214 protein-coding genes and 4 tRNA genes (2 of these 218 cut by a window edge) are annotated in these 225,447 nt (G+C 69.9%); 104 read left to right on the top strand and 114 right to left on the bottom strand.

Annotation, left to right across the window (positions count from 1 at the left end):
• Together GT755_RS34265 and GT755_RS34260 are read left to right on the top strand one after the other, a co-directional pair.
• On the top strand, positions 1 to 1,071 hold the 3' portion of the coding sequence (locus GT755_RS34265; RefSeq protein ID WP_161483700.1) for a DNA recombination protein RmuC. 234 nt of this gene lie to the left of the window's left edge; only the last 1,071 of its 1,305 coding nucleotides appear in the window; its start codon lies beyond the left edge, outside the window; its stop codon occupies positions 1,069 to 1,071.
• Positions 1,068 to 1,526, top strand: coding sequence for a DUF6542 domain-containing protein (locus GT755_RS34260; protein ID WP_161483699.1), 459 nt, complete (start codon positions 1,068 to 1,070; stop codon positions 1,524 to 1,526). The genes GT755_RS34265 and GT755_RS34260 overlap by 4 nt, the downstream gene beginning before the upstream one ends.
• Before the next feature lie 20 nt (positions 1,527 to 1,546).
• Here the strand turns inward: GT755_RS34260 and GT755_RS34255 are convergent, their stop codons facing one another.
• Positions 1,547 to 2,521 (bottom strand): 4-hydroxy-3-methylbut-2-enyl diphosphate reductase, encoded by a 975-nt coding sequence (locus tag GT755_RS34255; protein WP_161483698.1) that lies wholly within the window; start codon positions 2,519 to 2,521, stop codon positions 1,547 to 1,549.
• A gap of 98 nt (positions 2,522 to 2,619) precedes the next feature.
• Here GT755_RS34255 and GT755_RS34250 point away from each other — a divergent pair, with 98 nt between their 5' ends.
• Genes GT755_RS34250 through GT755_RS34240 form a run of 3 tightly spaced genes read left to right on the top strand, consistent with a single transcriptional unit; the run spans position 2,620 to position 5,036 of the window.
• Positions 2,620 to 3,585 carry a hypothetical protein gene (locus GT755_RS34250; protein ID WP_161483697.1) on the top strand — a complete coding sequence of 322 codons (966 nt, stop codon included), beginning with the start codon at positions 2,620 to 2,622 and terminating at the stop codon, positions 3,583 to 3,585.
• 4 nt (positions 3,586 to 3,589) lie between these two features.
• The gene (gene xseA, locus GT755_RS34245) at positions 3,590 to 4,795 is read left to right on the top strand and encodes an exodeoxyribonuclease VII large subunit (RefSeq protein ID WP_161483696.1); all 1,206 of its coding nucleotides are present in this window, start codon (positions 3,590 to 3,592) and stop codon (positions 4,793 to 4,795) included.
• Position 4,796: 1 nt separating this feature from the next.
• Positions 4,797 to 5,036 carry an exodeoxyribonuclease VII small subunit gene (locus tag GT755_RS34240; RefSeq protein WP_161483695.1) on the top strand — a complete coding sequence of 80 codons (240 nt, stop codon included), beginning with the start codon at positions 4,797 to 4,799 and terminating at the stop codon, positions 5,034 to 5,036.
• On the opposite strand, the gene GT755_RS34235 is transcribed toward GT755_RS34240, so the two are convergent.
• Both GT755_RS34235 and GT755_RS34230 read right to left on the bottom strand, forming a co-directional pair.
• Positions 5,033 to 5,557, bottom strand: coding sequence for a DUF4245 domain-containing protein (locus GT755_RS34235; protein ID WP_161483694.1), 525 nt, complete (start codon positions 5,555 to 5,557; stop codon positions 5,033 to 5,035). The genes GT755_RS34240 and GT755_RS34235 overlap by 4 nt on opposite strands.
• 23 nt (positions 5,558 to 5,580) lie before the next feature.
• Positions 5,581 to 6,174, bottom strand: a complete 594-nt coding sequence (locus GT755_RS34230) for a TetR/AcrR family transcriptional regulator (RefSeq protein ID WP_161483693.1) — start codon at positions 6,172 to 6,174, stop codon at positions 5,581 to 5,583.
• 99 nt (positions 6,175 to 6,273) lie between these two features.
• Between GT755_RS34230 and glpX the strand changes: the two genes are divergently transcribed.
• Entirely contained in the window at positions 6,274 to 7,326 is a 1,053-nt protein-coding gene (gene glpX, locus GT755_RS34225) for a class II fructose-bisphosphatase (RefSeq protein ID WP_161483692.1), read from the top strand.
• On the opposite strand, the gene GT755_RS34220 is transcribed toward glpX, so the two are convergent.
• Positions 7,323 to 7,946 (bottom strand): DUF1707 SHOCT-like domain-containing protein, encoded by a 624-nt coding sequence (locus GT755_RS34220; RefSeq protein ID WP_328794719.1) that lies wholly within the window; start codon positions 7,944 to 7,946, stop codon positions 7,323 to 7,325. The two genes, glpX and GT755_RS34220, sit on opposite strands and share 4 nt — an antisense overlap.
• Positions 7,947 to 8,257: 311 nt before the next feature.
• Between GT755_RS34220 and GT755_RS34215 the strand changes: the two genes are divergently transcribed.
• Positions 8,258 to 8,806 (top strand): hypothetical protein, encoded by a 549-nt coding sequence (locus GT755_RS34215; RefSeq protein ID WP_161483690.1) that lies wholly within the window; start codon positions 8,258 to 8,260, stop codon positions 8,804 to 8,806.
• 43 nt (positions 8,807 to 8,849) lie between these two features.
• A complete protein-coding gene (locus GT755_RS34210) occupies positions 8,850 to 10,037 on the top strand; it encodes an MFS transporter (RefSeq protein ID WP_161483689.1) in 1,188 nt (395 codons plus the stop codon).
• On the opposite strand, the gene pdxR is transcribed toward GT755_RS34210, so the two are convergent.
• Positions 9,970 to 11,286, bottom strand: a complete 1,317-nt coding sequence (gene pdxR / locus GT755_RS34205) for a MocR-like pyridoxine biosynthesis transcription factor PdxR (protein WP_030451893.1) — start codon at positions 11,284 to 11,286, stop codon at positions 9,970 to 9,972. The genes GT755_RS34210 and pdxR overlap by 68 nt on opposite strands.
• 71 nt (positions 11,287 to 11,357) lie before the next feature.
• Here pdxR and GT755_RS34200 point away from each other — a divergent pair, with 71 nt between their 5' ends.
• The 8 genes from GT755_RS34200 to GT755_RS34165 all read left to right on the top strand — a co-directional run bounded on the left by GT755_RS34200 (position 11,358) and on the right by GT755_RS34165 (position 23,540).
• Entirely contained in the window at positions 11,358 to 12,347 is a 990-nt protein-coding gene (locus GT755_RS34200) for a DMT family transporter (RefSeq protein ID WP_161483688.1), read from the top strand.
• Positions 12,348 to 12,449: 102 nt separating this feature from the next.
• The gene (locus GT755_RS34195; RefSeq protein ID WP_137251469.1) at positions 12,450 to 14,093 is read left to right on the top strand and encodes a fumarate hydratase; all 1,644 of its coding nucleotides are present in this window, start codon (positions 12,450 to 12,452) and stop codon (positions 14,091 to 14,093) included.
• A gap of 80 nt (positions 14,094 to 14,173) precedes the next feature.
• Positions 14,174 to 15,340: a serine/threonine-protein kinase gene (locus GT755_RS34190; protein ID WP_161483687.1), complete on the top strand. Its 1,167-nt coding sequence runs from the start codon at positions 14,174 to 14,176 to the stop codon at positions 15,338 to 15,340.
• 43 nt (positions 15,341 to 15,383) lie between these two features.
• Complete coding sequence (locus GT755_RS34185) at positions 15,384 to 18,386, top strand: serine/threonine-protein kinase (protein ID WP_161483686.1); 3,003 nt, start codon at positions 15,384 to 15,386, stop codon at positions 18,384 to 18,386.
• Between the two features lie 33 nt (positions 18,387 to 18,419).
• Positions 18,420 to 19,859: a class II fumarate hydratase gene (locus GT755_RS34180; RefSeq protein ID WP_161483685.1), complete on the top strand. Its 1,440-nt coding sequence runs from the start codon at positions 18,420 to 18,422 to the stop codon at positions 19,857 to 19,859.
• A gap of 11 nt (positions 19,860 to 19,870) precedes the next feature.
• Entirely contained in the window at positions 19,871 to 20,635 is a 765-nt protein-coding gene (locus tag GT755_RS34175) for a 3-hydroxybutyrate dehydrogenase (RefSeq protein ID WP_161483684.1), read from the top strand.
• Positions 20,636 to 22,495, top strand: coding sequence for a helix-turn-helix domain-containing protein (locus GT755_RS34170; RefSeq protein ID WP_161483683.1), 1,860 nt, complete (start codon positions 20,636 to 20,638; stop codon positions 22,493 to 22,495).
• A 52-nt stretch (positions 22,496 to 22,547) separates the two neighbouring features.
• Positions 22,548 to 23,540, top strand: coding sequence for an alpha/beta fold hydrolase (locus GT755_RS34165; protein WP_161483682.1), 993 nt, complete (start codon positions 22,548 to 22,550; stop codon positions 23,538 to 23,540).
• A 5-nt stretch (positions 23,541 to 23,545) separates the two neighbouring features.
• Here GT755_RS34165 and GT755_RS34160 read toward each other — a convergent pair whose 3' ends face one another.
• A complete protein-coding gene (locus GT755_RS34160; protein WP_161483681.1) occupies positions 23,546 to 25,444 on the bottom strand; it encodes a glycosyltransferase family 2 protein in 1,899 nt (632 codons plus the stop codon).
• 66 nt (positions 25,445 to 25,510) lie between these two features.
• Positions 25,511 to 26,125 carry an aggregation-promoting factor C-terminal-like domain-containing protein gene (locus GT755_RS34155; RefSeq protein ID WP_407929444.1) on the bottom strand — a complete coding sequence of 205 codons (615 nt, stop codon included), beginning with the start codon at positions 26,123 to 26,125 and terminating at the stop codon, positions 25,511 to 25,513.
• 346 nt (positions 26,126 to 26,471) lie between these two features.
• Between GT755_RS34155 and GT755_RS34150 the strand changes: the two genes are divergently transcribed.
• Genes GT755_RS34150 through GT755_RS34140 form a run of 3 tightly spaced genes read left to right on the top strand, consistent with a single transcriptional unit; the run spans position 26,472 to position 29,105 of the window.
• Positions 26,472 to 27,146 carry a response regulator transcription factor gene (locus tag GT755_RS34150; RefSeq protein ID WP_030451904.1) on the top strand — a complete coding sequence of 225 codons (675 nt, stop codon included), beginning with the start codon at positions 26,472 to 26,474 and terminating at the stop codon, positions 27,144 to 27,146.
• Between the two features lie 7 nt (positions 27,147 to 27,153).
• The gene (locus GT755_RS34145) at positions 27,154 to 28,575 is read left to right on the top strand and encodes a sensor histidine kinase (protein ID WP_161483679.1); all 1,422 of its coding nucleotides are present in this window, start codon (positions 27,154 to 27,156) and stop codon (positions 28,573 to 28,575) included.
• Positions 28,572 to 29,105, top strand: coding sequence for a hypothetical protein (locus tag GT755_RS34140; protein ID WP_161483678.1), 534 nt, complete (start codon positions 28,572 to 28,574; stop codon positions 29,103 to 29,105). Before GT755_RS34145 ends, GT755_RS34140 begins: the two co-directional genes overlap by 4 nt.
• Here the strand turns inward: GT755_RS34140 and GT755_RS34135 are convergent.
• The 8 genes from GT755_RS34135 to GT755_RS34105 all read right to left on the bottom strand — a co-directional run bounded on the left by GT755_RS34135 (position 29,102) and on the right by GT755_RS34105 (position 37,228).
• Positions 29,102 to 30,415, bottom strand: coding sequence for a PhoH family protein (locus GT755_RS34135; protein WP_161483736.1), 1,314 nt, complete (start codon positions 30,413 to 30,415; stop codon positions 29,102 to 29,104). The two genes, GT755_RS34140 and GT755_RS34135, sit on opposite strands and share 4 nt — an antisense overlap.
• Positions 30,416 to 30,669: 254 nt before the next feature.
• The gene (locus GT755_RS34130; RefSeq protein ID WP_030451908.1) at positions 30,670 to 31,431 is read right to left on the bottom strand and encodes an isoprenyl transferase; all 762 of its coding nucleotides are present in this window, start codon (positions 31,429 to 31,431) and stop codon (positions 30,670 to 30,672) included.
• A 56-nt stretch (positions 31,432 to 31,487) separates the two neighbouring features.
• A complete protein-coding gene (locus GT755_RS34125; RefSeq protein ID WP_285590404.1) occupies positions 31,488 to 31,997 on the bottom strand; it encodes a hypothetical protein in 510 nt (169 codons plus the stop codon).
• An 88-nt stretch (positions 31,998 to 32,085) separates the two neighbouring features.
• A complete protein-coding gene (locus tag GT755_RS38880) occupies positions 32,086 to 32,457 on the bottom strand; it encodes a hypothetical protein (protein ID WP_202610826.1) in 372 nt (123 codons plus the stop codon).
• Positions 32,458 to 32,549: 92 nt separating this feature from the next.
• On the bottom strand, positions 32,550 to 33,371 hold the full coding sequence (locus GT755_RS38875) for a DUF692 domain-containing protein (RefSeq protein ID WP_328794718.1): 822 nt from the start codon (positions 33,369 to 33,371) through the stop codon (positions 32,550 to 32,552).
• On the bottom strand, positions 33,361 to 34,323 hold the full coding sequence (locus GT755_RS34115) for a TIGR04222 domain-containing membrane protein (RefSeq protein WP_161483677.1): 963 nt from the start codon (positions 34,321 to 34,323) through the stop codon (positions 33,361 to 33,363). Before GT755_RS34115 ends, GT755_RS38875 begins: the two co-directional genes overlap by 11 nt.
• A 358-nt stretch (positions 34,324 to 34,681) precedes the next feature.
• Positions 34,682 to 36,475, bottom strand: coding sequence for a phosphoenolpyruvate carboxykinase (GTP) (locus tag GT755_RS34110; RefSeq protein WP_161483676.1), 1,794 nt, complete (start codon positions 36,473 to 36,475; stop codon positions 34,682 to 34,684).
• A 243-nt stretch (positions 36,476 to 36,718) separates the two neighbouring features.
• Positions 36,719 to 37,228, bottom strand: a complete 510-nt coding sequence (locus GT755_RS34105) for a hypothetical protein (protein WP_161483675.1) — start codon at positions 37,226 to 37,228, stop codon at positions 36,719 to 36,721.
• A 77-nt stretch (positions 37,229 to 37,305) separates the two neighbouring features.
• Here GT755_RS34105 and GT755_RS34100 point away from each other — a divergent pair, with 77 nt between their 5' ends.
• The gene (locus tag GT755_RS34100; protein ID WP_161483674.1) at positions 37,306 to 38,781 is read left to right on the top strand and encodes an MFS transporter; all 1,476 of its coding nucleotides are present in this window, start codon (positions 37,306 to 37,308) and stop codon (positions 38,779 to 38,781) included.
• Positions 38,759 to 39,370, top strand: a complete 612-nt coding sequence (locus GT755_RS34095) for an acyl-CoA-like ligand-binding transcription factor (protein ID WP_161483673.1) — start codon at positions 38,759 to 38,761, stop codon at positions 39,368 to 39,370. Before GT755_RS34100 ends, GT755_RS34095 begins: the two co-directional genes overlap by 23 nt.
• Here GT755_RS34095 and GT755_RS34090 read toward each other — a convergent pair.
• From GT755_RS34090 to GT755_RS34080, 3 genes are all read right to left on the bottom strand, one after another.
• Positions 39,339 to 40,583, bottom strand: coding sequence for a C40 family peptidase (locus GT755_RS34090; protein ID WP_328794717.1), 1,245 nt, complete (start codon positions 40,581 to 40,583; stop codon positions 39,339 to 39,341). The genes GT755_RS34095 and GT755_RS34090 overlap by 32 nt on opposite strands.
• 124 nt (positions 40,584 to 40,707) lie before the next feature.
• Entirely contained in the window at positions 40,708 to 41,208 is a 501-nt protein-coding gene (gene greA / locus GT755_RS34085) for a transcription elongation factor GreA (RefSeq protein ID WP_030451918.1), read from the bottom strand.
• Between the two features lie 79 nt (positions 41,209 to 41,287).
• Positions 41,288 to 41,701, bottom strand: a complete 414-nt coding sequence (locus tag GT755_RS34080; protein WP_161483671.1) for a DUF4307 domain-containing protein — start codon at positions 41,699 to 41,701, stop codon at positions 41,288 to 41,290.
• A gap of 109 nt (positions 41,702 to 41,810) precedes the next feature.
• Between GT755_RS34080 and mca the strand changes: the two genes are divergently transcribed.
• Genes mca through GT755_RS34065 form a run of 3 tightly spaced genes read left to right on the top strand, consistent with a single transcriptional unit; the run spans position 41,811 to position 43,153 of the window.
• Positions 41,811 to 42,701, top strand: coding sequence for a mycothiol conjugate amidase Mca (gene mca, locus GT755_RS34075; RefSeq protein ID WP_161483670.1), 891 nt, complete (start codon positions 41,811 to 41,813; stop codon positions 42,699 to 42,701).
• Positions 42,702 to 42,711: 10 nt separating this feature from the next.
• The gene (locus GT755_RS34070) at positions 42,712 to 42,882 is read left to right on the top strand and encodes a hypothetical protein (protein ID WP_161483669.1); all 171 of its coding nucleotides are present in this window, start codon (positions 42,712 to 42,714) and stop codon (positions 42,880 to 42,882) included.
• Positions 42,875 to 43,153, top strand: a complete 279-nt coding sequence (locus GT755_RS34065) for a GNAT family N-acetyltransferase (RefSeq protein ID WP_030451922.1) — start codon at positions 42,875 to 42,877, stop codon at positions 43,151 to 43,153. Before GT755_RS34070 ends, GT755_RS34065 begins: the two co-directional genes overlap by 8 nt.
• Here GT755_RS34065 and GT755_RS34060 read toward each other — a convergent pair.
• Both GT755_RS34060 and GT755_RS34055 read right to left on the bottom strand, forming a co-directional pair.
• Positions 43,142 to 44,290 carry a hypothetical protein gene (locus GT755_RS34060; RefSeq protein ID WP_161483668.1) on the bottom strand — a complete coding sequence of 383 codons (1,149 nt, stop codon included), beginning with the start codon at positions 44,288 to 44,290 and terminating at the stop codon, positions 43,142 to 43,144. The two genes, GT755_RS34065 and GT755_RS34060, sit on opposite strands and share 12 nt — an antisense overlap.
• Positions 44,291 to 44,383: 93 nt before the next feature.
• On the bottom strand, positions 44,384 to 44,782 hold the full coding sequence (locus GT755_RS34055; protein WP_161483667.1) for an ATP-binding protein: 399 nt from the start codon (positions 44,780 to 44,782) through the stop codon (positions 44,384 to 44,386).
• Positions 44,783 to 44,942: 160 nt separating this feature from the next.
• Between GT755_RS34055 and GT755_RS34050 the strand changes: the two genes are divergently transcribed.
• Genes GT755_RS34050 through GT755_RS34035 form a run of 4 tightly spaced genes read left to right on the top strand, consistent with a single transcriptional unit; the run spans position 44,943 to position 49,826 of the window.
• Positions 44,943 to 46,478: a SpoIIE family protein phosphatase gene (locus GT755_RS34050; protein ID WP_161483666.1), complete on the top strand. Its 1,536-nt coding sequence runs from the start codon at positions 44,943 to 44,945 to the stop codon at positions 46,476 to 46,478.
• A 5-nt stretch (positions 46,479 to 46,483) separates the two neighbouring features.
• On the top strand, positions 46,484 to 47,494 hold the full coding sequence (locus tag GT755_RS34045; protein WP_328794716.1) for a cobalamin B12-binding domain-containing protein: 1,011 nt from the start codon (positions 46,484 to 46,486) through the stop codon (positions 47,492 to 47,494).
• On the top strand, positions 47,494 to 47,826 hold the full coding sequence (locus GT755_RS34040) for an STAS domain-containing protein (RefSeq protein ID WP_161483664.1): 333 nt from the start codon (positions 47,494 to 47,496) through the stop codon (positions 47,824 to 47,826). The genes GT755_RS34045 and GT755_RS34040 overlap by 1 nt, the downstream gene beginning before the upstream one ends.
• Positions 47,827 to 47,873: 47 nt before the next feature.
• Positions 47,874 to 49,826, top strand: a complete 1,953-nt coding sequence (locus tag GT755_RS34035) for a thioredoxin domain-containing protein (RefSeq protein WP_161483663.1) — start codon at positions 47,874 to 47,876, stop codon at positions 49,824 to 49,826.
• On the opposite strand, the gene GT755_RS34030 is transcribed toward GT755_RS34035, so the two are convergent.
• The gene (locus tag GT755_RS34030; RefSeq protein WP_328794715.1) at positions 49,823 to 51,964 is read right to left on the bottom strand and encodes a transglycosylase domain-containing protein; all 2,142 of its coding nucleotides are present in this window, start codon (positions 51,962 to 51,964) and stop codon (positions 49,823 to 49,825) included. The genes GT755_RS34035 and GT755_RS34030 overlap by 4 nt on opposite strands.
• Before the next feature lie 62 nt (positions 51,965 to 52,026).
• Positions 52,027 to 52,494, bottom strand: a complete 468-nt coding sequence (locus GT755_RS34025) for an Lrp/AsnC family transcriptional regulator (RefSeq protein ID WP_328794714.1) — start codon at positions 52,492 to 52,494, stop codon at positions 52,027 to 52,029.
• A 97-nt stretch (positions 52,495 to 52,591) separates the two neighbouring features.
• Here GT755_RS34025 and hppD point away from each other — a divergent pair, with 97 nt between their 5' ends.
• From hppD to GT755_RS34010, 3 genes are all read left to right on the top strand, one after another.
• Positions 52,592 to 53,686 carry a 4-hydroxyphenylpyruvate dioxygenase gene (gene hppD / locus GT755_RS34020; RefSeq protein ID WP_161483661.1) on the top strand — a complete coding sequence of 365 codons (1,095 nt, stop codon included), beginning with the start codon at positions 52,592 to 52,594 and terminating at the stop codon, positions 53,684 to 53,686.
• A 69-nt stretch (positions 53,687 to 53,755) separates the two neighbouring features.
• Entirely contained in the window at positions 53,756 to 54,313 is a 558-nt protein-coding gene (locus GT755_RS34015) for an RDD family protein (RefSeq protein ID WP_235967977.1), read from the top strand.
• 58 nt (positions 54,314 to 54,371) lie between these two features.
• Positions 54,372 to 55,769, top strand: coding sequence for a M1 family metallopeptidase (locus GT755_RS34010; protein ID WP_161483659.1), 1,398 nt, complete (start codon positions 54,372 to 54,374; stop codon positions 55,767 to 55,769).
• 29 nt (positions 55,770 to 55,798) lie between these two features.
• Here the strand turns inward: GT755_RS34010 and ilvA are convergent, their stop codons facing one another.
• From ilvA to GT755_RS33990, 4 genes are all read right to left on the bottom strand, one after another.
• Positions 55,799 to 57,013 carry a threonine ammonia-lyase gene (gene ilvA, locus GT755_RS34005; protein ID WP_161483658.1) on the bottom strand — a complete coding sequence of 405 codons (1,215 nt, stop codon included), beginning with the start codon at positions 57,011 to 57,013 and terminating at the stop codon, positions 55,799 to 55,801.
• Between the two features lie 27 nt (positions 57,014 to 57,040).
• Positions 57,041 to 57,643, bottom strand: a complete 603-nt coding sequence (locus tag GT755_RS34000) for a LysE family translocator (protein ID WP_268903617.1) — start codon at positions 57,641 to 57,643, stop codon at positions 57,041 to 57,043.
• A 166-nt stretch (positions 57,644 to 57,809) separates the two neighbouring features.
• Complete coding sequence (locus GT755_RS33995; RefSeq protein WP_161483656.1) at positions 57,810 to 58,802, bottom strand: ROK family protein; 993 nt, start codon at positions 58,800 to 58,802, stop codon at positions 57,810 to 57,812.
• A gap of 13 nt (positions 58,803 to 58,815) precedes the next feature.
• Entirely contained in the window at positions 58,816 to 59,991 is a 1,176-nt protein-coding gene (locus tag GT755_RS33990; protein ID WP_030451937.1) for an FIST signal transduction protein, read from the bottom strand.
• A gap of 221 nt (positions 59,992 to 60,212) precedes the next feature.
• Here GT755_RS33990 and GT755_RS33985 point away from each other — a divergent pair, with 221 nt between their 5' ends.
• The 4 genes from GT755_RS33985 to GT755_RS33970 all read left to right on the top strand — a co-directional run bounded on the left by GT755_RS33985 (position 60,213) and on the right by GT755_RS33970 (position 64,354).
• Positions 60,213 to 61,586 carry a sigma 54-interacting transcriptional regulator gene (locus GT755_RS33985; RefSeq protein WP_235967967.1) on the top strand — a complete coding sequence of 458 codons (1,374 nt, stop codon included), beginning with the start codon at positions 60,213 to 60,215 and terminating at the stop codon, positions 61,584 to 61,586.
• On the top strand, positions 61,583 to 63,529 hold the full coding sequence (locus GT755_RS33980) for a vWA domain-containing protein (RefSeq protein ID WP_161483654.1): 1,947 nt from the start codon (positions 61,583 to 61,585) through the stop codon (positions 63,527 to 63,529). The genes GT755_RS33985 and GT755_RS33980 overlap by 4 nt, the downstream gene beginning before the upstream one ends.
• Positions 63,530 to 63,647: 118 nt before the next feature.
• Positions 63,648 to 63,896: a hypothetical protein gene (locus tag GT755_RS33975; protein WP_161483653.1), complete on the top strand. Its 249-nt coding sequence runs from the start codon at positions 63,648 to 63,650 to the stop codon at positions 63,894 to 63,896.
• A 26-nt stretch (positions 63,897 to 63,922) separates the two neighbouring features.
• Positions 63,923 to 64,354 carry a DUF2269 family protein gene (locus GT755_RS33970; protein ID WP_161483652.1) on the top strand — a complete coding sequence of 144 codons (432 nt, stop codon included), beginning with the start codon at positions 63,923 to 63,925 and terminating at the stop codon, positions 64,352 to 64,354.
• Positions 64,355 to 64,358: 4 nt separating this feature from the next.
• Here the strand turns inward: GT755_RS33970 and GT755_RS33965 are convergent, their stop codons facing one another.
• Positions 64,359 to 65,498, bottom strand: a complete 1,140-nt coding sequence (locus GT755_RS33965) for a cystathionine gamma-synthase (protein ID WP_161483651.1) — start codon at positions 65,496 to 65,498, stop codon at positions 64,359 to 64,361.
• A 17-nt stretch (positions 65,499 to 65,515) separates the two neighbouring features.
• On the bottom strand, positions 65,516 to 65,650 hold the full coding sequence (locus GT755_RS40820; RefSeq protein ID WP_268903611.1) for a hypothetical protein: 135 nt from the start codon (positions 65,648 to 65,650) through the stop codon (positions 65,516 to 65,518).
• A 133-nt stretch (positions 65,651 to 65,783) separates the two neighbouring features.
• Here GT755_RS40820 and GT755_RS33960 point away from each other — a divergent pair, with 133 nt between their 5' ends.
• Positions 65,784 to 66,944, top strand: coding sequence for a sensor histidine kinase (locus tag GT755_RS33960; RefSeq protein WP_328794712.1), 1,161 nt, complete (start codon positions 65,784 to 65,786; stop codon positions 66,942 to 66,944).
• On the opposite strand, the gene GT755_RS33955 is transcribed toward GT755_RS33960, so the two are convergent.
• Positions 66,930 to 68,300, bottom strand: coding sequence for a cystathionine beta-synthase (locus GT755_RS33955; protein ID WP_161483649.1), 1,371 nt, complete (start codon positions 68,298 to 68,300; stop codon positions 66,930 to 66,932). The genes GT755_RS33960 and GT755_RS33955 overlap by 15 nt on opposite strands.
• A 119-nt stretch (positions 68,301 to 68,419) precedes the next feature.
• On the opposite strand from GT755_RS33955, the gene GT755_RS33950 reads away from it, so the two are divergent.
• The 3 genes from GT755_RS33950 (at position 68,420) to GT755_RS33940 (ending at position 72,115) form a co-directional block, all read left to right on the top strand.
• Entirely contained in the window at positions 68,420 to 69,397 is a 978-nt protein-coding gene (locus GT755_RS33950; RefSeq protein WP_161483648.1) for an SGNH/GDSL hydrolase family protein, read from the top strand.
• A 49-nt stretch (positions 69,398 to 69,446) separates the two neighbouring features.
• On the top strand, positions 69,447 to 70,787 hold the full coding sequence (locus GT755_RS33945; RefSeq protein WP_202610825.1) for an outer membrane protein assembly factor BamB family protein: 1,341 nt from the start codon (positions 69,447 to 69,449) through the stop codon (positions 70,785 to 70,787).
• 107 nt (positions 70,788 to 70,894) lie between these two features.
• A complete protein-coding gene (locus GT755_RS33940; RefSeq protein ID WP_161483647.1) occupies positions 70,895 to 72,115 on the top strand; it encodes an acetyl-CoA C-acetyltransferase in 1,221 nt (406 codons plus the stop codon).
• On the opposite strand, the gene GT755_RS33935 is transcribed toward GT755_RS33940, so the two are convergent.
• From GT755_RS33935 to GT755_RS33920, 4 genes are all read right to left on the bottom strand, one after another.
• Entirely contained in the window at positions 72,112 to 72,522 is a 411-nt protein-coding gene (locus GT755_RS33935) for a PPOX class F420-dependent oxidoreductase (RefSeq protein ID WP_161483646.1), read from the bottom strand. The genes GT755_RS33940 and GT755_RS33935 overlap by 4 nt on opposite strands.
• Positions 72,523 to 72,574: 52 nt before the next feature.
• Positions 72,575 to 72,802, bottom strand: coding sequence for a DUF4287 domain-containing protein (locus GT755_RS33930; RefSeq protein ID WP_030451949.1), 228 nt, complete (start codon positions 72,800 to 72,802; stop codon positions 72,575 to 72,577).
• Positions 72,803 to 72,969: 167 nt separating this feature from the next.
• Positions 72,970 to 73,671 carry a Bax inhibitor-1/YccA family protein gene (locus GT755_RS33925; protein ID WP_235967966.1) on the bottom strand — a complete coding sequence of 234 codons (702 nt, stop codon included), beginning with the start codon at positions 73,669 to 73,671 and terminating at the stop codon, positions 72,970 to 72,972.
• A gap of 179 nt (positions 73,672 to 73,850) precedes the next feature.
• Entirely contained in the window at positions 73,851 to 75,755 is a 1,905-nt protein-coding gene (locus GT755_RS33920; protein ID WP_161483644.1) for a glycoside hydrolase family 15 protein, read from the bottom strand.
• A 184-nt stretch (positions 75,756 to 75,939) separates the two neighbouring features.
• On the opposite strand from GT755_RS33920, the gene GT755_RS33915 reads away from it, so the two are divergent.
• Both GT755_RS33915 and GT755_RS33910 read left to right on the top strand, forming a co-directional pair.
• Positions 75,940 to 76,974: a DUF418 domain-containing protein gene (locus GT755_RS33915; RefSeq protein ID WP_235967964.1), complete on the top strand. Its 1,035-nt coding sequence runs from the start codon at positions 75,940 to 75,942 to the stop codon at positions 76,972 to 76,974.
• Positions 76,895 to 77,980 carry a hypothetical protein gene (locus GT755_RS33910; RefSeq protein ID WP_161483642.1) on the top strand — a complete coding sequence of 362 codons (1,086 nt, stop codon included), beginning with the start codon at positions 76,895 to 76,897 and terminating at the stop codon, positions 77,978 to 77,980. The genes GT755_RS33915 and GT755_RS33910 overlap by 80 nt, the downstream gene beginning before the upstream one ends.
• A gap of 788 nt (positions 77,981 to 78,768) precedes the next feature.
• Here GT755_RS33910 and GT755_RS33905 read toward each other — a convergent pair.
• The 3 genes from GT755_RS33905 to GT755_RS33895 form a co-directional block, all read right to left on the bottom strand.
• Positions 78,769 to 78,841: transfer RNA gene (locus tag GT755_RS33905), tRNA-Leu, on the bottom strand.
• Positions 78,842 to 79,059: 218 nt separating this feature from the next.
• Complete coding sequence (locus tag GT755_RS33900) at positions 79,060 to 80,325, bottom strand: NAD(P)/FAD-dependent oxidoreductase (RefSeq protein WP_202610863.1); 1,266 nt, start codon at positions 80,323 to 80,325, stop codon at positions 79,060 to 79,062.
• A 272-nt stretch (positions 80,326 to 80,597) separates the two neighbouring features.
• Positions 80,598 to 81,368, bottom strand: coding sequence for a uracil-DNA glycosylase (locus GT755_RS33895; RefSeq protein WP_161483640.1), 771 nt, complete (start codon positions 81,366 to 81,368; stop codon positions 80,598 to 80,600).
• A 43-nt stretch (positions 81,369 to 81,411) separates the two neighbouring features.
• Here GT755_RS33895 and GT755_RS33890 point away from each other — a divergent pair, with 43 nt between their 5' ends.
• On the top strand, positions 81,412 to 82,596 hold the full coding sequence (locus GT755_RS33890) for a cytochrome P450 family protein (protein ID WP_328794710.1): 1,185 nt from the start codon (positions 81,412 to 81,414) through the stop codon (positions 82,594 to 82,596).
• 4 nt (positions 82,597 to 82,600) lie between these two features.
• Here the strand turns inward: GT755_RS33890 and GT755_RS33885 are convergent, their stop codons facing one another.
• The 7 genes from GT755_RS33885 to mfd all read right to left on the bottom strand — a co-directional run bounded on the left by GT755_RS33885 (position 82,601) and on the right by mfd (position 91,099).
• Positions 82,601 to 83,491: a Ppx/GppA phosphatase family protein gene (locus GT755_RS33885; RefSeq protein WP_161483638.1), complete on the bottom strand. Its 891-nt coding sequence runs from the start codon at positions 83,489 to 83,491 to the stop codon at positions 82,601 to 82,603.
• 227 nt (positions 83,492 to 83,718) lie between these two features.
• Positions 83,719 to 84,219 carry a DUF501 domain-containing protein gene (locus tag GT755_RS33880; protein ID WP_161483637.1) on the bottom strand — a complete coding sequence of 167 codons (501 nt, stop codon included), beginning with the start codon at positions 84,217 to 84,219 and terminating at the stop codon, positions 83,719 to 83,721.
• A complete protein-coding gene (locus GT755_RS33875) occupies positions 84,219 to 84,614 on the bottom strand; it encodes an FtsB family cell division protein (RefSeq protein ID WP_062440365.1) in 396 nt (131 codons plus the stop codon). Before GT755_RS33875 ends, GT755_RS33880 begins: the two co-directional genes overlap by 1 nt.
• A 58-nt stretch (positions 84,615 to 84,672) precedes the next feature.
• Entirely contained in the window at positions 84,673 to 85,950 is a 1,278-nt protein-coding gene (gene eno / locus GT755_RS33870) for a phosphopyruvate hydratase (RefSeq protein WP_030451960.1), read from the bottom strand.
• Positions 85,951 to 86,000: 50 nt separating this feature from the next.
• The gene (locus tag GT755_RS33865) at positions 86,001 to 86,972 is read right to left on the bottom strand and encodes a MazG family protein (protein WP_161483636.1); all 972 of its coding nucleotides are present in this window, start codon (positions 86,970 to 86,972) and stop codon (positions 86,001 to 86,003) included.
• Between the two features lie 3 nt (positions 86,973 to 86,975).
• Complete coding sequence (locus tag GT755_RS33860; RefSeq protein ID WP_161483635.1) at positions 86,976 to 87,581, bottom strand: SurA N-terminal domain-containing protein; 606 nt, start codon at positions 87,579 to 87,581, stop codon at positions 86,976 to 86,978.
• 35 nt (positions 87,582 to 87,616) lie between these two features.
• Positions 87,617 to 91,099, bottom strand: a complete 3,483-nt coding sequence (mfd, locus tag GT755_RS33855; protein ID WP_161483634.1) for a transcription-repair coupling factor — start codon at positions 91,097 to 91,099, stop codon at positions 87,617 to 87,619.
• Between the two features lie 166 nt (positions 91,100 to 91,265).
• Between mfd and GT755_RS33850 the strand changes: the two genes are divergently transcribed.
• Positions 91,266 to 91,934: a class I SAM-dependent methyltransferase gene (locus tag GT755_RS33850; RefSeq protein ID WP_161483633.1), complete on the top strand. Its 669-nt coding sequence runs from the start codon at positions 91,266 to 91,268 to the stop codon at positions 91,932 to 91,934.
• Here the strand turns inward: GT755_RS33850 and GT755_RS33845 are convergent.
• Positions 91,931 to 93,100 (bottom strand): hypothetical protein, encoded by a 1,170-nt coding sequence (locus GT755_RS33845; protein WP_161483632.1) that lies wholly within the window; start codon positions 93,098 to 93,100, stop codon positions 91,931 to 91,933. The genes GT755_RS33850 and GT755_RS33845 overlap by 4 nt on opposite strands.
• Entirely contained in the window at positions 93,097 to 93,591 is a 495-nt protein-coding gene (locus GT755_RS33840; RefSeq protein WP_161483631.1) for a SigE family RNA polymerase sigma factor, read from the bottom strand. Before GT755_RS33840 ends, GT755_RS33845 begins: the two co-directional genes overlap by 4 nt.
• Positions 93,592 to 93,676: 85 nt before the next feature.
• Here GT755_RS33840 and cysC point away from each other — a divergent pair, with 85 nt between their 5' ends.
• Positions 93,677 to 94,885, top strand: a complete 1,209-nt coding sequence (gene cysC, locus GT755_RS33835) for an adenylyl-sulfate kinase (RefSeq protein WP_161483630.1) — start codon at positions 93,677 to 93,679, stop codon at positions 94,883 to 94,885.
• On the opposite strand, the gene GT755_RS33830 is transcribed toward cysC, so the two are convergent.
• Positions 94,774 to 95,874 (bottom strand): glycoside hydrolase family 26 protein, encoded by a 1,101-nt coding sequence (locus tag GT755_RS33830; RefSeq protein ID WP_235967963.1) that lies wholly within the window; start codon positions 95,872 to 95,874, stop codon positions 94,774 to 94,776. The genes cysC and GT755_RS33830 overlap by 112 nt on opposite strands.
• Positions 95,875 to 96,058: 184 nt before the next feature.
• Here GT755_RS33830 and GT755_RS33825 point away from each other — a divergent pair, with 184 nt between their 5' ends.
• Genes GT755_RS33825 through GT755_RS33800 form a run of 6 tightly spaced genes read left to right on the top strand, consistent with a single transcriptional unit; the run spans position 96,059 to position 102,431 of the window.
• The gene (locus GT755_RS33825) at positions 96,059 to 97,270 is read left to right on the top strand and encodes a YveK family protein (RefSeq protein WP_161483629.1); all 1,212 of its coding nucleotides are present in this window, start codon (positions 96,059 to 96,061) and stop codon (positions 97,268 to 97,270) included.
• Positions 97,267 to 98,529 carry a hypothetical protein gene (locus GT755_RS33820; protein WP_161483628.1) on the top strand — a complete coding sequence of 421 codons (1,263 nt, stop codon included), beginning with the start codon at positions 97,267 to 97,269 and terminating at the stop codon, positions 98,527 to 98,529. The genes GT755_RS33825 and GT755_RS33820 overlap by 4 nt, the downstream gene beginning before the upstream one ends.
• Positions 98,526 to 99,416, top strand: coding sequence for a fructosamine kinase family protein (locus tag GT755_RS33815; RefSeq protein WP_161483627.1), 891 nt, complete (start codon positions 98,526 to 98,528; stop codon positions 99,414 to 99,416). Before GT755_RS33820 ends, GT755_RS33815 begins: the two co-directional genes overlap by 4 nt.
• Complete coding sequence (locus GT755_RS33810; RefSeq protein ID WP_328794709.1) at positions 99,413 to 100,234, top strand: sulfotransferase domain-containing protein; 822 nt, start codon at positions 99,413 to 99,415, stop codon at positions 100,232 to 100,234. Before GT755_RS33815 ends, GT755_RS33810 begins: the two co-directional genes overlap by 4 nt.
• The gene (locus tag GT755_RS33805) at positions 100,222 to 101,577 is read left to right on the top strand and encodes a lipopolysaccharide biosynthesis protein (protein ID WP_161483626.1); all 1,356 of its coding nucleotides are present in this window, start codon (positions 100,222 to 100,224) and stop codon (positions 101,575 to 101,577) included. The genes GT755_RS33810 and GT755_RS33805 overlap by 13 nt, the downstream gene beginning before the upstream one ends.
• On the top strand, positions 101,574 to 102,431 hold the full coding sequence (locus GT755_RS33800; protein WP_161483625.1) for a sulfotransferase: 858 nt from the start codon (positions 101,574 to 101,576) through the stop codon (positions 102,429 to 102,431). The genes GT755_RS33805 and GT755_RS33800 overlap by 4 nt, the downstream gene beginning before the upstream one ends.
• Here the strand turns inward: GT755_RS33800 and GT755_RS33795 are convergent.
• From GT755_RS33795 to GT755_RS33765, 7 genes are all read right to left on the bottom strand, one after another.
• Positions 102,424 to 103,212, bottom strand: a complete 789-nt coding sequence (locus GT755_RS33795; protein ID WP_161483624.1) for a WecB/TagA/CpsF family glycosyltransferase — start codon at positions 103,210 to 103,212, stop codon at positions 102,424 to 102,426. The genes GT755_RS33800 and GT755_RS33795 overlap by 8 nt on opposite strands.
• Complete coding sequence (locus tag GT755_RS33790) at positions 103,212 to 104,075, bottom strand: glycosyltransferase family 2 protein (protein ID WP_161483623.1); 864 nt, start codon at positions 104,073 to 104,075, stop codon at positions 103,212 to 103,214. Before GT755_RS33790 ends, GT755_RS33795 begins: the two co-directional genes overlap by 1 nt.
• A 20-nt stretch (positions 104,076 to 104,095) precedes the next feature.
• Positions 104,096 to 104,989, bottom strand: coding sequence for a sulfotransferase family protein (locus tag GT755_RS33785; protein ID WP_030451977.1), 894 nt, complete (start codon positions 104,987 to 104,989; stop codon positions 104,096 to 104,098).
• A 121-nt stretch (positions 104,990 to 105,110) separates the two neighbouring features.
• Positions 105,111 to 106,355, bottom strand: a complete 1,245-nt coding sequence (cysN, locus tag GT755_RS33780) for a sulfate adenylyltransferase subunit CysN (RefSeq protein WP_161483622.1) — start codon at positions 106,353 to 106,355, stop codon at positions 105,111 to 105,113.
• A complete protein-coding gene (cysD, locus tag GT755_RS33775; protein ID WP_137247626.1) occupies positions 106,355 to 107,269 on the bottom strand; it encodes a sulfate adenylyltransferase subunit CysD in 915 nt (304 codons plus the stop codon). The genes cysN and cysD overlap by 1 nt, the downstream gene beginning before the upstream one ends.
• Positions 107,270 to 107,286: 17 nt before the next feature.
• The gene (locus GT755_RS33770) at positions 107,287 to 108,042 is read right to left on the bottom strand and encodes a 3'(2'),5'-bisphosphate nucleotidase CysQ (RefSeq protein ID WP_202610823.1); all 756 of its coding nucleotides are present in this window, start codon (positions 108,040 to 108,042) and stop codon (positions 107,287 to 107,289) included.
• A gap of 6 nt (positions 108,043 to 108,048) precedes the next feature.
• Positions 108,049 to 109,479, bottom strand: coding sequence for a sugar transferase (locus GT755_RS33765; protein ID WP_407929443.1), 1,431 nt, complete (start codon positions 109,477 to 109,479; stop codon positions 108,049 to 108,051).
• A 68-nt stretch (positions 109,480 to 109,547) separates the two neighbouring features.
• Here GT755_RS33765 and GT755_RS33760 point away from each other — a divergent pair, with 68 nt between their 5' ends.
• On the top strand, positions 109,548 to 110,120 hold the full coding sequence (locus GT755_RS33760; RefSeq protein WP_161483619.1) for a 3'-5' exoribonuclease domain-containing protein: 573 nt from the start codon (positions 109,548 to 109,550) through the stop codon (positions 110,118 to 110,120).
• 247 nt (positions 110,121 to 110,367) lie between these two features.
• Here GT755_RS33760 and GT755_RS33755 read toward each other — a convergent pair whose 3' ends face one another.
• Positions 110,368 to 110,508, bottom strand: coding sequence for an ATP-binding cassette domain-containing protein (locus GT755_RS33755; RefSeq protein ID WP_202610822.1), 141 nt, complete (start codon positions 110,506 to 110,508; stop codon positions 110,368 to 110,370).
• A 69-nt stretch (positions 110,509 to 110,577) separates the two neighbouring features.
• On the opposite strand from GT755_RS33755, the gene GT755_RS33750 reads away from it, so the two are divergent.
• On the top strand, positions 110,578 to 111,564 hold the full coding sequence (locus GT755_RS33750; RefSeq protein ID WP_161483618.1) for a DUF4279 domain-containing protein: 987 nt from the start codon (positions 110,578 to 110,580) through the stop codon (positions 111,562 to 111,564).
• Between the two features lie 212 nt (positions 111,565 to 111,776).
• On the opposite strand, the gene GT755_RS33745 is transcribed toward GT755_RS33750, so the two are convergent.
• From GT755_RS33745 to GT755_RS33730, 4 genes are all read right to left on the bottom strand, one after another.
• Positions 111,777 to 112,448 (bottom strand): hypothetical protein, encoded by a 672-nt coding sequence (locus tag GT755_RS33745; protein WP_161483617.1) that lies wholly within the window; start codon positions 112,446 to 112,448, stop codon positions 111,777 to 111,779.
• A 249-nt stretch (positions 112,449 to 112,697) separates the two neighbouring features.
• A complete protein-coding gene (locus tag GT755_RS33740; protein WP_161483616.1) occupies positions 112,698 to 113,048 on the bottom strand; it encodes a hypothetical protein in 351 nt (116 codons plus the stop codon).
• A gap of 490 nt (positions 113,049 to 113,538) precedes the next feature.
• A complete protein-coding gene (locus GT755_RS33735) occupies positions 113,539 to 113,910 on the bottom strand; it encodes a ClpX C4-type zinc finger protein (protein ID WP_161483615.1) in 372 nt (123 codons plus the stop codon).
• Positions 113,911 to 113,953: 43 nt separating this feature from the next.
• Positions 113,954 to 115,138 (bottom strand): MFS transporter, encoded by a 1,185-nt coding sequence (locus GT755_RS33730; protein WP_161483614.1) that lies wholly within the window; start codon positions 115,136 to 115,138, stop codon positions 113,954 to 113,956.
• 83 nt (positions 115,139 to 115,221) lie between these two features.
• On the opposite strand from GT755_RS33730, the gene GT755_RS33725 reads away from it, so the two are divergent.
• Positions 115,222 to 116,145, top strand: coding sequence for a LysR family transcriptional regulator (locus GT755_RS33725; RefSeq protein ID WP_161483613.1), 924 nt, complete (start codon positions 115,222 to 115,224; stop codon positions 116,143 to 116,145).
• On the opposite strand, the gene pth is transcribed toward GT755_RS33725, so the two are convergent.
• Together pth and GT755_RS33715 are read right to left on the bottom strand one after the other, a co-directional pair.
• Positions 116,129 to 116,719 (bottom strand): aminoacyl-tRNA hydrolase, encoded by a 591-nt coding sequence (pth, locus tag GT755_RS33720; protein ID WP_161483612.1) that lies wholly within the window; start codon positions 116,717 to 116,719, stop codon positions 116,129 to 116,131. The genes GT755_RS33725 and pth overlap by 17 nt on opposite strands.
• 66 nt (positions 116,720 to 116,785) lie before the next feature.
• Positions 116,786 to 117,418, bottom strand: coding sequence for a 50S ribosomal protein L25/general stress protein Ctc (locus tag GT755_RS33715; protein WP_161483611.1), 633 nt, complete (start codon positions 117,416 to 117,418; stop codon positions 116,786 to 116,788).
• Positions 117,419 to 117,572: 154 nt separating this feature from the next.
• On the opposite strand from GT755_RS33715, the gene fxsT reads away from it, so the two are divergent.
• The gene (fxsT, locus tag GT755_RS33710; RefSeq protein ID WP_161483610.1) at positions 117,573 to 120,533 is read left to right on the top strand and encodes an FxSxx-COOH system tetratricopeptide repeat protein; all 2,961 of its coding nucleotides are present in this window, start codon (positions 117,573 to 117,575) and stop codon (positions 120,531 to 120,533) included.
• A gap of 46 nt (positions 120,534 to 120,579) precedes the next feature.
• Here the strand turns inward: fxsT and GT755_RS33705 are convergent, their stop codons facing one another.
• The 3 genes from GT755_RS33705 to GT755_RS33695 form a co-directional block, all read right to left on the bottom strand.
• The gene (locus GT755_RS33705) at positions 120,580 to 121,557 is read right to left on the bottom strand and encodes a ribose-phosphate diphosphokinase (protein ID WP_030451992.1); all 978 of its coding nucleotides are present in this window, start codon (positions 121,555 to 121,557) and stop codon (positions 120,580 to 120,582) included.
• A 65-nt stretch (positions 121,558 to 121,622) separates the two neighbouring features.
• Complete coding sequence (gene glmU / locus GT755_RS33700; protein WP_161483609.1) at positions 121,623 to 123,056, bottom strand: bifunctional UDP-N-acetylglucosamine diphosphorylase/glucosamine-1-phosphate N-acetyltransferase GlmU; 1,434 nt, start codon at positions 123,054 to 123,056, stop codon at positions 121,623 to 121,625.
• A gap of 95 nt (positions 123,057 to 123,151) precedes the next feature.
• A tRNA-Gln gene (locus GT755_RS33695) sits at positions 123,152 to 123,227 on the bottom strand.
• Positions 123,228 to 123,461: 234 nt separating this feature from the next.
• Here GT755_RS33695 and GT755_RS33690 point away from each other — a divergent pair.
• The 4 genes from GT755_RS33690 (at position 123,462) to GT755_RS33675 (ending at position 128,317) form a co-directional block, all read left to right on the top strand.
• Positions 123,462 to 124,406 (top strand): acyl-CoA desaturase, encoded by a 945-nt coding sequence (locus tag GT755_RS33690; protein WP_161483608.1) that lies wholly within the window; start codon positions 123,462 to 123,464, stop codon positions 124,404 to 124,406.
• Positions 124,407 to 124,472: 66 nt separating this feature from the next.
• The gene (locus GT755_RS33685) at positions 124,473 to 125,318 is read left to right on the top strand and encodes a TetR/AcrR family transcriptional regulator (RefSeq protein ID WP_328794708.1); all 846 of its coding nucleotides are present in this window, start codon (positions 124,473 to 124,475) and stop codon (positions 125,316 to 125,318) included.
• Between the two features lie 63 nt (positions 125,319 to 125,381).
• Entirely contained in the window at positions 125,382 to 127,469 is a 2,088-nt protein-coding gene (locus tag GT755_RS33680; RefSeq protein ID WP_161483607.1) for an RNA degradosome polyphosphate kinase, read from the top strand.
• Entirely contained in the window at positions 127,466 to 128,317 is an 852-nt protein-coding gene (locus GT755_RS33675; RefSeq protein WP_161483606.1) for an NUDIX hydrolase, read from the top strand. The genes GT755_RS33680 and GT755_RS33675 overlap by 4 nt, the downstream gene beginning before the upstream one ends.
• On the opposite strand, the gene GT755_RS33670 is transcribed toward GT755_RS33675, so the two are convergent.
• Positions 128,310 to 129,794: a CYTH and CHAD domain-containing protein gene (locus GT755_RS33670; protein WP_202610820.1), complete on the bottom strand. Its 1,485-nt coding sequence runs from the start codon at positions 129,792 to 129,794 to the stop codon at positions 128,310 to 128,312. The two genes, GT755_RS33675 and GT755_RS33670, sit on opposite strands and share 8 nt — an antisense overlap.
• Before the next feature lie 227 nt (positions 129,795 to 130,021).
• The gene (locus GT755_RS33665) at positions 130,022 to 130,864 is read right to left on the bottom strand and encodes a trans-aconitate 2-methyltransferase (protein WP_235967954.1); all 843 of its coding nucleotides are present in this window, start codon (positions 130,862 to 130,864) and stop codon (positions 130,022 to 130,024) included.
• 59 nt (positions 130,865 to 130,923) lie between these two features.
• On the opposite strand from GT755_RS33665, the gene GT755_RS33660 reads away from it, so the two are divergent.
• Together GT755_RS33660 and GT755_RS33655 are read left to right on the top strand one after the other, a co-directional pair.
• Positions 130,924 to 131,433 (top strand): MarR family winged helix-turn-helix transcriptional regulator, encoded by a 510-nt coding sequence (locus tag GT755_RS33660; protein WP_030452001.1) that lies wholly within the window; start codon positions 130,924 to 130,926, stop codon positions 131,431 to 131,433.
• 302 nt (positions 131,434 to 131,735) lie between these two features.
• Entirely contained in the window at positions 131,736 to 133,244 is a 1,509-nt protein-coding gene (locus tag GT755_RS33655; protein WP_161483605.1) for a trypsin-like serine peptidase, read from the top strand.
• Between the two features lie 105 nt (positions 133,245 to 133,349).
• Here GT755_RS33655 and GT755_RS33650 read toward each other — a convergent pair whose 3' ends face one another.
• From GT755_RS33650 to rsmA, 3 genes are read right to left on the bottom strand one after another with little or no spacing between them, the layout of a single operon-like run.
• Complete coding sequence (locus tag GT755_RS33650; protein WP_161483604.1) at positions 133,350 to 135,143, bottom strand: ABC-F family ATP-binding cassette domain-containing protein; 1,794 nt, start codon at positions 135,141 to 135,143, stop codon at positions 133,350 to 133,352.
• Positions 135,144 to 135,159: 16 nt separating this feature from the next.
• A complete protein-coding gene (locus tag GT755_RS33645; protein ID WP_161483728.1) occupies positions 135,160 to 136,023 on the bottom strand; it encodes a 4-(cytidine 5'-diphospho)-2-C-methyl-D-erythritol kinase in 864 nt (287 codons plus the stop codon).
• Positions 136,024 to 136,037: 14 nt separating this feature from the next.
• Complete coding sequence (rsmA, locus tag GT755_RS33640) at positions 136,038 to 136,898, bottom strand: 16S rRNA (adenine(1518)-N(6)/adenine(1519)-N(6))-dimethyltransferase RsmA (protein ID WP_235967952.1); 861 nt, start codon at positions 136,896 to 136,898, stop codon at positions 136,038 to 136,040.
• Positions 136,899 to 137,001: 103 nt separating this feature from the next.
• On the opposite strand from rsmA, the gene GT755_RS38870 reads away from it, so the two are divergent.
• Entirely contained in the window at positions 137,002 to 138,507 is a 1,506-nt protein-coding gene (locus GT755_RS38870) for a serine/threonine-protein kinase (protein WP_202610818.1), read from the top strand.
• Positions 138,504 to 139,676: an FG-GAP repeat protein gene (locus tag GT755_RS33630; RefSeq protein ID WP_161483602.1), complete on the top strand. Its 1,173-nt coding sequence runs from the start codon at positions 138,504 to 138,506 to the stop codon at positions 139,674 to 139,676. The genes GT755_RS38870 and GT755_RS33630 overlap by 4 nt, the downstream gene beginning before the upstream one ends.
• Before the next feature lie 4 nt (positions 139,677 to 139,680).
• Here GT755_RS33630 and GT755_RS33625 read toward each other — a convergent pair whose 3' ends face one another.
• The 4 genes from GT755_RS33625 to GT755_RS33610 are packed head-to-tail and all read right to left on the bottom strand — an operon-like array spanning position 139,681 to position 144,576.
• Positions 139,681 to 140,646: a ubiquitin-like domain-containing protein gene (locus GT755_RS33625; RefSeq protein WP_161483601.1), complete on the bottom strand. Its 966-nt coding sequence runs from the start codon at positions 140,644 to 140,646 to the stop codon at positions 139,681 to 139,683.
• Positions 140,647 to 140,701: 55 nt separating this feature from the next.
• A complete protein-coding gene (locus tag GT755_RS33620; protein WP_161483600.1) occupies positions 140,702 to 141,550 on the bottom strand; it encodes a TatD family hydrolase in 849 nt (282 codons plus the stop codon).
• Positions 141,550 to 143,334 carry a methionine--tRNA ligase gene (gene metG / locus GT755_RS33615; RefSeq protein ID WP_161483599.1) on the bottom strand — a complete coding sequence of 595 codons (1,785 nt, stop codon included), beginning with the start codon at positions 143,332 to 143,334 and terminating at the stop codon, positions 141,550 to 141,552. The genes GT755_RS33620 and metG overlap by 1 nt, the downstream gene beginning before the upstream one ends.
• A 24-nt stretch (positions 143,335 to 143,358) precedes the next feature.
• Positions 143,359 to 144,576, bottom strand: coding sequence for a glycosyltransferase (locus GT755_RS33610; RefSeq protein ID WP_285590213.1), 1,218 nt, complete (start codon positions 144,574 to 144,576; stop codon positions 143,359 to 143,361).
• A 113-nt stretch (positions 144,577 to 144,689) separates the two neighbouring features.
• Between GT755_RS33610 and GT755_RS33605 the strand changes: the two genes are divergently transcribed.
• Positions 144,690 to 146,183, top strand: coding sequence for a hypothetical protein (locus GT755_RS33605; protein WP_161483598.1), 1,494 nt, complete (start codon positions 144,690 to 144,692; stop codon positions 146,181 to 146,183).
• On the opposite strand, the gene rsmI is transcribed toward GT755_RS33605, so the two are convergent.
• Entirely contained in the window at positions 146,180 to 147,007 is an 828-nt protein-coding gene (gene rsmI / locus GT755_RS33600; RefSeq protein ID WP_161483597.1) for a 16S rRNA (cytidine(1402)-2'-O)-methyltransferase, read from the bottom strand. The two genes, GT755_RS33605 and rsmI, sit on opposite strands and share 4 nt — an antisense overlap.
• 275 nt (positions 147,008 to 147,282) lie before the next feature.
• Here rsmI and GT755_RS33595 point away from each other — a divergent pair, with 275 nt between their 5' ends.
• Positions 147,283 to 148,887 (top strand): dolichyl-phosphate-mannose--protein mannosyltransferase, encoded by a 1,605-nt coding sequence (locus tag GT755_RS33595; RefSeq protein WP_328794707.1) that lies wholly within the window; start codon positions 147,283 to 147,285, stop codon positions 148,885 to 148,887.
• A gap of 100 nt (positions 148,888 to 148,987) precedes the next feature.
• Entirely contained in the window at positions 148,988 to 150,316 is a 1,329-nt protein-coding gene (locus GT755_RS33590) for a hypothetical protein (protein ID WP_161483596.1), read from the top strand.
• A 21-nt stretch (positions 150,317 to 150,337) separates the two neighbouring features.
• On the opposite strand, the gene GT755_RS33585 is transcribed toward GT755_RS33590, so the two are convergent.
• On the bottom strand, positions 150,338 to 151,408 hold the full coding sequence (locus GT755_RS33585) for a calcium:proton antiporter (RefSeq protein WP_161483595.1): 1,071 nt from the start codon (positions 151,406 to 151,408) through the stop codon (positions 150,338 to 150,340).
• Between the two features lie 117 nt (positions 151,409 to 151,525).
• Between GT755_RS33585 and GT755_RS33580 the strand changes: the two genes are divergently transcribed.
• Both GT755_RS33580 and GT755_RS33575 read left to right on the top strand, forming a co-directional pair.
• Positions 151,526 to 152,587: an AAA family ATPase gene (locus GT755_RS33580; protein WP_161483594.1), complete on the top strand. Its 1,062-nt coding sequence runs from the start codon at positions 151,526 to 151,528 to the stop codon at positions 152,585 to 152,587.
• Positions 152,587 to 154,353 carry a vWA domain-containing protein gene (locus GT755_RS33575; protein WP_161483593.1) on the top strand — a complete coding sequence of 589 codons (1,767 nt, stop codon included), beginning with the start codon at positions 152,587 to 152,589 and terminating at the stop codon, positions 154,351 to 154,353. The genes GT755_RS33580 and GT755_RS33575 overlap by 1 nt, the downstream gene beginning before the upstream one ends.
• A gap of 186 nt (positions 154,354 to 154,539) precedes the next feature.
• Here the strand turns inward: GT755_RS33575 and GT755_RS33570 are convergent, their stop codons facing one another.
• Positions 154,540 to 155,136 carry a TetR/AcrR family transcriptional regulator gene (locus GT755_RS33570; protein ID WP_328794706.1) on the bottom strand — a complete coding sequence of 199 codons (597 nt, stop codon included), beginning with the start codon at positions 155,134 to 155,136 and terminating at the stop codon, positions 154,540 to 154,542.
• A 76-nt stretch (positions 155,137 to 155,212) separates the two neighbouring features.
• Between GT755_RS33570 and GT755_RS33565 the strand changes: the two genes are divergently transcribed.
• The 3 genes from GT755_RS33565 to GT755_RS41700 all read left to right on the top strand — a co-directional run bounded on the left by GT755_RS33565 (position 155,213) and on the right by GT755_RS41700 (position 157,318).
• On the top strand, positions 155,213 to 156,046 hold the full coding sequence (locus GT755_RS33565; protein WP_161483592.1) for an SDR family oxidoreductase: 834 nt from the start codon (positions 155,213 to 155,215) through the stop codon (positions 156,044 to 156,046).
• A gap of 245 nt (positions 156,047 to 156,291) precedes the next feature.
• Positions 156,292 to 156,777 carry a YxiG-like protein gene (locus GT755_RS33560; protein ID WP_161483591.1) on the top strand — a complete coding sequence of 162 codons (486 nt, stop codon included), beginning with the start codon at positions 156,292 to 156,294 and terminating at the stop codon, positions 156,775 to 156,777.
• Between the two features lie 310 nt (positions 156,778 to 157,087).
• The gene (locus tag GT755_RS41700; RefSeq protein WP_407929442.1) at positions 157,088 to 157,318 is read left to right on the top strand and encodes a DUF6000 family protein; all 231 of its coding nucleotides are present in this window, start codon (positions 157,088 to 157,090) and stop codon (positions 157,316 to 157,318) included.
• Positions 157,319 to 157,608: 290 nt separating this feature from the next.
• On the opposite strand, the gene GT755_RS33555 is transcribed toward GT755_RS41700, so the two are convergent.
• The 8 genes from GT755_RS33555 to galU form a co-directional block, all read right to left on the bottom strand.
• Positions 157,609 to 158,010 carry a hypothetical protein gene (locus GT755_RS33555; protein WP_161483590.1) on the bottom strand — a complete coding sequence of 134 codons (402 nt, stop codon included), beginning with the start codon at positions 158,008 to 158,010 and terminating at the stop codon, positions 157,609 to 157,611.
• A gap of 616 nt (positions 158,011 to 158,626) precedes the next feature.
• Positions 158,627 to 158,700, bottom strand: a tRNA-Ala gene (locus GT755_RS33550).
• A gap of 53 nt (positions 158,701 to 158,753) precedes the next feature.
• Positions 158,754 to 159,335 (bottom strand): divisome protein SepX/GlpR, encoded by a 582-nt coding sequence (gene sepX / locus GT755_RS33545; RefSeq protein WP_161483589.1) that lies wholly within the window; start codon positions 159,333 to 159,335, stop codon positions 158,754 to 158,756.
• A gap of 122 nt (positions 159,336 to 159,457) precedes the next feature.
• A complete protein-coding gene (locus GT755_RS33540) occupies positions 159,458 to 160,096 on the bottom strand; it encodes a GNAT family N-acetyltransferase (RefSeq protein ID WP_030452031.1) in 639 nt (212 codons plus the stop codon).
• Positions 160,097 to 160,132: 36 nt separating this feature from the next.
• The gene (locus GT755_RS33535) at positions 160,133 to 160,609 is read right to left on the bottom strand and encodes a MogA/MoaB family molybdenum cofactor biosynthesis protein (RefSeq protein ID WP_161483588.1); all 477 of its coding nucleotides are present in this window, start codon (positions 160,607 to 160,609) and stop codon (positions 160,133 to 160,135) included.
• Positions 160,606 to 161,073: a cyclic pyranopterin monophosphate synthase MoaC gene (moaC, locus tag GT755_RS33530; protein ID WP_030452033.1), complete on the bottom strand. Its 468-nt coding sequence runs from the start codon at positions 161,071 to 161,073 to the stop codon at positions 160,606 to 160,608. The genes GT755_RS33535 and moaC overlap by 4 nt, the downstream gene beginning before the upstream one ends.
• Positions 161,070 to 162,275: a molybdotransferase-like divisome protein Glp gene (gene glp / locus GT755_RS33525; protein ID WP_161483587.1), complete on the bottom strand. Its 1,206-nt coding sequence runs from the start codon at positions 162,273 to 162,275 to the stop codon at positions 161,070 to 161,072. Before glp ends, moaC begins: the two co-directional genes overlap by 4 nt.
• A complete protein-coding gene (gene galU, locus GT755_RS33520; protein WP_030452035.1) occupies positions 162,259 to 163,167 on the bottom strand; it encodes a UTP--glucose-1-phosphate uridylyltransferase GalU in 909 nt (302 codons plus the stop codon). Before galU ends, glp begins: the two co-directional genes overlap by 17 nt.
• Positions 163,168 to 163,191: 24 nt before the next feature.
• On the opposite strand from galU, the gene GT755_RS33515 reads away from it, so the two are divergent.
• The 5 genes from GT755_RS33515 (at position 163,192) to GT755_RS33495 (ending at position 167,429) form a co-directional block, all read left to right on the top strand.
• Positions 163,192 to 163,776: a 5-formyltetrahydrofolate cyclo-ligase gene (locus GT755_RS33515; protein ID WP_161483586.1), complete on the top strand. Its 585-nt coding sequence runs from the start codon at positions 163,192 to 163,194 to the stop codon at positions 163,774 to 163,776.
• Between the two features lie 18 nt (positions 163,777 to 163,794).
• Positions 163,795 to 165,303, top strand: a complete 1,509-nt coding sequence (locus tag GT755_RS33510; RefSeq protein WP_328794704.1) for a potassium/proton antiporter — start codon at positions 163,795 to 163,797, stop codon at positions 165,301 to 165,303.
• A gap of 87 nt (positions 165,304 to 165,390) precedes the next feature.
• On the top strand, positions 165,391 to 165,690 hold the full coding sequence (locus GT755_RS33505; RefSeq protein WP_161483585.1) for an FmdB family zinc ribbon protein: 300 nt from the start codon (positions 165,391 to 165,393) through the stop codon (positions 165,688 to 165,690).
• 78 nt (positions 165,691 to 165,768) lie between these two features.
• Entirely contained in the window at positions 165,769 to 166,575 is an 807-nt protein-coding gene (locus GT755_RS33500; protein WP_161483584.1) for an S-methyl-5'-thioadenosine phosphorylase, read from the top strand.
• 263 nt (positions 166,576 to 166,838) lie between these two features.
• Positions 166,839 to 167,429 (top strand): SAF domain-containing protein, encoded by a 591-nt coding sequence (locus tag GT755_RS33495; RefSeq protein WP_161483583.1) that lies wholly within the window; start codon positions 166,839 to 166,841, stop codon positions 167,427 to 167,429.
• A 115-nt stretch (positions 167,430 to 167,544) separates the two neighbouring features.
• Here GT755_RS33495 and GT755_RS41445 read toward each other — a convergent pair whose 3' ends face one another.
• On the bottom strand, positions 167,545 to 168,600 hold the full coding sequence (locus tag GT755_RS41445) for a D-alanyl-D-alanine carboxypeptidase family protein (RefSeq protein ID WP_161483582.1): 1,056 nt from the start codon (positions 168,598 to 168,600) through the stop codon (positions 167,545 to 167,547).
• A gap of 732 nt (positions 168,601 to 169,332) precedes the next feature.
• On the opposite strand from GT755_RS41445, the gene GT755_RS33485 reads away from it, so the two are divergent.
• Positions 169,333 to 169,405 (top strand) — tRNA-Arg (locus GT755_RS33485).
• A gap of 220 nt (positions 169,406 to 169,625) precedes the next feature.
• On the opposite strand, the gene GT755_RS33480 is transcribed toward GT755_RS33485, so the two are convergent.
• The 10 genes from GT755_RS33480 to GT755_RS33435 all read right to left on the bottom strand — a co-directional run bounded on the left by GT755_RS33480 (position 169,626) and on the right by GT755_RS33435 (position 176,871).
• Entirely contained in the window at positions 169,626 to 170,990 is a 1,365-nt protein-coding gene (locus tag GT755_RS33480; protein ID WP_161483581.1) for a tyrosine-type recombinase/integrase, read from the bottom strand.
• Positions 170,987 to 171,175, bottom strand: coding sequence for a helix-turn-helix transcriptional regulator (locus GT755_RS33475; protein ID WP_161483580.1), 189 nt, complete (start codon positions 171,173 to 171,175; stop codon positions 170,987 to 170,989). The genes GT755_RS33480 and GT755_RS33475 overlap by 4 nt, the downstream gene beginning before the upstream one ends.
• Before the next feature lie 103 nt (positions 171,176 to 171,278).
• Positions 171,279 to 172,844, bottom strand: a complete 1,566-nt coding sequence (locus tag GT755_RS33470) for a helitron helicase-like domain-containing protein (RefSeq protein ID WP_235968020.1) — start codon at positions 172,842 to 172,844, stop codon at positions 171,279 to 171,281.
• A gap of 44 nt (positions 172,845 to 172,888) precedes the next feature.
• Positions 172,889 to 173,053, bottom strand: a complete 165-nt coding sequence (locus tag GT755_RS33465) for a hypothetical protein (RefSeq protein ID WP_161483578.1) — start codon at positions 173,051 to 173,053, stop codon at positions 172,889 to 172,891.
• Entirely contained in the window at positions 173,046 to 173,234 is a 189-nt protein-coding gene (locus tag GT755_RS33460) for a hypothetical protein (RefSeq protein ID WP_161483577.1), read from the bottom strand. The genes GT755_RS33465 and GT755_RS33460 overlap by 8 nt, the downstream gene beginning before the upstream one ends.
• Complete coding sequence (locus GT755_RS33455; RefSeq protein ID WP_161483576.1) at positions 173,231 to 174,685, bottom strand: FtsK/SpoIIIE domain-containing protein; 1,455 nt, start codon at positions 174,683 to 174,685, stop codon at positions 173,231 to 173,233. Before GT755_RS33455 ends, GT755_RS33460 begins: the two co-directional genes overlap by 4 nt.
• 85 nt (positions 174,686 to 174,770) lie before the next feature.
• Complete coding sequence (locus tag GT755_RS33450; RefSeq protein ID WP_161483575.1) at positions 174,771 to 175,097, bottom strand: hypothetical protein; 327 nt, start codon at positions 175,095 to 175,097, stop codon at positions 174,771 to 174,773.
• The gene (locus GT755_RS33445; protein WP_062431315.1) at positions 175,094 to 175,525 is read right to left on the bottom strand and encodes a hypothetical protein; all 432 of its coding nucleotides are present in this window, start codon (positions 175,523 to 175,525) and stop codon (positions 175,094 to 175,096) included. The genes GT755_RS33450 and GT755_RS33445 overlap by 4 nt, the downstream gene beginning before the upstream one ends.
• Before the next feature lie 109 nt (positions 175,526 to 175,634).
• On the bottom strand, positions 175,635 to 176,366 hold the full coding sequence (locus tag GT755_RS33440; protein WP_161483574.1) for a GntR family transcriptional regulator: 732 nt from the start codon (positions 176,364 to 176,366) through the stop codon (positions 175,635 to 175,637).
• A 220-nt stretch (positions 176,367 to 176,586) separates the two neighbouring features.
• Positions 176,587 to 176,871 (bottom strand): hypothetical protein, encoded by a 285-nt coding sequence (locus GT755_RS33435; protein WP_161483573.1) that lies wholly within the window; start codon positions 176,869 to 176,871, stop codon positions 176,587 to 176,589.
• A gap of 349 nt (positions 176,872 to 177,220) precedes the next feature.
• On the opposite strand from GT755_RS33435, the gene GT755_RS33430 reads away from it, so the two are divergent.
• A complete protein-coding gene (locus tag GT755_RS33430; protein ID WP_161483572.1) occupies positions 177,221 to 178,483 on the top strand; it encodes a helix-turn-helix domain-containing protein in 1,263 nt (420 codons plus the stop codon).
• Between the two features lie 1,104 nt (positions 178,484 to 179,587).
• Positions 179,588 to 184,468 carry a DEAD/DEAH box helicase gene (locus GT755_RS33425; protein ID WP_202610815.1) on the top strand — a complete coding sequence of 1,627 codons (4,881 nt, stop codon included), beginning with the start codon at positions 179,588 to 179,590 and terminating at the stop codon, positions 184,466 to 184,468.
• Positions 184,469 to 184,934: 466 nt separating this feature from the next.
• On the opposite strand, the gene GT755_RS33420 is transcribed toward GT755_RS33425, so the two are convergent.
• A complete protein-coding gene (locus tag GT755_RS33420) occupies positions 184,935 to 186,524 on the bottom strand; it encodes an MFS transporter (protein ID WP_161483571.1) in 1,590 nt (529 codons plus the stop codon).
• Positions 186,525 to 187,177: 653 nt separating this feature from the next.
• Here GT755_RS33420 and GT755_RS33415 point away from each other — a divergent pair.
• Complete coding sequence (locus tag GT755_RS33415; protein WP_161483570.1) at positions 187,178 to 187,759, top strand: helix-turn-helix domain-containing protein; 582 nt, start codon at positions 187,178 to 187,180, stop codon at positions 187,757 to 187,759.
• A gap of 97 nt (positions 187,760 to 187,856) precedes the next feature.
• The gene (locus GT755_RS33410; RefSeq protein WP_161483569.1) at positions 187,857 to 188,708 is read left to right on the top strand and encodes a class I SAM-dependent methyltransferase; all 852 of its coding nucleotides are present in this window, start codon (positions 187,857 to 187,859) and stop codon (positions 188,706 to 188,708) included.
• A gap of 17 nt (positions 188,709 to 188,725) precedes the next feature.
• Here the strand turns inward: GT755_RS33410 and GT755_RS33405 are convergent, their stop codons facing one another.
• The 3 genes from GT755_RS33405 to GT755_RS33395 all read right to left on the bottom strand — a co-directional run bounded on the left by GT755_RS33405 (position 188,726) and on the right by GT755_RS33395 (position 190,718).
• Entirely contained in the window at positions 188,726 to 188,962 is a 237-nt protein-coding gene (locus GT755_RS33405) for a hypothetical protein (RefSeq protein ID WP_161483568.1), read from the bottom strand.
• Positions 188,963 to 189,139: 177 nt separating this feature from the next.
• Entirely contained in the window at positions 189,140 to 189,778 is a 639-nt protein-coding gene (locus tag GT755_RS33400) for a hypothetical protein (protein WP_161483567.1), read from the bottom strand.
• A gap of 178 nt (positions 189,779 to 189,956) precedes the next feature.
• Positions 189,957 to 190,718 (bottom strand): group II truncated hemoglobin, encoded by a 762-nt coding sequence (locus tag GT755_RS33395; RefSeq protein ID WP_202610814.1) that lies wholly within the window; start codon positions 190,716 to 190,718, stop codon positions 189,957 to 189,959.
• A gap of 101 nt (positions 190,719 to 190,819) precedes the next feature.
• Here GT755_RS33395 and GT755_RS33390 point away from each other — a divergent pair, with 101 nt between their 5' ends.
• Positions 190,820 to 191,530 carry a helix-turn-helix domain-containing protein gene (locus GT755_RS33390; RefSeq protein ID WP_161483565.1) on the top strand — a complete coding sequence of 237 codons (711 nt, stop codon included), beginning with the start codon at positions 190,820 to 190,822 and terminating at the stop codon, positions 191,528 to 191,530.
• Here the strand turns inward: GT755_RS33390 and GT755_RS33385 are convergent.
• The 4 genes from GT755_RS33385 to GT755_RS33370 all read right to left on the bottom strand — a co-directional run bounded on the left by GT755_RS33385 (position 191,512) and on the right by GT755_RS33370 (position 194,408).
• On the bottom strand, positions 191,512 to 192,087 hold the full coding sequence (locus tag GT755_RS33385) for a dihydrofolate reductase family protein (RefSeq protein ID WP_161483564.1): 576 nt from the start codon (positions 192,085 to 192,087) through the stop codon (positions 191,512 to 191,514). The two genes, GT755_RS33390 and GT755_RS33385, sit on opposite strands and share 19 nt — an antisense overlap.
• A gap of 121 nt (positions 192,088 to 192,208) precedes the next feature.
• Positions 192,209 to 193,246: a hypothetical protein gene (locus tag GT755_RS33380; RefSeq protein WP_161483563.1), complete on the bottom strand. Its 1,038-nt coding sequence runs from the start codon at positions 193,244 to 193,246 to the stop codon at positions 192,209 to 192,211.
• A 41-nt stretch (positions 193,247 to 193,287) separates the two neighbouring features.
• A complete protein-coding gene (locus tag GT755_RS33375; RefSeq protein ID WP_161483562.1) occupies positions 193,288 to 194,097 on the bottom strand; it encodes a carotenoid biosynthesis protein in 810 nt (269 codons plus the stop codon).
• The gene (locus GT755_RS33370) at positions 194,094 to 194,408 is read right to left on the bottom strand and encodes a DUF6223 family protein (protein ID WP_202610813.1); all 315 of its coding nucleotides are present in this window, start codon (positions 194,406 to 194,408) and stop codon (positions 194,094 to 194,096) included. Before GT755_RS33370 ends, GT755_RS33375 begins: the two co-directional genes overlap by 4 nt.
• Before the next feature lie 196 nt (positions 194,409 to 194,604).
• Here GT755_RS33370 and GT755_RS33365 point away from each other — a divergent pair, with 196 nt between their 5' ends.
• Complete coding sequence (locus tag GT755_RS33365) at positions 194,605 to 195,708, top strand: sensor histidine kinase (RefSeq protein WP_161483561.1); 1,104 nt, start codon at positions 194,605 to 194,607, stop codon at positions 195,706 to 195,708.
• Entirely contained in the window at positions 195,705 to 196,388 is a 684-nt protein-coding gene (locus tag GT755_RS33360) for a response regulator (RefSeq protein ID WP_161483560.1), read from the top strand. Before GT755_RS33365 ends, GT755_RS33360 begins: the two co-directional genes overlap by 4 nt.
• Here the strand turns inward: GT755_RS33360 and GT755_RS33355 are convergent.
• Complete coding sequence (locus GT755_RS33355) at positions 196,364 to 197,200, bottom strand: SDR family oxidoreductase (protein WP_202610812.1); 837 nt, start codon at positions 197,198 to 197,200, stop codon at positions 196,364 to 196,366. The two genes, GT755_RS33360 and GT755_RS33355, sit on opposite strands and share 25 nt — an antisense overlap.
• Positions 197,201 to 197,294: 94 nt before the next feature.
• Here GT755_RS33355 and GT755_RS33350 point away from each other — a divergent pair, with 94 nt between their 5' ends.
• Positions 197,295 to 197,747, top strand: a complete 453-nt coding sequence (locus GT755_RS33350; protein WP_161483559.1) for a MarR family winged helix-turn-helix transcriptional regulator — start codon at positions 197,295 to 197,297, stop codon at positions 197,745 to 197,747.
• An 11-nt stretch (positions 197,748 to 197,758) separates the two neighbouring features.
• Positions 197,759 to 199,525 (top strand): bifunctional metallophosphatase/5'-nucleotidase, encoded by a 1,767-nt coding sequence (locus GT755_RS33345; protein ID WP_161483558.1) that lies wholly within the window; start codon positions 197,759 to 197,761, stop codon positions 199,523 to 199,525.
• Between the two features lie 22 nt (positions 199,526 to 199,547).
• Here GT755_RS33345 and GT755_RS33340 read toward each other — a convergent pair whose 3' ends face one another.
• The 3 genes from GT755_RS33340 to GT755_RS33330 are packed head-to-tail and all read right to left on the bottom strand — an operon-like array spanning position 199,548 to position 201,531.
• A complete protein-coding gene (locus GT755_RS33340; RefSeq protein ID WP_161483557.1) occupies positions 199,548 to 199,739 on the bottom strand; it encodes a ferredoxin in 192 nt (63 codons plus the stop codon).
• Positions 199,736 to 200,320: an acyl-CoA-like ligand-binding transcription factor gene (locus GT755_RS33335; protein ID WP_161483556.1), complete on the bottom strand. Its 585-nt coding sequence runs from the start codon at positions 200,318 to 200,320 to the stop codon at positions 199,736 to 199,738. Before GT755_RS33335 ends, GT755_RS33340 begins: the two co-directional genes overlap by 4 nt.
• A complete protein-coding gene (locus tag GT755_RS33330; protein WP_161483555.1) occupies positions 200,317 to 201,531 on the bottom strand; it encodes a cytochrome P450 in 1,215 nt (404 codons plus the stop codon). Before GT755_RS33330 ends, GT755_RS33335 begins: the two co-directional genes overlap by 4 nt.
• 160 nt (positions 201,532 to 201,691) lie before the next feature.
• Here GT755_RS33330 and GT755_RS33325 point away from each other — a divergent pair, with 160 nt between their 5' ends.
• The 6 genes from GT755_RS33325 (at position 201,692) to GT755_RS33310 (ending at position 206,992) form a co-directional block, all read left to right on the top strand.
• Positions 201,692 to 202,939, top strand: a complete 1,248-nt coding sequence (locus tag GT755_RS33325; RefSeq protein WP_202610811.1) for an RICIN domain-containing protein — start codon at positions 201,692 to 201,694, stop codon at positions 202,937 to 202,939.
• Positions 202,940 to 202,985: 46 nt separating this feature from the next.
• Complete coding sequence (locus GT755_RS33320; protein WP_161483553.1) at positions 202,986 to 203,528, top strand: type 1 glutamine amidotransferase domain-containing protein; 543 nt, start codon at positions 202,986 to 202,988, stop codon at positions 203,526 to 203,528.
• 89 nt (positions 203,529 to 203,617) lie between these two features.
• Positions 203,618 to 205,777 (top strand): peptidase domain-containing ABC transporter, encoded by a 2,160-nt coding sequence (locus GT755_RS33315; RefSeq protein ID WP_161483552.1) that lies wholly within the window; start codon positions 203,618 to 203,620, stop codon positions 205,775 to 205,777.
• A gap of 31 nt (positions 205,778 to 205,808) precedes the next feature.
• Positions 205,809 to 205,940: a hypothetical protein gene (locus tag GT755_RS40810; RefSeq protein ID WP_268903607.1), complete on the top strand. Its 132-nt coding sequence runs from the start codon at positions 205,809 to 205,811 to the stop codon at positions 205,938 to 205,940.
• 152 nt (positions 205,941 to 206,092) lie between these two features.
• Positions 206,093 to 206,224, top strand: a complete 132-nt coding sequence (locus GT755_RS40805; RefSeq protein WP_268903605.1) for a hypothetical protein — start codon at positions 206,093 to 206,095, stop codon at positions 206,222 to 206,224.
• Positions 206,225 to 206,344: 120 nt separating this feature from the next.
• Complete coding sequence (locus GT755_RS33310) at positions 206,345 to 206,992, top strand: HAD family hydrolase (RefSeq protein WP_161483551.1); 648 nt, start codon at positions 206,345 to 206,347, stop codon at positions 206,990 to 206,992.
• Here the strand turns inward: GT755_RS33310 and GT755_RS33305 are convergent.
• From GT755_RS33305 to GT755_RS33295, 3 genes are read right to left on the bottom strand one after another with little or no spacing between them, the layout of a single operon-like run.
• Positions 206,989 to 207,966 (bottom strand): TolB-like translocation protein, encoded by a 978-nt coding sequence (locus GT755_RS33305; protein WP_161483550.1) that lies wholly within the window; start codon positions 207,964 to 207,966, stop codon positions 206,989 to 206,991. The genes GT755_RS33310 and GT755_RS33305 overlap by 4 nt on opposite strands.
• Entirely contained in the window at positions 207,953 to 208,435 is a 483-nt protein-coding gene (locus GT755_RS33300) for a SigE family RNA polymerase sigma factor (protein ID WP_161483549.1), read from the bottom strand. The genes GT755_RS33305 and GT755_RS33300 overlap by 14 nt, the downstream gene beginning before the upstream one ends.
• Before the next feature lie 4 nt (positions 208,436 to 208,439).
• Positions 208,440 to 211,118: an FAD-binding and (Fe-S)-binding domain-containing protein gene (locus tag GT755_RS33295; protein ID WP_161483548.1), complete on the bottom strand. Its 2,679-nt coding sequence runs from the start codon at positions 211,116 to 211,118 to the stop codon at positions 208,440 to 208,442.
• A 59-nt stretch (positions 211,119 to 211,177) separates the two neighbouring features.
• Between GT755_RS33295 and GT755_RS33290 the strand changes: the two genes are divergently transcribed.
• Complete coding sequence (locus GT755_RS33290; protein ID WP_161483547.1) at positions 211,178 to 211,558, top strand: VOC family protein; 381 nt, start codon at positions 211,178 to 211,180, stop codon at positions 211,556 to 211,558.
• A 63-nt stretch (positions 211,559 to 211,621) separates the two neighbouring features.
• Positions 211,622 to 212,824 carry a diaminopimelate decarboxylase gene (gene lysA / locus GT755_RS33285; protein WP_161483546.1) on the top strand — a complete coding sequence of 401 codons (1,203 nt, stop codon included), beginning with the start codon at positions 211,622 to 211,624 and terminating at the stop codon, positions 212,822 to 212,824.
• Positions 212,825 to 212,862: 38 nt separating this feature from the next.
• Here lysA and GT755_RS38865 read toward each other — a convergent pair whose 3' ends face one another.
• Complete coding sequence (locus GT755_RS38865) at positions 212,863 to 214,089, bottom strand: hypothetical protein (RefSeq protein ID WP_202610810.1); 1,227 nt, start codon at positions 214,087 to 214,089, stop codon at positions 212,863 to 212,865.
• A gap of 101 nt (positions 214,090 to 214,190) precedes the next feature.
• Positions 214,191 to 214,616, bottom strand: a complete 426-nt coding sequence (locus tag GT755_RS33275) for a hypothetical protein (RefSeq protein ID WP_161483545.1) — start codon at positions 214,614 to 214,616, stop codon at positions 214,191 to 214,193.
• 184 nt (positions 214,617 to 214,800) lie between these two features.
• On the opposite strand from GT755_RS33275, the gene GT755_RS33270 reads away from it, so the two are divergent.
• Positions 214,801 to 215,082 carry an SAV_915 family protein gene (locus GT755_RS33270; RefSeq protein ID WP_161483544.1) on the top strand — a complete coding sequence of 94 codons (282 nt, stop codon included), beginning with the start codon at positions 214,801 to 214,803 and terminating at the stop codon, positions 215,080 to 215,082.
• Between the two features lie 18 nt (positions 215,083 to 215,100).
• Here the strand turns inward: GT755_RS33270 and GT755_RS33265 are convergent, their stop codons facing one another.
• Positions 215,101 to 215,640 carry a hypothetical protein gene (locus GT755_RS33265; protein ID WP_161483543.1) on the bottom strand — a complete coding sequence of 180 codons (540 nt, stop codon included), beginning with the start codon at positions 215,638 to 215,640 and terminating at the stop codon, positions 215,101 to 215,103.
• Between the two features lie 54 nt (positions 215,641 to 215,694).
• Positions 215,695 to 216,528 carry an alpha/beta fold hydrolase gene (locus tag GT755_RS33260; protein ID WP_161483542.1) on the bottom strand — a complete coding sequence of 278 codons (834 nt, stop codon included), beginning with the start codon at positions 216,526 to 216,528 and terminating at the stop codon, positions 215,695 to 215,697.
• 146 nt (positions 216,529 to 216,674) lie between these two features.
• On the opposite strand from GT755_RS33260, the gene GT755_RS33255 reads away from it, so the two are divergent.
• Genes GT755_RS33255 through GT755_RS33245 form a run of 3 tightly spaced genes read left to right on the top strand, consistent with a single transcriptional unit; the run spans position 216,675 to position 218,003 of the window.
• On the top strand, positions 216,675 to 216,953 hold the full coding sequence (locus GT755_RS33255; RefSeq protein WP_161483541.1) for a sulfurtransferase TusA family protein: 279 nt from the start codon (positions 216,675 to 216,677) through the stop codon (positions 216,951 to 216,953).
• Positions 216,954 to 217,010: 57 nt separating this feature from the next.
• On the top strand, positions 217,011 to 217,412 hold the full coding sequence (locus GT755_RS33250) for a cellulose binding domain-containing protein (RefSeq protein WP_161483540.1): 402 nt from the start codon (positions 217,011 to 217,013) through the stop codon (positions 217,410 to 217,412).
• 15 nt (positions 217,413 to 217,427) lie between these two features.
• Positions 217,428 to 218,003, top strand: a complete 576-nt coding sequence (locus tag GT755_RS33245; RefSeq protein WP_161483539.1) for a (2Fe-2S)-binding protein — start codon at positions 217,428 to 217,430, stop codon at positions 218,001 to 218,003.
• Positions 218,004 to 218,006: 3 nt separating this feature from the next.
• On the opposite strand, the gene GT755_RS33240 is transcribed toward GT755_RS33245, so the two are convergent.
• On the bottom strand, positions 218,007 to 218,390 hold the full coding sequence (locus GT755_RS33240; RefSeq protein ID WP_161483538.1) for a YdeI/OmpD-associated family protein: 384 nt from the start codon (positions 218,388 to 218,390) through the stop codon (positions 218,007 to 218,009).
• A gap of 95 nt (positions 218,391 to 218,485) precedes the next feature.
• Here GT755_RS33240 and GT755_RS33235 point away from each other — a divergent pair, with 95 nt between their 5' ends.
• From GT755_RS33235 to GT755_RS33205, 7 genes are all read left to right on the top strand, one after another.
• The gene (locus GT755_RS33235; protein ID WP_161483537.1) at positions 218,486 to 219,289 is read left to right on the top strand and encodes an ABC transporter ATP-binding protein; all 804 of its coding nucleotides are present in this window, start codon (positions 218,486 to 218,488) and stop codon (positions 219,287 to 219,289) included.
• 12 nt (positions 219,290 to 219,301) lie between these two features.
• A complete protein-coding gene (locus GT755_RS33230; RefSeq protein WP_161483536.1) occupies positions 219,302 to 220,288 on the top strand; it encodes an ABC transporter substrate-binding protein in 987 nt (328 codons plus the stop codon).
• A gap of 14 nt (positions 220,289 to 220,302) precedes the next feature.
• Positions 220,303 to 222,405 (top strand): iron ABC transporter permease, encoded by a 2,103-nt coding sequence (locus tag GT755_RS33225; RefSeq protein WP_161483535.1) that lies wholly within the window; start codon positions 220,303 to 220,305, stop codon positions 222,403 to 222,405.
• A 1-nt stretch (position 222,406) separates the two neighbouring features.
• Complete coding sequence (locus GT755_RS33220; RefSeq protein WP_161483534.1) at positions 222,407 to 223,297, top strand: siderophore-interacting protein; 891 nt, start codon at positions 222,407 to 222,409, stop codon at positions 223,295 to 223,297.
• Between the two features lie 39 nt (positions 223,298 to 223,336).
• Positions 223,337 to 224,128 carry an SDR family oxidoreductase gene (locus GT755_RS33215; RefSeq protein WP_161483533.1) on the top strand — a complete coding sequence of 264 codons (792 nt, stop codon included), beginning with the start codon at positions 223,337 to 223,339 and terminating at the stop codon, positions 224,126 to 224,128.
• Positions 224,129 to 224,357: 229 nt separating this feature from the next.
• Complete coding sequence (locus tag GT755_RS33210; RefSeq protein WP_161483532.1) at positions 224,358 to 224,897, top strand: hypothetical protein; 540 nt, start codon at positions 224,358 to 224,360, stop codon at positions 224,895 to 224,897.
• 33 nt (positions 224,898 to 224,930) lie between these two features.
• Positions 224,931 to 225,447 carry the start of a PepSY-associated TM helix domain-containing protein gene (locus tag GT755_RS33205; protein ID WP_161483531.1) on the top strand. 872 nt of this gene lie beyond the right edge of the window, so only the first 517 of its 1,389 coding nucleotides appear in the window; the start codon lies at positions 224,931 to 224,933; its stop codon lies beyond the right edge, outside the window.

Raw genomic sequence — 225,447 nt, 5'->3', positions numbered from 1 at the left:
AGGTTCCTCGAACTCGCCGAGAACCGCCTGAACACGACCAGGGCGGAGGCGGCCGGAGACCTCGACCTGCGCCGCGAGGCCGTGGAGAACCTGGTCGGGCCGTTACGCGAGACCCTCGCGAAGCTGGAGGAACAGCTCCGCGAGAGCGAGTCGGGGGCGCGGGTGGCCCGCGCCGAGCTGGCCCAGCAGATGGAGTTCGTCCGGCACAGCTCCGAGCAGCTCAAGTCGCAGACCTCGGCGCTGGTCCGGGCGCTGCGGCGGCCCGAGGCGCGGGGGCGGTGGGGTGAGCTGCAACTGCGCCGGGTGGCCGAGATCGCCGGCATGGCCCGCTTCTGCGACTTCGACGAGCAGGTCACCGCGACCACCCCCGACGGGCCGGTCCGGCCCGACATGATCGTCCGGTTGAGCGGCGGCAAGAACATCGTCGTCGACTCGAAGGTGTCGCTGGCGGCCTATCTGGAGGCCTCCGAGGCGGGCGACCCCGACCTGGCCGGGGCCCGGCTCGACGCGCACGCCCGCCACCTGCGCGACCACGTCGACCGGCTGGCGGCCAAGACCTACTGGCAGGCGTTCAGTCCCGCGCCCGAGTTCATGGTGCTGTTCATCCCGGGCGAGGCGTTCCTGGCCCCGGCGCTGGAGCGGGACCCCTCGCTGCTCGAATACGCGATGAACCGGCGGGTCCACATCGCGACCCCCACCACGTTGATCACGATGCTGCGCACCGCGAGCTACGCCTGGCAGCAGGCGGCGCTGAGCGAGAACGCCAAGGCCGTGTTCGACCTCGGCAAGGAGTTGTACGACCGGCTCGGCAGTCTCGGACGGCAGGTCGACGGTCTGGGAAGATCATTGGCACGGGCCGTGGCGGCGTACAACAGGACGGTCGGCTCTCTTGAGAGCCGCGTGCTGGTGAGCGCCCGCAAGATGACCGACCTCGGCCTGGTCGACACCCTTCTGCCGGCCCCGCAGCCGGTCGAGGAGTCACCACGGTCGTTGTCGATGCCCGAACTCGTCGGGGACGACACCGGATATGACGGTAGCTTGAGCCACCAGGGAGGGGGGCCGGAGAGATGAAGGTGACCGCGCGCGGCGCCATCACGCTGTTGTTCTTCGTCTGTCTGCTCGGACAGTTCACCCTCCCGGGGCCGTTCTTCCTCGTGGGGGCGCTGGCGGCCGTCTGGCTGGTGAACCCGCGCGACCTGCTGACCCTGGTGGTGTCCCCACCCCTGGTCTTCTTCGTGTCGGCCCTCCTCGTGGAGGGCCTGGGTTCGGGGGGCTCCCTCCAGTCGTTCGGCCTGGGCATGTTCACCACCCTGTCGGCGGCGGCGCCGTGGTTGTTCGCCGGATCGGCGCTGGCACTGGGCCTGGCCTGGTATCGGGGGCTGCCGCAGAGCGTGCGGGCGACGCGGGAGGACATGAAGACCCGGGTGCCGGAGCCCCGGAAGAGCAAGGAGTTCGACGCCGAGCCCGAGGGCTACTTCGAGCCCAGGGTCTACGGAACCGCGAAGGAGGAGCGCCCCCAGGCCTGAGACGGCCCGGGGGCGGTGCGTCAGGCCCGCAGGTCCTTGCGGAGCTCGTGGGGCAGCGCGAAGCGCATCTTCTCGGTCACCGACTCGATCTCCTCGACGTCGCCGAAGCCGTGGGCGGCGAGCTTGGCCAGCACGCCCTCGACCAGGACCTCCGGCACGGAGGCGCCGCTCGTCACGCCGACCGTCGTGACGCCGTCGAGCCACGCCGGGTCGACGAACGTGGCGTCGTCGACGAGGTAGGAGGCGTCGGCGCCGTAGTCGAGGGCCACCTCGACCAGGCGCTTGGAGTTGGACGAGTTCGACGACCCGACCACGATCACGAGCTGCGCCTCGGCGGCGATCTCCTTGACCGCCGTCTGGCGGTTGGACGTCGCGTAGCAGATGTCGTCGCTGGGCGGGTCGATCAGGTCGGGGAAGCGGTTCTTGAGGCGGGTGACCGTCTCGGTGGTCTCGTCGACCGAGAGGGTGGTCTGCGACAACCACACGACCTTCGACGGGTCGCGCACCTCGACGGTCTCGACGCCGTCGAGGCCGTCGACCAGGCGGACGTGGTCGGGCGCCTCGCCGGCCGTGCCCTCGACCTCTTCGTGGCCCTCGTGGCCGATCAGCAGGATGTCGTAGTCTTGCGCGGCGAAGCGCTTGGCCTCGTTGTGGACCTTGGTGACCAGCGGGCAGGTGGCGTCGATGGTCTTCAGGCTGCGCTGGGCGGCCTCCTGGTGGACCGCCGGGGAGACGCCGTGGGCCGAGAACACGACGATGGCCCCTTCGGGGACCTCTTCGGTCTCGTCGACGAAGATGGCGCCGCGCTCTTCGAGGGTCTTGACGACGAAGGTGTTGTGGACGATCTGCTTACGGACGTAGATCGGCGCGCCGTACTGCGCCAATGCCCGCTCCACGGCCTCCACCGCCCGGTCGACGCCGGCGCAGTAACCGCGCGGCTTCGCCACCAGGACACGACGGCGATCTGTAATGGTCGCGGGGGTCTGTGACGTCATGGTCTCATGCTACGTGGATGGTCTGCAGTGGCTTGACCACCGCCCGCGCCAGTCTTGCCAGACTGAGACTTCAACGGAATATCTCCTGGGAGATGCCCATGTCCCTCTTGCGTACGTTCACCAAGCCCATTCGCGAGGTCTATAACAACCGTGACGAGATCACACAGAAGGTGAAAGACCTGCCCATGCTGGCGCTCCAGGGCGCGCTGAGCGGCGTGGGTCAGGCGCTCCTCCTGGGCGACCGGGTCCGCACCACCCTGAAGCGCGTCACCGGCAACGCCCCGGCCGAAGAGGCCCCTGCCGACCCCTCCCGCCCCGGCGTGAAGTCGGTATCCGACATCGTCGTCGAGGAAGAGGAGAAGAAGAAGCCGCGCCGCGAGCCGGTCATCTTCGCTCCCCGTCCGGCCGCCTCGGACCGGCCCGAACCGGTGATCTTCCAGCCGGGGGGTAGCGCCCCCAAGGGCGACCGCCTGGTCGCCTCGGGCGCCAAGGCAGAGGAGAACCCCGTGAGCGAAGCCGACAAGCCGCTTCCCCACACCGCGACCGACCCCGCCCCCGCGGCCCCGGAACCGGCGAAGACCGAGGACACCGAAGAGAAGGTCGCCGAGACCGCCGACCACGAGGCGACCACCCCCGCCGCCACTCCCGAGGCCACCGAGAAGGCCAAGGAGAAGCAGGAGGAGGAGCCCACCCCCGTCGCCGCCGAGCCGCAGGGCCAGAAGACCACCGAGCCGTCCTCCGACCCCGCGCTGGCCGCCGAGCCCGCCGTCCCCTCGAAGATCCCGCCGGCGCCCAAGCCGGCGAAGAAGACCCCGGGCGAGCCGGTCACCGACACGGCCGTGCCCGAGGTCGCCCCGGGTCACACCGAGGAGGCCCCGGCCCACGACCTGCCCGCCGAGCCCATCCCCGGCTACGCCGACCTGACCTTCGCCTCCCTCCGGGCGCGCATGCGCGGCCGGTCGAAGGAGGAGATCCAGAGCTGGATCGACTACGAGAAGGCGAGCACGGCGCGCCCGGAGGTGCTCCGGATGTTCGAGAACCGGCTGGCCAAGCTGGAAAACTGAGCGGGTGAGCGCGAAGACCTCCCCCGAAGCGCCCCTGCCGGTCAGGTCGGTGCTGCAGATGGTCGCCCAGTGGATCGGGAAGCTCGGCACGGTCTGGGTCGAAGGCCAGATCACCGAGCTGACCGCCCGGGGCGGCACGGTGTTCATGACCCTGCGCGACCCGGTCGCGAACGTGTCGGCCCGGGTGACGTGCGCCCGGAACGTCTACGAGTCGAGTCTCCCGCGCCCGGTCGACGGCGCGCGGGTGGTGGTGCACGTCAAGGCCGACTTCTGGGTCAACCGGGGGTCGTTCGCGTTCACCGCCATGGAGATCCGGCCCGTCGGGGTCGGCGAGCTGCTGGCCCGGCTGGAGCGGCTGCGGCAGGTGCTGGCGGCCGAGGGGTTGTTCAACAACGACCGCAAGCGCCGGTTGCCGTTCCTGCCGGGGACCGTCGGGCTGATCTGCGGGCGCGACTCGGCGGCCGAGCGCGACGTGCTGGAGAACGCGCGGCGCCGGTGGCCGGCCGTCCGGTTCAAGGTCGAGCAGGTGGCGGTGCAGGGCGGGCTGGCGGTCGCCGAGGTGACCGACGCGCTGCACCGGCTCGACGCCGACCGCGAGGTCGACGTCATCATCGTGGCCCGGGGCGGCGGGTCGCTGGAGGACCTGCTGCCGTTCTCCGACGAGTCGCTGGTCAGGGCGGTCGCGGCGTGCCGCACCCCCGTGGTCAGCGCCATCGGGCACGAGCAGGACTCGCCGCTGCTCGACCTGGTGGCCGACCTGCGGGCGTCCACCCCCACCGACGCCGCCAAGAAGGTGGTGCCCGACGTGGGCGAGCAGCTCGCGCTGGTCCACCAGTTGCGCGACCGCGGCAGGCGGGTCATGGGGGGCTGGCTGGAGCGGGAGCTCGCGTGGGTCAACTCGGTGCGGTCGCGGCCGTCGCTCGCCGATCCCGTACGCGAGATCGAACGCCGCGCCGAACAGGTCGACCAGCTCAGAGACCGGGCCCGGCGGGTGCTCGACCATTCGCTCCACCGCAGCTCCGACGGCCTGGAGCACCTCAGGGCGCGGCTGGTGGCCCTCTCCCCCGCCGCGACCCTCGAACGGGGCTACGCGATCGTGCAGAAGCCCTCGGGCGAGGTGGTCAGGAAGGCCGCCGAACTCACCGAGGGCGAGGCGCTGACCGTCAGGTTCCCCGACGATCGGGTCGGGGTCGAGGTCACCGGCCTTTAGGGTGGGCACCGTGGCTGAGGAGAAGACGCCGTCCTACGAGAAGGCGCGCGAGGAGCTGACCGAGGTGGTGCGCCGCCTGGAAGCGGGCGGCCTGACCCTGGAGCAGTCGATCGAACTGTGGGAACGCGGCGAGAAACTGGCCGCGATCTGCGAGAACTGGCTCCAGGGCGCCCGGGTCAAGCTGGCCGCCGCGATGGCCGAGCGCCGCCCCGAGCCCGCCTCCGACGAGGCCCCGTTCTAGACGTCCCGCTCGACCAGGCTGGCCGCGAGCGCGTTCAGCTCCGGCCAGTCGGCCGAGCCGGTGACGACGACGGTGTGGCCGTCGGCGACGCGGACCAGCGATCGCTGGTTCTTGTCTTCGCGGAAGCGCTTCTCCCACGTCGCGCCCTTGATCACCTCGGTGCCGATCGAGGTCTCGGTGTTGGCAAGGCGGCTGGCGAACCCGGCCGCAGGCTGCTCGTTGCTCTGGGCCAGCATGGCGTGCATGCGCTTGGCGGTGGCGAAGCCCAGCCGCCAGGTGACCACGCCCCCCTCATCGGTGAGGCGGGAGCTGGTCGGCACCCAGTCGGGCTGGACCGGCTGCGGCACCGCGACCGGGAACTCGGCCGCGCCGGCGGCGTTCTTGGCATCGATGGTGAAGTCGACGCGCGGGATGTGCTCGGTGCGGCCCTGCGGGGTGGTCAGCAGGAACAGGCCGACCCCGGCGAAGCAGACGAGCAGCGCGAAGACGTAGCCGTAGAGGCCCTGGGTGAATCGGCGCACGGTCCCGAGACTACCGGCTGAGGTCAGGGGTTCCTGATCCGGCCGATGATGCCGAGGGCCTGGTCGGCCATCAGCCGGGCCGCGTCGAGGTCGGCCGACAGGGTCAGTTCCTGGACGACCGCCGCCAGCGCCCCCGTGATCACCACCACCAGCGCGTCTTCGTGCTCGAACAACGAGGCGTTGCGGCGGGCCCACGTGCGCAGCCGCTCGCGGATGACGACCTCGAACCCGGGCGGCCCGTCACCCCGGAGGAACAGCGCCGCCAGGTCGCGTTCCTGCACGCAGCCGTCGAGGTAGGCACGCGCCCCGGCCAGGAACAACGTCATAGGCTCGGTCTCGCCCTCGGTCCGGGCGGCCTGCACGGCGGTCTTGGTGCGCTGCGCCTGCCGGTCCTGGAACTCGTCGAACAGCGCCCGGTAGAGGTCGGCCTTGCCGGAGAAGTGGTGGTAGAGGCTGCCGACGCTGGCCCCGGCCCGCTGGACCACCTCGGTGACCCCGGCCTCGGCGAACCCCTGGGTGATGAACACGTCGCGGGCGGCGTCGAGAAGGGCGACCCGGGTCGCCGCGCCTCTTTCCGAGGTGCCCCGGCCGGTCTCCTTGATGTTGTCGCCGCTCATGCAGGCGAGATTATCGAGGGAGCCGGGTGGTGTGGCACGACTCACGCAGAATCAACGGGCGATACCGGGTAAGGCAGTGTCATACCTCAAGGAGACACGATGAACTCAGACCAGTCTGTACCGCCGCCACTTGCCACCGACCGCCATGCGCCCGACCGCAACCTCGCCCTCGAACTGGTCAGGGTGACCGAGGCGGCGGCGATGGCCAGCGCCCGCTGGGTCGGCCGGGGTGACAAGAACGGCGCCGACGGGGCGGCGGTCAGCGCGATGCGGCAGTTGATCAACACGGTGTCGATGCGCGGCAAGGTGGTGATCGGCGAGGGCGAGAAGGACCAGGCCCCGATGTTGTTCAACGGCGAGGAGGTCGGCGACGGCACCGGCGCCGAGTGCGACGTGGCGGTCGACCCGATCGACGGCACCCGCCTGTGCGCCCTGGGCATGAACAACGCCATCTCGGTGATCGCGGTGAGCCCCCGGGGGTCGATGTACGACTCCAGCGCCGTCTTCTACATGGAGAAGCTCGTCACCGGCGCCGAGGCGGCCGGCGTGGTCGACATCGAGGCTCCGGTGGCCCACAACGTGGCGGCGGTGGCCAAGGCGAAGGGCGGCAAGGCCTCCGACGTCACGGTGGTCATCCTCGACCGGACGCGGCACGAGCAGATCGTCCAGGAGATCCGGGAGACCGGCGCGCGGATCAAGTTCATCACCGACGGCGACGTCGCCGGCGCGATCATGGCCGCCCAGCCGGGCACCGGCGTCGACCTGATGCTCGGCATCGGCGGCACCCCCGAGGGCACCGTCGCGGCCTGCGCGATGAAGTGCCTGGGCGGCGTCATCCAGGGCAAGCTCTGGCCCCAGGACGACGCCGAACGCCGCCGCGCCCTCGACGCGGGCCTCGACCTGAACCGGGTGCTCACCACCGACGACCTGGTCAGCTCCGACGACGTGTTCTTCGCCGCCACCGGCGTGACCGACGGCGAGCTGATGAACGGCGTGCGCTACCAGGGCGGCCTGCGCAACCGGGGCGGCGTGGCGCACACCCACTCGCTGGTCATGCGCGGCCGGTCGGGCACCATCCGGCGCATCGAGAGCGAGCACCAGCTCTGGAAGCTGGGCGCCTACAGCGCGATCAACTTCGACACGGCCCTCTAGCGACGCCGGCCCTTCTTGGGCGGCTTGGGCGACTTGGCGATCACCCGCCCGCCCCAGACGTATCCGGCCAGCTCGATGACCGGGCAGTCGGGGTCGGCGGGTGGCCGGGTCTGGTCCTTGAACTGCCCGATCCGGGCGTCGGCCGCGATCACGACGCGCACCCCCTCGGGCACGGTCATGTTGACCGTGCCGGCCATGACGGCCAGCTGCACGACGATCCGGCGCGACTGGAGCAGCGCCTCGCGCAGGTCGAGTTCGACCTTGCCGCCGATCGAGCTCACCGGGACGGTCGAGGGCACCACCCACCGGCCGCCGCGAGACTCGTTGCGGAAGACCGCCGCGACCGGCCGGCTGTGCAGCGCGATCGGCTGCTGGTCGGGCGGCAGCAGATCCCGGGTGAGCACCATGAGCTGCCCGAGCGTCAGCGACCGGTAGGCGGCGTCGACACGTTCCTCGTGCTCCAGCCGCGACAGCCGCCCGTCGGCGGCGGCCTCGGTGAGCACGGCGATGACCCGCTCACGATCGGCGTCGGAGGCGCGCAGCTCCTCGGGCCGGGGGCCCGACGAGGTCTCCCTGGGGGTGACCAGGGCGGCGATCCATTCACGGAAGTCGCTACTCACCCTTCGAAGATTACGTGGTGGCGGGGTGACGCCCACCCGGGACGACCCCGGATTCGCGGCCAGGGTTCCCCCGACCTTCTTTCCGTTACGGCTCCGCCCGCCCGGCCCCGACCGCCGTCCGGACTCCGCCCCTCACCGGCGCCGACCGGCCGCGCCCCGCGACCGCCGCGACGACCAGCGTCCGGCGCCCCGGCGTCCGAAGGGACGGCGGGACCCCGACCCCGCCCTCAGGGGTCTCCCCCGCGGGGAGGAGGCCCCGCTTCGGCCTTTCCGCCGATCACGGCGGCGGCCTTGAGGACGACGCTGAACCCATGAATCCCCGCATCGCCTTCATCGGCGCGCCCCTGCTCACCCTGGTCTACGGGATGATCCGCCTGCTGAGCGAGCACGGCCCCGGTCTGGCCTGGACCACCGGCCATGTCGCCTTCCTGGTCGCCCTCGGCCTCTACGGCGTGGTGCTGATCCAGCTCGACCGGCACACCTTCACCGGCTTCACCGTCGTGGGCTTCGCCGGGCTGGTCGCGTTCGCCGCGCAGTTCGTCATCGATGTCGTGGTGGGCTTCATGGCCGCCGACCGCGCGGAGATGAGCGACCTGTTCGGCCGGGTCTACGACACTCCGGGGCTGGAGGTGGCCGTCCAGCAGGTCGGGCCGCCCCTGTTCTACCTCGCCCTGTTCGCGGTCATGACCCACCTCGCGATCCAGCGCCGGATTCCCCTCTGGATCCCGGTCGCCGTGCTGGTGGCGAGCGTGCTGCCCGCCTTCGAGCTCGATCTCCTGCCGGTCTCGGCGCTGCTCATCCTGATCGCCTTCGCCACGGTCGTGCGGGGCACTGTTGACCTGGAAGAGGCCCGCCCCTAGCCTGAGCGAAATCTTGAACCTCGCTCATGTTCGGGAGGCTGTCGTGCCTCGTGACCGGCAAGCCCGCCTCGCCACGTTCGCGGTGTTCTTCGTGCAGGGCCTCACGTTCTCGACGCTGCTGACCCAGGTCGCGGCGATGCAGAACAAACACGGTCTCGGCGAGGGCGAGCTGACCCTCCTGCTGCTGGTCGTGCCGGTCATCGCGGGCGTCGGCAGCGTCGTCGCGGGCCAGGTGGCGGCCCGGTGGGGCAGCCGGTTCATGCTCCTGTACGTCCAGCCGCTCGCCTGCGCCGCCGTCGCGCTCAGCGGGTGGGCGGCGAGCGTGCCGGTCCTGGTGGCGGCGCTGGTGCTGTTCGGGCTCGGCCTGGGCGGGGTCGACGCCGGCATGAACATGCAGGGCACGGCCGTCGAGCGGCGCTACGCCCGGCCGGTGATGACGGGCTTCCACGCGTTGTGGAGCCTGGCGGCGGTGGTCGGGGCCGCGTGGGCGTCGAACGCGACGGGGCTCGGGCTCGGCCTGGGGCCGACGTTCACGATCGTGATGGTCCCGGCCGTGGTGATCTCGCTGGCCGCCAACCGGTGGCTCTTCGGCCCCTCCGAGGAGCACGTCGAGACGGCCGCCGAGACCGGCCCCGTCACGATCCCGTGGGCGTCGATCCTGCCGTTGTGCCTGGCGATGGCGTTCCTCTACGTGGGCGACGCGTCGGTGTCGAACTTCGGGTCGGTCTACTTCGACCAGGCGCTCACCGCCGAGGCGTGGCTGGCGCCGTGGGCGCTGGGGGCCTATCAGGCGACGACCTTCATCGTCCGGGTCGGCGGCGACGCGGCGGTCAGCCGCTTCGGGCCCGCCACGATCGTGCGGGTCGGCGGGGTGGTCGCGGCGCTGGGCTTCCTGCTGATCGTGGTCGCGCCGAACGAGGCGGTGGCGATCGCCGGGTTCGCGCTGACCGGGGTCGGGTTGTCGGTGGTCGCGCCGCAGTCGTTCTCGGCGGCCGGGCGGCTCGACCCGGCCGGGACCGGGGTGGCCATCGCCCGGGTCAACATGTTCAACTACGTCGGCTTCATCGTCGGGGCCGCGCTGGTCGGCGGCATCGGCGACGCCGCCGGGTTCCAGGCCGCGTTCGTCGCGCCGCTCGTGCTGGCCGCCGGGATCGTGGTGCTGGCTAGGGGCTTCGCATCTCCCGCACGGCTGCCGCGAGCCGATGGCCAGGCCACCGGGCGAAACCGATGACCACCGCGGGGCCGTCGACCGGTTCGGCGGCCAGCCCGGCGGCGACCGCCTCGGCGGCGAACGCGCGGGCGTCCCACTCGGGCGGCAGTTCGGCGAACAGGTGCAGCCCGGCCGAGATGCCGCACACCTTCACCTCGGGGAACCGCTCGGCCAGCGCGCCCACCAGGGCGTCGCGGCGGGCGCGGTATTCGCGGCGCATCCGCCGCAGGTGCCGGTCGTAGGCGCCGGTGGCGATGAAGTGGGCCAGCGTGTACTGGTCGAGCACCGGTGACCCGAGGTCGAACTCGCCCCGGAACTTCCGCAACTCGGCGGCGAGCGAGGCGGGCGCGACCAGCCAGCCCAGCCGCAGCCCCGGCGCGAGGGCCTTGCTGACGCTCCCGGCCAGCACCACCCGCCCGGGAGCCAGCCCCTGGAGGCAGCCGACCGGCTCGCGGTCGAAGCGGAACTCGGCGTCGTAGTCGTCTTCGAGGATGGTCGCCCCGGTCCGGGCCGCCCAGGAGATCAGCTCGGCCCGGCGGCGCGGCGACAGCACCACCCCGGTCGGATAGTGGTGGGCCGGGGTCAGCAGCACCCCCCGGGCGCCGCTGCGGGCCAGCTCGGCGACGTCGATGCCCTCGTCGTCGACCGGGATACCGACCAGCTCGGCCCCCGCCCTGCGCAGCAGCGGCGTCTGCCGCTCGCTCGTCGGCAACTCCGTGGCCAGCCGCAGCGGCCCGAGCGCCTGGACGACCAGCGACAACCCCTGCGCCACGCCGGTGACCACCACGACGTTCTCGGGCTCGGCCCGCGCCGCCCGGACCCGGCGCAGATAGGCCGCGAGCTCACCGCGCAGCTCCGGCACGCCGCCGGGATCGCCGTAGTCGAGCGCGTCGTTCGGCAGCGTGGCCAGCACGTGACGGTAGGAGGCGCTCCACGCCTGCCGGGGGAAGGCCCCCAGGTCGGGCGAGGTCGGCCGGCCGCCGAAGTCACCCGACGCGTCGGCCGGGGAGACGGGTTCCTCGATCGCCACGGCCGCCACGGTCGTCCCGGCCCCGATCCGCGACTCCAGGAAGCCCTCGGCGACGAGCTGCTCGTACGCCTCCACGACCACCCCGCGCGAGACGGCCAGATCCCGCGCCAGATCACGGCTCGCCGGGAGCCGGGTGCCCGCGGGCAGCCGACCGGTTCGCACCGCCTCGCGGAGTTCGCCGGCCACCTGGCGGGCGAGACCGCCGGCCTGACGGTCAAGGGAGAGATGCAGGTCGGCCAACGATTGGTCCTCGTTTTACCGGAGGGATTGGACTGATTCTGCGAACCATTTCATTCCTAGCATCCATCGTCATGAGCAGAGGCACGACGGTGGCCGCGGCGGCGGGGGCGATGTTCCTGGTGGGCACTCTCGCCGCGGTGAGTGACCTGATCAAGGACTATCCCCTCTACGGCGGGCAAACGGTGCGTTACGCCGTCGCCGCCCTGATCATGTTCGTGATCATGAAGGCGACCTCCAGGCCCGGAGCCCACCTCACGGTAAAGGATTTCGGGCTGCTGGTCGCACTCGCGCTGACCGGCCTGGTGCTGTTCAACGTCTGTGTGGTCGAGTCGACCCGGGGAGCCGGTCCGGCGCTCGTGGGCACCATGCTGGCGACGGTGCCCCTGGTGATGGCGGTGGTGACCACACGCAGGCCGAGGCCGCGGCTGGTCGTGGCGGCGGGGATCGTGGTGGCCGGGGCGCTGCTGGCGACCGGGTTCGGCGGGGGCGGGGTCGACGCGCTGCTCTGGGCGCTGGGGGCGGTGGCGTGCGAGGTGTGCTTCTCGCTGCTGGCGCTGCCGCTGCTGCCGAAGCTGGGGGCGGTGGGGGTGACGGCCTGGTCGGTGGCGCTGGCCGTGCCGCTGCTGGCCGTCGCAGGGGTGATCGCCGACGGCACGGCGGTGCTGCGCGTGCCGACGGCGCCCGAGGCGCTGGGCTTCGCCTATCTCGCCTCGGTGGTGACGTGTGGCGCGTTCTTCCTCTGGTACACCGCGCTGCCGCGACTGGGGCCCGGCCGCGCCGGGTTGTTCGCCGGCGTGATCCCGGTCGGCGCGATCACCACCGGAACCCTCATCGGGCTGGGCCTGCCGTCGGGTGCCGACCTCGCCGGCGCCGCGATCGTCGTCTGCGGCATCGTGGTGGGACTGCTACCCGATCGGCCAGTGCGGGTGCGGGTCGTTCATGTTCTTGCGGACCGTCCTGATCAGCATGAAGATCAGCGCGCTCACGAGCAGGGCGACGCCCACGATTCCCATGGCGATCACAGCTCCACTAAGCATGATTCCTCCCGCCCTAGGGTCTAATGTCTAGTCTGTCACTGTTTGCACCTTCGGACAGGGGTGCCGGGTGGTTGCCGTACAGTCTTTGCAGACTCACACCGGCGTGATCAACGGAGGCTCGACCCCATGCCCGAGTTCAGCTACACCGACCTCCTTCCCCTGGGGGCCGATGAGACGGAATACCGGCTGATCACCTCCGAAGGGGTCCGGGTCGTCGAGGCGGCCGGGCGGCGGTTCCTCGAAGTCGAGCCCGAGGCGCTGCGGTTGCTGACCGAGACCGCGATCCACGACATCTCCCACTACCTGCGCGCCTCCCACCTGGCCCAGCTCCGCAAGATCGTCGACGACCCCGAGTCGAGCGGCAACGACCGCTTCGTCGCCCTCGACCTGCTGAAGAACGCGTCGATCTCGGCCGGTGGCGTGCTCCCCATGTGCCAGGACACCGGCACCGCGATCGTGATGGGCAAGCGCGGCCGCCACGTGCTGACCGACGGGCGCGACGCCGAGCACATCTCGCGGGGCGTCTACGACGCGTACACGAAACTGAACCTCCGCTACTCCCAGATGGCCCCGATCACCATGTGGGAGGAGAAGAACACCGGCTCCAACCTGCCCGCCCAGATCGAGCTCTACGCCGAGGGCGACGACGCCTACAAGCTGCTGTTCATGGCCAAGGGCGGCGGGTCGGCCAACAAGTCGTTCCTCTACCAGGAGACCAAGGCGGTCCTCAACGAGAAGCGCATGCTGGCCTTCCTGGAGGAGAAGATCCGCTCCCTCGGCACGGCCGCCTGCCCGCCCTACCACCTGGCCGTCGTCGTGGGCGGCACCTCCGCCGAGTTCGCCCTGAAGACCGCGAAATACGCCAGCGCCCGCTACCTCGACGCCCTGCCGACCGAGGGCTCCCCCGAGGGCCACGGCTTCCGCGACCTGGAGATGGAGCAGAAGGTCTTCGAGCTCACCCAGAAGCTCGGCATCGGCGCCCAGTTCGGCGGCAAGTACTTCTGCCACGACGTCCGCGTGATCCGGCTGCCCCGCCACGGCGCGTCGTGCCCGGTCGCCATCGCGGTCTCCTGCTCGGCCGACCGCCAGGCGCTCGCGAAGATCACCGCCGAGGGCGTCTTCCTGGAGCAGCTCGAGACCGACCCGGCCCGCTTCCTGCCCGACACCACCGACGAGCACCTCGGCGGCGACGTCGTCAGCGTCGACCTCAACCGCCCGATGTCCGAGGTCCTCGCCGAGTTGTCGAAATACCCGGTCAAGACCCGCCTGTCGCTGACCGGCCCGCTGGTGGTGGCCCGCGACATCGCCCACGCCAAGATCGGCGAACTCCTCGACGCCGGCGGCGAGATGCCGCAATACCTGAAAGACCACGCCGTCTACTACGCCGGACCGGCCAAGACGCCCGAGGGCTACGCCTCCGGCTCCTTCGGCCCGACGACCGCGGGCCGCATGGACTCCTACGTCGAGCGTTTCCAGGCGGCGGGCGGCTCGATGGTCATGCTGGCCAAGGGCAACCGGTCCAAGCAGGTCACCGACGCCTGCAAGTCCTACGGCGGGTTCTACCTCGGCTCGATCGGCGGCCCGGCCGCGCGGCTCGCGCAAGACTGCATCAAGAAGGTCGAAGTCCTGGAATATCCGGAACTCGGCATGGAAGCGGTCTGGAAGATCGACGTGGTCGATTTCCCGGCCTTCATCGTGGTGGACGACAAGGGCAACGACTTCTTCACCGACACAACAGGGCCGATTCTGTCCATCGGACGCCGAACCTGACCGAGTTTGACAAAAGTTCTCGACAACGAATCGGCCCGGTCTCTACAGGCACTCGTACACAAATCGGTAAGCTGCCACCCATGCGTGCGCCGTCCGGATACCAGTTAGCCGCGCGCTACCGGCTCCTCCAGCCGGTAGGCCGCGGCGGCATGGGCACGGTGTGGCGTGCGCGTGACGAACTTCTCGACCGCGACGTGGCGGTCAAGGAGGTGCGACTGCCCCTCGTCCTCGACGAGGAACTGCGGGCCGAACTGTGCGCCCGAACCGAACGCGAAGGCCGGGCCACCGCGATGGTCGCCCACCCCTCGGTGATCACCGTCTACGACGTCGTCACCGAAGACGACCGGCCCTGGATCGTCATGGAGCTGCTGAAGGCCCAGTCGCTCGAAGAGCTGGTCAAGGCCCAGGGCCCGCAACACCCCATCAGGGTCGCCGAGATCGGCCGCCAGGTGCTCGGCGCGCTGCGCGCCGTCCACGCGAAGGGCATCCTCCACCGCGACGTGAAGCCCAGCAACGTGCTCGTCACCCACGACCGGGCGGTCCTCACCGACTTCGGCCTGGCCGCACTCGAAGGTGACGTTTCCATCACCCAGGCGGGCATCGTTCTGGGCTCCGCCGGTTACATCGCGCCCGAGCGCGTCCTCGGCGACAAGGCCTCCCCCGCCGCCGATCTGTGGTCGCTGGGGGCGACCCTCTACACCGCCGTCGAGGGCCGGGGCCTCCATGGCCGCCGCACGGCCGCCGCCGCGCTGGCCGCCCTGACGAGCGGGGCCCCGATACCGATGGACAACGCCGGCGCGCTGGCCCCCGTGCTGCGTGGCCTGCTGCAGATCGACCCGGCGGTCCGGCTCGACGGCGTGCGGGCCGCGTTGATGCTGGCCAGGATCGCCGCGGGCGGCACGGCCGAGGAGCCCATCGCGGTGCACCGGCCGCCGGTCCGGCCGTCGGCGCCGCCCGCTTTCTCGCCGCCCCCCGTCAGGAAGCCGCCCCACCGGGGGCAGCACCGGGCCGACAACCGTCCGGCCGTGCCCCGGCCGCAGAGCCCGCAGGTCTTCCCCCGCGAACCCCACCCGACCGGCGAGTTCCAGGCGGTGCCCGTCCCGGCACAGCGACGACGGCCGGCCGAAGGCTCACACCGGAAGCCGGCCACCTACGACGTACCGATCGGGCCCCTGACCCGGAGCTTCTGGAACTTCGTCCGGATAGTGCTGCCACGGCGGCTCTGGCCGAAGAAATTTCGCAAGTGAACCTAAAGCGTTCCTCAAGGCCTAGGACGCTATCTTTCTAGTCATGCAGAGCAGGCTGCTGGCGGAGCGCTACGAACTGATATCTCCCCTGGGGCGCGGCACGATGGGCACGGTCTGGCGTGCCGTCGACCGCACCCTCGGGCGTGAGGTCGCGGTCAAGGAGATCCGCCAGGATCCCGGGCTGACCCAGGAGCAGCGCACCGAACTCCGCGAACGCATGATCCGCGAGGGCCGCGCCGCCGCCCGCGTCCACCATCCGTCCGTGGCGACGATCTTCGACGCCATCGAGGTCGGCGGCGTGCCGTGGATCATCATGGAACTCGTCGAGGGCCGCTCCCTCGAACAGGTCGTGGACGAAGACGGCCCCCTCCCGCCCCGTCTGGTCGCCGAGATCGGCGCCGACCTGCTGGGCGCCCTGCGCGCCGCTCATGCGTCCGACATCCTGCACCGCGACGTGAAACCCAGCAACGTGCTGATCACCCACTCGGGCCGGGTGGTCCTGACCGACTTCGGCATCGCCAAGTCCCGCGGCGACACGGCGCTGACCCAGACCGGCATGGTGATCGGCTCCCCCGGCTACACGGCGCCCGAACGGGCCCGGGGCGAGTACACGGGCCCGGAGTCCGACCTGTGGTCGCTGGGCGCGACCCTCTATTTCGCCGTCGAGGCCCGGCCCGCCTACGAACGCCGCTCGATCGCCGAGACCCTGGCCGCGCTGATGACCGAGGTCTGCGACCCGCCCAGGAACGCCGGGCAACTGCGGCCGGTCCTGGAGGCGATGCTGGAGAAGGACCACACCAAGCGCATCACGGCCGAACGCGCCTCCGTCCTCCTCCGCGCGGTCGCCGACACCCCGACGGTGACGCAGTTCCCGGCGTCGGGCCCTCAGAGACCCACCGGCGGCGCCTTCGCCCCCGACGCGGTGTCCCCTTATGGGGACAGCGGCCGCGACCCGAGCGTGGACCGCCCGTTCGGCACGCCTAGGCCGGTGCTGGGCAGCACGGCGCCCCAACAGGACCCGAACCGGACGACGACCCCCACGCCTTCGCCCGCGGCGGGTGCCGAGAGCGCGGGGCATGGTGGCGCGGGGGCGGCCCCTGGCGCCGGCGGCGGTCTCGTCGGCACCTCCCGTGCTGGGGGCCCGTCGGAGCCTGGTGCTGGTGGCGCGGGACGTCCCGAGATTTCCGGACCTCGGAGTGCGGGTGCACCGGGCGCGGGAGCAGGCGGGGTCAGCGCACCATATGCCTCGGGACCAGGGAGTTCGGGGAGGGCGCCGGGCACAGGTGGCGACGCACGTCCCGAAATTTCGGGACACGAGGCCGAAGGAGTCTGGTCGGCCCCAGGAGCAGGCGGCGCAGGAACAAGCGGCCCGAGTCTCAGCCCTTCCGGACATGGCAGCTCAGCGCAGGACTCTGGTGCGGCCAGCCTAGACGCCGCAATTTCCGGACATGGCGCGCCCCGCTCTGACGACTACCGTTCTGGCGCGTTCGGTTCCGGCGGCGCGGGTGCCAGCCCCTCCGGACGTGGTAGGTCGGCGCCGGACTCTGGCGCGGCCAGCCCAGATGCCGAAATTTCGGGACATGGCGCGCCCGGTTCTGGCGGATCTGGCGCTGGCGGATCTGGCGCTGGCGGGCCTGATTCTGGCGGGCCTGGTTGGGGATCGGGCGCTTACTCGGGCAGTCCAGATGCCGAAATTTCCGGATCCGGACGCGGGCCCGGAAGGCCTGGAGCCACTGGAGTTCCGGGCGACTTCGCCGCTGATGTTCACCCGACCTGGGCGGGTCCCGATATTTCGGCATCCGGCTTCGTGCGTTCGCGGCCCTCCGATGCTCCCGGTGCACCGCACGGGCCAGGAGCAGCAGGTGGCCAGGGTCTCGCCGGCAGGTCGGATTCAGCAGGAGCCTCTGGCATGGGTGCTCCCGGTTCTGGGGGTCCTGCGGGCAACTCGGTCGACACCGGGCCTGGGGCTGGAGCGTTCGAGGATCCCGACGCCACCCGTTTCCGGCGGCCCACCCTTTCCGATGACCAGACCGTGGTCGTCGTGAAGTCCGATGCCGCCGACCCTGCGGGTCTCGCCGATGACGTCACCGTCGTGCAGGGACAACTCCCCGGCAGGCGGGTCTACCCGCCCGATCCGGGCGCCCGCCGGCTCGACATCGACACCGACGCGACTCCCCCCTCGGCCCTCCCCCTACCGCCGCATCCCATGCAGGGCCCGCACCCTCAGCAGCCCCCGCAGACCTGGGCTCCCCCGCCCGCAGGCGGCTACCCGCCGCCGCAGACGCCCCCGGGCTTCCCCCCGGGCCAAGGTCACGGCCACCACCCGGTCGAGCTCGACCCCAACGCCACCCAAGCCGTCCCCCGGGGTCTCGGCACCGACATCTTCTCGATGCAGCGCACCGCTCCCCCTCCGGCCGCCAAGCCGAAGGGCAAGGGCCGCCTGGTCCTGCTGCTCGTTCTGGCGTTCGTCGCGTTCGTGGCGCTCGCCGTCGTGGCCGTCTCGGCGTTCGGGGCCAACAGTGCCGGGCCGACGAAGACCGCCGGTCGCATCATCCCGGCCAGCCCCACCGCCGCCACCTACCCTCCGGACCCCCCGGCGCCGGCCCCGGCCAAGGGCACCAAGCGGCAGCAGGGTGAGGGCTACACCATCGACGTCCCGGCGGGCTTCGGTCGTACCGCAAAGGGAACCCAGGTCGTCTTCTCCGCCAAGGGCAAGGCGACCATCCGGGTGGCCGAGGTTCAGATCACCACCGATCTGCTGAAGTCGATCGAGGCGGCCGAGGCCAAGCAGCCCTACGAGGGCTACGAGCTCATCCGGATCGCCCCGCTGGAGACCTCTCCGTACAAGGGCGCCGACACGGCCGAGTGGGAGTACGCCTACGAGGGCAGGAACGGGCTGGTCCACGTCGTGTCCAGGTGGGTCGACGTCCCGGACGGGGGCGCCTTCGCGATCTACTACGCCGTCCCGGAAGCCCAGTGGGCGAAGTCGGAGAAGCAGCGGGACGCCGTCTTCGCCTCGTTCCGGTTCCAGCGCCACCCGAACTGAATCATCCGCCCGTCTGGGGACAGACTGGGGTGTATGACGCGCATCGAGCATGACTCCATGGGCGAGGTCGAGGTCCCGGATCTCGCCAAGTGGCGGGCGCAGACGCAGCGCGCGGTCGAGAACTTCCCAGTCTCCGGCCGGGGGCTGGAGCCGGCGCACATCTCCGCGCTGGGCACGGTCAAGGCCGCCGCCGCCGTCGTGAACGCCTCCTACGGCCTGCTGGACGCCGACATGGCGGCGGTGATCGCCGAGGCGGCCGGGGAGGTGGCCGCGAACAGGTGGGACGAACACTTCCCCGTCGACGTCTTCCAGACCGGTTCGGGCACCTCGTCGAACATGAACGCCAACGAGGTGATCGCGACGCTGGCGGAGGAGCGGCTGGGGCGTCCAGTGCATCCGAACGACCACGTCAACGCCGCCCAGTCGTCCAACGACGTGTTCCCCTCCTCCATCCACGTCGCCGCGGTGACCGAACTGTCGAGGAACCTCACCCCGGCGCTGGAGCACCTGGCGACCGCGCTGGAGTCGAAGTCGGTCGAGTTCGCCGAGGTGGTCAAGTCGGGGCGGACCCACCTCATGGACGCCACCCCGGTCACCCTCGGCCAGGAGTTCGGCGGTTACGCGGCCCAGATCGAGCTCGGCATCGAGCGGCTCCAGTCGGCGCTCCCGAGGGTGGCCGAGTTGCCGCTGGGCGGCACGGCCGTCGGCACCGGCGTCAACACCCCCGACCGCGAGTGGGCCGGGAAGGTGATCGCGGAGATCTCCCGAGCTACCGGTCTGCCGTTCACCGAGGCCAGGAACCACTTCGAGGCCCAGGGGGCGCGCGACGCGCTCGTCGAGTTGTCGGGGGTGCTGAAGACCGTCGCGGTCTCGCTCAACAAGATCGCCAACGACCTGCGCTGGATGGGGTCGGGACCGCGCACGGGACTGGGCGAGATCAACCTGCCCGACCTCCAGCCCGGGTCGTCGATCATGCCGGGGAAGGTCAACCCGGTCGTGCCGGAGGCGGTGACGATGGTCGCCGCGCAGGTCGTCGGGAACGACGCGACGATCACGATGGCCGGGGCGTCGGGGTCGTTCGAGCTGAACGTGCAGATGCCGGTGATCGCGCGGAACCTGCTGGAGTCGATCAGGCTGCTGGGGAACGTGTCGCGGCTGCTCGCCGACCGCTGCGTGCGGGGCGTCACGGCCAACACGGAGAGGCTGCGGGAGTACGCCGAGTCGTCCCCCTCGATCGTCACCCCGCTGAACCGCTACCTCGGCTACGAGGAGGCCGCCCGGATCGCCAAGCAGGCCCTCGCGGAACGGGCCACGATCCGCGACGTGGTCGTGAGAAGGGGGCACGTCGCGAACGGGACGCTCACCGAGGAGCAGCTGGACGACCTCCTCGACGTGCTCCCCATGACCGGACACATACCCAAAAAGGCCGTTATGTCGGATCCCCACATGGGCGGCGGAGAACCCACCCCGTAGATTCGGGTCACATGACGGAAGACCTCGCCGGGCGGACGGCCCTGGTGACGGGCGCGGGCAGCGGCATCGGACGGGCGTGCGCGATCAGGCTGGCGGCGGCGGGGGCCCGGGTGGTCGTCGCCGACCTGCGGGAACACGAGGCGGCCGAGACCGCGGCCATGATCGGAGGCGTCGCGGTCACGGCCGACCTGGCCGATCCGGCCGCCTTCGAGCGGGGGCCGCTCGTCGAGCACGCCGCCCAGGCCGACGTCATCGTGAACAACGCCGGGTTCCAGCACGTCGCGCCCATCGACGAGTTCCCGCCGGAGATCTTCTCCCGGCTGATGGCGGTGCAGGTGGAGGCGCCCTTCCGGCTGGTACGCGCGGCGATGCCGTACATGAAGGGGAACAAGTTCGGCCGGGTGGTGAACATCTCCTCGGTGCACGGGCTGCGCGCCTCGCCGTTCAAGGTGGCCTACGTGACGGCCAAGCACGCCCTCGAAGGGTTGTCGAAGGTGATCGCGCTCGAAGGCGCCCCCTACGGGATCACCTCGACCTGTGTCTGCCCGGCCTACGTGCGCACCCCGCTCGTCGAGAACCAGATCGCCGCGCAGGCGGAGGCGCACCGGATCTCGCCCGAAGACGTGGTCGAGCGCATCATGTTGCAACCGGCCGCCATCAAGCGGCTGGTCGAACCCGAAGAGGTGGCCGAGATGGTCGCCTATCTGTGCGGCCCTGCGGGATCGTTCATCACGGGGGTGTCCATTCCGCTCGACGGAGGCTGGAGCGCGCGATAGATGAACGTCTTCCTGGAACTGCTGGCCAGGGAGGCCTCGGCCGTGGAGTTCGAGGGGCCGGTGCTCCAGGCGCGGGCGGCGGGCGCCGACCCGGCCACGCTGGAGGAGCTGGAGCGCGAGAAGGTCGCCGCGCTGCGCATCAGGGCCGTGATGCGGCGCAGGGCCCGCCGGGAGGCGGAGCTGTCGGCGCTGTTCGACACCGCCAAGGACCTCGCGGGCCTGCGTGACATCGACGCCGTGCTGGCCGCCATCGTGCGCCGGGCGCGCGGGCTGCTCGGCACCGACGTGGCCTACCTGACGCTCAACGACGCCGAGCGCGGCGACACCTACATGCGGGTCACCGACGGCGTGATAACCGCCCGGTTCCGTTCTGTACGCCTCCCTCTCGGCGCCGGCCTCGGCGGCCTGGTGGCCCAGACGGGCGAGGGATACGCGACCTCCGACTACTTCGCCGACGAGCGCTTCCGCCACACCGGCACGATCGACGACGCCGTCACCGAAGAGGGGCTGGTGGCGATCCTGGGCGTGCCGTTGCGGCTGGGCGGCCAGGTCATCGGGGTGCTCTTCGCGGCCGACCGGGGCGCGCGGCCATTCGCGCGGGAGGAGATCGCGCTGCTGGCCTCGCTGGCCGCGCACGCCTCGGTCGCCATCGACACCGCGCGGCTGCTGGAGGAGACCCGGGCCGCGCTGACCGAGCTGAGCGAGGCCAACCGGCTGATCCGCAACCACTCCACGGCCATCGAGCGGGCCGCCGACGCGCACGACCGGATGACCGGCCTGGTGCTGCGGGGCGGCGGCGTCGAGGACGTCGCGGCGGTGGTCACCGAGGTCATCGGCGGCAAACTGACCGTGCTCGACGGCACGGGCGAGCCGCTGGTGGGCGACCCCGGCGACGTCGATCCGAGCGTCTCCGACGCGGCCAGGGCCTCCCGGGCGCTGGGCCGGTCGGTGGAGCGCGGCCGGAACCTGATCGCCTCGGTCGACGTGGGCGGCTCGGAGAGCACGCCGCTGTGCACGCTGGTGCTGCGCGCGGCCGGCCCGGTGGCCGACACCGACCGGCGCATCCTGGAGCGGGCCGCCCTGGTCACCGCGCTGCTGCTGCTGTTCCGCCGGAGCGTGGCCGACGCCGAGGGCCGGGTGCGCGGCGAGCTGCTCGACGACCTGATCGCCCGGCCCGACCTGGCCGGGCTGCCCGACCGGGCCCGCCGCCTGGGCCTCGACCTGGCCGAACCCCACGTGCTGGTGAGCGTCACCCACGACGGGCAGCGCGAGCGGGCCGCGTTCTGGGCGTCGTCGGAGGCGGCCCTGACGGGCGGCCTGGCGACCGCGCGCGGCGACGAGGTGGTGCTGCTGCTGCCGGGCGACAAACCCGGCGTGACGGCCAAACGGGTGGCCGCCGAGTTGTCGGCCAGCCTGGGCCGGCCGGCCACCGCTGGAGCGGCGCAGGCGGGGTCCGACGTGGCCGCCGCCTACGAGGAGGCCCGCCGATGCGCGTCGGCCCTGCTGGCGCTCGGCCGGGCGGGCGACGGCGCGGGCGCGGCCGAGCTCGGCTTCGTCGGCCTGGTGATCGGCGAGGGCCGCGACGTGGCCGGGTTCGTCCACGGCGCGATCGGGGCGGTGCGCGACTACGACGAGAAGAAGGGCACCCAGCTCGTGCAGACGCTGGCCACCTACTTCGCGTGCGGCGGGCAGCTCACCCGGACCGCCGAGGCGCTGCACATCCACGTCAACACGGTCACCCAGCGGCTCGACCGGATCAGGCGGCTGCTCGGCGACGACTGGCAGGAGCCGGAGCGGGCGCTGGAGATCCAGCTCGCGCTGCGGCTCGGTAGCGCCTTCCGCCACCCTCCCGGCCGGTGATATGTGCGGTACGCCCATGGTTGTGATGGGCGTCACTCCTTAGGTTGTGAACATGAAAATGGAACGAATCGGCACCGCGAGGTTGACGCAGAACGTCCGGTCGGTGCCCGGCGCCGAGGGCGAAGCGGTGCTGTTCGTGCACGGGAACGTGTCGTCCGGCGCCTTCTGGGAGGACACCCTCGAGGCGTTCGCCGCCACCCACCGGCCGCTCGCGGTCGACCTGCGCGGCTTCGGCGACACCGACCCCGAGCCGGTCGACGCCTCGCGCGGGGTGCGCGACTACAGCGACGACGTGCTGGCGCTGCTCGACGCCCTGGAGATCGACCGGGTGCACCTGGTCGGCTGGAGCCTGGGCGGCGGCGTGGTGCTCCAGGCGCTCATGGACCGCCCGTCGGTCGTGGCGAGCGTGACGCTGGTCAACCCGGTCTCGCCGTACGGCTTCGGCGGCACCCACGACGTCGCGGGCACCCCCACCCACGCCGACCACGCGGGCAGCGGGGCCGGCGGCGCCAACCCCGACTTCGTCTCGGCCCTGGCCAACGGCGACACCGGCGACGGCCCGGTGACGCCGCTGCGGGTCTTCCGCACGACGTACGTGAAGAACCCCGTCCCCGGCGAGGACCGCTGGGTGGCCTCGATGCTGACCACCCGCATCGGCGACGACCACTACCCGGGCGACGCGGCCCCCTCGGAGAACTGGCCCGGCGTCGGGCCCGGCACACGGGGCGTGCTGAACACCCTGTCGCCCGCCCACTTCCGCATCGACCTGAGCGGCGTCGACCCGAAGCCGCCGATCCTGTGGTTGCGCGGCGCCGACGACGTGATCGTCTCGGACACCTCGCTGTTCGACCTGGCCCACCTGGGCGCCCTCGGCGCGATCCCCGGCTCCCCCGGCACCCCGGCCCAGCCGATGATCCGCCAGACCAGGGCGTTCCTGGAGGAGTACGGCAACTACACCGAGGTCGTCTTCGACGACTGCGGCCACAGCCCGCACATCGAGAAGCCCGAGGAGTTCCGCGAGGCGCTGCGCAAGCACCTGGGCTGAGCGGGCTAGAGCATCCCGTACCGCCGCTTCAGCGAGGCGATCATCCGCTTCCAGCCGGTGGGCGGGCGTGGGGTCTCCAGGGGCCGCACGACCGCCCTGCCGCGCTGCGTCTCGACCGCGAAGCGGAGGTCGACCAGGCTGCCGTCCATGCGCAGCTTGGGCCGCCAGACCCCCCGGGTGAGGCCACCGCGCCCGGCGGGCAGCTTGGCGATGAGCTGGCCGGCGAACTTGCCGGGCTCCCCCGGCTCGATGAGGGCGGGCGCCACGGTGGTCTTCCCGCCGACCCGGCGCAGCACCAGCTCGGCCGACGGCCCGCCGTTGGGCGGCACGTAGGGCACCGGGACCGACACGAACACCGCCCCGTCGTGCGCCGAGACCGTGGCCGCCTGGGAGACCAGCGCGATCGACTCGGCGAACGAGCGGGGTTCGACGCAGACGCTCAGCTCGCCCTTGTCCGACCAGCACGGCACCACGAGCCGCCGGGGATACTCGGCCATCATCCCGGCCGAGGTGACGCCCCGTTCGGGGCGCACGACCCGGGTCCTGGCGGGGTTCACGCCGCGCATCCGCACGTGCACCTCCCACACGCCCGGGTCGAGGGGACGGCCGAAGGCGGCGGTGCCGACGTCGAACCGGGCGTCGCCGGAGGCGCGCAGCCGCACGCCGCCCTCGACGGGCAGCCGCCGCAACTGGCCGGTCACCGGCAGGAAGTGCATCTCGCCGTTCTCGGAGTGCCGGACGTACACCTCCATCCGCACCTCGTCGGCCGCGTCGGTGATCTCGCGCAGCGCGGGGTCGAGCCGGTCGACCCGCGACGGCGGCACCCACCAGACCCGGTCGCCGTCGGCCGCGAACACCATCGGCGTGCCGTCGGCGGCGACCAGCTCGGCCGTCAGGGTGAGCGTCAGCACGTGGCCCTCCCAGCGCAGGTCGCCCAGCTCGGCGTCGAGCCGGGTGCCCTGGGCCGCCCTGGCCAGGTCGACGATCCCCTTGACGTCGCCGGTACGCAGCAGCGCCGCCCTGGCCCTCAGGTGGACCGGCAGATGGGTGTCGAGGGTCTCGGGGAACCGGGCGGCGGTGATGGCCTTGAGATGGCCGTAGAGAAGCTCCTGGCGCTCGGCCGGCAGGCCGAGGAACGGCGGGCCGAGGCGGCGCAGGGCGACGCTGCGGAAGAAGTGGGCGGCGATGCGGTCGCGCTGGACGCCCGGCTCGGTCTGGGCCTCGACGATGTCCATGATCGCGCTCAGCCCGGCGACCAGGTCCCAGTCCCCCGGCTCGGGCTCGCCCGACGGCGCGACGTGGCAGACCACGTGCCCGGCCGCCACCGCGATCACCTTCGCCGACAGGTAGGCCCGCAACACGAACGCCTGCTCCGACAACGCCCGGTCGGCGAACCGGAGCTGGTGGGTCTCGACGAACTCGCGCCGGAACAGCTTGTGCGCGGTCACGGCGGTGAGCAGCCGGTCGCGGATGAGGTCGGCCCGGTCGCGGTCGCGGGTGAACGCGGCGGCCACGGGCCCGTCTCCGCTCAGCCGCCCGACCAGCACGTCGGCCTCGGTCTCCTTGGCCCGCTCGAACAGCCGTTGCAGCGCGCCCGGCTCCAGCCGGTCGTGCGCGTTCATCAGGAACACGAACTCGCCTAGCGCCACCGACAGCGCGGCGTTGCGGCCCCGGGCCGGATCGCCGGTGCGGTCGAGGTGCAGCACCCGCACGTTCGACCGTGTGGCCGCGAGGGCGTCGAGGCGCTTGCGGGTCCCGTCGGTCGACCCGTCGTCGGCGAAGATCACTTCATACTCGTCCGGCGGGAGCTCCAGCAACGAGCGCACGCACGCGTCGAACGAGTCGCTGGCGGGCCCGGCATTTCCGACAGGGACCGCGACGGAGACTTTCAGCCCTTGGCGCATCCCCCCAGCGTGCGGGGGATGCGCCAAAGCGCTGATCAGCCTTGCCGAAGGATGGCCATTCCTTACCTAGTACCAGCCCACCCGCTGGCTATGCCCCCAGGCGCCACAAGGTGAGCCGTAACGGCCCTTGATGTAGCCCAGACCCCACTTGATCTGGGTGGCCGGGTTGGTCTGCCAGTCGGAGCCCGCGCTGGCCATCTTGCTGCCGGGCAGCGACTGCGGGATGCCGTAGGCCCCGGAGTAGCGGTTCATCGCCCGCTCGTTCCAGTGGCTCTCCTTGTCCCACAACTTCTCCAGGCAGCCCCACTCGCTCTCCCAGCCCATGGCGGCGTTCATCTGCTTGCCGAGGGCCTTGTTGGAGCCGGGGTCGGGCGAGGAGCCGGGCGGGAAGTCGGCCGGCAGGAAGCCGCCGCCGCCGGGCGCCTCCTTGGGGATCTCGACGTTGTCGTCGGGGCCGAAGGGCTTGCGTCCCTCACGGCCGCCGGCGAGCTTGCTCTCCTGCATGGCGGAGGCGGCGTCGGCCTTGAGCGCGTCGATCCGGGGGTCGTTGCCGATGATGTCGGGGTTGAACCCGAGGATGTCGAGCGGCGTCTTCGGCTGGTTCGCGTTCTCGATCGCGGTGCGGACCAGGAAGGTGGTGAACCCGGCGATGAGGGCCACCGTAACGCCGGTGATCACCACGCGCTTGGGGGTGAACAACGGCCCTCTGGGCCGTTTCGGGGGCGGCGGAGGCTCTTCCGACAGCCTCGGCTGAGACGGCGGCGGCGGGGGTGTCGTCGGCGACGCGGCCCGGCGGGCACGACGGGCCCCGGGGCGGCGTTCCCTGACAGGCTGACCAGAACTCACGACCTATGAGCTTGCCGTGCGGGGGTGGGTGGTCCGCAACCGATTCGCGAAACCCGCTTGACCACTTCTTTAGACAAAGGGGTCTAACAAGCACTTTCTTCGCTGATGTGATTTTGCTCACACCCGATTTCGTCGCCTTATGCCAGCTTCTTCCGGTCCGGTAAGGCCGCATAATGACCGGATGGCTGGCATCCTCCTCGTTGAAGACGACCCTTCGGTCCGGACCGGACTGGAGCTCGCGCTCGCCCGCCAGGGTCACTCGATCACCGCGTTCGGCACCGGCGAGGAGGCCCTGGAGCACATCCGGGCGCGGCGGCCGGAGATCGTCATCCTCGACGTGATGCTGCCCGGCATCGACGGCGTCGAGGTGTGCCGGAGGATACGCAAGCTCGACTCGCTGCCGATCATCCTGCTGACCGCGCTCGGCGACGACCTCGACATCGTGGTCGGCCTGGAGGCCGGGGCCGACGACTACGTGATCAAGCCGGTCGAGCCCCGCGTGCTCGACGCCCGCATCCGGGCGATCCTGCGCCGCATGGAGTCGGCCTCCACCGACCGCATCACCTTCGGCGACCTGATGATCGACCGCGGCGCGCTCAAGGTCACCCTGGAGGGCCGCGAGGTCCACCTCACCCCGACCGAGCTGCGGCTGCTGCTGGAACTCGTGCGCCACCCCGGCCAGGTGCTCAACCGGCGCTACCTGCTGCGCTCGGTGTGGGACCACACCCACGTGGCCGACTCGCGGCTCGTCGACGCGTGCGTGCAGCGCATCCGGGCCAAGATCGAGCCCACCCCGGGCGACCCCGTCTACATCCACACGGTCAGGGGCTTCGGTTACCGTTTCAGCGGGCCGTGAGCCGTAGATGAGCAGTCTGCGCAAGCGGCTCGTCGTCACCTTCACGGTCGTGGCGGTGACGGCCTCGTTCATGGTCGCCGGGATCGGCTACCAGATCGTCCGGGGCGAGCTGCTGCGGCGGACCGAGTCGAGCGCGGTCGACGACGTGCGCGACACCATGGACCGGCTGACCCTCCCCATCGGCACCAGCGACCTGCTGTGGCCCAACGACGCCTCGGTCACCGACGATGACCTCAGCAACCTCGTCGCCAGCCTCAGCGGCCCCGACCGCCAGGTGATCGTCGAGTACGGCCAGGAGCCCCCCAGGTTCTCCGAGGGCGCCCAGGTCACCCAGGTCGACATCCCCGACGACCTGCGGGCCGCCGCGCGCACCCGGATCGCCTACCTCACCATGACGGTCGACGACCAGCCCACCCTCGTGGTCGGCACCGACGTCAAACGGCAGACCGGCAGCGGCGCGGTCCGCTCCACCGGCATGTCGGTCTTCGTGTTCGTCTCCATGACCGACGTCGACCGCGTGCTCGCCAACCTGCGCGCCGCCCTGCTCCAGGCCGGCTCGCTCACCCTCGTCATCGCGCTCACCGTCGCGCTGCTGTCGGCCCGCCAGGTCCTTCTCCCGGTACGCCGCCTCGGAGAGGCCGCCCGCGCCCTGGGCGCCGGCCGGCTCGACACCCGGCTCCCCGTCCACGGCCGCGACGAACTGGCCGAGCTGACCGCCACGTTCAACGAGACGGCGGAGGCGCTGGAGCAGACCGTCCAGGAGTTGTCGTCGCTGGAGGCCATGTCGCGGCGGTTCGTCGCCGACGTCTCCCACGAGCTGCGCACCCCGCTGACCACCATGACCGCGGTCACCGACATGCTCTCCGACGAGGCCGAACGCCTGCCGCCCGACGCCGGGCAGGCGGTCCACCTGGTGGTCACCGAGATCGAGCGGCTGCGCTCGCTGGTCGACGACCTGATCGAGGTCAGCCGCTTCGACTCCGGCGCGGCCGTGCTCCGCCGCGAGAGCGTCGACGTCGGCGACGAGCTGATCGAGTGCCTGGAGATCCGCGGCTGGACCGACCAGGTGACCCTGCGGGTGCCCGACGGCCTGACCTACCAGCTCGACCCGCGCCGGTTCGACGTGATCATCGCCAACCTGGTCGGCAACGCGCTCAAACACGGCGAACGACCGGTCACGGTGACCGCCAAGGTCCTGCCCAGCGGCCTGGAGGTACGCGTCAGGGACCACGGCGCCGGCATCCCCCGCGAGGACCTGCCGCACGTCTTCGACCGCTTCTTCAAGGCCGGCGCCAACCGGGCCCGCTCGGGCGGCAGCGGCCTCGGCCTGTCGATCGCCAAGGCCAACGCCGAACTGCACCGCGGCACCATCACGGTCAAGCTCGCCGACCCCGGCACCCAGTTCACGTTGTGGATACCGAGACCATGAGGAAGTCGTCGTGCGTCCTGCTGGCCGCCCTGTTGTCCACCGCGTGCGGGGTCACCTCGACCGGGGTCCAGGACGGCGGTCCGCCGCCGGTGATAAGCCCGAAGGCGGCCGTCGCGACGGTCTACCTGCTGCGTGACGGCAAGCTGGAGCCCAGCAGCGTCGCGGTGGCCTCCCACTCGATGGACAACGTCATGGCCGCCCTCTTCGAGGCGGGCGCGCGCTCGACCTCCGGCCTCACCACCGAGCTCACCGGCCTGACGTGGCAGACCAGCCAGCTCACCCGCTTCGGCACGGTCCGCAACGACCCCGACAACGCCGACGGCTTCCGGCTGTCGCTGTTCGTCGGCGGCGGACGTCCGATCACCAAGAAGGCGCAGGCCCAAATGACCTGCACCGCCATGCGGCAGCGGCAGGACATCTGGGCCGTCACGATCACCAGGACCGACGCCACCGGCCCGGTGTCCTACGGTGAGCACACCTGCCGCGAGTTCTGGCACCTCGCGGCCCCGGGCCGGCAGCTGCCCCGTTAGGGCGTGATGTCTTCGAGCATCTCCGTCACCAGGGCGGCGATCGGGGAGCGTTCCGAACGCGTCAGGGTGATGTGGGCGAACAGCGGATGGCCCTTCAGCTTCTCCACCACGGCCACGACACCGTCGTGGCGGCCGACCCGCAGGTTGTCGCGCTGGGCGATGTCGTGGGTCAGCACGACCCGCGAGTTGGCGCCGATGCGCGACAGCACCGTCAGCAGCACGCCGCGTTCCAGCGACTGCGCCTCGTCGACGATCACGAACGCGTCGTGCAGCGACCGGCCGCGGATGTGGGTCAGCGGCAGGACTTCGAGCATGCCCCGGTCGAGGACCTCCTCGATCACCTCGGGCGTGGTCACCGCGCCCAGGGTGTCGTAGACGGCCTGGGCCCACGGGCCCATCTTCTCGTTCTCGGTGCCGGGCAGGTAGCCGAGGTCCTGGCCGCCCACCGCGTAGAGCGGGCGGAAGACGATGACCTTGCGGTGCTGGCGGCGTTCGAGCACGGCCTCGAGACCGGCGCAGAGCGCCAGGGCCGACTTGCCGGTGCCGGCCCGGCCGCCCAGCGAGACGATCCCGATCTCCGGGTCCATCAGCAGGTCGAGCGCGATGCGCTGCTCGGCGCTGCGGCCATGGAGGCCGAACACCTCGCGGTCGCCGCGCACCAGGCGCACCGACTTGTCGGGGAGCACCCGTCCGAGCGCGGAACCCTTGCTGGTCAGCAGCCGCAGACCCGTGTGGGTCGGCAGGTCGCGGGCCTCTTCGAGGTCGGTCGAGCCGTGTTCGAAGAGCGCCTCCACATCTTCTGTGGTGACCTGGAGCTCGTCCATGCCGGTCCAGCTCTCGTCGGACTCGGCGACCAGCTCCGCGCGGTATTCCTCGGCGGCCAGGCCGATGGACGCGGCCTTGATGCGCATCGGCAGGTCTTTGGAGACCAGCACGACGTCGTATCCCTCGGACGCCAGGTTCTGCGCGACGGTGAGGATGCGCGTGTCGTTGTCGCCCAGCCGGAACCCGGCCGGCAGGCCGGACGGGTCGCTGTGGTTGAGCTCGACCCTGATGGTTCCCTCACCCATCGGGATCGGCTCGTCGAGACGGCCGTGCTGGACACGCAGATCGTCCAGGCATCGCAGGGCTTTGCGGGCGAAGTATCCCAGTTCGGGATGGTGCCGCTTACCTTCCAGCTCTGTGATCACGACAACGGGGAGCACCACTTCATGTTCGTCGAACCGGCTCATCGCGGCCGGGTCGGCGAGCAGGACAGAGGTGTCCAGGATGTACGTGCGCCGGGAGGTGCCAGACGAGTGACCGGACATGGACGGGTTGGACAATGCCACGCGTTCTCCCCCGGGCGCCGGGGGTCGGCGCCCTGCCTTGACTGGTGGTGAACGGACCGGGCCCGGACGCCTTCACGGCGGCGCCGGGAACCGGCCCCACCTGCGAAGTCATCAAGACGCAAGAACGGGCCCTCTCCCGAGGTGAGCGTGGATGCTCACGTCTTACGGTACGTCCTGAATCCCCCCGCGCCAACGCTCCAATCCTGTCCGAAAGGGGGTGTTCACGTGCCGTTTCAGGAGCCGTACCGACGGTTACGCGCGGCGTAGGCGCGGAGCGCCCGCAGAAAGTCCACCCTGCGGAAATCGGGCCAGTAGGCCTCGCAGAAGTAGAACTCGGAGTGGGCACTCTGCCACAGCAGGAATCCGGAGAGTCGCTGCTCCCCTGAGGTCCGGATGACAAGATCCGGATCGGGCAGGCCGCGCGTGTAGAGATGCTCAGCGATGTGCTCCACATCGAGGACCTCCACGAGGTCCTCGATGCTCGCCCCCTTGCTGGCGTGCTCCTGGAGGAGGGAGCGCACCGCATCAGCGATCTCACGTCTTCCTCCATACCCAACGGCCACGTTCACAATCAGCCCAGGCCGGTGTGATGTTGCCTCTTTCGCATTTTTCAGGACATGGGCCGTGTGATCGGGCAGCAGGTCCAGTGATCCCATGGGCTTGATGTGCCAGCCCTGTTCGACCAGGTCGTCGACCAGGTTCTCGATCACCTGGAGCAGCGGTTCGAGCTCCTTCTTGTCCCGCGAGAGGTTGTCGGTGGAGAGCAGCCACAGGGTGACGTACTCGACGCCGGCCTCCTTGCACCAGACGAGGAGCTCGGAGATCTTGTCGGCGCCCTTCTGGTGGCCGTGGCGGACGTCCTCGTGGCCGTTCGAGCGGGCCCAGCGGCGGTTGCCGTCGACGATCACGCCGACGTGGCGGGGGGCCTGGATCGAGGTGAGCTTTCGTTCGAGCCTGCGTTCGTACACCTTGTAAACAAGATCGCGCAGGTCCATGACTCCCCCGGTGATTCGCTTGAGCCCGCTGTCACATGACAGACATGGTCAAGCAATTATCGGGGGCGGGATGCCATCCCCGCTCCCGAAATGAGGGAGCTGTTACGTTCCATCCCATATTGGGTTCCAAGCCGGACTTCTGCCTCTGTCACGAGAGCCATCAGGAACGCCAGGAGCTCTCCGGAGGTGACCACCGCCCGCAACCCGATGCCGGGGGCGCCCCACGCCTCGACGCAGGCCCGCCTCGTCAGCCGCCACCGGCCGGTGGCGCCCCGGCCGGGCACCCAGACGGGGATGAGCCGCAGCTGGCAGCGGAGTTCCCCGCCGCCCACGACCTCGGCGCGGCTCCGGTAGCGGAACCCGAACAGCTCCGCCTCGTCCTCCCCCGGAAACCGGTCGTCGGGGTCGTCCCAGGCGAGCTGGGACTCCCGGGCCTCGGCGACCGACCGGGCCAACCGGGCCAGGAACCAGCCGCAGCGTTCCCCGACCGAGCCGTAGGCGACCCCGTCGCGGAACAGCTCCAGCGTGATCTCGTAGGGCACCCCGGCGCTGTCGCGGCATGCCACGGGATCAACCGTCAGGTACGAGCCGTCAACGCACCGTAGTCCACCCACGCCACAGAGGGTATCCCGGGCAGACCCCGGCAAACCGGCCCTACCGTGATTGATCCCTTTTTGGGGTGAGACGCCACCAGTGCCGCTTTTGCCGGGGCTCCGGGTTGGGGCCGTCGAGCAGCCCGCGCCCCCGCAACCAGTCGGCGAACGCCGCCGCGTCGGCCCGCGAGCCGCCCTGAGGTTTCGGACGGCCGGAAGCGTAGGCGTGGAACTCCCGGGCGAACGAGCCTCCGAGGGCCTCCCGCACGTCGGGCCGGGCCACGGCCACCAGCCCCCGGCGCTTGGCGATCAGGCTGCCGGCCTGGATCCGCAGCCGCTCGGCGTCGAACCCCTCAGGCGGCGCGGCCCCCGCCACCAGCGCGGACAGCAGGGCCCGCTGCTGGTCGGCGAGCCGGGCGCGGGGGTCATCCATTCGTCTGCTCCGTTACGGCTCCGCCGGGCCGGCACCGCCCGCCGACCCCGGCCCGCCCCGTTTCCGGCGCCAACCGGGCGCGGAGGTCACCCTCAGCCACGGGATCGACCACGATCCATCGCCGCCCTGATGCGGTCGAGTTCGGCCGACAGGTCGGCGTCGCTCGGGTAGTCGGCGTCCCACTCCAGCAGGGCGCCCGGCGGCCGGTGGCGGGCGCAGAGTTCGGCCAGGAGGTCGATGACCTCCTCCGGCGGGGAGGCGGTGTGGGTGTCGTGCCACACGTCGCCGTGGCCGTGGCCGCCGGCGACGTGAACGTAGGCGACGTGTTCGAGTGGCAGGGCGTCGAGGGCCTTGACGGCGTCGAGGCCCAGGTTGACCTGGTTGGTGTAGAGGTTGGCCACGTCGATCAGCAGCTTCACCCCGGTCCGCTCGACCAGTTCGCCGAGGAACTGGGCCTCGGTCAGCTCGTCGCCGGGCCAGCCGAACAGCGCCGCGACGTTCTCCAGGGCCAGCGGCACCGGCAGGCAGTCGAGGGCGATCCGCACGTTCTCCACGATCACCGTCAGCGCGTCGCGCGTCCGGGGCACCGGCAGCAGGTGCCCGGCTTCGAGGTCACCCGACCTGACGTACGCGAGATGCTCGGAGACCAGCGGAGACCCGAGGGCCTCCGCGGCGGCGGCCAGGTGGTCGAGCCGGGCCCGGTCGGGCCGTTCGGCGCCGCCGAGGCCGAGCGCGACCCCGTGGGGGATCACCGGGACGCCCCGCCCCCGCAGCACCCGCAGCGACTCGGGCACCCGCGCCGGGTCGACCGTCTCGGCGATGACCTCGGTGAACTCGACCCCGGGCAGGTGCTCGACGGTCAGGTCGATCTCCGACCGCCAGCCGATGCCCACCCCGAGCCGGTCAGCTGCCACCGCAGCCTCCGCCGCAGCCACCGCCACCACAACTCGACCCGCCGCCCGAGTCGCCGCCACCGGAGTCGCCCCCGCCGCCGCCGAAGTCGCCGCCGCCGAAGTCGGAGCCCGAACCCCACCCGGAGTCGGCGCCGGAAGGACCGCCGCAGGCCCCGGCGCCGCACCCGCCGGCGTTCTGGAGCTCGGCGTGCCCGGGACCGACGTAGAAGGCCATGCCGTAGAGGGCGAGGGTGCTGTCGTTGCCGCCGTTGTGGGCGTAGGCGAGCTCACGGGTCTTGGGATGGCGGGCCTGGGCCGCCCTGAGCGCGGCGTGCCCGGCCTCGGTCAGCACGCTGCGGTTCTCCCTGGCGTAGTTGGCCTTCATGACCCTCGTGCTGATCCACGTGACGAGGGAGAGCACGAGGGCGAGCACGTTCCACACCACGAAGTCGTACAGCCCCGCCGCCAGCGTGATGATGCTGATCGGCACGAACAGCCCCGCGAGCGCGGCCAGCCAGCGGAACTTCGTGGTGGCCCGCCGGGCCGAGCTGAGCGCCGAGTCGGCCACCACGAGGCCCTGGCCGCGCAGCCCGTAGTCGATGCCGGTGACGGCGGGCCCCACGGTGGCGGTCCGCCGGATGTCGGCCAGCGAGCGCCCGTTCGTCCCGGCCGCCAGGTCGAGCACCTCCTGCTCGATCCGCTCGGCGGGCGCTCCCGCGATGCCCCGGACCGCCGTCACGGTCCCGTCGCGGGAGATGCGCACGCGCCCCTGGGACACCAGGACCGCCACGGCGGTGTTCACCACGCGCCGCGGGCCGCCGGCCAGGAAGGCGAGCGAGTAGGGGTCCAGAGGGGCCCCGGGATGGTAACCACCGGCTTTGACCCGGCGATGTTCCTTCTTCACCCGTCCCGCCTGACGGAAGACCACGACGGACGCGACGGACGCGAGGATGAAGAGCAAAAGGGAGCCCATGCCGCCTCCAGGACGACTCCAAGGGAGAGTTCAACCGATTAGACGATCGCATGGAGAACTCGGTTCGCGCATCGTCCGGAATAACGAGGGTTACGCCCCTGAGCGGTCGCGCCGCCTAAAACCCCACACCGGCCCACTGCAACTCGACACCCTGCACGTCGACCCGGCGTGATCCGGTCCCCCACCGGCCGGGTTTCGGCTGTGGCAGGCCTTGGCCGCCCTGACGGCCGCACACATGACCCCGGGTTCGGGAACACGAACGGCCCGCGCCGTCGGGTGGCGCGGGCCGTTCGTAAGGGGGGAGGCCCGACGCCGTTGGCGGGACTCCTGCTCGTGTGCACCGGGCAGATTCGCTCGGTCAGCCCAGGCGGGCGACCAGGGTGCGGTACTCCTCCCAGAGTCCCTCGGGCAGACGGTCGCCGAAGGTCTCGAAGTGGGCCGGGATCAGGGCGGCCTCCTCGCGCCAGGCGTCGCGGTCGACGCCGAGCAGCAGCTCCAGGTCGTCCCCGGCGATGTCGAGGCCCTCGGTGTCGATCTTGACGGGCAGGCGTCCGATCGGGGTGTCGACCGCCTCGGCCTGGCCGTTGAGGCGTTCGACGATCCACTTCAGGACGCGGATGTTCTCGCCGAAGCCGGGCCACACGAAGCGGCCCTCGGCGTCCTTGCGGAACCAGTTCACGTAGTAGATCCGGGGCAGCCTGGCGCCCTTCGTCTCGCCGATCTCCAGCCAGTGGGCGAAGTAGTCGCCCATGTTGTAGCCGCAGAACGGCAACATCGCGAACGGGTCGTGGCGCAGTTCGCCGACCGTACCCTCGGCCGCCGCGGTCTTCTCCGAGGCCACGTTGGCGCCCATGAACACGCCGTGCCGCCAGCTGCGGGCCTCGGTGACCAGCGGGACCGCCGTCGCGCGCCGGCCGCCGAAGAGGATCGCCGAGATCGGCACGCCCTGCGGGTCCTGCCACTCGCGGGCGATCGTCGGGCACTGGTGGGCCGGGGTGGTGAACCGGGCGTTCGGGTGGGCGGCGAGCTCGCCGGACTCGGGCGTCCAGGAGTCGCCGCGCCAGTCGGTCAGGTGGGCGGGCGGCTCGTCGGTCAGGCCCTCCCACCAGACGTCGCCGTCGTCGGTCAGCGCGACGTTGGTGAAGATGCTGTTGCCCCACAGCGTCTTGATCGCGTTGGCGTTGGTGGTCTGGCCGGTGCCCGGCGCGACCCCGAAGAAGCCCGCCTCGGGGTTGATCGCGTAGAGGCGGCCGTCGTCGCCGAACCGCATCCAGGCGATGTCGTCGCCGATCGTCTCGACCTTCCAGCCCGGGATGGTCGGCCGCAGCATGGCCAGGTTGGTCTTGCCGCACGCCGACGGGAAGGCCGCCGCGATGTAGCGGGTCTCCCCGCTCGGCGGGGTGAGCTTGAGGATCAGCATGTGCTCGGCCAGCCAGCCCTCGTCGCGGGCCATCGTGCTGGCGATCCGCAGGGCGTAGCACTTCTTGCCGAGCAGGGCGTTGCCGCCGTAGCCGGAGCCGTACGACCAGATCTCGCGGGTCTCCGGGAAGTGGCTGATGTACTTGGTCTCGCTGCACGGCCAGGCGACGTCGCGCTGACCGCGTTCGAGCGGGGCGCCGACGGAGTGCACGCACTTCACGAAGTCGCCGCGTTCCTCGATGAGGCGCAGGGCGTCGTCGCCCATACGGGTCATCACGCGCATCGAGACGGCCACGTAGGCCGAGTCGGTGATCTCCACGCCCAGCTGGGAGATCGGGCCGCCCAGAGGGCCCATGCAGAAGGGGACCACGTACATGGTCCGGCCTCGCATCGAGCCCTTGAACAGCTTCCCGAAGGTGCGCCGCATCTCCTCGGGAGCGATCCAGTTGTTGGTGGGCCCGGCGTCCTCCTCGTGCTCGGAGCAGATGAAGGTGCGGTCTTCCACGCGGGCGACGTCCGACGGGTCGGAGGCGGCGTGGAAGCTGTTCGGCCGGGCTTTCAGGCGGGTCAGGGTGCCCTGGCGGACCAGCAGGTTGGTGAGCCGGGTCCATTCGGCCTCGGACCCGTCGCACCATTCGATCCGGTCGGGCTCGGTGAGTTCCGCGATCTCGCTGACCCACGCGGCCAGCTCGGCATGAGTGGTCGGATGCGACACCTGTACTGACACGGACACGAGGGCGGCTCCTTAATGTACGTCAGGGCCAATTCATCATCCGCGACGATTACCCACTAAATCCAATTGGTGTGGACCAATGCGTATTCGTCACCACAACCGCTGGTCAGCGAGCTGGATGATGGGAGGAGCTTACCCCTGACGAACCATTTCAAATTGTGCCGCCCACCTCTTTCCCGTAGATACGGGACTAAACATTGGTATAGGCCATAATGAATGGTTTAGACCATTCCACGAATTGGTTCAGTCCACTCCGCCAGGCCCCGCGGCCCGTACGCGGTCGACGGCCTGGAGGGCATCGCGCAGGTCAGCGAGCCAGGTGTCGGTGTGGCGCCCGACCAGGCGCACGCACCAGGCGAGGGCGTCGGAGCGGCTACGTGCGACGCCGGCGGCGACGAGTGTGTCGAGCACCTGCCGTTCGCCCTGCCGCAGCCGGGTCATGACCGGGACCGAGAGTGTGGTGAACATCACCACGTCGCCGCCGATCTTCACGCCCCACGAGACCTTCCGGCGGAAGCGGTGCTCGGCCTGCCGGGCGATCTCGATGCGGCGCTCGCGGGTCTCCTCGCGGAACCGCTCGACGTAGCCCTCTTCGGCGGCGGCCCGCTCAGGATCGGGCAGGCCCTCGACGACGGTCAGCGGGGGAAGCGCGCCCACGACGGTGATCTCCTCGCGGTCGACGACGACCTCGGGGCGCTCGGTGAACCAGGTCTCGGGGAGACGGTGGGCGAACCACTCGGCTTCTGCACTCATGTAATCAACATTACATCGTTGCTCTCGAATCGAAGCGATATTGACAGCAACTACTTTTTGAGAGCTACTATCAAATTATGGTTACCTCCAGATGGTGGGCGCTCTCAGCCCTGGTTCTCTCCGTCCTCGTGATCGGGCTCGACGCGACGGTCCTCAACGTCGCGCTGCCCACCCTCGCCGTCGACCTCGGCGCGACCACCGGCGAACTCCAGTGGATCGTCGACGCCTACCTCGTCGTGTTCGCCGCCCTGCTGCTGCCCGCCGGCGTCTTCGGCGACCGGTTCGGCCGCAAGAAACTGCTGGTCGTGGGGCTGGCGGCGTTCGGGGTCGCCTCGGCGATCGCCATGCTGGCCGACTCGACCGGCTGGCTGATCGCCGGGCGGGCCCTCATGGGCGCGGGGGCGGCCCTGATCACGCCGCTGTCGACGTCGATCCTGCCGACGATCTTCCCGCCCGCCGAGAGGGCCAGGGCGATCGCCGTCTTCACCGCCGGCATGGCCGTGGGCCTGCCGCTCGGCCCGATCGTCGGCGGCTACCTGCTCGACCACTTCTGGTGGGGCTCGATCTTCCTGATCAACCTGCCCGCCGTGGCGATCGCGCTGGTCGCGGTGGTGGTCCTGGTGCCGGAGTCGCGCGACCAGCGGAAGAAGGGCACCGACGTGCCCGGCACGCTGCTGTCGGTGGCCGGCCTCGCCGCGCTGGTCTTCGGCGTCATCGAGGCGCCGGTGCGGGGCTGGGGCTCGGCCCAGGTGCTCGGCCCGATCGCCGCCGGGGTGCTGCTCCTTCTTCTCTTCGTACGAGTCGAGGCCCGCGCCAAGGCCCCCATGATGGACCTCGGGCTGTTCCGCGACCGCACCTTCGTCTGGGGCGCCTTCGGCGCGACCGTGGTCTCGCTCGGCATGATGGGCGTGCTGTTCGTCGCGCCGCTCTACCTCCAGGCCGTCCAGGGCTTCGACGCCATGGGCACCGGGCTGCGCATCGTGCCCATGGTCGCCGGGCTGATGGTCGGCGGCCTGGCCGGCGAACGCCTGATCAGACGCCTCAGCCTGCGGGTCATCATGGGCGCCGGCCTGATCCTGCTGGCCGCGGGCCTGGTCGCGGGGGCGGTCCTGCCGGGCGACTATCCGTACACCGCGACCTGGCTCACCCTCACCGGGGCCGGCGTGGGCCTGACCATGGTCCCGGCCATGGACGGCCTGCTCGCCCTCCTCCCGCCCGACCGCACCGGCATGGGCAGCGGCGTGCTCCAAGCCCTCCGCCAGACCGGCGGCGCCTTCGGCGTGGCCGGGCTGGGCAGTCTGCTCTCCTCCGTGTACGCCCACGCGCTCCCCCCGGCCGCCCCCGCCCCGGTGCGCGACTCGGTGGCGACGGCGGTGCGCGTCCCGGGCTGGGCCGATGCCGGGCGCGCGGCCTTCGCCGACGCCATGGACGCCGTGTTGTGGGCCTGCGGCGGCCTGATGGTGCTCTCGGCGCTGCTGATCGTGACGTTCATGCGTTCCGCTCCCGCGGAACCGGCGGGAGAATCGACCCATGAACTCGCCGGGACTGCGTGAACGCAAGAAAGAGAAGACTCGGCGGACGATCCAGGAACACGCCCTGCGGTTGTTCGCCGAGCAGGGCTACGACGCGACCACGATCGAGCAGATCGCCGACGCCGCCGAGGTGTCCCCCAGCACCCTGTTCCGCTACTTCCCCACCAAGGAAGACATCGTCGTCCAGGACGACTACGACCCCCTGCTGGTCGAACGCCTGATCGCCCAGCCGCCGGAGGTGCCGCCCGTCAGGGCGCTGCGCAACGCCTTCGGCGAGGCCATGCGGGGCATCCCCGATGGGGAGCTCGGGGAGATCCGGGCCCGCGCCCGCCTCCAGATGGGCGTCCCGGCCATCAGGGCCCGGATCTTCCAGAACATGCTCGACACGATGGAGCTGCTCGCCGAGGGCGTCGCCCGGCGGACCGGCGCCGACCCGGCCTCGTTCCAGGTGCGCGTCCTCATCGGCGCGGTCATGGGCACGATCATCCCGGTGCTGCAGACCTGGGCCACCGCCGACGAGGAGGTGCCCTTCGCCGACATGGTCGACGAGGCCTTCTCGTTGCTGGAGGCGGGTCTGCCTATCGAACCCGAGCGGCGACCTGAGGGCTGACCCGCACGACCCCGGCGAGATTGCGGGTGTTGAGCGGCGCGATCTTCACGACGTCGCCGGTGCGGGGCGAGTGGAGCATCTGCCCGTTGCCCCAATAAATGGCCACGTGGGAGATGTAGCCCGGGTTGGTCGGGTCGTTGCGCCAGAACAGCAGGTCGCCCGGCTGGGCCTGGGAGAGCGGCACCTGCGGCCCGGTCGCCCACTGCTGGTTGGTCACCCGCGGCATGCGGACCCCGGCCTGGGCGTAGGCCCACTGCACCAGGCCGGAGCAGTCGAAGGTGTCGGGGCCCTCGGCCCCCCACACGTAACGGCTGCCGAGCTTGGAGGCGGCGGCCCTCAGCGCGGTCTCGATCTGCGGCACCGACATCAGCGCCGACGCCGGCCACTGCACGACCCGCTGCGGCTGGGCGATGTGACGCCGCGGCGGCGCGATCACCACCGGGTTGATTGTGGCGATCTGGCTGCCCGGCAGCACCTTCAGCAGCTTCTTGCGCAGCTTGGCGGAGTCGACGCTGGGGGCGCTCACCACCAGCGCGTTGCCGTGGGGCAGCCCGAGCCGGGTCGCGGTGTCGCGGGAGACCACCGCGTGGATCGACCCCATGCCGACCGTGGCGTAGGCGCCGACCCGCATCTCGGCGCCGGGGGTGCGGACGTCGTCGCCGAGCTTGAGGCCGCCCTCCTTGCCGAGTTCATAGGAGACCACGACGTCGCCGGCGGCCACGTTGGCCCACAGCTCGTCGGAGGTGGCGGTCCGCTTCGGGGTGAAGGCCCGGAACGTCGAGGGGTCGACGCCCATCGTCGGCACCCGCCAGCCGCCCAGGTTCACGTCGGCGGCGTCGGCGAGCTCGACCGCCCTGACGCCCTTCTGGCGGCGGACCTCGTCGACCTGTTCGGGCTTGAGCGCGGCGGGGGCGACGACGAAGAGGTGGGGACGGGCCAGCTTGCCCAAGGGGGCGACCGCGTTGGAGGGCGCCTGACCGCTGGCCGCGACGTAGTCACCGGCGACGACGGGAGGGCGGCGTACGTCGAGGGCGGCCCGTTCCTGGACGTCGTCGAGCCCGGCGAGCACGAGTAAGTCGGTGATCAGCACCACCGCGAGCGCGACCCCGATGACGGGGATCGCCCTCCGGGCGAGGTGGGGGCGGCGGAACCGGGGGCGGAACGCGAGATCCTGACGGGCTTCGTGGAGGAAGCCTCCGACCCGCAGGGGCACGCCACCACTCCCTCCGAAGACGTTCATCGGGCTGTCCCGTTCCACGACTGTGCCCAATGAGGCCCGAGAAGTCAAAATCCGCCGGAGTACGCTTCTCCGGCGGATTCGATGTCAGACGAACGCGTCAGCTCCCGATGTAGGGAACCGCCTCCAGCACCTCGACGGTGATCGAGCGCCCGTTGGGCATGGTGTAGCTGGCCTTCTCACCGATCTTCTTGCCGTTGATCGCCGACCCCAGCGGCGACTTCGGCGAGTAGACGTCGATCGGCGCGCCGCTCTCCTCGCGGGAGGCGAGCAGGAAGGTGACCTCGTCGTCGTCGCCCTCGAAGCGGATCGTCACCGTCATGCCGGGCCCCACCACACCCTCGGTGCGGGGCGCCTCGCCCACCTTCGCGGTGTCGAGGATCTGCCGGAGGTGGAAGATCCGGGCCTCCATCTTGCCCTGTTCGTCCTTGGCGGCGTGGTAGCCGCCGTTCTCCTTCAGGTCGCCCTCCTCGCGGGCGGCCTCGATCTTCTTGGCGATCTCGATCCGACCCGGGCCAGAAAGGCGGTCGTACTCCTCTTTGAGGCGGTCGTACGCCTCCTGCGTCAGCCAGGTGACGTTCTCGTTGTGGGAGACGGCCACGCGGGTTCTCCTTGCTTCCCTAGGTGAGTCGAAGGGCTAACAAGTTAACGCCTTCGAACGCTTCCCCAAAGATTCCAGTCTATACGAGGGAGCAGCCCTGAACATCTACGCTTGTGGCTTGCGCGTTGATCCTCACCTGTTCGGTGAGGGCGACGTCACCGCGGCCCGGGGGAATGGTGATCTCCCGGGTCCCGACCTCGACGTGGTGGACGTCGACGGCCCGCAGACGGCACGTCGCCGCCCGGTCGTCGGGCTTGTGCACCACGAAGGTGATCTCCGCGGAGCCGGGGCGGCTGGTGTCGAAGGTTATGACGTCGGCCCGCACGTCGGGGTTGCCCCGCGCCGACAGGATCACGTAACCCCACCCGCCGGCCACGACCGCGACGACGACGGCCATGACGGCGTACACGACGAACCGGCCCCGCCCCATGGGGGGCCTGGGCGGGAACTCGTCGGGGGTGCCCAGGATCGGGCGCGGAGCTGGTGCCGACATGAAAGGAATCTCCTCGCGAGGTCCCGGCGTTGTCCGAGACAATTCTCGTCAACGCTATTGGATGCAGCCCGCGGGCCGGCCCTGGCCCGCACCCCAACTAAGGAGAGCCGTGACGAACGCGCTGAGGCTGATGGCCGTGCACGCGCACCCCGACGACGAGTCGAGCAAGGGCGCCGCGACGATGGCCCGCTACGCCGCCGAGGGCGTCGAGGTCCTGGTCGTGACCTGCACCGGCGGGGAACGCGGTTCGATCCTGAACCCCAAGATGGACCGCCCCGACATTCTGGAGAACATGGGCGAGGTCCGCCGCCTGGAGATGGAGCGCGCGAGGGAGATCCTCGGCGTCGACCAGCGGTTCCTCGGTTTCGTCGACTCGGGCCTGCCCGAAGACGAGAGCGAGCCCCTCCCCGAGGGCTGCTTCGCCCTGCAGCCGCTGGAGGTCGCGGCGGCGCCGCTCGTGGCGGCCGTCCGCGAGTTCCGCCCTCACGTGATCCTCACCTACGACGACGACGGCGGCTACCCCCACCCCGACCACATCAAGACCAACCGGGTGTCGGTGGAGGCCTTCGACGCGGCCGGTGACCCCGACCGCTACCCGGGCACGGGCGAGCCGTGGCAGCCGCTCAAGATGTACTTCCACTCGGGCTTCACCAAGGCCCGGTTCGAGACCCTCCACGAGGCCATGACCAGCCGCGGCCTTGGCTCCCCCTATGCCGACTGGATCGCCCGCTGGGAGGACCGCCCGCAGAAGTGGGAGGTGACCACCCGGATCCCGTGCGGCGACTACTTCGAGACTCGCGACCGCGCCCTGATGGCCCACGCCACCCAGGTCGACCCCGACGGTTTCTGGTTCGCCTGCCCGCGCGAGATCCAGCAGGAGGTCTGGCCGACGGAGGACTACCACCTGGCCCGTTCGCTGGTCGACGTCACCCTCCCGGAAGACGACCTGTTCGCCGGCATCCAGGTCCCCGCCGGAACGGGTGCCGCCCCCTGCTCGTAGACTGCATACCGTGATTTCGATCGCCACTCCCGCCACCGACCCGACCTCGATCGGCCCCGGCCTGCTGGGGTTCATCGTCGTCGCCGCCATCGGTGTGGCCCTGTTCTTCCTGATCAAGTCGATGAACCGGCAGATCGCGAAGATCGAGGTGCCCCACGAGGGGAACTCCAAAAGTGACTGACGTCGCCGACAACGCCGAGACCGAACGCTTCGAGATCAGCGTCGACGGCGCGGTCGCGGGCTTCGTCAAATACCGGCTGCCGCGTCCCGGCCGGATCGTGTTCGTGCACACCGAGATCGATCCGGCCTACGAGGGCAAGGGCCTCGGCTCGAAGCTGGCCCGCGCGGTGCTCGACTCGGCCCGCGAGCGGGGCCTTGAGGTGGTGCCGATGTGCCCGTTCATCAAGGGCTACATCGACCGCCACCCCGAATATGCCGACCTAGTCGCCTGACCAGGCCCTTTCGAGGGCCTTGGGCAGGCCCCACCAGCCGAGCGGCGTGAGCACCTCGGCCTTGTCGACGATCCCGAGATGGGCCCAGAGCGGGGTGACCGAGGTGAAGAGCATCTCGGTCGCCTCGAGCTCCTCGGGGTCGTCGGGCTCGCTCACCAGGTCTTCCGAGTCGGCGATGAACCGGGCGATGCGCTCGGGCGAGGCCAGCACCCCCGGGCCGTAACGGGTCAGCGCGACGATCGCGGCCAGCCAGTCGGCGTGGTGGATCGCGCACAACGAGGCCAGCACCGAGTCTTCGTGGCTGAGCTCGCCGTCGAGGTCGAAGAACCGGGCGGCGTCTTCTTCGTCGGGCAGGTCGGAGATGGGCGCGGCGATGCCCGCCGCCACCCGCAACCACAGGTCTTCGTCGCCGTCGGGCAGCCGCTCCTCGTCGAGACCGGCGCAGGCCCGCAGCACGTTGCCGGGGAAGCCGGGCGAGACCAGCGAGCGCCGCAGCCGGTCGGCCGCCGCCTTCAGGTCGCCCGCGGGGAAGGGCGGCTCGGGCAGGTCGTCGAGGGCCCTTCTGAGCTCCTGGAGGGCGTAGGCCTCCTCCTCGTCCCAGGCGGCGTAGAGCTCGGCGTCCTGCTCCTCGCTCACCGAGACGCCGGGCACCCGCCCGTCGGGCAGTCCGGCGGTGAGCCAGCGCTCCTGCAGTTCCTCGTACGCCTGCCGCGAGGTCACGTCGCCCTGGGCGAGCGCGTCGGGGTCGATCACACCCGCTTCGACGAGCTCCTCCAGGTGGGCCACGAGGCGGGCGTACATCTCGGTGGCGACCGGGCCGCGCTCGCTCTCGTCGGGCCACACGAAGTAGCTGCGGGTCAGCAGGATCGGCTCGGTGCCGGTCGACTCCAGCCAGCGCTGCACGTCGCCGACGGTGGCCACGCCCGACTCGATGCGGGTCAGGGTGGTCTTGGCCGACTCCCAGAACACGGCGGTGAGGGGGTTCCCGGCCGCCATCAGGTCGCGGCGCAGCTCGGGCAGCGACACCAGGGCCTGCCCCGAGGGGACGGCCAGCAGCGCGCGGGCGACGTCGCGGCGGGTCAGGTCACGGGCGGGCCGGCCCGCGTGGCGAGCCGCGAAGTCCAGATCGACACTCACGCGGTCTCCTCCGTCGGCATGTGCTTCCGACTCCTGTGCCGGACGGCTCGCTGGCTCACGTGTCGTGAGCCTACGCCCGCCGGTGGGACGCGGCTAGCGGGGTGACTGGGCAAGGGTCATCCGCAGCCGGATGCGGGATCGCCCGACCATCTGGGAGATGCTGAACTCGTCGCAGAGCTGGCCCATGAGCCACAGCCCGAAGCCCCGGGGCGTGCTCGACGAGGGACGGCTGCGATGGATGTCCTGCGGCTGGAGGGTGCCGGCCGAGTCGGTCACCTCGACGGTGATGCCGTCGGCGTCGCACCAGATCTCGACGAGGCCCTCGCCGCCGCCGTGTTCCAGTACGTTGATCACGGCCTCGTTGACGGCCGTCACCAGATCGTTGAGCCGGTGGCCACGCAGACCTGCCTCGGTGGCCACGCCGGACACCCGGTCGCGCAGGCCGATCAGGTCGGTGGTGATCGCCCACCGGAGATGCTGGTCGGTGTTCACTCCGTCCCCCTGTGCTAGCTCGTCGCACGCTAACTACCCGGCACCCGCCGGTCAATTCACAAGCCGCATGATTGCCATCTTTACGGGCAATATCGCTGGCACGCGTCGAGGCTGACCCTGACGGGTAAAGTTGAGCGATCCTCGCGCGAAAGGGCCGGTGATGGATTCGGTAACGCATGCGCCCTCGACAGAGGTGCTGCGGGCGATAGTGGAGGCGGCCGCCGACGGAGTCGTCCTGTGCGACGCCGACGGCGCCGTCGTGCTGGTCAACGGCGCCGCCAGGGAGATGATCCCGGGCGACGTGACCCGACTCCTCGACCGGAGCCGCGAACCCGGGGAGACCTACGAGACGACGCTCGGCGACCGGCTGCTGCGGGTCCGCCGGGAGATCTTCGGCATCGTCCACCAGGCCTGGTACCTGCGCGACGTCACCGGGGAGGGCGCCCGCGCCGACGCGCTGCGGGCCGAGCGCGAGCGCACCCGGTTCCTCGTCGAGGCGGGCCGGCGGTTGTCCGCCTCGCTCAACACCCGCCGATGCGCCCGCGCCACCGCCGAGCTCGCGACCGGCCTGCTGGCCGACGCGGCGATGGTCGTGCTGCCTCCGGGGGGCCTGCGGCGCACCGCCTGGCTCCGGTCGTCCGAGGCGGGCCTGGAAGAGGGCGAGATCCCGGTCGCCGACGCCGACCAGGTGCCGGGCCTGGCCGAGGCGCTGGCCGGGTTCCCGCCGGTGCCGAGCCGCTGGCTCGACCCCCACCAGGCGCCCGAGTGGCTGCTGCCCGCCGGTTTCGGCCCCGTCGGCCACCTGCTGGTGACCCCGCTGCCCGGCAACGGCGTGCCCGCCGGGGCGCTGGTGCTGGCCCGCCGTGAGGGCTGCCCCGGCTTCGACGACGAGACCGAGACCCTGGTCCGGGTGTTCGCCGCCCGCGCCGGCGCGGCGATCTCGGCCGCGGTGCTCTACCAGGAGCAGAGCGCCACCAACGCGATCCTCGCGGGCGACCTGCGGCCGCCGCCGCTGCCCGTGGTGGAGGGCCTCGAACTGGCCGGTTCGCTGCGCGCCGCCCAGCAGACCGCCCTGATCGGCGGCGACTTCTACGACGTGCTGCCCACTCCCGACGGCCCGCTGGTGACCCTCGGCGACGTGTGCGGCAAGGGCCCGCGCGCGGCCGTGCTGGCCGGTCAGGTCCGCCACAGCCTGCGCGCGCTGCTGCTGCTCGAACGCGACCCCGAGCAGCTCATGCACCTGATCAACAAGGCGCTGCTGGCCTCCTACACGCCGCGTTCCCACGTGACGCTGGTGCTGGCGGCGATCCGTCCCGGCGAGGGCGTGATCGACCTGGCCGTGGCCGGCCATCCGGCCCCGCTGCTGCTGCGCGCCGACGGCGTGGTCGAGGAGATCGACGCCCGCGGCACCCTCCTCGGCGCGATCAGGTCGGGCTCGATCACCCTGCGCACCGCCACCGTCGACCTGGCGCCCGGCGACCTGCTGCTCCTCTACAGCGACGGCATCACCGAGGCCTTCGGCGGCCCCACCGGCCGCGAGATGTACGGCTCGACCCGCCTCAAGGCCGCCCTGTCAACCTGCGCCGGCATGCCCGCGACGGCCGTCGTGGAGCGTCTTGAGCAGCTGAACAGCGACTGGCTGGCGGGAGGAGTCTTCGACGACCGCGCCCTGCTGGCCATCCGGCGGTCACAATGAGCGTCGTGGTCGACGTCGTCGACGAATACCTGGAGCGGGTCGGCTCCGCCGACGAGCTCGGCGCGGTCGATTTCGTCCTCGGCCTGCTCGATAAGGGCATGCCGGCCGAGTCGCTGCTCCTCGATGTGATCGCTCCCGCGCAGCGCCGGGTCGGCGAACTGTGGGCGGCCGGCACCTGGTCGGTGGCCCGCGAACACGGCGCCACCGCGATCAGCGAACGCGCCGTGGCCGCGATCACCACCGCCGTGCGCCCTCGCCCGACCCGCAGCCGCATCACCGTGGCCTGCACCGACGGCGAATACCACGCGCTGCCGACCCGCCTGCTGGCCGAGGTGCTGCGGCTGCGCGGCTGGCACGTCGACTTCCTCGGGGCCAACGTGCCGGGCCCCCACCTGATCACCCACCTCCACCAGACCGGCCCCGACGCGGTCGCGATCGGCTGCGCCCTCCCCACGAGGCTGCCGCGTGCCCACGCGACGCTGACCGCCTGCCAGGCCGTCGGCATCCCGGTCCTCGCGGGCGGCTCGGGCTTCGGCGCCGACGGCCGCTTCGCCGTCAAACTCGGCGCCGACGGCTGGGCCCCCACCGCCGACGCGGCGGCCGACCTGCTCGAAGAGGGCAGGCTTCCGTCGTTCCCCACCCCCGGCGCGGTCCTGCCCCACCTGGCCGACGAGGAGTACACGCTGTTCACCAAGCGCCGGGGCGAGATCCTCGCCGGCGTGACGGCCGAACTCCCCCGCCGGTTCCCGCCGATGCGCGACTACACCCAGGCCCAGGTCGACCACACCGCCGACGACCTGGCCCACATCGCCGACTTCCTCTCCGCCGCCCTCTACATCGACGACACGAGACTGTTCACCGACTTCGTCACGTGGACCTGCGACCTCCTGCACGCCCGCGGCGTGCCGTCCCGGTCGGTGGCGCTGGCCCTGCGCCTCCTCCACGACGAACTGCATGATTTCCCGCGCGCCCGCCACCTTCTGGCGGAGGGCACGCTCGCCGCAGATGGAGCCTGATGGAAACCGCGCCCTTCCTGGTTGAGATCGACAATCCGGAGCCCGACACCACCCGGCTGACCCTGTCCGGAGACTTCGACTACACGACGTCGGGCGAGCTGGCCGCCCTGACGCCCACACTGATGAGCAGAGGCCTGAAGGTGCTGGAGGTCGACCTGAACGGGGTGACCTTCATCGACTCGTCGGGGCTGGCCACCTTGATCCACCTCTTCCACGCCGCGGAGGAGGTTCCGGCGGAGATGCGGTTCGTGGGGATGACGCCGTACATCGCGCATCTTTTCGAGGTGACGGCGCTCGACCAGGTGTTCAACCTGCCGACGTCGGCCGCGTAGCGTCGCCGGGGCCGGGCCGTCAGGGTCGCTCACCTAGGCTTGACCGTATGAACCGGCTGGCCGGGGCCACGAGCCCCTACCTGTTGCAGCACGCCGACAACCCCGTCGACTGGTTCGAATGGGGCCCAGACGCCTTCGCCGAGGCCAGACGCCGCGATGTCCCCCTCCTCATCTCCGTCGGCTACTCCGCCTGCCACTGGTGCCACGTCATGGCCCACGAGTCCTTCGAGGACAGGGGCACGGCCGCGATCATGAACGCCCGGTTCGTCAACATCAAGGTCGACCGGGAGGAGCGTCCCGACGTCGACGCCGTCTACATGGCCGCCACCCAGGCCATGACCGGCCAGGGCGGCTGGCCGATGACCGTCTTCGCCACCCCCGACGGCCATCCCTTCTACGCCGGCACCTATTTCCCGCGTGCGGGCTTCCAGCGCCTGCTGATGGGCGTCCACGAGGCCTGGACGACCGACCGCGAGGCGGTGCTCAGCCAGGGCGGCAAGGTCGTCGAGGCGCTCAACGAGCGCGCGGCCCTGCCGTCGGGGCCGCTGCCGACGGCCGAGACGCTGGAGGCGGCGGTGCGCAGCCTGCGCGAGGGCTTCGACCCCGAGCGCGGCGGTTTCGGCGGCGCGCCGAAGTTCCCGCCGTCGATGGTGCTGGAGTTCCTGCTTCGGGTACGCACCCCCGACGCCCGCGCCATGGCCGACACCACCCTTGAGGCGATGGCCCGGGGCGGCCTCTACGACCAGCTCGCCGGCGGGTTCGCCCGCTACAGCGTCGACGCCTCGTGGGTGGTGCCCCACTTCGAGAAGATGCTCTACGACAACGCCCTGCTGCTGCGCGTCTACGCCCACTGGTGGCGTGACACCGGCTCTCCGCTGGCCAGACGCATCGCCCTGGAGACGGCCGAGTGGATGATCGCCGAGCTCCGCACCCCCGAGGGCGGCTTCGCCTCAGCCCTCGACGCCGACAGCGAGGGCGAGGAGGGGCGCTTCTACGTCTGGACCCCCGACCAGCTCCAGGAGGTCCTCGGGCAGGCCGACGCCGCCTGGGCCGCCGAGTTGTTCGAGGTCACCGGCACCTTCGAGCACGGCACCTCGGTGCTCCAGCTTCTCGCCGACCCCGACGACCCCGACCGCTACGAGTCGATCCGGGCGCGGCTGCGCGCGGCGCGGGAGCTGCGGGTCCGGCCCGGCCGCGACGACAAGGTGGTCGCCGCCTGGAACGGCCTGGCCATCGCCGCGCTGGCCGAGACGGGCGCCCTGTTCGACCGTCCGGCGCTGGTCGAGGCGGCGACGCGGGCGGCGACCCTGATCGACGAGGTCCACATCGACGACGGGCGGCTGCTCCGCACCTCACGCGACGGCCGCGCGGGCGGCAACGCCGGGGTGCTCGAAGACTACGCCGACGTCGCCGAGGGTTTCCTGACCCTCTACGGCATCACCGGCGACTCCCGCTGGTACCGGCGGGCGGAGGCCCTGCTCGACACCCTGCTCGACCGGTTCCCCGACGGCGCGGGCGGCTTCTTCGACACCGCCGACGACGGCGAACGTCTCTTCCAACGGCCCCAGGACCCGACCGACAACGCGACGCCCTCGGGCCAGTTCGCGGCGGCCGGGGCGCTGCTGTCCTACGCCGCCCTGTCGGGGTCCACCCGCCATCGCGAGGCGGCCGAGGGCGCGCTGGGCCCGGTCTCCACCCTGGCCGACCGCTACGCCCGCTTCGCCGGCTGGGGCCTGGCCGTCGCGGCGGCGGCCCTGGCGGGCCCGGTCGAGGTGGCCGTCACCGGCGACCTCTCCGACGACCGCACCAGGGCGCTGCACCGCGCCGCCCTCATGTCGGGAGCCCCGGGCATGGTCATCGCGCTGGGCGAGGGCGAGGTGCCGCTGATGGCGGGCCGCACCCTCGTGGACGGCGAGCCCGCCGCCTATGTGTGCCGGAACTTCGCCTGCCGCCTGCCGGTGACCACCCCGGCCGCGCTCAGGGCGGAGCTGTCGGACTAGCGGGTGCCGACCGGCACGTCGGGCGGGTTGTTCTCGTCGGGCAGGTCGGGCTGCTGGTTGTCGGGCTCCTCGGTCACCGGGGGCTCGTCGTCGGGACCCCCGCCGTCCGACGGCGGGGGCGTCGTCTCCGGCTGCCCGCCGTCGTCGCCGGGCGGCGGCGTGTTCCAGTCGTCGCCCGGGGCCGTCGGGGTCGGGTCGGGGCTCGGCTCGTCGGAGGCGAACTCGCGTTCCTCGTCGTCGGTCGGGCGGTAGTAGTCGTTGTCCCATCGGTAGTAGGTCACCGGGTCGGGGAACTCCTTGACCGGTTTGCCCTCCATCGCGGTCGTCATGAACGCCTTCCAGATCTGCGCCGGGAGGGTGCCGCCGTAGAGCTCGCCGTAGCCGGGGATGGTGACCGGGAGGTTGTCGTCGCGGAACATGTCGACCGCCACCGAGAGCTGCGGGGTGTAGCCGGTGAACCAGACGGCGGCCGAGGCGTCGGTCGTGCCGGTCTTGCCGGCCACCGGCCGGTCGTAGAGGCGGGCGCCGGTGCCGGTGCCCGAGGTGACGACCTGCTCCATCGCGTAGGTGGCGTCGGTGGCGGTGTCCTCGGTGAAGACGCGGCGGCCGGTGGTGTCGGTCTTGCGGGTCTTGCCGGACGCGTCGGTCACCGACCTGATCACGTGGGGCTCGTGGTGCACGCCCCCGGCGGCGAACGTGGCGTAGGCGCCGGCCTGCTGGACGGCGCTCACCGACGCCACCCCCAGCGGGAAGGTGGCGGCCTTGCGGTGCTGCGCGAGCTGTTCGGCGGGGATGCCGGCCGCCTCGGCCGCGGCGGCGATCTTGTCGAGGCCGATCTGCTGGCCGAGGTCGACGAAGGCGGTGTTCACCGAGTATTGGGTGGCCTGCACCAGGTTGACCGACCCGTAGGAGGAGCCGCCCGAGTTGGGGATGGCGGCGCCGTTGACGTACATGGGCGAGTTGCCGTAGTAGCGCTGGGTCAGCGGCACGCCGTCCTGGAGGGCGGCGGCGAGGGCGTAGGCCTTGAAGGTGGAGCCGGCCTGGACCTTCGCGTCGAAGGCGCTGTTCCACTCGCTCTGGGCGTAGTCGCGGCCGCCGTAGAAGGCGACCACCTCGCCGTTGCCCGGGTCGACGGCGGCCAGGCCGGCGCGGACCTTCTTCGGGGTGCCCTCGGGCAGTACGTCGGCCACGGCGTCGGAGGCGGCGGCCATCAGCTTCTTGTCGAAGGTCGTGGTGACCTTGAGGCCGTCTTGGAAGATGTCCTCGTCGCTGTAGCCCATGCGGTTCAGCTCGCCGACCACCTGAGCCAGCATGTAGCCGTTCTGACCCGACAACGACAGCGGCTTCTTCTGCTTCTTCAGCTCGGGGAAGGTCATCTGGGCGGCCTGCGCGGGGGTGACGGCGCCGATCTTGACCATGCCGTCGACGACCGACTTCCAGCGGGCCTGCGCGGCGGTGAGCATGGCGCCGGTCGGGTTGGCGAAGTTGGACGGCTGCTGGATCACCGCGGCCAGGTAGGCGCCCTGGGCGGGGGTCAGCTTGCCGACGTCGACCCGGAAGTAGGCCTGGGCCGCGGCCTGGATGCCGTGGGCGCCCCGGCCGAAGTAGATCGTGTTCAGGTACTGCTCCAGCACCCAGTCCTTGGACTTGGAGCGATCCACCTTCAGGGAGATCATGATCTCCTTGAGCTTGCGCATGATGGACCGTTCCTGGCTGAGCCCGCTGTAGTAGTTGCGCACGAGCTGCTGGGTGATCGTCGAGCCGCCCTGGATCTGGTTGCCCGTGAGGGTCGACCACATCGCCCTGGCCGTACCGGAGAGAGAAACTCCCTGATCCTGGTAGAAGGTGCGGTTCTCGGCGGCGATGACCGCTTCCCTGACCACCTTCGGCACCGCCGAGAGCGGCACGTTCTTACGGTCGACGCCCCGGTTGGCGAGCACCGTCTTGCCGTCGCGGTAGTAGATCACCGAGCCCTGCGCGGTGGCGAGCTCCTGGGTGGTGTCGGGGATGGGGGTGAGCACCCAGATCACCGCGAAGGCGCCGATCGCGGCCACGGCGGCGGCGCCGAAGCCGATGAGGGCGATGCGCAGGAACCTCCGTCGGGGCCACAAACCCGCGATCTTCCTGCCGATCCCCACGCGCACCCCCCGGCCGACGACGAACCACCACCGTAAACGATACGTCGTGATGCTCCGTGCGCTTAGCGCTGTGCCGCCCTGACCAGCGGAAGTGTGCGGTAAGGGACGGGTGTGTCCAGTGCGATCACCGATTCGGTGCGCATGACCCCGTGGAGATCGACGATCAGGTCGATGACCCGCTGGAGGTCGGCGTTGTTGCGGGCGACGATACGGCACAACATGTCGCCGCTGCCGGTGATCGTGTGGACTTCGAGCACCTCGGGGATGCGGCCGAGCCGGTCGGCCAGCGGCTCGTGGCCGGACACCTGCCGGATCTGGAGCGTCACGAACGCCGTGACATCGTAGCCGAGGGCGGCCGGGTCGATCTCGGGACCGAAACCGGTGATCACCCCGCGCGCGACCAGCCGGTCGAGCCGGGCCTGGACGGTGCCCCGGGCGACGTTGAGGCGGCGGCTGCACTCGAGTACCCCGATTCTGGGCTCCTCATTCAGCAATGCCACAAGTCGAACATCCAGCTGGTCAACGCTCACAACTTTTCTCTTCCCGGTCCGCCGCGCACTAGACACATTGTCCACTGTTTCCGGACACAGTTGCACAGGTTGGACACTGAAGAACAGAGTGGGCCTCATGAGCGATGACGTGTTCCCTGTCCACGGCATGGACGCGGTCGTGTTCGCGGTAGGCAACGCGAAGCAGGCCGCCCACTACTACTCGACCGCCTACGGCATGACGCTGATCGCGTACAAGGGGCCGGAGACCGGCAGCCGCGACGAGGTGGCCTACGTGCTCAAGTCGGGCGGCGCCCGGTTCGAGTTCCGCGGTGCGGTCCGGCCCGACACCGATCTCGCCCGCCATGTGGCCGCGCACAGCGACGGCGTGATCGATCTCGCCATCGACGTGCCCGACGTCGAGGCGGCCTACCGGCACGCGCTCGCCCAGGGCGCCACGGGCCTGGCGGAGCCGTACGTGGTCGAGGACGACTTCGGCAAGGTGGTGCTCGCGGCCATCGCCACCTATGGCGAGACCCGCCACACCCTGGTCGACCGGTCCAACTACACCGGCCCCTACCTGCCGGGATATGTGGCGGCGAAGCCGATCGTGGAGCCCGGCAGGCGGATGTTCCAGGCGATCGACCACTGCGTCGGCAATGTCGAGCGCATGGAGGAGTGGGTCGAGTTCTACGAGCGGGTCATGGGCTTCACCCGGATGGCCGAGTTCATCGGCGACGACATCGCAACCGAGTACTCGGCGCTGATGTCGAAGGTCGTGGCCGACGGCACCCGCAAGGTCAAGTTCCCGCTCAACGAGCCGGCCTTGGCGAAGAAGAAGTCGCAGATCGACGAGTACCTGGAGTTCTACGGCGGCCCCGGCGTGCAGCACATCGCGCTGGCCACCAACGACATCCTCGACACCGTCGACCGCATGCGCGCCGCCGGGGTGGAGTTCCTGGAGACGCCCGACTCCTACTACGACGACCCCGAGCTGCGTGAGCGCATCGGCAACGTGCGCGTCCCGGTCGAGGAGCTGAAGAAGCGGCGCATCCTGGTCGACCGCGACGAGGACGGCTACCTGCTGCAGATCTTCACCAAGCCCGTCCAGGACCGCCCGACGGTGTTCTTCGAGTTCATCGAGCGGCACGGCTCCCTCGGCTTCGGAAAGGGCAACTTCAAGGCCCTGTTCGAGGCGATCGAGCGCGAGCAGGAGCTGCGCGGCAACCTGTAGATCTTTACACCCCGTTTTCTTTACTACGCGGCGGATTTGTCCTGGTCCGCAGCAGGTGATCACGTTGGCATGGCTTCTCCGACTCCGCCGCCGGGTGATCTACCGGGCCAGGACCCGTCCCAGCCCTGGACACCGCCGCCGGCGCCGGGCGGGCGTCCCCCGTACGGGACGCCTGCTCACGGCGCCCCGCCACCGGCCGGCCAACCCCTCGCCGGCCGGTGGCGCCGACTTTTCGCGGGCATCGTGGACGCGGTCATCGTGGCCGTCGTCTCCTCGCCGTTCACCTACGAGTCGTGGTCGGCGGTCTACGACGAGCGCACCGGGACCTGGCACGCCGAGCAGGCGAGCCACTGGTTCTGGGGCCTGCTGATCGGGTTCCTCTACTACTGGCTCTTCCACGCCTACTGGAACGGCCAGACCCCCGGCAAGAAGATCCTCCACATGCGGGTGGCCCGGGAGGACGGCGGCCCGATCGGCGTCGGCCAGGCGGCGCTGCGCTCGGTCGTGTACGTCGTCCTCACGGCGACCTGCTGCCTCGGATTCCTGGACCTGGTCTGGATTTTGTTCGACCGCAGAAAGCAGGCGTTGCACGACAAAGCGGCATCAACGCTGGTCGTCGATGCCTGAGGGGGTCCGCGACCTCGCATAAGGTGTCCCGGCAGGGTCGGTTCGGGGAGGGGCACCCATGCGTTTGACCAGGGCGCTGTCAGGCGCGCTCATCGTCGTCACACTCACGAGTTGTTCGCCGTCGGGGGCGTCCGAGCACGGGCTCACCCGTTCCGGCACGGCCGGGGCGGCCGGGATCGGCGACGCCGACTTCCCCAACGACGGCAACGGCGGCTACGACGTCGGCCACTACACCCTGGCCCTGGGCTACGACCCCGCCACCCGGCTGCTGGCCGGCACCGCGACCATCGACGCGACCGCGACCGAGAACCTGTCGAGCTTCAACCTCGACCTCCGCGGCTTCACGGTCAGCTCGGTGACCGTCGGCGGGCGGCCGGCGAAGTTCACCCGGTCGGGCGACGAGATGACCGTCACCGCCGACCTGCCCAAGGGCTCCACGTTCCGGGCCGCGGTCACCTACCAGGGGGAGCCCAAGCCGGTCCGCGACTCCTCCAACCTCGGCACCTACGGCTTCGTGCCGACGAGCGACGGCTCGTTCGTCACCTCCGAGCCCAACGGCGCCAAGACCTGGTTCCCGGGCAACGACCACCCGGCCGACAAGGCGACCTACGAGTTCCGGCTGACCGTGCCCGACGGCGTGACCGCCATCGCCAACGGCGAGCTGGCCGGGGAGCCGACGTCCAAGGGCGGCAAGACCACGTTCGTCTGGCGCGAGACCCACCCGATGGTGAGCTACCTGGCGACCATGACGACCGGGAAGTTCCTGGTGAAGACCGGCGACTCCGGGGGCGGCATCCCCGTCTACGCGGCCGTCGACCCGCGCTACCAGAACCAGCTCGACCGGCTCTACGAGGTCTCGGCGCGCATCACCGACTACTGGTCGTCGGTCTTCGGGCCCTACCCGTTCAAGTCGACCGGCGGGATCGTCGACGACTTCGCCTCGGGCTACGCGCTCGAGAACCAGACCAAGCCGATCTACGGCGGCTTCGAGCCCGACGAGGGCATCATCTCCCACGAGCTGGCCCACCAGTGGTTCGGCGACAGCGTGAGCATCAGCCGCTGGAAGGACCTGTGGCTCAACGAGGGCTTCGCGACCTACGCCGAGTGGTTGTGGAGCGAGCACCAGGGCCAGGCGACCGCGCAGCAGACCTTCGACCGCCACTACGCCAACACCACCGACCCGATGTGGAACTATCCGCCCGGGGTGGCGCAGAAGAACGACCTGTTCAACAACTCGGTCTACTACCGGGGCGCGATGGCCCTCCACGCCCTGCGCGTGCGGGTCGGCGACGACGCCTTCTTCAAGATCATCCGCCGGTGGGCGACCGAGCACCGCTACGGCAACGCGACCACCGAGCAGTTCATCTCCCTGGCGGAGCAGGTCTCCGGGCGGAAACTCGGCGACCTCTTCGACCAGTGGCTCTTCGAGAAGGGCCGCCCGGCGACCCTCGGCTGACCTCGTCGAGGGCCCCGGCGATTCGGCGCTCAGGAGAAGATGAGTTTGTAGCCGTCCCGCCTGAGGGCGGCCAGCACGTCGTCGCAGTGGTCGGGGCCGCGGGTCTCCAACTGGAGCAGCACCTCGGCCTCGTCGAGGTGGAGACGGGCCCCGACACGTTCGTGCACGACGTCGAGCACGTTGGCCTTGAGCTCCGCGAGCCTCCTGAGCAGCGCGGCCAGCGCGCCGGGCCGGTCGGCCAGGCGGATGCGGAAGGCCAGGTAGCGCCCGGCGGCGGCGAGGCCGTGGCGCAGCACCCGGGCCAGCAGCAGCGGGTCGATGTTGCCGCCCGACAACACCGCGACGACCGGGGGCTCGAAGGCGTGCGGCTTGTCGAGCAGGGCCGCCACCCCGGCGGCGCCCGCCGGCTCGACGACCATCTTGCCGCGTTCGAGGCAGAGCAGCAGGGCGCGCGACAACGACTCCTCCGAGACGGTCACCACCTGGTCGACCAGGTAGTGGATCATCTCGAACGGCAGGTCGCCCGGCCGGCCGACGGCGATCCCGTCGGCCATCGTGAACTGCGGTTCGACCATCACCGGGTGACCGGCCGCGAGCGACTCGGGATAGGCCGCGGCGCGTTCGGCCTGGACGCCGACCACCCGTACACCCGGACGGAGGTGCTTGGCCGCCAGGGCCACCCCGGCCGCGAGACCCCCGCCGCCGATGGCGACCACGATGGTGCCCGTCTCGGGGAGCTGCTCGATGATCTCCAGCCCGATCGTGGCCTGACCGGCGATGACGTCGGGGTGGTCGAAGGGGTGGATGAAGACCGCGCCGGTCTCGTCGGCGTGGCGGCGCGCGGCCCGCAGGGCGTGGTCGACGGTGTGCCCGGCGAAGATGACCTCGGCGCCGTAGCCCCGGGTCGCCTCGACCTTGGGCAGCGGGGCGCCCTCGGGCATGTAGACGGTCGACTTGGCGCCCAGCAGCCCCGAGCCGAACGCCACACCCTGGGCGTGGTTGCCCGCGCTGGCCGCGACGACCCCCCGGGCCCGCTCCTCCTCGGTCAGCCGGGCGATCCGCACGTAGGCGCCGCGCACCTTGAACGACCCGGCCCGCTGGAGGTTCTCGGCCTTGAGGTAGACCGGCCCGCCGATCGTCTCGGACAACACACGGGAGTGGACGACCGGTGTGTGGGCGATCACGCCCTTGAGGAGTTCACGGGCGGCGAGCACGTCGTCGTACGTCACCTGCGGTGCAGCCATGCGCGCAATCCTGCCACTAGCCTGCCGCTACGGTGTGGCCAGCACGGCCTTGGACCGGTCGGCGGCCAGGTGCACCGCGAAGGCCCCCAGCACGGTCCCGGTGACGTAGCGCTGGATCCGCACGGCGGCCGGCCGCGTCGACAGATAGGCGGCCAGCCCGCCGGCCCCCAGCACGATCAGGCCGTTGACGAGGATGCTGACGGTCATCTGCACACCCCCGAGCGCGAAGCTCTGCAGGATCACGTGGCCGTGGGCGGGCTCGATGAACTGCGGCAGCAGCGACATGTAGAGGATGGCGGCCTTCGGGTTGAGCAGGTTCGTGACCAGCCCCATGACGAAGAGCCGCCCGTTGGAATCGGGCGGGAGCTCCTGCGCGGCGAAGACCGCCTGCCCGCCCGGCCTGACGATCTTCCAGGCGAGATAGACGAGGTAGGCGGCACCGACGAGCTTGATCGCCGTGTACGCGGCCGGGACCAGCGCGAAGATCGCGGTCAGCCCCAGGCAGGTGGCGATCAGGTAGACGACGAACCCGACCAACGTGCCCATCAGGGAGACCAGCCCGGCCCTGCGCCCTTGGGAGATCGCCCGCGAGGTCAGATAGATCATGTTAGGCCCGGGAGTCAACACCATCCCGAGCGAGACCACGGCGATCCCCGCCAGCGCACCCCACTCCATGAACGGGAGCAGCCTCTCCCGAACCGGGAATATTCCCTCAGCGAAGGACGAAATGACCGCCGCACCACCCGACGCCCGATCCGGCACTACGTGCCGGAAATTTCGGCATATGGCGCGGGGCTCAAGGGGACCAGTAGCGGTCGCCGCCAAGGATCAGTGCCGCCGCGCCGATCAGCCCCGCCTCCTGGCCCAGCGCGGCCGGGACCACTCGCACCCGGGCCGAGAAGCCCATGCGGGCGTGGGCGCGCAGTGTCTCCTCCAGGGGCTCGAACAGCAGTGGGCCCGATTGGGAGAGGCCGCCGCCGATGGTCACCAAATCGACGTCGCACAGGTGGGTGGCCGAGGCGATGGCCAGGCCCAGGGCCCAGCCCGCGCGGTTCATGGCCGCGACCGCGATCTGGTCGCCCGCCGCGGCGTCGACGGCCAGCTGGCGGCCGGTCGCCCTCGCGTTCTCGCGGTAGAGGGCAGCGGCCTCCCGCTCGGAGAGTTCGGGGTCGAGCGGGCCGGCGGCGGGGGCGCCGGGCACCCAGCCCTGGTCGACCGCCCAGGCCGCGAGGGCGGGGCCGCGGGCGACGGCCTCCAGGCAGCCGTTGCCGCCGCAGCCGCAGGGCGGGCCCGCCGAGTCGACGATCACGTGGCCGATGTGGCCGGCGTTGCCGGTGCCGCCGTTGATCAGGCGGCCACCGAGGATGAGGCCGCCGCCGACGCCCGTCGAGACGACCATGCCGATCATGTCGTCGACGCCCCGACCGGCGCCCTTCCAGTGTTCGGCCGCCGCCAGTGCGATGGCGTCGTTGTGGATGCGCACCGGGACGCCGGGGAACCGCTCCCGGAGCCGGGCCACCACCGGGAAGCCGTCGCGCCAGCCGGGCATGTTGAGGGGGGCGACCACGCCCTCGGGCCAGGTCATCGGGCCGCCGCAGCCCACGCCGACGCCGTCGACCGGTTCGGAGCCGACCGTGGTCTCGATCAGCGACCACAACGCCCGCCACAGGGTCTCGGCGTCGCCGCCGGGCACGGTGGGCGCCACGTTCGAGGTCAGGATGTCTCCCGACCCGTCGGTCAGGGCGACTGCGCACTTCGTGCCGCCGATGTCGATCGCCAGAACCGCCACGGCGCCGACTGTCTCACGACGACGACGAGAAGACCAGGACGGAAGCCGTGAATCCGTGCACGTGGTTCACTCCGCCCACCGGCCCGACCTCCCCGGCGGCGAAGAACCCGGCGATCCCGATGGGGCCGAGGGTGTCGCGCAGGGCCAGGGCGTCGTGGTCGGGGGTGCCGAACATCGCCGAGCCCCGGCCGTTGCAGGAGAACAGCAGCGCGCCGTCCACCCGGCCGCCCGACTCGATGTGGGCGTCGAGCAGCTCGTAGAGGTCCTCGTCGGCCGTCTCGGCGTCGCGGACCTGGAAGCGGACCGTGCGGCCGATCTCCACCACGTCGCCGATGGCCACGGCCTCGCGTTCGGGGTCGATGCCGAGCACGCCCCGGATCAGGAAGTCGCCGCGCTCGTGGCGTTCGGCGTACTCGTCCATGGCGACGCCGATCTGGAGGCCGCTGGCGACGAGTTCGCGGTCGTCCTCGTCCAGGGAGCTCACGATGTCTTCGAGCCGGGCCAGCGCGGGCTGGCCGGCGAGTTCGAGCAGCAGGTTGTCCTCGGCGGCCGTCACGACCATCGTCGGGCCGATCGGGCGGCAGCCCTGGCTGACCACCGTGCTGATCTGGACGGGGCCGCTCAGCAGCACGCCGATCGCGCCCTCGGTGTAGACCTCGCCGTCGGTGAAGAGCCGGACCGAGCCCCGCCCGCGCAGCCCGTTGGCCAGGCCGCCGATGATCGGCAGGTTGCCCAGCACCTCGCCGGAGTGCTCGATGAAGGCGTCGGTCGGGAAGCTGTAGGGGTCGGCGAGCATGATCGCCACCCGGTCGTCGGGGTCACGCTCCGGCAGTCCGATCACCACGAACCGGTCATCGGCCCGCAAGGACTCCAGCGCGAAGGTCGTCACCCGCGCCTCGCCCAGGCTGGCCGCCCACGCGGACACGGCCGGCGTCAGCTCGACGCCCTGGGCGTCGCCGATCACGCCGGTGGCGCTGCAGCCGATCACCGCGGCGTCCGGGACCAGCGCCATCGCGCGCTGCCCGGCCCGCGCGACGTCGTCGGGGTCCTCCCCGCAGATGAAGAAGCAGACCAGGTCGGCGGGCCCGGAGAGGCCTTCGACGGCCTGCCGGACGGCCGATTCGGCGCTCTCCACGAGATCGGGCCCGACGGCGAGACCGTCGGCGAACCGGCTGGTGATTACCGCCATCGTCTCGCCCCCTCTTTTACGGACAAGTCGCGCTATCTCGGGTAGATGTCTTGCATAGGCTTCATGCCCCGTTTCTCCCCAGTAGCACGTTGCCGACGCGTACGGATCGTCACGCAATGGTCAAGATCCGAATCTGGCTCGTGGCGGCAATCGGGTGCCTGGAAGTCCAATCGCGACGTAGTCTCGATCCCGTGCACAAATCGCCAGCACCTGCTCCGACATTGAGCACTCTGCGCGAACTGCGCGAGAGCGGACATGTCCACCGGACAGTCAAAGCCGAGATCCGCGAGAACCTGCTGGCCAGGCTGCGTGCCGGCGAGCCGAGGTTCCCGGGCATCGTCGGGTTCGACGACTCCGTGCTGCCCCATCTCGAACGCGCGCTGATCGCCGGGCACGACGTCGTGCTCCTCGGCGAACGCGGTCAGGGCAAGACCCGCTTGATCCGCACGGTCGTCGGGCTGCTCGACGAGTGGACGCCGGTCATCGCCGGCTGCGAGATCAACGACCACCCCTACGAACCCGTCTGCGGACGTTGCCGCGCGCTCGGCGAGGACGAGATCGTCGTCGCCTGGAAGCACCGCAGTGAGCGCTACGGCGAGAAGCTCGCCACCCCCGACACCTCGGTCGGCGACCTGATCGGCGACGTCGACCCGATCAAGATCGCCGAAGGCCGCACGCTGGGCGACCCCGAGACCGTCCACTACGGCCTGGTGCCGCGCACCAACCGGGGCGTCTTCTCCGTCAACGAGCTGCCCGACCTGGCCGAGCGCATCCAGGTCGCGCTGCTCAACGTGCTGGAGGAGCGCGACATCCAGGTCCGCGGCTACAACCTGCGCCTTCCTCTGGACGTCCTGCTCATCGCCTCCGCCAACCCCGAGGACTACACCAACCGGGGCCGCATCATCACGCCGCTGAAAGACCGGTTCGGGGCGGAGGTGCGCACCCACTACCCGAAGTCGGTCGACGACGAGCTGGTCCTGATCCGTCAGGAGGCCATGGGCGACATCGGCGCCGACGTGCCCGACCACCTGGTGGAGATCATCGCCCGGTTCACCCGGCTGGTCCGCGAGTCGTCCGCCGTCGACACGCGGTCGGGCGTGTCGGCCCGCTTCTCGATCGCCGCCGCCGAGACCGCGGCCGCCTCGGCCGTCCGGCGGGCCGCCCTGGCCGGTGAGGATCTGCCGGTGGCGCGGGTCTGCGACCTGCCGGGGATCGTCCACACGCTGCGCGGCAAGGTGGAGTTCGAGGTCAGCGAGGAGGGCCGGGAGATCGAGGTGCTGGCCCACCTGCTCCGGAGGGCCACCGCCGAGACCTTCCGCGGCACCCTGGGCGGCGCGGACCTCGCGCCGCTGCTCGACAAGTTCGCCCAGGGCGCCCAGATCGAGTCGGGCGAGCTGGTCGGCGCCACCGAACTGCTGCGCCGGATCGGCCGGGTCGAGGGCCTCGCCAAGATCATGTCACGGATCGGCATGGGCGAGGGCGACGAGTCCCCCGGCCACGCCGCCGCCGCGCTGGAGTTCGCCCTCGAAGGCCTCTACCTGATGCGCCGCCTGTCGAAGGACGACATCGCGGGCACCGCGGTCTACCGCACGTGACCTCCTACCGGTACGGCGAATACCAGGACGGCCCCGACCCCCTGGCGCCGCCCTACGACGTCAGGGGCGCCCTCGACGAGATGGGCGACGCCATCCTGTCGGGCTCGACCCCGCTCGACGCGCTGCGTGACCTGCTGAAACGCGGGCTGCCCAACGCGCCGGACCGCCGTGGCCTGGAGGAGCTGCTCCGGCAGGTCCGCAAGCGCCGGCGGGACCTGCGGCAGAACACCCGGCTCGACGGGATCCTGGAGCAGGCCAGGGAGCTGCTCGACCGCGCCCTCGACCAGGAGCGCACCGAGCTGTTCCCCGACCCGTCCGACGACGCCCGTTTCCGCGAGACCCAGCTCGACAACCTGCCGGGCGACACCGCGAGGGCCGTACAGGAACTGTCGGAGTACGACTGGCGGTCGCCGCAGGCGCGCCGGTCGTTCGAGGAGCTGCGCGACCTGCTGCGGCGCGAGGTGCTCGACAGCCAGTTCAAGGGCATGCGCGACGCCCTGGCCAACCCCGATCCGGCCGCGATGGAGCGGGTCAGGCAGATGATGGCCGCGCTGAACGAGATGCTCGACCGCGACGCCCGGGGCGAGCACACCCAGCAGGACTTCGACGACTTCATGCGCGACTACGGGGACATGTTCCCCGAGAACCCGCGCAACCTGGAGGAACTGGTCGACCAGCTCGCCCGCCGGGCCGCCGCCGCCCAGCGCATGCTGGCCTCGATGACCCCGCAGCAGCGCGCCGAACTGGCGAGCCTGATGGACCAGACCCTCCAGGACAGCGGCCTGGCCGACCAGATGCGCCGCCTCGGCGACTCCCTGTACACCCGCCGCCCCGACCTCGCCTGGAACTCCGCCGAGCGGGTCAGCGGCGAGTCGCCGATGAGCATGGGCGACTCCGTCAGCGCCCTCCAGGAGTTGGCCGACCTCAACTACCTGGAGTCGTCGTTGCGCCAGGACTACCCGGGCGCGCGCCTGTCCGACGTCGACGAGGAGGCGATCCGCCGGGCGCTGGGCCGCTCGGCCGTCGACGACCTGCAGGCCCTCAAGCAGATCGAGCGCGAGCTGGAGCAGCAGGGCTACCTGCGCCGCAACCGCGGCAAGCTGGAGCTCACCCCGAAGGCGGTCCGCCGCCTCGGCGAGACCGCGCTGCGCCGGGTCTTCAACTCGCTTGAGAGCACCCGCCGCGGCGACCACGACCAGCACGACGCCGGGGCCGCCGGAGAGCTGACCGGCTCGACCCGGCCGTGGCGCTTCGGCGACGAGCAGCCGATCGACGTGGTCCGCACGGTGATCAACGGGGTGCGCCGGGGCGGCGGCAGCCCGGTGACCCTGTCGGTGGACGATTTCGAGGTGGCCGAAACCGAAAGGCGGTCGGCCGCGGCCGTCTGCCTGCTGGTCGACCTGTCCTATTCGATGGCGCTGCGCGGCACCTGGGCGGCGGCCAAGCAGACCGCGCTGGCCCTCCAGGCGCTGGTGGCCTCGAAGTTCCCGCAGGACTCGGTGCAGATCATCGGCTTCTCCAACTACGCCCGGGTGCTCCAGCCCGACGAACTGGCCGGCCTCGAATGGGACATGGTCCAGGGCACCAACCTGCACCACGCGCTGCTGATCGCGGGCCGCCACCTCGACCGCCACCCCGACTTCGAGCCGGTCGTCCTGGTCGTCACCGACGGCGAGCCGACCGCCCACCTGATGCGCGACGGCACCCCGCAGTTCGAGTGGCCCCCGTCGAGGGAGACTCTGGAGCTGACGCTGGCCGAGGTGGACAAGATGACCCGCCGCCGGGCCACGCTCAACGTCTTCATGCTGGCCGCCGACGAACGGCTCAGGGCGTTCGTGGACGAGGTCGCGCGGCGCAACGGCGGCCGGGTGTTCGCCCCCAACGTCGACAAACTCGGTGAGTACGTCGTCAGCGACTTCCTGCGAGCACGCCGACGGTCATAGTGGACGAAGGGTGATATCGGTCTAACAACAGGTGAGATCACCCTGTCCGGCGCCTCACAACCGGGCGGCCGCGCGACCTCATAACGTGCGATGCACCGCAGCGATTGGAGTCGCGCACATGTTGTCCAGTTTCATCCTCGTCGTCTCACTCCTGCTCGCCTTCGGCGCCCTGGCGGGCTTCGCCCTCGTGGTGCACAGCATCAAGCGGGAGGACCGCCGGCGCAGCCTCACCCTCAGCCCCCAGAGCGCCCTGTCGTCGTTGTCGCGGCGCATGCTCGGACTCAACGTGGACCACACCGCTTGTGTGATCCACCCCGAGCAGGCCTGCCCGACATGCGCGAAGGTCGACGACACCCTGACGGTGTGAGGCGTGATCGCGATAGCCTTCGGCGCATGTCGTTCCTCGACAAGCTGCTGCTCTGGCTGCACATCGCCTTCGCCATCTTCGCGATCGGCCCGCTGACCGTCGTCACGAGCTCGATCCCGCGCTACATCCGCAAGCAGGACCTGAACGTCCTGCGATATCTGAAGCGGATGGGCCGGGTGTTCGGCCTGCTGACCCTGGGTGTCTTCCTCTTCGGTCTGCTGCTCGGGGGCAGCAACCTGGGAGAGGTCTACCTGACCGTATCCATGACGCTGTTCATAGTCGCGGCCGTGATGCTCGTCATCATCGACCGCGACACGAAGAAGGCGATCGCCGCTCTGGAGAACGACGACCCGTCCGACGACGGGAAGGTCCAGGTGGCGCGCATCGCCGCGCTGGGCGGCATCGTCGCCCTGATCTGGCTGGTGATCCTCGTCCTGATGGTGTTCTTCAACCCGTAGGGGATCAGCCGAGGGCCTGGGAGAGATCGTCGAGGAGGTCCCCGACGGTCTCGATGCCCACCGACAGACGCACCAGGTCGGCCGGAACCTCCAGCGGCGAGCCCGCCGCGCTCGCGTGGGTCATCCGGCCGGGGTGCTCGATCAGCGACTCGACGCCGCCGAGCGACTCGCCGAGGGTGAACAGCCGGGCCCGGTCGCACACGTCGACGGCCGCCTGCTCGCCGCCCGCGACCCGGAACGACACCATGCCGCCGAAGCGCTTCATCTGCTTGGCCGCGATCTCGTGGCCGGGGTGGCGCTCGATGCCCGGGTAGAAGACCTCGATCACCTTCGGGTGGGAGAGCAGCAGGTCGACCACCCGCTCGGCGTTGTCGCAGTGGCGGTCCATGCGCACTCCGAGGGTCTTCACGCCGCGCAGCGTCAGCCACGCGTCGAACGGCCCGGCCACCGCGCCCATGGCGTTCTGGTGGTAGGTGAGCTCCTCGCCGAGGGCGACGTCGCGGGCGACCAGCGCGCCGCCGATGACGTCGGAGTGGCCGCCGACGTACTTGGTCGTCGAGTGGACGACCACGTCGGCGCCGAGGGCCAGCGGCTGCTGCAGGTAGGGCGAGGCGAAGGTGTTGTCGACCACGAGCAGCGCGCCGCCGTCGTGGGCGATGGAGGCCAACCGCTCGATGTCGGCGATGCCGAGCAGCGGGTTCGTCGGCGTCTCGACCCAGATCACCTTGGTCTCGGGCCGCATCGCGGCGCGCACCGCGGCGGCGTCGCCGAGCGGGACGGGGTCGTAGGCCAGGCCCCAGCGCTCCAGCACCTTGGCGAACAGCCGGTAGGTGCCGCCGTAGGCGTCGTCGGGGATGATCACGTGGTCGCCCGGCCGGCAGACCGTCCGGAGCAGGGTGTCTTCGGCGGCGAGACCCGAGGCGAACGCCAGCCCGCGCACGCCGCCTTCGAGGGCGGCCAGGCACGACTCGAGGGCGGTCCGGGTCGGATTCGCCGAGCGGCTGTATTCGTATCCGCCTCGCAGCCCGCCCACGCCGTCCTGCTTGTACGTCGAGACGGCGTAGATGGGCGGGACCACGGCCCCGGTCAGCGAGTCGGGTTCCTGCCCGGCGTGGATGGCCAGGGTTTCGAAGCCTTCAGTCATGGTGTCGAGCGTATCGGCTAGGCCGCCTTCTGCTTTTCCTTCGTTCCGAAGTCCGACTCCTCGAAGCGCGAGAGCAGGACGGGGTCGGCGAGCGCCAGCACACCGACGAGCACCAGGCCTAACGCCACCAGGGCGATTGCGATCACGGTCATGGTGACCACCTCCACTCTCAATGGAACAAGACGGACATTCGTCTTCATCTCGCCCATGGGAACGGTTCGCCGTGCCGGGGTCGGCCGATCGGCCGATGTCCGGTCTACCCCTTTCGTCGTAGCCTCTGCGATCGTGTGGGAACGACTCAGCACCTGGACGCAGCGGGCCGGCGAGATCGCGCTGCTCGGCCTGCTCGGACTGCTCTGGGTGTTCGACACCATCCTGACGACGGCGCCGGCCGACGCCACGGGGGCGCTCGTCTGCGTCATCGGCGGAGGCGTCGGCATCCTGGCGGTGGTGCTGCGCAAGCGCCGGACCTGGCTGGTGGCGGTCGCGCTGAGCGCGGCGTCGCTGGTGCTGTCGGCGGTCGTGGCCGGGGCGCCCGACCTGCGGGCGGTGGGGTTCACCGAGGCCGGGGCGTTCATGGTGCTGACGATCACCGTGCTGCGCCGGGTGGAGCCGATCAGGAACGCCGTCGTGCTCTCCGTCGGCATCCTGGTGGTGCTGATCAGCCTCCCGGCACTCCGGTTCGAGGGGCCGGAGAACGGCTACGCGAACGCGGCCACCCAGGCGGCCACGATCGTCTACCTGCTCGGATGGGCCGTGGGCGCCGGGATCGGCGGCTACCTGCGCGTCCAGCAGGAGCGCCGCAAGATCGGGGAGGAGCGGGTCAGGAGGGGCGAGCGCCTGGAACTCGCCCGGGAGCTGCACGACCTGGTCGCCCACCACATCACCGGCATCGTCGTCCAGGCCCAGGCCGCCCGGACCGTCGGCGAGACCAACCCCGAGGCGGTGCTCCCGGCGCTCGACGCCATCGCCGGTGCCGGGAGCGAGGCGCTGACCTCGATGCGCCGCCTCGTCGGCGTGCTGCGGGCCGACGACCACGCCACCCGCAACGTCGGCGTCACCCTCGACGACCTGCGGAAGATGGTCGGCCAGTTCTCCCCGGCCGCCACGTTCGACCTCGGGCCGGGCGTCGCGTCGCTGACCCTGGCCCCGGAGGTGCTGACCACGCTGCACCGGGTGCTGACCGAGTCGCTCACCAACATCCGCCGCCACGCCCCGCACACGCCGTGGGTGGAGGTGCGGCTGACCACGTTCGAGGACTCGGTGCGGCTCCGCGTCGCCAACCCCCTGTCGGCCGCCGACCCGCGCCTGTCGCGGCTCGGCGGCGGCTTCGGGCTGATCGGCATGGCCGAACGCGTCGAGACCATGGGCGGCCACCTCGTCGCCGGCCCGGTGGCCGGGCACCTGTGGGAAGTGGCCGCGGAGCTGCCCCTACCGGCCCGATAGGAAGGCGAGCAGGTCCTGCCTGGTCACGAGGCCGGCGGGCTTGCCGTCTTCGAGCACGACCGCGGCGTCGGCCTTCTCCAGCGCCTCGATCGCCCGGGCCACCGCCTCGCCGGAGCCGACCATCGGCAGCGGGGCCGACATGTGGTCGCCCAGCGGGTCGTCGGCGTGCACCTTGCCCCGGTAGAGGCCGTCGAGCAGGTCGCGCTCGACGATCGAGCCGACCACCTCGGCGGCCATGACCGGCGGCTCCTCCTTCATGACGGGAAGCTGGGAGACGCCGTACTCGCGCATGATCGCGATGGCCGTGGACACGGTCTCATGGGGGTGCACGTGGACGAACTGGGGCAGCACCCCGCCCTTGCGCCCGAGCACCTCGCCGACGGCGTGTTCGTCGGCCGCCGTGGACAGGAAGCCGTAGTCGGCCATCCACTCGTCGTTGAAGATCTTGGACAGGTAGCCGCGTCCGCTGTCGGGCAGCAGCACCACCACGACGTCGTCGGGGCCGGCGTTGCGGGCCACCCGCACCGCCGCGACCGTGGCCATCCCGCACGAGCCGCCGACCAGTAGCGCCTCCTCACGGGCCAGCCGCCGGGTCATGCCGAACGAGTCACGGTCGGAGACCGCGATGATCTCGTCGCAGATGGTGGTGTCGTAGGTGGCCGGCCAGATGTCCTCGCCGACGCCCTCGACCAGGTAGGGACGGCCGGTGCCGCCCGAGTAGACCGAGCCCTCGGGGTCGGCGCCGATGATCTTCACCCGGCCGTCGGAGATCTCCTTGAGGTAGCGGCCGGTGCCGCTGATCGTGCCGCCGGTGCCGACGCCCGCCACGAAGTGGGTGATCCGGCCCTCGGTCTGCTCCCAGATCTCCGGGCCGGTCGAGTGGTAGTGGCTGGCCGGGTTCTCGGGGTTGCTGTACTGGTCGGGCTTCCAGGCGTTCGGGACCTCACGCGCGAGGCGGTCGGAGACCGAGTAGTAGGAGTCGGGGTGGTCGGGCGAGACGGCCGTCGGGCAGACCACGACCTCGGCGCCGTAGGCGCGGAGGACGGCGATCTTGTCGTTGGCGACCTTGTCGGGGCAGACGAACAGGCACTTGTAGCCCTTCTCCTGCGCCACGATGGCCAGCCCGACCCCGGTGTTGCCCGAGGTCGGCTCGACGATCGTGCCACCCGGCTTCAGCGCGCCGCTGCGCTCGGCCGCCTCGACCATGCGCAGGGCGATGCGGTCTTTGACCGAGCCGCCGGGGTTGAAGTATTCGACCTTCGCCAGCACCTGCGCCGGCGCGCCCGCCGTCACCTTGCGGAGCCTCACGAGCGGGGTGTTCCCCATCAGCTCGATCAGCGAGTCGTGTACGCGCACCGCGAGAACCACCTTGTGTTCTTTGCCGAAGCTTTGTCGGCCGGACGGCTGCCTCAGCCCCAAGGGGGTGACCGGGGCTCGGCTAGTTTTCACCTCACACCGTATAGGGGGTTGGGCCGGTGATCTGGACTCCGGGTGCGGCACGGGCCGCCAGGCGCATCGCGACGGCGGCGGCGCTGGGCGGGGGCGGGGTGACTGCCCTCGGCGCGGCGACCTACGCGCTCCTGCTGGCCGAGGCCATGGTCGCCCGCCGCATCGTCGGCCGCCCGGTCTCCGAGGACGGCCCGCCCTCCGACGGCGTCTACGGCGACCAGTCCGGCGAGCCGATCTCCATGGCCGTGCTGGGCGACTCGACCTCCGTCGGCCTCGGCATGACCGACCCGAAGGACACCCCCGGCGTGAACCTGGCCCTCGGCCTGGCCTCGGTGGCCGAGCGGCCGGTGCGGCTGACCGTCGTCGGCCGCTCCGGGGCCATCTCCCGCGACCTCGACGCCCAGGTCGACCGCGCCCTCGACGCCCGTCCCGACATCGCGGTGATCTTCATCGGCGCCAACGACGTCACCACCCAGACCCGCCCGGCCACCGCGGTCCGCCACCTCCAGGACGCCGTCCGGCGGCTGCGCGAGTCGGGCGCGCAGGTGGTGGTGGGCACCTGCCCGGATCTCGGCACGGTCCGGCCGATCGCCCAGCCGTTGCGCTGGGTGACCCGCCGGTGGAGCCGTCAGCTCGCCGCGGCGCAGACGATCGGGGTGATCGAGGCGGGCGGGCGCACGGTCAGCTTCGCCGACCTGCTCGGACCCTCGTTCATGACAAATCCGACAGAAATGTTCGGACCCGATCGATTCCATCCAAGTGCCCGAGGCTACCTACAGGCCGCTTACACAGTGCTACCTTCTGTATGCGCCGCGCTCGACCTGTGGCCAGAGCCCTCCGCCGAGCGCGTCGAAGGCTCGCAATACCTTCTGGCGGCGATGGCCGTTGAGGAACCCGGAACCGAGGTCACCGCGACCCGTGTCGCAGGCCGGGCGGTCGGTCCCCACGGACGGTGGGCCATGCTGCTCCGCCGCAGACGGGACGTGGTGTCTCCGCACACCTGATTCCGGTCACCCTCGGCGTCCGGGCCGTCACCCCCTGGAGGAGTGAATCTTGATACGGCCCCATGCCCTCGCGCTCGCCCTGCTCACCTGTGGAGCCCTGGCCGCCTGCTCGGGCAGTGACGCCGCCATCGCCCCCGCCGACTTCCCGACCTGGCACAACACCCAGGTCAACGTGGTCAGCCGGACCACCACCGGAGCCGGGGTGGCGGCTCTGACGTCGATGCGGGCCGACGGGAACCTGGAGACCGTGGCCGTCGAGCTGTCCAGCGGGAAGAGGCTCTGGGCCCAGCCCGCGACGATGGCGGGGCGGCTGCCCGGCATGGGCGTGCAGGCCCCCGCCACCGTCGAGACCGCCCCCGGCCAGGGGGTCGTGGTCGCGCTCGACCCGGCCAAGCAGGGCCGCTGGAACGCGACGCTGATCGCGCGCGAGGCCCGTACCGGAAAGCAGCTCTGGACCCGGCCGGTCCACTCGACGTTCGGCCCGCAGCGCTGCGGCGGGTACGTCTGCATGTCGGAGCACACCGCGCTGGCGAACGCCCGCATGATCGTGCTCGACCCCAAGACCGGCAAGGTGGTCTGGAAGATGCCCGGCATCGCCGAGGTCGAGTGGTCCGACGACAAGCACGTCGTCATCCTGCGCCTCGCGGCCGACCCGGTCGTCGAGGCCTACTCGCTGAAGGACGGCACCCAGTTGTGGCAGCAGCCGGTGCAGGCCGCCCTCGGGAACGGGGTCGACCTGTCGGGCGGCTGGGCGTTCGGGGTCTCCGGCGACCGGCTGGTGGGCTACATCGCCCCGTACACCCACCCCAAGACCGGGAAGACCTCCACGTTCGGGATGTTCTCGATCCGGCTGGCCGACGGGGTGATCGACTGGGTCCGGCCGTCGGTGGTGCGGGTCTACCCGAGCGGCAACCCGGCGGTGTCACCGGTGGTGCGGCCGGTCGACGGCCAGGGCACCTACGGCGGGTTCGCCCGGCTCGACGGGCAGAGCGGGCGGGTGATGGGGCAGATCACCGCCACCCAGGTGCCCGGTTCCGGGTGGTGGCTGGCCTTCCCGCAGGCGATGAACACCCTCGGGTTCCTCAAGCACAACGCCCCCGGCTCGGCCTTCGACCTGTCGACCGGCCAGGCCACCCAGGTCAAGGGCGTCCGGAGCTGGTCGTTCTGCGTGACCGACCCGCAGCCCCTGGGCAAGGCCGCCGCCGGGTTCTACTCCGTCGCCGCGCTCTGCGAGTTCGACCTGGCCACCGGCAAGCGCACCACCGACGCGGGCGCCCCCCCGGCCTGGTTCACCGGCGCCCAGAACGGCTGGCGCCTGTGGCGCGACGAGAAGGGCGCCCTCCACGGCGTCAAGGACGCCACCACCACCCTGCCGGGCATGTACGGCTGAGTTGTGCACCAGTACAAAGTTCTGTTTTCTGGCACCCTGCCGCCGATTTCTGGAATACCAGGTAGTAGCCTCCGGGGAGAGGTCCGCCGTCACACTGGAGAGCCCCCATGCCTGAGGCAGTCATCGTCGCGACCGCCCGCTCCCCCATCGGCCGCGCCAACAAGGGATCGCTCAAGGAGATCCGCGCCGACGACCTGACCGTCCAGATGGTCACGGCGGCGCTGGCGAAGGTGCCGCAACTCGATCCGAACGAGATCGACGACCTGCTGCTCGGCACCGGTCAGCCGGCCGGTGAGCAGGGCTTCAACCTGGCCCGGGTGGTCACCGTGCTGCTCGGGCTCGACGGGGTGCCGGGCACCACCGTCAACCGCTACTGCTCCTCGTCGCTCCAGACGACCCGCATGGCCTTCCACGCCATCAAGGCGGGCGAGGGCGACGTGTTCGTCTCGGCCGGGGTCGAGTGCGTGTCGCGGTTCGTCAAGGGCGCCGCCGACTCGTGGCCCGACACCCGCAACACCCGGTTCCTGGACGCCAAGGCCCGCACCGACGCCGCCGCGGCGGGCGGCACGCCCCCGTGGCACGACCCCCGTGACGACGGGAACGTGCCCGACATCTACATGGCGATGGGCCAGACCGCCGAGAACGTCGCCTCCTCGCGTGGCATCAGCCGCCGCGAGCAGGACGAGTTCGGCGTCCGCTCGCAGAACCTGGCCGAGAAGGCCCTGGCGAACGGCTTCTGGGAGACCGACATCACGCCGGTCACGCTGCCCGACGGCACCGTCGTCAGCACGGACGACGGCCCCAGGGCGGGCACCACCTACGAGGCGGTCTCGCAGCTCAAGCCGGTCTTCCGCCCCGACGGCACGGTCACCGCGGGCAACTGCTGCCCCCTCAACGACGGCGCCGCCGCCGTGGTCATCATGAGTGACGTGAAGGCCGCCCAGCTCGGCATCACCCCGCTGGCCCGGATCGTGTCGACCGGCGTCACCGGCCTGTCGCCCGAGATCATGGGCCTCGGCCCGGTCGAGGCGTCGAAGAAGGCGCTGGCCAAGGCCGGCATGGCGATCGGCGACGTCGACCTGGTGGAGATCAACGAGGCGTTCGCGGCCCAGGTGATCCCGTCGTACCAGGACCTCGGCATCGACCTCGACCGGCTGAACGTCAACGGCGGCGCCATCGCGGTCGGCCACCCCTTCGGGATGACCGGCGCGCGCATCACCTCGACGCTGCTCAACAGCCTGCGTTTCCACGACAAGACCATCGGCCTGGAGACCATGTGCGTGGGCGGCGGCCAGGGCATGGCGATGGTCGTGGAGCGGCTCTCCTAACCGTGGAAGTCGGGACCGGCCTTCGTCACGGTGACGCGCATGATCACCCGCCGGTCCCGCTCCATCGCGGCGCGGTAGTCGTCCCAGTCGGGGTGTTCGCCGCTGATGCGGCGGTAGTAGTCGACCAGCGGTTCCATCGCCTCGGGCAGCGAGACCACCTCGGCCGTGCCCTCCAACTGAAGCCACTGGCCGTAGAACTCGTCGGTCATGACGGTGAGCACGACCTCGGGGGTGTGCCGCACGTTCCTGGTCTTGACCGCGCCCTCCCGGCTGCTGATGACGACGTGGTCGTGGGCGTCGACTCCGACCGTGACGGGTGAGGTCTGGATGCGGCCGTCGGCGTAGCGGGTGACCAGAACCGCGCGGTGGTTGGCCCGGACGAACTCCAGAGCCTTGCTGATGTCCATGAACACAATGATGCGCCCGCGCCGGAGGGGGCGCGGGCGCTGGGAAGACCTGTCAGAAAATGTGGCCGCGTCGGCGTCGCTCGTGCTCCAGCACGATGGCGGCGGCGTAGCCGTGGGTCAGCCCGTGCTCGTCGGCGAGCCAGTTGGCACGCTCGTCGCAGCGAGAGAACGACGGACCGTTGTCGATGGCTTGAAACCACTCGGGGAGTTCGCGTCCGGTGATCGTGGGGACGCGGGCGATGAGCTTTGTTTGGGTCTCCGGTGAGTGGTTCAACGACATAAGCACCTCCACGGATAAGGCTCTTTGAGTCGACACTGCCTCACGGCCAGGGGCTTGACAAGACCCAACAGACATCTCTTCGTTACGAATTGTTGATCTTTTGTTCCTCGCCGTACAACGAAAAACGCCCCCGGCCGAAAACCGGGGGCGTGCTTTCCGTCGTTCGATCAGTCGTCGCCGGAGAAGTACGACAGCAGGCGCAGGACCTCGAGGTAGATCCACACGATGCTGAGCATCAGGCCGAAGACGAGCAGCCAGGACGTGCGCTCGGGGGCGCCGGCCTGAACCGCGTGGTTGATCTCGTCGAAGTCGAGCAGCAGGAAGAACATGCCCAGGAGGATCATGCCGACGCTGAACGCGATGGCCAGCGGGCCGCCGTCACGCAGACCCAGACCACCCGGCACCCAGATGCCGACGATCAGGTTGACCAGGATCAGGCCGACCGCCGCGATGGCGGCGCCGATCACGAACTTCGTGAACTTCGGCGTGGGCCGGAAGATGTTCAGCGCGTAGACCGCCAGCACACCGAGCACCGCCATCATGGTGCCCACGATGGCCTGGAGCACGATGCCGCTGCTGACATAGGTCTCGAACACCCGGCTGATCGCACCGAGCGCGACGCCTTCAAGCACCGCGTAGGCGAGGATCAGTGCCGGGTTGGTGCTCTGCTTGAACGTGATGACCAGGCCGAGGATGAAAGCGGCGATGACGGCGACGACGGCGACGCCCATGCCCACTTTCATGATCCACGCCACGCCCGCGGACGCGAGCAGCGTGCCGAGGACGATGAAGCCCTTCATGACGACGTCGTCCATCGTCAGCGTGCGGCCCACGGGGGTGGGCGGCGCGTAGGCCGGCTGGTTGTACATGTCCTGCAGATGCGCGGGGCTCGGCGTCGGCCCCGACCACTGTCCTTGGCCGACCGGGCCACGCCGACTGAAAATCGGGTTTCTGCTCTCCACCGTGCCTCCACGATGCGGTTTTAATGATCAGCTATCTCGCCATGGTCCCGTGGGATCTGTGACCCCGCAAGACCAAGGGATGGTTCTCACCGCCTCCTCAACGAGTGATCCGCCGGGGAAGTTCCGGGATGGTGATGGTGGTTTTCGGCACGGATGATGTGAATGATCGCGTTGATCAGAGCCAGGTGGGTGAACGCCTGCGGGAAGTTGCCCAGCTGCCGGCCGCTGACCGGGTCGATCTCCTCGGCGTAGAGGCCGAGCGAACTGGCGAACGACAACAACTTCTCGCACAACCGCCGGGCCCGCTGGAGCTCCCCGATCTCCGCCAGGGCGCTGACCAGCCAGAACGAGCAGATCGTGAAGGTGCCCTCTTCGCCCGACAGGCCGTCGTCGGTCTCCTTGGTGCGGTAACGCAGCACCAGGTCGTCGACCGTCAGGTCGTCGGCGATGGCCAGCACGGTCGCCCGCACGCGCGGGTCGTCGGCCGGCAGGAACCGCACGAGCGGGATCAGCAGCAGCGAGGCGTCGAGCGCGTCGGTGCCGTAGTGCTGCCGGAAGATCCCGTTTTCGCTGACGCCGTTGGTGCAGACGTCGTCCTTGATCTCGTCGGCGACCTTCTGCCACGTCTCGGCCAGCTCGGGCTCGCCGCGCAGCTCGGCCAGCCGGGCGCCGCGGTCCATGGCCACCCAGCACATGACCTTGGAGGAGGTGAAGTGCTGCGGCTCGCCGCGCACCTCCCAGATGCCCCGGTCGGTCTCGCGCCAGTGCTTCATCGCCGCCTCGACCTGACGGACCAGGATCGGCCAGATCCGGTCGTCGAGCCGGTCGCGCGACTTGATGTGGATGTAGAAGGAGTCGAGGACCGCGCCCCAGACGTCGTTCTGCCGGTGGTCGAACGCCCCGTTGCCGATGCGCACGGGCTTGGCGCCCTCGTAACCGTCGAGGTGGTCGAGGATGCGCTCGGTCAGGTCGCGTTCGCCGTCGACCCCGTACATGATCTGGAGTTCCTCGTCGCGCTCGGCCACGTCGGCGATGAACCAGAAGAAGTCGTCGGCCTCCCAGTCGAAGCCGAGCGTGTAGAGGCCCCAGAGCGCGAACGTCGAGTCGCGCACCCAGGAGTAGCGGTAGTCCCAGTTGCGCTCGCCACCCGGGGTCTCCGGCAGCGAGGTCGTCGCCGCCGCGACCAGCGCCCCCGTCGGGGCGAACGTGAGCCCCTTCAGGGTGAGGGCGCTGCGCTCCAGGTAGCCGCGCCAGGGGTGGTCGGGGATGTCGCCGCGGGCCAGCCAGTGCTGCCAGTGGTGCGCGGTCCAGACGAGCCGCTTGTAGGCGTCGTCGTAGGTGTACGGGGGTTCGTGCTCGGTCCAGGAGAGCGCGACGAAGCGCGTCTCTCCTTCCTTGATGAGGGTGCGGGCCATCGCGCGGCCCGCCTCGAAGCCCAGCCGCATGTCGGTGGTGAGCCTCAGCCTGAGGTCACTGCCCTCTGCGGTCGCCAGTCCCTGGTGGTAGCCCCTCCCTGTGTATGACCAGTTCACGGGCTTACGGCCGTAGTCGAGGACCGGTTCGCAGTCCAGTGTGATCTGCAGTTCGCCCGACACGCAGCGGACCGTCCGGAGCAGGACGTGGTCGCTGTCGTAGTCGGTGGGCGCCCTCCGGTGGGTGTGGGAGAGCTCGTTCTCGTGGTGCCAGGGGCCCATGAGGAGGACGTCCCTGACGATGATCCAGCCCTGGGGGGTGCCCCAGGAGGTCTCCAGCACCATCGTGCCCGGGAGATAACGGCGGGCGGCCGGCACGAACGTGTCGGCCGGGCCCAGCCGGAACCGCCCCGCGCCCCGGTCGAGCACCGCGCCGAAAACCGACGGGGAGTCGAGCCGTGGCAGGCAGAGCCATTCGATGTTTCCGCTGCTCGCGACCAGTGCGGTCACTTCACAGTCGGAGAGGAAGCCGTAATCCGCGATAGGGGGAAAGGGGGAAGATCCGTGAAGAGTGTCCATGTTCCACCCGTCCAGTCGCCGTACCGTGTTCCGAGCCACGATACGCCGCGATCAACTCCGACAAGATCATTTCGCGCCGACTCGCGGCGGGTTCTCCCCGTCGGCCGAAAGGACGAGCCGGAGGGCCCGGATGTGGCCGTTCGGGTCAGGTTCGGGGCCCGCGCCGCGACCAGACTTCGACGGCATGTCACGACTATCCCCCCGGCCACGCATCGTGGCTCTCGACGTCGTCCGCGGCTTCGCGCTCTGCGGGATCCTCGTCGCCAACGTCCGGCCCATCGCCACCACGGTCGGGCTGCTGCCGCCCGACGGCGCGCCGCCCACCACGGCCGACCTGTGGCTCGGACTGCTGGTCGACCATCGGTTCTTCCCCATCTTCTCACTGCTGTTCGGCATGGGCTTCTGGCTGCTCTACGAGTCGGCCGGCACGCGGGTCGTGCTGGTACGGCGGCTGCTGGCGCTGCTGGTGCTCGGCCTGGCCCACCGGCTGCTCTGGGACGGCGACATCCTGGCGATCTACGCCGTGGCGGGGCTGGTGGTCCTGCTGCCGTCGACGTGGTTGCCCCGCCGGGTGGTGGCTGTGCTGTCGGCCGCGGCGCTCGGCCTGGCGCTGTTCCTCGGCGGCGGGATCCTGGTGGTCCCCGGGTTGTTCCTGCTGGGGTCGGCGCTGGTCCGTTACGGGGTGGCCGACCGGCTGGAGTCCTCAGCCCTGGTCCCGGCGGTCGTCGGCGGGGTGGCGCTGGTGCCGGCCGTCGTGCTGGGGTACCTGCAGGCGTCCGACGCCCGGTTCTTCACGTCCGCCGGGCTGGCGACCGCCGTCGTCTACGTCTGCCTGTTCCTGGTGCTGCTGCGCGGCCCGCTCCGGGGGTTCCTGCACGCCCTGTTCGCGCCCCTCGGCCGGATGGCGCTGACCAACTACCTGACGGCGACGGTACTCGTACTCGCCGTGCGGCCTCTGGTCGGCGGGACGGCCGAGGACTGGTCGGCGGCGACCGTGCTGGGCATCGCCGCGGGCGTCGTGGCCGTGCAGTGGGTCTGGTCGACGTTGTGGTTGCGGCGCTTCCGGCAGGGGCCGGTCGAGTATGTGTGGCGCCTGGCCACCTACCCGAAACGGGCGCGCCAGGGTATTGATCGATCCCATGAACGATCGGGTGAGGGCGTGGCTGCCGAGCGGGTCCCTGGGTCTGGCCCTGACGATCCGGGGAGTCGCCGAAGGTAGCACGATCTCGCTGACGGTCCACCTCGTCGTGGCGGCCGTCGTCGTGGCCGTCGTGCGCGGTTATCAGTTACGGAAGGCCCGGCGGGTCGTCGCCGGGGCGCTGGAGCCGGTGGACCCCCCGGCGCCCGGCCGGGCGCGTGAGGAGGAGTCGCGGCGGCTCGCCGACTGGTGCGACGGGCCCGAGGCGGCGTCGGCGCTGGCGGTGGCCGGTCCTCCGGGGACGGGCAAGTCTCGGCTCATGCGGGGGTTCGCCCGTGGTCGCGGCCGGAAGTGGCGGACCGGTCTGCTCCGGCCGGGCCAAGGCCGCGACCTCGTGCCGGCGCTGCGGAACATCGGAGGACCGACGCTGATCCTGGTGGAGGAGGCCGACCTCCGGGAGGACGTCGACGGCCTGCTCGCGGAGCTGCGCGGCTACCAGGGCACCACGACGATCCGGCTGCTCCTCGAAGTGCGGCGGCCCTGCGGCGTCGAGCAGGTGGTGCGCCTGCCGGGGCCGGACGGCGTGCGGAGTGTCCGGGACGCCGATCCGGATCCCGTCGTCGCCGCCGCGTTGCTGGTGGGCCCCCTGCCGACGCTGCTGCGGCGGATTCCCGAGCTGGCGGGCCGGACGGCCGCGGAGCGGGAGTGGGTGGCGGAGCGGGCCGCCGGCGATCCCGTGCGTCCGGTGCCGGTGGCGGGGCGGCTGCTGGCGGAGGTGGCGGCCGCTCGTCCGGGGTTGATCGACCGGCTCACCCGGGACGTGTCGGTCAAGCAGGCGCGGCGGGCGTTGTGGTGGCTGGCGCTGATCGTGGACGAGTCTCCGGAGGCCGCCGAGTCCTTCCTCCGGCTGGCGGCCTCCCGGCCCGAGCTGCTGCCCCGGGCGGTCTGCTGCCTGGTGGGCGACGGTCTGGCGACGCCGCTGGCGGCGCTGGTGGCGGCCCGCGAATGGACCCCGGCCGAACGTGACGCGATGGACTCACCCGATCTGCCCGACGCGGTCAGGTCGGCCCTCCGGGCCGCCGCCTGAACGGAACCTGGGAGAAAGGGCCGGTCACCAAAGTGACTGATGTTACTCGACGGTTCTCCCGGTCGGCTTGGCGGAAATTTTACCGGATGCGTGGAACCATTTCGGGGCGCACCTCGTCGGGCAGGTGATCACACCTGGCACGCCCATATCCGGGCCGTTTCCGACCGAGTGGCGATGACCTTGCCGATCATCTCCACACCGCCTCCGACCTGCGAAAACTTGAAACAATGAATGCGGGACCCGATTTCCTGACCGCAATCAGCGATGAATCCCCGACATTCGACGAAACGATCGACGGAAACGCATTCTCATCGCCGGTTCAATGCCGCCGGCCGGCGAGCCGGTGAAATCACCTCCGCCGCGTCCGCCGCCTCGCGGGAAATGCCGCCACAGGGAAACCGTAACCGACTGCGACCCTGTCCCGTCTATCCATGATCAGGGTTTATCGGTCGCCCCCTTAGCAACGTTTTCCGCCCGCCACCACTACCCGAAGGGAAGCGACCGGCATTCGGCCGCGAAATGGGATTCTCCCGTCGAAGCAAGGCCGTCCACGCGACCGGCGGCCCGGGAGCCCTCACCGCCCCTGACAAAGATCGGCTCCGGGCACCCGCCAGGGCCCGGATCCGGCGTCCACAGCGGGGTTCGGAGCTTGACCGGAGGGCTGACGGCACCCCCCGACGATCACCGTCGCAGGCCGGTTCGCGGGCATTAACCGCGTCCATCCTGGAATCACAACGGCCCGCGACCGCATTTCTGCTGGTCACGGGCCGAATTACGCCACCAAACGGTGCCCCCGGCGGGACTCGAACCCGCACTAAAGCCCTTTTAAGGGGCTTGCCTCTGCCATTGGGCTACGGGGGCGCCGCGATCATACGTCACGGAGCGCACAACTGTAACTGGTGAGACCTTACGCCGCATCCCCCGTACGATCCATCAAACTGGGCGGCAATACAGTAGCAGGGAGAATGTCCGGCGAAACGGGATGAAACAACCATCCCCGTTCCCTTCTCTCCTTGCAATGTGATAACGGCCCGCGCCTGATGGTAGGCGCGGGCCGTTAACAAAGGGAGATGCCGGGGTTACCCGGCGGCAGCGGCTCTGAACTGGTCGCGGGGGTGCTCGATCTCACCCAGCGAGACGGTCTCCCGGCGGAAGAACAGGGAGAGGGTCCAGTCGGCCATGACGCGGACCTTCCGGTTGGTGGTCGGCACCCGCGACAGGTGGTAGGTCCGGTGCATGAACCACGCGGGCCAGCCGCGCAGCTTGACTCCGTAGACGTTCGCGACGCCCTTGTGCAGGCCCAGTCCGGCGACCGAGCCGACGTACTTGTGCTTGTAGTCCTTGAGCGGACGGCCGCGCAGGTAGGCGGTGACGTTGTCGCCGAGGACCTTGGCCTGGCGGACGGCGTGCTGGGCGTTGGGCGCGCAGTACTCCCCCGGGTGGGTGAGGTCGGGCACGCCCGCCACGTCGCCGGCCGCGAAGGCGCCCTCGACGCCGCTGACCGTGAGCTTGGTCGTGGTCTTGATGCGGCCGCGCTCGTCGAGCGGGAAGTCGCCGGAGTTCACGATCGGGGCGGCCTTCACGCCGGCCGTCCAGACGACGGTCGCCGACTCGAAGGAGTCGCCGTCGCTGGTCTCGACGAGGCCGCCGACCACCGAGTTGAGCCGGGTCGACATCTTCAGCTCGATGCCGCGCTCGCGGAGCTGCTCGGCGGTCCAGGTGCCCATCTCGGGGCCGACCTCCGGCAGGATCCGGTCGGTCGCCTCGATCAGCACCCACCGCAGGTCGCTCTTCTTGATCGACGGGTAGTAGGAGATCGCGTCGTCGGTCATGTCCTGGAGCTCGGCCAGCGCCTCGATCCCGGCGAAGCCGCCGCCGACCACGACGAAGGTGAGCGCCCGGCGCCGCACCTCCTCGTCGTCGGTGGACTCGGCCCGGTCGAGCAGCGCCAGCACGCGGTTGCGCAGCGCGATGGCCTCGCCGACCGACTTGAATCCGATGGCCGCGTCGGCGAGCCCGGGGATCGGCAGCGTGCGGGAGATCGAGCCGGCCGCCATGACCACGACGTCGTAGCCGATCTCGCGGGGTTCGCCCACACTCGGCTCGAACGTCAGCTGACGCTGCTCGTGGTTGACCTTGGCGACCTTGCCGTTGAGGATCCGGACCTTGGGCAGGACACGCCGCAGAGGCGCCACGACGTGCCGCGGCGAGATGCTTCCCGCGGCGGCCTCCGGCAGGAACGGCTGGTAGGTCATGTAGGACTGCGGGTCGATGAGGGTGATACGGACCGATCCGTTCCGCAGTTCGCGACGGAGGGTGCGCTGGAGCCGCAGGCCGGTGTACATGCCCACGTATCCACCGCCAACGATGACGATGTGCTTCGACGTGCGGTTCACCACGGATGCCCTTCGTGTGTCCGATCGCTTGTGAAAGCATTCACAAGCTACCTGAACAACACCGGCCGAGGCCAATCCCTTCCCAAGGGAACTTGACCGAAGTTTCCGGTTTGGTAATTTTCAGTACGACTTGACGTGGGAACTTTGCCCAAAATTTCGAACGTGACCGACTTCACACATGTGAAGCAATTCACAAGCCCGCTGACCTGGGACAACGAGGGTCAGAGAGCGGCGGCGCGGGAGAAGACCGCGTCCAGCATCGCCTCGGTGACCCGGCCGGTGAACGTGTTCTGCTGGCTCGGGTGGTAGCAGCCGATCAAGGTCGTCTCTCCCAGGGGCACCTCGACGCCGTGGCCGAACGGCGGGCGGGGGCTCGGGAGGGCGTAGCCGGCGGCCTTGAGAGCGGGCCAGATCGCCTGCCAGGCGAAGCCTCCCAGGGCGACCACGACACGCGGCCGCACCAGACGCAGTTCCTGGAGCAGCCAGGGGAAGCAGGTGTCCCGCTCCTCCGGCGTCGGCTTGTTGGCGGGCGGCGCGCACCGGACGGCCGCGACCATGCGCGCGCCGATCAGGCGCTGGCCGTCGCCCGCGTGCACGCTCGTCGGCTGGGCCGCCAGGCCGCTGCGGAAAAGGGAGGCGAACAACCAGTCGCCGCTGCGGTCGCCGGTGAAGATGCGGCCGGTGCGGTTCCCGCCGTGGGCGGCCGGGGCCAGGCCCACGATCAGGACCCTCGGGTCGTCGTCGCCCCAGCCGGCGATGGGACGTCCCCAGTAGGTCTCCTCCCGGTACGCCTTCCGCTTCACGTCGGCCACCTCCTCCCGCCACGCCACCAGCCGCGGGCAGGCGCGGCACACCGACTGGCGGGCGGTCAGCTCGCCGATCGACGGGCTGTTCGCGGCCAGCTCCGCCACCTCCGCCGGCGTGGTGGCGACGGGGGTCGAGGGGGTGGCCGGGTCGTCCGGCCAGCCGGTGCCGGGAGGTACGAAACTCATGGCCCCAAGCGTGCCAGCGGAGGCGGCGGGGAAGGAAAGCGCCGTGTCCCTCCCTCCACTCTTCGGCCCCGCCTTCGACGCCGACCCCTACCCGGCCTACGACTGGCTGCGCCGCAACGCCCCGGTCACCAAGGTGCCGCTGCCCGGCTGCGAGGCCTGGCTGATCACGCGTTACGCCGACGCGGTGACCGCGCTGACCCATCCGGCGCTGGCGAAGGATCCGGCGCTGGGCTCCCCCGAATGGTTCCGCGCGCAACTCGGCCTCCCCCTCGACCACCGCTCGACGCTGGCCCGGCACATGCTGAACGCCGACTCCCCCGACCACCCCCGGCTGCGCCGCCTGGTCAGCGCCGCGTTCACGCCCCGGAGGGTGGCGAGTCTGCGGGCCAGGGCCGAGGAGCTGACCGAGGGCCTGCTCGCCGTGATGGCGGCCAAAGACGAGGCCGACCTGATCGCCGACCTGGCCTACCCGCTGCCCATCGCGATCATCTGCGACCTGCTGGGCGTGCCCGAGTCCGAGCGGGCCACCTTCCACCACCTGGCCTCGGTGATCGACTCGGCGGCGGCCTCGGAGATCGACCAGCTCGCGGCGGCGACCGACGGCATGGAGCGGTTCCTGGCCGACCTGGTGGCCCACAAGCGCACCCATCCGGGCGACGACCTGCTGACCGAACTGGTGCGCCGCCCCGACATCAGCCCCGACGAACTGACCTCGACGGCGTTCCTGCTGCTGATCGCCGGGCACGAGACGACGGTCGCCCTGATCGGCAACGGCCTGCTGGCGCTCTTACGCCACCCCGGCCAGTTCGCGGCGCTGAAGAAGGACCCTTCGACGCTGCCCGACGTGATCGACGAGATGCTGCGTTACGACGGCCCGGTGCGGAACGCGACGTGGCGGTTCCCGACCGAGCCCGTCGTGATCGGCGGCCAGGAGATGCTGCCCGGCGAGCCGATCCTGGTGTCGCTGCTGGCGGCCAACCGCGATCCGGAGGCCTTCGACGAGCCCGACGTGTTCCGTCCGGGCCGGATCGACGAACCCCACCTGGCCTTCGGGCGCGGCCCCCACTACTGCGTGGGGGCGGCGCTGGCCAAGATCGAGGGCGAGGTCGCGATCGGCGGCGTGATCTGCCGTTTCCCCGACCTGGAGCTGGCGACCGACGACCTGGTGTGGTGGCCGAGCAACATCATGCGCGGCCTGTTCTCCCTGCCGGTCCGCCTCAACAAGTAGGGCTTCAGGTCAGCGACCAGGCGATGCCGTCGAGGATGTCGTGCTCGCTCACGACCACCTCGGTGAAGCCGAAGTCGCGCACGATCCCGTCGAGGATGAGCGCACCCGCGCAGATGACGTCGACGCGGCCCGGGTGCATCACCGGGATCGCGGCGCGCTCCTCCCGGGTCATCCGGAGCAGCCGGTCGGTCACCTCGTGGACGTCGGCGGCGGAGATCCGCGAGTGGTGGATCTTCTCGGAGTCGTAGAAGGGCAGGTCCAGGGCGATCCCGGCGACCGTGGTCACCGAGCCGGCCAGGCCGACGAGCGTGCGCGCGTCGCGCACCGGAACCGTGTCGGCGACCACGGCCAGGGCGGCGTCGACGTCGGCCCGCATGGCGGCGAAGTCGCCGTCGTGGCGCTCGGTCAGGCGGACGCAGCCGATGTCCATCGACACGGCGCCCTTGACCTCAGAAGAGCCGACGACGAACTCGGTCGAGCCGCCGCCGATGTCCACGACCAGATAGGGCCCCGGCGGGTCGGAAATGCCCCTTACGGCCCCGTTGAAGGAGAGGGCGGCCTCTGCGGCACCGGTGACGACTTCGGGCTCCACGCCGAAAATGGCGCGCACGCCGTCGACGAAGACCTCTCGGTTCCCGGCGTCGCGGGTGGCCGAGGTCGCCACGACCCGGGTCTTCACCGCGCCCTCGTCGAGGATCTCGGCGGCGTAGCCGCGCATCGCGGCGAAGGTGCGCTCCAGGGCCTCGGGGGCGAGCATCCCGGTCTTGTCGACGCCCTGCCCGAGCCGGACGATCTCCATCCGCCGCGTGACGTCGGTGAGCGTGTCACCCTCGACGTCGGCGATGAGCAACCGGACCGAGTTGGTCCCACAGTCGATGGCGGCCACACGTGTCACTACTCAACCCACCCCTTAGCACCGGCGATCGCGCCCGCCAGCATATGCGGCCAAGCTACCGGCCCACCGGGCGATCAACGTCGCCGTTGGTCCTCCACTTCCGGGGCGGTCGACGGGAACCCGTCGCGGCTGGAGCGGGAGCGGGCGGCCGGCGCCGGAGGCGGGGCCGATCCGGCGGCGGCGGGCGGCGCCGGGGTGGGCGGAGCCGTAACGGAAGAAATCGACTTTCAGCAGACGCAGGGGCCGTCGGCCCACCACTCCGGGAGGGCGTCGAGGGCTTCGCGGCCGAACGGGTTGGTGCCCGGGGCGGCGAGTTCGTGGCCGACCAGTGCGTGGAGGCACTTGACCCGGTCGGGCATGCCGCCAGCCGTCTGGGTTCCGCGCGGGAGTGGTTCGAGGCCGTCTTCGGCGGCGGCCTTGTCGCGGCGGGCCAGGTAGTCGTCGTGGGCGGCCTGGTAGCGGGCGGCCAGGTCGGGGTCGGCGGCGAGGCGTTCGCGCATCTCGGCCATCAGGCCCTCGGCCTCGAGGGTGCCGATCGCCGAGGCGGCCCGGGGGCAGGTCAGGTAGAAGGTCGTCGGGAACGGAGTTCCGTCGGGGAGGCGGGGCGACGTCTCGACCACGTCGGGCAGGCCGCACGGGCATCGGTGGGCCACCGCGCGCACGCCGCGCGGCGGACGGCCCAGTTGTGCCTCGACCGCCGCCAGGTCGTCTGGACTGACCCCGGACACTATCCCCCCATTTTCTTGCCTTGCCCCCGGTCGGCCGACTCGACCGACTGCCAGAGCGAGATGTACCACGGCGAGACGGCGGCCTTGCGCTGCCCTGCCGAGGCGGATGTCTTCGTTCCGTCGTCGAGGACCCCGTAGCAGTGGGCGCCCGGCTCGCAGAAGTGGAGCTTCTCGCGGGCCTCACGCTTGATGTATTCGGGGTCTTCGAGGCGTTTGCGTTCCTCTTCGAGCGAGCGCAGGTCGGCCAGGGCCTTGGCCTGCTGCTGTTCGAGCTGGGTGATCTGCCGCCGCTGGGCGAGGAACTCGCGCACGGGATAGGCCAGGCTCATCGCGATCGCGCAGACCACGACCGCGAGGATCGCGGCCCGGCCGGTGAGCTGCGGTCGTTTCGCCATCTGAACCTCGCTTCCGGTAGGGCCCGCGCCGGACGGACGCGGGCCGTACCGGTAAAACTTAGCCCTGGAAGCGCGGGAACGCCTTGCGACCCGCGTAGCGGGCGGCGTCGTCGAGAAGTTCTTCGATGCGCAGGAGCTGGTTGTACTTGGCGACGCGGTCGGAGCGGGCCGGGGCGCCGGTCTTGATCTGGCCGGCGTTGACGGCCACCGCGAGGTCGGCGATCGTGACGTCTTCGGTCTCGCCCGAACGGTGGCTCATCATGCAGCGGTAGCCGCTGCGGTGGGCCAGGTCGACGGCGTCGAGGGTCTCGGTCAGGGTGCCGATCTGGTTGACCTTGACCAGCAGGGCGTTGGCGGTGGCGCTGTCGATGCCCCGCTGGAGCCGCTCGGGGTTGGTCACGAACAGGTCGTCGCCGACGATCTGGACCTTGCCGCCGATGGAGTCGGTCAGGGTCTTCCAGCCCGCCCAGTCCTCCTCGTCGAAGGGGTCTTCGATCGAGACCAGCGGGTAGCTGCGGACCAGGTCTTCGTAGTAGGCGGCGAGCTCCTCGGCCGACAGGCCCTTGCCGTCGATGGTGTAGACGCCGTCGTTGTGGAACTCGGTGGCGGCCACGTCGAGGGCGAGCGCGATGTCGGTGCCGGGGGTGAAGCCGGCCTTCTCGATCGCGACCAGGATCAGGTCGAGCGCGTCGCGGTTGCTGGGCAGGTTGGGGGCGAAGCCGCCCTCGTCGCCCAGGCCCGTGGCGTAGCCGCGCTCCTTGAGCACCGACTTGAGCGAGTGGTAGGTCTCGGCGCCGATGCGGACCGCCTCGGAGAACGTGGCCGCGCCGATCGGCGCGATCATGAACTCCTGGATGTCGACGTTGGAGTCGGCGTGGGCGCCGCCGTTGAGGATGTTCATCATCGGGACCGGCAGCACGTGGGCGTTGGGGCCGCCGACGTAGCGGAACAGCTGCAGGTCGGACGACTCGGCCGCGGCCTTGGCGACGGCGAGCGAGACGCCGAGGATGGCGTTGGCGCCGAGGCGGGCCTTGTTGGGCGTGCCGTCGAGGTCGATCATGACCTGGTCGATGATGCGCTGCTCCTCGGCGTCGATGCCGAGGATCTCGTCCTGGATCTCGTCGGTGACGGCCAGGACGGCCTTCTCGACGCCCTTGCCCTTGTAGCGGGAGCCGCCGTCACGGAGCTCGACCGCCTCGAACTGCCCGGTGGAGGCGCCGCTCGGGACGGCGGCCCGGCCGGTGCTGCCGTCTTCGAGCAGGACCTCGACCTCGACGGTGGGGTTACCCCGTGAATCGAGGATCTCGCGGGCGTGAACGGCCTCGATGGAAGCCACGAAGCACTCCTAAAGTCGAAAGACAGTTTGCGACAAGAGCCTATCGACGCCTACTCGCCGGTAACGCCCATCTGTCCACCATCCGAGACGGGACCTCGCTCCCACGCCTCGACCCTGGCCCGATATTCGCGGGCCGCCTGCCGCAGCGCCGCCTCCGGATCGTCTCCGGCGGCCTGGATCTCGCGGACGAGGTCGAAGAGCCGCTGCCCCGGGGAGGAGGGCCCTTCGGCGAGCTCGGCGGGAGCGCCCACCCGGGACGCGCGCCGCAGCAGCTGGGCCGCCAGGGACACGGCCGGCTGGCCCATCGGAACCCCGGCCAGCGCCGACTCGGACTCGCCCTTGGCCGCGCGTTCGGCCTTCTTGATCTCCTCCCAGTTGGCCGCCACCGTCTCGGCCCCGTCGACGGTCACGTCGGCGAACACGTGGGGGTGGCGCCGGACCAGCTTGGTCACGATGGCGTCGGCGACGTCGTCGACGTCCCAGCCCTCGTCGCCGCGCTCCTGGGCGAGCCGGGCGTGGAAGACCACCTGGAACAGCAGGTCGCCGAGTTCCTCGCGGAGCCCGGCCAGGTCGCCGTTCTCGATGGTCTCGACGACCTCGTAGGACTCCTCGACCAGGTAGGGGATCAGCGACTCGTGGGTCTGCCGCCCGTCCCAGGGGCACTCACGCCGCAGCCGGTCCATGACGGCGACCATGTCGAGCAGGCGGGCGCCGGGCAGGTCGTAGGAGCCGGGCACGACCTCGATCTCCGGCGGGTCGGGCAGCGCCAGCGCCGCGTGGCCGACGGCGCGGAAGAACGCCTCGTCGCCGTCCTGCGCGGCCAGCCAGACCAGGGTCGCGGTGACCGACTCGCGGGCGATGGCGGCCGGGTCGTCGCGGACCTCCGCTCCGGGCACGAACGGCAGCAGCGGATGGTCGGCGGAACCGGTGAAGACCTTCCCCGCCCGCAGGGCCTCCCACGCGGGAGCGCTGAGGATCCCGGGGGCGACCCGGGGCGAGGAGGTGACGACGATCAGGGGCACGCGTCAGCCCGCAGCGGCGCCGTTGCCGGCCGGCGCGGTGCCGAAGCGGTCACTCGGCAACCAGCCCTGCGACGGGTCGAACTTGCCGTAGCGGGGGCTGAAGGTCACCGGGATCTTGCCGGCCAGCTCGTTGATCTTCTGCTGACCGGCGGCCATCTGCTGCTCGCCGGTGCCGCCGCCGAGCTTGGCGGCCAGCTTCTCCGAGCCGATGGAGACCTTCAGCCAGTCGCGGGCCAGCAGCGGGGACACGCCGCGCTGGAGGAGGATCTGGTCGACGGCGGCCTGGCCGTTGTTGCTGGCGTAGAAGGCGTCGACCTCGCCGTCCGAGACGGTGATGCCGTTCTGCCTCTCAAGCTGGCTGAACTGGCTGACGTTGACGAGCTGGAGCAGCACCGCCTGGGTCACCGTGCCGGGAAGCTGCTGCAACTGGTCGGGCGGGATCTTCGCGCTCTCCAGCGCCTTCTGGAACTCCGTCACGTTCTCGTCGAGCGTGGCGGTGGTGATGCGGTGGTCGCCGACCGTGGCGGCCGAACCGGCCTGGATCGGCCCGCTGCACGCGGTAAGCGCCAGCCCTGCGGCGACGGCCACGGCGGCCAGTTTGAGCTTCACAGACGACCCCTCCAGGTCCCAGATGTTCGGCGCAGCTACTTTACTCGGTTGGGCTCCAGGAAGAGCGCCTCGACCAGGTCTCCGCACCAGCGGAGCATGTCGAGGTCGCGCAGGGGCTGCCCGCCGATCGGCTTGGTCTTAGGCACCGGCACCAGAAGCGTCTCGGTGGCCTGCTTGAGCAGGGCCTTCGGGTAGAGCCGCTGGAGCCGCACCTGCTGGGAGTCACGCAGGGCCACCGGGGCGAACTTGATGTTGGCGCCCATGAGCTGGACGTCGGTCAGCCCCGCCTTGCGGGCCCTGATCCGGAACCGGGCCACTTCGAGCAGGTTGTCGACCTCCTGCGGCGGGCGGCCGTAGCGGTCGGTGAGCTCGTCGCGCACGGCGGCGATGTCGTCTTCGGTGCCGATCGCGGCGATCCGCTTGTAGGCCTCCAGCCGCAGGCGCTCGCTGGTGACGTAGTCGTGCGGGATGTGCGCGTTGATCGGGAGCTCGACCTTGACGTCGGGCTGTTCGGCGACCGTCTCGCCGGAGAGCTTGTTCTTCTGCTCCTGTACGGCCTCCGCCATCATCCGCACGTAGAGGTCGAAGCCCACGCCCTGGATGTGGCCCGACTGCTCGGCGCCCAGGATGTTGCCGGCGCCCCGGATCTCCAGGTCCTTCATGGCGACGTACATGCCCGCGCCCATCTCGGTGTGCTGGGCGATCGTGGCGAGGCGCTCGTGGGCGGTCTCGGTGAGCGGGTTCTCCGGCGGGTAGAGGAAGTAGGCGTAGCCGCGCTCGCGGCCTCGGCCCACACGGCCGCGGAGCTGGTGGAGCTGCGAGAGGCCGTAGTTGTCGGCCCGGTCGACGATCAGCGTGTTGGCGTTGGGCACGTCGAGGCCCGACTCGACGATCGTGGTCGAGACGAGCACGTCGAAGTCGCGCTCCCAGAAACCCACCATGATCTTTTCGAGCTGCTGCTCGTTCATCTGGCCGTGGGCGACCGCAACCCGGGCCTCGGGCACGAGCTCGTGCAGGCGGGCGGCGACCTTGTCGATGCTGCGCACCCGGTTGTGGACGAAGAACACCTGGCCGTCGCGCATCAGCTCACGCCGGATCGCGGCGGCGATCTGCTTCTCGTCGTAGGGCCCGACGAAGGTCAGGATCGGGTGGCGCTCCTCGGGCGGGGTGAGGATGGTCGACATCTCGCGGATGCCGGTGAGGCCCATCTCCAGGGTCCGGGGGATCGGGGTCGCCGACATGGCCAGCACGTCGACCTGGGTGCGGAGGTGCTTCATCGCCTCCTTGTGCTCGACGCCGAACCGCTGCTCCTCGTCGACGATGATCAGGCCGAGGTCCTTGAACCTGACCTCGGGCGAGAACAGCCGGTGGGTGCCGATGACGACGTCGATGCCGCCCGCCTTGAGCCCTTCGAGGGTGTCCTTGACCTCGCCGTCGGTTTGAAAGCGGGAGATCGGCCGCACGGTCACCGGGAAGTTGGCGAACCGCTCGCCGAAGGTCGACAGGTGCTGCTGGACGAGCAGGGTCGTCGGGACCAGCACGGCGACCTGCTTGCCGTCCTGGACCGCCTTGAACGCCGCCCGCACCGCGATCTCGGTCTTGCCGTAGCCGACGTCGCCGCAGATCAGCCGGTCCATCGGGACGGCGCGCTCCATGTCGCGCTTGACCTCGTCGATGGCTTCGAGCTGGTCGCCGGTCTCGGCGTAGGGGAAGGCGTCCTCCATCTCGCGCTGCCACGGCGAGTCGGGCGCGAAGGCGTGGCCCGGGGAGGCCATGCGGGCGGAGTAGAGGCGGATGAGCTCGCCCGCGATCTCCTTGACGGCCTTCTTGGCGCGGGTCTTGGCCTTGGCCCAGTCGGCGCCGCCCATGCGGTTGAGGGTCGGGGACTCGCCGCCGACATAGCGGGTGACCTCGTCGAGCTGGTCGGTCGGGACGTAGAGGCGGTCGCCCTTGGCGTACTCGATGACGAGGTATTCGCGGGTCGCGCCCTGGACGGTGCGCTGGACCATCTCGATGTAGCGGCCGACGCCGTGCTGCTCGTGGACGACGTGGTCGCCGATCTTGAGCTGGAGGGGGTCGACCATGTTCCGGCGCCGGCTCGGCAGCCGCCGCATGTCCTTGGTGGACGCCTTCTGCCCCACCAGGTCGAGGTGGGTCAGCACGGCCAGCCCGGAGGTGACGAAGCCGTGCTCCAGCCGGCCCGTGGTGACCTGCACGACGTCGCGGCCCGGCGGCTCGTCGATCGACCGGACCAGCCGGGCGGCGACGTCGACCCCCTTGAGCAGCTCGACCATGCGCTCGGCGGGCCCGTGGCCCTCGCTCATCAGCACGACCGAGCGTCCGGCCCCGAGCCATCCCTTGATGTCGCCGAGGGCCCGCTGGGTGTCGCCCCGGTAGGCCTCCACGTCGTGGGCCCCCAGGTCGAGGCCGTCGCCGAAGGGCGCGATCGACCACCAGGGCTGGCCCAGCTCACCGGCGTGCTCGCGCACCTCGTCGAGGGTGCGGAAGGCGGCGGCGTCGAGGTCGATCGGGGCCTCTCCCCCGGCGGCGGCGGTGATCCACGACGCCTCCAGGAACTCCTGGCTGGTGCGCACGAGCTCGACGGCCCGGCCCCGGATGCGCTCGGGGTCGCAGACGAACACCGCCGCGCGCAGCGGCAGGTGGTCGATCAGCAGGTCCATGTCGCCGGCCAGCACGGGCGCGAACGCCTCCATGCCCTCGACCGGCACGCCGTCGGCCAGCGACCCGAGGATCTCCCCCAGCGCCGGGTGGCGTTCGGCCAGCTCGCGAGCGCGCTCGCGGACGCCGGGGGTGAGCAGCAGCTCGCGGCACGGCGCGGCGAACAGGCCGCCCTCGGCCACTTCGAGGGAGCGCTGGTCGGCGACCTTGAACCAGCGGATCTCCTCGACGGTGTCGCCCCAGAACTCCAGCCGCAGCGGGTGTTCCTCGGTCGGCGGGAACACGTCGAGCAGCCCGCCCCTGACCGCGACCTCGCCGCGCTTCTCCACCATGTCGACCCGGTGGTAGCCGTTCTCGACCAGGCGGGCGACCACGTCTTCGAGGTCGGCGTCGTCGCCGGGGCGCAGGCGTACCGGCTCCAGGTCGCCCAGGCCCGCCACGATGGGCTGCAGGACCGCGCGGACCGGCGCGACCACCACGCGCAGCGGCCCGGCCGTCGCGTCGCCCGCCACGGGGTGGGCGAGCCGCCGCAACACGGCGAGCCGCTGGCCCACCGTGTCGCTGCGCGGCGACAGGCGCTCGTGCGGCAGGGTCTCCCAGGCCGGGAAGACGGCCACCTGCGACTCGGGCAGCAGGCTGGTGAGGGCGGCGGCCAGGTCTTCGGCCTCGCGCCCGGTGGCTGTCACGGCGAGCACGGGACGGGTGCGCGCCACGGCGGCCACCCCGAACGGCCGCAGGGCGGTCGGCGCGATCAGATCGGCGCCGGTCACCTCCTGGCCGAGCGCCTCGGCCAGCTCTGGCTGCGCTGCGACGAGGTCGAGAAGTCCGGAAAGTGTCATGCCGCGGGCCCCCACGTAAGTAACTACAGCCGCCTGCCGGACGAGTCGACGGCACGCGGACGACCCGGAACCTGATCGGGACCGGGGATACCTCACAAGGCTACTGCGCGCGCGACTCGCCCATGATGCGACCTGATTCGGTGAGCGGATGACTACGCTTTGTGACATGTCTTTCGGAAAAATCATCGGCGAACGCGCCGCGGAGACGCCCGGCAAGCCGCTCGACGTCCTGGTGGCCGGGTGTGGCCGGGGCGAACCGTTGGAGCTCGGCGGTGTCGACTGCCGGGTGACCGGGGTCGATGAGGACCGGCCCATCCTTCGCGCGCACACGGTCGAACGTCCCGATCTGCACGTCTACGCCCTGGGCGACCTCCGCTCGGTGCCCATGACGCCACGCGGGTTCGACATCGTCTGCGTGGAGTTCCTGCTCGAAAGAGTGCAGTACGCGGAACTGATCCTCGACCGCATGGTCAACGCCCTGCGTCCGGGCGGGCTGCTGCTCATCCGGATCCGCGACCGGGAGTCGGCCTACGGCTTCGTCGACCGGCTCCTGCCCGGCTGGCTGCGCAGCCGGTTCGGCGAGCCGCTGCCGGCGGTCTACGAACCGGTCTGCTCGCGGGAGGGGCTGCGCGCCTACTGCCTGATGCGCGGCCTGATGATCGCCGAGGACCGGGGAGACACCACCGGCCCGGCCCGTCTCGGCCCTCACGGGAAGCTGGTCGAGACGGTCTGCCGGGCGGTGGCGGCCCTGTCGCGCGGGAAGCTCGACCCCGCCTACGACGAGGTGACGCTGATCGTGCGCAGACCGAGGAACCACTTCGCGCGGATCCTCTAGCGGCGCACCAGGACCGGCCGCCACGAGGTGCGCGAGTCGCGGTAGGAGGCGAGTCGCGTCGTCTCCTTCCCGTCGACGCTCACCATGACCAGCGCGCTGTCGAACTCGTCGTCGCAGTCGCGGGCGCAGCCGAGCCCGATCAGGTGGTCGTCGTCGACCCAGGCCCACAGCTGGAGCATCTGCTGACGGCCGACGACCTCACCGGTCTCGACGTCGGTGACCCTGGTGGGCAACCCCGCGGGACCGGCCCGCAGCCTGCCGTTGGGAGACACTCCCGCCTCGTTCATGCGGCGGGGGTGGCCCTCGTCGAAGCCGAGGCGGGTTCCCTCGGTGTCGTAGAGCAACCGGCCGCCGCCCCTAGTGGCGGCCCACAGGCGGGTGCTGTCGTCGTCCCAGCGCAGGTCGTCGCGCCCGTTCAGGGCGTCGGGGTCGGGCGGCAGGGGCCGCCAGTTCCGGGTTCCGGCGTTGGGGTCGATCACGTAGAAGCCGGTGCGCGACCGCGGCAGGCCCGCCGCGCTGGTGCGCTCCGCGTCGAGCCACTTCTTCTCGTCGGGGGGCCCACTGTAGGTGGTGAGCACCAGCTTCGAACCGTCGGGCGACCAGAAGACCGAGCCGGCGGCCTCCTCCAGGTCCCACCAGCGGGTGAACATCATGGTCTTCAGGTCGACCAGGCCGAGCCCCCGGGAGGGCAGGTCGCCCATGAGCACGGCCGCCAGGCCCATGCCGGGCAGCACGTCGACCCACTGGTAGGGGGTGCGGACGTAGCGGCCCTCGCCCTGGTCGTAGACGCTCCACGTGTAGCGAAGGGCCTCGGTGCCCCGGCCGGTGTCGGCCCATTCGGTCGAGTAGTAGGAGCCCACGGCCCACGGCCCGGCCGCGATCAAGTTGACCGGCGGGTCGTTCTCGGTGTCGGTGTGGACGGTCGTCGGCGCCGGCGAGGCGGCCGTCGTGGGCCGCTCGGCCACGATGGTGCGCTCGGGCGAGGCGCCGGGCAGCAGGGTGACGACGGCCGTGACGGCGGCGGCGACCAGGACGGCGCCCGACCCGGCGAAGCCGAGCCGCCGCCTCCTGCGGGTCCGCAGCGCGCGCTCAGCCAGATCGGCGGGCACGCGCACCTCCTGGGCCCAGTCCCGGAGGGCTTCCTTGATCATGGTGTCCTCGTTCATCGGGTGAGCTCCCTGAGGTCGGCGGAGCGCAGTTTCGCCAGCGATCGGTGGGTGGTGCTGCGGACGGTGCCGATCGAGCAGCCCATGAGGCGGGCGATCTCCTCCTCGGGCAGGTCCTCGTAGTAGCGGAGCACGAGCATGGCCCGTTGCCGGCGGGTGAGGGTGGCCAGCGCCTCGCGCAGGGCCAGGCGTAACTCGACCGTGCGGGTGCCGTCGTCGCCGCCCGTCTCCGGGAGTTCGGCGACCGTGGTCTCGTGCCGCCGCCAGGCCCGCCGCCACAGGCTGACATGCTGGTGGTACATCACCCGCCGCACGTAGGCCTCCGGGTCGGTCACGCCGGACCATCTGCCCAGCGCACGGACCAGCGACGACTGCACCAGGTCCTCCGCGGCGTGCTGGTCGCCCGCGGTGAGCAGGTAGGCCAGGCCCATCAGCGCGGGTGACCGGGCGGCCACGAACTCGCGGAAACGCAGTTCTGCTGCCGAGTCCACGGTCACCTCCCAGAAGATGTGTCAGCCTTTATGACGCCGCCGTGCGGCTCCTCCTATGCCTGCCGAGATCGGATAATCGACCGCCATGACCGACTGGACCCCCGACGCCCGCGAACTCGCCGACCTCGAACTGCTCCTTTCGGGGGCGTTCGCGCCGTTGACCGGCTTCCTCGGCAAGGCCGACGCCGCGTCGGTCGCCGAGACCGGCACGCTCGCCGACGGCACCCCGTGGCCCGACCCCGTCACGATCGCACTGCCCGACGAGATCGCCGTCGGCGACCGGGTCACCCTCACCGATCCCGAAGGGGCCGCGCTGGCGGTCATGACGGTGACCGAACGCGACGGGCATCACGCGGCGGGTCCGGTGGAGGCGCTGGGCGCGCCCGTCTACGGGCCGTTCGCGCGGCTGCGCCGCGGCCCCGGGGAGGTCAAGCTCGACGGCGAGGTGCTGGCGGTCACGATGCGCGGCCCGCTCGACGGCCCGGCGCTGGCCGACGTCGCCGCCACGGCCGAGGAGCTGGAGGCGACGGTGCTGCTGATGCCGCTCGTGTTCGGCGAGGCCGGGCCCGCGGTGGTGCGGGCGGCGCTGAAGGCGCAGGCCGAACTGCCCGGGTCGCAGGTGGTGGCGGTTCCGCTGGCGCCGCGCGAGGACGTCGAGATCGACCTCGAACTGCGCGAGTACGTCGCCCGCAACTACGGCGCCACCGAGCACTACGCCGGCCCGGCCCCGGTCCGCATCCCCGGGCCGCCCCACCGGCGCGGCCTGGTGCTGTTCTTCACCGGGCTCTCCGGGTCGGGCAAGTCGACCGTGGCCCGGGGGGTGCGCGACGCGCTGCTGGAGAAGGGCGGCCGCACGGTCACCTATCTCGACGGCGACGTGGTCAGGCGGCTGCTGTCGAAGGGTCTGACGTTCTCGGCGGAGGACCGCGACCTGAACATCCGCCGGATCGGCTACGTCGCCAGCGAGGTCGCCCGGCACGGCGGCCTGGCCATCTGCGCCCCGATCGCGCCGCACGCCCACACCCGCGAGGAGGCCCGCGAGATGGCCGAGGAGGTCGGCGCCGACTTCCTGCTGGTGTGGATCTCCACCCCGCTGGAGGAGTGTGAGCGCCGCGACCGCAAGGGCCTCTACGCCAAGGCCCGCGCCGGGCTGATCCCCGAGTTCACCGGGGTCTCGGCCCCCTACGACGAGCCGGAGGACGCCGACCTGGAGATCGACACCACCGGCCTGCCGGTCGAGCGGGCGGTCTCGCTGGTGATGAACGCCCTCACGACCGGCGGCTGGGTCAGGTAGGGCGAGCGCCCGAGCCGCCGGAACGCCTCGGCGGCCTCGGGCGTGGTGTCGAACCGCGTGTCGCCCCGGGGCGCCCACGGCGAGTCGAAGTAGACCAGGGCCTTGATCTGGGGGTAGGCGGCGATCTGGCGGCGTACCGAGTCGAAGAAGGCGGCCTTGAAGCCGGGCCGCTCGAAGACCCCCCATTCGGCCACCATGATCGGCTTGGCCGGGAAGCGCGACTGGGCCCAGCGGTAGAAGCCCGGCCACTGCGGGTGGTCGGGGCGGCGCTTGTCGATCAGCGAGGCGAAGTCGGTCACGCGGTCGTCGGCGTAGGGGTCGACGCCGATCCAGTCGACCACCGCGTCGCCCGGGTAGAGCCGCTCGAACCACGACGCCGACGACCAGTTGGGCGCGCCCATGTAGGTCATCACGGTGACCGCGTTGGTGACGCCCTTCTCGCGCAGGCGCAGCACGACGTGGCGGAACATCGCGGCGTAGTCGTCGGCCGCCATGCCCTCGGCGGGCCGGACGTCGTTCTCCGGTTCGTGGTGGATCGTCAGGAAGAACCGCTGCGGGAAGGTCGCCGAGATGTGGGCGGCCAGCTTGTCGATGCGCCGGTCGAGCGCGCCCGACGCGATCTCGGCCCAGGTATGGCGCAGTGACGGCTTCCAGTTGACCAGCAGCAGCCGGTCCTTCGCGAGCGCGCGCTCCTCCTCGGTCGGGAACAGTTCGCCGGCGCGGTGGTAGACGTGCAGGATGTCGGCCCGGCGGCCCATGCGCTGCTCGGCCCGTTCCAGGCCGCGTGTGGGGCCCCGGCCGGTGAAGACCTCGGGGGCGATGCCCCACCAGGCGCCGCAGGTGGGGATCAGCACGCCGGTGACGGCGCAGGGCGCGGCGATCGGCGGCTCCGTCTTGGGCGCCGTCTTCGGCACCGTCCGCTCGGCGGCTCCCGAAGCCAGGGAGCAGCCCGCCACCATCAACACGATCATCGTGATTGCCCAGCGCATGGATTCACCTTTCCACTGCCGGGGGAGAACATGTGGCCTCCTTTTCCAGAACGCAGCTCCGACATGTCCGGCGAATCGCCGTTATTGTTCCGTGATTCGCCAGCAGAAATTCTGTAATTAGCACCGGGGTAATCACCGCACCCGGCTAGGGTTCGTAGTCGCTTCACCCCCATCGGAGACCGACATGAGCCTGCCACCGCCGCACAGCCGGGATCTCGCGGAGTACGGCTCCGTGTTCCGCCGCCGCTGGATCGTCGCCTTGACCTGCCTGTTTATGGGCGTCATGGGCGGCGTCGGGCTGCTGTGGCGCGCCCCGGCGGCCTACCTCGGGGTGGCCGACGTGCAGGTGGCCCCGACCGGGCTCGGGGAGCCGCAGAACGTGGTGACCGCCCGGCAGCGCGAAGCTCTCAATCTCGACACCGAGGCGCAGATCGCACAATCATCCGTCGTGGCGACGAATGCGTCACGCGTTATCGGAGGCGACCCCGAGGACCTTCGGAGGCAGGTTTCCGTTGATGTGCCACCCAATTCGGGAATTCTTCGGATTTCGTTCACCTGGCCCGACGCCGCCGGGGCCGCCAAGGGCGCGCAGGCCTTCGCCGACGCCTACCTGGCCCACCGCCGGGCTTCGGCCGAGGCGCTGCTGACCGAGCAGAAGCGCGCCGTCCTGGCCAAGCTCCGCCTGGTCAACAGCCAGCTCAGCACCGCGCTGGTGACGATGTCCCGGCACCCCAAGGGCAGCCCGCAACGTGCCCTGGCCGCCCACCAGCAGACCGTGCTGACCCGTCAGGCGACGGCCCTCACACTCCGGTACGACGTCCTGAAGACCACCGCGGTCACCCCCGGGACCGTGATCACCCCCGCGTCTCCCCCGGAGACGGCCAGCGAACCGCGCCCCGCCCTGTACGTGGGCGGCGGCCTCTTCGCCGGCATCCTGCTCGGCGTGGGAGCGGCCTTCGCCCGGGACCGCTCCGATCTCCGCCTCCGCACCCCGGCCGACGTCGAACGCCTGACGAACCTCGCCCTGCTTCCCCAGGGCGAGGAGTTCGCCGCGGTGGTGACGGCGGCCGGGCACCGGAGCGTGCTGGTCGAGGGCCTGGGCGTCGAACCGGCCCACGTGGCGTGGACGCTGGAGGAGGGTTTCCCGCCGGGCGGCGGCATCCTCCTGGTCACGGCCGGGCCGACCGACGCGGCAGTGCTGGCCGTGGCCCTGGGGCGCATCCGCGCGCCGTGGGTCATCCGCGCGGCCAAGTCGCTGAAGCGGCGCGGCGTCGACGTCCTGGGCGTGATCGCGGTCGACCCGGCGGGCGCCCCGGGGACACTCGCGGTCGACGCGTTGCGGTCGCAGCAGCCCCCGACGGTGGACATTCCCCAACAGCGCCGAGACCTGCTGTGACCTGGCGGTCGGCGCCCGCCGCGTGGCCGATCGCGGCGTTCCTCGTGGGTTACCCCGTCTGGTGGGCCCTCGGGTTCGGCGGGTTGTCCATCGTGGTCGTCGCCGTGCCCATGGCCGTCGTGTTGTGGTTGCGGCGGCCGATCCGGATCCCCCGGGGCATGGGCCTGTGGGCGCTGCTCATCGTCGGTTATCTCATCAGCGCGGTCATGCTCGACGCGACGCCCGCCGGGACCTACGGCGAGTTCGGGATGGGCCGGGTCGTCGGCTGGACCATGCGGCTCACCGTCTACGTCGCGCTCTTCGTCGTCGTGCTCTACCTGGGCAACCTCACCAAGGAGGAGCTCCCCCAGCTCGCCCTCGTCAGGATGCTCGGGATCCTGTTCCTGACAGCCGTGGCCGGTGGCGTGCTCGGGGTCCTCGCGCCGCGGTTCGAGTTCACCGCGCCGATGGAGCACCTGCTCCCCGACCACGCCTTCGTCACCAACCTCGTCCACCCGACCGCCGCGCAGATCCAGTACGTCCTCGGGCACCCGGCCCCCCGGCCGGAGGCGCCGTTCGAGTGGGCCAACGCCTGGGGCGGCAACGTCTCGATCCTGCTGGTCTGGTTCGTGGTCGGCTGGTGGGTCTACGGCGGGCCGGTGCGGAAGACGGTGGCGGCGGGCGTCATCGTGGTGGCGGCGGTGCCGATCGTGCACTCCCTCAACCGGGGGCTCTGGGCCGCGATCGCCATCGGGATCGCGTACCTGATCGTCAGGAACCGGAACCGGGCGGCCCTGCTGACCCTCGCGGCCGTGACCGCGGCGGCCTTCGTGTTCTCGCCGCTGGGCCAGGTGGTGGCCGCGCGGGTCGACCGGCCCCACTCCAACGACATCCGCGCCTTCACGGTCGCCACCACGGTCGAGGTCGCCGCCACGTCGCCGGTCATCGGCTACGGCAACACCCGCAACGCGTTCGGCAACCACCGCACCGTCACCACCGGCCGGACCGACTGGTGCCGGTCGTGCGGGCATCCGCCGCTGGGCTCCGACGGGCAGCTCTGGCTGCTGCTCATCACCCAGGGGTTCACCGGGGCGGCGCTCTACGTCGCCTTCTTCGCGGGCGCGGTCAGGCGGCACTGGCATGATCGGTCGCCGATCGGGCAGGCGGGGAGCCTGGTCATGCTCCTCGTCCTCTTCTACATGTTCATCTACGACGGCCTCGTCAGTGCCCTGACCCTCTATCTGATCTCGTTCGCGGTCCTGTGGCGGAACGCGACGTGAAGGACTTCCGCATACGTCTGCGCTACCTGGATGAGGTGATCTCCTTGCTGTTCCCGCCGTCCACCACTTCTTCGGCCCGGACTCTGGTGCCGAGCCGGCTCGTCCCCCGGCGGCTGGTGCCGCGCGCGCCATGGCATGTCGGCGGGCGGGTGCTGGTCCCCGACGGGCCCGACACGATCGAGACCCACCTCGGCGACGTGCTCGGCCGCCGGGTGCGGGCCACGCTGCACGTCCGCCCCGCCCGCCGCGCGAACCGCAAACCCATCCTGGAGCTGTACGGCGACGCCGGCCTCCTGGCCTTCGTGAAGATCGGCGACCAGCCGCACACCAGAGACCTGATCCGCCACGAGGCCGACACGCTGCGCGCCATCGCCCGCCACCCGTTCGACGTCGTCGTCGCGCCCAAGGTGCTGCACCACGGGATGTGGCGCGACCTCGACGTGCTCGTTCTGACGCCCCTCCCGGTCACGAAGGGCCGCCCGTCGGCCGACCTGCTCGCCGCCGCCGCGCAGGAGATCGCCGCGCTCGGCAAGGGCGCCTGGCACGGCGACTTCTCGCCGTGGAACGTCGCCCCGATGGGCGACCGGCTGCTGGTCTGGGACTGGGAGCGGTTCGGCACCGGCGTGCCGGCGGGCTTCGACACGCTGCACTACTTCTTCCAGACGGCCCTGCGGCGCATGCGCCCGGCCTCGGCGGCGAAGGCGTGCGTGGCGCAGTCGGGGCGGCTGCTGGAGCCCTACGGGATCTCCTACGAAGAGGCGCGGGTGACCGCCGCCGCCTACCTGATGACCCTCGCCGAACGGCACCGCGCCGACGGCCACGAGCCGCTGGGTTCACCCGCGCGGTGGCTGAACCCCGCCGTCGACGGGTTGGAACCCCTGACGTGAACGCCCTCAAGACGACCGCCCACGCCGTGTCGATCACGGCGGGGCGGCTCACGGGGGGCGCCCGCATGCTCCCGTCGTTCCTCATCGTCGGTGCGCAGCGCTGCGGCACGACCTCGCTCTACCGGGCCTTGTCGCAACACCCGATGGTGGCCAAGCCGGTGCTGCGCAAGGGCGTGCACTACTTCGACATGGCCTACGGCCGGGGCCTGGCCTGGTACCGGGCGCACTTCCCGCTGCGGCGGACCGGCATGCTGGCGTTCGAGTCGTCCCCCTACTACCTGTTCCACCCGCTGGCCGGGCCGAGGATCGCCTGGGACCTGCCCGACGTGAAGCTGGTCGTGCTGGTCCGGGATCCGGTGGAACGTGCCATTTCGGCCCACGCGCACGAACTGGCCCGCGGCTTCGAGTCGGAGCCCTCGTTCGCCCGCGCCGTCGAGCTGGAGCCCGAACGCCTGGCCGGGGAGAGCGCCCGGTTGTGCGCGGCCCCGCTGTCGGCGAGCCACGCCCACCGCCACCACGCCTACCTGGCCCGGGGCCGCTACGCCGAGCAGCTCGCCCGCCTCGAACCGCTGATCCCGCGCGACCGCGTCAAGGTGATCGACAGCGGCCGCTTCTTCGCCGACCCCATGCCCGTCTACGACGACCTGCTCTCCTTCCTCGGGCTCCCTCCGGCGGCCGACCCGGTCTTCGACCGGCACAACTCCCGGACCTACGCGCCGATCCCCCGCGACCTGCGCAGCCGCCTGTCGGAGCACTTCCTGCCGTGGGACGCCCTGCTGCTGTCGTGGCTCGACGCGACCCCTTCATGGCGCGCCTGAGGTCGGTGGCGGGACTGGCGGGAGCCGGAACCAGCGCGGCCGCCCAGTTCGCCGTCACCCTGCTGATCACCCGCACGCTGCCCCCGGCGGACGCGGGCGCGTTCTTCACCACGACGGCGCTGGGCCTGATGCTGGCGGGGGTGTTACGCCTCGACACCGGCAACGGCCTGATCTACTTCCGCGCCCGCGGGCCTCACGAAGAGCCGTTCAGCGACCTCACGACCGCCCGCCACAAGGTCGGCGATCGGGATCAGCACGCTGCCGTCGCCGACCGAACCACGACGATCAGTGGCCACCGAGCCACGGCGCAGGCCCTCGTCGCTTTCCGGCGCACGACCGGCGGATTGCCCGTGACATCTCCGGACAAGGACCCATCCGGAAATTCAGCGACTACGGCCGGCCGGCCACTGCTGGCGGTGGCGCTGGTTCCCGTGGTCGCCGGAGCGCTCGTCGCCTCCGTCGTCCTGACCGGCGCCGAGCCCGCGCTCGCCCTCGTGTTGCCCTTCGTCGTGGTGGCCGACGTTCTGGTGGCCGCCACCCGCGGCGCTGGAGGGATGCGGGAGACGCTGCTGCTCAGCGGGCTGGTCCAACCGGTCGGTCAGCTCCTTCTCGTGGGCGGCGCGCTGGCGGCCGGGCTCTCCGCCCCCTGGCTCGTCGTCGCCTGGGGCATCCCGGCGGTTCCGGTGGTCGTGCTCGCCGCCCTCAGGTTGCGGGGCACCGGCACCCGGGTGTCGTGGCGCGAGTTCTGGAGTCACACCTCACCCCGGTCGCTCGCCGCCGCGCTCCAGGCCGTCTTCCAGCGGCTCGACGTCGTGATCGTCGCACTGCTCGCCGGGCCCGCCGAGGCGGCGTTCTATGTCGCCGCGACCCGCTTCAAGGTGGTCGGGCAGCTCGTGGGGCAGGGCCTGGCGCAGGGCGTACAGGCCGAGCTGGTCAGGAAGTTCGCCCAGGGAGAGGCGCGGGCGGCGCGCGCCCTCCATCGGCGGGCGGCCCGCACCCAGATGGCCCTGACCTGGCCGTTCTGGATCGGGTACGCCCTGTTCGCACCGCAGATCCTCCAGGTCTTCGGCGACGGTTACGCCCATGCGGCCGACGTCGCGGTCGTGCTCGCGGTCACGATGATGGTCGCCGCCGCCTGCGGCATGGCCGACGTGGTCGTGATCGCCTCCGGCCGGACCAGGGCCAGTCTCGGCAACGTCGCCGCCGCGCTGGCCGTCACGGTCGGGCTCGATCTGCTGCTGGTCCCGGCCTACGGCGCGTTCGGCGCGGCGCTCGGCTGGGCGGGAGGGATGCTCGTGAAGAACCTGCTGCCGCTCGCCCAGGTCGCCAGGGCGACGGCATGATCCTCGTCACCGGGCTGCCCCGCAGCGGCACCTCGTGGGCCGGCCGCATGCTCTGCGCCTCGGGCGAGCTCGTGTACGTCAACGAGCCGCTCAACCCCGAACGGCCCTACCGTGGCGTGCTGAACGCCGAGGTCGAGCACCGGTTCCAGTACATCTGCCGCGACAACGAGGCGGCCTGGCTCAAGCCGTTCCAGGACACGCTGCGACTGAGGTTCCGCTGGCACGCCGAACTCCCCTGGCCCCCGTCGCCCGCCCGTTTCCTGAAATATGCGACATCGTTCGCCTACGGCCGTCTGACCGGCCGCAAGGCCCTCCTCGACGACCCGTTCGCCCTCTGGTCGGCCGAGTGGTTCGCCGACCGGCTCGACTGCCGGGTGGTGATCCTCGTCCGCGATCCGGTCACCTTCGTCGGGAGCTGGGAGCACCTCGGCTGGACCGCGAACCCGGCCGACCTGCTCGCCCAGCCCCTCCTCCTGCGTGACCACCCCCACCTGTCGGCGCTGGCGCGCACGCCGCCCGACCGGCTGGCGAAGGCGGCGGCCCTGTGGAAGGCGGCGCACGAGTCGGTCCTCCGGATGCGCCACCCCAACATCCGCGTGGTCGGTTATGAGGCGCTGGCCGCCGATCCGCACTTCGGCTTCCGGAGCCTGTACGAATGGTGCGGCATCCCCTGGACCGACCGGTCGGCCGCCACGATCACCCGGTCGTGCACCGGCCCGGCCCAGGAGGCGGGCTTCGCCTGGCGGGGCGCCTCGAAGACGGCCTTCCGCCCCACCGACAGCAGAACGGCGGCGGCCAGGTCGCGCCTGTCCGCCGCCGACGCCGAGAGGGTCAGCCGGTTGACCCTCAGGTGAAGAGCCGCCGCACCGCGCACACGGTCAGCAGCCGCACCGCGAACGGCAGGTCGTCGACCAGATAACGACGGGCCAGCCGCGACGGCTCGCTGAGCAGCCGGAACAGCCACTCCAGCCCCCGATCGCGCATCCAGACGGGCGCCCGCGCCACGGCGCCCCCGGCGAACGCGATGGCCGACCCGCAGCCGACGAACCACGCCTCGGGCAGGTCGCCCCGCAGCCGCTCGATGAGCAGGTCCTGCTTCGGGAACCCGAGCCCGACGAACACCAGCAGCGGACGCGCCGAGGTAAGCGCGTCGCGCACGGCGGCGAACTGCTCGGCGTCCTCCTCGAAACCACACGGCGGCGCGTCGACCCCGGCGATCGACAACCCGGGATAGCGCTCGCACAACGCGCGGGCGGCCCGGTCGCCCACCCCGGGCGGCCCGCCTAGCAGGTAGATGGGCACCCGGTAGAAGGCGGCCGCCTCGGAGAGCGACCAGATCAGGTCGGCCCCGGTGATCCGGGCCGGCACCGGTTTGCCGAGCAGCCGGGCCGCCCACACCAGCGGCATCCCGTCGGCCACCGCGATGGAGGCCCGCAGCACCAGCGCGCGCAGCGCGGGGTCACGCGCGCACGCCCGGCAGATGTCCACGTTGGGCGTCACCAGATGCCCGCCCGACCCGCGCCGGATCGCCCCGATCACCCGGTCGACCACCTCGATCTCGGTCAGCCGGTCGATGACCACCCCGCCCACGGAGACGCGCCGCCGTTTGGGCGGCGCGACGATGCGCGTGCGCATCAGATTCCGTGGCCGCGGGTATGCAGCGCGCTCAGCACGGCCGGAGCCGAGACGAGCCCGGCCGCCACGGCCAGCGCCAGCGCCGCCCGGGGTTCCCGGTGCCGCGAGTGGAAGGCGAGCGCGGCGAACCGCCGGGCCTCCTTGCGCCGCCCGAGCGCGGCGTGGTGGAAGGCCAGTTGCCCGTAGACACGGGCCGCGCCGCGGGCGTCGTCGGCGATCTCGGGGTGCCGGGCCAGCATCCACTCCAGCCCGCTGATGCGGTCGGCCCAGCGGGTGGCGAAGTGGGACCTGCCCCACCGCACCCTTACGAGCGGCCGGTCGACGTGGGCGATCGGCCGCCGTTTGGCCGCGCGCAACGCCAGGTCCCAGTCTTCGTTCTGGCCCGCGGGCGCGCTCTCGTCGACCCAGAGGGCGCCACGCCGGAAGACGTAGGTGGAGGCGTGCACCATCGCCATGCGCGACCGGGTCAGGTCGGCGGCGGTGATCTCGGCGGCCCCCGCCAGCCGGGGCACCCGGCGCGAGCCGTATTCGACCTCGATGCCGCAACTCGCGAACTCCGCCCCCGTCCGCCGGAGCAGGCCGACCTGGGCGTCGAGCTTCCCGGGCAGCCACACGTCGTCGTCGTCGCAGAAGGCCACCAGATCGGTGCCGAGCGCCGCGATCCCGGTGTTGCGCGCCCCCGGCAGCCCCGGGCTCAGGCAGTTGGGCAGCACCTTCACCCGGTCGTCGTCGACGGAATTTAACGGCGCCCCGTCGACCACGACCACGACGGCGGCCGGGCGGTTCGCGAGCACGCCATCGATCGTCGCTCGCAGGGGACGGTCACCACGGGTGGGGATGACGACGCCGACGGTCGAGGTCATCGTTGCCTCCGATCGGTAGGTCAGTAATTGAGGCGGTAGCCGTACCAGAGAAGAAGGGGGAACGTCAGCGCGGTGACCGCCCAGCGATGGGGGAAGGGCAGGTCAGGGCGCCGGTCGCGGAAGCGCACCCGGCCCACGTGGAAGCGCATCGGGTTGCCGGAGACGGTGTGGGCGACGCCGAGCCGGGCGGTGCGGCCGGTGATGAAGGCGAGCGCCTCGTGGTCGTCGGGCAGCCCGAGCTTGCCGGCCAGCACACGCAGCGTGTCGGCCGGTTCCTCGACGAGGTCCTCGTAGTGGACCCGGACGATGGGCACGCCCTTGCCGCGCAGCACCTCGTAGGCGAGGTTCTGCACGAACCAGTGGACGGCGGTGCGCGCCGGCGACCACCGGGCCATCGGCCGGCCGTCTTCCGGCCGCGCCACCTTGCGCCGCCACGACGCGGCCACCGCACGCGGATCGCGCACGACGTGGACGACGGTCAGGTCGAGGATGGCCGACAGGCAGTAGGCCAGCGAAGCGTGCTTGCTCGAGTCGACGACGACCTGACCGCGGACGACCTCGGCCGCCGCCGCGTAGATGCGGTGATACGCGGCGACGTACTCGGTGAGCTGGGCTTCGCGGCTGATCAGGCCCAGCACGAAGACCGGGACGCGGCGGGTGCGGTCGACCTTGTGGCGCAGTTCGAGCAGCCGGTCGGCCTTGGCCGGCCGCCAGCCCCCGAAGGCGCGGTCACCGACCTCGTGCCAGAACCGGCACTGGGAGAACGGCCGGCCGCAACCGCACGGCTCGTCGGCGTGCACCCCTCGGTGCCACAGATGGACGACCTCGCCGAGCGGCGCGACACCGGGAAGCTCCCCCAGAAGGCGCTCCAGCAGCGTCGTCCCGCTGCGCCCCAGCCCTCCAACAAAGATCATCGGCTGAGCGTCAGACACGTGCACGACCCCCGAAGTGGATACGGAACGTGCTGACGCTACAGCGGAGAGTAACTAAGCGTTCACCGAACGCTCAAGGATCTACCTAGCCGACGGTTTGAACTCAGAGGATCATGCCCGCGCCGACGGTGCCGTTGGTGGCCTCGTCGATCAGGATGAATCCGCCGGTCTGCCGGTTGCGGGCGTAGTCGTCGACGAACAGCGGCTGGGTGATGCGCAGCGACACCCGGCCGATCTCGTTGAGCGACAGGCTCGTCGCGGTCTCGTCGCGGTGGAGGGTGTTGACGTCGAGCCGGTAGTGGAGGTCTTTCACCAGCGCGCGGGCGGTGCGGGTGGTGTGCTTGATGGTCAGCTTGGCCCGGGGGCTCAGCTTGGTGGTGTCGGCCATCCAGCAGATCATCGCGTCGATCTCCTGGGCGACCTGCGGCTGGTTGTTCGGCCGGCAGATCATGTCGCCGCGCGAGATGTCGATGTGGTCTTCGAGCCGGAGGGTCACCGACATGGGCGGGAACGCCTCGCTGACCGGCCCGTCGAAGGTGTCGATCGAGGCGATCTTCGTGGTCAGGCCGGAGGGCAGGTGCATGACGTCGTCGCCCGGCTTCAGCACGCCGCCCGCGACCTGGCCCGCGTAACCGCGGTAGTCGTGGAACTCGGTCTTGTGGGGACGGATGACGTACTGGACCGGGAACCGCACGTCGACCAGGTTGCGGTCGGAGGCGATGTGGACGTGCTCCAGGTGGTGGAGCAACGACGGGCCCTGGTACCAGGGCATGCTCTCCGAGCGGGAGACCACGTTGTCGCCGTGGAGGGCGGAGATCGGGATGAAGGTCAGGTCGCTCGCGTTCAACTTGGACGCGAACTGGGTGAACTCCTCGCGGATCTCCTCGAACCGCTCCTCGGAGTAGTCGACCAGGTCCATCTTGTTGACCGCGAGCACCAGGTGGGGCACCCGCAGCAGCGTCGTCAGGAACGCGTGGCGGCGCGACTGCTCCAGCACGCCCTTGCGGGCGTCGATCAGGATGATGGCCAGGTCGGCGGTCGAGGCGCCGGTCACCATGTTCCGGGTGTACTGGATGTGGCCCGGGGTGTCGGCGATGATGAACTTCCGCTTCGGCGTGGCGAAGTAGCGGTAGGCCACGTCGATCGTGATGCCCTGCTCACGCTCGGCGCGCAGGCCGTCGGTCAGCAGCGACAGGTCGGTGTATTCGGTGCCCCGGTCGCGGCTGGTGCGCTCGACCGCCTCAAGCTGGTCTTCGAAGATCGCCTTGGAGTCGAACAGCAGCCGCCCGATGAGGGTGGACTTCCCGTCGTCGACACTGCCCGCCGTCGCGAAACGAAGGATGTCCATTAGAAGTAGCCTTCCTTCTTGCGGTCCTCCATGGCGGCCTCGGACGCGCGGTCGTCGGCGCGGGTCGCGCCACGCTCGGTGATCCGGGTGGCCGCGATCTCGGCGATGATCTCGTCGACCGTCGCGGCGCTCGACGAGACGGCGCCGGTGCAGGTCATGTCGCCGACCGTGCGATAACGCACCATCGACTCGAACAGCGGCTCGTCGTCGCCGCGCTGCACCACGTCGGCGTCGGGCAGCAGCATGCCGTCGCGCTCGAAGACGCGGCGGGTGTGCGCGAAGTAGATCGACGGGATCTCGATGCCCTCGCGGCGGATGTAGTCCCACACGTCGAGCTCGGTCCAGTTGGACAGCGGGAAGACCCGGATGTGCTCACCCTTGCGGATCTTCGCGTTGTAGAGGTTCCAGAGCTCGGGCCGCTGGTTCTTCGGGTCCCACTGGCCGAAGTCGTCGCGGAAGGAGAACACCCGCTCCTTGGCGCGGGCCTTCTCCTCGTCGCGGCGCGCGCCGCCGAACACGGCGTCGAACTCGTGCTCCTCGATCGCGTCGAGGAGGGTGGTGGTCTGGAGCCGGTTGCGCGAGGCGCGCCGCCCGGTCTCCTCGACCACGCGGCCGGCGTCGATCGAGTCCTGTACGGACGCCACCACCAGCCGCGCCCCCAGTTCGGCCGACCGCCGGTCGCGGTAGTCGATCACCTCGGGGAAGTTGTGGCCCGTGTCGACGTGCATGAGCGGGAAGGGGATCGGGGCCGGCCAGAAGGCCTTCTCCGCGATGCGCAGCATGACGATCGAGTCCTTGCCGCCGGAGAAGAGCAGACAGGGCCGCTCGAACTCGGCCGCGACCTCACGCATGATGTGGATCGCCTCGGCTTCGAGGACGTCAAGCTGTGACGTCGTGTAGTCATGCTGAAGCAAAACGGTTCCTTATCGAGTCACTGGTGAAGATCACGGATCCCGGCGAGCAGCGTCGGCGCCAAGTCCGGTAGGGAAACCAGGATATCCGGCAGTGAGGGGTCGGCCTGGTTGTAGATCAGTTCCGACCCGTCGATCCGGCTCGCGTGGGCTCCGGCCGCCAGCGCCACGGCCACCGGGGCGGCCGAGTCCCATTCATACTGCCCACCCGCGTGGACGTATGCCTCGACCTGACCGGTCAGTACTGCGGCGATCTTCGCGCCGGCGCTGCCGATGGGGACGAGGTCGGCCCCGACCAGGTAGGCGAGCTTCTGCACGAACTCGGGCGGGCGGGTGCGGGACACCGCGATCCGGGGGCGCTGGCCGTTGCCGGCCGGCAACTTCGGCGGGTTCGCCGTGGTCAGCGTCGCGCCCTGGGCCGGGAGGGCGATGGCCCCGGCGGCGAGCCTGCCCTCTTCCCACAACGCCACGTGGACGGCCCAGTCGGTGCGACCGGCCTCGGAGAACTCGCGGGTGCCGTCGAGGGGGTCGACGATCCAGACCCGGTTGGCCGACAACCGCGCGGGGTTGGTGCGCTCGCCCTCTTCGGACAGGATGTGGTCGCTCGGGCGCAGCCGTTCGAGCGATTCGACGAGGAAGTCGTGGGACGAGCGGTCGCCCGCGTCCTTCAGCGCCTTGGCGTCGTCGAACCCGTATTGGGCGCGCAGGCGGAGCAGTTTCTCACCTGCCTCCGTCGCGAGGTCTCCGGCGAGCGAGTGATCGTCTCTGATCGTCATCACTGGTTAGTAGGCTCCCGATCCGCGTGCCACGGCCGACCACGTCTTCCACATGATCTGGAGGTCGAGGGTGAGTGACCAGTTTTCCATGTAGCGCAGGTCCAACCGTACCGCTTCCTCCCACGACAGATCCGATCGGCCGCTGACCTGCCACAACCCTGTCATGCCGGGCCTGACGAGAAGTCGCCTCCGCACGTCGTCGCCGTAGCGGGCGACCTCCTCCGGCAGCGGCGGACGGGGGCCCACGAGGGACATGTCGCCCTTGACCACGTTCACGAGCTGAGGCAGCTCGTCGAGGGAGTGACGGCGGAGGAAGGCGCCGACGCGGGTGACGCGGGGATCATGCTTGATCTTGAACAGGACGCCGTCGATGTCGCTGGCCAGCTCGACCTTGCGGCTCTCGGCGTCGACGCCCATCGTGCGGAACTTGACGATGGTGAACGTGCGGCCGTCCTTGCCGACCCGGGTCTGCCGGAAGAACGCCGGCCCCGGGCTGGTCACACGCACGGCCACCGCGATGAGCAGGAACAACGGGGAGACCAGCAGCAGGCCGAGCCCCGCGACGACGCGGTCGAAGACGTTCTTGACGAGCCGCCGCCCGCCGGCCAGCTCGGGGTGCTCGACGTGCAGCAGCGGCATGCCCGCCACCGGCCTGATCGTCGTACGCGGCCCCGCGACCTCCATCAGCGCCGGGGCCACCACCAGGTCGGTGCGCGACTTCTCCAGCCGCCAGGCCAGCCGCCGCAGCGCCGAACCGTCGAGCTCGGGACAGGCGAGCACCGCGACCGTGTCGGCCTGGGCCTGCGCCACCACGAGCGGCACGTCGGAGAACCCGCCGAGAACCGGCACGCCCACGTCCGCGGCGCAGGAGCCCTCGTCGGGGAGACAGGCCCCGACGATGTGCATGCCGTGGTAGCGCTCCTTCTGCAGGAGCCGCACCAGGTCGGCGACCGACCCCTGGTGGCCCACCGCGATGACCCGCCGCATGCACTGGAGCCTGGCCCGTTTGCGGTGCAACCTGCGCCGCAGGGCATATCGGGCAAGCAGTGTTAAGACGGTCATCAGTGGTAACGCGATGATAACGTAACCCCGTGCGACGTCGATCTTGGTCGCGTACGCCACCACGGCGACGGCGGCGGTGAGCATCACCCCGGCCCGCGCGACCCGCCGGAACTCCTCCGACCCCACCCCCGCGAAGCGCGGTTCGTAGGCCCGGCTCAGCCCTACGACGACGACCCACAAGAACGGCAACGCCGCGCTTGACAGCGCGTAAGGCTCGACGTAGGGAGTAACCTCACCGAACCGGACGACGACCGCCACACCACCGGCGAGAAGGGCGCACAGAATGTCGGAGACGACCACCGTGGCCCGATATCGCGCCGCCCACCCCGGACCCACGCGCTTCACGGCCGTTCTCGGCCGATCGACGACTGTCACCCACAAGCCCCCTTTACCGAACGTTTACCGACCGCAGGAATGCTAGCGCCAGCTCCTGGGAGAATTCAGTGAAAGCCGAGACGTACATTTCCGTCGACATCGAGGCGGACGGCCCCATTCCCGGCCCATATTCCATGGTGAGTTTCGGGATGACGGTCGCGGGCCGGCGGCTCGGGCGCGAGTTCACCCGGCACGACCCGACCCTGACCACCTTTTACGCGGAACTGTGCCCGATCAGCGACGAATTCGTGCCCTCGGCGCTGGAGGTCAGCGGCCTCGACCGTGACCTGCTGCTTCGTGAGGGCCGCGACCCCAAAGAGGCGATGGAGTCGGCGGCGGCGTGGGTGCGAAAGGTATGCGACGGGACGACTCCGGTGTTGGTCGCGTTTCCATTGTCCTTCGACTGGATGTGGATGTACTGGTATTTCATCAATTTCGCGGGGGATTCACCGTTCGGGCATTCCAGGGCGCTCGACATCAAGACCTTGTATGCCGCGAAAGCGGGTGTTCCCCTCACATGGTCGTCGAAACGACAGATGCCGAAAGAGCTACGTTCCACGCATCCGCACTCACATCACGCCTTGGACGACGCGATCGAACAGGCAGAACTGTTCCAGAACATCATGGAATGGAGGGTTTGAAAGGGGGATGCTTCGCACGCGCAGCTTGTTTGACGGCGCGTGCTCCGCACGCGCGGCCCGAGCGCTTTTGATCCGGCGTCTTCCCTCCTCCGCTCTGGTCGCTGCGCTCCCGGCGCTCCGTCAGTGCTGACGCACCCCGGGTTCCCATGAGCGCCGCTTGATTGCCGAAGGCCGGGAGGCCAAGCACGAGACACAGCACGCATGAGGAGGACCTAAGCGCTCGTCCAGAATCCCGCGCTCCCACCCATTACACCGGCTTGGGCTTCCCGGCGCCGTTGTGCCCGAGGAGTCCGGTGATCTCGCCCTGCCCGACGGTGAAGCTGACACCGTTCACGCCATGGACCGCCCCGAACCTCTTGGTCAGTGATTGGGCTTCAAGGATGACCACCGGGCCACGATCCGGTGCCGCGAAGCCCTGCCGAACGCATTTTCACCGCGCTTCGGCGAAGATGATCAGGTGCTCCGCGACTACGTACGTGTCATTAGCGACGACGGTGATCCGCACGAGGTCACCGCCCTGATCGGGATCACCCCCGACCGGACGTTCCGGGCCGGCGAGATCGGGCCGTCGGGCGAGCCGCGCACGTCCACCGTGTGGTCTGTCGCGCTGACCGGCGTGCCGGAGGTGCCGCGCGACGAGATACTCGGCTGTGCCCCCGACATCGTGGCGAGGCTCCGGACGCTCGTCGACCGTGGCTGGCGGCTCTCCGTCGTGCTGGGCCCGGCGTCCGCCGACGACGATCCCGACATGGCTCGGGGCTTCGTCCTCCCCATGGAGGAGATGTGGTCGTCGCTCCGCGTCGAGATCCCGCAGTGGCCTCCCGTTCCCGGGATGAACGAGGAGTTCGTCGCCCGCGACCTGGCGGCCTGCGGCGTCCGGCTGATCGGAATCCGGCGGTACACCGGGGTGCCGCCCCAGATGGCCGCCCGGATCGCCACGGTCGGGCCCGAGGACGGCAGGCGGGACCAGATCTTCAAGGCCGACGACCCCGATCTGGCCGCCGCGTTCAACCGCGCCTGGTACGCCACGGCGGTCGAACACGGCCTGTTCTCCGAGGGGGAGCGGTTCCTGATCGCGATGGACCAGGGAAAGGACCCCGACTTCTTCCAGGCCCGCGAGGAGTCGGACGCGTGGCGCAACCCTCGCTGGTGGGAGTTGGTGTGGGCGCTGGTCGAACTGGAACCCGGCTGGGACCTGGGCGGAGCAGGCTCGCGGTCCCGGATTCTGGGGAGTGGCGGCCATCCGGCCTTCGACCTGTCCTCGGCCGACGGCTCGGTCATCGTCGGCGCCACGTGGTGGGAGGACGACACCGTGAGCCTGATGGTGCTGACCGAGCCCCACCGCGTGGAGACCCTCCGCGCGCAGGCGCTCCGGATCCTTGAGGGGTCGACCCTGGATGCGGAGAAAGAGGAGCTCACGGCGTGGCTGGCACGGGAGCGGTGAGCCGCGAGGCTCCAGCAGGTGGACGCCCCCGCGCACCCCGACCCCAGCAGCGCCAGAGCCCCCGCGCCAACACTCACGTCCCGAAGGACAAAAGCAAATCAGAGCCACCCGGTCAGAGCGGGCACTGGCAGCTAGACATAGGGATTCCCGCAGGTCGCACCAGGTCACCAGTGCTCACTCAATTCCGTATTCGGCTTACCCCTCCAGGACTCTCAACCCGGTTTCCGGGATCCAGCCGTGCGCCCCCGAGCGGCCGCTGACCTGATATCGAAGCGGGGCGGTTCAACGTTCCGGATTCCGTGCAGGAGCAACACAAGCTGTGTCGCCAGCACCATGGGAAGCCGCGCGAACTCATCCAAGGGGACATACGCCTGTTCCTGCACCAGCTCCGGCGTCCGCCAGTGAGGCCCGGAAGACGGCCGGTACACATCGCCCAGCACCGCCACTGGCTCCACCTCCCGCACCGTCACGACGCGGGCATGAGATTTCAGCTCCGGGCATCGCTTCAACGCCTCCGGCCAGCAGGCCCGGCAGGTGGGTGGGGAGTTGGTGTCCCCGCAATCCGGTGGCAGGTACGACATCGTTTGAAACGCGCTTTGGGTCAGGATCCACGGGATGCCGTCCCCTTCCCGCCCGGCCGTCTCGCCGCACACCTGGCACAGTTTCTTTGTCATACAGCGCCACTGCCGGATGCTGTTGACCAGCCGCCACATCACCTCGCCCCTAGCCGAGGTCTTCACCCGCGCCCGCAGCACGCCCATCGCGACATCGGAACGTCGGCCAACCAGGGCGTACACCAGCTCATACACAGCGCGCGAATAGACGAAGCGAATCGGGTCGGTGACCAGTTCCTTAGACCGCGCAAGCACATACGGCACCACCACTCCGACTCACCTCCCATCCCGTGACCACTGTGAAATCGCTATGGAAAGGCAGGGCGGGGAGCACGCCGGACGCGCTACAACCCGCCCCGCCCTCGAACCGCCGGACCGGACGCGTGCGCGGGGGACACACGCGACAGCCCACCTCTCCGGGTCCGCTGCCAAGTACCCGAGGGAAAGGCCACCGGCCCGGCGGCCGTCTCAGCCCGCCCCGAGCACCCTCATCGCTCACCGCCGTACAACCCGTTCGCGCTAGAAGCGGAGCTCTGCCTGAAACTCCACCCACTCCTGCGACCAGCGCACCGCCGTCAACGACGCCGGCCCATACCCCGGCACCAGTTCCGCCGCCTCGAACACATCCGAGGCGACTCCGACCGCGCCAGAGATCGCGCCCACGAAGTACAGCCCGCTCAGGACGCTGTACATCGCCCACGCGCCAGGCTCCCCATCCGACGACCGCCGGATCTCCATCAGTCCCGGGCCGCCGCTATCGTGCAGGTCATAGATCCCGCACTCCGACAACAGGTACGCCAGCTCGCCGATCGCTTCCCGTGCGGCCTCACCGTCTATCCGTTCGTGCTTGAGCGTGACGTCCCCGAGCATGAGAGACGCCCGGCACGGTTACGTGACCAGGCGTTGTCGCTGGTTCCCTAGATCCCGATCTGGCTGCACGCCGTAGGCTCTGCACCCGCCGCCCGATTGTCCGGGTCAGCCGGGCTCCGTCAAGGACGGCCCTGCACGTAGGGCAACCAGTCACCGTGGAAGGTCACCGGGCGATGTACACGCAAGGCCATCCTTGACTGACCTCCGCCCGATAGACCCGGAGGGGGCAGCTAGCGGGAGCAGCGCAGGGGTGGCACACGCGCCCAAGCCACTCCCAGACATCGAGCAATCCCCTCTGCTGGAGCACGGCCGGCCTCGCATCCTGAACCCGAGGCGCGAGGTCACGGTTAGGCCACGCTCTCAAGCGAGCTAAATGGCCAGGTCAGAAGGCGTTTCACTAGATCACCACGAAGGTGCGTGTGTCCAGACACCGGCGTGCTCGGGCACGGCATGACTAGGCGTGGTTAGCGCGCGTCTGGCGTGGCTGTTTTTATTCTTCGCCGGAGAAGCGTTCCCAGGCGGACTGGCGGGTGATGCCCAGCGACTCGCCGATCTTCGTCCACGTCACGCCTCTGCGGCGGAGTTCGCGGACCCAGGCCACCAGGTCTGCCTCCGTCGCGTCGATATGCGCGGAGACCCTGGGGATGTGGTTCAGCATCTCGTCGTCGGACAGGGAGCTCCACATCGGGAGCTTCGGCTTCGCCTCGCCCTCCTCGGCCAGGGCGGCGCTCTGTTCGATAACTGTCACGGCCAGACTGACGCACTGGTCGCAGATGTAGACGCCAGGACCGGCGACGATGCGTTCGACCTCGGTGTCGGGCTTCCCGCAGAAGGAACACCGGATGCGGGCTTCCACTGTCATGAGACGCTCCTCTTCGTCAGGGATGTCCTGACAAATTAGTGCGTCAGGGCTTCCCTGACAACCCGGTGAACAGGATGAGCACCCCGGCCACGGCGACGGCTTCGCGGGGACCGATGACGGCTGCCAGCAGGCCCCAGATCGCGGTGAGGGCGGCGATGGCGAGGCTGCCGGTGACCGACCAGGCGGTCAGCGTCCGGGCGACTCGGTCGGGGGTGATGCGCTCCAGCCGGTACGTCGCCAGGACCGGCGCGAACACCGCGCAGCAGAAGACCAGCCCGAACTGGACGACGATCACCAGCACGATCCCCGGCACGCCCGGCTGCACGAACGCCAGCCACACGGGCCAGCAGGTCCGCAACACGCCCGCGGCGCGCAGCACCCGGCTCTGGCCGAAGCGGGCCACCAATCGCCGCGCCAGCCTCGCCCCGGCCAGGCCGCCCAGGCACGGGAGCGCGAAGACCAGCCCGTACTGCCACGGGGTGAAGCCGAGCCGGTCGAGCAGCAGGACGGCCAGCAGTGGTTCGGTGGCCAGCAGCAGGCCGTTGAAAAGGACCGTGGTGCAGAACAGCCGCCGCAGCGCCCGGTGGGCCAGGATCTCGCGCCACCCGTCGAGCAGGTCGGTCGGCCGCAGCCGCGCGGGGCGCCGCGCCGGGGGCGGCTCGCCGCCGCCGATCGCCCGGACGCACAACGCCGACACCAGATAGCTGACCGCGTCGGCCAGCACCGTCACCACCGGCCCGAACACCCCGATCGCCGCCCCGCCGAGCGGCGGGCCGACCACGCTCGCCGACCACATCGTCGACTCCAGCCGCCCGTTCGCGACGAGCAGCTCCGGCGGCGAGAGCAGCCCCTTCAGGTAGGCGCCGGAGGCGGCGTTGAAGGCGATCTTCGCCGCCGCGGCGACGACCGAGACCACCACGAGCTGCACGAAGGTCAGCCACCCGAACACGAACGCGACCGGCACGCTCGCGAGGGCCGCGAACCGGATCAGGTCCGCCGCGACCATCACCTGGCGCTTGCCCCGGAACTCCACCCACGGCCCGAGCGGCACCGCCACCACCGCCCCCACGGCCAGCCCGGCGGCCGACAACGCCGACACCTGCGCCGGCCCGACGTCGAGCACGAGCACCGCGATCAGCGGAAACGCCCCGAACCCCAGCCACGTGCCATAGGCACTCACCGCGTATGCCGCCCACACCCACCTGAATCGCCGATCCACGGTGAGCATCGAAGCGGGTCGGGGCGAACCGGCTCAAACAACTATCGATGCCCCGCCGCACAACCGGACGTTGTGGCCGCTACCCTGCCGGGGTGGATCTGGACGTCGTGCGCAGCTTCGTGGCGGTCGTCGACGCGGGCCGATTCCAGGACGCCGCCGACGACCTGTCGATCACCCAGCAGGCCGTGTCCAAGCGCATCGCCACGCTGGAGCGCACGCTCGGGGTGCGGTTGTTCACGCGGACCGCACGGGGCGCCCGGCTCACCGTCGACGGGCAGGCGTTCCTCCCCCACGCCCGCGATCTGCTGCGGGCCGAGGAGCGGGCAATCGCCAGCGTGCGGCCCGGCCACCGTGCGCTGCGGGTCGACGTGATCGGCCGGCGGCTCGCGCCCGCGTCGGTGCTGGGCGGGTTCCACCGGGCGCGGCCCGAGGTCGAACTCGACGTGGTGACGCTCTTCGACGCCGACGCGGCCGTCGAGGCGCTCACCTCGGGCTCGATCGACGCGTCGTTCCGGGCCGTCGACCGGTCGCGGCTCTCGGCTGACATCGGGGCCGTGCGGGTCTTCGACGAGCCCGTGCAACTGCTGACCGGGCCCGGCCACCCGCTCGCCGACGCCCCGTCGGTCACCCCCGCCGACCTGGCCGGGCACCGGATCTGGATGCCGGGCATCGTCGCCGGGACCGAGTGGGCCGCCTACTACGACGCGCTCGCCGCCGCGTTCGGGCTGGGCATCGAGGTCACCGGGCCCGACTTCGGCACCGATCCCCTGCTGGACACGCTCGCCGGTTCGCCGTCGCTGGCGACCTTCGTGGGCGAGCTGACCCGGCTGGTCTGGCCGGCCGACCAGGGGTTGCGCCGCATATCCGTACAGGACCCGACCCCGGTCTACCCCCACTCGCTGATCTGGCGGCGCGACAACCCGCACGCCGCGCTCGGCGACCTGCGCGACCATCTGGGCACCGTCAGGCCTCGGGCCGGCACGTGGACGCCCGACTGGGCTAGCGCGGCGGCTTGACCGGGTTGAGGTCGGCGGCGTGGAACTTGTTCTGGGTCGGCTCCAGCCCGTTGACCATCAGCGACTCGACCATGTCGGCCGCGCGGTCGACCAGGAACGGCAGGTCCTTGCGCTCGGCGGTCGCGAAGTCCTTCAGCACGTAGACGGCCGTGTCCATGCGCCCCGGAGGCCGCCCGATGCCGAACCGCAGCCGCAGGTATTCGGCGGTCATCGCCTTCGTGATCGACTTCAGCCCGTTGTGCCCGTTGTCGCCGCCGCCCTTCTTGGCCCGCAGCGCGCCATAGGGCACGTCGAGCTCATCGTGGACGACGATGAGGTTCAGCCCGGTCTTGTAGAAGTCGGCCAGCGCCTTCACCGGCCCGCCCGACAGGTTCATGTACGTCATGGGCTTCGCCAGCACCACCGGCACCCCCGCCAGCCGCCCTTCGAGCACCTCCGCGCGTGAGCGGTGGGCCTTGAACCGCCCGCCGACCCGCGCGGCCAGCTCGTCGGCCACCATGAAGCCCGCGTTGTGCCGGTTCCCGGCGTACTCGGGCCCGGGATTGCCCAGCCCGGCGATCAGCCAGCGGTCCACAGCATGTCTCCTCACACGGAAAGGTCCCCCACAGGATCTCCCTGTGGGGGACCTTACAGAAACGCCTTACTCGGCGGCGGCAGCGGCCGGCTCGCCCTCGGCGGCCTCTTCGGCGGCCTCGGCGGCGGGCGCCTCAGCGGCCTCGCCCTCTTCGGGCAGCTCGACCGTCGGCGCGGCGATGACGTGAAGCACCAGCGTGTCGGGCTCGACCGCGAGGGTGGTGCCCTTCGGCAGGTCGAGGTCACCGGCGGTGACGGCGAAGCCGACGTCCTTGCCGTCGACGTCGATCTCGACGCCGCTCGGCAGGCTGGTCGCCTCGGCCTCGACCGAGATCTGCACGAGCTGCTGGTCGAGGATGGCGCCGTTGACGACGTCGCCGGAAACGGTGACCGGCATCTCGATGGTGACCTTCTCGCCCCGGCGGACCAGGATCAGGTCGACGTGCTCCAGGAAGCCCTTGATCGGGTCACGCTGCACGCCCTTGGGCAGAGCGAGCTCGTTGACCGCGCCCTCGATGCGGATGAGGACGTTGGGCGTGCGGAGCGCGAGGAGCAGGTCGTGCCCGGGCATCGTGAGGTGACGCGGCTCGGTGCCGTGCCCGTAAAGGACGACGGGCACCTGGTTGGCGCGCCGGATCTTGCGAGCGGCGCCCTTGCCGAACTGGTCACGCAGCTCGGAAGCGATCTTTACTTCGGACACGACGATCTCCTAGGGATCTCGATTCGGATTCAGCGCCACCCCTCACCCGCCCTAGCGGAAGGCGTTACAGGCACTCCCCCTAGCCTAACGGCACGAACGACCCCCCAAGCCGCACCCGATTTGTCACACTGAGTGGCCGGAGGGAGGGGGCACGGTGATCGAATTCTTACTCGGATGGCTGGCGGAAGAAGCGCTGGCCAAGGGCAGCCAGCGGCTGTTCGCCGAGCCGGACGTCCAGGCGGTCCTGAAGAAGGCCCGCGCGAAGTTCGAGGCGAGCCTGCCCGCACCGGTCCCCGAAGCGGTCGGCATGCTGCTGACCGACTCGGCGTGGTTCGCGGCCCCCGAGAGTTCCGCCGTCGTCTTCAAGGACCTGTTCGTGGCGCGTTTCGAGCCGCTGGCCGAAGCGGTGATCCAACGCGGCCCCTTATCGGGCCGAACGGCCGCGGCGGTCTTGGCAGACCACGATCTGACCGTCGACGACGTGGCCCGAATCGTGGCCGAGGCCGTCGAGTCCTCCGTCCGGGAAGTCGCCGCCGAACGTGGAGGACTTCCCGAGCTTCTCCGGCAGGCCGACACCCGGCTGTTGCTCGACAAGGTGACCGCACCAAGCGGCCTCCCCCGGGCCGCTTCGGTGACGGCGGCCACCGGCCTGAACAACCTTCCCCGGCCTCCCGCCACGATCTTCGTGGGCCGTGGCGAAGCACTGCGCGACCTCGACGATGCCCTGACGGGCGACGCCAACGTCGTCATCACCCAGAGCGTCTACGGGCTGGGCGGAGTGGGTAAATCCGAACTCGCCCTCCACCACGCCCACGCGAGCCGGGCCCGCTACGTCCTCCGCTGGTGGATCACCGCTGCCGATCCACGACGACTCGACGCCGGGCTCGCCGCCCTGACCCGCCGCCTCACCGGGCAGGAGCCCGAGTCCACCGAGCGGGCCGTCGAATGGGCGATCACCTGGCTCCAGGTTCATCGCGGCTGGCTGCTGATCCTCGACAACGTCGAGAACGCCGATGACATCCAGCCGCTACTGGGCCAGTTGAACCACGGCCACGTCCTGATCACCAGCCGCCGCGACATCGGCTGGCACCGCCTGGCCATCCCGATCAAACTCGACGTCCTCGCGCCGGAATCCGGCACCGACCTCCTCACCGGACTGACCGGCCGGACCTCCGCCGAGATGCGAGCCGTGGCGGAGGCCATCGCCACCGAACTGGGCAATCTGCCACTGGCTCTGGAGCAGGCCTCGGCCTACATCCACCAAACGGGAGTCACCTTCGACCGCTACCTGGCGAAGCTGAAGGCCCAACCGGCCAAGATGCATGCCGCCACCGGAGACGGCAGCACCGCCTACACCACCATCGACCGGCTCTGGCGGATCACTCTCGAAACCATCGCCAAACGCAACCCGACGGCTGTCGGGCTGCTCCACCTGCTCGCGCACTACGCTCCCGACGACATCCCCCGGGAGATCCTTCCGACCGAGTGGAACGAAGACGAGACGGACGAGCTGCTGGGCCTTCTCGCCTCCTACAGCATGATCACGCTGACCGACGATGCGATCAGCATGCATCGCCTCGTTCAAGCCGTCCTGCGCGCCACCGAATCGGCCGAGTCGAGAGGAATGCGCGAACCTGCGCTGGATCTCGTGAGCGCCGCTCTGCCGGAGAACCCACAGCAGAATGTCGCAGGCTGGTCCTTCTGGCGTCGCCTGACACCACATGTTCTCGCCTTGGCCGCCGCCGAAGATGGTTCCGAGACACTCGGCGCCATCCTGAATCAGGCAGTGATCTTCGAGCTGACCCAGGGAAACGCGGCAGCGGCACACTCACTGGCGTGCAGTTCGTTACGCATCTGTGAGGCCGCACTCGGCCCTGACCATGCCGACGTCGCCAGCCGGCTCGCCAACCTCGCCTCCACCCTGTGGTCGCTGGGGCGCGCCGCCGACGCACTCGCCCTGCAGCAGCGTGCCCTCACCATCACCGAAACGACCCTCGGCGCCGACCATCCCGACGTCGGCGACCAACTCGCCAACCTCGCCATCACCTTGCGAGCACTTGGACGCACTGTCGACGCACTTCCCTTCAACGAGCGTGCCCTCACCATCACCGAAACCGCCTTCGGCCCCAGCCACCCGCACGTCGCCGCCCGGCTCGCCAACCTCGCCACCACGCTGTGGACGCTGGGGCGGGCCGAAGAGGCCCTCGGCCTGAACGAGCGCGCCCTCGACATCGCCGAAACCACTTACGGCCCCGACCACCCCAACGTCGCCGAGTACCTGTCCACCCTCGCCGCCTGTCTACGAACAATGGGTCGCGCCGCCGACGCGCTCCCTCTCAACGAGCGTGCCCTCACCGTCACCGAGACCGCCTTCGGCCCCGAGCACCCCGAGGTCGCCGCCCGCCTGGACGGTCTCGCCGCCAGCCTGTGCACGGTGGGACGCGCCGCCGACGCACTCCCTCACCAGCAACGCGCTCTGACCATCGCCGAAACCACCCTCGACCCCCACCACCCGAACATCACGCACCAGCTGACCAACCTCGCTTCCGTCCTGTGCGCGCTGGGACGCGTGGCCGACGCGCTCCCCCTCAACGAGCGCGCCCTCGCCATCGCGGAAACCACCCTGGGTCCCGACCACCCCAACCTCGCCGCCCGGCTGGCCGGCCTCGCCGCCAGCCTGTACGAGCTGGGACGCGCCGCCGACGCACTCCCCCACCAGCAACGCGCCCTCACCATCACCGAAACCACGCTTGGGCCCGACCATCCCAAGGTCGCGCACCGGCTCGCCAACCTCGGTGCCATCCTGCGCGAGCTGGGACGCGCCGCCGACGCACTCCCCCACCAGCAACGCGCCCTCACCATCACCGAAACCATCCTCGGTCCCAAGCACCCGGACGTCGCCCACCACTTGACGAACGTCGCGGTCACCAAACGGCGCATGGGGATGCCCGACGAGGCTCTCCCGCTCCTGAACCGCGCCCTGGACATCGCGGCGGCGACATATGGAACCAGGCACCAGCACTACCAAGACGCACAAATAGAGCGGTCGCGAACGCTGAACGCAGCCTGTCCGTGCGGCTCCGGCAGGAAGTTCAGGCGCTGCCACCGCAAATGAAAGGGCCGACCGGTGAGTCACCGATCGGCCCGTCAGGACTCAAGATCTACGAGTCACCCTCGAACAGACTCGTCACCGAACCGTCGGTGAAGACCTCGGTGATGGCCCGGGCGATCAGCGGGGCGATCGACAACACCGTCAGCTTGTCGAAGCGCTGCTCCTCCGAGATCGGCAGCGTGTTCGTCACGATGACCTCGGAGATCGCCGAGTTCTTCAGCCGGTCCACCGCAGGATCCGAGAACACCGCGTGGGTCGCCGCCACGATCACATTGGTCGCCCCGTGCTCGTAGAGCGCGTCGGCCGCCTTGCAGATCGAACCGCCCGTGTCGATCATGTCGTCGATCAGCACGCAGGTGCGTCCGCGCACCTTGCCGACGACCTCGTTCACCTTCACCTGGTTCGCCACGTCCAGGTCGCGCCGCTTGTGGATGAACGCCACCGGCGTGCCCAGCGCGTCGGACCACCGCTCGGCCAGGCGGACGCGCCCCGTGTCGGGCGACACGATCGTCGTCGTCGCCGGGTCGATCTTGTCGCGCAGGTAGTCGATCAGGATCGGCATGGCGAACAGGTGGTCGACCGGGCCGTCGAAGAAGCCCTGGATCTGCGAGGTGTGCAGGTCGATCGACATGAGCCGGTCGGCCCCGGCCTGCTTGAACAGGTCGGCCATCAGGCGCGCGGTGATGGGTTCGCGGCCGCGGCCCTTCTTGTCCTGCCGGGCGTACCCGAAGAAGGGCATGATGACGGTCACCCGTTTGGCCGACGCCCGCTTCAGGGCGTCCACCATGATCAACTGTTCCATGATCCACTGGTTGATGGGAGCCGTGTGGCTCTGGATCACAAACGCGTCGCAGCCCCGGACCGATTCAAGGTAGCGGACGTAGATCTCTCCGTTGGCGAAGTCACGCAGGGAGGTCGGGGTGATCTCCACCCCCAGGTTGCGCGCGACCTCCTCGGCAAGCTGTGGGTATGCCCGGCCCGAGAAGAACATCAGGTTCTTCTGGCCCATGGTCTGGATCCCGCTCATGCGACTTGCTCCTCCTGGCCCCGGGGAAACCGAGTGATACGCGGGTCTACCCGCGCCTTGAACTGTTATGAACCTTCTTCGAGGGCCCGCTGGGCCGCCTCGGCCGACTTGCTGCCGGACCGGCGGCGGATCACCCAGCCCTCGACGTTGCGCTGGCGGCCGCGTGCCACGGCCATCGCGCCGGGGGGGACGTCGTTGACGATCACCGAGCCGGCGGCCGTGTAGGCGCCGTCGCCGATCGTCACCGGCGCGACGAGCATGGTGTCGCTGCCCACGCGGGCGTGGTCGCCCACGGTGGTGTGGTGCTTCTCGACGCCGTCGTAGTTGACGAAGACGGTCGCGGCGCCGATGTTGGCGCCCTCGCCGATCGTCGCGTCGCCGACGTAGCTCAGGTGAGGCACCTTGGAGCCGGCGCCGATGACGGCGTTCTTGGTCTCGACGTAGGTTCCGATCTTGCCCTTCGCGCCCAGCCGCGTTCCCGGGCGCAGATAGGCGAAGGGGCCCACCGACGCGCCGGGGCCGATCTCGGCCGAGTCGCAGACGGCGTTGCGGACCACCGCGCCCGCGCCGACGACGGTGTCGGTCAGCGTGGTGGCCGGGCCGACCTCGGCGCCCGCGCCCACGGAGGACGAGCCGTGGAGCTGGGTGCCGGGGTGGATCACCGCGTCCGCCTCCAGCGTGACATCGGCGTCGATCCAGGTCGAGGCCGGATCGACGATCGTCACACCGTTGATCATGTGGTCGTGGAGGATGCGGTCGTTGAGGACCCGGCGCACGAACGCGAGCTGGGCCTTGTTGTTGACGCCCTCGACCTCGACGTGGTCGGCGGCGACGTGGGCGCCGACGCGGTGACCCTCCTCGCGGAGGATCGACAACACGTCGGTCAGGTATTCCTCGCCCTGGGAGTTGGCGCTCGACACGCGCTTGACGGCATCGGCCAGGAGGGCGCCGTCGAAGGCGTAGACGCCGGAGTTCATCTCGTCGATGGCGAGCTGCTCGGGCGTGGCGTCCTTGTGCTCGACGATCGCGAGCACCGCGCCGTCGTCGCCGCGGACGATGCGGCCGTAGCCCGTGGGGTCGGGCACGTGGGCGGTGAGCACGGTGACCGCGTTGCCGTCGGCGGCGTGCCTTTCGAGAAGCCCGGCCAGCGTGGAACCGCGCAGGAGGGGCGTGTCGCCGTACACGACCAGGACCGTTCCGTCGATCACGCCGACGTTCTCGAGCACCACCCGCACGGCGTGGCCGGTGCCGTTCTGCTGTTCCTGGACGACCGGGACGACCGCCGGGAACGCCGCCGACAGATGACCCTGGACCTGCTCCCGGGCGTGTCCGACCACCACGATCATCCGCTCGGGGTCGAGCTCCTGGGCCGCGTGGAGCATGTGGCCGACGAGCGTGCGGCCGCAGACCTCGTGGAGGACCTTGGGGGTGGTGGACTTCATCCGGGTGCCCTCGCCGGCGGCGAGGACGATGACGGCGGCCGGGCGCGGCGCACTCACTGTGGGAGCTCCCTCGGATCCGCGAACGAAACGGTCAGCTGACGGATGCCGCACGGTCACCCGCTCGACAACGTGAGCTTACCCGAGACCCGATTTGGTTCCGGCGCCTGGACTCGAACCAGGACAAACCAACTCCAAAGGTTGGCGGGCTGCCAATTACCCAACGCCGGATCGCCACCAAGCTTACCGGGCACACCCGAGGAAAGGGTGGTGGTTAAGCGTCACTTCCGGAACGCGCCACGCCATAGCAGACCAGCAGCTTTTCCCGCAAGTCAGTTTCGCGCCATGAGATGGCCGCCCACGATACACCTTCCCCCCATTCTCGACTGAGCACTTCCTAACTTACGATGGCGTAGGTTACGGTGGCGTAACCGGCACTACCTACCACAGATCGCGAGGTACTTCATGACCGTAGTCTCCGAGCGCCCGGCCCCCAAGCAGCCCAAACCCGACATGGACCCCGAGCGGAAGACCACTCCCGAGATCATCACCTTCGGCGTCGTGGTGGGCCTGCCCCTGGTGGCGCTGGCTCTCGCGGTGCCGGTGGCATGGGCCTGGGGCTGGCTGAGCTGGGTCGACATCGCCATCGCGTTCGTCTTCTACATGTTCACCGGTCTCGGTGTGACGGTGGGCCTGCACCGCTACTTCACCCACGGCTCCTTCAAGGCCAAGCGGCCACTGAAGATCGCCCTGGGCGTCGCCGGCAGCATGTCGCTGGAGATGTCGGTCCTCGACTGGGTCGCCACCCACCGCAAGCACCACAAGTTCTCCGACAAGGACGGCGACCCGCACTCGCCGTGGCGCTTCGGCACCTCGTTCTGGGCGGTCACCAAGGGCCTGCTCTACGCCCACATGGGCTGGTTGTTCGAAGCCGAGCGCGCCAACCGCGAGAAGTACGCCCCCGACCTGGTCAAAGACCCGGACATCGTGAAGTTCCACAAGATGTTCCCGGTGCTGGCGATCACCTCAATGGTGCTGCCGGCCATCCTCGGCGGCCTGATCACCTGGTCGTGGCAGGGCGCCGCGACGGCCTTCTTCTGGGGCACCCTGGTCCGCATCGGCCTGCTCCACCACGTCACCTGGGCGATCAACTCGATCTGCCACGTCTTCGGCGACGAGGCCTTCGAGTCGCGCGACAAGTCCCGCAACGTATGGTGGCTGGCGCTGCCCTCGTTCGGCGAGTCGTGGCACAACCTGCACCACTCCGACCCGACCTGCGCGCGGCACGGCGTGCTGAAGGGCCAGATCGATCTGAGCGCCGGTCTGATCAAGATCTTCGAGCGCTTCGGCTGGGCTTATGACGTGCGGTGGCCCAATCCAGAGCGGCTGGCGGCGAAGCGCATTGCCTAGTCCATATCGAGGGCCGTGCGAGGGCGTGCTTGTGCCGTCACTCTCACGGCCCGCCATTATGGTGCCGTGACCGAATCCAGATCCCGCAGGCGAATGACGGGCGCGGAACGGCGCGAGCAGCTGATCCAGATCGGTCGCTCCCTCTTCGCGGAGAAGGGCTTCGACGGCACTTCGGTGGAGGAGATCGCCGCACACGCCAGCGTGTCGAAGCCCGTGGTGTACGAGCACTTCGGCGGCAAGGAAGGCATCTACGCCGTGGTCATCGACCGCGAGATGCAGCGCCTGCTCGTCCTCGTCACCCAGGCCCTGTCCGCGACCCACGCGCGAGTGAAAGTGGAGCGGGCCGCCCTGGCGCTGCTCCAGTACATCGAGGAGAGCAGCGAGGGCTTCCGGATCCTGGTCCGCGACTCCCACGCCGCCTCCGGCACCGGCACCTTCGCCAGCCTGATCAGCGACATCGCCAGTCAGGTCGAAGACGTGCTGGCCGACGAGTTCGCCGGCCGGGGCTACGACCCCAAGACCGCCCCCATGTACGCCCAGATGCTCGTCGGCATGGTCGCCCTGACCGGCCAGTGGTGGCTCGACGTGCGCAAACCCAGCCGTGAGACGGTCGCCGCCCACCTGGTGAACCTGTGCTGGAACGGGCTGAGCGACCTCGACCCGGCCCCGGCGCTGACCAACGCCTCCCGGGGGCTGGTGCTGGCGCCGCCACTACCGCCCGGCCCCGTGACCGACCCCAAAGAGCTCAGCCGTCAGCGCAAGGAGCAGGAGAAACTCTGGCGCGAGGCCGAGAAGCAGCGCGAGCGCGAGGCCAAGGAGGCCGAGAAGCTCCGGCGGGAGCAGGAGAAGATCCGCGCCCGCGAGGCGAGAGAGAACGAGAAGCTCGCACGTGCCCGCGAGAGTGAAGCCTGAGACTGGCGATTTCGTTGCGGGGAAGTTAACACGTCGTTCAACAAACTCGGGCATATTCAGGACATGTCCGCCGAAATTTCCGTGCCCATCTCCCCGGAGGAACTTCCCCTCCCTCACGAGCGATTCCTCAACCGAGAGGAGAGCTGGCTCCAGTTCAACGAACGGGTGCTCGAACTGGCCGAGGACCCCAAGCTCCCCCTGCTCGAACGGGTGCGGTTCCTGGCGATCTTCGCGACCAACCTCGACGAGTTCTTCATGGTGCGGGTCGCGGGCCTCAAACGGCGGATGGCCACGGGACTCCTGCTCAGGGCGCAGAGCGGGCTGAAGCCGAGCGACGAATTGGAGCGCATCAACGGGATCGCCAACGTCCTGGTGCAGCGCCACTCCGCCCTGTTCCACAAGGCGATCGTGCCCGAGCTGGTGGCCGAGGGCATCGAGATCGTCCGCTGGGCCGACCTCGGGCGCGACGAGCGCACGGTCATGCGGAAGTTGTTCCGGGAGCGGATCCGACCGGTGCTGACGCCACTGGCCGTCGACCCGGCCCACCCCTTTCCCAACATCTCGGGGTTGTCGCTCAACCTGGCGGTCACGGTCCGCAACCCCGTCAACGGCAACACGGTCTTCGCGCGGGTGAAGGTGCCCCAGCAGCTCCCCCGGTTCGTGAAGGTGGCCAAAGACCGGTTCGTGCCGCTTGAGGACGTGATCGCGGCCCACCTCGGCCAGCTCTTCAAGGGCATGGAGATCGTCCAGCACCACGTCTTCCGGGTCACCCGCAACGAGGACCTCGACGTCGACGAGGACGTCACCGAGAACCTGATGCAGGCCCTCGAACGCGAACTGCGCCGCCGCCGGTTCGGCTCGCCGGTCCGCATCGAGGTCGAGGACACGATCACGCCCGAGGTGCTCGATCTGCTGGTCGAGGAGCTGGGCGTACACGACCACGAGATCTACCGGGTGCCCGGCCCGCTCGACCTGTCGGGGCTGCACACGATCGCCGACCTCGGGCCCACCCACAACCGGGGCGAGCTCAGCTACCGGCCGTTCGTGCCGGCCGAGGTGATCCACGCCGACGACGACATCTTCGCGATGCTGCGGGAGAAGGACATCCTGCTGCACCACCCCTACGACAGCTTCTCCACCAGCGTGCAGCGCTTCATCGAGCACGCCGCGGCCGACCCGCAGGTGCTGGCGATCAAGCAGACGCTCTACCGGACCAGCGGCAACTCCCCGATCGTGGACGCCCTCATCGACGCCGCCGAAGCGGGCAAGCAGGTCGTCGTGGTGGTCGAGATCAAGGCCAGGTTCGACGAGCACGCCAACATCTCGTGGGCCAGGAAACTGGAGAAGGCCGGCTGCCACGTCGTCTACGGCGTGCTGGGCCTGAAGACCCACTGCAAGCTGGCCCTGGTCGTGCGCCAGGAGCAGAACGGCGAACTGCGCCGCTACTGCCACATCGGCACCGGCAACTACAACCCGAAGACCGCCCGCATGTACGAGGACTTCGGCCTCCTCACGTCCGACCCGCTGGTCGGCGAGGACGTGACCGACCTGTTCATCCACCTCACCGGCTACTCCAACCACTCCGCCTACCGGCGGCTGCTGGTGGCGCCCCACTCGCTGCGGCAGGGCCTGCTGGCCCGCATCGACCGGGAGATCGCCCACCACAAGGCGGGCCGCGCGGCCCGGATCCGGATCAAGACCAACTCGCTCGTCGACGAACCCGTGATCGACGCCCTCTACCGGGCCTCGCAGGCCGGCGTGCCGATCGACCTGTGGGTGCGCGGCATCTGCACGCTCCGGCCCGGTGTGCCGGGTTTGTCGGAGACGATCAGGGTCAGAAGCCTCCTTGGGCGCTTCCTGGAGCACTCCCGCATCTACGAGTTCGGCGGCGGACGGCGGCCCGAGATGTGGATCGGCAGCGCCGACCTGATGCGACGCAACCTCGACCGAAGGGTGGAGGCCCTGGTGAAGGTGACCGGTGCACAACACCGGTCCTACATCGCCGACCTGCTCGACCGCGCGTTCTCCGACGGGACGGACACATGGTGGCTTACCTCAGATGGCCGCTGGCTTCGCCAAAACGGCGGCGCCGATCTGCAGCAGCATCTCATCGGCACGCGACGCTGGCGGACCGTGGACGACGGCAAATGACCGACGTGATCCACGCCGCCGGCGCCGTGATCTGGCGCGGCGACGAGTCCTCCCCCGAGGTGGCGGTCGTGCACCGCCCGAAGTACGACGACTGGTCGTTCCCCAAGGGCAAACTCAAGTCGGGCGAGCACGTCATCGCCGGAGCGCTGCGCGAGGTCCGGGAGGAGACCGGCCTGTCGGTCGTGCTGGGCCGCTCGCTGCCGCCCGTCCACTACCTGAAGGACGGCCGCCTCAAACGGGTCGACTACTGGGCCGCGCGGGTCAGCGCGGAAGACGACCTGACGGCGGTCGACGAGGTCGACGAGGTCGTCTGGATGTCTCTCGGCGAGGCCCGCGACCGGCTTACCTACGAGTGGGACGCGGGTCTGCTGCGGGCGCTGACGGCGGCCCCGCTGGTGACGGTGCCGCTGATCCTGGTCAGGCACGGCCTGGCCGGCAGCCGCTCGGAGTGGAAGGGCCACGACGACCGGCGTCCGCTCGACGCCGACGGCCTGGCCCAGGCCGACGTGGTCGCCGCGGCCCTGGCCGCCTACGCGCCCCGGCACCTGGTCAGCTCCCCCAGCCGCAGGTGCACCCAGACCCTCAAGCCCTACGCGACCGCCACGGGCCTGCCGATCCGCAAGGAGAAGCTGCTCTCCGAGCCCGGCTACGACCCCAAGGACACCCTGCGGCTGGTCCGCAAACTGACCGAGCCGACGGCGCTCTGCAGCCACGGCAAGGTCCTCCCCGACCTGCTGGACGACCTCTCCGAGGGCAGGATCGGCGACACCCATCTCAAGAAGGGCGGATTCGCCGTCCTCCACCACGCAGAGGGCGAACTGGTCAGCGTCGACCGTTACGTCACCTGAGTTTCTTCCACAACTTGGGGAAACGGTCACGGGCGCGTTCGGCGGCGGCGCGCTCCAGGCCGGCCAGCACGCCGTAGGTGAAGGTGTCCTCGCCGGCCTCGCGGGCCTTCGCGGCCTCCTTCTCCAGCGTCTCCTGGGCCACCACGCCGTCCTGGTAGGTGCCCAGGGCCTCCTGGATCGCCTCGGCGCGGGCGGCCTCGTCGTCCATGCCTGCCGCCTCGGCGGTGTAGCGGGCGCGCTTGGCCGCCTTGCGCACGTCGTGCATGGCGATCTCGCGCTCGTGCGGGTCGTCGATGGCCTGGGCGGTCGCGTGCTTGCGGTGCACCCGCTTCCACTCCTTGGCCACGATCTTGGCCAGCTCGGGCCCGGCCTCGCGGGTCGCGCGGCCGGTGAAGACGTAGGGCTCGTCGAGCGCGTCGAGCAGGGCGAAGTAACGCTCACTCGTCATGGCCTCGCGGGCCCGCTCGTAGCCCTCCTCCTCCTGCAGCTTGAGGTCGTCGAGCAGCCGGGTCCGGACCGGGCCGACGATCAGGTGGTCGTCGAGCCCGTCGAGCTCCTTGCCGAAGCGGGCCTGGATGACCTCCAGGTCGCGCACCTCGCCGAGCACCTCGCCGAGCCAGCGCAGCTCCTCCTGGAGCACGTCCGACTCGGTCACGATCGAGGAGAAGGCCTTGAACGCGCTGCGCATCCGCCGGCACGCCACGCGCGCCTTGTGCACGGCGTCCTCCTCGGCCCGCCGCACCCGGCCGTCCTGCGCGATCAGCGCGTCGGTCTGGCTCCGCAGGTAGGCGAAGACCGCGGCGCCGACCGTCCCCTCGGCAGGCGACTTCGGCAGTTCCTGTACGGCTTCGCCCAACAGCCGCCCCAGCTTGTTGGCGGAGCCGCCGGTGACAGCCCCCGCCTTGATCACCCGCTTGCCCACCCGCTTCAGCAGCGCCTCGTCACCCTTGACGAGCTCGACCTCGACCTCGCGCCACCGCTCGACGCGCGGCACGTCGCCGTAGACCGTCCCCTTGACGCGGTCGTCGGCCACCTCGGCGAGCACCTGCTCGTCACCGTCGAGCAACCGGGTCACCGACCGCTTCGTGTCGAGCTCGGCGACCGGCACCAGCGCGTGGCCCCGCGTGTAGACGAGCACCTGCGCGGCCAGGTCGGCCGGCACCACCTTGGCGCTGCGGGTGAGCGGCAGCTGGATCTCCTGCCGCACCCCGGCGGCCTTGGGCAGTTTCAGGTGCCAGCCGGGGTCGTCGCCCCCGCGGCGCCGCCGCAGGGTGATGCCCCGCGCGGCGAGCCGCAGATCGGGAGTGTCGAAGTAGACGGCCACGAGCTGGTGGGATTTCGGCCCGGAGACCGCTTCGACGCCTTTCACGCCGAGCAGATCCGGCACCACGAACTCGTCTGGGACATCGAACTTGTCCTCGATCTCGATCGCCACCAGCACCTCCAGGTAAACGCGACACGGCCGAATTGCGGCCATGATGCCACCTGAAGGTGAACAAATCGCCTATTCGATGGCCGCGCCTCCGGCGCGGCGGTCCTCGCGCTCTTATCCGACGCCTTCCCTCCTCCGCTCTGGTCGCTGCGCTCCCGGCGCTCCGTCAGTCCAGGCGTCGGCGCGCTGCGGCCTGCGATTTCACCTGAAGGGGACACCTGGGCGTGTCTACGTCCATCACCAATGAATGCCCGCAAACCGAATACGAATGATCATTTGTGCGCCACGGTGAATATGCGGCGGAACTCGAACGGGGTGCCGTAGTCGCGACGGGGATAGGCCTCCCCGAGCAGCCGGCCGGCGTCGGCGAGAAACCGTTCCCGGCGCTCCGGGGCCAACCGGGTCAGCATGGGGCGCAGCGCCGTGCCGGTGACCCAGCGGAGCACCGCGTCGTCGCCCTGGAGGACGTGGACGTAGGTGGTCTCCCAGGCGTCCACGGTCAGGCCCTCGGCCGCCAGCAGCTCCAGGTAGTCCGCCGCGGAGTCGACCGGGTCGCGCCAGGCGAGGTCGGCCAGCTCAGCGGCCCATTCGGGGCTCCGGCAGAGCTCCCTGACGACCTGGTGGCTGGGCGCGGCGAAGTTGCCCGGCACCTGGAAGGCCAGCCACCCGCCCGGGTTGAGCTCCCGGGCCCAGCCCACGAGCAGTTCCCGGTGCTCGGGCACCCACTGGAGCAGCGCGTTCGACACGATGACGTCGACCGGCTCGGCCGGACGCCAGTCGCGCACGTCGGCGACCTCGAAGGTGGCGCCCTCGGGGGCTTTGGCGATCATCTCGGGCGAGGAGTCGACCCCGTGGATCCGGGCGTCGGGCCAGCGGGCGGCCAGCGACACGGTCAGGTCTCCGGTGCCGCAGCCGAGGTCGACGACGTAGCCGGGGTCTTCGGCCCTGATCCGCGCGGTGAGCTCGTAGAAGGGCCGGGAACGCTCGTCGGCGTACCGGCCGTAGACCGAAGGATCCCACTGTGTCATGGCCGCGCCTCCGGCGCGGCGGTCCTCGCGCTCATATCCGACGCCTTCCCTCCTGGCGTCGGCGCGCTGCGGCTTATCTCTCGACATAAAGATACTTGATATCAAGAGAGATGTCTTGACGTCAAGAAAAGCTAGACTCGTCATCCATGAGCTCAGCCGAGGATGAAGTCGACCGGCTCGTCGCGGCCTGGCGGCAGGAGCGCCCCGACCTCGACGTGACGCCTCTCCAGGTGCTGAGCCGCGTGTCGCGGCTGAGCCGTCATCTGGAGCGGGCCAGGCGGGCCGCCTTCGCCGAACACGGGCTGGAGCCCTGGGAGTTCGACGTCCTCACGGCGCTGCGCCGGGCCGGCTCCCCCTACGAGATGAGCCCGGGGGCGTTGCTGCGGGCCACTCTGGTGACGTCCGGGACCATGACCAACCGCATCGACCGGCTGGCCGCCGCCGGATTCGTCACCCGCAACCCCGACCCCGACGACCGGCGCGGCGTGCTCGTGCGACTGACCACCAAGGGGCTCGAACGCGTCGACGCGGCCTTCGCCGACCTGCTCAGGCGGGAGCAGGAGCTGCTCGCGGCCCTCGGCCGGCAGCAGCAGCAAGATCTTTCCGGGCTCCTGCGCACCCTTCTCGTGCCGTTCGACACCAGCGACTCCGCGTAGTCGTGACGGACTAAGACGGGGTTGACCCGCTTTCCGGTTCCCTCCAGAGGGGTGTGATTTACGTCACACACCCGAGCTGGATCGATCCATGGGGTGACCAAACGACATGCCCCACGATCAGCGGAAATAACGGAATCTTCACAGGAACCCCACAGGTTTACAGCAACTTTCCACACCCCAGCCGCCTCGGGCAGTTGGTCTTTTTGCTTTCACACCCTCATCCCGTCTTATAGCTTCTTGAACGTTCCTTTCCTGACGCATGGGGCGCAAGTGACGTCCCACGACAGACCTGGGAGTTCCACATGAAGCGCACGCTCATTCTGGGCGGTCTGAGCGCGGGGCTGCTTGCCTCCGCGGTCGTGGCCGCTCCGGCGCAGGCTGCTGGCGACGTCGCCTCCGACAGCCTGGCCAACACCAACCTTGCCGCTCAGCAGGTCGCGGCCTTCTGGTACGGCGAGGCGAAGGCCAACCTGATCGGCGCCACGCCCTACGACGTCGAGACTCAGGTCGTCGGCAAGCACGTGTCGACCGGTGGTCCCACCGCCGACACGAAGCCCGGCGTCGTCCCGGCCATCGGTGACGAGAAGAAGACCACCAGCGTCTCGAAGAACGTCAACCTGCCCAAGACCACGGGCAAGGTGTTCTTCATCGGCGCTGACGGCCAGCCGCACTGGTGCACCGGCACCTCGCTCCAGAGCGCCTACAAGAACCTCGTCGCCACCGCTGGACACTGTGTCTACGACACGACGTCCAACAAGGCCACCCTCGACAAGTGGGTCTTCATCCCCGGTTACTACCAGGGCAAGACCCCGTGGGGCATCTACGTCGGCAAGCAGGCCTTCACGCACTACGACTTCGACGTCTACGAGGACGGCGACCGCAACTACGCGTTCGTGAACGTGTACAACGGTGTGCTCCCCGTCGCCGGCGGCACCGACGTCGACTGGGTCTCCAAGCCTTACCCCACCAAGGCCCTGGCCGAGAAGGCCAAGGCTGAGCTGGAGGCGAAGAAGGAGACCGGCTACTCCAAGCTCGAGATCATCGAGTACATCGACCACTGGAAGATCGTTCCGGTCGGCTCGCCGGAGAGCAAGAAGGTCGAAGTCAGCCACTGGAAGTTCAAGAACGTCCCCGGCCAGAACGACGACCCGAAGACCACCACCTTCGTGTCCGGCCTCGGCGTCAACGAGACGTTCATCAGCCAGGCCGAGTTCCGCTCGCCTCCTGGTGTCCAGGACGACGGCGACTCGTACTGGCTGAACGACGGCAAGACCTTCGTCTACTCGTACAAGTCCGGCCCCGTCTGGAAGTACGTCAAGCGGACCTTCTGGATCAACTACGACCTGGACTACAAGGTCAAGGGCATCGTTCTGTCCATCGGCCTCAAGGACGTCGGTCGCCTCGGTGACAACGTCGGTGGCCAGGGTCTGGCGTACAACCAGAAGGTCGGCCAGTCGGTCTACGTCTTCGGCTACCCGAGCGGCAAGCACCCGGACGGGAACCACGCGTTCACCGGCCACACCCTGAAGTGGACCTACGGCAAGACGTTCGCGGCCAAGGCCTCGGACATCAAGGCTGAGGAGATCATCGGGGTCAAGTCGTCCTTCACGGGCGAGGGCTCGCTGGGCTCGTCGTGGCTGTCGCAGTACAAGAGCGCCCGTCGCCTCGGCTACCTCAACGGCGTGACCATCGGTGTCGCTGACACCGACGGCAACAAGCGCTACGACACCTCGGTTTCCCCGTACTTCGACGGTGAGACCTACGGCGTCTACAAGGTGGCGGCGGCTCTCTGGTCCGGCAAGATCGTCTGATCTTCCAACCACGTAGTGCTGAGATGACTCGGTTGGTGCCCCAAGTCATCTGAAGCAAAAAGAAGGAGCCCGGTCGGCCAACCGGGCTCCTTCTCTTTTCCCTGGCTATTCGCCGATGCGCTCCGCGAGCTCCATCCATTCGAGCTCGGTGGCCTCCTTCTGGGCCCCGAGGTCGCGCAGCTCGGCGTCGAGCTTTCCGAGCTTCTCGAAGTCGCTGGCCGCCTCGGCCATCTGGGCGTGCACCTTGGCCTCCCGCTCCGAGAGCTTGTCGAGCTGCCGCTCCAGCCGGCTCAGCTCCTTCTGCAGCTCCCGCAGCTCCTTCTGGGAGACCTTCTTCTCGGCCGGGGCCTCACCCACGGCGGCCACGGGCTCGGCCGACGCGGCGCGGGCCGACACCGCGGTTCCGGCGGCGCGGCGCTCCAGGTATTCGTCGACACCGCCCGGCAGCATCGACAACCGGCCGTCGCCCAGCAGCGCGACCGTGCGGTCGGAGACCCGCTCCAGGAAGTAGCGGTCGTGGCTGACCACGACGAGCGTGCCGGGCCAGCCGTCGAGCAGGTCTTCGAGCTCGGTCAGCGTCTCGATGTCGAGGTCGTTGGTCGGCTCGTCGAGCAGCAGGACGTTGGGTTCGTCCATGATCAGCCTCAGCAGCTGGAGCCGCCGCCGCTCGCCGCCCGACAAATCACCGACGACCTTCCACTGCGCCTCGCCCTTGAAGCCGAGGCGTTCGAGCAGCTGGGAGGCGGTCCACTCCTTCTTGCCGACGGTGATGTACTTGCGGACCTCCTCGACCGTCTCCAGTACGCGCCGGGTCGGGTCGAGCTCGGCGAGCTCCTGCGACAGGTGGGCCAGCTTGACCGTGCGGCCCTGGACCAGCTCGCCCTCGTCGGGCGTGACCGTGCCGGACAGCAGGCGGAGCACCGTCGACTTGCCCGAGCCGTTGACGCCGATCAGGCCGATGCGGTCGCCGGGGCCGAACTGCCAGGTGCAGTGGTCGAGCACCAGCGGGCCGGTGTTCGGGCCGCCCGCGTGGAGGGTGACGTTCTCCAGGTCGTACACGGTCTTGCCGAGGCGCGCGGTCGCGAACCTGAGCAGTTCGACGGTCTCCCGGGCCGGGGGCACGTCGGCGATCAGCGCCTCGGCGGCGTTGATGCGGAACTTCGGCTTGGACGTGCGGGCGGGCGGGCCGCGCCGCAACCAGGCGATCTCCTTGCGCATGAGGTTCTGCCGCCGGTCTTCGGCCGCTTGGGCGATGCGCGCCCGTTCGGCCTTGGCCAGCACATAGGCGGCGTAGCCGCCCTCGTAGCGCTCGACGGTGCCGTCGACGACCTCCCAGGTGCGGGTGGAGACGGCGTCGAGGAACCAGCGGTCGTGGGTGACGACGAGGAGGGCCGACTTGCGGGCCGACAGGTGGCCGGCCAGCCAGGCGATCGCCTCGATGTCGAGGTGGTTGGTGGGCTCGTCGAGCACGATCAGGTCGTGGTCGCCGATGAGCAGCTTCGCCAGCGCGGTCCGGCGGCGTTCGCCACCGGACAGGGCGCCCGCGTGGGCCGACAGGTCGAGGTCGCCGAGCAGGTTGGCGAGGATCTCGCGGACCTGCGCGTCGCCGGCCCACTCGTGTTCGGCCTTCTCGCCGAGCACGATGTCGCGGATCGGCGCGTTCGGGTCGAAGAGGTCGCGCTGGGCGAGCACCCCGACACGCAGGTTGCGCGTGTGGGTGACCCGCCCGCTGTCGGGGGTGAGCTCACCGGCGATGATCGAGACGAGGGTGGTCTTGCCGCCACCGTTGCGCCCGACGACACCGATGCGCTCGCCCGCTTCGACCCCGAGCGACACCCCGGTGAGCAGCGCCTTCGGGCCGAAGGCATGGGAGACGGATTCGAGATTGACCAGATTCATCGCCCGCCAAGCCTATCTAGACGATCGTGGCTCCCGGCACCGGTCCGGAGGCGACGACGGCCTCCCGGCAGCCGGTGAGCGAGACGGCGATCTCCCGTGCGTGCATCTCGTCGGCGGCCAGGAACGCGCACGTCGGCCCGGAGCCCGACACGAGCGCGCCGAGCGCGCCGAGTTCCCGGCCCTCGTCGAGGGTGCGGTGGAGGGAGCGGCGCAACATGACGGCGGCGGGCTGCAGGTCGTTGACGAGCGCGGCCCCGAGCGCCGCGGCGTCGCCCTCGGCCAGCGCCTTGGCCAGCGGGTCGCTCAGGGTCGGCCAGGCGGCCTGTTCGCCGGTGGCCTCCCTGATGCGGTCGCACTCGCCGTAGACCTGCGGCGTCGACAGGCCGCCGTCGGCCAGCGCGAACACCCAGTGGAAGGTGCCCGAGACCTCCATCGGCGTCAGGACCTCGCCCTTGCCGACGCCGACGGCGGTGCCGCCGAGCAGCGCGAACGGCACGTCGCTGCCGAGCGTGCCGCCGATCTCCATCAGCTCCTCGCGGGTCTTGCCCAGGTTCCACAGGGCGTTGCACGCGACGAGCGCGGCGGCGGCGTCGGCGCTGCCCCCGGCCATGCCGCCCGCGATCGGGATGGTCTTCTTGATCTCCAGCCGGACGCCCCTGCCGGGCGCGAGCGCGTGGGCGGCCCGGACGGCCAGGTTGTCGGCCCCGAGCGGCACGTCGGCGTGGTCGCAGACGACCTCGACCCGGTCTGACTCCGACGCGGTGACCTCGTCGAACAGGGAGACGGCCTGGAAGACGTTGACCAGGTCGTGGAAGCCGTCGTCGCGGAGCGGGCCGACGGAGAGCTGAAGATTGACCTTGGCGGGCACACGCACGGTAATCACGTGACGGGAGCCTAGCGGCGGTGTTCGGCGATCCGGGCGAAGTCGGCCACCTCGAGCTGTTCGCCCCGGGCCTGCGGGTCGACGCCCGCCTTCACGAGCGCCTCCTCGGCCAGCGCCGGGGAGCCCGCCCAGCCCGCCAGGGCGGCGCGCAGGGTCTTGCGCCGCTGGGCGAACGCGGCGTCGATCGCGGCGAACACCTCTTCTCTGCTGGCGGTGGTGGCGGGCGGCTCACGGCGGACGAGAGAGACCAAGCCCGAGTCGACGTTGGGGGCCGGCCAGAAGACGTTGCGCCCGACCGGGCCCGCGCGGCGGACGTCGGCGTACCAGGCGGCCTTGACCGACGGCACCCCGTAGACGCGGGAGCCGGGCCGGGCGGCCAGGCGGTCGGCGACCTCCGACTGCACCATCACCAGGCCCCGGCGCAGCTCGGGCAGGATCTGCAGCAGGTGCAGGACGACCGGGACCGACACGTTGTAGGGCAGGTTGGCGACCAGCGCGGTCGGCCGGGCCGGCAGGTCATCCGGAGTGATGCGCAAAGCGTCGGCCTGGACGACCCTCAGGCGGTCGGCGTAATCAGGAAGCATGACCGTGACCGTCTCGGGGAGCTGCCCCGCCAGCACCGGATCGATCTCGACCGCGACCACCTCGGCGACCTCCGAGAGCAGCGCCAGCGTCAGCGACCCGAGCCCCGGCCCGACCTCGATCACCACGTCGTCGGGCGACACCTCGGCGACTCTGACGATCTTGCGGACCGTGCCGCCGTCGATGACGAAGTTCTGCCCGAGCTTCTTGGTGGGCCGGATGTTCAACTTCTCCGCAAGCGTGCGCACCTCAACGGGCCCGAGCAGACTCATGCAACCAGTGTCGGGCATGCGAACGCGTCGATTTACCTGTTCGCGCCCCCCACGGGCAATCCATGCTGGCGATTGCTTCGAAGTGTTCATGAACTCGCACAGGCCGTAGGAGAGCCCCCAGATGGAACCGACCGGCGCCGAGCCGCTCCGCCCCGACGATCCCGCCGCGATCGGGACCTACCGGCTGCTGGGCCGCCTGGGCGAGGGCGGCATGGGCACGGTCTACCTGGCCGTGGCCGAAGACCGCCTGGTCGCCCTCAAGGTGGTCCGCTCCCAGTTGGCCGACGACGCCTTCGCGGCCCGCTTCCACGGCGAGGTCGAGAACGCCCGCAAGGTGGCCTCGTTCTGCACCGCCCAGGTGCTGGACAACGGGACCACCGCCGACGGGCGGCCCTACATGGTGACCGAGTACATCGCCGGCACCCCGCTCAACCGGCAGATCGCCCAGGAGGGCCCGCTTGAGCCGGGACCGCTCCACGGCGTGGCCCTGGGCGTGGCGGCGGCCCTGGCGGCCATCCACGTGGCCGGCCTGGTGCACCGCGACCTGAAGCCCGCGAACGTGATCCTGTCCCTGTCAGGGCCCCGCGTGATCGACTTCGGCATCGCCCGCGCCCTCGACGCCTCCCACGACTTCACCCAGGCCGGGGAGCTGCTCGGCAGCCCCGGCTGGTGGGCGCCCGAACAGGTGCGCGGCGAGCCGGTCAGCCCGTGGACCGACGTCTTCGCCTGGGGCTGCCTGGTGGCCTACGCGGGAACCGGCCGTCACCCCTACGGCCAGGGCAACATGGTGACCCTGGCCGCCCGTGTCCTGAACAGCCGCCCCGACCTGGGCGCGCTCCCCGAGCCGTTGAACGAGCTGGTCCGCCTGGCGACCGATCCCGACCCGACCCGCCGCCCGACCGCCCAGGACCTGCTGATCGCCCTGGTCGGCGGCGCCCTGCCGACGGTCTCGGCCCGTGATCCGGAGGTCCGGCGGGCCGAGCCGCTGATTCCGGTGGAGGAACTCAACCGGACCCTCCAGCAGAGCCTCCCCGAACCCGCCGAGCAGGCGGAGCCGGTCGCCGAACGGGTCGACCGCACCGTCGTCGCCTCAACCGGCCCGGACACCTCCACGGAACCCCCGTTGAAACCACCACGGTCGCGTTCCGACCGGTGGCTCATCGCGGCCGTGGTGATCTTCGTGGCGTTCGTGGTCAGCGTCGGGGTGCTGGTCGTGTCGGGGGACAACGAGCCGCGCACCGCCGTGCAGATCGCCGCGCAGGAGGCCGCCGGCGGCGACGTCGCCAAGCGGATCACCGTCGGCGCCGGGTTCGGGGTGGACCTGGTCGTCACCAGGGATCCGCGGTGCGGCCTCCCCGACTACGAAGGCGTCACGGCCGCGCAGGGGGCGTTCTGCGTGATCCCGTGGAGCATGGTCAACACCGGCGGCGAACTGGTCGGGATCACGGCCACGCCGGTGCTGCTCGACGCCTCGGGCACGGCCTACCGGCCCCATCGCCTCTCCACGCCGCTGCCGAGCGGGCTGCGGCCCGGCGGGCGCTCCGACGGCATGCTCGTGTTCGATCTCCCCGACGACCGCGTCCCCGCCCGGCTCCAGTTCGGCGGCGGCCTGGAGGTGGCCCTGTGACCCGGCTGCTCGCCGCCCTGCTGCTCGTGTCCGCGCTCGTCCCTTCCGGTACGGCCTCCGCCACCCCCTGCCCCGCCACGACCCACGCCGTCGGCGACCCCTTCGCCGAGACCGTCGCCTTCGGCGGCCAGACCCTCAGACCCCCCGGCGGCGAGACCAACACCGGCTTCGGCTGGGCCGTGGCCACCGCCCACGTCGACGGCGACCGCTGCCTCGACGTCGTCGTCGGCGCCCCCTACGCCGGCGACGACGACCAGGGCGCGGTCTACGTGTTCGGCGCGGGGGGCGTCCAGACCCTGACCGCGCGCGACCCGCGCGAGGACGCCCACTTCGGCTGGTCGCTGGCGGCGGCCGACCTGCCAGGCGGTTGGGTGCTGGCGGTCGGCGAACCCCACGCCGACGACCCGCTGACCGACGCCGGCGCGGTGCACCTGTTCTCCCCGCGGGGGCAGGCGCGGCTGAACCAGGAGTCCGACGGCATGATCGGCAACGGCGAGGTCGGCGACATGTGGGGCTGGTCGCTGGCCTTCCACGGCGACCCCGCCCGCCCCGACCTGGCCGTCGGCGTGCCCTACGAGGACGACGACGGCACGGGGATCCAGGTCGCCAGCGGCATCGTCGACGCCGGGACGGTCGTCGTCATCAAGGACGTGTTGTCGGGGGCGCCGTACACGACCAGGAAGTGGGACCTCGGCCAGGCGACCAAGGACGTGCCGGAGGAGGCGGGCAACCGCTTCGGCTGGACGCTGGCGGCCACCCGGATCGGCGGCGTCTCCTACCTGGCCGCGGGCGCCCCGCTCGCCGGGCCGCGCGACGCCGGCATGGTCCAGCTCTGGGCCGACCTCTCCCCCGCCAGGGCGATCACCGTGCCGGGCACGACCGGTCTCGGCTGGGCCCTGGCGTTCACCGGCGACGGGCGGCTCGCCATGGGCCACCCTTACACGAAGGGGGCGACGGGGGGTGTCCACACCACCACCGTCGACGGAACCGTGGCCGCGCTGCCGGTCCCGCCCCAGCCGGGGCAGCGGTACGGCTGGTCGCTGGCCGCCGACGGCGCCTCCGGGTTATTGGTCGGCGCGCCCGACCGCGACGGCGTCGGCGCGGTCTCCACCTCGGCGACGACGCCCGCGCCGGCCGGTTCGGTCGACTACGGCCATGCGGTCGACTGAGCGGTCAGAGGCGGTGGCCGCACTCCGGCCAGGCACGTTTCCAGTCGCCCGCCAGCCGCTGGTAGAGGAGCTGCGCCCGGTAGGTCTGCTCGGCCTCCGGCCAGTCGACCGGCCGCTTCTCCCCGCCGACCGCCAGCCACATCTTCAGCCCGAACCCGTAGAGCCCTCCCGGCGCCGACTTGGCGTCGTTCCCCGACACGCATCGCGCCAGCGCGTCCCAGTTCAGCGCGGCCACGTCGGCCGAGATGGGGATCGTGTGGGGCGGCAGGCCGGGGGTCACCCGGATCACCGTGTCCTCGGGCGGGAAGGTCGACAGGCCGGGCGAGACCTTGTCGCCCTCGCCGAGTTCGACGTTCGACTCCTCCAGGACCTCTTTCACGGTCCGGCCGGTCGTCGTGGTCTCGATGCGCATGCTGCCGGCCACGATCGTCACCTTGCGCTGGGACCGCGCGTCGAGCTCGAACCCCTCGACCGGGATCTGCCGCAGCCGGGTCGTCGAGAGCTGGAGCTTGTTGGGGTTCATCTTGAGCTCTACGAGAGCGTCCTGGACGTTGAGCGCCGTCGTCAGATGGGTGCTGGAGGTCCCGTCGAGGTTCAGCGTCAGCGGGCGGGCGTGCCTCACCACGATCGTCATGTCGTCGCCGATCTCGGCCGACGGCGGGGGCGAGACCATGTCGCCCCTCTCGTAGGGCACCCCGGCGGCCTTCAACGCGCCCCGCACGTCGGCCGCGAACGAACGGTGGGTGGTCAGCTTGCCGTCGACGTCGAGGGTGATCTCGCGCGCCAGCCCGACCCCGATGACCACGCCGACCGAGGCCCCCAGCGCGGCGGCGCACAACACGGCCAGCCACGGACGGACCAGCGCCCTCAACCGGGACGGCGTCTCAGCGGGTTTCTCGACCGGATGTTCCCAGCCCGACAGTTGGCTGCCCGTGTCACGCGCGGGGCTCTCCAACGTCGGGGAATACACGGATGCGTCCTTCCGGAAGCGCCATGGTCAACTCACACCGTACCGTGACATCCCATTACCAATCACCGAAAACGCGCGGACCGTTCGCATTGATGATCTCCGCCAGCGCCTCGGGGGCCGTGTCCTTCACCTCCGCGATGCGGCGCAGCGTCAACGGGATCAGGTAGGGCGCGTTGGGCTTGCCCCGGTGGGGAGTCGGCGGCAGATAGGGCGCGTCGGTCTCGACCAGGATCAGCTCGGCGGGCGCGACCTTCGCGGCCTCACGCAGGTAGCCGGCGTTCTTGTAGGTGACCGGGCCCGAGAACGACAGGTAGTAGCCCGCCCTGACGCAGCGCTCGGCCATCTCGGCGTCGCCCGAGTAGCTGTGGAAGACCACCACGTCGGGGGCGCCCACCTCGTCGAGCACGTCGAGGACCGCGTCGTGGGCGTCGCGGTCGTGGATCACCAGCGCCTTCCCGGTGCGCTTGGCGATCTCGATGTGCGCCCGGAACGAGGCGTGCTGGTCGTCTTTGGACGCCCAGTCGCGGAAGAAGTCGAGACCGGTCTCGCCGACGGCCCGCACGTGCGGAAGCCGGGCCAGTTCCTCGATGCGGTCGAGCACCTCGGGGGTCGCCGCGTGGGCCTCGTTGGGGTGGATCGCCACGCCCGCGTAGACGCCCTCGTGGTCGCGGGCGATCTCGGCGCCCCACTCGGAGGAGCGCAGGTCGTAGCCGATCGTGACCAGGCGCGTCACCCCGACGGACCTGGCCTCCTCGACGATGTGGTCGACGCTCGCCCCGGCCGCCTGCGCGGCCAGGGCGACGGGATCGCCGGACGACGCCTTGCGCTCCCCGACCATGATGTCGAGATGGCAGTGGCTGTCGAACACCTCGGCGCCGAGCGCCTCGGGGAACGGGACCGACATCACTTGCCTTCCAGGCGGCCCAGTTCCTCGTCGACCACCTTCTGGTCGAGCTTGGCGAACAGCGGCTTCGGCGGCGCCAGCGGGGTGCCCGACTGGACGGGCCGGTGCTCCCACTTCGCCGCGCCCTCGTAGGAGCCCGTGATGACGGGGTAGGAGCGCCCGCCCGGCTCGTCGACCTCGCGGATCTCCGGCATGCCGGACCAGACGCCCTGGCCGCCCAGCATCTCGTGGATCTTGTTGGAGGAGTTCGGCAGGAACGGGGTGAGCAGCGTCTTGGCGTCGTCGACGATCTGGAGCGCCACGTGGAGGATGGTGCCCTGGCGGACCGGGTCGTCCTTGATCTTCCAGGGCTCCTGCTCGGCCAGGTAGCGGTTGGCGTCGCGCACCACGTCGAAGGCCTCGGTGACCGCGTTCTTGAACCGCGACCGCCCGAGCTCGGCCCCGACCGCCGGGAAGGCCGCCTTCGACCGCTCAAGGAGCGCCCGGTCGGCGTCGGTCAGGTCGACCGCGTCGGGGATCTTCCCGAAGTTCTTGGACGCCATCGAGATCGACCGGTTGACCAGGTTGCCCCAGGCCGCGACGAGCTCGCCGTTGTTGCGGTTGACGAACTCCTGCCAGGTGAAGTCGGTGTCCTGGTTCTCGGGGCCGGCCACCGCGATGTAGTAGCGCAGCGCGTCGGCCGAGTAGCGCTCCAGGAAGTCGCGGACGTAGATCACGACCGACCGCGAGGAGGAGAACTTCTTCCCCTCCATGGTCAGGAACTCGCTCGACACCACCTCGGAGGGCAGGTCGAGCCGCCCCAGCGATCCGGCCGCCCCGCCCCGGGCGCCCTCTCCGTTGTAGCCGAGCAGCATCGCCGGCCAGATCTCGGAGTGGAAGACGATGTTGTCCTTGCCCATGAAGTAGTAGCCGCGGGCGTCGGGGTTCTGCCACCAGGCCCGCCACGCGTCGGGGTCGCCCGACCGGCGGGCCCACTCGACCGAGGCGCTCAGGTAGCCGATGACCGCGTCGAACCAGACGTAGAGGCGCTTGTCGTTGCGGTCGCTCCAGCCGTCGAGCGGGATCGGCACCCCCCAGTCGAGGTCTCGGCTGATCGCGCGCGGCTGCAGGTCGCCCAGCAGGTTGAGCGAGAACTTCAGCACGTTGGGCCGCCACTCGCCCTGCTTGCCCTGCAGCCAGGTGCCGAGCGCGTCGGCGAAGGCGGGCAGGTCGAGCATGAAGTGTTCGGTCTCGATGAACTTCGGCGTCTCGCCGTTGATCTTCGACTTGGGGTTGATCAGGTCGATCGGGTCGAGCTGGTTGCCGCAGTTGTCACACTGGTCGCCGCGCGCGCCGTCGTAGCCGCAGATCGGGCAGGTGCCCTCGATGTAGCGGTCGGGGAGGGTGCGGCCGGTGGACGGGGAGACCGCGCCCATCGTGGTCTTCGGGAAGATGTAGCCGTTCTTGTGGAGCCCGAGGAAGATCTCCTGGGCGACGGCGTAGTGGTTGAGCGTGGTCGTGCGGGTGAACAGGTCGTAGGAGAGCCCGAGGGCCGTCAGGTCTTCGGCGATGACCCGGTTGTAGCGGTCGGCGAGCTCCCGGGCGGTGACGCCCTCCTTGTCGGCCTGGACCTGGATCGGCGTGCCGTGCTCGTCGGTGCCGGACACCATCAGCACCTTGTTGCCCGCCATCCGCTGGTAGCGGCTGAAGACGTCGGACGGCACGCCGAACCCGGAGACGTGCCCGATGTGGCGTGGCCCGTTGGCGTAGGGCCACGCGACGGCGGTCAAGATGTGCTGAGACATGCCTCCAAGCCTAGAGGCATCCGACTACAGCGTCGGCTGCTTATTGACGGCCTCGGCGGCCTCCTCGGCGGCCGAGGCGGCGATGTCGACCGGGGTCTCGCGCGAGCGGCGGATGCCCAGGATCGAGATGAAGAGCGAGGCGAAGATCGTCTGGAAGCTCATGATGAAGGCGGTCGCCGACGGCACGACCAGACGCAGCGACTCGGCTGGGATCAGCTCGCCGAAGCCCCTGCCGCCCCAGTGGGCGAGCGAGGCCACCAGGCCGACCAGACCGGCGACGGCCAGTAGGCCGCCGATGATGAGGCCGCGTTCGAGGGTGACGATGTCGATCAGTTTCCTGATGCGCGGCGACTCGGGCAGGAAGCCCTCCTCGGCGGCGTACACCTTGGTGAACAGGGCGAACAGGACCGCTTGGAAGCCGATCACCACCATCGCCGACGCGCCGACGAGGGTGTCGACGTCGAAGGCGAGCTGGCCGATGTAGACCGGGCCGAAGGTCAGGGCGGTGCCGACGACCAGGCCGAAGATCATCAGGGCCAGGCCCGGGATGAAGAACAACCAGCGGGGGCTGTAGAGGAGCAGGAAGCGCAGGTGGCGCCAGCCGTCGCGCCAGGAGCGCAGGTGAGGTGGGCGGGAGCGGCCGTCGGGCGACAGGGTGGTCGGCACCTCGCGCACGTCGAGGCCCTGCAGGGTGGCCTTGACGACCATCTCGGAGGCGAACTCCATGCCCCCGGTCTGGAGCCCCAGCTTGAGGATGGAGTCGCGGCGGAAGCCGCGCAGGCCGCAGTGGAAGTCGCCGATCGCGCTGGGGAAGAACAGCCGGCCCACGAACGACAGGACCGGGTTGCCCAGGTAACGGTGGAGCGGGGGCATGGCGCCGGGGGCGATGCCGCCCTTGAAGCGGTTGCCCATGACGAGCTCGCCGCCCTTGCGCAGCTCCTCGACGAACGGCATCAGGTTGGTGAAGTCGTAGGAGTCGTCGGCGTCGCCCATGATCACGTACTTGCCGCGCGCGGCGCGGATGCCGCCGATCAGGGCGTTGCCGTAGCCCTTCTGGTCGATGTGCACGACCCGGGCGCCGGCGTCGCGGGCGAGCTGCTGCGAGCCGTCGGTGCTGCCGTTGTCGGCGATCACCACCTCGCCGTCGATCCCGTTCTCGCGCATGCAGGCCAGGGCCTTGGTTACGCACACCTCCACGGTCTCCGCCTCGTTGAGGCACGGCATGACCACTGTCAGTTCCACGTTCGTTACCCCTGCCGTTTACACCTGTGATCGCCGGTCAGTAATCAGACCATGATGCCGTCTGCCCCGAGGGGGGCGGGTCAAGTCCCGAAAACCCCTGGCATTCTGTAACCATGGTCGCGGTCGCGGAACCCGCCGTCACAGGCGCCCCCCAGGTCACCTGGAAGGAGCGTCTCGTCGTCACGCTGCGCAATCATCGCTGGTTCGCCGCCGCGCTCGCGGTCGGCGCGCTCCTGCGGCTCGTCACGATGCTCGGCTTCGGCCCGGCGATGTGGTTCAACGACTCCTACGACTACGTGTCGGTCGCGCTCCACCCGAGGCCCCACCCGATCAGGCCGGATGGCTACGCCTTCTGGCTCCTGCTGCTCCGACCCTTTCACAGCTTCAGCCTCGTTGTCCTCACGCAACACCTGATGGGCCTGGCGACGGCCGGGCTGATCTATGCGCTGCTGGTCAAAAGGTTCGCCATGGCCGGGTGGGCCGCGACGCTGGCCACCGTGCCGGTGCTGTTCGACGCCTACCAGATCCAGCTCGAACAGCTGATCATGAGCGACGCCATGTTCACCCTGCTGGTCACCGGGGTGATCGTGCTGGTGCTCTGGCACCGGTCGATGACCTGGAAGGTCGGCGCGGCCGTCGGCGGACTGCTCGCGCTGACCGCGCTGACCCGCAGCATCGGGCTGCCGATCCTGGCGCTCGTGGTGGCGTTCATGCTGATCAAGCGGGTCGGCTGGAAGCCCATCGCGGCCATGCTGGTCGCCTGCGTGATCCCGGTCATCGGCTACATGGGCTGGTTCAAGGCGGTCAACGGCCCTTTCGCGATGACCCAGAGCGACGGCGTGATCCTCTACATGCGCACCGCCCTGTTCGCCGACTGCGACAAGATGGGCCTCGACCCGCGCGACGACCTCGACCTGGCGCTGCTGTGCATCAACACGCCGGTGGCCGAGCGCGAGAAGTCGGCGCAGGCCTATCTCTGGTGGGACAACGAGAACCAGCTCCACGTCTTCGGCGCGGGCCGCAAGTTCGACGCCGAGACCAACCAGATCGCCAGCGAGTTCGCCAAACGCGCGATCATGGCCCAGCCGCTCGACTACCTGGCCGCCATCGCGAAGGACTTCTTCCGCGCCTTCCAGTGGGGCCGCCCGGTCTTCCCCGACAACAAGACCTTCGGCCTCTACGAGTTCAGCAACAACACCACCACCAAGCTCCCCCAGTGGAGCTCCTACCGGGGCACGACCAACGGCGACGCCACCCGCTACGAGAACGGCGAGGCGGCCACCGTCAAGGTCGCCCCGTTCTCGACGTTCATGATGAGCTACCAGTCGGTGGTGCGGTTGCCCGGCACGGTCCTCGGGCTGCTGCTGCTGGCCGGGCTGGTGGGCGTGGTGCAGCGCTGGCGCACCCTGGGCGGCCCGGTGCTGCTGCCGTTCCTGGGGGCGGCCGGGCTGGTGCTGGCCCCGGCGGCCACCGCCGAGTTCGACTACCGCTACCTGCTCCCGGCCGTCCCGCTGGCCTGCCTGGCGGCGGCGATCGCGCTGCGGCAGGTCCGGTTCGGCAGGAGGCGCACCGGAGAACCGCTGGCGGCCGAACCGGTCGTGTCCTAAGCGGAGTGCACCGCGTTGTAGAGGTCGCGCTTCGACACGCCCGCGTCGCGGGCGACGTCGCTGATCGCCTGTTTGCGGGTCACCCCCGTGGCCTCCAGGCGGGCCACCGCGCCGATCAGGTCGTCGACGGAGACCTCTCGGGGCGACGCCCCGGCCACCACGATCGTGATCTCGCCCTTGGCCTCGGGCGCCCACGCAGCCAGTTCGGCGAGCGTGCCGCGCCGCACCTCTTCATAGGTCTTCGTCAGCTCGCGGCACACCGCGGCGGCCCGGTCGGCGCCGAACGCCTCGGCCATGGCCAGCAGTGAGGCCTCCAGGCGGTGGGGCGCCTCGAAGAACACCATGGTGCGCTCCTCGTCGGCGAGCTTCTCCAGCCGACGTCCGCGATCACCGGCCTTGCGGGGCGGGAAACCCTCGAAGCAGAACCGGTCGCTGGGCAGGCCCGAGACGGCCAGGGCGGTGGTGACGGCCGACGGCCCGGCCAGGGCGGTCACCCGCACCCCGGCCTCGACCGCGAGCCGGGTCAGCCGGTAGCCGGGGTCGGACACGCCCGGCATGCCGGCGTCGGTGATGACCAGCACCTTCTGCCCGTCGAGCAGGTGCCCGAGCAGTTCGCGGGCGCGGGCGGCCTCGTTCTGGTCGTAGTAGGAGACGATCCGGCCGGTGATCTCGGCGTCGAGGTCGCCGGCCAGGCGGCGCAGCCGCCGGGTGTCCTCGGCGGCGATCACGTCGGCGCTCTCCAGGGCGGCCCGCAGCCGCGGAGAGGCGTCGCCCGGCTGCCCGATGGGGGCCCCGGCCAGCACGAGGGTTCCGTAGTCCGTCACCCCCCAAGTATGAAAGCTTCACGCTGGTGTTCGTCGGCCGTGCCTCCGGCACGGCGGTCCTCGCGCCCGTGTCCGACGGTGGCGCTCCGCCGGTCCAGGCGTCGGCGCGGTGCGGCGTTCTGCGGCGTTCCGCGTTCCCGCCGTGTCTTCGACGCGGCGGCGAATCCCGTGTGCCCGCCGCCGGGGTTCCGTCGGTCCGGCGGCGGCGCGTCGCGGGGTCAGGAATCGGGGTGTACGTCGTGTTCGTGACGGCGTGTCGCCAGTAGTGTGTCGCCGTGGCCGTGACAGATTTTGCTGACAAGGCGCCCGAACAGCCCGAGCCGAAGGAGCAGCAGCTCTCCGTGCGCGAACGGCTGCTGCCCCCGATGCCGGGCGACGGGCTGTGGGCCTGGCTCGGCCCCGCTCTCATCGCCCTGTTCGGCGGGTTCCTGCGGTTCGACCGCCTCGAGGTGCCGAAGGCGGTGGTCTTCGACGAGACCTACTACGCCAAAGACGCCTGGTCGACGCTGAAATTCGGCGTGGAGACCCAGTTCCTCGACGGCGACGCGGCCAACCAGGCGATGTTGCGCGGCGACGACAACATCTTCAAGGTGTGTCAGAACGTCGTCGACTGCGGCTCCTACGTCGTCCACCCGCCGCTCGGCAAGTGGATGATCGCCCTCGGCGAGTGGATGTTCGGGCTGAACCCCTTCGGCTGGCGGTTCGCCGCCGCGCTGGTCGGCACGATCTCGATCTTCCTGCTGGCCCGGCTGGCCCGCCGGATGACCCGCTCGACCGTCCTGGGCTGCCTGGCCGGGTTCCTGCTTGCGGTCGACGGCCTCCACTTCGTGTTGTCGCGCACGGCCCTGCTCGACATCTTCCTGATGTTCTGGCTGCTGGCCGGGTTCGCCTGCCTGGTCGTCGACCGCGACAAGTCGCGCGAGCGGCTGGCCGACTGGTACGAGAACTCCCCGGTCAGCGATCTGGGCCCCAAGCTGGGCCTGCGCCCGTGGCGGCTGGCCGCCGGGTTGTGCCTGGGGGCCGCGCTGGCCACCAAGTGGACCGGCATCCTGTTCATCGCGGCGTTCGGGATCATGACCGTCCTGTGGGACCTGGGCGCCCGCCGCGCGGTCGGGCTGCGCCGACCGGTGCTGGCGACCCTGAAGCTCGACGTGCCGCTCGCCTTCGCCTGGGTGGCGATCGTGTCTCTGGTCGTGTACGTCGTCTCGTTCGCCGGCTGGTTCGCGGGTGAACGCGGCTACGGCCGCAACTGGGCCGAGGCCACGACGGGCGGCTGGCAGAACTTCGTGTTCAGCTCGATGCGGTCGTGGATCGACTACCAGACCCAGATCCTGTCCTTCCACACCGGCCTGGCCACCACCCACCCCTACCAGTCACAACCGTGGCAGTGGCCGCTGCTCACCCGCCCGGTCGCGTTCTTCTACGAGTCGCCCTCGGGCTGCGGCGCCGACAGCTGCTCGTGGGCCGTGCTCGGCACCGGCACCCCGATCATCTGGTACGCCGGTCTCGCCGCCCTCATCGCCATGATCGCCTGGTACGTCGCCACCCGCGACTGGCGGGCCGGCGCGGTCCTGCTGGGCTACGCGGCGGGCTGGTTGCCCTGGTTCTACTTCGCCTGGGCCGACAACCGCACGATGTTCCTCTTCTACGCCATCCCGATGGTGCCGTTCATGATCTTGGCCGTCGTGCTGGCGGCGGGCCTGCTCATCGGCCCGGCCACGGCCCCGTTGCAGCGCCGCCGCGCCGGCGCGATCGCGGTCGGCGTGTTCGCCCTGCTGTCGCTGCTGAACTTCTGGTGGCTCTATCCGGTCCTGTCGGCCGAGCTCCTGCCGTACCAGGACTGGTATGACCGGATGTTGTTCAAGAAGGGCTGGATCTGACCTCTGGCGGGGCGGTCCGTATCGTGAGTCACTAGGGGGGTGGTCCCGAGTGTCTCTCGGTCGTCGTCAACGGTGGGTGCCATACGGCAGACTGCGGGTCATGCCCGCACCTGACGTGGCGGCCCTCCTCGCCGAGCTGGAGCGAGCCGAGCCGGATGTCGCCGACTCGGCTCGTGTCGCCGTGGAGTGGCTCACCGGCGGTGAGGCCCTTGAGACGATCAGCCAGCTCGACGTCTGCGAGTTCCTCTGGTACGCCCTCCCGATCAAGGTGACGGGCGACCGCCACGGGATCGCCCGCGCCCTCGGGCGCCTGTTCGAGCTGGGCGGCATGGAGCGATATGCCGCCCTCTGCGACTCCCCCACCACGACCCGCATCCTGCGCGTCTACGCCCGCGACGGCGAGGAGGCCGGCACCGCCGCCTACCAGGAGGCCGTGGAGGCGACCGGGGTGCTCCCTCCCGACGTCCCGGAGCTCAGTTGGAGCTCCATCATGGGTCCGGAGGAACTGGGCGCCCACGTGGCCTGTGCGGCGGCCCTCGAACTGGCCCTGGTGTCGGGCGAGTTGCCGCAGCCCGGCGGCAAGACGTTCCTGAAGGGCCGCCTCGACCTCACCCGGCGCTGGCTGAACAGCCCGCGCCCGGAACTCGGCGGCGACTGCTGGCTCCACCGCGTCCACGGCGAACGCCTCAACCGGTGGGTGCTCGGCCGGGGCCGGGCCCGCCGCGAGCTCGCCCAGCCGTTCGAGGTGCGGCTGCACGCGCCCGTCCCGGCGCCCGAGGAGCCCCATCTGGCCTCGTTGTGGTGGCTGCTCGACTGGGCCGAGACCGGCGGCGTGCCGCTGACCCAGAAGTTCAACATCGCCCGCGCCCTGGTGGTCGAGTCGGTCGAGCTGTTCGGCTGGGACACGCTGACCTCGGGAACCGTCCGGGGCGAGGCCGACGTGCCGACCCTGACGATGCTCCGCGAGATCATGATGGGCGAGCTGAAGGCGGTCCGGCGGACCGGCCGCAAACTCGTGCTGACCTCGCGCGGCCGGAAACTGGCCGACAACCCCGACCTTCTCTGGACGGCCGTCACGGCCACCCTGCTGGCCCCGGCCAAGGGCGAACACGACTTCGAGGTGTCCATCCGCGAGTCGGCGCTGATGCTGCTGGCCGACGGGGCGGCGTACAGCTATCCCGACCTGTGCGAGAGCGTCGCCGAGGTGGTCAACGGCGAGGGCTGGCGCTCGGCGGCTGGCGCCCAGGTGAGCGCCCGCGACCTGGGCGGCCCGATGGGCGAGTTCCAGCGCCGCCTCGACGCGCTCGACCTGCGCGTGTCGTGTGACTGGCGGTCGACCTGGCAGCTCACCCCGGTGGGCCAGGCGGCGGCGCTGTCGGCCCTGCGCACCCAGGCTCTGCGGCCCCGGCGGTATGCGGGGCTCGGCTGAAACAGGGGCGTTCCCGCCCGCTCAGGGCACCGCCGCCAGGAAGAGGTAGCTGCCGCAGAGCGCGAGGTGCACCCCCGCCTGCAGCAACGTCGCCCGCCCCAGCAGGACGGTGAGCGTGCCGACGACGGCCGTGAGCATCAGCAGCACGATGTGCACCGCGCCCAGCCCGAGCGTGAGGGGCCCGGTCAGCCAGATCGAGGCGACCGCGATGGTCGGGATGGTCAGCCCGATGCTGGCCATGGCCGACCCGAGCGCGAGGTTGAAGCTGATCTGCGTGCGATCGCGCCGCGCGTTGCGGGCGGCGGCGAGGGTCTCCGGCAGCAGCACCAGCAGCGCGATCACCACGCCGACCACCGAGGGCGGCAGCCCCGCGAAGGCGACGGCGTCCTCAATGCTCTTCGACTCGACCTTCGCCAGCCCGACCACCGCGACCAGCGCCAGGACCAGCAGCCCGAGGCTGATCAGGGTCGTCTTCGCGGACGGGGTCCAGGTGTGGCGTTCGTCGTCTCCTTCGGGCACGAAGTACTCCCGGTGCCGCACGCTCTGGACGAAGACGAACAAGACGTACAGTCCGAAAGAGACCACGGCGGCGAAGACGAGCTGCGGGCCCGAGAACTCCGGCCCGGGGTTGCTGGTCGTGAACGTCGGCAGCACCAGCGACAACGTCGCCAGCGTGATGACGGTGGCCAGCGCCGCGCCGGTCCCTTCGGGCTTGAAGGGCGCGGTCCCCCTCTTCAGCGCCGAGACCAGCAGCGACAACCCCACGATGCCGTTGCAGGTGATCATCACCGCGGCGAAGACGGTGTCGCGGGCCAGCGTGGCCACCCCGGGGCCACCCGAGAGCATCAGCGTGACGATCAGCCCGACCTCGATGACGGTGACCGCCACCGCCAGGATCAGTGACCCGAACGGCTCCCCCACCCGATGCGCGACCACCTCGGCGTGGTGCACGGCCGCCAGCACACTCGCGGCCAGCAGCAACACGATCACGACCTCGACGAGCACGGGCAGCCCCCGCCCCCACACCAGGACGAGCGCCAGCATGGCGACGGCCGGGACGATCGACGCGGTCCACCTCAACCGGGTGTTCATCGCGCCCCCCACGATGACTGCGCAGAGTGAGGAAAATGGTCGACGCGATCACGGATAGTCACCATCGCAGCATAAAACCGTTGGCCGAAGATCGGGTGATTCGAGAAGCTGGTGCGTATGCAGGCCACCGTCACCGTCACGCCGGCCGCGCTTCCCGAGGTGTTGCTCAACGTCGCCCTGGTGCGTCCCGTCTTCCTCTGGGGCGCCCCCGGCATTGGGAAGAGTTCGCTGGTCAGGGCGTTCGCCGAGTCGCTGGGGCTCGAATGTGTGACGCTGCTCGGCACCCAGCTCGCACCCGAGGACCTCATCGGCGTGCCGCAGATCGTCGGCGACCGCAGCCGGTTCGCCCCGCCCGAGTCGATCGCCCGCGACGAGCCCTTCTGCCTGTTCCTGGATGAACTCAACGCCTCCTCGGCGGAGGTGCAGAAGGCGTTCTACTCTCTCATCCTCGACCGGCGGATCGGCACCTACGAGTTGCCGAAGGGGTCGGTCGTCATCGGCGCGGGCAACCGGGCCACCGACAACGCGCTCGCCCGGCCGATGCCGTCGGCGCTGGTCAACCGCATGATCCACCTTCACCTACGGGCTTCGGTGGACGACTGGCTCGCCTGGGCCGCGGCCAACGGGGTGCACCGGTGGGTCGTCGACCATCTCGTCCAGCGGCCCGACCACCTGTGGAGCCCGCCGCCGAAGTCGGAGGAGCCGTTCTCCACGCCGCGCGGCTGGCACATGTTGTCGGACGCGCTGCACGCCTACGGCGAGGGCGTCGACGGCGACACGCTGGCCGTGCTCGCCCACGGCATCCTGTCTCCGGTGCACGCCTCGGCGTTCCGCGCCTATGTGAAGACGGTCAGGCACGCCTTCGACCTCGACGCCGTGCTGAAGGGCGAGGTGGCCTGGCCGCGCGACCCGCAAGACCGCGACCTGCTGTTCTTCCTGTCGGAGGCGTTCCGGGCCCGGCTGGCGAAAGACCTGCCGGCGTCCAAGAGGCACGCCTCCCCCGCCCTGCAGAAGCTGGCGTTCCGGTCCAAGGCCCTGCTGATCGAACTGGCCGAGATCAGCCTCGAATGCGCCCAGCTGGTCATCGCGACCGACGACAACGGCGTCCCGGTGCTGCCCTCGTGGTTCCTCATCGAGGTCGGCCGCGACCTGCCTCGCCTCGCGGCGGCGCGGGCCTGATGACGAAGCAGCGCAAACCCGACCCGTGGCGCCAGGCCGTCTACGAGGGCTGGCGCGACGCCTCGAACCACTCGCTGTTCCGCACCCTGCGCATGGGCCTGATCGACGACGAAGAGCTGCCCAACGCCGTCTGGGCCGACATCCAGCCGGGCACGGTCCGCTTCAACCCGCGCGTCCGCGCCGAGCCGGACCTCTGGGCCTGGGTCTTCGCCCACCTGCTCCTGCACGCCGGTTTCGGCCACCTCGATCCGCGAAACGCCGAACCGGGCGACCTCGACCGTCCCGTGGGCCGCGACAGACGACGCGCCCCGAGGGCCCACTACCAGGCCGCCTGCTGCGTGGTGGTGGACCGCTTCCTCACGTCCGTCGGCATCGGCCGCCCACCCGACCGGCTGCCGGACCTGCCCCCCGAAGACGAGGCGACCCTCGCGCGCCGCTGGTCGGCCGGCGTCCCGGTGGAGTACACCCCGGGCGAACATCCCGATTTCAGCGTCGGCACCGAGAAGGAGGCCGACTGGCACAAATACCCTGCCGAACTGGCCATCGGCGTCTCCTCGGCGGCCACCTCGGCCGTCACGGTCGCCTCCGGCGGCGACCCGGTGCGCCGCAAACCGCCGTGGGAACTGGCCCTGGGCTGGTTCGTGTCCTCATATCCGCTGTTGGGTGCCCTGGCAGCAGGCCTGAAGATCGTCGCCGACGCCGACGTGGCCCGAGGCTGGGACATCGCCATCGCGGCCGTCAACGCCGAAGCCGGCGAGATCTACGTCAACCCCCTCCGCGACCTGCTCACCGAAGAGTGGCGGTTCGTGCTGGCCCACGAGATGCTGCACGCCGCCCTGCGCCACGGCGACCGGGTCGGCGGCCGCGACCCCTACCTGTGGAACGTGGCCTGCGACTACGTCGTCAACGGCTGGCTCGTCGAGATGAACGTCGGCGAGATGCCCGAAGGCCTCCTGTACGACCCCGACCTCCGGGGCTGCTCCAGCGAAGAGGTGTACGACCGCATCAAGACCGACCTGCGCAGAATGCGAAGACTGGCCACCCTGCGAGGCAAGGGCCTCGGCGACCTCCTGAACGAACCCGCCACCCCGGGCACCTACGCCGACCTGGACGCCTACTACCGCAGCGCCCTGGCCAACGGCCTGGAATACCACCTGTCGTCGGGCCGCGGCCACCTCCCGAGCGGCCTGGAACAGGAGATCCGCGCCCTCGACCAGCCCCCACTCCCGTGGGACGCCCAACTGGCCCGCTGGTTCGACGAACACATCCCCAGCCCGACCCGCAAGCGCACCTACGCCCGCGCCTCACGCCGCCAGTCGTCGAGCCCCGGCATCCCCCGACCGGGTTGGATCCTCCCGGAGGAGGTGGTCCGGCACGCGACGTTCGGCGTGGTCCTCGACACGTCGGGATCGATGGACGTGCGGCTGCTGGGCAAGGCACTGGGCGCGATCGCGTCGTATGCGCTGGCGCGGGACGTGCCACAGGCGCGGGTGGTGTTCTGCGACGCGGCGGCTTACGACGCGGGGTACCTGCCGGTCGAGACGATCGCGGGGAAGGTCCGGGTGCGGGGGCGCGGGGGGACGGTGCTGCAGCCTGGCGTGAACTTGTTGGAGCGGGCGGACGACTTTCCTCAGGGCGGGCCTATTTTGATCATCACTGACGGGTGGTGTGACGTGGTGCGGGTGCGGCGGGAACATGCGTGGCTGGTGCCGGAGGGGGCCTCGCTGCCTTTTCGTCCGCGAGGTCCGGTGTTCCGGATGCGGTGACCGGGTTCGCGAGATGACCTGGTAAGCGGCATGCCCTGACTCTCGGGGGCATTGCTGCCCTTTCGTCTGCGGGTACCGGTTTTTCGGATGCGGTGACCGCGCGTTCGCGAGATGACCCGGCGAGCGGCATGCCGTGGCTCCCCACTTGGCTCCCGCTACGGGTCATGGGATGGCCGCTTGTGCGTCTCAGGCGACCTGTAGGGAGTCGATCCAGGCGAGCAGGCGAGCGCCCTCGCGTTCCATGATCCCGGGGTCCCGCAAGGCGTTGGCCAGCAGGGACATGCCCTGGTAGGCGCCCACGAGGGTGAGGGCCAAGCCGTCGGGGTCCGGCTGGCCCAGCTCGCGGAACTGATGCTCGGCCCAGGTCAGCAGCAGCTGGATGACCTTGCCCGCTTCGACGTCCAGGCCGCCTTCCTCGCCTTTGTCCAGCTCGACGGCGAGCGTGCCGGTCGGGCATCCGTAGCGGGCGGCGAGGTCACGCTGGCCCACCCAGGCGGCGATCAGGCCTTTGAGGCGTTCACGGGGGTCGGGGAGCCGGTCGAGGTCGGCGGTGAGCAGGTCGAGCTGCCGTGCGTGCTCGGAGAGCGCGGCGGCGACAAGCTCGTCCTTCGTCTTGAAGTAGTAGTAGACGTTGCCGACGGGCACATCGGCCGCCCGCGCGATGTCGGCGATAGTGGTGCGCTCGGCGCCTTGCCGGTGCATGACCTCGGCCGCCGCTCTCATCAGCCGCTGGCGCTTGGCGCCGGCCGTCCGGACGCGGGCGGATTCCTTCAAGTCAGTCACCTGACTAACTATATGACCCTGACCCGTGCTACGTTTCTTCTTAGTAAGTCAGCTAACTAACTTAAAGGAGAGTGACGTGATCGTTGTCACGGGTGCCACGGGAAACGTCGGACGCACGCTGGTCCGGACGCTCATCGAGGAGGGCCAGGAGGTGACCGCCGTAGCGCGCCGCATCACCGATGCAGACGTGCCGCCGGGGGTCCACCCGCTCGCCGCCGACCTGTCTCGGCCGTCAGGCGAACTGCCCGTCGAGGCAGACGCGGTCTTCCTGCTGATCGGAGGAGACCTGATGATGGCTGGAGATCCCACTCAGGTGGTGGCCCCATTCGCGGATTACGGCAGGATCGTCCTCCTCTCCTCTCAGGGAGTGGCCACCCGCCCGGACTCCCCGTCACACGGACAGGCACTCGCGGCCTTCGAACAGGCCGTCATGGCGTCCGGTACGGACTGGACCTTCCTGCGGCCGGGCGGCTTCGCCTCCAACGCCTTCGCGTGGGCGCCATCGGTGAGGGCGTCCCGCACGATCGCCGCACCGTTCGGGGACGTCGGCCTCCCGGTCGTCGACCCCGACGACATCGCCGCAGTGGCCGCCGCCACCCTGACGCAGGCAGGACACGAGAAGGCGATCTACGACCTGACCGGCCCCGCATTGACGACACCACGCCAGCGGGCGGCCGCCATCGGGGCTGCGATCGGTGAGCCTGTCACCTTCAGAGAGCAGACGAGGGAGGAGGCCCACGCCCAGATGTCGACGTTCATGCCCGCCCAGGTGGCGGAGACCACTCTCGACATCCTCGGCACGCCCACCGTCCGCGAACAGCAGATCAGTCCCGACGTCGAGAAGATTCTCGGCCGCGCACCGGCCACCTTCGCCGACTGGGCGAATCGCAACTTGGAAGCCTTTCGCTGAGGGCCCGCGGGCCGTTCGGTGCAGGAGTTCCGCAGCACGACTGGACCTCAGCGTCGCCCACCTTCGCTTCTGACGCGCTGCGGGTGGCGGCTCATCAGTGGGGCCGCAGCGCGGATCGCCATCTCCTGGCCATACCAGCGCGACTACGACCGTGACGTAGCCTTCCGCGGCTGCGCCGACAAGGCCACGGCCGAATAACACCAGCCGCCACAACCGCAGATCGTATTGGCGGTAGAACTGCGTCCATGGATCCGGTGCGGTTACAGCAGGCTCTGGACGATGTCTTCGACCAAGCCTTGCTCAGCCACGGCTTCACGACGTACATGCGCGACTACCAACTAGTGATCCACACGACCGCCGATCCGCGAAGCGGGATCGCGCCGGCGACGCTGCGCTATCTGTTCCGCTTCTGTGTGCAGGCCGACTGCACCACAACCGTGCCGGCCGAAATATGGCGCAAGTCCCAGGACGACCGGCTCATCACCTACCCAACCGGCGTCGACCTCGACGGATACGTCTGGGGCGTTCAATGGCAACTGCTCTATCCCGGAGCCACGGTCGTCACTGACTCGCCGACTGCCCGGAACTGGGCCGCAGCTGTCGGCATCGACTTCCACGAGGTCCGGATCCAGACCAACGCCCACGATCTGACCTTGATCTTCTCCGACCTCCGGATCGAAGAACTCCCCTCTGAAGAGCACGGACAGGACCACATGTTTCCAATTCGATAGGCGTCACAGCCGCCACCTGATCACTCAACCGCGGGAAATCCGCCATCTGCAGTGCGCGTGAAGTGATCGTCCTACTGTCCCTGATATGCCTCACGGACTCTTCGCCGCTCGTTCGTGGCTTGCCCGGCGTGAGCGTCGAGGCCGAACGATCCGCCCCGAACGTGTGATCGTTTCCCAGTACGAAGCAAAGTCTGTCTCGCTGTCCGCCTTCCCGACGTCGGGCGACAGTCGCGGACGTCGTGAACTTCGTGGCGCCTGATCTCGGAAGGAAACGAGTAGAACTCCTTCGCCTCAGACGGTCACGTACCGAATGACGCGTGATGGACGAGGAGTGGCACACCAGGCAGGCTTGCCGTCTGCGTGTGCCGCTCCCGCCCGCTTCGGCGAGGACGAGGATGCGACGGTCCTGTCCGCCTACCTCGATCGCTACCTGCCTCAGGTGGAGAATCGATACGACCAAGAGGACGCCCTCGGTGCTCTCCTGCTCATAGACGAGAAGCTGGCAACCGATGAGTCCCAATCTCCGCACGCTTCGCCTTGAGCTCGCGGCCCCTGTCGCGGATACGTTTCCACCGTGCCCACAGGCGGGTGTGGGGGGCCGGCCCGTTCAATCGGCTCCGCCCATAGAGCAGGCCGGAGCGCAGGCGAAAGCCGTACAGATCAATGAGCTCGCGAGTCTCGTCGAGCGGCATGTGCCGGAGGCGCGCGCGGAGCTGGCCGCGCGGTGACCGAGGAGCTGGCCCGACTGGGAGGTGCTGCGCGAACGGCTGGAACGGCTGGTTCCTACGCCGAGCTCGCCTCGGCAGCGGCGCTGACCACGCTGATCTTCGGTTAGGCGTTCAGGAAGACCGGCACGATCGTGGCGAGGGCGAGCACGCCCGCGCCGACTTTCGGCCAGGCGAACCCGGGTGAGGCGAGCCACGACAGGGTCGCGTAACCGGCCGCCGGAACGGCGATCATGATGGGCGCCGGGAGGAACCCGATGCCGAGGATTTCCAGCCAGCCCCACAGGCCGAACAGCAGGAAGGCGCCGGCGGGGAACGCCGCCCACCCGACGGGCCACCAGTTCGGCAGTCGCGCGGCGGCGCCGAGGATCATGCCGAGCACGAGTGGCGCCAGCACGATCAACACCCCGTCGTCGAAGAAGTCACCGTACGGCGACCAGAGGTAACAACCGATCGCGGCGGCGTAGATCGCCAGGGCGACCAGCAGGCGTCTCCCCCATAACGGCATACGTCCCACTATAGGTTCACGCGGTAATGACGATCTTGCCTTTCGCGTGTCCGTTTTCGACCTCACGCAGGGCCTGGCCCCCGTGGGGGTCCCCCAGGTGGTCGGTGCCCGTAGGGGTCCCACGTGGGACTCCCACAACGGCCTACGCCAGCCGAAACGGCGGCTCCGTAGGGGTCCCGCAGCTACCCCTCGTTTTCCGCGCCGAGAACCCCGCACCCCCTCCCCGGGGCCTCCCACGAGGGACCCCACACCCCCTCCCTGTTCAAGCAACTTTGGCCCCTGCATTCAAAAGGGCAGCTTGAACAGGGAGGGGCGCCCCGCCGGCATGTCAGCCCGTCCTTCCGGCGCAGCTCGTGGAACTCATCATCCGAGCGAAGCGAGCTCGATCCGAGCGAAGCGAGGCCTGTCCAGGGAGCGCGAGGGGCGGAGCCCTTCGCCAGGGAGCGGCAGCGACCCCGGAGCGTAGCGACGCAGGGGACGCGACAGCGGACCAGGAGGAGCGCGAGGCGGCGAAGCCCTCTCGTATCGGGGGTCCGGGGGTCGCCCCCCGGGGTAAACGAGGAACGGCCCGTGGCAGCCGCCCCGAAGGGGCGTCAACCACGGGCCGTTCCGAGAGTGGAGCTATGGGGATTTGAACCCCAGACCCCTTCGATGCGAACGAAGTGCGCTACCGGACTGCGCTATAGCCCCGTGAACGAGATCTAGGCTACCAAACTCCAGCACCCCTTCGCGCCATCCGCGCGCTAGTCCCCCACCGCTCGCCGGTGATCCGCGTACTGGTCGAACACGCCGCCGCGCTTCTTCTCCAGTTCGATGATCTCGGCCTCGATCGCCGCCGCGGCCGCCCGTCGCGCTTCGGCCCGAGCCCGCCGGAGCCGGTCGGCCCGCACCCGGGCCGCCAGGTCCTGCTGCTCGTGCTCCAGCTTGGAGGCCACCCGCAGCAGCGTCACGTACAGCCCGAGCAGGAGTGCGGCCGGTGCCACGCCCCACCACGGCACCACGCCGAGGAAGGCCGCGATCGAGGAGACCAGGACCATGGCCACGCACCACAGCAGGGTGCGGCGCCGGCGGACCCGGATGCGGGCCCGGCGGCGGTTGGTCGCGAACTGAGGGTCGGAGGCGGCGGCGGGTTCGGGCACCGATGCCTCCTCTTCCGACGTCGCGGGCGAGGGGGTGGCTTGATCGGGGGTTTCGATCAAGGTGTCGCCCTCGGTGTTGTCCTTGTCTTCATCCATTAGGACATAGCGGTCGCGGCGTAGCCACATCGGGACGAGGACGCCGAGCCACATTGCGACGATGGCGAGATAAAGGAGGACGCTGCTCATCGGCTGCTCTCCTCCCGGACTCGGCCCGCCTGCATGCTCACGTCACGCACCGTAAGGCGGCGTGTCACTGATTGACGAGCATTCGGTCCGGTGTGTCGCGAGATCGTCGAAGCTGTTGTCGCCTACGGGGACTCGCCGTGACGTGCTGCCGATGAGTCTCGGGCCCGGCGCCACTGGACGAGCAGGCCTCTGGGCACGTCTTCCACGGTCAGGGCATAGCAGATGTGGTCTCGCCACGCTCCGTCGATGTGGAGTTGCCTTCGGCGTACGCCCTCCTCGCGGAAGCCGAGTTTTTCGACGACTCTGCGGCTGGCGTGGTTCTCGGGGCGGATGTTGGCCTCCAGGCGGTGGAGGCCGGTGGTGAAGAAGCAGTGGTCGACGGCCATGGCCAGGGCCGTGGGGATGATGCCCTTGCCGGCCAGCGCGCCGTCGACCCAGTAGCCGACCTGGGCCGAGCGGGCCGAGCCCCAGACGATCGCGCCGACGGTGAGCTGGCCCGCGAAGGCGCCGTTGTACGTCACGACCCACGGCAGGGCCAGACCCTGCCGGGCCTCGCGGCGGAGGGTGCCGACCATGGAGACGTAGGGGCTGAGGCCGGTGCGGAACAGGGGCGTCTCGGGGTTGCTGGGTTCCCAGGGGCGCAGCCAGTCGGCGTTGCGCAGGCGGGTCTCCCGCCAGACGCGCACGTCGCGGAGCCGCAGCGGCCGGAGACCTACGGGGCCTTCCGCCAGGGTCGCGGGCCAGCCGCGAAGTCGATCCACTTGTCAATCATCCCTCTTGTTCACCGAATCGCGCCATCAGACGCGATGGTCACCACCGCGGATCTGGTCGACCACGTGGCCGAGGATGGGGCCCAGGACCGCCATCCCGTCGCGGACTCCGCCGGTCGATCCGGGCAGGTTGACGACGAGGGTGCTGCCCGCCTGCCCGGCCAGGCCGCGCGAGAGCACCGATGTGGGCACTTTCTCCCGGTTGACCTGTCTGATCGCCTCGGCGATGCCCGGGATCTCGCGGTCGAGGACACGCCGGGTCATCTCGGGGGTCAGGTCGGTGGGGGTGAGGCCGGTGCCGCCGGTGGTGACGATGACCTGGTATGCCGACTCGAGGCCCTTCACCAACGCTTCATACACCGGTTCACCGTCGCGGACCACCACCGGGCCGTCGACCGTGCAGCCGTGCTCCTCCAGGAGGGCGTGGAGGATGCGGCCCGAGCGGTCGTCGTACATCCCCTCGGCGGCGCGGTTGGACGCGGTGATGACCAGGGCGCGGATCATGAGCGCCGCCAGTCGCCGGTCTTGCCGCCGGTCTTCTCCTCGACCCGCACGTCGGTGATGACCGCGGCGGGGTCGACGGCCTTGATCATGTCGATCAGGCCGAGGGCGGCCACGGTGACGGCGGTGAGGGCCTCCATCTCCACGCCCGTCTTGTCGGCCGTCTTCACCCGGGCGGTGATCTCCACGCCCTCGTCGACGATCTCCAGGGAGACCTTCACTCCGTGGAGGGCGATGGGGTGGCAGAGCGGGATCAGGTCGGGCGTCTTCTTGGCGCCCATGATCCCGGCGATGCGGGCCACGCCGAGCGCGTCGCCCTTCGGGGTGTCTCCCGACCTCAGGATCGCCACGGCCTCCTCGGAGAGCAGGACACGACCGGAGGCGGTGGACGTACGGACGGAGATGGGCTTTTCTGACACGTCGACCATGCGGGCCTGGCCCGATTCGTCGAGATGGGTGAGATTCACAGCGGGATCACCTCAACAGTCGTCCCTTCCGGGACCTCGGTCACGTCTTCCGGTACGACGATCAGCGCGTCGGCCGCGGCCAGCGCGGCGAGCTGGTGGGAGCCCTGGCCGCGGGCGGGGGTGACCTTGTCACCGCTCAGCACCGCGCGCAGGTAGGAACGGCGGCCCTTCGGGGAGCGCAGCCGCGCGTCGCAGACGGCCTGGACCGTCGAGGGCAGCGAGGCGGGCAGGCCCTGCATGCGGCGCAGGGCGGGGCGCACGAAGAGCACGAAGGAGACGTAGGACGAGACCGGGTTGCCGGGCAGGGTGAAGATCGGGATCTGGTCGTCGCCGACCACGCCGAAGCCCTGGGGCATGCCGGGCTGCATGGCGACCTTCTCGAACTTGACCGTGCCGAGCGGGCTCAGGCCCTCTTTCACCGGCTCGTAGGCGCCCATCGAGACGCCGCCGCTGGTGATCACCGCGTCGGCCCGGACCAACTGCGCGTCGAGGGTCTCCATGAAGACGCGCGGGTCGTCGGTCACCGACCCCACCCGGAACGCCTCGCCGCCGGCCTCGCGGACCGCGGCGGCCAGCATGAAGCTGTTGGACTCCCAGATCTGGCCGTACCCGAGCGGGGTTCCGGGCTCGGCGAGCTCGGCGCCCGTCGACAACACGGCCACCCGGGGCACCGGCCGGACCAGCACCCGCCGCCGCCCGACCCCCGCCAGGATGCCGATCTGGGCCGCTCCGATGCGCGTGCCCTCGGCCAGGACCACATCTCCCACCCGCACATCCTCACCCGCCCGGCGGATCGCGTTGCCGCGCTCGACCTGCCTGTGGACAACCACGTGGGCGGTGCCGCCGTCGGTGTACTCGACCGGCACGACCGTGTCCGCGCCGGCCGGCAGCGGCGCCCCGGTCATGATGCGGGCGGTCAGGCCCGGCCCGATCGCGTGTACGGACGGATCTCCCGCCGCGACGTCCTCGGTCACCGGAAGCGTCGCCGGGACCAGGGCGAGGTCGGCGGCGACGACCGCGTAGCCGTCCATCGCCGAGTTGTCGAAGGGCGGCAGGTCGACCGGCGCGGTCACGTCTTCGGCGAGCACCGCCCCCAGCGCCCGCTCAAGATCGAGTTCGAGGGGCGCCAGAGGGCGGACGGTCGCCAGGATGTCGGCGAGGTGCCGATCGACCGGTTTGAGATCGCTAGGGCTGTGCCTCATTCAGGAATTCTCGCAGCCAGGGCAGGAACTCGGGGGCGAGGTCCTGCCGCCGCGCCGCGAACTCGACCACCGTCTGCAGGTACTGCAGCTTGTCGCCGGTGTCGAACCGGCGCCCACGGAACAGCACGCCGTAGACGGGGCCGCCCTCCTCGGGGGTGCTGGACGCGAGCGTGCGCAGCGCGTCGGTGAGCTGGATCTCGCCGCCGCGGCCGGGCGGGGTCTTCTCCAGCACCTCGAAGACGGCCGGATCGATCACGTATCGCCCGATGATGGCCCAGTTGGACGGCGCCTCCTCTTTCGGGGGCTTCTCCACCAGGTCGGTGATCCGCACGACGTCGTCCTCATCGGTCGCCTCGATGGCGGCGCAGCCGTACTGGGAGACCTGCTCCTCGGGCACCTCCATCAGCGCGATGACGCTGCCGCCGCGCTGCTGGCGGACCTCGATCATGCGCTTGAGCAGCGGGTCGTTGGGGTCGATGATGTCGTCGCCGAGGAGGCAGGCGAACGGCTCGTTCCCGACGTGCTGCTTGGCGCAGAGCACGGCGTGGCCGAGGCCCCTGGGCTCGCCCTGGCGGACGTAGTGCATGGTCGCGAGGTCGACGGGTTCCTGAATCTGGGACAGGCGCTTCTCGTCGCCCTTCGCCCGGAGGGCGCCCTCCAGCTCCGCGGCCACGTCGAAGTGGTCTTCAATCGATCGTTTGTTGCGCCCGGTGACCATCAGGACGTCGAGCAGCCCCGCGGAGACTGCCTCCTCGACGACATACTGGATCGCCGGTTTGTCGACGATCGGCAGCATCTCCTTCGGAGTGGCCTTGGTCGCGGGCAGGAATCGCGTCCCGAGACCGGCGGCGGGGACAACGGCTTTGGTTACGGAGTCGAAGTCAGCACCCATGGATGAAGGCTAGTGGAGGCCTCTTTGGACAAGTTCGAGCTGAGGCGTGAAATTCTGCGTGAACGTTCCATCATGGACGTCGACGATCGCCGTGAGAGCGCTCGCCGGATCAGGGAGAACCTGCTTGACCAGCCATGGGTCCAGATGGCCGGCCTCGTCGCCTGTTATTGGTCGACCGGAACGGAACCCGCCACCGAGGGCCTGGTGTTCGCATTGTGGAAACACGGCGCGACCGTGATCCTCCCGGTGCTGCGCGACGACGACGACCTCGACTGGGCCGTCTACGACGGTCCCGACACCCTCGCGCCGGGCCGCCACGGGATCATGGAACCGGTCGACACCAGGCGTGGCGTGGACACAATCCGGACCGCCGCGCTGGTCATCGTCCCGGCCCTCGCCGTCGATCCCCATTCGGGTGTACGCCTCGGGCGAGGCGGCGGCTCCTACGACCGCGCCCTGGCGAGAGTGGGCCCCAACGTGCCGACCGTCGCCCTGCTCAACGAGGGGGAACTGCGTCCCGGCGTGCCCGCCGAACCGCATGACCAGCGGGTCAGGTACGCGGCGTTGCCGTCCGGGATCCGTGTGGTTCCTGTGAAAGAATCTACATAAATCACGAAAGGGGACCTGGTGCGCCTGGACATCGACGGATGGCTCCTCCTGTCCGCCGTGATCGTCCTGGCGGCCGTGATCTCGGTCAGGATCGCCCACCGCACCGGTCTGCCCTCACTGCTCCTCTACCTCGCCCTGGGCGTCGCCCTCGGCGAGTCGGGCCTCGGCATCCACTTCGAGGACGCCGAACTGGCCAAGCAGATCGGCCTGATCGCGCTCGCGATCATTCTGGCCGAAGGCGGCCTGACCACCAACTGGGAACACGTGCGCACGACCGTGCCGACCGCTTCGGTGCTGGCCACGTTCGGTGTCGCGGTCAGCATCATCGTGCTGGCGCTGGCCGTGGCCGGTTTCCTGGGCATGGACTGGCGCACGGCCATGCTGCTGGGCGCGATCCTCGCCTCGACCGACGCCGCGGCGGTCTTCAGCGTGCTGCGCCGGCTCCCGCTGCCGCCCCGCCTGGCCGGCACCCTGGAGGCCGAGTCGGGCTTCAACGACGCCCCCACGGTGATCGTCGTCGTCATGCTGAGCCAGGTCAGCGCGCCCATGCCGTCGGCGTGGAACGTTCTGGGCACCGCCCTGTGGGAACTGGCCGCGGGCGCGGCGGTCGGCTGCGCCGTGGGCCCGGTCTCGGCCTACGCGCTGCGCAGGGTCGCGCTGCCCGCCTCGGGCCTCTATCCGATCGCGGTCCTGGCGGTGTCGTTCATCGCCTACAGCGGGGCGGTCCTGCTGCACGCCTCCGGCTTCTTGTCGGTGTATCTCGCCACGCTGATCATCGGCAACAGCCGGCTCCCCCACCGGGCCGCGACGAGGGGCTTCGCCGAAGGGGCGGCCTGGCTGGCCCAGATCGGCCTGTTCGTCATGCTCGGCATGCTGGTCAGCCCCAGCGAGCTGCCGAGCCAGATCATCCCGGGTCTGGTCGCCGGCCTCGCCTTGGTGCTCCTGGCCCGCCCGATCTCCGTGGTCCTGTCGTCTCTGGCCGTACAGGTCGCCCGCATCGACCGGGTCAGCTGGCGAGAACAGGTCTTCCTGTCGTGGGCGGGGCTGCGCGGCGCGGTCCCCATCGTCCTGGCCACCATCCCGTGGGCGTCCGGGGTTCCGGGCGCCAAGGCCCTGTTCAACGAGGTCTTCGTGATCGTGGTGGTCTTCACCCTGATCCAGGGCCCGACCCTGCCGTTCCTGGCCCGGGTGCTGCGCCTGTCGAACGAGGGCGAGGCCCGCGACCTCGACGTGGAGGCCGCCCCGCTGGAGGAGCTGAACGCCGACCTGCTCCAGGTGCGGATCCCGCCGGAGTCGAAGCTGCACGGCGTCGAGGTCTTCGAGCTCCGCCTGCCCTCGGACGCCGCGGTCACCATGGTCGTCAGAGACGGCCACTCGTTCGTCCCCGACGGCAGCACCCGCCTGCGCCGCGACGACCAACTGCTCGTCGTGACCACGGCGGCCCAGCGCCGCACCGTCGAAAAGCGCCTGCGCGCGGTCTCTCGCAGAGGCAAACTCGCAGGCTGGTATGGGGAGACAGGGGACTAAACTCCCCCACGGCAACGTTGCAGCTTGCCAGTGCCTTATCATTTAGCAGTCGCTTGGGTCGAGTGCCAAGTCACTGAGGAGGACCGCGTGCCCACCTACCAGTACGCCTGCACCAATTGTGGTGAGCAGCTCGAAGTCGTCCAGAAGTTCACCGACGACGCCCTGACCGAGTGCCCCGCCTGCCAGGGCCGCCTCCGCAAGGTCTTCAACGCGGTGGGCATCGTGTTCAAGGGCTCGGGCTTCTACCGGACCGACAACCGCTCGTCGACGTCGTCGTCCACGACCTCGACGTCGCCGTCCAAGCCGGCCACCGAGAGCAAGCCGGCCGAGACGAGCACCCCGAGTGCTCCCGCGAGCCCCGCCCCCGCGAGCACTCCAGCGGCCTGACCTGCGACGAAGCGGGTTGTCCACAGGAAGGCGCATAGGGCCTCACCGGGTGGGGCCCAGGGCGCTAGTGTCGGCGCCATGGTCAATCGTGTGGACATCGGTGTCATCGGCGGCTCAGGGTTCTACTCCCTGCTCGACGACGCCGAGGAGATCGATGTCGCGACCCCCTACGGGCCCCCCAGCGACAAGGTGACGGTCGGGCGCATCGGCGGCCGCGCCGTCGCCTTCATCCCCCGCCACGGGCGGGACCACGGCTTCCCGCCCCACCGCATCCCCTACCGCGCCAACCTGTGGGCGCTGCGCTCCCTCGGCGTGCGCCAGGTGCTGGCCCCCAGTGCCGTCGGCTCCCTCCGCGCCGAACTCGGCCCCGGCGCCCTGGTCGTCCCCGACCAGCTCATCGACCGCACCTCCGGTCGCATCCAGACCTTCTACGACGCGGGCGGCGCCGTCCACGTGTCCTTCGCCGACCCCTACTGCCCTGACGGGCGGGCCGCCGCCGTGTCCGTGGCGAGCGCGTCCGGGTGGGACGTGTCCGACGGCGGAACCCTCGTGGTGATCGAAGGCCCCCGGTTCTCGACCCGGGCCGAGTCGAAGTGGTTCGCGAGCATGGGGTGCTCGATCGTCGGGATGACCGGGTTTCCTGAGTCGGTGCTGGCCCGGGAGTTGGCGCTCTGCTACACGTCGATGTCCCTGGTGACCGATCACGACGCGGGGGTCGAGACGGGTGAAGGGGTCACCCATGAAGAGGTGATGGCCTTCTTCGCGGCCAACGTGGAGCGGATGCGGTCGCTGGTGGAGCAGGTGGTGAAGGCGCTGCCGGAGGAGCGGGCCTGCGCTTGCGGGAACGCGCTGGACGGGATCAAGCTGCCGTTCGAACTGCCCTGATCGCGGTCTTTGTGTACGGACGGCCGACGCGCGGGATTCTCTTCGGGTCGGCGTCGGCCTCCGCCACTGAGCTTGGCTGTTCGTGCGGAACACCTTGGTGAATCGAGAGCTGCGCCGATCTTGGCTCTTTGGCTCGTATCCCTGGCTCGTGCCCGCTGGTATCTGCCCGCAGTGTTCGTTGCGCCCGCGGAAAAGCGGTTCGTTCTGTGGAGCTTGCTTGAGGTGTCGAGTGTTGCTCCTCCTTCTGTCCTTGGAGTTTTGTCATGCGTGTCGCGGTGCCGGCGCGGTGGGCTCGGGTGCTTGCCCGGCGTCGGCGGTTGATCTCGGCTGTGCTGCTGGGGCTGGCGGTGGCCGGGGTTCTGGTTTCTGTACGGGCTCCGTCGGGTGTGGCCGTTCTCGTCGCGGCTCGTGATCTCTCCGGCGGGCGCCTCGCGGCGGGGGATCTTTCTACGGTTCGGGTGCCCTCTTCGGTGCTGCCTGACGGGTATCTCGCCGCCGGTTCGCCTGTGGTCGGGAGGGTGCTGACGGCGCCCGCCCGGCGGGGGGAGGTGCTCACTGATGCCCGGTTGCTCGGGAGTGGGTTGCTGGCCTCGAACGCGCGAGGGGTGGTGGCCACGCCGGTGCGGGTCGAGGACGCGGATGCGGCCGAGCTGGTGACGGCCGGGGATGTGATCGATGTCCTGGCCGCCTATGAGACGCACGCGGAGACCGCGGCCGAGCGGGTGACCGTGTTGACGAAGGCGCAGTCGGAGGAGGGCGGGTTGCTCGTGCTGGCCACGACGACCGGTCAGGCCGCGTCGCTGGCTCGGGCGCAGGCGGGGGCGCGGTTGTCGATCGCCATTCATCCTCGTTAGACATGGCGGCGTAGCGGCGCTGGACGGGCGCGGCCGGTTGGCGCCGGGTGCGGCGCGAGCCCTTGACGGCGGGCGGGGTGGGGTGGGCGGAGCCGTAACGGAGCAGGAAGGGTTTTTAGAGGAGGGAGCCGATCTTGGGGTCGTATTCCCAGTGCCAGGGTTCGAAGGGGCTCACGTAGGCCCAGTCGGGGTGGATCCAGCCGAATTTCTTGCCGTTCTGTTCGAGCCAGACGAATTCGGTGGATTTGTACACGCGGATCGGCCCGCAGAAGTCGACCGCCAGGCCGAGGCCGTGGTTGCTGCGGCCGGGGATGGCCGCCAGGCCGGGCCGCTGGTAGTAGACGATCTGCTGGTCGCGGAGGCTGCGGTAGCTGTCGATGACGCAGAGGGGCTGTCCGAAGCGTCGCTTGTACGCCAGATTGAGGTCGGCGAAGGCGATCGCGGCGTCGGCGCGGAGTTCCTCACCCTTGAAGGGCAGCGGGCAGAGCACGTTGCTGGGCAGCAGGCCGTTCGCGTACTCCTCCGCGAGCACGACCCGCGTCGGGTCGCACGCGCCCCCGCCACGCTTCACGCCAAGCTTGGCGAGGGCGCTGGTGAGGGATTTGACCGTCTTCTGCGACTGCTTGCGCAGCGTGTCGATCTCGAACGTGAGCTGGGCCTCTTGGAGGAGCTTCGTGGCCCGCAGCTCCTGCGCCTCCGCGGCCAGCTGCTCCCGCTCCTGGAACAGGCGGGTGGCGTCGACGACCACGATGTTGCGCCCGGCGATGAGCTGGTTGGCGTCGCTCATCGCCCGCAGCGACGCCTCGCCGTTCCGGCTGGTCAGCAGGGACCCGATGTTCCGGCTGGCCGGATTCTGGTACATCAGCTCGATCAGGTCGGACAGCGGCTGCCGGATCCGCGCGAGCTGCTGGTCGGCCGCGCGCAGCTGCGTCAGCTTGGCCTCAAGCTGCTTGTTGGAGGTGTCGAACTCCTTCTGCCGCGCCACGAGCGCCTTGGTGGCGGCCTCGATGCCCTTGGCCGCCTCTTCGGCATCGCGTCGGAGCTCGGTCAGCGTGGCAGGATCTTTCTTCTGAGCGGTCTGCGTCTTCGCGGCCTGTGCCGGGGCGGCCTGCGCCGGCGCGGCCATAGAGAGCGCCAGCATGAGGGCCGCGACCAGTCCCGCTGATCGCACGCTCGACTCCTCCGTTTGCGAATTTGTGACCTCGGTCAGGGACGCACGTTACTACAGCAGGATGTGTGGTCGTGGCCGAGTCGTAGGAGCCGTTACATACCGATTCACGTGTCTTGTGCCATGTGCGCCTTGTGGACCGTTCGCATGGGTTTTCAGGCTGGCTTGCGGGCCTCCTCCTGGCACATCTCCCAGAGCCACGTGTCGGTCCATTCGTCGGGGCAGGGTTGCCGGGGGGCTTGTCTCGGGGTGGGTCTTGGGGGGGTGGTCTTTGTTCTTGGGGGGGTGTTGGGCTCTTGGTGCGGCGTGGCGGGCGCTGGTGCTGCCGCGGCCTGGATGGGGGGTGGTTTTCTGGGGCGGTGCCGCTTTTCCGGGGCGGGGAGGGGGCCTTCGTACAGGCGGTCCGGGGCCGCCGGGCGGGGCAGCGGGGTCGGGGCCATGAAGACCGGGGGCTGCGCCGGCTTGGCTCGCAAGTACGGGGGGACGCCGAATTCCGTCAGTTCGGCGACGAGTAACCCTAGGGCGAGTACGGCGGGGGCTAGTAGGGCGGCCAGCAGGACTACGGGGCGGAGTGCGCGGCTGCCGGGACGGCGTCCTCGGTTCACGGTGGCGAGCCCATCACCCTTTCCGGCGGGGTGCGGCTTGGTTGTCTTGGCTTTGCCTTTGGGTGGGGGGGATTTGGGGTGTGGTGGGTGGCGCGCGGGGGGCTCGGGTTTCGCTAGGCTTGGGGGGTCGGCTCCCGTAGCTCAGGGGATAGAGCACAGGTTTCCTAAACCTGGTGTCGTAGGTTCGATTCCTACCGGGGGCACAAGATCATATGTACGTTGAGCTGCGAGAACAGAGCTTTCGAAGATCGCCGCTAGGTCCGTCCGGACGCCTCTCGTGTGCCACCAAATGACGCCGTAGGCAGCCGTTTGTCAGTGGTCCCGGAATATACGCGGAATGGAATCCGGGGTATTTTCGCAGGTCAGTGCTTCCAAACGAAGACGGCCCCGGCATGTGCCGAGGCCGATTCCGAGAGCTGTGGATCATTCGCCGAGAACCCGATCTATCTGGCCGTTCGCCTGCGCTCGCTGGCCGTCGATGCACTTGGCGTACACCTTGAGAAGCACGTCCACGCTGTGACCCGCGCGGTTGGCGACCTCGGGCGCAGGGACGCCCGCGTTCAGCCAGAGTGACACGGCCGCATGCCTGAGGTCGTACGGGCGGGCCGCCAGACGCGATACGTATTGAGCAGGCGTCAGAGCTGCCCTGCGGGCCTCCTGCCAGGTCTGGGAGATGGCAGACGACGTGTAGCTTGCTCCCGTCCGGGATCGGAACAGCCGGCCGTCATCGGTGACGCCGAACTGCTTTATATGCTCCCGCAGAATCGCGACCAGGACCGGCGGAATGGGCACCGGCCGGGTCTCCCTGTTGGCCCGGTGCTTGAGAGCACGGTCCTCGTGCTGCTCGCCGGTGTCACTCCATCTACGGCTCGTCTGCGGTCGCGCCTTCTCCAAGGTGAGCATCCCCCAGCCCTCATCGGGAAGCTCGCAGTTGGCACTGCGCAGGGCGGCGACCTCCTCTGATCGCAGAGCGGCGTAATACATGCAGGCGAACATGGCGTACATCCGAGCGCCACGGGTTCGACCGAGCGTCCGCACGGTGTCGAGCAGCGCCCGCGCTTGCGTGGGATTCACCACGACGCACGGGTCTACGGCGTCCGATGAGCGTGGACGCTTCCACTTGATGCCGTGCAGCGGATTGGACGAAAGGTGCTGGCCCTCCACTGCGGCCTCCAGGACGTGATGGAGGATGGCGCGCTTCCTGCGAACCGTCGTCGCTGCGGCGGGTGTGCCCTTGAAGGTGAGCGCGATCGCGTCCAGGGCTGTACGAATGACAGCCGCCTCAGCGAGGTCAGCCAACGGAAGCGAAGCCTCCTCGATCCACTTGAGCGTGGCCCGCTCCTCATCAGAAAGGGTGGGGCGCCGCTTCTCCGGCAGCAACGCATAGGTGCGGAGAACGGCCCGCAAGTCCTCAATGGCCGGCCTTCTCGGTACGTCCTTGGTCAGCGCCGGAATGATCGAGAGCATCGCGTAGGCGATCGCCTCTCGGCTCAGAGCCGACAGGTGCACCCAGCGGGTCTCCATGTACGACTGAGCGAATGCGAGAAAACTCGGGCCTGTCTTCGCTGCGGCGAGCATCGAGACCGGCAGGCCCGTTTCGACGTCGAAGGCTTCGCCACGCTTGGCGGCCTGACGAAGATCGGAGAGAAGGTTTTCAGCGAGCGCTTTGGTCTTGAAGGACTTCGATTTCTCACGCTTACCGACAGTCCATCGGACTGTGTACGACGGCCCTCGGGTAGTCGAGTAGCGGCGGATGTCCCAGAACTTGACGTCGTAAGAGGCGTTCACACCGCCTCCCGCAGGGTGGTAAGCCACGTGGTGAGGTCACTCCGCCAGACGCGCAGTTCGCCGTTCGGAAGCTTGATGCACTTGGGTGCGTGACCGAGTTCCCGCCAGCGGTAGAAGGTCCTCCGAGAGACCCCGAGTTCGTCCAGCACCTCGGCGACCGGCATCAAATCGTCTTGGCGAGTCATGCCGTACCACCCATGGCAAACAGGGCGAGGATAGCGTTTCCCGGCCTTCTGCCAATGACGCGCCGGAAGGGCAGGTACCGCTTGAGGATCTGGTCTCTTCCCTTCACGCTGCCCTCTTCTCTTCAATTGCCGAAAGATCTTGGCCCTCTGCTGCGGCTTGGAGCTTGTTCAGATGGGCTCGCCAACGGAGGCGTTCGCGGATGGAGCGCAGCAGGCGGACGCGGATCGGTGGTAGGTCGGGGTCGCCGGCCTTGACCGGTGACCAGACGTAGCGACCGGCGTCGGCGGGTTCATCGGCGACGCCGAGGGCCTCCAGGACCCAGGTGCGGCGGTCGGCCTTGTGTTCGGTCAGGGTCTTGTTGGACCACTTGCGGGAGACCAGGACACGACGTCCGCCGTAGCCGAGGTGTTCGGGACGGTGGGCCTTGCCCCTGCATCGCCCGGGGATCATTCCGGGCTTGGCGTTCTTGGGCTGTACGCCGTAGCGGAGCCAGTTGGGGCAGGTGGGTGTGCACGGTTCGTACCGCAGCACGTCAGCGAGACGGGCCGCGTGATCACGAGCGGCTTGGGAATCGGCAGCCTGACCGAGGGACTTGGTCAGGTACTTGGACAGATAGCGGATCGCCTGGTCGGCGTCCGGGGTGCCCGACAGGATGCCTTGGGCGTCGACCTGGGGGCCGAAGCGGACGACGTGGAGTGGTTGGGCGTCGGGGTCGGCGTCGAGTTGGTCGAGGGCCTCATCCCAGGTAGGGAGGATCTCGCCGGTTTCCGGGTCGAGGTAGCCGGCCTTTTCGTTCCAGACCGGCAGGTGGTCGCCGTCGAAGCGGATCGTGTCGCAGGAGGGCCACCACACTTGGTGGTAGGTGGCCGCCGCTACGGCGCGGATGTCGGCGCGGGACATGCTGCCGCGCATGGCCATGTGCAGGTGCGGCGCCAGGCGCTTTTGCATCTCCACCGTGGCGAAGTACTGGACGTCATAGCCCGCGACGCGGCGAAGGTTCTGCACGAACCGGTCGATGAGCTTGGAGAAGTGGATCGCGTCGCGAGCGGCCCGGACGTAGTCGTAGCTGGCTGAGTCGACTGGAACTCCGGCGTTCACCTTGCCGTAGGTGTCGAGCGTGAGCGTGATGAACATCGAGGGCCGGTAAGTACGCCCGTCAGTGCCTTCGTAGGTGCGGCCCAGTGTGGTCGCCATCATGGCCCGCTTGGGAAGGTCAGGGGCATCCTGTCGCCGACGGGTTGAGCGCGAGCGTTTGGCGGCGGTCCGGCCCAGGACGTTCCCGCGCACTCCTGCGGCGTTGATCTCGATGTCGAGTTCGGCGATGGCCTGGTCGTAGTCGTCGGTAGGCAGTCCCGCGGATTGGAGTTGGTCGCGGATGGCCTGGGCGTCGGCGCGCCACTCGACCAAGTGCCGTTGGTAGTCGTTGGGCTCGTCCGGGGTGGTGGCCGGTTCGGCGGCCAGGTGCCACCCTTCCCGGCACTGGGCCATCCGCAGAGCCCGGTTCCGCTTGGCGCAGGGCGGGCACTTGGCTTCCAGGGTCGAGCCGCAGGGCGCGTTGATGATGTCGCTGACGCCGGTCTTCAGATCCATCCGGCGCAGGCCCACCGGGCGGATGCAGACGCCGTTGTCGATGGCGAGAGCTTCGACCACCTCGTGCGCCAGGGGCATCGACTGCTTGACGGCGCGCGGAGTGCGCCGGTCGTTCGGGTCGGTCAACGCTCACCCCCGAACTCGTCGGCCTGGTCGAGGATCATGGCGGCTTTGGTCCCGCACTCCCGGCACTCGACCAGTGCGCAGACGGGATAGATCCACAGGCTGTCGGCGGTGCCGCAGGAGGCGCACGTGAGGTCATCCAGCGTGTAGGCCAGCTCAGCCATTGGCGTCTCCTTCCACGAGGCCAGCGGTCAGACGGACGAGGCCCGTGTACGGCTGGGTGCTGATCTGGACATCGGCCAGGTGCAGGAAGCGCACCACCCCCGAGGGGGTCAGCCGGGCGAAGACGAGCTGGTCGGGGACGCGGGTGATCTCGGTTCGGGTGCCGGTCAGGGTGAGCCTCACGCGGCCCTCGTCTCGTCGGCGGTGGCGGTCGGCAGGTGGGCGACCATGGCGCGGATGTCGTCATCGGAGACGTAGGTGGCGCGGACGCGGATCGGGTCCGGGGAGGTCTCCAGCCGGACATAGCCGATGCCCGCGCCCCGTGTCGGGTTGGGTGAGATGAGGTCGGCCAGGGCGCCCCGGTCGCGTGCGCCGTCGCCGAGCACCATGTCGACCTGTTCGGACTCGTCGAGCCGAAGCGCGATCTTGTCGGGGAACAGGTTGCGGATGTTCATGACCTCTTTGCGCGGGTCCTGAAGAGCAGCGAGGACCCCGAACCCGACCGCGCGGCCTTGGGTGGTGAGTGTGGCCAGGGCTGCGGTGATGCGTTGCTTGAGGTGCTTGTCGGATTGGTAGGCGGTCAGGAACGCCACTTCGTCGACGACCACCAGGACGAAGGGCTCATCCACGGTTGGGGTGTGGGTGCGGCGCACGCCCGCGTACTTGTCGGCGCGTTGCTGCATCTGGGCGACGGCGGTTTCCAGCAGGTCGGCGCACTCTTCGGGGGTGGCGGCGTACTTGCCCCGGAAGAGGTCCTTGCCGAGGGACAGTTCCATGCGCTTGGGGTCCAGCGCCCAGACCTCGACCAGGCCCGAGGCCATCCCGGAGAGCAGGCCTCGGATGACCGACCAGATCCACGAGCCCTTGCCGGCCCCGGTGGCCCCGGCGACGAGGACATGTGTGCCGTGGACCTTCAGCCGGTAGGGCAGGCCGTCTTCCCGCTCCCCGACTTCGACAGGCTCGACCTCGGACGGCGGTTCGCTGGTGCGGTCGGGGAGAGGAAGGGCGGGGATGGGCTCGGCGAGAGGATCACGGCGAGGCAGCACCAGCAGTACGACGCCGGGAGCGTGCAGCGTGACGCGGGCACTGATCGCGCCGAAGCCCTGGGCCAGGTGGTCGGCGCGTTTGGTCCAGTCCTCGAGGCATTGGCCTTTGAGCATGCGGACGACGACCAGATCGGCCCATGGGGTGCAGGCCACGTTCACCAGGCGAGGTAGGTAGTCCCGTCCGTGCAGGTGACGGCCGAGCCCTGAGACGACCATGACGGGTTGCCAGTGCCGCCGGTAGATCCAGAATCGTCGCCAGGAGGCCAGCAGCGGCCAGGCGATCCAGGAGGAGAAGGACGGCCGGTGGATCACGGCCCAGCCTGCGAGGACGGGCAGGGCCAGGCCGACGAGGGAGACGCTGCCCCGCCAGTCGACCAAGACCGCGAGCGCGGCCAGGCTGCCGACGATGCCGACCGCGATGGGGTGTCGCCAGATCAGCCGGACCAGACCGGCAATGAGGCGGACGACCCACAGGCCGATGGTGAGGAAGGCCGGGGTGTTGACCACGACCGGCCGGAAGACGATCTTCGTGTCGGGGCTGGTGGTGACGAGGTTGCGGGCCTCATCCCCAGGGAGCTTGCGGAACACTAGGTTGGAGTCCTCTCGGAACATATGCAGTGGGCTGGGAGAACCGGGCGGCTGGAGGGTCCAAGCTCCAGCCGCCCCACCGAGGTCAGGCCGCTTTCGTCTCGCCGGTGTCCGCCCCGTCGTCGAGGTCGGGCAGCGGAAGCTGATCGGGAGACCTCTGGGTTTCGGCCAGCAGGCTCGTCACGGCCTCCGCCAGTTCGCGGAGAAAGTCGACACTCGCCTCGGAGTTCACCGACGGCAGGGCGATCTTCAGCCCCACACGGTCCTGATCGATGGCGATGAACCCCGGGTTGCCGTCGCGACCAGCGAAGTAGCGGACGCTGACGTTCACACCAGCGCAGATCGACGCACTCACGCGGGCTTCCCGACCGGGGTGGATCATGATGGTCGCCGCGCCGTAGCCCTCGCTCATGCCGCGTTCTCCTTGCCGTTGGCGGCCGACTTGCCAGCGCCCGAGGTGGCTAGCGGGCGCGGGGCGTACATCTCGCGGACCTTGATCGACCAGGCCAGGCGGCCCGCGCCGTTGACGTAGGCGGTGACCGCCATGCCGTCGAACTCGACCGGGGTGAACGGCAGGCCCGGCATAGGCGCCGGGGGAACCGGCTGGACCGGGGCGAGGATCTTGACGGACACCGTCTTCTGCGCGGGCTTGACCTCGGGGTCGGCGTCGAGCACCGCGACCTGCCAGACGAGTTCGCCGCTCTTCTTGTCGCGGGTCTGGACGAAGCGGCCGTTGGTCGAGGCGTCGAAGTCCTTGACCGGCTCGACCTCGCCGACGACGTAGCAGCCGTGCGGGAAGACCTGAGCGAAGGTGACCGGGATGGGTCCCTGCAATGCCATGAATTCCTCCTGTTGTCTGACAGGCACTTAACCTATCAAGTGATGTGAGCATAAGAAGAGCCCCCCTGCTACGTCAAGTAACTAGGCGGGCTCGGTGAGTAGCAATCGGCTAACCGATCGGATACGCGTCCTCCAGCTCATGGCGGTCGGCCGGCAACAACACCTCGACCGCCGTCAGCGGGCGTCCCGACGCATCGCGCACCGCCCCGTACACGACCAGCAGCGGAACCCCCTTGGGCATGCCGAGCTGCTTGGCCTCCGCCGTGGTCGGCATGCGTGCCGTTACCTGCTCCACCACATGATCGAACCGGACGCCCTTCCGGCTCTCCAGGTGGGAGCGGATCCCTTCGGGCAGGGGTGCGGCGCTGGTCAGGTCGGTCCCCTCGGACAGCTCCAGCGGCACCCAGACCGACACGATTTCTGTCGGCTCGCCGTCTCGGGAGATCAACCGGCGACGAAGAAAAACGCGGGTCTTGGGCTCAACGCCCAGGAGAGCGGCCAGACGATTAGGGGCAGCGACGACGGCTGACTCGACGATCTCGCCCTCGGTCGCGGTCTCCGCCGTGGTGAGGTAGGCCCGGCCAGGCCGTGAACCCTCGAAGGATGCCAGCGCCGGACGCCCGAGGACGAAGCGGCCCTTGCCCTGCTGCGAGTCGATCCAGCCCTGATCCTTCAAGATCCGCAGAGCCGCCACCACGGTAGGCCGCGAGACGGCGAACTCCTTCATCAGCTCGTTCTCGCTGGGCAGGGTCGAGCCGGGGGCATACTGCCCAGACTCGATGCGCCGCTGAAGGTTCTGCACAAGTTGCGCATACTTCGGCGGAACGGACTCAAGCGACATCTCGACCGTCCATCACCCGACAGGTTGTTTTACCAAGTTTGAGAGTATCCCGGCGGTAGACCACTGTCCACGCCGCCGCCAGAACCCGCAGAACGCAGAAGACCCGGCAGGTGGGAGCCACGGAGTCTCTCCACCTGCCGGGCCAGACGCAGACCGGGCGGCTTGCTTCACCCCACGTCGGCTCCCTCGGTCCGACGTCAACCGCCCAGCCGCGCCCGCTCTAACGGGTCACGTACTCCTTCAGGGCTTCGGCCGCGCCCTTGATGTCCGTGACCGGGTGGCGCTTCTCGGCGTTGTTCCAGGAGAAGCACGTGCCGCCGTAGCCGATGAAGACCGCGACCGGCAGGCCAGGGCCCTGCGGCGGGTAGACCAGAACCATTCGATTCTCCTCCCGCAGTTCCGCCCGGATCGCGATCTCGGTCAGTTGACCGGCCAGCAGAATTAGGTAGTTCTCGGTCGCCGGCTGGTCGGTTCTTGCCAGACCTTCCGTCGCGTTGGGATTCATCTCGCGCTCCTTTCGGCCCGGCCGCTTCCGAGGCAGTCCAGACACATCCGCTCTCCGCTCCCGTCGCGCTCCTCATCCACCGGCCCGACCAGCAGTTCCCGCCGTGACACCCGCAGCTTTGCGCCACGGCCCCGACAGGCGGAGCATGGAAATGCCTGACTGAACTCGATTGGCCGGGTCACCGTCGCCAACTCCTCATTGATCCGGCACACCCGCTCTTTCGGGGAGGCCGCTGTGACGTACCGTGGTTGCTTGATGACAAGTCCACCGGCCAGCGCCTCCACGTAGGACCCCCGAAGGCGCCCCTCTTACCCCCCTCATGCACCCCCGCCTGGGAGGAAGGCACCGGATGCCCGACCACATCCCGAACGTGCAACTACGCGCATGGCGGAACGAGCATCGCCTGACTCGCGCCGAATTCGCCCAGCTCATCAACCAGACAGCGACCGGAATCAGTGAACGTCTCACCGTCGACGAGGAGCGCATTCGCCGATGGGAAGCGGGTGAGGTCTCATGGCCACGCACGCCATTTCGGCTCGCCCTTCAGCAGGCGACAGGGCTCTCACCTGAGCAATTGGGCTTCTCCCCGAACCGGAGAAACGAAAGCCGGTTAGTCAAGGCGAGAGTGATGCCCGTAGACGCTCTACGAGCCGAAGCCGACCTGTACGGGACGATGGAACTGGCCCAGCAGCTCCAGGCATCCGATGTGGGGCCAGGAACATTAGAAGCCTTGGCTGAAGCCGTCGACCTGCTCTGCCGCGCCTATCCGGTCGTGCCTGCTACCACTTTGCGTGATCGGACTCAGAAACGTCTCGCGCAGGTCACCCAACTTCTTCGCGGACGCCTCACTTTCGACCAACACCGCGAAGTGCTCGTCATCACCGGTTGGTTAACTGCTCTTCTCGGCTGTGTGCACTACGACCTGGGAGAGCGAGAGGAAGCAGAGACAGCGCGACGAGCCGCCTTCGAGATGGGCCGTCAGGTCGGCCACGGCGAACTCATGGGCTGGGCACACGAGATGGCGGCCTGGTTCGCCTTAGTCGAAGGCCGGTACGAGGACGTCGTGAAGTCAGCCCGCATGGGCCAGGCCGTCGCCGGCAGCAGCAGCGCCATGGTTCAACTCACCCTGCAGGAAGCCCGCGGACTGGCCCGCATTGGCGACAGACGGGAAGCGGACCGCGCGCTCACCCGAGGGGCAAAGGTCCTGGGCACGCTCGCCATGCCCGAGAACCCTGACCACCACTTCGTGTTCGATCACGCCAAGTGGGTCTTCTACGCGGCCACCTGTTACACCTGGCTCGCGGACGACGATCGTGCCGAGGAGCACGCCCGAGAGACAATACAGATGCACACGCGCGCGGATGGCAGTTCGAACGCGCCGATGCGAGTCGCTGACGCACATATTGATCTCGGCATTGTCCATGCCCGCCGTGGCGACCTGGACGCTGCGACAGAACACGGCGCGATAGCGCTCGATATTGACCGGAAGTCCCTTGCGGATCTTGTCACCCGCGCCGAAGATCTCGACCGCCTTCTTAGGCAGAAATACCGCAAGGAAGCGGCCGCCTTGGACTTCCATGAGCGGCTAGTGACCCTACGCAGCAACACATGAGATACCGCAGGGAGGTTGCCGACACGGTGTTCTTAGTTCAGGAAACTTGAGTTTTCTTCACGATCGTGGCGCATTTGCTGCACCGCAACTGGTTAGTGGTGTACGCCTGAAGTGTGTACTTGTCACAGTTCGGACACTTGTGGCCCTTTGGCATGCCGCCCCCTTTCATCACACTCGCTCCAGAAGCGAGCAGCCGAAACAGCATGGTGGTCGAATTTCTTGATTGCGTCAATACGGTAGTTCTGACCTGCCGTTTTAGAACTAATGATTGGACAGGCAGATCCACAGACCTGTTCCATGAGTGAGCTAGTTGTCCTTTATGTTCAAGTATGCTCCCTTTCAATGCGTGTGGCATGGTTCTATCGACCCGTGGGGTTAACGATCGAGGGCCTGTGGACTGTGGCTTCGGCGCCATTCGTACAGAACGCACGAAGGATCGGCCGACAACGGCACCTGTCAAACATGTCCTGGGACTGATGTGTCAAGCATGTCCCGGGACACGACAACTCGCCCTATCTGCTGGTTGCCGAATTGTTCTTGCAGGGATCAAGCGGCGGCGCGCCGCGCCGCCGTACCCGGCCCTCCGCCGCCCTGCCGTCCGGGCTGCGGCCTGGGGGCCGGTCCCAGACGGCAGCGGCCCGGGCCGTCCACCGACCGACGCGTCCGCTGTTGCCGAAAGAGCGCGCCGACCCCAGCGGCACGCCGCCGCACTCAGTTCGCCCTCACGATCGCCTGATTGTGGTTGGCGACAGTCGACGGCTGGGGGCGATCGCCGATCCGGAGCTTCGTTCCTCAGCTCCGGCTCACCGAAGACCGACCCCAACGTCATGCACCAATTGACAGGTTCGGGCTTCGGCGACAGAGGAGCCAAGGGTTCTCACACGTCTTCGACTGCGCTTTGGTCGCCCCAATGGTCGTCAGCCGGTCTTGGCCACCGCCGCCCATGTGTGAGATCTACTGGGCAATGGGCTTCCGAGATGCCGGCCCAGTAAGGAAGCAGATCGTGGCCGACTGTCGGTCGGACATCGTAGAGTGCTGCGTACTTTTGGTGATCTGCTCGGTGCGCAGGGCGCGTGCCGTCGACTGCGATTGGAACGAGGCACAGTGGCCGCAGCCGTGACGGTGCATGACGTCATCCAGACCATCCGCGACAGCTCCGACGTTAACCGTGATCGCGGCACTCGCTTCGAGGAGCTGATGGTCCAGTACCTCAGCACCGACCCACAGTGGACAGAGCAGTTCACCCGCGTGTGGATGTGGGGGGACTGGCCGGGAGCCGAGCACGACATGCGGGACACCGGCATCGACCTGGTTGCCCAAGATCGGGAGACCGGCGGCTTCTGCGCCATCCAATGCAAGTTCTACGAGCCCCAGCACACCATCAGCAAAGCTGACATCGACTCCTTCTTCACAGCCTCCGGCAAGGGTGGGTTCACCCGCCGCATGATCATCTCAACAACTGAAAAGTGGACCGATCACGCTGAGGAGGCCCTCAACGACCAGCAGATCCCGGTAACCCGACTCGGTCTGGCCGACATCGCGAATAGTCCGGTTGAGTGGCATCTCGGTGCGGCTATCGATGAACACATCGAGATGAGTCTGAAAGCCAAGAAATTGCCTCGCAAGCACCAGCGTGAGGCTATCCAAGACGTCTTCAAGGGCTTCGCTGAGCACAACAGAGGCAAGCTGATCATGGCTTGCGGTACTGGTAAGACCTACACCAGCCTGAAAATCGCCGAGCGAGTACAGAAGGAACGTGTCTTGTCCGGGGCGGGGGAGCACACGAACGTTTTGTTCTTGGTACCCTCAATCGCCCTGCTCTCCCAGGCCCTGCGCGAGTGGTCATATGAGGCGGAGGTGACGCTACGAGCCTTCGCCGTGTGCTCAGACACGAAAGTCAGTAAGCACCAGGCGACCGGCGATGACAAGGACATGGCCATCCACGACCTGGCCCTTCCCGCGACCACCGACCCGGACCGCTTGATCCAGCAAATGGCCAGTGTGGCAGCGACTCCAGGCCTGAGCGTGGTCTTCTCCACCTATCAGTCCATCGCCACGATTTCGGAGGCTCAGAGAAATGGTCTGCCCCGCTTCGACCTAATCCTCTGCGATGAGGCCCACCGAACCACCGGGGTCACACTGTCCGGTCATGACGAGTCGTCCTTCGTCCGGGTTCATGATGATGCTTACCTTGGCGCGGATCGCCGGCTCTACATGACGGCCACTCCGCGCATTTACAAGGAGGAGGTCAAAGCCGACGCGGCGAAAGCGGAAGCGCTCCTTGTCTCGATGGACAACGAGCAATTGTACGGCCCGCAGTTCCATCACCTCGGCTTTGGCAAGGCAGTAGAGCAGGGACTGCTCACCGACTATAAGGTCCTAATCCTTACCATCGACGAGGGCGTGGTCGCCAAGACGCTCCAAGACGGCTTGGCAGGCGGCGGGTCGGAACTGAACCTGGGCGACGCTGCCAAGATCATCGGCTGCTGGAATGCCCTAGCCAAACGCACGGGTACCTTCGCCGACGGTTCCGGTTTCGCCAAGGACGAGGCGCCGATGAAGCGGGCAGTGGCCTTTGCCCGCTCGATCGCGGACTCAAAGACGATCACCGCCAGGTTCAATGAGGTGGTCGACGCTTACGACGCTGCCGATGATGGAGTGCTGCACTGCGAGGTCGACCATGTCGACGGAACGTTCAACACGCTGCGGCGCAATCAATTGCTGGACTGGCTCAAGCAGGACCCCGGCCCTGCCAAGGCACGAATCCTGTCTAATGCCCGCTGTCTGTCCGAGGGTGTCGACGTCCCAAGCCTGGATGCGGTCCTCTTCCTGCACCCCCGCAACTCTGTGGTCGATGTCGTGCAGTCCGTAGGCCGCGTGATGCGCCTCGCCCCTGGCAAGAACTACGGATACATCATCCTCCCCGTCGCCGTCCCCGCCGGGATGGCACCAGAAAAGGCCCTTGCCGACAACCAGCGCTTCAAGACGGTCTGGCAGGTCCTCCAGGCCCTCCGCGCCCATGACGACCGCTTCGACGCCACCGTGAACCAAATCGAGCTGAACAAAAAGAAGCCCGACAACAAGATCGGCATCGGCAATATCGGTCCTGGCGACGAGTCAATCGGCGATAAGGACGGCTCCAGCACCGACAACAGCGCGAAGGCCGCCAAGGACAAGGAAGCCGAGAGCGCCCAGCACATCCAGGAGACTCTCTTTAACGTCAGCGACTGGCGGGATGCCATCTATGCCCGCATCGTCGTCAAGGTAGGCGAGCGCCACTACTGGGAGGACTGGGCCAAGGATATTGCCCAGATCGCCGACCGCCATGTCACGCGTATCAAGGCGGCGCTCATCTCCCGCGAGAAGCGGGCGGCCCTCGAAGAGTTTGTGAACGAACTGCGGTCGAATTTAAACCCTAGGGTCAGCGAGGCCGATGCCGTCGATATGCTCGCTCAGCACATCGTCACAAAGCCTGTCTTCGACGCCCTGTTCAAGAACTACCGCTTCACCGACCACAACCCTGTCTCCAAGGCAATGCAACGGATGCTCGACATCCTCGACGACCAAGGATTGGATGCCGAGGCCAAGACCTTGGAGGGCTTCTATAACTCGGTGCGGGTGCGCGCCGAGGGCATCGACAACCATGAGGGCCGGCAGCGCGTCATTGTCGAGCTGTATGACAAGTTCTTCAAGACCGCCCTACCCAAGACCGCCGACGCACTCGGCATCGTCTACACGCCGATCGAGGTCGTCGACTTCATCATCCGTTCCGCTGAGCAAGCTCTGATCAAGTACTTCGGACGCTCGCTGACCGACCAGGGTGTTCAGATCATCGACCCATTCGTTGGCACCGGCACCTTCCCCGTGCGCTTGCTCCAATCGGGGCTGATCAAGCCGAAGGATCTGCTGCGCAAGTACACGAGCGAGCTACACGCCAACGAAGTCGTGCTGCTCGCCTACTACATCGCTGCCATCAACATTGAGGCCGCCTTCCACGATCTCAACGGTGGCGATTACCAACCTTTTGAAGGCATCGTCCTCACCGATACCTTCCAACTCGCCGAGGGCACCGCCACCTTCGAGGGGATGGAGGTAATGGAAGGCAACAGCGAGCGCGCGAAAAAGCAACAGAAGCAGAAGATTACTGTCGTCATCGGTAACCCGCCCTACTCTGTAGGTCAGGACAGCCAGAACGACGACAACCAGAACCTCAAGTACGAGGTGCTGGACGAGCGCATCAAGAGCACATACGTCGCGCGCTCCACGGCCACCAATAAGAACTCGCTGTATGACTCCTACATCCGGGCAATCCGCTGGGCGTCAGACCGAATCAAGGACGAGGGTATCGTCGCGTATGTCTCTAACGGCGGCTACATTGACGGGAACACTGCCGATGGTCTGCGCATGTCGCTGGTCGACGAGTTCGATGCAATTTACTGCTACAACCTGCGTGGTAACCAGCGTACCTCGGGGGAACTGTCCCGCAAGGAAGGGGACAAGATCTTCGGTGCAGGCAGCCGTAATACTGTGGCCATCCTGATCCTCGTCAAGGGCGGCGAGAACTCCGGGGGCACTGGATGCAAATTGCACTACCGGGATATTGGCGACTATCTTCGCCGCGAAGAGAAACTCCGCATCCTGGGCGCCCAGAGCCTGGACACGGTGGACTGGCAGAAGATCACCCCAAACGCCGAAGGCGATTGGATCAACCAGCGGGACGAGCGGTTCGCGGCCTTCCAAGCGATTGGCGAGAAAGACAAGGCGCTACGTACGAGCGCAATATTCGAGCTACATTCCGGCGGGCTCAAGACCGGACGTGATCCATGGGCCTATAACTTCTCCCAGCAGCGCCTAATCGAGAATATGAAGTCCATGGTCGCCTTCTATAACAAACAAGTGGCTGGGTTCGCGGAGCATTGCCGAGCGCAAGGCGTCAACGGGCCGCAGGCAGCGGACGCCGAGAGGTTCATCGACTTCGACCCGAAAAAGATCAGTTGGAACCGCGCTGACAAGGCCAACGTCGCGAAGGGTACGACCTACGTCTTCGAAAAACAACGGCTCTTCGTATCCGCATACCGACCCTTCACCAAGCAGCACGTTGTCTTCGATGCACGGCTGAACGACATGGTCTACCTGCTTGGGCGACTGTTCCCCACGTCAGAGGCGGAGAACATCGGCTTTTACATCACAGGTACGGGCTCTGATGAGCCGTTCTCGGTACTGGCTACCGACGCTGTCCCGGACCTGCATGCGGTCGGAACAAAGAGCGTCGGCCCTCACTTTGCCCGCTACACGTACCGTGAGCTTGGCAAGGGAGACGATCTTTTTGCTGAGGCTGAGGGCGACGGTGGGTACGAGCGGGTTGACAACATCACAGATGCCGCTCTCCGGAATTTTCGCGAGGCGTACACCGACTCCACGATCACCAAGGACGACATCTTTTACTACACCTACGGACTCCTCCACTCCTCCGAGTACTGCGACCGCTTCGCCGCAGACCTCAAGAAGACCCTTCCACGCATTCCCAAGGTCCGCGACTTCCAAGCTTACGTCGATGCGGGTCGCAAACTAGCTGACCTACACATCGGCTACGAGCGGGCCGAGCCATATAAGGGCATCGTCGAGACAGTGTCAGGAAACGCGGCAGAAATCACTCCCCGCGAGCTATATCGCGTCGCGAAGATGAAGATTCCAAAGGTAAAGGGTGTGTCGGACCGCTCGACCATCATTTACAACAGTCGCGTTACCCTCACCAACATCCCAGAGGAGGCGTACCGTTACCAACTTGGTGCTCGCTCCGCAATTGAGTGGATCATCGACCGGTATCAATTGAAAATCGACAAGGCGTCTGGTATCACCAATGATCCCAACGATTGGTCCGACGATCCGCGCTACATCATCGACCTTCTTAAGAGGATAGTGACAGTCAGCTTGAAGACGATAAAAATCGTGGACAGTCTCCCGCCGCTGGATTTCCTGGAGTAATCGTGCAAACAGGGTAAAACCGCCACCACACTGCTTACGATGCTCAGGTCTTGCCGGCCAGCACTCCCTTCGAAGGTTGGCAATCACAGGGAAACACAAAGAGACCAGGAATAATCAGGGCATATCACATGAAGAAACGACCATAGGCAAAGGGATCCAACGAAGACGCCCTAACGGGTCAAAGCCTTGATCAGCACATCATCATTGGCCATACTCACCGCCACTACAGGCAAGTACTGCCGTCGCAAGATCCGGAGCAGATACGGAATGATCAAGTTTGGGCTGTCGCTAAGCGGCGCATTGGATCAGGCCAGCGGCATACGCACCTCAATAGAGCTAGCAGCTTCCTAAACCTGGTGTCGTAGGTTCGATTCCTACCGGGGGCACCCACCGGGCCAACCATTCCGCCAGCCAGCACTGCGCGAGCACTCGTTCGCGGACTGCAGAACAGCGGTGGAACCCCCTGTCACAGAGCTGATTCGACCCGGCTCGACCTGGAACCACTGTCCGCACCGTCTACCACGGAGCGCCCCCGGTTCCCCGGACCTCGCACGACAAGGTAGACAGACAACACCACCATGACGGCCGCTCCCGCCCACATGGCCTGCTGCCATCCGTCTACAAAGGACTCGCGAGCCGCCTGGACGATCTGTGCCGCGTGCGGGCCGGCGCTACCCGACACCTCGACGGCGTTGGCAACCCCTTCCCTGGCGACGTCCGCAGCATCCCAGGGCACACCGGACAACTTGCCGTCGATCGCACCGCGGTAGCCGGCGGACAAGAGCGCTCCCAGCAGGGCGACACCCAGGGCTGTGCCAAGTTCGCGAGTGATGTCGTTGAGCGCGGAGGCGACCCCCTGTTTTTCCTGCGGCAAGGAGCTGGTGATGGCCTCGGTGGACGGCGTCATCGACAGGCCCATGCCAAGCCCCATGGCGACCAGCCCCGGCAGGATCGACATGTAGCCGCCCTCCACCGAGACGAATAGCCCCATGAACACCAGCCCGACGCCGGCCAGCATGACGCCGGTGGTCATGGTCGCGCGGGCGCCGATGCGGTCGGCCAGTTTGGCCGCCAGGCCGGAGGCGAGCATCATCGAGATCGCCATGGGCATCAGGGCCGCCGTCGACACCAGGCCCGACCACCCGAGCACGGCCTGGAAGAACGGGAACAGCACCACGCCGATGCCTGCCTGGACGCCGAAGACCACGAGCAACGTGAGCGAGCCGCCCGCCAGGCCGCGTTCCCGGAACAGGCGCACGTCCAGCAGGGAGGCGTCGCGGCGGCGCAGTTCCCACACCACGAACGCGATGCCGGCGACGATGCCGACGGCGAGGCTGGTCGACGTCTCCGGTGCGGTCCAGCCGCGTTCGGGGCCCTCTTGCAGCACGAAGATGAGGCCGACTACGGCGATGGTGGATAGCAGCGTACCGATGGTGTCGAAGGGGTGGGCCGAGCGTTCGCGGGAGTTGGGCACCGACTTCACCGTCATCACGAGCGCCACGACGATCAGCGTGGTGGGCAGGGCGAACAGCCAGCGCCAGTCGGCGATGTCGACCAGGACGGCGGAGAGGAACATGCCCAGGATGCCGCCCCCTCCCGCGACGGCCGTCCACACTCCGATGGCCTTGGCGCGGCGTTCCTCGGGGAAGGTGGAGGTGATGACGGCCAGGGTGATCGGCATGATCATCGCGGCGCCGACACCGCTGAGCCCGCGGGCCGCGATCATGACCTCCGCGGTCGGGGACAGTGCCGCCACCACGTTCGCGATGCCGAACAACGTGAGCCCGGCGGTCAGCATGGGCTTGCGGCCCAGACGGTCACCGATCGCGCCGAGCGGCAGCAGCAGGGCGGCCAGGGTCAGGGTGTAGATGTTGATGATCCAGAGGACCGTGCCCAGGGAGGCCTGGAAGTCGACGGCCATGTGGGTCTGCGCGACGTTGAGGCCCGAGACCGAGGCGACGACGGCCATCAACGAGATGGACACGGAGACGAGGATGGTGCGCAACTGACGCGCGTCCGGTGTGGCGGCCCCCTGTACGGGGTGGTTGGTGCTCATCGGTTCCTCTCAGAAGGGCATGGGAGATCACGGCGCCAGGCGGTGGCCGGACGCCGGAAGGCAGTGAGTTGACGTGCGCGGCGCCGAGGCACTGGCCGCGGCGGACGATCGAACTGTGGCGACCGGGTCCGGCTGCCGAGATCGCCATTGCCGTCCACGACGACGGCACAGCGGAGGTTCGGGCTCGTGGCAACCGGGTCGGAGGCGTTGCTGCGGAGATCGCCGTTACCGTCCAGGACGACGGTGCGGCGGAGGTTCGGACTGTGGCGGCCAGCTCGGGGCGTTGCTGCGGGGATCGCCGTTGCCGTCCACGACGACGCGGCGGAGGGTCGGGCCGTGGCGGCCTGGTCTGGGGCGTTGATGCGGAGTTCGCCATTGCCGTCCACGAAGACGGCGCGGCAGAGGTTCGGACTATGGCGGGCAGGTGGGGGCCGAGTTCGCTGTTGCCGTCCACGCCGACGACGCGGCCAGGGCATGCGAGCAGCGGCGCTCCGTTCAGTCGGTTCCTTCGCCGATCACGCCGGTCAGTGCGTCGTTCGTGTACGTGAAATTTGCCTTGGCATCTCCCTTCTCTCATGCGGGACCGAGGTCGTTCCGGCACCGGCTGCTAGGACTCTAAGCATGACTTGCGCCTGTGACATAACATCTTGCCTATGACGCAAGAAGAAGGTGCGCTGGAGAGCCTCGTACGCAAGCGCATCCGGGCACTGCGGGTCGCGCAGGGCCTGTCTCTGGACGAACTCGCCAAGCGCGTCCACCTGGGCCAGTCATCGCTGAGCCGCATCGAGAACGGTCAGCGCCGCCTGGCGCTGGACCAGCTCGTCGCGCTGGCCCACGCCTTGGACACCACCCTCGATCAGCTGGTCGAGAACACGGCGGATGACGTCGTCATCAATCCGGTGAACCACGGCGCCCACGGCCTGAGCTGGCCGATGAAGGGTGATCCGGCCATGAGCGTCACGCGCCGGCGGTTCACCGAGCCACCGCCGGACAGTCCCGCCAAGATGCGCGCCCATCCCGGCAGGGAGTGGCTTGTCGTGTTGTCCGGCACCGCGATTCTGCTGCTCGGCGACCGCCGCTTCCGCGTCGAGACCAATCGTGCCGCCGAGTTCCCGACGATGATGCCGCACGCCATCGGCGCGGAAGGCCGGCCGTGCGAGGTCATGTTCGTCTTCGACCGGGACGCCCGTCGTGGACATCGCGAGAGCGACGACCCCGCGGACAGCGGCTCATGACGGCGTCACTTGCCTCCCCAGCATCGCGGGAGTCCACTTTCTTGCTCGGTACGCATGACTATATGCACATAAGGCATAGCACTTCTATCGTCGCAGCATGACGCACACGCATGCCCAGCACCAGGATCACCACCACGACGCGGACGGCGCGCAGGCGGAGATCCTCGAACTGGACGCGGAAGTCCTGGCGGAGCACACCGCCGACATCATCAGGTGGTTGCCCCTGCACGGCGACCCGCGCCGGTTCGTCGACCTCGCCTCGGGTACCGGAGCCGGCACGTTCGCCCTCCTCGACCAGTTCCCCGAGGCGCATGTCACCGCCGTCGACGCCTCGCCCGGTCACCTGCGGCGGCTCGGCGAGAAGGCGTGCGCCCGCGGGGTGGACGGGCAGGTGCGCACGGTGCTCGCCAATCTCGACGACGCCACCTGGCCTGACCTCGGCACCCCCGACCTCGTGTGGGCCTCGGGCTCCATGCACCACATGGCCGACCCCGGACACGCCCTGCGCTCCGTCCACGACCTGCTCGCGCCCGGCGGCTTGTGCGTCGTAGTTGAGATGGCGGGACTTCCCCGCTTTCTGCCCGCGACCGCGCCCGCCGACCGGCCGGGCCTGGAAGACCGTCTCCACGCCGCGGGCGACCGGCTCCACGCCCGGCACCTTCCCCACCGCGGCGCCGACTGGGGACCGATGCTCACCGCCGCCGGGTTCACGGTGGAGGGCGAGCTCCTCGTCGACGTGGACGTCACGGCCGCCGGCAACGCGGCGATCGGCCAGTATGCCCTCGGTGTGCTGCGACGCGTTCGTGGTGCGGTCGCGGCCGAGCTCGACCCCGACGACCTGGTCGCACTCGACCGGCTGCTCGACGTCGACGGCCCGCACAGCCTCCTGCGGCGTGACGACCTCGCGGTCCGCACCAGGCGTTCGGTCTGGGCCGCACGCCGCACCTGAGGAGAAAGGCACGCCTATCAGGGCCTCTCCGTTGGTTTGGTGTGCGGAAGACGATCGCCGAGGTAGCCGATCCAGATCTTGCCGCAGGTGCCGCCGCGGGCCGGGTAGCCGACGGCGCGTAGCTTGATGTGGGCGTCCATGAGGATCTTTCCGGCGGGGTGGACCTCGGTGGGGACGGGAAGGGTCCGTGGTTCGCTGTATTTGGCCGTGTTGGTCACCGACGCCGAGCGGCCGGGCGGCCCTGGGCGCAGCAATCGTGGAAGCCGCCCGTGAAATCACCGGAGCGACGGGCAGCGGGCGGAACGGCTTAGCGCGGGATACGCGTGGTCGAGGCGGACGGCGCTTGCCTCGGTGTCACCCACGACCAGGCGGGACAGCCGGGAACGGGTTGCCTGGCGGGAAGAGCGCCTCTGGGGTAGTCAGCTCGGAGGTCAGAAGCTGCGGATGATCTCGGTGGCGGCCTGGATGCCTGACGGCGGCTCACCGCCGTCCGGCGTGGAGATCACTGGCGTGGTGTCGAGCCAGGAGACGGCCGCCGAGCGGTCGCCGAGTGGTCCGGCGAGCCGGCGGCAGATGTTGACCCAGCGGTAGCCGTCGACGCCGGGATGCTGCCGGAAGTCGCTTACGGCGACGAACACGCGACCGGGGAAACCGGCCTTCGCGGCGTCGACCGTTTCGATCAGCTCGGCGCACTGGCGGAACATCGCGCCGACCGCCTCCGTCGTCTTGGCCCTGTCGGTGTAGACACCGCCCCAAAGGGCCTGGGCGAACACCATGACCGGCCCGTAGACCAGGAAGTAGTTGATGCTGAAGGAGTTGACCCCGTGACCGGCGTGACTGACGGCGACGTAGTCCTCGACCGGGTCGCTGAGCGCCTCGTGGAGGTAGTTGTGCTCTCTCGCCGTGTCGAAACGGTACATCCGGTCGGGGTCGATGTCGCGGGTGGTGAACACCCACGGCTGCTGCTCGCGCAACCGTGGCCGCAGCGGGACGGGGATGGGGGGCGGTGCGAGTCCGTCGGCGTCGAAAGTGCGCCGCATGGTGTCCATCGCGGGGATCTCATTCCTCATCGCGGTTCCTCCGCATGCGGCTCAGGGGTGAAGCGGCCCGGGATCGGTGGAGGCCCTGAACGAAAGCGCAGGCCGCCGAGGCCGGCGACTCAGCTTGCCGATCGGCTGAGAAGCGATTCCGATTCCGTCTCCAGGGCCTGACGGCTTCGCTGACGGCTACGACAGCGGACCATAAAACTCAAGGCGTGTACGGCGGCGCGACCCCCCACCCCCAGCGCGGCACCGGCGCCTTGGCCGGCGGTGTCGCGCCCGGCGCGGAGTTCTCCACGGCCAGGCGGGTGCCCCACTCGATGTAACTCGCGAACGCGGCCCGGAACTCGGGATCGCCCGGCAGGCCCACCTCGTCCGCGGCGTCCATCAGCAGGCTCACCCACCGGCGGCGCTGCGCCTCCTTGATGTGCTTGCCGAGGTGCTGGGCCAGCATGTGCGGGTAACCACCGCGTTCGCGCGTGTAGCGGTCGGGGCCGCCGAAGACCTCGCTCAGCCACATCGCCACGAATCTCGGATGCTCCGCGTCCATGTGGGCGAAGATCGGTGCGAGCAGGTCATCCTTGATCACGTTGCCGTAGAAGACCTCGGTGAGCCGTTCGAAGGCCTCGCTTCCGCCCGCCCAGTCGTACAGCGTGGGTTCGGTCTTGGTGATCACCTGCTCGTAGTGGCGCATCTCCTCGATGTCGGCCACATACGGCCTGATCTCGGCGAAGAACTCCCGGAAGCGCTCGCTGTTCCGGAAACCCTCCAGGTGACCCCGCGCCGACGTCCATTCGATGCGCAGGATGAAACACTCCGGCTCGTCCACGCACCGTGACAGCTCGAAATCGAGACACTCCGGCGCCGCTCCGAGGGGTACGGCGGCGCGACGGTAGGCGGCCTCGAATCCCTCCGGGTCTGGCACTCGATACCGAACGTATTCAACGATCACGATTGCCTCCGTAATCATGTAATCATCCGGTCGAGACCCAGATCAACCCGAAGACCCCGACCAGGCGTCGAGCAGGCAATTCGATTGGGTGTACGACGATCTGTGCCTATCCTTCTCAAGTGGCACTGCGGTTCGAGACTCGCCCGTCCGACTCCCCCTGGGTCGACTCCGTCTGGACCTGCACCAGCGAACACGTCACCGAGATGACCTCGGTGGCCACCCCCTGCTGGGGTCTGGTGTTCTGGCAGCGCGAAGGCGCCGCGTACGTGAGCGTCACCGGCCCGGAAACCAAAACCGGCACCGCCCCGGTCCCCGAAGGCGCGGCCTTCGTCGGCATCCAGTTCGCCGTGGGCACCTCGTTGCGGGCCGTGCCCACGCCCGAGCTCCTCGACCGGGGTCTCGAACTCCCCGACGTCACGCACAGAAGCTTTCAGCTGGACGGCCTCCGCTGGGAGACCCCGGGTCCCGACGACGCCGAGGCCCTCGTCGACCGGCTGGTGCGCGCCGGCGCGATCGTCCGTGACCCGCTCGTGGCCGAGGTTCTCCGAGGCGGCCGGCCGGACGTGTCGGGGCGCACGGTCGAACGGCGGTTCCGGGCGGCGACCGGGTTCACCCAGGGTGCCGTGCGGCAGATCGAGCGGGTTCGCACGGCCGCGGCGTTACTGGCCGCCGACACCACGGCCACCGAGGTCGTCGCCAAGCTCGACTACTTCGACGAGCCGCACCTCGCGCGGGCGCTGCGGCGATATGTCGGGCGGACGGCGCGGCAGTTGCGCGAGGGGGGCGGTGGGGCGATCGCGCTGGATCTCGATCAGCCGACCACGTCGTAGATCATCTTGACGACGCCGTTCGAGTAGGGCTCGGCGGTGCGCAGCTTGAGGGTGCGCTTGTCGTTGTCGGCCCGGCTGAACAGGCTCTTGCCGGCTCCGAGCAGCACCGGGAAGACGAGCAGGTTGTAGCGGTCGATGAGGCCGGCCTCGGACAGGCGGCGGGCGAGTTCGGCGCTTCCGTGGATGAAGATCGCGCCGCCTTCGCCCTTCTTGAGCTCGGCGACGTCTTCGGTCGAGCGCAGGATGGTGATCTGACCCCAGTCGCCGACGAGGGCGTCGTCGGAGAGTGTGGACGAGACCACGTACTTGGGCAGGTCCTTGTAGGAGGCGTGGTCGTCGGAGCCGGGCCAGACCGGCGCGAACGCCTCGTAGCTGTTGCGGCCGAACATCAGCGCCGTCGTGTCGGCGAGCTCCTCGCCCTTGAGCGAGAACGCCTCGGGGACGAACTCGATGTCCTTGACCACCCAGCCGCCGTTGCGGTGCCCCTCGGCCGGTCCGCCCGGGGAGTCGAGAACGCCGTCGAGCGAGACGAACCCGGTGTAGACCAACTCACGCATGTGCTGTGCTCCTCAATGCCGGGCGACGAGGCCGCCGCATGGACCAACGGGTTAAGGCCACGCCCATGCTAGGAGACCCCGCAACGGCCGTCTTGTACGGAAACGACGGCCCGGAAACCGCTCAGCGGGCGTTCGCCCAGATCACTCCGTCGCGGCCGGAAGGCGCCGTACCGACCGCCCAGATCGAGCGGCTCTCCACCTGGATCGCGAGGTCACGCACCACCTGCTTCGACGGCGCGGGGAAGGCGCCCGGCTCCACGCTCTCGGTGCCGATGTGCAGGTAGGCGCTGCCGCCGCCCTTGGCGGGGTAGACGATCCAGGCCCCGCCTCGGCCGTCGGGTTCCGCCTGGGCACGCGGCTGGACGCCGGGTCCGGCGCGCACCTCGTACTCGAATCCGCCCAGGTACCCGGTCAGCAGCAGGGTCTCACCGCAGTAGGAAGAACCGCCGCACGGCCAGGCGACCCACCCGACGGCCATCACCCTGGCGGTCTCCCCGTCGACGGCCACGTCCGTCAGCTCCGAGATCTGCCCCGGGTGGGCGGCCGGGATCGCCGGGAGCGCCACCGCGCGCCAGGCCGTGCCGGTCCAGCGGGCCAGGGCCGCCTTGCCGCGCGCCGAGCCCGCCGCCCACTTGCCATCGAGGCCCTTGACGACGATGGGCGTCGGGACCTTGCGCCACGTCGATCCGGTCAGGCGGCGCAGCGTGGACCGGGCCTTCCATCCGGCCGCGCCGGCTGCGGGGAAGGTGTTGGCGTTCTCGACGACCCACAGGTTCTCGCCGATGGAGTACGCCCGGTCCACCCGGCCGTGGGTCCACGGCCTGACCTGCCAGCGCTTGCCGTTCCACCGGGCGTACTTCGACGTGCCGAACGCCCACACCCTGGTGTCGGACGCCGAGGCCAGCCGCTTCACCCGGAAGCCGGGGCCGGTGACCCGTTTGAACGTCGAGAGGCCCTTCAGCAGGAGCGACTCGGTGCCGTTCCGCGTCCCGGCCACCCAGACGGCTCCGCCCGGTGTCACCGTCACCGCGTCGTAGGAGTCACGGCGGTCCTGACGGATCACCTTCCACCACTGATCGGCCGGGGCCGCGGCGGCCGCCGGTTCGGCGGCGACGAACACGGCGACGGCCGCGGCGGTGACACGAAGGAGAATGCCCATAAAGGTGAGACGCGCCGCCGGGTGAGGAAGTTGGCACGCCCTCACCGCCGCCGGGTGACCAGGGTGAGCGCGGCCAGGACCGTGATGAACCCCATGCCGTAGATCGTGGTCAGCACCGAGGTCTCGTAGATGTCGGCCGTCCGCCACGTCCGCCCCACGGCGTCGGTCACGGTGGTCCGCTCCCCCGTCAGGTAGTCCATGAAGAACGCCGCCGCGATCCCCCCGTACAGCACCAACGGCTGCACCGGGGAGAACGCCGGCGCGGGCTCCCGGCGGCGCAGGTACAGCGCGAACAGCTGGAGGAACAGGTACGTCGTCAACGACCATCCGAGGAAGTTCACCAGGGGCACGCCGAAGAAGCCGCCGCCGTCCTCCCAGATCCAGAACCGCTGGATCGTCGCACGGGTCGGGTCCATCGCCAGGTCCCAGGCGACCATCGCGAACGACGCGATCACCGGCGTCCCGATCAGGGTCACCCGGCTCGACCCGCGGTGGACGTCCCCGACCAGCAGCACCGCGATCGTCCACGCCAGGTAGCCGATGGCCGCGTAGAAGGGGCCGATGGCCAGCGGTACGTGGAAGAGCTGCGGTCCCGTCGTGTAGTGGTAGTCCCCGAACGGGAAGCCGGTGAGCACCGACAGGTTCTCCAGCGTGTTGCTGACGACCAGCGTGACCGCGTAGTAGACGAGGATCGCCCGCCACCCGTACCGGCGGGAGCCGTGCAGCAGCGTGAACGCCGTCAGCAGCACCGTCTGAACGAGCAGGCCGACCCCGCCGCCGACGCCGTGCGCGATGAGGCTACGGGTCAGCAGCAGGATCAGCAGAAGCCCGGTGATGACACGAAGGGTCATGACTGCTTCAGCGCCATCCCGCCCAAGGCCAGCGCGACCAGCCCCAGCACGAGCGCCACCAGCCCGCCGACGATTCCCGCCCCGGTGCCGGGCCCGCCCTCGGCGACGGCGACGACCCACCCGCCGACGACGACCCCGACCGCCCCGGCCGCCAGTGCGATGACCGCCCGCCGCCGCACGAACCGGAAGAGGGCCATTCCGCCGAATCCCACTCCGGCCAGTGCCACGAGCGCCGCGACCAACGACACCACGCGCCCGCTGGTGAGGCCGTAGACCGGCGCGACCTCGGCGACCATGATCGGGACTGACATGTGACACGCTCCTCCGAAAACGAACTGGATGTGCCGGATCATGTCCGTGGAAACCCCGTCCTGTCGTCCGCCCCCCGCAGGCCACCCGCCCTGCCGCCGACGCCTGGGAAACCGGCGCGAATACCGCGGACGCCGTAGTCCCCGGTCATCCGCCCGCAGGAGTCGCCACCGGCGGCGACCGGGTTAGGGTGCGCGCATGGACACACGGCGGGCCGCGGTGGTCGACGGGGCGATCGCCGTCTGCGTCGCGACGGCGCTGCTCCTCACCGGGTTGCCGGAGCAGGACGCGGCCGGTGTCGGCTACGTCCCGCTGGTGGCGGGCGGGCTCGCGCTGGTCGCGCGCCGCCGCGCGCCCGTCGCCGTGCTGGTCGCCACGGGGGTGTGCGCGGTCGGCTACCAGGCGGCGGGTTTCGACGTGCCGGCCGTCGCCTTCCTGTTCGCCGTGTACGCCGCCGTCCGGGCCGGGCACCGCGTCGTCACCGTCGTCGCCAGTGTGCTGATGCTGGCCGCGCTCCCCCTCGCGGCCCTGGCCTCGGGGCTCCACGACACGGGCGAGGCCTTCGCCCAGGCAAGGGGCGCGCTCGAACTGGCCTGGCTGGTCGCGGCCGGAGCCGCGGGTGAGGCGTTGCGGCAGGCCGAGCGGCGGGCCGACGAGGCGGAACGCACCCGGGAGGAGACGGCGCGGCGGCGGGCCGACCAGGAACGGCTGCACATCGCGCGGGAGTTGCACGACTCGCTCACCCACCAGATCTCGGTCATCAAGCTCCAGGCCGAAGTGGCCGTGCACGTCGCGCGCAAACGCGGGGAGCCGGTGCCCGAGGCACTGCTGGTGATCCGGGACGCCGGTCGTGAGGCGGCACGGGAACTGCGCGCGACTCTGGAGGCGCTGCGCGACGACGGTAAGAGTCCGCCGCGCGGGCTCGACGACGTACCGGAACTGGTGGAACGCGCACGCACGACGGGCCTGGACGCGCGGCTGACGATCGAGGGGAGGCGGGCCGACGTGCCGGCGGCGGTGGGGCGGACGGCCTACCGGATCGTCCAGGAGTCGCTGACCAACGTCGCCCGGCACGCCGCCGCGGCGACCGCGTCGGTGCGCATCGACTACCGGCCCGGGGCCCTGGTCATCCAGGTCGACGACGACGGCCGGGCGACGCCCGGCGCCGCGCCGGTGCACGGGGTCGGGCTGCTCGGCATGCGGGAGCGGGTGAACGCGCTCGGCGGGCGGCTGCGGGCCGAGCCGCGGGGCGGCGGGGGTTTCACCGTCGAGGCCGAGCTTCCCGTGGACGAGACGTCGTGATCCGGGTGCTGCTGGTCGACGACCAGCCGCTGCTGCGCGGCGGGTTCCGGGCGCTGCTCGACCTGGAAGACGACATCGAGGTCGTCGGCGAGGCCGGTGACGGGCTGGCCGGGCTCGCTCTGACCAGGGAGTTCGTGCCCGACATCGTGCTGATCGACATTCAGATGCCGGTTTTGGACGGCATCGAGGCGACGCGGCGCATCGCCGCCGACCCCGCCCTGGCGGGGGTGCACGTCGTGATCCTGACCAACTACGGCTTCGACGAGCACGTGTTCGCCGCGTTGCGCGCCGGGGCGGCCGGGTTCCTCGTCAAGGACATCGTGCCGGAGGACTTCCTGCACGCCGTACGGGTGGCCGCCCGGGGCGACGCGCTGCTGGCCCCCTCGATCACCAGAAAGCTGATCGACAACTACGTCACCCAGCCGCTCCCGGCCGGAGGGTCCGACGCGCTGGCGGAGCTGACCAACCGGGAACGCGAGGCAGTCGTGCTGGTCGCGCGGGGCCTGTCGAACGACCAGATCGCCGAGCGCATGGCGATCAGCCCGATGACCGCCAAGACCCACGTCAACCGGGCCATGACCAAGCTGCGCGCCCGCGACCGCGCCCAGCTCGTGATCCTCGCCTACGAGTCGGGGCTGGTCGCCCCCCGCGGGTCTCAGCCGCCGATCCGGTCGGCGTAGTCGCGGGCGAACTCGGCGAAGGTGCGGCCCGGCCGTCCGGTCACGGCGGTGAACGTGGGCGTGGTGAAGTCGCCCCAGCCCGCGTCGTAGGCCTTGAGGTATTCGGTGGTGACGGCCGCGTCCCACTCCTTCATCCCGGCGTCCAGCAGCACCGGGTAGGCGTCGTCGGGGCTGACCGGCCGGTAGTCGAGCGGGCCGCCGGACACCTCGGCCAGCGTGCCGGTCACGTCGCGCAGCCGGAGCGACTCCGGCCCGGTGAGGGTGTAGGTCTGCCCGTGATGCGGCGCGGGGTCGCGCAGGACCGTGGCGGCGAAGTCGGCGATGTCGCGCACGTCGATCATGCCGACCCGGCCCTCGCCCGGCGCCCCGTAGAAGGTGCCGCCGTTGACCGAGCCGAGAATGTTCTGCATGAAGTACGCCGGGCGGACGACCGTCCAGCCGAGGCCGGAGGCCGCGAGTTCGAGGTCCGACAGGGCGTGCAGCCGGCCGTTGCGGGTCGGGGCGTCGTGTCCCGCGCCGATGGCCGACATGCGGACGACGTGGCGAACCCCCGCCTGCCGGGCCGCCCACACCGCGTTGCTGCTCGCGTGGGTGGCGTCGGCTCCCATGGCGGTGAGCAGCCACACCTTGTCGACGCCCTTGAAGGCCGGTTCGAGCGTCTCGGGGTGGTGCAGATCGCCGACCGCCACCTCGACGCCGGCGGGCGCCCTGTCTCGGTCGCGCACCAGAACGCGCAGGTCATCGATGCCCTGAAGCGAGTTCAGCACCTCCCTGGAGACGGTGCCGGTGGCTCCGGTGATCAGAATGGTCATCGCGATCTCCCCCTGTGTCCCTGCGGATGTCGTCCCCGACAATATAGTAAGAAATAGTGACGGTCAAAATTAGTGACTAAATTGGAGGCCTGCGGTGCGACGGAGTGAGCGCAAGCGGCAGCGGCCCGACCTCGGGATCCTGGCCGGCCGCACGCTGTTCAGCCTGCAGAAGGAGCTGTTCACCCGCCTGTCCGCGATGGGCCACGCCGAGGTCAGGCCGCGGCACGGCGCGGTGCTGGCCTACCTCGACGCCGAGGGCAGCCGGGCCTCCGACCTGGCCGCGCAGTCGGGCCAGCACAAGCAGGTGATCGGCACCCTGGTCCACGAACTGGTGGCTCTGGGGTACGTCGAACGCCGCCCCGACCCCGCCGACCGCCGGGCCAAGCTCGTCGTGCCCACCGAGCTGGGCCTCGACCACATGGAGAAGTCGGACGCCGTCCTCGTCGAGATGGAGGCCGAGCACGCGCGCGCCGTCGGCGAGGAGGCGTACGCGGAGTTCAAGCGGGTCTTCCAGCTCGTCGCCGAACGCCAGACGGGCGTCCGGTAGCGTCCCGTGCCATGTCCTCCTTAACAGCACGGGCCCTCGGCGCGATCACCCTCGCCGCCGTGGCCCTCGCACCCGCCGTCCCGGCGAACGCCGAACGTGATCTCGAGGTCAAGGTCACGGTCATGGCCAGTTCCGACATCCACGGAAACGCCCTCAACTGGGACTACTTCAAGAACGCCGAATACGACGACAGCGCCCACAACGACGTCGGCCTGGCCAAGATCTCCACCCTGGTGAACCAGATCCGCGCGGACCGGGGCAAGGACCGGACCCTGCTCTTCGACTCCGGCGACACCATCCAGGGCACCCCGCTGGCCTACTACTACGCCAAAGTGGAACCGATCACCGAAACCCGGGAGACCCACCCGATCGCCAAGGCCATGAACGCCATCGGGTACGACGCCGTGACCCTCGGCAACCACGAGTTCAACTACGGCATCCCCCTGCTGGCCAGGTGGGTCAAGCAGATGAAAGCGCCGGTGCTGGCCGCCAACGCCGTCTCGGCGAAGGACGGCAAGCCCGCCTACGAGCCCTACATCATCAAGACGATGAAGGTCCGGGGCGTGGAGAGCCCGATCAAGGTCGGTGTGCTCGGGCTGACCAACCCCGGCAGCGCCATCTGGGACAAGGCCAACGTCGAGGGCCGGTTGAGGTTCCTCGACCTGGTCGAGACGGCCAGGAAGTATGTGCCGATCATGCGCGGCAAGGGGGCCGACGTCGTGCTCGTCACGGCCCACGCCGGTGACAACGGGCTGTCGTCCTACGGCACGGAGCTTCCGGTCGAGAACGCCTCGGCGATGGTCGCCGAGCAGGTGCCGGGCATCGACGCCGTCCTGTTCGGGCACGCCCACAACGACGTCCCGCAGCGCTTCGTCACCAACAAGGTCACCGGCGAGCAGGTGCTGCTGACCGAGCCGGGGCGCTGGGGGCAGCGCCTGTCGGTCGTCGACTTCACCCTCACCAAGAAGCGGAGAGCGTGGGAGGTCACCGCGAAGGCCTCGACCACGCTGAACGCCAACACGGTCCCCGAGGACCCGAAGATCGTCGAACTGATGAAGGAACAGCACGACACGACGGTCGGCTACGTCAACCAGGTCGTCGCGCAGTCGAAGGAGCAACTGGCGGCGGTGGAGTCCCCCTACAAGGACACCCCGATCCTCGACTACATCCAGAAGGTCCAGACCGACGTCGTCACCCAGGCCATCGCGGGCACACCCGACGCGGCGCTGCCCGTGTTGTCGATCGCGGCGCCGTTCAGCCGGAGCGCGGTGTTCCCGGCCGGGCCGGTGAGCGTGCGCGACATGGCGGGCCTGTACGTCTACGACAACACCCTGCTCGGCATCAGGATGACCGGCGCCCAGGTGAAGGACTTCCTGGAGTACTCCGCCAAGTACTTCGCGCAGGTCGCTCCCGGGGCACCGATCGACCTGGGCACGCTGACCAACGCCGGCGGCACGCCCGACTACAACTACGACCAGCTCGCGGGCGTCGACTACGACGTCGACATCTCGCAGCCGGTCGGGTCGCGCATCGTCGGCCTGAGCCATGACGGCAGCCCGGTCACCCCCGACCAGCAGTTCGTGGTGGCGATCAACAACTACCGCCAGTCGGGCGGCGGCGGCTTCCCGCACGTCACCACGGCCCCCGTGGTCTACAACGGGCAGGTGGAGATCCGCCAGGCGCTGATCGACGCGGCGACGGCGTCGGGCACGATCGACCCGGCCGCGTTCGCCGACGTCAACTGGAGGCTGGTGCGCGCGGGCGTGCCCGTGTTCTAGACCCGTGTTCTAGACCCGTCTTCTAGGACAGGCTGATCGCCGAGCACGGGCAGTGGTCGGCGGCGTCCTCGACGGCGTCGTGCAGCTCTTCGGCCGGTTCGGGCTGGAGGAGCAGCACGGTGCCGTCGTCGTCGTTCTGGTCGAACACCTCGGGGGCGATCAGCACGCACTGCCCCGACGAGCAGCACCGCTCCACGTCCACGGTGACGATCACGGCAGTCTCCTTTCCAGGCCGGCGGCCAGCAGGCCGATGACCTCTTCGGTCTGTTCACGTAGGGCGGCGTGGTCGGCGGGCCGGTCGAGCCACCTCTCCAGAACCACCCGCATGGCCGTCAGCGCCGTGGCCGCGCACACCGCCGGATAGAGGTCGTCGGGCGAGAGCCCGAGCCGGTCGGCGATGGCCTCGGCCAGGGCCTTCTCGCGGGTGGCGTAGACGGCCAGGCGCTGCGGCAGCAGCGACGGGGCCCGGACGATCAGCCGCAGCGCGTCGGCGTCGCTGCCGGCGATCACGCGCGCGACCGCCTCCCGCAGGGCGTGTAAGACGGGCTCCTCGCGGGGGCGGTCGCGGAACTCGCCGATCAGCGCGTCGGCCTCGGCGGCCACGGCCGCGACCATCGCCTCCTCCTTGCTGGAGAAGTAGTTGAAGAAGGTGCGCACCGCGATGTCGGTCTCGGCGGCGATCTGCTCCACGGTCACGTGTTCCACGCCGTGGCGCAGGGCCAGCCGCAGGGCCGCCTCCCGCAGGGCGGCCCTGGTCGCCAGCTTCTTGCGCTCCCGCCGACCGACCGCGGTCATGACCAGGTCACCGGCAGCGAGTGCACGCCGAAGACGAGCATCTCCTCACGCAGCGGCACCTGCTCGGCCGGTACGGCCAGGCGCAGGTCCGGCAGTCTCGTGATCAGCTCGCCGAGGCCCACCTTCATCTCGACCCGGGCGAGCTGCTGGCCGAGGCACTGGTGGATGCCGTGGCCGAAGGCCAGGTGGGAGACGCGCGGGCGGCCGAGGTCGAGGCGGTCGGGGTCGTCCCAGTGGGCCGGGTCGCGGTTGGCCTCGGGCGTGGCGATGATCACGGTGGCGCCGGCCGGGACGGTCACCTCGCCTATCGCCAGGTCTTCGGTCGCGACCCGGCTGACCCCCATCTGGATGATCGACAGGAACCGCAGCAGCTCCTCGATCGCGGTGTCGAGCAGCGCCGGGTCCGCGCGCAGCCGGGCCAGCTCACCGGGGTGCTCCAGCAGCGCGAACGTGCCCAGCGCGAGCATGTTGGCGGTGGTCTCGTGGCCCGCGCCGAGCAGCACCAGCGCGACGTCGACGAGCTGGCGGTCGGGGAGGTCGAGCAGCCCCGACACCATGTCGTCGCCGGGCGCGGCCCGCTTCGCCGCGACCAGCTCCCCGATGTACGTGTAGAGCTCCAGCCCCGCCCGCGCCCGCTCGTCGGGGGAGGCAGCGGAGTTGAGCGCGACGGCGGTGTTGCGCTGGAACCGGTCGCGCTCGCCGTAGTCGACGCCGAGCAGCTCGCAGATGACCAGCGACGGGATCGGCAGCGCGTAGGCGGGCACCAGGTCGGCCTCGTTGCCGGCGGCCTTCATCGCCTCGATGTGGCCGACCGCGATCTCCCGGATGTGATCTTCCAGGGCGCGCATCCGCCGGACCGTGAACTGGCCGGTCAGCAGCTTGCGGAGCCGGGTGTGCTCGGGCGGGTCCATGAACACGAACATGCCGTCGTCGCGGGTCTCCACCTGCCGCGGCTCCGCGCCGGTGGCGGCGTCGGGGTGGCGGACCCGGTCGGAGCTGAAGCGGGTGTCGGCCAGCACCGCGCGGGCCTCCTCGATGCCGGTGACCAGCCACGCCTCGGCGCCGTTGACCAGTTCGAGCCGCTGGACCGGGCCCTGGCCGCGCCGCCCGGTCAGCCCGGCGGGCGGGTCGAACGGGCAGACGCCGCGCTCCACCAGCTCGGGGGGCAGCAGGCGGCGCAGTTCCGTCGGAGTCTGTGCTGCGGATGTCATGCCGCATGACCTACCCGGTCAAGTTGCACATTACGCATTCATGCATGACGTGCAATTTTCCAGATCATTGACAGGTGTGGTCATTTGTTAGGAAACTTTCTTAAGAAAAATGGCCCGCGGCGCCGGCGGCCACCCCCCACGGTTCAAGGCAGGTATCCCCGTGAAACGTCTCTTCGCCTCCTTATTCGGCCTCGTACTGATCGCCGTGCTCAGCCCGCCCGCGCAGGCCGCCCCGTTCAAGGTGCTCGCCTTCTACAACGGCACGTGGGACGCCGCCCACATCGACTTCACCAAGGACGCCAAGGAGTGGTTCCCGTCGGCCGCGGCCCAGAACGGGTTCACCTGGGAGGCGACGACCGACTGGTCACGGCTCAGCTCGTCGACGATCTCCCAGTACAAGGTCGTCATGTTCCTCGACGACGCCCCGCCGGCGAGTCAGCGCCAGGCGTTCCAGAACTACATGAACAACGGCGGGGCGTGGCTGGGCTTCCACGTCAGCGCCTTCACCACCGACCCCAACTCCTGGAGCTGGTACTACAACACCTTCCTCGGGTCGGGGGCGTTCGCCACGAACACCTGGGGCCCGACGGCCGAGACGTTGAAGATCGAGAACCGCGACCACCCGTCGACCGCGGGGCTGCCCGCCACGATCCAGTCGTCGGTCAGCGAGTGGTACTCGTGGAGCCGTGACCTGCGCCAGAACCCCGACATCAGCATCCTGGCCTCGATCGACGCCGGCAGCTTCCCGGTCGGCACCGACCCGAACCAGCAGTGGCGCAGCGGGTTCTACCCGATCATGTGGACGAACACGAAGTACAAGATGCTTTACACCAACTTCGGCCACAACGGCATGAACTACTCCACCAACACCCGCACCTCCTCGACCTTCGCCAGCGCCCAGCAGAACCAGTGGCTCATCCAGGGCATCCGCTGGCTGGCCGGCGAGGGCGGCACCACCCCGCCGCCCACCGGGCCGATCTCCCCCACGACCTGGTACACGGTCGTGAACGAGAACAGCGCCAAGTGCGTCGACGCCCGCGCGGCCGGCACGGTCAACGGCACCGCGATCCAGCAGTACACCTGCAACGGCACCGCCGCCCAGCGCTACCAGTTCACCCCGACCAGCGGCGGCTACTACCGGATCTCCGGCCAGGGCAACCCCGTCCAGGCCCTCGACGTGACCAACGTCTCGACCGCCGACAACGCCCCCATCCAGACCTGGACCTACGGCGGCGGCAACAACCAGCAGTGGCTCCCGGTCGCCGAGGGCGACGGCTACTACCACTTCGTGAACCGGAACAGCGGCAAGTGCCTGGACGTCCCGGCGGCCTCGACGGCCAACTCGGTGCAGCTGGTCCAGTACACCTGCAACGGCACGGCGGCCCAATCGTTCCGGTTGGCCGCGTAAAGACTGGGCAGGGGAAGAGTCCGCACCGCTCAGAGGGGAGACTGACATGCTCGAAGGCAAGACCATAGCCTTCCTCGCCGCACCGGCGGGCGTCGAGCAGGTGGAGCTCACCGAACCCTGGAAGGCGATCAAGGACGCCGGTGGGACGCCCAAGCTGATCTCCACGAAGGAAGGGGAGATCCAGGCGTTCGACCACCTCGACAAGGGAGACAAGTTCCCGATCGACGCCACCGTCGGCCAGGCCCAGGCGGCCGACTTCGACGGACTGGTGTTGCCCGGCGGGGTCGCCAACCCCGACTTCCTGCGGATGAATCCGAAGGCGGTCAGGTTCGTGCGCGAGTTCTTCGACATGGGCAAGCCGGTCGCGGCGATCTGCCACGCGCCGTGGACGTTGATCGAGGCCGACGTCGTCCGGGGCCGCACCATGACCTCGTGGCCGAGCCTCCAGACCGACCTGCGCAACGCCGGGGCGACCTGGCAGGACAAGGAGGTCGTGGTCTGCACCGAAGGCCCGTCGACCCTGGTCACCAGCCGCATGCCGGATGACCTGAAGGCCTTCTGCGAGGCCACGCTCGACGCCTTCGCCTGACCGATCCATCCCTGAGGACCCGGCGGGAACGCCGGGTCCTCAAATCATGGGCAAGTGAGGTCCAAGTCGGCGCTGTCACGATCCCGTGAGTGAACGTGAGAGTACCGGTCCGCCTCCAGTCGGGCCTGGCCGAATGCGGGGCCGCCTGCCTGGCCATGGTGCTGAGCCACCACGGCCGCCACACCGGGGTCCGCGAGGTGTCCGAGCAGTGCGGGGTCGGCCGCGACGGCCTCTCGGCACTCGCCATCGTCAAGGCGGCACGCGGCTACGGGCTCACCGCGACCGCCTACAAGGCCGAGACCGTCACCGACGCGCCCCTCCCGGCGGTCGCCCACTGGCGGCGCAACCACTTCGTGGTCGTCGAACGGCAGACCACCCGTCACGTCGACGTCGTCGACCCGGCGGCCGGCCGCCGCAGGCTCACCAGGGAGGAGTTCGCCGAGGGCTACTCGGGGGTGCTGCTCACCTTCACGCCGGGCGAGACGTTCCAGCGCCGGAAACGGACCAGGCGGACGTGGGTCGGCCCGCTCGCGAGGACCGCGCTGCAGAAGGGCCTCATCGCGCGCATCCTCCTGGCGTCGCTGCTGCTGCAGGTCCTCGGGCTCGGGGTGCAGACGTTCTCGGGCATCCTGGTCGACCGGGTGCTCCCCACACAGGACTCCTCGCTGCTGGTCTCCCTCGGCCTGGCGCTGGCGGCGGCGGCCGTCGTCCATCTCGGGCTGACCTACCTGCGCGCGGCGACCGTGCTCAAGCTGCGGCTGCGGGCCGACCGGCTGCTGACCTCGGAGGTGGTCGGACATCTGTTCCGGCTGCCCTACCGCTACTTCGCCACCCGGGGTTCCGGGGACCTGGCCCAGCGCAGCGCCAGCGTGAGCCGGTTGCGGCAGCTCATCTCCGGGCCGATCACGACGGCGCTGCTCGACGGGCCACTCGCGATCGGCTACGTGACGATCGTGTTGTCGGCGTCGGTGCCGCTGGGGCTCTGCCTGCTCGCGCTGGCGGCGGTCCAGGCCGTGCTGCTGCTCCTCACCCGGCGGCGGCGGGCCGACCTGAACCTGGCGGCGCTGTCGGCGCAGGTCCAGACGCAGGGGCAGCTCATGGAGGCCATCAAGGGGGTGGAGATCCTCAAGGCCGGGGCTATCGAGGACGCCGCGCTGAGCCGCTGGTCGCAGCTGTTCCTCGACCAGTTGAAGGCCGACGCGCGGCAGGGGCGGATGGAGAACCTGGTCACCTCGGTCCTCGACAGCATGCGGCTGGCCGCCCCGGCGGCGCTGCTCTGGACCGGCGGCTGGGAGGTGCTGGGCGGCCGGCCCCTCGGCCAGACGCTGACGCTGGTCGCCCTGGCCGGAGCGGCCCTGACGCCGATCCTGTCGCTGGTGGGCACGGTCCGCATCCTCCAGGAGGCGGGCACCCACCTCGAACGGCTGGCCGACATCCTGGAGTTCACCCCCGAGCCCTACGGCGAGGTCCAGGTCGGCCACCTGCGCGGGCAGATCGAGCTGCGCGACGTGTCGTTCCGGCACGCCCCGAACGGGCCGTGGATCCTGTGGAAGGTCTCGCTGACCATCGGACGCGGCCAGAAGATCGCCCTGGTCGGCGGGAGCGGCTCGGGCAAGAGCACCCTCGCGCGCATCATGGTCGGCCTGTACGAACCCACCTTCGGCACCGTCAGCTACGACTCGGTCCGGATGGAGGCCCTCCAGCGCTCCTCCCTGCGGCGCCACTTCGGGGTGGTCACCCAGGAGGCCCACCTGTTCACCGGCACCATCAGGGAGAACATCGCCCTCGGCCGGCCGGGGGCCACGCCGCAGGAGATCGTGCGGGCGGCGAAGACGGCCTGCGTACACGACGAGATCATGGCGATGCCCATGGGCTACGAGACCAACCTGTCGGAGGGCATGGGCCTGTCGGGCGGGCAGCGGCAGCGGCTGGCGCTGGCCAGGGCGGTGCTCGGACGGCCCAAGGTGCTGCTGTTCGACGAGGCCACCAGCCACCTCGACACCGTCACCGAGGCCGCCATCGAGCGCAACCTCGCCGCCCTCACCCAGACCCGCATCGTGATCGCCCACCGGCTCAGCACGGTCCGCGACGCCGACCTGATCGCCGTCATCGACGACGGCCGGGTCGTCGAGCAGGGCACCCACGACGAGCTGCTGAGACTGGGCGGCCATTATGCGCGCTTGGTGGCGCACCAAGAGAACACACCAATCAGCGCCAAGATCCCGCCAAGTGTGCCCTGCGACTCTTGATTCGCAAGGTTCACGAACGAAGGGGGTTGTCATGAACAACTTCGAGAACACCGCGAGCGAGCTCACCGAGACCGAGCTCGCCGACGTCACCGGCGGTCTGCCCTGGAACTACGACTGGGCGAACTACGACTGGCGCGACGCGGTGATCGAGGCGCTGCCGTAACCACGGGGTGAAGCGCGGGGCCGTCCTCTTGCGGGGGACGGCCCCGACTTGGATCCGGCTGGGAAATCGTTCTGACTCGCGCGCAAGTGATCGCCAAGTGTCCCCTGCGACCTTGGTATCGCAAGGTTCACGGAACGAAAGAGGGGGTTGTCATGAACAACTTCGAGAGCACCGCCCAGGAGCTCGCCGACACCGAGCTCGCCGACGTCACCGGCGGCATGTGGGCGAACTACGACTGGATGAACTACGACTGGCGCGACGCCGTGATCGACGCCCTGCCGTAACCAGGGGGTGGAAGGGGGCCGTCCCTGCTGTTGAGGCAGATTCACAACGCGAGCCACAGCCGGCCTTCGGCCGTCCGCGTCTCGCTCGGGCGGCCCCCTTCTCCATGTCAGGCTGTACGCATGATCGAAGCAGTCGTTTTCGACCTCGACGGAGTCGTCATCGACTCCGAGCCCGTCTGGGAAGAGGTCCGCCGGGGGGTCGTCGCCGAGTTCGGCGGCACCTGGATGCCGGACACCCAGAAGCGCCTGATGGGCATGAGCACCCCCGAGTGGGCCGACTACCTGACCGGCGAGCTCGGCGTCTGGCTCTCCCCGGACGAGACCGCGGCGACGGTGATCGAGCGCATGGCCGAGCGCTACCGCCACCACCTGCCCCTGCTCCCGCACGCCGCGGCGACCATGCGCGCCGTCGCCGACCAGTGGCCGGTCGGGGTGGCCAGCTCCTCCCCCGCCGTGCTGATCGACACGGTCCTGACCGCGCTCGACGTGGACGTCCGGGTGGCGATCTCCACCGAGACCATGAAGCGCGGCAAGCCCGCCCCCGACGTCTATCTCGCCGTCGTCGAGCGGCTCGGGGTCACGCCCGGCCGGTGTGTCGCGGTGGAGGACTCCAGCAACGGGCTGCGGTCGGCCGCGGCGGCCGGGCTGATCGTGGTCGCGGTGCCGCAGGAGGCCTACCCGCCCGACGACGACGCGCTGGCCGGGGCCGCGCTGGTGCTGACCGACCTGGCCGAGCTCACGCCCGAAACCGTGGCGCGGCTGGCCTAGTGGCGGGCCAGGCCGGGGATGACGACGCCCGCATCGTGCGGATATTCGCCGATGAGTCTCTCCTCGCCGCCGATCTCGTAGAGGCGCTGCGTCCGGTCGCCGGGCTCGACCACGACGTATCCGTTCGCGGTCGGGCCCACCGCGTAGCGGCCTTCCGGGATGCGCACGTAGGCGTCGGCCCGCCCATCGGGGCTGAACATCTGGATGACCGGCTCCTCACCGTATTCGAGCAGGTAGAGCTGATCGCCCCGGGACTGGATCCACAGTCCGTGGTCGTCGTCGGCGAGCGGGCCGGTCTTGGTGCGGAAGACCACCGGGCGCCCGCCGACGGTCAGGGTGAGCTCGTCGGTGACCTTCTGGGGCGGCTGGAGGATCAGGTCGCCGCCGCCGGTCAGGCCGACGATCTCGTTGCCCTCCGGCACGACCGGACGGGTCACCTGGCCGGTGCGCAGGTCGACGTCGAGGTAGTGGAAGACGTCGCCGTCCCGGTGGTTGGCCAGGATGATCCGGCTTGAGTCGGCCGCCCACACCCAGGGGCCGTAGACGCCGTTCGGTTCGGCGGGAAGCCGGAGGTCGGGGCCGCCGAGCAGGTCGCTCAGCAGGTAGCCACGTCCGTCGGGGACGCCGAGCCAGCGGCCGTCCGGCGAGATGGTGTAGTTGCCGGGCGGGTAGATCGTGTCGATCCCGATCTCGATGTCGCGGCCGTCGGTCAGCCGCAACATGGTCGAGCAGCCGGTGCGGCAGGCGGAGTAGAGCGAATGGGCCCGCGCGCTCGCATGCGGCGGTTTGTGGATGACGGGCGCCGGCTCGGGCTGGGGGCGGAGCCACGTGAACACGGCGATCACCACGGCCGCGACGGCCACGGCGCTCCAGCGGGCGGCCCGGCGGCGTCCGGCGGTGTCGATGGCCCGGTCGGGGTCGCCGTAGTCGCGCGCGTCCTCGGCGAGGTCGCGGTAGGCCTCACGCGGGTTCATGGATGCCAGCCTTTCTCAGCCGCTTCAGGGCGTCGTGCGTGTGCCGTTTGACCGTGCCGATCGAGCAGCCGAGCCGGGCGGCGATCTGCGCCTCGGGCAGGTCTTCGTAGAAGCGCAGGTAGAGGACGATGCGCTGTTTCGCGGTGAGGGTGGTCAGGGCGTGCCGGAGCACGATCTTCAGCTCGGTGTCGGGCGGGGGTGCGGCGGTGTCGGGGGGCTGGGAGGTGGGGAAGAAGACCAGGCGGCGGGGGCGGTGCCAGGTCCGTAACTGGTTGATCATCATCGTCTTCAGGTATGCCTCGGGGTCGTCGGCGGCCGAGATCCGCCGCCACTTGGCCGCCGCCTTGGCCAGGGTCTCCTGCATGAGGTCCTCGGCCTTGGCGTGGTCGCCCGTGAGCAGGTAGGCGGCACGCGACAGCGCGCGGCCGCGTACGGCCACGAACTTCCGGAATCCCTCCGCGTCATGCATCGCCCTAAGGACTTCGCGGGGGGCCGGAAGGTTGAGACGCCAGGAACTCCGCCAGGTGCACGGCGTGGATGCCGAGGCCGTGCTCGATCTGGGTGCGGCAGCTGAAGCCGTCGGCGAGCACCCGGGCTCCCGAAGCAGCGCGGAGGGCGGGGAAGAGGGCCTGTTCGGCGACGGCCGTCGAGACGGCGTGGTGGCCGGGCTCGAAGCCGAAGTTCCCGGCCAGGCCGCAGCAGCCCGCGTCGAGCTGGGTGACGTCGGCGCCGGTCCTGAGCAGGACGCGCAGGTCGGCGTCGGCGCCCATGATCGCGTGCTGGTGGCAGTGGGGCTGGCTGACGACCCGGCCGGAGAGGCGGGGCGGGTCGACGTCGTGGTCGTCGAGGAGTTCGGCCAGGGTCCTCACGCGGTGGGCCAGCCGTCTGACGTCGGGGTCGCCGGGGAGGAGCTCGGGGGCGTCGGACCGGAGGACGGCCGTACAGGAGGGTTCGAGGCCGACGAACGGGACGCCCGCGTCGAGGTCGTCGCGGAGCACCCGCGCGGTCCTGCGCAGCACGTGCCGGGCCACGCCGAGCTGGCCGGTGGTGATCCAGGTGAGACCGCAGCAGACGGGGGCGCGCGGGACGCGTACCGAGAAACCGGCTCTTGAGAGGACCCGGGTGGCGGCGACCGCGACGCGCGGGGTGAAGTTGTCGGTGAAGGTGTCGGGGAGCAGCAGGACCTCGGGGCCGCGTTTCGGGGCCCGGAAGGTGTCGCTGAAGCGGACCCGGGCCGGGCGCGGGAGCGGGCGTTCGGTCGTGAGGCCGGGGACCCGGGGCACTCGCAGCAGCAGGGGGAAGCGCGCCCAGAGCGGGAGCCAGCCGAGGGCGTAGTGGGAGAAGGGGCGGATCCGGCCCTTGTAGTGGTGGTGCAGGAACTCGGCCTTGTAGGTGGCCATGTCGACGTGGACGGGGCAGTCGGAGCGGCAGCCCTTGCAGGCCAGGCAGAGGTCGAGGGCGTTCCTGACCTCCTCCGACCGCCAGCCGCCGGTGATCACCTCGCCCCGGAGCATCTCGGACAGGAGCCTGGCCCTGCCCCGGGTCGAGTGGTGCTCGTCGCGGGTGACGCGGTAGCTCGGGCACATCACGCCGCCGGTGTCGCGGCGGCACTCGCCGACCCCGGCGCACAGGCTCGTCTCGGCGGCGAAGCCGTCGCGGAAGGCGAAGACCGTCCGCACGTCGGGCGGGCGGGTCGTGAGGTGGTCGTCGAGCCGGTCGGGGTCGATCAGGCGGCCGGGGTTCATCCGGTTCCGGGGGTCGAAGAGCCGCTTGAGCCGCACGAACGCCGTCATGACCTCGTCGCCGAACATCTTCGGCCACAACTCGCCCCTGGCCAGGCCGTCGCCGTGCTCGCCGGAGAACGAGCCGCCGTAGGAGACGACCAGGTCGGCGGCCTCCTCGACGAAGGCGCGGTAGTCGGCGCGGCGGAACGGCATCCGGGTGTGCACGCAGCCGTGGCCGAAGTGGCCGTAGAGGGACGACTCGCCGTAGCCGTGGTCCTCCTGGAGGCGTCTCAGGTCGCGGAGGTACTCGCCGAGGCGGTCGGGCGGCACGGCGGAGTCCTCCCAGCCGGGCCAGGCGTCGCCCGCCGTCGCGCCGACGGCCGCCTCGCGGATGGCGGCGACGGAGGTGACGTCGTTCGTGATGACCGGCCGGACGCCCAGGTCGGCGGCCATGGCGCGGGCCAGCGCGGCGGCCTCCTCCGGGGTGTCGGCGCCGAACTGGACGACCAGCCAGCCGCCGCCCTTGGGGAGCCGGTCGATGGCGGCCAGGTTGAGACGGCGGGCACGTTCGTAGCCGATGAGGCGGTCGTCCATGCCCTCCAGGGCCAGCGGGTCGTAGGGCACGATCGACGGTGCGGCGTCGGCGGCCTCGAAGACGTCGCGGAATCCCAGGATCGCCGCCGCCCCCGCCCTCGGCCGGGGCACCATCCGCAGGCGGGCGCGCAGGACGGTGATCAGGGTCGACTCCGAGCCGACCAGGGCCCTGGCGAGGTTGCGGCCGTTCTCGGGGAGGAGCGCGTCGAGGCCGTAGCCGGACACCCGGCGCGGGATCTTCGGAAACCGGGCCCTGATGGCGTTCTCGTGGTCGGCGGCGATGGCGTCGACGGCGGTGCGCAGCGTCCCGGGCGCGGCGGAGGTCCAGAAACGGGCGCCCTCGTAGGTGAGGACCTCCAGGTCGAGGACGTTGTCGGAGGTCTTCCCGTAGGCCTGCGCGGTCGCGCCGCAGGCGTCGTTGCCGATCATGCCGCCGATGGTGCAGTGGTTGTGGGTGGCCGGTCTCGGGCCGAACATCACGCCGTCGCCGGTGAGGTCGTCGAGGACCGTGCCCGGTTCGGTGACCACGGTGCCGTCGCCCTCGTTCCGGAACCGGGTGCAGTACTTCGACCAGTCGACGACCACGGCGGTGTTGCAGCACTGCCCGGCCAGGCTGGTGCCGCCGCCGCGCGACAGGACCGGCACGTCGTGGTCGGCGCAGATCTCGACCGTGAGGGCGGCGTCCTCGACCGATCTCGGGACGACCACCCCGATCGGCGTCTCGCGATAGTTCGAGGCGTCGGTCGAATAGGCCGCCCTGGTCCCCCGGTCGAATCGGACCTCGCCGTCGACGTGGGCGCGCAGCGCGTCGCGGAGGCGGTCGAAGAGCGCCATACGCACGCCCCTTGCCGGGCCGGGGTAGGTCCATACGACTTTCCGGGCAAAGGTACGCCATGACAGTGATTCCGACCATTCGCTATCACGACGCCGACAAGGCCCTGGCGTGGCTGACCTCCGTCCTGGGCTTCACCTCGCCCGAGGTCTACCGCTCCGACGACGGCGTGATCGTGCACGCCCGGCTCAGCCGGGGGAACGGCATGGTCATGCTGGGCTCCGTCGGGCACGGGCTCGACGTGGTGACCGGGCCCGCGAGCACGTATGTCGTCGTCGACGACCTGGAGATCGACGCCCTGTACGAGATCGCGAAGGCCGCCGGCGTCGAGGTGATCCGGGAACTCCGGTCGGAGGACTACGGCGGGCGGGGATACACGATCCGCGACCCCGAAGGGCACGTGTGGAGCGTGGGCAGTTACGACCCCGTCAATACGGCGTAGGGAATACGCGAGAACGACATATAGATCCCTATTTCTGGCTATTTGGGTGCTTAGTGTCGTTTTATGGATTTGGCTGATATCGCTCGTCGATTCGGAACCCCCGCGTACGTCGTGGACGAGGACGCCGTCCGGGCCCGCTGCCGTGGATACCTCGCCGCGCTGCCGTCGATGACGGTGGCCTACGCAGGGAAGGCGTTCCTCACGCAGGCCATGGCGTCGTGGGTGGCCGAAGAAGGGCTCTCCCTGGACGTCTGCTCCGGCGGAGAGCTCACACTCGCCCGGTCGGTCGGGTTCCCGGCGTCCCGGATCATCTTCCACGGCAACGCCAAGACCCCCGCCGAGCTGCGTGAGGCCGTCGGGGTCGGGCGCGTCGTCATCGACAACATCGCCGAGATCCACCGGCTGGCGGCGCTGGTGCCCCTCGGCCTGCGACAGGACGTCTACCTGCGGGTCACGCCCGGCGTCGAGGCCGGCGGGCACGCGGCGATCCGCACCGGCTCGGAGAGGCAGAAGTTCGGCATCCCGCCGGCCGAGCTCCCCGACGCGGTCGCGCGGGTGCTGAGCCAGCCCGAGTTGCGGCTGGCCGGGCTGCACTGCCACATCGGATCCCAGATCACCTCGGTCGCGCCGTTCGAGACGGCGGCCCGGATCATGGTCGACCAGCTCGCCATGGTCCAGGAGCGGTTCGCCACCACGCTGCCCGAGCTCGACCTCGGGGGCGGGCACGGCGTCGCCTACCTCGACGACGAACACGGCCTCGACCTGGGACACTTCGGGGCGGCGGTGCCGAAGACGGTGGCCGAACGGTGCCGGGAGCTGCGGGTGCCCGAACCGAGACTGGTGGTCGAGCCCGGACGGGCCATCGTGGCCGCCGCCGGGGTGACCCTCTACCGGGTGATCTCGGTCAAGCGGCAGGGCGGCCGGACCTTCGTCGCGGTCGACGGCGGGATGAGCGACAACCCCCGGCCCGCCCTCTATGGGGCGCGTTATTCGATCTCGGTGCCCGGACGCTCCGGGGGGCCGGTGACGATCGTGGGGCGGCACTGCGAAGCCGGCGACGTGCTCGCCGAGGACGTGCCCGCCGGGGACGCCCGGCCCGGGGACCTGGTGGTCGTGCGGGTGACCGGGGCCTACCACCATGCGATGGGGTCGTCGTACAACCTGACGTGCCGCCCTCCGGTGGTCGCCGTGCGGGGCGGGGCGGCACGGTTGATCGTGCGGCGCGAGGAGCCCGCCGACCTGATGCGGCGCGACGTCGGCCGCTGACGCCGTCCCGCAGGATTCGCGGGACGGCGTTCCACTGCTCAGAGGGCGGTGACGCAAACGGTCCTGGGAACCAGCACCAGCGGGACGAGGCCGCCGTTGAGCACGGTCACGTCCCATGAGGAACCCGACGGGCTCGGTCCCGCGGTGACCACCGGCTGGCCGACGGGCTCCAGCGAGTAGCCGCCGCCGACGGCACGCTTGCCGAGCGGGCAGACCGCCTGACCGGCACACTCGGTGCCGGGCGCGCAGGTGACGGAAGAACCGTTGACGATCTCGTAGCCGGAGACCCCGGCGAGCCCCGGCGCCCCGGCCGGACCGGTCGCGCCCAGCGGCCCCATCGGACCCGGGACACCGGGGAACCCGGGCGGCCCGGGAGGCCCGGGGGGCCCCATCGGGCCACGCGGACCACGCGGCCCCTTGCAACACGGATGCGCACCGGCGGATGCCCGCTGCGCCTCGTCCTTGACCTCGGCGGCCGGCTCGGCGGCGGCACCGGCGACCAGCGCCTCACCCTGAGCCGAAGCAGCCTGCACCGGAGCGGCCTGCGCGGCGGCCGGAGCCACGGCAGCGGCCTTGGCTGTGCCCGAGGCGGCGGACTTGGCGTCCGGGGTGTCGACGGTCGCCAGCGGAGTAGCGCCCCTCGCGGCCAGCGCGGCCTTGATCGCGGCGGCGGCGCGCATCTCGGCCAGCTTCCGCATCATCTCGTTCCGCTTCGCGGCGGCCTGCCGCAGCATCTCGGCCCGCTTCGCGGCGGCCTGCCGCAGCATCTCGGCCCGCTTCGCGGCGGCCTGCCGCAGCATGTCGGCCCGCTTGGCGGCGACCTTCTCGACCATCGCGATCTGAGCGGCGACGGCCTGAGCCGAAGCGGCAGCCGAAACCAAAGCCGGAGCCTGAGCGGCAGGCTTGGCCGGAACCGCAGGTTGAGCGGCAGGCTTGGCCAGAGCGGCCGAGGCGATGAGGGCCGAAGCCGCGGCCGGTGCAGCCGGTGCGGCTTGCTTGGCGGGAGCCGCCGGGGCGGGGTCGTCGCGTTTCGTGGCCGGGGTCGCCAGGAGGGCGGTGGCCTTCTTGGCGGCGTCGGCGGCGGGCTGCTTGGCCGACTTCTCGGCGCCCGCCGCGCCGGGGACGGGCTGCGCGGCCGGGACCGGCTGGATGGGTGGGTCGATGGGGTTGACCCGGGCCGAGGCGGCCGCCCCGGAGAAGGTCACCAGGGCGGCGGCGAGTACACCCGTCAGCCCCAGGCTCCATTTGCTGGCACGCGTATGCATATCACTTCCATACGAGTAGTCCTGAACGACCGAACACCATTGAGGTGCCCGGCCGGAAAATACCCGCATGGATTCTGACGTCAGCCCCGGCCAACGCTAATTCAGGACAAAGTCTTATGGTGCACGAATCGGCCTATACGCCGATATTCAGTGACGATCGGCACCCGAACCGCACCGGAGGGAACCCGCGCGGAAGCCCGCAGCGGCATCGGCAGCCGCATCGCCGCGCCCACCAGCCCGGCCCCGGTCAGCAGCGCCAGCCGCGACCAGTCGGCCGTCGTGAACGTCAACTCGCCGAGCCTGTTCACCAGGAATCCCGTGGTCAGGAACCACCCGATCGCCCCGGCCGCCCCCGCCGCCACCGGACGCCGCATGATCAGCCCGATCAACGCCGTCAGCCCGGCCATCGCCGCGACCCGCTCCGACACCTCCGGTACGGCCACGGCCACCACGACCACCGCCCCGACCGCCATCACAGCGGCGCCCGGAATGAGCAACTCCAATGACGTGGCGTGCCGAGAAACCATTTCCCGCCCCCTTCCGCTCATATCCAACAAGCGCAAGGGACCGTGACCGGCCGTATTGATGCCATTCCTACGCCGCCTTGACGCGACGACTACGCGTCAAAAAGGCGTCAGCATCGGCGGCGCATCCGTCGGAACGCCGTAGGGAAACCCCCACGGCCTTTCTCCGCCCCCTAACGTCGATGCCGTGAACGTGGAAGGGAATACGACGATGGACGTGCCGCTATTCGTGCCGGTCCGGAAGACCGGCTGCGCCGACGCTCTCCGGGTGTTCCGCACCCCCGACGGAGCCCGCACGGCGGTGGCCTTCACCTCTCCGGTCCGGCTCGCCCTGGTGCTCGGCGCCGACCAGCCCTGGATCCGGCTCTGCGAACCGGCCCTGCGCTCCCTCCTCAGGGACATCGGCATCTCGGGCATCGTCCTGGACCCCCAGGCCGCCTCCACCCAACCGGCCCCCCACGCCGCGTAACCCCACAAGACCCGCCCCTCAGAGCGGGGTCTCGCTCGGGGCCAGGGTGAAGGTCACCTCGTAGTCGGCGTCGCCGGCCCTCATGCGGATCGTCTGGCGGGAGAACCCCTCTCGCGGGGTCAGCAGGACCGAGCCGCCCAGGATCAGGTCGTCGGGGTCGAAGTCGTCGATCTCCCACAGGTCGATGTAGGCGAGGCCGCCGTTGGCGGGAAACGCCGGGCGGTTCGGGGTGCCGCCGCCGTTCGTCTGGACCGGCATCCCCGGCGGGCAGGCCACGTTGTCGGGGCTGTAGCAGACACCGGTCCTGATGCCCACCGGCGGATACCACTCGTTGACCGGCCAGATCTGGACCGTACGGCTGAAGAGGGGCACGATCCCCGGCCCCTTGACCTTGAGTTTGATCTCGTCCCCGCCGCCCTCCTGGGTCGAGTGGGCGACGATCGAGTCGAGGATGATCCGCACGTAGGGGGCGGGGGCCGCGTGCGCCGGGGTCGCGGGTAAGACCGCGGACACGGCGAGGGCCGCCGCGGCGAGGCCTCTGAACAGGCGTGAGTTCATGAGGCCAAGCGTCGGGCGGCCCTCTTGTGCCCGTCTTGCGGGCGACTGCAGGCCCTAGCGCTCCAGGAAGTCGAGCAGTTCCTTGTTGACCTCGTCGGCGTGGGTCCAGCCGATGTTGTGCGGGCCGCCCTGGATGGTGACGAAGGTCAGGTCCTTGATCAGGCCGGGCAGCCGGGCGGCGGTGCTGGCGTAGGGCAGGATGCGGTCCTGGTCGCCGTGGACCAGCAGGACCGGCACGTCGATCTTCGGCAGGTCGTCGCGGAAGTCCTCCAGCCAGGCGTCGACGCACTTGTAGGCCGAGTAGGGGCTGCCCAGGCAGGCCGCGATGAAGCAGTTCTGGTAGGCCTCCCTGCTGATGCGGGTGCCCTCGTACATGTCGACGTTGAAGAAGTCGTCCAGGAACTTCCTGAAGTAGGCGGGGCGGTCGTGCGCGACGGCTTCCTTGATGGCGTCGAAGACGGACTTGTCGACGCCCTCGGGGTTGTCGGCGGTCTTGAGCAGGAACGGCGGGATGGCGCCCAGCAGGACCGCGCGGCGGATCCGGCCGTTGCCGTATTTCGCCAGGTAGCGGGTGACCTCGCCGGTGCCCATCGAGAAGCCGGCCAGGTCGACCTCGGGCAGGTCGAGGTGGTCGAGCAGGATCTTGAGGTCGTGGGCGTAGGTGTCGTAGTCGTGGCCCTGGGTCGGCTGGCTGGACTTGCCCCAGCCGCGCCGGTCGTAGGTGATGACCCGGAAGCCGGCGTCGAGCAGCACCCGCTGCTGCTTCTCCCAGGACGCGCCGTTGAGCGGATAGCCGTGGATCAGCACGACGGGCCGCCCGGAGCCGTGGTCTTCGTAGTGGATGTCGATCGTGTCGCTGTTCTCCCGGCCGACGGTGACCTTGCCCATATCGTTCCCCCTGACATCGACTGGACCCGGGCCACGCTAGCAATACGGCATTTGTTACGTTTTGCCGCTGAAAATCCCGTTCATGTACGGACTAAGGCGTGATCCCGGCGCCCCATCCCTTGACCTGGTTGGGGGAGACTTGTCCCATGGCCAACGAACCGGTGGTGCTCGACGGCGGCGATCGGCGCTGCGTGCTGCTCCTGATCGAGCTGCGCGGGCTCGTCGACTCGCTCGACCCCGGCACGGTCGTCCACCTCCGCGCCACCGACCCGGCCGCGCCCATCGACCTCCCGGCGTGGTGCCATCTGACCGGCCACGACTACCTCGGCGTGGTCGGCGACCACGTCTACGCCGTCCGGGTCGCGGGCGCCAGCACGCCGACCCAGCCCGACCGGCCCTGGCACGTGAAAGATTCATCGCGCTGAGCTGCGCCGACGCGCCGTTTCGTTGACCGGGAACGGTCCTCGCCGGACCATCCGCGCATGAGGATCCTGACCGCCCTCGCCGTCGCCGCAGCCCTCGTGCTCGGCTTCTCCCTTCCCGCCCGCGCGATGTCGTACGCCTGCGACGTCACCTACGACAGCACCGTCTGGACCGGCGGCTTCGTCGCGTCCATCACCGTCGAGAACACCGGCACGTCCACCTTCTCCCCCTGGCTGCTGCAGATCGTCTTCGCCGGAGACGAGACGATGAGCTCGGGCTGGGCGGCCACGTGGACCCAGACTCCCCCGAGCCTCCAGGCGGCCAACCCCGTCTGGGCGCCGTCGATCGCGCCGGGCACCACCTCGGCGTCCATCGGCTTCGTGGCGACGTTCACGGGGACCTACACGAACCCGACCGGCATCACGCTCAACGGGGTGCCCTGCACCGTCACCTACATCTGATCGATAATCGGCCGAATGACGACCATCGAGGCCGCCGTCGCCGACGTGGCCGGGGTGAACACGTTCTTCGCGCTCGGCGTCGGCGGCGGGGTCCCGCTCGTGGAGCGGCTGGCCGACGACGCCGTCATCGACGCGACGGCGAAGCGGCTGCTCACCCTCGACCGCAGGGTGGCGGCGTCCATCCTGTTCCAGGGGGCGCTGGCGCGGTTGTGGTCTCCGTACGTCGGCCTCCGGGCCGCCCACGGCATCTCGATCGACCTGGCCGACGCGCGCTGGGACGGCGACGGGGTGCGGGTGCCGGAGCTGCGCGAGGGGCCGAGGTTCGCCCTCGAACCGTTGGTGGCGGCGCTGCCGTGGGTGTCGCCCAAGGTCCTCTACGGCAACGCGGCCTCGGCGCTGACGGGAGCGGTGGGCGCGTTCTGCCGGGCCCGGCCGGGGCACGCCGCGCGGGCCGAGGCGCTGGGGCGCGAATACCTGAACGAGAGACCGCTGACCGGCACGCTCGACCGGCGGGAAATCCGCCGGTCGTGCTGCCTGCACTACCGGGTGGGCGGCATCTGCGGCGACTGCGTGCTCACCGCCGTCCGGTGAAGATCAGCCCTTGGTGCCCGACCAGCGGCCGTCGGCCTTGGCCTGGTCGACCTGGGCCTGCCCGGCGGGGCGCATCCGGCCCTCGTCGATGAGCCGCTGCGCCAGGTCGCTGTTGCGGGGCGACCACTTGGAGGTCTTCTTCCTCGGCTGGTAGCGGAGGATGTAGTAGTCGTCGTCGTAGCGGTACATCTTCGAGTCGACCCAGCCGTAGCAGGCCGAGGTCTCCAGGGCCTCCTCGAAGGTGATCGTCGGGATCCCGCGCCCCTTCTTCGCGAACTTCAGCCACAGGCCGGGCTCGTGGGCGTGGTTCTTCTCCAGCCAGTCTTCGAACGCCTCGGCGGAGGCGAACGGGATGATCGGAAATCCGTCGGACTCGTGGCGCTCCATGGCGGGGAGTCTGCCACCAGGGGTGGCGATCTAACGGGGGTGTCCTTTTTACCCGATATTGAAGGTTGGCGAAGGTTAGCCTAACCTAAGTCCACGTGACCGAAACTCTCGCGTTGCGCGGCTCCGGCCTGTCCCTCGCTTACCAAGGCGCCCCCGTCGTCCACGACGCCGGGATCGTGCTGCGCCCCGGCCGGGTGACCGCACTCGTCGGCCCCAACGGCAGCGGCAAGTCGACCCTGCTGCGCGCGCTGGCCCGTCTCCACGAGCCCGTTTCCGGTTCCGTACGGCTCGGCGACGACACCTCGGCCTTCGACCTGGCCCCCCGCGAGTTCGCCAGAAAGGTGACGCTGCTGTCCCAGTCCCGGCCGACGCCCTCGGGCGTGCTGGTGCGGGACGTGGTGGCGTACGGCCGCCACCCCCACCGGGGACGCTGGCGGGCCGGCGACGCCGAGGGCGCGGCGGCGGTGGCGCGGGCGATGGACCTGACCGGGACGACCACCATGGCCGACCGTCCCGCCGACGAACTGTCCGGCGGCGAACTCCAGCGCGTCTGGCTGGCCACCTGCCTGGCCCAGCAGACCGGCGTGCTGCTGCTGGACGAGCCCACGACCTTCCTCGACCTGCGCTACCAGGTCGAACTGCTCGACCTGGTGCGCGATCTGGCCGACCACCACGACGTCGCCGTCGGCGTCGTGCTGCACGACCTCGACCAGGCCGCCGCCGTCGCCGACGAGGTCGTGCTGCTGCACGGCGGCCGGATCAGGGCCGTCGGCTCCCCCTCCGAGGTCCTCACCGAGTCGCTGCTGACCGAGGCCTACGGCATCCGGGTCGAGGTGACCCACGACGGCGCGACGATCCGGACCCGTCCGGTCGGCCGTCATTCGAAAAGCACCATTTAAGGAAGACGTTCAATGAAGCCCCTGCGCACCGCGCTCCTCATCGCCGCCGTCCTGGGATTGGGCGCGTGCGGCACGACCGAGCCCGCCGCAGCCCCCGCCACCACGCCCGCCGCCTCCGGGAGCGCGGGCCAGGCGATCACCCTCACCGACGCCCTCGGCCGCGAGGTCAAGCTCGCCGAACCCGCCACCCGCGTGGTCGGCCTGGAGTGGGGCGAGGTCGAGATGCTCGTCGGCCTCGGCGTGATGCCGGTCGGCGCGGCCGACGTCAAGGGATACGCCACCTGGGTCACCGCCGCGCCGCTCGACCCGTCGGTCAAGGACGTCGGCACCCGCGGCGAGCCGAGCGTCGACTCCATCGTGGCCCTGCAGCCCGACCTGATCGTGATGGAGGCCGCGGCCAACAGCCCGCTGGTGGCGCAGCTGGAGAAGTTCGTCCCGGTGCTGGTGCCCAAGGGCTCGTCGGCCACCGACAACCTGGGCCGCATGCGCGCCGACCTGAAGATGATCGCGACCGCCGTCGGCAAGGAGGCCGAGGCCGACCGGCTGCTCGCCGACATGGACACCAGGCTCGCCGGCGCCAAGTCGGCCATCGAGGCCGCCGGGCACGCCGGCAGCTCGTTCGCCATGGCCGACGGCTGGTCCGAGGGCGGCAGCGTGTCGATCCGGCTGTTCGGCAAGGGCGCCCTGGTCACCGAGACCGCCGAGGCCATCGGCCTGCGCAACGCCTGGACGGGCGACGTCGACCCCGACTGGGGCCTGGGCACCACCGACGTCGAGGGCCTGTCCCCGCTCAAGGACGAGAAGATCCGCTTCTTCTACAACGCCAGCGACGGCGCCGACGTCTTCGCCGACGACCTCAAGGACAACGCCATCTGGACCTCCCTGCCGTTCGTCAAGAGCGGCCAGGTCACCAAGTTGCCCGACGGCATCTGGACGTTCGGCGGCCCTCTGTCGGTGGCCCAGTACGCCGACGCGCTCGTGAAGGCCTACACGGCTTGAGCCCCGATCCACGGATGACGACGCCGGAGGTCGCGGACCCTGTGGGCGACGCGGGGCTTCCGGCGGCCTCCGCGCGCCCGCGCGGGCCCCTGCGCGGGGGCGTCGCGGGGGTCGTGCTGATCACCGTCGCCGCGATCATGGTGGTGGCGGCGGTGCACCTCACCCAGGGCACCTCCTCGGTCGGCCTGTTCGACCTGCTGAACACCAGCGACGAGGCCATGCGTGTGCTGCTGGCCTCCCGGCTGCCGCGCCTGCTCGCCGCCGTCGCGGTCGGGCTGGCGCTCGGCGCGTCGGGGGCGCTGCTCCAGTCGATCTCGCGCAACCCGCTCGCCTCCCCCGACACCCTGGCGGTCTCCTCCGGCGCCTACCTCGCCGTAGTGGCCGCCGCCGCGCTGGGCGTCAACCTCCCGACCCTGCCGTCGGGCGGGCTGGCCTTCCTCGGCGGCCTGGCGGCGGCCGGGCTGGTCATGGCCGTGTCGGCGGGCGGGCGCAGCGGCACCACCCGGCTGATCCTGGCCGGGTCGGCGGCGGCGCTCGCGTTCACGGCGCTGACGAACCTGATGATGATCCTGTTCCAGCAGGAGACGACCGGCCTGTACGCCTGGGGTTCGGGCGCGCTGACGCAGAAGGACCTGTCGGTCGTGACGCAGGTCGGGCCGGTCATCGTGCTCGCGCTGGCCGCCGGGGTGCTGCTCGGGCCCCGGCTCGACGTGCTCGGGCTCGGCGACGAGGGCGCGACCGTGCTCGGCGTGAACGTGCGCCGGTTGCGGTTCTGGGTGACCCTGCTCGCCGTGCTGCTGGCCACGTCGGCCGTCGTGATCGCCGGCCCGGTCGGGTTCGTCGGGCTCTGCGCGCCGGTGGTCGTGCGGCTGGCCGGGCGGTGGTTGCCCGGCCTGCTGGCGCACCGGCTCCTGGTCCCGCTCTCCGGCCTGGCCGGGGTGCTGGTGGTGCTGGCCGCCGACGTGTCGCTGCGGGCACTGTTCGGCGGCCAGTCGGGGGTCGACGTGCCGCCCGGCGTGGTGACGGCGCTGCTCGGCGCCGCGGTCATGGTCTACCTGGCCCGGCGGCACCGCGACGGCGGACCGGCCCGCCGCCCGCCGGGCATCCGGGCCGCCGCCCACCGGTCGCGCGCCGTCTTCACCCTCTTCCTGGCCGGCGGTACGGCCCTGCTCGCCGGGGCCGTCGTGCTCGGCATGCTCCTCGGCGACACCTTCCTGCGGACCGGCGACGTCGGCCTGTGGTTGCAGGGACGCACGAACCTGGGCATCACGTTCGTGCTCGACCAGCGGTATCCCCGCGTCCTGGCGGCGGTGCTGGCCGGGGCCGCGCTCGCGGTGGCCGGCACGATCATCCAGGCGGTCTGCCGCAACCCGCTGGCGGAGCCGAGCGTGCTGGGCATCACCTCGGGCGCCGGGGTCGGCGCGATCGCGATCATCTCGTTCGCCCCGGCGGCCGGGCTCTGGGCCGTCACCGGCGCGGCCGGGCTGGGCGCGCTCGTGGCGTTCGCGCTGGTCTACGGCCTGGCGTGGAAGGGCGGCCTGAGCTCCGACCGGCTGGTGCTGATGGGCTTCGCGGTCGCCTCGGCCGGCACGGCGCTCACCGTGCTGATCATCGTGGAGACCGACCCGTGGAACACCGCCACGGCGCTGACGTGGTTGTCCGGGTCCACCTACGGCCGTACCCCGCTGCAACTGCTGCCGGTGGCGATCGCGCTGGCGGTCGTGGTGCCGCTGGTGGTCGCGCAGCGCAGGGAGCTCGACCTGCTCTCGCTCGACGAGCACACCCCGCGCATCCTGGGGGTGCCGGTGGAACCGGCCCGCCTCACCGCCCTGGCGGGCGCGGTGCTGCTGACCGCGACCGCCGTCTCGGCGATCGGCGTGGTCGGCTTCGTCGGGCTCGTCGCCCCGCACGCCGCCCGCGCCCTCGTGGGCGGCGCGCACACCCGGGTCCTGCCGGTCGCGGCCCTGCTGGGCGCGCTGCTGGTCAGCCTCGCCGACACCCTGGGCCGGACGGTCATCGCGCCCGCCCAGATTCCCGCCGGACTGGTCACCGCCATGCTCGGCACACCGTATTTCGTCTGGCTGCTGTGGCGGTCACGAGCGGGACAGGAGTCCTGACATGCACGACCCGTGGCACGTCTTCCAGGTGCGCGTCCGCCGTGTCGAACGGCTGAGCCCGGCCTTCCTGCGCGTCACCTTCACCGGCGACGACCTGGAACACTTCGCCGACCCCGGCTACGACCAGCGCATCAAGCTGGTCGTCCCGATCCCCGAGTACGGCACCCTGCTGTTCCCCGACGGCCCCGACTGGTACGCCCGCTACCGCGCCCTCCCCGACGAGCAGAAGAACCCGATCCGGACCTACACCGTCCGCGCCGTCCGCCCCTCGGTGGCGGAGGTCGACGTGGACATCGTCCTGCACCCCGACGACGGCCACCTGGGCCCGGCCGCCCGCTGGGCCGCGAACGTCCAGGAGGACGACCGCTGCGCCCTGTGGGGCCCCGACTCCCGGCACGGCGGCCCCTACGGCGGACTGGAGTTCAGGCTGCCCGCCGACGGGGGCGACCTGCTGCTCGCGGGCGACGAGACGGCGGTCCCGGCCATCACCCGCATCCTGGAGCAGCTCCCCGCGCACATCACCGGGGAGGCGCTGATGGAGGTGCCGGAGACGGCGGACGTACAGAAGGAGACCGCGCCCGCCGGGATGCGGGTCACCTGGCTCCCCCGGAACGGCGCCGTGCACGGCTCCCTGCTGATCGACGAGGTGCGGGCCGCGGCGGCCCGGCTGATCCCGCCGGCCGCCCCCGCGCAGGTCGAGGACGTCGACGTCGACGAGGACATCCTGTGGGAGATCCCCGAGGCGCCCCCGGCGGCCTGCTACGTGTGGCTGGCCGGGGAGGCCGCCGTGGTCAAGACGCTGCGCCGGCACCTGGTCGGCGAACGCGGCCTCGACCGGAAGGCGGTGGCGTTCATGGGCTACTGGCGCAAGGGCCGGGCCGAGTCGATTTGAGGATATGATCTGACCTCATGGCTTCCTAGGGTCGCCGGCATGACACGCATCCTGGTGACGGGCGCCACCGGCAACATCGGCCGCCCCCTGGTGAACCGGCTCCTCGCCGAGGGCCACGAGGTCGTCGCCCTCACCCGCGACCCCGCACGGGCGGCGCTCCCGGAGGGGGTGGAGGTCGTTCAGGGCGACCTGTCGAACCCGTCGGGCCTCTTCGACGACGTGACGGCCGCCCACCTCCTCACCTTCGCGGGCGACCCGGCGGCCATCGCCGAGGCGGCCCGCGGCCTGACCCGGGTGACCCTCCTGCTCGGCTCCCTGACGGTCGATCCGCTGCACCAGGCCCTCCGCGCCGCGGGCCTGCGCCCGACCGGCCTGGCCCCGGTCGAGTTCATGTCGAACGTCCTGGAATGGGCTGGGTCGATCAGGACGGAGGGCATCGTCCGCGACGGCTTCGCCACCATGCCGAGCTCGATGATCCACGAGTCGGACATCGCCGCCGTCGCCGCCCGAGCCCTGACGGAGGACGGCCACGGGGACAAGGAGTACTGGCTCACCGGCCCGGAGGCGCTGACCGCCCCGGAGAAGGTGGCGGTGTTGTCGAAGGTCCTGAACCGGGAGATCCGCTTCGAGGAGCTCACCACCGACCAGATGGTCGAGACCTGGCGGTCGTGGGGCTTCGGCGAGGAGGACGTCGCCTTCATGCTCCAGGTCCGCACCGACCCCCCGATCCAGGGACGGACGGTGCTGCCGACGGTGGAGCAGGTCACGGGCCGCCCGGCCCGCACCTTCGCCGACTGGGTACACGAGCACGCCGCGGCCTTCGCCCCCTGACGGTGAAGGTTTCATCGACCAGCGGCGACGTGGGCGAACCTCGCGAGCGGCGGCGCTCGCCCCGATGACCGGCGACCGGGACCTCGGCGGGAGGCTTCTCCGCCGAGGTCCACGAGAACGGCCGTGGACGACGATCTGATGATCGAACGGCCGGGGTGGCTGTCGCGTATCTGCGGGTGTGAGCGTTTGGGGCCTTGCCTCTCTGATCGTTTCTGGGAGCATTGCGGTCGTGGACATCGGCGGGCCCGGATTACGCGTCGCACGCGCGGCGCTGTTCGCCGTCGTGTGCGTGCTCGCGTCCCTCGCCATGCACCTGCTCGCCGGGGGCTCCCCGGTCCGGCTGCCGCTCGTCGGCGCGGCCGCCTTCGCGACCGGCTGCGTCGGGTTCGCGCTGGCCCGCCGCCGCCTGTCCGGGCCGGTCCTGCTCGGGTTCTGCTTCCTGTTCCAGTACGGCATGCACCACCTGTTCGCCCTGGGAGCCGTGACCCCGCCGGCCGACCACCACACCGGCGGCGCGGCGGCCACGCTCGGCATGGCCCTCGCCCACGGCGTGGTGGCGGTGCTGTCGGCGGCCTGGCTGGCACGCGGCGAGAACGCCGTCGCGGAGTTGCTGCACCTTCTGGTGGCGCGGCTCCTCGTACTCGTGCGGCCCAGGATCCCGGCCGTCGGGGTCGTGCGGTTCCGGGGCGCGGCGGAGGCCGTCCCGGACGAGCGGTTCCTCACCTCCGTGCTCCGGCGGAGAGGTCCACCGGTTCAGCCCGCCCGCTGAACCCCTCGACCTCTCACTTCCGGAGAAAAAACGATGACCTCGATCGACGTGCGTCCGACGACGCCCGAAACCGACCCCAAATCGTCAACACACAACTACCGCCTGTTGTGGCGGTGGCACTTCTACGCCGGGGTGTTCGTCGCCCCGATCCTGTTCGTGATGGCCGTGACCGGGTCCATCTACCTGTTCAAGCAGCCGTTCGAGGCCTGGTCGCAGCGGGACGTGCGCGAGGTGGCCGCCGTCGCGAACCCGGTGCCGCTGGCCGACCAGGTCGCGGCGGCCCAGGCCGTCAAACCGGGCGTCGACATCAGGGCGGTGATCCCGCCCTCGGGGCCCGACCGCTCCACGCGGATCATCTTCCAGGGCGCCGACCCGGGGCCGTTCGCCGACGGGATCTCCGTGTACGTCAACCCCGGCGACGGCCAGGTCCTGGGTGTGGTCGACGACGCCGGCACCTTCATGGCGACGGTCCGCAAGATCCATGGCGAGCTGATGGCCGGGGTCGCCGGCGACCGGATCGTCGAGACGGCCGCGTGCTGGTCGCTGATCC

This window comes from Herbidospora solisilvae, from assembly GCF_009901565.1.
GTDB lineage: Bacteria > Actinomycetota > Actinomycetes > Streptosporangiales > Streptosporangiaceae > Herbidospora > Herbidospora solisilvae.
The sequence above is the reverse complement of the archived record's forward strand: the minus strand, read 5'-3'. Positions and strand labels throughout refer to the sequence as shown.

What these genes read in the sequence shown, in the direction of transcription:
- GT755_RS38865 (WP_202610810.1), bottom strand. Translation starts at nt 214,089, where the DNA reads ATGCATACGCGTGCCAGCAAATGGAGCCTGGGGCTGACGGGTGTACTC.
- GT755_RS34190 (WP_161483687.1), top strand. Translation starts at nt 14,174, where the DNA reads ATGCGTGCGCCGTCCGGATACCAGTTAGCCGCGCGCTACCGGCTCCTC.
- GT755_RS33310 (WP_161483551.1), top strand. Translation starts at nt 206,345, where the DNA reads ATGATCGAAGCAGTCGTTTTCGACCTCGACGGAGTCGTCATCGACTCC.
- lysA (WP_161483546.1), top strand. Translation starts at nt 211,622, where the DNA reads ATGGATTTGGCTGATATCGCTCGTCGATTCGGAACCCCCGCGTACGTC.
- GT755_RS38880 (WP_202610826.1), bottom strand. Translation starts at nt 32,457, where the DNA reads ATGGATGACCCCCGCGCCCGGCTCGCCGACCAGCAGCGGGCCCTGCTG.
- GT755_RS33575 (WP_161483593.1), top strand. Translation starts at nt 152,587, where the DNA reads ATGACGAAGCAGCGCAAACCCGACCCGTGGCGCCAGGCCGTCTACGAG.
- GT755_RS34040 (WP_161483664.1), top strand. Translation starts at nt 47,494, where the DNA reads ATGGAAACCGCGCCCTTCCTGGTTGAGATCGACAATCCGGAGCCCGAC.
- GT755_RS33975 (WP_161483653.1), top strand. Translation starts at nt 63,648, where the DNA reads ATGTTGTCCAGTTTCATCCTCGTCGTCTCACTCCTGCTCGCCTTCGGC.
- GT755_RS33970 (WP_161483652.1), top strand. Translation starts at nt 63,923, where the DNA reads ATGTCGTTCCTCGACAAGCTGCTGCTCTGGCTGCACATCGCCTTCGCC.
- GT755_RS33370 (WP_202610813.1), bottom strand. Translation starts at nt 194,408, where the DNA reads ATGTCAGTCCCGATCATGGTCGCCGAGGTCGCGCCGGTCTACGGCCTC.
- GT755_RS33915 (WP_235967964.1), top strand. Translation starts at nt 75,940, where the DNA reads ATGTCACGACTATCCCCCCGGCCACGCATCGTGGCTCTCGACGTCGTC.
- GT755_RS33365 (WP_161483561.1), top strand. Translation starts at nt 194,605, where the DNA reads ATGGACACACGGCGGGCCGCGGTGGTCGACGGGGCGATCGCCGTCTGC.
- GT755_RS34180 (WP_161483685.1), top strand. Translation starts at nt 18,420, where the DNA reads ATGACGCGCATCGAGCATGACTCCATGGGCGAGGTCGAGGTCCCGGAT.
- GT755_RS34145 (WP_161483679.1), top strand. Translation starts at nt 27,154, where the DNA reads ATGAGCAGTCTGCGCAAGCGGCTCGTCGTCACCTTCACGGTCGTGGCG.
- GT755_RS33930 (WP_030451949.1), bottom strand. Translation starts at nt 72,802, where the DNA reads ATGTCGTTGAACCACTCACCGGAGACCCAAACAAAGCTCATCGCCCGC.
- GT755_RS33450 (WP_161483575.1), bottom strand. Translation starts at nt 175,097, where the DNA reads ATGAGCGAGGGCTACGGCGCGGCGACCATCATGATCCACCCCGGTCGG.
- GT755_RS34255 (WP_161483698.1), bottom strand. Translation starts at nt 2,521, where the DNA reads ATGACGTCACAGACCCCCGCGACCATTACAGATCGCCGTCGTGTCCTG.
- GT755_RS33675 (WP_161483606.1), top strand. Translation starts at nt 127,466, where the DNA reads ATGACCGACGTGATCCACGCCGCCGGCGCCGTGATCTGGCGCGGCGAC.
- GT755_RS33305 (WP_161483550.1), bottom strand. Translation starts at nt 207,966, where the DNA reads ATGAACCCGCGTGAGGCCTACCGCGACCTCGCCGAGGACGCGCGCGAC.
- GT755_RS33770 (WP_202610823.1), bottom strand. Translation starts at nt 108,042, where the DNA reads ATGACGATCAGAGACGATCACTCGCTCGCCGGAGACCTCGCGACGGAG.
- GT755_RS34115 (WP_161483677.1), bottom strand. Translation starts at nt 34,323, where the DNA reads ATGGGCTCCCTTTTGCTCTTCATCCTCGCGTCCGTCGCGTCCGTCGTG.
- GT755_RS33465 (WP_161483578.1), bottom strand. Translation starts at nt 173,053, where the DNA reads ATGGCTGAGCTGGCCTACACGCTGGATGACCTCACGTGCGCCTCCTGC.
- GT755_RS34095 (WP_161483673.1), top strand. Translation starts at nt 38,759, where the DNA reads ATGAACTCGCCGGGACTGCGTGAACGCAAGAAAGAGAAGACTCGGCGG.
- ilvA (WP_161483658.1), bottom strand. Translation starts at nt 57,013, where the DNA reads ATGGCTGCACCGCAGGTGACGTACGACGACGTGCTCGCCGCCCGTGAA.
- cysC (WP_161483630.1), top strand. Translation starts at nt 93,677, where the DNA reads ATGACCGACTGGACCCCCGACGCCCGCGAACTCGCCGACCTCGAACTG.
- GT755_RS33250 (WP_161483540.1), top strand. Translation starts at nt 217,011, where the DNA reads ATGAGGATCCTGACCGCCCTCGCCGTCGCCGCAGCCCTCGTGCTCGGC.
- GT755_RS33415 (WP_161483570.1), top strand. Translation starts at nt 187,178, where the DNA reads ATGACGCAAGAAGAAGGTGCGCTGGAGAGCCTCGTACGCAAGCGCATC.
- GT755_RS33275 (WP_161483545.1), bottom strand. Translation starts at nt 214,616, where the DNA reads ATGGTTTCTCGGCACGCCACGTCATTGGAGTTGCTCATTCCGGGCGCC.
- GT755_RS34130 (WP_030451908.1), bottom strand. Translation starts at nt 31,431, where the DNA reads ATGGACCTGCGCGATCTTGTTTACAAGGTGTACGAACGCAGGCTCGAA.
- GT755_RS33470 (WP_235968020.1), bottom strand. Translation starts at nt 172,844, where the DNA reads ATGCCCCTGGCGCACGAGGTGGTCGAAGCTCTCGCCATCGACAACGGC.
- GT755_RS34175 (WP_161483684.1), top strand. Translation starts at nt 19,871, where the DNA reads ATGACGGAAGACCTCGCCGGGCGGACGGCCCTGGTGACGGGCGCGGGC.
- GT755_RS34185 (WP_161483686.1), top strand. Translation starts at nt 15,384, where the DNA reads ATGCAGAGCAGGCTGCTGGCGGAGCGCTACGAACTGATATCTCCCCTG.
- galU (WP_030452035.1), bottom strand. Translation starts at nt 163,167, where the DNA reads ATGGGTGCTGACTTCGACTCCGTAACCAAAGCCGTTGTCCCCGCCGCC.
- GT755_RS40810 (WP_268903607.1), top strand. Translation starts at nt 205,809, where the DNA reads ATGAACAACTTCGAGAACACCGCGAGCGAGCTCACCGAGACCGAGCTC.
- GT755_RS33400 (WP_161483567.1), bottom strand. Translation starts at nt 189,778, where the DNA reads ATGAGGAATGAGATCCCCGCGATGGACACCATGCGGCGCACTTTCGAC.
- GT755_RS33290 (WP_161483547.1), top strand. Translation starts at nt 211,178, where the DNA reads ATGACAGTGATTCCGACCATTCGCTATCACGACGCCGACAAGGCCCTG.
- GT755_RS34260 (WP_161483699.1), top strand. Translation starts at nt 1,068, where the DNA reads ATGAAGGTGACCGCGCGCGGCGCCATCACGCTGTTGTTCTTCGTCTGT.
- GT755_RS34200 (WP_161483688.1), top strand. Translation starts at nt 11,358, where the DNA reads ATGAGCAGAGGCACGACGGTGGCCGCGGCGGCGGGGGCGATGTTCCTG.
- GT755_RS33345 (WP_161483558.1), top strand. Translation starts at nt 197,759, where the DNA reads ATGTCCTCCTTAACAGCACGGGCCCTCGGCGCGATCACCCTCGCCGCC.
- GT755_RS33445 (WP_062431315.1), bottom strand. Translation starts at nt 175,525, where the DNA reads ATGGCATTGCAGGGACCCATCCCGGTCACCTTCGCTCAGGTCTTCCCG.
- GT755_RS33255 (WP_161483541.1), top strand. Translation starts at nt 216,675, where the DNA reads ATGGCCAACGAACCGGTGGTGCTCGACGGCGGCGATCGGCGCTGCGTG.
- GT755_RS33660 (WP_030452001.1), top strand. Translation starts at nt 130,924, where the DNA reads ATGAGCTCAGCCGAGGATGAAGTCGACCGGCTCGTCGCGGCCTGGCGG.
- GT755_RS33560 (WP_161483591.1), top strand. Translation starts at nt 156,292, where the DNA reads ATGGATCCGGTGCGGTTACAGCAGGCTCTGGACGATGTCTTCGACCAA.
- GT755_RS34160 (WP_161483681.1), bottom strand. Translation starts at nt 25,444, where the DNA reads ATGCGCCAAGGGCTGAAAGTCTCCGTCGCGGTCCCTGTCGGAAATGCC.
- GT755_RS33650 (WP_161483604.1), bottom strand. Translation starts at nt 135,143, where the DNA reads ATGAATCTGGTCAATCTCGAATCCGTCTCCCATGCCTTCGGCCCGAAG.
- GT755_RS33735 (WP_161483615.1), bottom strand. Translation starts at nt 113,910, where the DNA reads ATGACAGTGGAAGCCCGCATCCGGTGTTCCTTCTGCGGGAAGCCCGAC.
- GT755_RS33240 (WP_161483538.1), bottom strand. Translation starts at nt 218,390, where the DNA reads ATGGAGCGCCACGAGTCCGACGGATTTCCGATCATCCCGTTCGCCTCC.
- glpX (WP_161483692.1), top strand. Translation starts at nt 6,274, where the DNA reads ATGAACTCAGACCAGTCTGTACCGCCGCCACTTGCCACCGACCGCCAT.
- GT755_RS33900 (WP_202610863.1), bottom strand. Translation starts at nt 80,325, where the DNA reads ATGTACACCGGCCTGCGGCTCCAGCGCACCCTCCGTCGCGAACTGCGG.
- GT755_RS33330 (WP_161483555.1), bottom strand. Translation starts at nt 201,531, where the DNA reads ATGACATCCGCAGCACAGACTCCGACGGAACTGCGCCGCCTGCTGCCC.
- GT755_RS33215 (WP_161483533.1), top strand. Translation starts at nt 223,337, where the DNA reads ATGACACGCATCCTGGTGACGGGCGCCACCGGCAACATCGGCCGCCCC.
- GT755_RS33395 (WP_202610814.1), bottom strand. Translation starts at nt 190,718, where the DNA reads ATGATTACGGAGGCAATCGTGATCGTTGAATACGTTCGGTATCGAGTG.
- GT755_RS33495 (WP_161483583.1), top strand. Translation starts at nt 166,839, where the DNA reads ATGCGTGTCGCGGTGCCGGCGCGGTGGGCTCGGGTGCTTGCCCGGCGT.
- GT755_RS33920 (WP_161483644.1), bottom strand. Translation starts at nt 75,755, where the DNA reads ATGGACACTCTTCACGGATCTTCCCCCTTTCCCCCTATCGCGGATTAC.
- metG (WP_161483599.1), bottom strand. Translation starts at nt 143,334, where the DNA reads ATGTCTCAGCACATCTTGACCGCCGTCGCGTGGCCCTACGCCAACGGG.
- GT755_RS33500 (WP_161483584.1), top strand. Translation starts at nt 165,769, where the DNA reads ATGGTCAATCGTGTGGACATCGGTGTCATCGGCGGCTCAGGGTTCTAC.
- mfd (WP_161483634.1), bottom strand. Translation starts at nt 91,099, where the DNA reads ATGACACTTTCCGGACTTCTCGACCTCGTCGCAGCGCAGCCAGAGCTG.
- GT755_RS33620 (WP_161483600.1), bottom strand. Translation starts at nt 141,550, where the DNA reads ATGTCGGTCCCGTTCCCCGAGGCGCTCGGCGCCGAGGTGTTCGACAGC.
- GT755_RS33665 (WP_235967954.1), bottom strand. Translation starts at nt 130,864, where the DNA reads ATGTCGAGAGATAAGCCGCAGCGCGCCGACGCCAGGAGGGAAGGCGTC.
- GT755_RS33420 (WP_161483571.1), bottom strand. Translation starts at nt 186,524, where the DNA reads ATGAGCACCAACCACCCCGTACAGGGGGCCGCCACACCGGACGCGCGT.
- GT755_RS33555 (WP_161483590.1), bottom strand. Translation starts at nt 158,010, where the DNA reads ATGCCGTTATGGGGGAGACGCCTGCTGGTCGCCCTGGCGATCTACGCC.
- GT755_RS33910 (WP_161483642.1), top strand. Translation starts at nt 76,895, where the DNA reads ATGAACGATCGGGTGAGGGCGTGGCTGCCGAGCGGGTCCCTGGGTCTG.
- GT755_RS33790 (WP_161483623.1), bottom strand. Translation starts at nt 104,075, where the DNA reads ATGACCTCGACCGTCGGCGTCGTCATCCCCACCCGTGGTGACCGTCCC.
- GT755_RS34035 (WP_161483663.1), top strand. Translation starts at nt 47,874, where the DNA reads ATGAACCGGCTGGCCGGGGCCACGAGCCCCTACCTGTTGCAGCACGCC.
- GT755_RS34215 (WP_161483690.1), top strand. Translation starts at nt 8,258, where the DNA reads ATGAATCCCCGCATCGCCTTCATCGGCGCGCCCCTGCTCACCCTGGTC.
- GT755_RS33585 (WP_161483595.1), bottom strand. Translation starts at nt 151,408, where the DNA reads ATGAACACCCGGTTGAGGTGGACCGCGTCGATCGTCCCGGCCGTCGCC.
- GT755_RS33220 (WP_161483534.1), top strand. Translation starts at nt 222,407, where the DNA reads ATGCACGACCCGTGGCACGTCTTCCAGGTGCGCGTCCGCCGTGTCGAA.
- GT755_RS34015 (WP_235967977.1), top strand. Translation starts at nt 53,756, where the DNA reads ATGGCTTCTCCGACTCCGCCGCCGGGTGATCTACCGGGCCAGGACCCG.
- GT755_RS33535 (WP_161483588.1), bottom strand. Translation starts at nt 160,609, where the DNA reads ATGATCCGCGCCCTGGTCATCACCGCGTCCAACCGCGCCGCCGAGGGG.
- GT755_RS38870 (WP_202610818.1), top strand. Translation starts at nt 137,002, where the DNA reads ATGGAACCGACCGGCGCCGAGCCGCTCCGCCCCGACGATCCCGCCGCG.
- GT755_RS34080 (WP_161483671.1), bottom strand. Translation starts at nt 41,701, where the DNA reads ATGTCGGCACCAGCTCCGCGCCCGATCCTGGGCACCCCCGACGAGTTC.
- GT755_RS33965 (WP_161483651.1), bottom strand. Translation starts at nt 65,498, where the DNA reads ATGACTGAAGGCTTCGAAACCCTGGCCATCCACGCCGGGCAGGAACCC.
- GT755_RS33740 (WP_161483616.1), bottom strand. Translation starts at nt 113,048, where the DNA reads ATGCTCGGGGACGTCACGCTCAAGCACGAACGGATAGACGGTGAGGCC.
- GT755_RS33845 (WP_161483632.1), bottom strand. Translation starts at nt 93,100, where the DNA reads ATGAACGAGGACACCATGATCAAGGAAGCCCTCCGGGACTGGGCCCAG.
- GT755_RS34195 (WP_137251469.1), top strand. Translation starts at nt 12,450, where the DNA reads ATGCCCGAGTTCAGCTACACCGACCTCCTTCCCCTGGGGGCCGATGAG.
- GT755_RS33690 (WP_161483608.1), top strand. Translation starts at nt 123,462, where the DNA reads ATGACCGTAGTCTCCGAGCGCCCGGCCCCCAAGCAGCCCAAACCCGAC.
- GT755_RS33680 (WP_161483607.1), top strand. Translation starts at nt 125,382, where the DNA reads ATGTCCGCCGAAATTTCCGTGCCCATCTCCCCGGAGGAACTTCCCCTC.
- GT755_RS33375 (WP_161483562.1), bottom strand. Translation starts at nt 194,097, where the DNA reads ATGACCCTTCGTGTCATCACCGGGCTTCTGCTGATCCTGCTGCTGACC.
- GT755_RS33940 (WP_161483647.1), top strand. Translation starts at nt 70,895, where the DNA reads ATGCCTGAGGCAGTCATCGTCGCGACCGCCCGCTCCCCCATCGGCCGC.
- GT755_RS33475 (WP_161483580.1), bottom strand. Translation starts at nt 171,175, where the DNA reads ATGACTCGCCAAGACGATTTGATGCCGGTCGCCGAGGTGCTGGACGAA.
- GT755_RS33825 (WP_161483629.1), top strand. Translation starts at nt 96,059, where the DNA reads ATGAGCCTGCCACCGCCGCACAGCCGGGATCTCGCGGAGTACGGCTCC.
- GT755_RS34050 (WP_161483666.1), top strand. Translation starts at nt 44,943, where the DNA reads ATGGATTCGGTAACGCATGCGCCCTCGACAGAGGTGCTGCGGGCGATA.
- GT755_RS33580 (WP_161483594.1), top strand. Translation starts at nt 151,526, where the DNA reads ATGCAGGCCACCGTCACCGTCACGCCGGCCGCGCTTCCCGAGGTGTTG.
- GT755_RS33730 (WP_161483614.1), bottom strand. Translation starts at nt 115,138, where the DNA reads ATGCTCACCGTGGATCGGCGATTCAGGTGGGTGTGGGCGGCATACGCG.
- GT755_RS34100 (WP_161483674.1), top strand. Translation starts at nt 37,306, where the DNA reads ATGGTTACCTCCAGATGGTGGGCGCTCTCAGCCCTGGTTCTCTCCGTC.
- GT755_RS33850 (WP_161483633.1), top strand. Translation starts at nt 91,266, where the DNA reads ATGTCTTTCGGAAAAATCATCGGCGAACGCGCCGCGGAGACGCCCGGC.
- GT755_RS33435 (WP_161483573.1), bottom strand. Translation starts at nt 176,871, where the DNA reads ATGAATCCCAACGCGACGGAAGGTCTGGCAAGAACCGACCAGCCGGCG.
- GT755_RS33670 (WP_202610820.1), bottom strand. Translation starts at nt 129,794, where the DNA reads ATGGCCGCAATTCGGCCGTGTCGCGTTTACCTGGAGGTGCTGGTGGCG.
- GT755_RS33705 (WP_030451992.1), bottom strand. Translation starts at nt 121,557, where the DNA reads ATGAGCGGGATCCAGACCATGGGCCAGAAGAACCTGATGTTCTTCTCG.
- GT755_RS33605 (WP_161483598.1), top strand. Translation starts at nt 144,690, where the DNA reads ATGGTCGCGGTCGCGGAACCCGCCGTCACAGGCGCCCCCCAGGTCACC.
- GT755_RS33335 (WP_161483556.1), bottom strand. Translation starts at nt 200,320, where the DNA reads ATGACCGCGGTCGGTCGGCGGGAGCGCAAGAAGCTGGCGACCAGGGCC.
- GT755_RS34000 (WP_268903617.1), bottom strand. Translation starts at nt 57,643, where the DNA reads ATGGTGTTGACTCCCGGGCCTAACATGATCTATCTGACCTCGCGGGCG.
- cysN (WP_161483622.1), bottom strand. Translation starts at nt 106,355, where the DNA reads ATGGACATCCTTCGTTTCGCGACGGCGGGCAGTGTCGACGACGGGAAG.
- GT755_RS34230 (WP_161483693.1), bottom strand. Translation starts at nt 6,174, where the DNA reads ATGAGCGGCGACAACATCAAGGAGACCGGCCGGGGCACCTCGGAAAGA.
- GT755_RS34135 (WP_161483736.1), bottom strand. Translation starts at nt 30,415, where the DNA reads ATGTCCGGTCACTCGTCTGGCACCTCCCGGCGCACGTACATCCTGGAC.
- GT755_RS33800 (WP_161483625.1), top strand. Translation starts at nt 101,574, where the DNA reads ATGATCCTCGTCACCGGGCTGCCCCGCAGCGGCACCTCGTGGGCCGGC.
- GT755_RS33895 (WP_161483640.1), bottom strand. Translation starts at nt 81,368, where the DNA reads ATGAGTTTCGTACCTCCCGGCACCGGCTGGCCGGACGACCCGGCCACC.
- GT755_RS40805 (WP_268903605.1), top strand. Translation starts at nt 206,093, where the DNA reads ATGAACAACTTCGAGAGCACCGCCCAGGAGCTCGCCGACACCGAGCTC.
- GT755_RS33380 (WP_161483563.1), bottom strand. Translation starts at nt 193,246, where the DNA reads ATGGGCATTCTCCTTCGTGTCACCGCCGCGGCCGTCGCCGTGTTCGTC.
- GT755_RS33925 (WP_235967966.1), bottom strand. Translation starts at nt 73,671, where the DNA reads ATGTACAACCAGCCGGCCTACGCGCCGCCCACCCCCGTGGGCCGCACG.
- sepX (WP_161483589.1), bottom strand. Translation starts at nt 159,335, where the DNA reads ATGAGCAGCGTCCTCCTTTATCTCGCCATCGTCGCAATGTGGCTCGGC.
- GT755_RS33590 (WP_161483596.1), top strand. Translation starts at nt 148,988, where the DNA reads ATGCCCGCACCTGACGTGGCGGCCCTCCTCGCCGAGCTGGAGCGAGCC.
- GT755_RS34150 (WP_030451904.1), top strand. Translation starts at nt 26,472, where the DNA reads ATGGCTGGCATCCTCCTCGTTGAAGACGACCCTTCGGTCCGGACCGGA.
- GT755_RS41700 (WP_407929442.1), top strand. Translation starts at nt 157,088, where the DNA reads ATGACGCGTGATGGACGAGGAGTGGCACACCAGGCAGGCTTGCCGTCT.
- GT755_RS33875 (WP_062440365.1), bottom strand. Translation starts at nt 84,614, where the DNA reads ATGGCGAAACGACCGCAGCTCACCGGCCGGGCCGCGATCCTCGCGGTC.
- GT755_RS33785 (WP_030451977.1), bottom strand. Translation starts at nt 104,989, where the DNA reads ATGATCTTTGTTGGAGGGCTGGGGCGCAGCGGGACGACGCTGCTGGAG.
- glp (WP_161483587.1), bottom strand. Translation starts at nt 162,275, where the DNA reads ATGAGGCACAGCCCTAGCGATCTCAAACCGGTCGATCGGCACCTCGCC.
- GT755_RS33440 (WP_161483574.1), bottom strand. Translation starts at nt 176,366, where the DNA reads ATGTCGCTTGAGTCCGTTCCGCCGAAGTATGCGCAACTTGTGCAGAAC.
- GT755_RS33245 (WP_161483539.1), top strand. Translation starts at nt 217,428, where the DNA reads ATGACGACCATCGAGGCCGCCGTCGCCGACGTGGCCGGGGTGAACACG.
- GT755_RS33655 (WP_161483605.1), top strand. Translation starts at nt 131,736, where the DNA reads ATGAAGCGCACGCTCATTCTGGGCGGTCTGAGCGCGGGGCTGCTTGCC.
- GT755_RS33385 (WP_161483564.1), bottom strand. Translation starts at nt 192,087, where the DNA reads ATGCGTGAGTTGGTCTACACCGGGTTCGTCTCGCTCGACGGCGTTCTC.
- GT755_RS33300 (WP_161483549.1), bottom strand. Translation starts at nt 208,435, where the DNA reads ATGCATGACGCGGAGGGATTCCGGAAGTTCGTGGCCGTACGCGGCCGC.
- GT755_RS34010 (WP_161483659.1), top strand. Translation starts at nt 54,372, where the DNA reads ATGCGTTTGACCAGGGCGCTGTCAGGCGCGCTCATCGTCGTCACACTC.
- GT755_RS40820 (WP_268903611.1), bottom strand. Translation starts at nt 65,650, where the DNA reads ATGACCGTGATCGCAATCGCCCTGGTGGCGTTAGGCCTGGTGCTCGTC.
- GT755_RS33795 (WP_161483624.1), bottom strand. Translation starts at nt 103,212, where the DNA reads ATGCGCACGCGCATCGTCGCGCCGCCCAAACGGCGGCGCGTCTCCGTG.
- GT755_RS34105 (WP_161483675.1), bottom strand. Translation starts at nt 37,228, where the DNA reads ATGAGTGCAGAAGCCGAGTGGTTCGCCCACCGTCTCCCCGAGACCTGG.
- GT755_RS34165 (WP_161483682.1), top strand. Translation starts at nt 22,548, where the DNA reads ATGAAAATGGAACGAATCGGCACCGCGAGGTTGACGCAGAACGTCCGG.
- GT755_RS33225 (WP_161483535.1), top strand. Translation starts at nt 220,303, where the DNA reads ATGACGACGCCGGAGGTCGCGGACCCTGTGGGCGACGCGGGGCTTCCG.
- GT755_RS33935 (WP_161483646.1), bottom strand. Translation starts at nt 72,522, where the DNA reads ATGGACATCAGCAAGGCTCTGGAGTTCGTCCGGGCCAACCACCGCGCG.
- GT755_RS33805 (WP_161483626.1), top strand. Translation starts at nt 100,222, where the DNA reads ATGGCGCGCCTGAGGTCGGTGGCGGGACTGGCGGGAGCCGGAACCAGC.
- GT755_RS33260 (WP_161483542.1), bottom strand. Translation starts at nt 216,528, where the DNA reads ATGGGCAAGGTCACCGTCGGCCGGGAGAACAGCGACACGATCGACATC.
- GT755_RS33410 (WP_161483569.1), top strand. Translation starts at nt 187,857, where the DNA reads ATGACGCACACGCATGCCCAGCACCAGGATCACCACCACGACGCGGAC.
- GT755_RS33295 (WP_161483548.1), bottom strand. Translation starts at nt 211,118, where the DNA reads ATGGCGCTCTTCGACCGCCTCCGCGACGCGCTGCGCGCCCACGTCGAC.
- GT755_RS33230 (WP_161483536.1), top strand. Translation starts at nt 219,302, where the DNA reads ATGAAGCCCCTGCGCACCGCGCTCCTCATCGCCGCCGTCCTGGGATTG.
- GT755_RS33430 (WP_161483572.1), top strand. Translation starts at nt 177,221, where the DNA reads ATGCCCGACCACATCCCGAACGTGCAACTACGCGCATGGCGGAACGAG.
- GT755_RS33320 (WP_161483553.1), top strand. Translation starts at nt 202,986, where the DNA reads ATGCTCGAAGGCAAGACCATAGCCTTCCTCGCCGCACCGGCGGGCGTC.
- hppD (WP_161483661.1), top strand. Translation starts at nt 52,592, where the DNA reads ATGAGCGATGACGTGTTCCCTGTCCACGGCATGGACGCGGTCGTGTTC.
- GT755_RS34250 (WP_161483697.1), top strand. Translation starts at nt 2,620, where the DNA reads ATGTCCCTCTTGCGTACGTTCACCAAGCCCATTCGCGAGGTCTATAAC.
- GT755_RS33830 (WP_235967963.1), bottom strand. Translation starts at nt 95,874, where the DNA reads ATGCGCTGGGCAATCACGATGATCGTGTTGATGGTGGCGGGCTGCTCC.
- GT755_RS33265 (WP_161483543.1), bottom strand. Translation starts at nt 215,640, where the DNA reads ATGAACTCACGCCTGTTCAGAGGCCTCGCCGCGGCGGCCCTCGCCGTG.
- rsmA (WP_235967952.1), bottom strand. Translation starts at nt 136,898, where the DNA reads ATGCCCGACACTGGTTGCATGAGTCTGCTCGGGCCCGTTGAGGTGCGC.
- GT755_RS33990 (WP_030451937.1), bottom strand. Translation starts at nt 59,991, where the DNA reads ATGGCGGTAATCACCAGCCGGTTCGCCGACGGTCTCGCCGTCGGGCCC.
- GT755_RS33355 (WP_202610812.1), bottom strand. Translation starts at nt 197,200, where the DNA reads ATGACCATTCTGATCACCGGAGCCACCGGCACCGTCTCCAGGGAGGTG.
- GT755_RS34140 (WP_161483678.1), top strand. Translation starts at nt 28,572, where the DNA reads ATGAGGAAGTCGTCGTGCGTCCTGCTGGCCGCCCTGTTGTCCACCGCG.
- GT755_RS34170 (WP_161483683.1), top strand. Translation starts at nt 20,636, where the DNA reads ATGAACGTCTTCCTGGAACTGCTGGCCAGGGAGGCCTCGGCCGTGGAG.